Origin of the sequence: Nitrococcus mobilis Nb-231 (genome assembly GCF_000153205.1) — a bacterium.
Taxonomy (GTDB): Bacteria; Pseudomonadota; Gammaproteobacteria; order Nitrococcales; family Nitrococcaceae; genus Nitrococcus; species Nitrococcus mobilis.
Genome location: NZ_CH672427.1, coordinates 3,362,300 through 3,590,135 on the forward strand (window position 1 = coordinate 3,362,300; position 227,836 = coordinate 3,590,135).

The 227,836-nt window shown below is 59.9% G+C and carries 222 protein-coding genes, 5 tRNA genes and 4 pseudogenes (2 of these 231 cut by a window edge); 154 read left to right on the top strand and 77 right to left on the bottom strand.

Annotated features, from left to right (window positions below; genetic code table 11):
* A protein-coding gene (locus NB231_RS15275; RefSeq protein ID WP_040664312.1) for a TRZ/ATZ family hydrolase crosses the window boundary here: on the bottom strand, positions 1-906 show its 5' portion. Its footprint begins 408 nt before the window's first position; the window shows 906 of its 1,314 coding nt (coding positions 1-906); it begins with the start codon at positions 904-906; the stop codon falls past the left edge of the window.
* A 95-nt stretch (positions 907-1,001) separates the two neighbouring features.
* Between NB231_RS15275 and mtnA the strand changes: the two genes are divergently transcribed.
* From mtnA to NB231_RS17135, 17 genes are all read left to right on the top strand, one after another.
* On the top strand, positions 1,002-2,012 hold the full coding sequence (gene mtnA / locus NB231_RS15280) for an S-methyl-5-thioribose-1-phosphate isomerase (RefSeq protein WP_005004604.1): 1,011 nt from the start codon (positions 1,002-1,004) through the stop codon (positions 2,010-2,012).
* A 92-nt stretch (positions 2,013-2,104) separates the two neighbouring features.
* The gene (locus tag NB231_RS15285) at positions 2,105-2,662 is read left to right on the top strand and encodes a peptidylprolyl isomerase (RefSeq protein WP_005004605.1); all 558 of its coding nucleotides are present in this window, start codon (positions 2,105-2,107) and stop codon (positions 2,660-2,662) included.
* A 303-nt stretch (positions 2,663-2,965) separates the two neighbouring features.
* Positions 2,966-5,524 carry a DNA gyrase subunit A gene (gyrA, locus tag NB231_RS15290; RefSeq protein ID WP_005004608.1) on the top strand — a complete coding sequence of 853 codons (2,559 nt, stop codon included), beginning with the start codon at positions 2,966-2,968 and terminating at the stop codon, positions 5,522-5,524.
* A gap of 69 nt (positions 5,525-5,593) precedes the next feature.
* The gene (gene serC, locus NB231_RS15295; RefSeq protein WP_005004610.1) at positions 5,594-6,676 is read left to right on the top strand and encodes a 3-phosphoserine/phosphohydroxythreonine transaminase; all 1,083 of its coding nucleotides are present in this window, start codon (positions 5,594-5,596) and stop codon (positions 6,674-6,676) included.
* Between the two features lie 63 nt (positions 6,677-6,739).
* Complete coding sequence (locus NB231_RS15300) at positions 6,740-7,909, top strand: phosphoglycerate dehydrogenase (RefSeq protein ID WP_005004612.1); 1,170 nt, start codon at positions 6,740-6,742, stop codon at positions 7,907-7,909.
* Positions 7,910-7,944: 35 nt separating this feature from the next.
* Complete coding sequence (gene pheA, locus NB231_RS15305) at positions 7,945-9,030, top strand: prephenate dehydratase (protein WP_005004614.1); 1,086 nt, start codon at positions 7,945-7,947, stop codon at positions 9,028-9,030.
* Between the two features lie 39 nt (positions 9,031-9,069).
* A complete protein-coding gene (gene hisC / locus NB231_RS15310) occupies positions 9,070-10,236 on the top strand; it encodes a histidinol-phosphate transaminase (RefSeq protein WP_005004616.1) in 1,167 nt (388 codons plus the stop codon).
* Positions 10,233-11,108, top strand: coding sequence for a prephenate dehydrogenase (locus NB231_RS15315; RefSeq protein ID WP_005004619.1), 876 nt, complete (start codon positions 10,233-10,235; stop codon positions 11,106-11,108). The genes hisC and NB231_RS15315 overlap by 4 nt, the downstream gene beginning before the upstream one ends.
* Positions 11,109-11,204: 96 nt before the next feature.
* Positions 11,205-12,548: a 3-phosphoshikimate 1-carboxyvinyltransferase gene (gene aroA, locus NB231_RS15320; RefSeq protein ID WP_040662554.1), complete on the top strand. Its 1,344-nt coding sequence runs from the start codon at positions 11,205-11,207 to the stop codon at positions 12,546-12,548.
* Positions 12,535-13,227, top strand: a complete 693-nt coding sequence (gene cmk, locus NB231_RS15325; RefSeq protein WP_005004627.1) for a (d)CMP kinase — start codon at positions 12,535-12,537, stop codon at positions 13,225-13,227. Before aroA ends, cmk begins: the two co-directional genes overlap by 14 nt.
* Before the next feature lie 318 nt (positions 13,228-13,545).
* Complete coding sequence (rpsA, locus tag NB231_RS15330) at positions 13,546-15,237, top strand: 30S ribosomal protein S1 (RefSeq protein ID WP_005004629.1); 1,692 nt, start codon at positions 13,546-13,548, stop codon at positions 15,235-15,237.
* A gap of 104 nt (positions 15,238-15,341) precedes the next feature.
* Entirely contained in the window at positions 15,342-15,704 is a 363-nt protein-coding gene (locus NB231_RS15335; RefSeq protein ID WP_198007313.1) for an integration host factor subunit beta, read from the top strand.
* Between the two features lie 301 nt (positions 15,705-16,005).
* A complete protein-coding gene (locus NB231_RS15340) occupies positions 16,006-16,302 on the top strand; it encodes a LapA family protein (RefSeq protein ID WP_005004634.1) in 297 nt (98 codons plus the stop codon).
* A 173-nt stretch (positions 16,303-16,475) separates the two neighbouring features.
* Positions 16,476-17,225: an orotidine-5'-phosphate decarboxylase gene (pyrF, locus tag NB231_RS15345; RefSeq protein ID WP_005004638.1), complete on the top strand. Its 750-nt coding sequence runs from the start codon at positions 16,476-16,478 to the stop codon at positions 17,223-17,225.
* A 106-nt stretch (positions 17,226-17,331) separates the two neighbouring features.
* Complete coding sequence (locus NB231_RS15350) at positions 17,332-17,592, top strand: ComEA family DNA-binding protein (RefSeq protein WP_040664321.1); 261 nt, start codon at positions 17,332-17,334, stop codon at positions 17,590-17,592.
* A 445-nt stretch (positions 17,593-18,037) separates the two neighbouring features.
* Positions 18,038-18,916: a UTP--glucose-1-phosphate uridylyltransferase GalU gene (gene galU / locus NB231_RS15355; protein ID WP_040664324.1), complete on the top strand. Its 879-nt coding sequence runs from the start codon at positions 18,038-18,040 to the stop codon at positions 18,914-18,916.
* A gap of 226 nt (positions 18,917-19,142) precedes the next feature.
* Positions 19,143-19,466: an EF-hand domain-containing protein gene (locus tag NB231_RS17135; RefSeq protein WP_005004646.1), complete on the top strand. Its 324-nt coding sequence runs from the start codon at positions 19,143-19,145 to the stop codon at positions 19,464-19,466.
* A gap of 59 nt (positions 19,467-19,525) precedes the next feature.
* Here the strand turns inward: NB231_RS17135 and NB231_RS15365 are convergent, their stop codons facing one another.
* A complete protein-coding gene (locus NB231_RS15365) occupies positions 19,526-19,975 on the bottom strand; it encodes a retropepsin-like aspartic protease family protein (RefSeq protein WP_005004649.1) in 450 nt (149 codons plus the stop codon).
* A gap of 834 nt (positions 19,976-20,809) precedes the next feature.
* Here NB231_RS15365 and NB231_RS15370 point away from each other — a divergent pair.
* Complete coding sequence (locus tag NB231_RS15370) at positions 20,810-21,040, top strand: hypothetical protein (protein ID WP_005004651.1); 231 nt, start codon at positions 20,810-20,812, stop codon at positions 21,038-21,040.
* Between the two features lie 223 nt (positions 21,041-21,263).
* On the opposite strand, the gene sodC is transcribed toward NB231_RS15370, so the two are convergent.
* The 3 genes from sodC to NB231_RS15385 all read right to left on the bottom strand — a co-directional run bounded on the left by sodC (position 21,264) and on the right by NB231_RS15385 (position 23,480).
* A complete protein-coding gene (gene sodC / locus NB231_RS15375) occupies positions 21,264-21,788 on the bottom strand; it encodes a superoxide dismutase family protein (RefSeq protein ID WP_005004654.1) in 525 nt (174 codons plus the stop codon).
* Between the two features lie 336 nt (positions 21,789-22,124).
* A tRNA-Asn gene (locus NB231_RS15380) sits at positions 22,125-22,200 on the bottom strand.
* Between the two features lie 89 nt (positions 22,201-22,289).
* Entirely contained in the window at positions 22,290-23,480 is a 1,191-nt protein-coding gene (locus NB231_RS15385; RefSeq protein WP_005004657.1) for a pyridoxal phosphate-dependent aminotransferase, read from the bottom strand.
* Positions 23,481-23,546: 66 nt separating this feature from the next.
* On the opposite strand from NB231_RS15385, the gene uvrB reads away from it, so the two are divergent.
* The 13 genes from uvrB (at position 23,547) to NB231_RS15455 (ending at position 36,788) form a co-directional block, all read left to right on the top strand.
* Positions 23,547-25,577 (top strand): excinuclease ABC subunit UvrB, encoded by a 2,031-nt coding sequence (gene uvrB / locus NB231_RS15390; RefSeq protein ID WP_005004659.1) that lies wholly within the window; start codon positions 23,547-23,549, stop codon positions 25,575-25,577.
* A gap of 70 nt (positions 25,578-25,647) precedes the next feature.
* A tRNA-Val gene (locus NB231_RS15395) sits at positions 25,648-25,724 on the top strand.
* Between the two features lie 113 nt (positions 25,725-25,837).
* Positions 25,838-27,763, top strand: coding sequence for a threonine--tRNA ligase (gene thrS / locus NB231_RS15400; protein WP_005004660.1), 1,926 nt, complete (start codon positions 25,838-25,840; stop codon positions 27,761-27,763).
* Positions 27,764-27,790: 27 nt separating this feature from the next.
* Positions 27,791-28,324 carry a translation initiation factor IF-3 gene (gene infC, locus NB231_RS15405; protein ID WP_005004661.1) on the top strand — a complete coding sequence of 178 codons (534 nt, stop codon included), beginning with the start codon at positions 27,791-27,793 and terminating at the stop codon, positions 28,322-28,324.
* A 99-nt stretch (positions 28,325-28,423) separates the two neighbouring features.
* Positions 28,424-28,621, top strand: coding sequence for a 50S ribosomal protein L35 (gene rpmI / locus NB231_RS15410; RefSeq protein WP_040662557.1), 198 nt, complete (start codon positions 28,424-28,426; stop codon positions 28,619-28,621).
* A gap of 20 nt (positions 28,622-28,641) precedes the next feature.
* On the top strand, positions 28,642-28,998 hold the full coding sequence (gene rplT / locus NB231_RS15415) for a 50S ribosomal protein L20 (protein ID WP_005004665.1): 357 nt from the start codon (positions 28,642-28,644) through the stop codon (positions 28,996-28,998).
* A gap of 100 nt (positions 28,999-29,098) precedes the next feature.
* Positions 29,099-30,127: a phenylalanine--tRNA ligase subunit alpha gene (gene pheS, locus NB231_RS15420; RefSeq protein ID WP_005004669.1), complete on the top strand. Its 1,029-nt coding sequence runs from the start codon at positions 29,099-29,101 to the stop codon at positions 30,125-30,127.
* Between the two features lie 41 nt (positions 30,128-30,168).
* Complete coding sequence (gene pheT, locus NB231_RS15425; protein ID WP_005004671.1) at positions 30,169-32,550, top strand: phenylalanine--tRNA ligase subunit beta; 2,382 nt, start codon at positions 30,169-30,171, stop codon at positions 32,548-32,550.
* Positions 32,551-32,558: 8 nt separating this feature from the next.
* Positions 32,559-32,861, top strand: a complete 303-nt coding sequence (ihfA, locus tag NB231_RS15430) for an integration host factor subunit alpha (RefSeq protein WP_005004673.1) — start codon at positions 32,559-32,561, stop codon at positions 32,859-32,861.
* Positions 32,839-33,195, top strand: coding sequence for a MerR family transcriptional regulator (locus NB231_RS15435; RefSeq protein ID WP_005004681.1), 357 nt, complete (start codon positions 32,839-32,841; stop codon positions 33,193-33,195). The genes ihfA and NB231_RS15435 overlap by 23 nt, the downstream gene beginning before the upstream one ends.
* A gap of 52 nt (positions 33,196-33,247) precedes the next feature.
* Positions 33,248-33,324: transfer RNA gene (locus tag NB231_RS15440), tRNA-Pro, on the top strand.
* A gap of 870 nt (positions 33,325-34,194) precedes the next feature.
* Complete coding sequence (locus NB231_RS15450) at positions 34,195-36,033, top strand: IS1634 family transposase (RefSeq protein WP_005004684.1); 1,839 nt, start codon at positions 34,195-34,197, stop codon at positions 36,031-36,033.
* A 236-nt stretch (positions 36,034-36,269) separates the two neighbouring features.
* Positions 36,270-36,788 carry an inorganic diphosphatase gene (locus NB231_RS15455; RefSeq protein WP_005004688.1) on the top strand — a complete coding sequence of 173 codons (519 nt, stop codon included), beginning with the start codon at positions 36,270-36,272 and terminating at the stop codon, positions 36,786-36,788.
* A gap of 121 nt (positions 36,789-36,909) precedes the next feature.
* On the opposite strand, the gene NB231_RS15460 is transcribed toward NB231_RS15455, so the two are convergent.
* The 5 genes from NB231_RS15460 to NB231_RS15480 form a co-directional block, all read right to left on the bottom strand.
* Entirely contained in the window at positions 36,910-37,284 is a 375-nt protein-coding gene (locus NB231_RS15460; protein WP_005004690.1) for a type II toxin-antitoxin system VapC family toxin, read from the bottom strand.
* Entirely contained in the window at positions 37,272-37,490 is a 219-nt protein-coding gene (locus NB231_RS15465) for a ribbon-helix-helix domain-containing protein (protein WP_005004691.1), read from the bottom strand. Before NB231_RS15465 ends, NB231_RS15460 begins: the two co-directional genes overlap by 13 nt.
* Before the next feature lie 138 nt (positions 37,491-37,628).
* The gene (locus tag NB231_RS15470) at positions 37,629-38,207 is read right to left on the bottom strand and encodes a hypothetical protein (protein ID WP_005004693.1); all 579 of its coding nucleotides are present in this window, start codon (positions 38,205-38,207) and stop codon (positions 37,629-37,631) included.
* 438 nt (positions 38,208-38,645) lie between these two features.
* Complete coding sequence (locus NB231_RS15475; protein WP_005004694.1) at positions 38,646-40,175, bottom strand: DUF3482 domain-containing protein; 1,530 nt, start codon at positions 40,173-40,175, stop codon at positions 38,646-38,648.
* Positions 40,175-41,725 carry a DUF2868 domain-containing protein gene (locus NB231_RS15480; protein WP_005004695.1) on the bottom strand — a complete coding sequence of 517 codons (1,551 nt, stop codon included), beginning with the start codon at positions 41,723-41,725 and terminating at the stop codon, positions 40,175-40,177. Before NB231_RS15480 ends, NB231_RS15475 begins: the two co-directional genes overlap by 1 nt.
* 218 nt (positions 41,726-41,943) lie before the next feature.
* On the opposite strand from NB231_RS15480, the gene NB231_RS15485 reads away from it, so the two are divergent.
* Positions 41,944-42,927: an aldo/keto reductase gene (locus tag NB231_RS15485; RefSeq protein ID WP_005004696.1), complete on the top strand. Its 984-nt coding sequence runs from the start codon at positions 41,944-41,946 to the stop codon at positions 42,925-42,927.
* Between the two features lie 179 nt (positions 42,928-43,106).
* Here the strand turns inward: NB231_RS15485 and NB231_RS17140 are convergent, their stop codons facing one another.
* Positions 43,107-43,451 carry a hypothetical protein gene (locus NB231_RS17140; protein ID WP_005004699.1) on the bottom strand — a complete coding sequence of 115 codons (345 nt, stop codon included), beginning with the start codon at positions 43,449-43,451 and terminating at the stop codon, positions 43,107-43,109.
* On the opposite strand from NB231_RS17140, the gene NB231_RS15495 reads away from it, so the two are divergent.
* Positions 43,450-43,707 (top strand): RES family NAD+ phosphorylase, encoded by a 258-nt coding sequence (locus NB231_RS15495; protein ID WP_332247725.1) that lies wholly within the window; start codon positions 43,450-43,452, stop codon positions 43,705-43,707. The two genes, NB231_RS17140 and NB231_RS15495, sit on opposite strands and share 2 nt — an antisense overlap.
* A 265-nt stretch (positions 43,708-43,972) precedes the next feature.
* Here the strand turns inward: NB231_RS15495 and NB231_RS15500 are convergent, their stop codons facing one another.
* Both NB231_RS15500 and NB231_RS15505 read right to left on the bottom strand, forming a co-directional pair.
* Positions 43,973-44,380: a PIN domain-containing protein gene (locus tag NB231_RS15500; RefSeq protein WP_005004701.1), complete on the bottom strand. Its 408-nt coding sequence runs from the start codon at positions 44,378-44,380 to the stop codon at positions 43,973-43,975.
* A complete protein-coding gene (locus tag NB231_RS15505) occupies positions 44,361-44,609 on the bottom strand; it encodes a hypothetical protein (protein WP_005004703.1) in 249 nt (82 codons plus the stop codon). The genes NB231_RS15500 and NB231_RS15505 overlap by 20 nt, the downstream gene beginning before the upstream one ends.
* Positions 44,610-44,738: 129 nt before the next feature.
* Between NB231_RS15505 and NB231_RS15510 the strand changes: the two genes are divergently transcribed.
* The 3 genes from NB231_RS15510 to NB231_RS15520 all read left to right on the top strand — a co-directional run bounded on the left by NB231_RS15510 (position 44,739) and on the right by NB231_RS15520 (position 46,564).
* Positions 44,739-45,707, top strand: a complete 969-nt coding sequence (locus tag NB231_RS15510) for a helix-turn-helix domain-containing protein (protein ID WP_005004705.1) — start codon at positions 44,739-44,741, stop codon at positions 45,705-45,707.
* Positions 45,708-45,866: 159 nt separating this feature from the next.
* Complete coding sequence (locus NB231_RS15515) at positions 45,867-46,133, top strand: ribbon-helix-helix domain-containing protein (RefSeq protein WP_198007315.1); 267 nt, start codon at positions 45,867-45,869, stop codon at positions 46,131-46,133.
* Complete coding sequence (locus tag NB231_RS15520) at positions 46,130-46,564, top strand: type II toxin-antitoxin system VapC family toxin (RefSeq protein ID WP_005004708.1); 435 nt, start codon at positions 46,130-46,132, stop codon at positions 46,562-46,564. Before NB231_RS15515 ends, NB231_RS15520 begins: the two co-directional genes overlap by 4 nt.
* A gap of 70 nt (positions 46,565-46,634) precedes the next feature.
* On the opposite strand, the gene NB231_RS20105 is transcribed toward NB231_RS15520, so the two are convergent.
* The 7 genes from NB231_RS20105 to glgB all read right to left on the bottom strand — a co-directional run bounded on the left by NB231_RS20105 (position 46,635) and on the right by glgB (position 63,458).
* The gene (locus NB231_RS20105) at positions 46,635-46,766 is read right to left on the bottom strand and encodes a hypothetical protein (protein ID WP_269593426.1); all 132 of its coding nucleotides are present in this window, start codon (positions 46,764-46,766) and stop codon (positions 46,635-46,637) included.
* A gap of 84 nt (positions 46,767-46,850) precedes the next feature.
* On the bottom strand, positions 46,851-51,986 hold the full coding sequence (locus NB231_RS15525; protein ID WP_005004710.1) for a malto-oligosyltrehalose synthase: 5,136 nt from the start codon (positions 51,984-51,986) through the stop codon (positions 46,851-46,853).
* Between the two features lie 9 nt (positions 51,987-51,995).
* On the bottom strand, positions 51,996-53,828 hold the full coding sequence (gene treZ / locus NB231_RS15530; protein ID WP_005004711.1) for a malto-oligosyltrehalose trehalohydrolase: 1,833 nt from the start codon (positions 53,826-53,828) through the stop codon (positions 51,996-51,998).
* Positions 53,825-55,942 carry a glycogen debranching protein GlgX gene (gene glgX, locus NB231_RS15535; protein ID WP_040664340.1) on the bottom strand — a complete coding sequence of 706 codons (2,118 nt, stop codon included), beginning with the start codon at positions 55,940-55,942 and terminating at the stop codon, positions 53,825-53,827. The genes treZ and glgX overlap by 4 nt, the downstream gene beginning before the upstream one ends.
* A gap of 131 nt (positions 55,943-56,073) precedes the next feature.
* A complete protein-coding gene (gene treS, locus NB231_RS15540) occupies positions 56,074-59,418 on the bottom strand; it encodes a maltose alpha-D-glucosyltransferase (protein ID WP_040662564.1) in 3,345 nt (1,114 codons plus the stop codon).
* A gap of 41 nt (positions 59,419-59,459) precedes the next feature.
* A complete protein-coding gene (locus NB231_RS15545) occupies positions 59,460-61,460 on the bottom strand; it encodes an alpha-1,4-glucan--maltose-1-phosphate maltosyltransferase (RefSeq protein ID WP_005004716.1) in 2,001 nt (666 codons plus the stop codon).
* A gap of 54 nt (positions 61,461-61,514) precedes the next feature.
* A complete protein-coding gene (gene glgB, locus NB231_RS15550) occupies positions 61,515-63,458 on the bottom strand; it encodes a 1,4-alpha-glucan branching protein GlgB (RefSeq protein ID WP_005004718.1) in 1,944 nt (647 codons plus the stop codon).
* A gap of 281 nt (positions 63,459-63,739) precedes the next feature.
* Between glgB and NB231_RS15560 the strand changes: the two genes are divergently transcribed.
* The 4 genes from NB231_RS15560 (at position 63,740) to NB231_RS15575 (ending at position 68,465) form a co-directional block, all read left to right on the top strand.
* Positions 63,740-64,372, top strand: coding sequence for a class I SAM-dependent methyltransferase (locus NB231_RS15560; RefSeq protein ID WP_005004722.1), 633 nt, complete (start codon positions 63,740-63,742; stop codon positions 64,370-64,372).
* 288 nt (positions 64,373-64,660) lie between these two features.
* Complete coding sequence (gene bioD, locus NB231_RS15565; protein ID WP_005004724.1) at positions 64,661-65,311, top strand: dethiobiotin synthase; 651 nt, start codon at positions 64,661-64,663, stop codon at positions 65,309-65,311.
* A 20-nt stretch (positions 65,312-65,331) separates the two neighbouring features.
* Positions 65,332-66,630, top strand: coding sequence for an adenosylmethionine--8-amino-7-oxononanoate transaminase (gene bioA / locus NB231_RS15570; protein ID WP_005004725.1), 1,299 nt, complete (start codon positions 65,332-65,334; stop codon positions 66,628-66,630).
* Positions 66,631-67,382: 752 nt separating this feature from the next.
* Positions 67,383-68,465, top strand: a complete 1,083-nt coding sequence (locus NB231_RS15575; protein WP_005004726.1) for a DUF748 domain-containing protein — start codon at positions 67,383-67,385, stop codon at positions 68,463-68,465.
* Positions 68,466-68,596: 131 nt separating this feature from the next.
* Here NB231_RS15575 and NB231_RS15580 read toward each other — a convergent pair whose 3' ends face one another.
* From NB231_RS15580 to NB231_RS19920, 8 genes are all read right to left on the bottom strand, one after another.
* Entirely contained in the window at positions 68,597-69,889 is a 1,293-nt protein-coding gene (locus tag NB231_RS15580; protein ID WP_005004728.1) for a nucleoside recognition domain-containing protein, read from the bottom strand.
* A gap of 160 nt (positions 69,890-70,049) precedes the next feature.
* Positions 70,050-70,415, bottom strand: coding sequence for an endoribonuclease MazF (mazF, locus tag NB231_RS15585; protein ID WP_005004730.1), 366 nt, complete (start codon positions 70,413-70,415; stop codon positions 70,050-70,052).
* Positions 70,416-70,676, bottom strand: a complete 261-nt coding sequence (locus NB231_RS15590; protein ID WP_005004731.1) for an AbrB/MazE/SpoVT family DNA-binding domain-containing protein — start codon at positions 70,674-70,676, stop codon at positions 70,416-70,418. It lies immediately after the preceding gene.
* Positions 70,677-70,845: 169 nt separating this feature from the next.
* Entirely contained in the window at positions 70,846-70,995 is a 150-nt protein-coding gene (locus tag NB231_RS18835) for a hypothetical protein (protein ID WP_005004735.1), read from the bottom strand.
* A 92-nt stretch (positions 70,996-71,087) separates the two neighbouring features.
* A complete protein-coding gene (gene cls / locus NB231_RS15595; RefSeq protein ID WP_005004737.1) occupies positions 71,088-72,473 on the bottom strand; it encodes a cardiolipin synthase in 1,386 nt (461 codons plus the stop codon).
* The gene (locus NB231_RS15600) at positions 72,437-73,189 is read right to left on the bottom strand and encodes a Uma2 family endonuclease (RefSeq protein ID WP_005004739.1); all 753 of its coding nucleotides are present in this window, start codon (positions 73,187-73,189) and stop codon (positions 72,437-72,439) included. Before NB231_RS15600 ends, cls begins: the two co-directional genes overlap by 37 nt.
* Positions 73,190-73,345: 156 nt before the next feature.
* Positions 73,346-74,866, bottom strand: coding sequence for an aldehyde dehydrogenase family protein (locus tag NB231_RS15605; RefSeq protein WP_005004742.1), 1,521 nt, complete (start codon positions 74,864-74,866; stop codon positions 73,346-73,348).
* A 296-nt stretch (positions 74,867-75,162) separates the two neighbouring features.
* A complete protein-coding gene (locus tag NB231_RS19920; RefSeq protein WP_005004743.1) occupies positions 75,163-75,423 on the bottom strand; it encodes a hypothetical protein in 261 nt (86 codons plus the stop codon).
* 221 nt (positions 75,424-75,644) lie between these two features.
* Between NB231_RS19920 and NB231_RS15615 the strand changes: the two genes are divergently transcribed.
* Genes NB231_RS15615 through NB231_RS15625 form a run of 3 tightly spaced genes read left to right on the top strand, consistent with a single transcriptional unit; the run spans position 75,645 to position 81,713 of the window.
* Positions 75,645-76,988, top strand: coding sequence for a TolC family protein (locus NB231_RS15615; RefSeq protein WP_005004745.1), 1,344 nt, complete (start codon positions 75,645-75,647; stop codon positions 76,986-76,988).
* Positions 76,981-78,483: an efflux RND transporter periplasmic adaptor subunit gene (locus NB231_RS17145; protein ID WP_005004746.1), complete on the top strand. Its 1,503-nt coding sequence runs from the start codon at positions 76,981-76,983 to the stop codon at positions 78,481-78,483. The genes NB231_RS15615 and NB231_RS17145 overlap by 8 nt, the downstream gene beginning before the upstream one ends.
* Complete coding sequence (locus tag NB231_RS15625; protein WP_005004748.1) at positions 78,477-81,713, top strand: efflux RND transporter permease subunit; 3,237 nt, start codon at positions 78,477-78,479, stop codon at positions 81,711-81,713. Before NB231_RS17145 ends, NB231_RS15625 begins: the two co-directional genes overlap by 7 nt.
* A gap of 195 nt (positions 81,714-81,908) precedes the next feature.
* On the opposite strand, the gene NB231_RS15630 is transcribed toward NB231_RS15625, so the two are convergent.
* Complete coding sequence (locus tag NB231_RS15630; RefSeq protein WP_005004750.1) at positions 81,909-82,319, bottom strand: type II toxin-antitoxin system VapC family toxin; 411 nt, start codon at positions 82,317-82,319, stop codon at positions 81,909-81,911.
* Positions 82,320-82,471: 152 nt separating this feature from the next.
* On the opposite strand from NB231_RS15630, the gene mntA (NB231_RS15635) reads away from it, so the two are divergent.
* From mntA (NB231_RS15635) to NB231_RS15645, 3 genes are all read left to right on the top strand, one after another.
* Entirely contained in the window at positions 82,472-82,870 is a 399-nt protein-coding gene (mntA, locus tag NB231_RS15635) for a type VII toxin-antitoxin system MntA family adenylyltransferase antitoxin (RefSeq protein WP_005004755.1), read from the top strand.
* Complete coding sequence (hepT, locus tag NB231_RS15640) at positions 82,860-83,180, top strand: type VII toxin-antitoxin system HepT family RNase toxin (protein WP_005004757.1); 321 nt, start codon at positions 82,860-82,862, stop codon at positions 83,178-83,180. The genes mntA (NB231_RS15635) and hepT (NB231_RS15640) overlap by 11 nt, the downstream gene beginning before the upstream one ends.
* A 252-nt stretch (positions 83,181-83,432) precedes the next feature.
* Positions 83,433-84,764, top strand: a complete 1,332-nt coding sequence (locus NB231_RS15645; RefSeq protein WP_084766374.1) for an O-antigen ligase family protein — start codon at positions 83,433-83,435, stop codon at positions 84,762-84,764.
* Here the strand turns inward: NB231_RS15645 and NB231_RS15650 are convergent.
* A complete protein-coding gene (locus tag NB231_RS15650) occupies positions 84,694-85,899 on the bottom strand; it encodes a glycosyltransferase (RefSeq protein ID WP_050756125.1) in 1,206 nt (401 codons plus the stop codon). The genes NB231_RS15645 and NB231_RS15650 overlap by 71 nt on opposite strands.
* Before the next feature lie 351 nt (positions 85,900-86,250).
* Between NB231_RS15650 and NB231_RS15655 the strand changes: the two genes are divergently transcribed.
* Complete coding sequence (locus NB231_RS15655; RefSeq protein WP_005004762.1) at positions 86,251-86,652, top strand: DUF4351 domain-containing protein; 402 nt, start codon at positions 86,251-86,253, stop codon at positions 86,650-86,652.
* A 159-nt stretch (positions 86,653-86,811) separates the two neighbouring features.
* Here the strand turns inward: NB231_RS15655 and NB231_RS18850 are convergent, their stop codons facing one another.
* Positions 86,812-86,955, bottom strand: coding sequence for a hypothetical protein (locus tag NB231_RS18850; RefSeq protein ID WP_156777051.1), 144 nt, complete (start codon positions 86,953-86,955; stop codon positions 86,812-86,814).
* A gap of 431 nt (positions 86,956-87,386) precedes the next feature.
* Between NB231_RS18850 and NB231_RS15660 the strand changes: the two genes are divergently transcribed.
* The 5 genes and pseudogenes from NB231_RS15660 (at position 87,387) to NB231_RS17155 (ending at position 91,287) form a co-directional block, all read left to right on the top strand.
* Positions 87,387-88,511 carry an inorganic phosphate transporter gene (locus NB231_RS15660; RefSeq protein WP_005004800.1) on the top strand — a complete coding sequence of 375 codons (1,125 nt, stop codon included), beginning with the start codon at positions 87,387-87,389 and terminating at the stop codon, positions 88,509-88,511.
* Positions 88,512-89,095: 584 nt separating this feature from the next.
* Positions 89,096-89,422 (top strand): annotated as a pseudogene (locus NB231_RS15665) (type I restriction-modification system subunit M N-terminal domain-containing protein); the annotation flags it as partial.
* Between the two features lie 125 nt (positions 89,423-89,547).
* Positions 89,548-90,051 carry a hypothetical protein gene (locus tag NB231_RS15670; RefSeq protein WP_232210496.1) on the top strand — a complete coding sequence of 168 codons (504 nt, stop codon included), beginning with the start codon at positions 89,548-89,550 and terminating at the stop codon, positions 90,049-90,051.
* Positions 90,052-90,211: 160 nt separating this feature from the next.
* Positions 90,212-90,403: a hypothetical protein gene (locus tag NB231_RS19925; RefSeq protein WP_005004808.1), complete on the top strand. Its 192-nt coding sequence runs from the start codon at positions 90,212-90,214 to the stop codon at positions 90,401-90,403.
* A gap of 2 nt (positions 90,404-90,405) precedes the next feature.
* The gene (locus NB231_RS17155; RefSeq protein WP_005004810.1) at positions 90,406-91,287 is read left to right on the top strand and encodes a hypothetical protein; all 882 of its coding nucleotides are present in this window, start codon (positions 90,406-90,408) and stop codon (positions 91,285-91,287) included.
* 173 nt (positions 91,288-91,460) lie between these two features.
* Here NB231_RS17155 and NB231_RS15680 read toward each other — a convergent pair.
* Positions 91,461-93,299, bottom strand: a pseudogene (locus NB231_RS15680) (IS1634 family transposase).
* A gap of 183 nt (positions 93,300-93,482) precedes the next feature.
* On the opposite strand from NB231_RS15680, the gene NB231_RS15685 reads away from it, so the two are divergent.
* From NB231_RS15685 to NB231_RS15690, 3 genes are all read left to right on the top strand, one after another.
* Positions 93,483-93,767 (top strand): SprT family zinc-dependent metalloprotease, encoded by a 285-nt coding sequence (locus NB231_RS15685; RefSeq protein WP_005004820.1) that lies wholly within the window; start codon positions 93,483-93,485, stop codon positions 93,765-93,767.
* 33 nt (positions 93,768-93,800) lie between these two features.
* On the top strand, positions 93,801-93,929 hold the full coding sequence (locus NB231_RS19930) for a YgjP-like metallopeptidase domain-containing protein (RefSeq protein ID WP_269593441.1): 129 nt from the start codon (positions 93,801-93,803) through the stop codon (positions 93,927-93,929).
* 114 nt (positions 93,930-94,043) lie between these two features.
* The gene (locus tag NB231_RS15690) at positions 94,044-94,388 is read left to right on the top strand and encodes a YnfA family protein (protein ID WP_005004822.1); all 345 of its coding nucleotides are present in this window, start codon (positions 94,044-94,046) and stop codon (positions 94,386-94,388) included.
* 8 nt (positions 94,389-94,396) lie between these two features.
* Here NB231_RS15690 and NB231_RS15695 read toward each other — a convergent pair whose 3' ends face one another.
* The 3 genes from NB231_RS15695 to NB231_RS15705 form a co-directional block, all read right to left on the bottom strand.
* Positions 94,397-95,041 (bottom strand): cation diffusion facilitator family transporter, encoded by a 645-nt coding sequence (locus tag NB231_RS15695; RefSeq protein WP_005004824.1) that lies wholly within the window; start codon positions 95,039-95,041, stop codon positions 94,397-94,399.
* 85 nt (positions 95,042-95,126) lie between these two features.
* The gene (locus tag NB231_RS15700) at positions 95,127-95,711 is read right to left on the bottom strand and encodes a hypothetical protein (RefSeq protein ID WP_156777052.1); all 585 of its coding nucleotides are present in this window, start codon (positions 95,709-95,711) and stop codon (positions 95,127-95,129) included.
* Positions 95,674-96,726: a DUF3179 domain-containing protein gene (locus tag NB231_RS15705; RefSeq protein ID WP_005004828.1), complete on the bottom strand. Its 1,053-nt coding sequence runs from the start codon at positions 96,724-96,726 to the stop codon at positions 95,674-95,676. The genes NB231_RS15700 and NB231_RS15705 overlap by 38 nt, the downstream gene beginning before the upstream one ends.
* A gap of 424 nt (positions 96,727-97,150) precedes the next feature.
* Here NB231_RS15705 and NB231_RS15710 point away from each other — a divergent pair, with 424 nt between their 5' ends.
* Positions 97,151-97,693 (top strand): cytochrome P460 family protein, encoded by a 543-nt coding sequence (locus NB231_RS15710; RefSeq protein WP_005004831.1) that lies wholly within the window; start codon positions 97,151-97,153, stop codon positions 97,691-97,693.
* Positions 97,694-97,786: 93 nt separating this feature from the next.
* Here NB231_RS15710 and NB231_RS15715 read toward each other — a convergent pair whose 3' ends face one another.
* The 3 genes from NB231_RS15715 to NB231_RS17160 all read right to left on the bottom strand — a co-directional run bounded on the left by NB231_RS15715 (position 97,787) and on the right by NB231_RS17160 (position 101,665).
* Positions 97,787-98,842: a methyltransferase domain-containing protein gene (locus NB231_RS15715; protein WP_005004832.1), complete on the bottom strand. Its 1,056-nt coding sequence runs from the start codon at positions 98,840-98,842 to the stop codon at positions 97,787-97,789.
* 138 nt (positions 98,843-98,980) lie between these two features.
* On the bottom strand, positions 98,981-99,634 hold the full coding sequence (locus NB231_RS15720; protein ID WP_005004833.1) for a response regulator transcription factor: 654 nt from the start codon (positions 99,632-99,634) through the stop codon (positions 98,981-98,983).
* Positions 99,635-99,640: 6 nt separating this feature from the next.
* The gene (locus tag NB231_RS17160; protein WP_005004836.1) at positions 99,641-101,665 is read right to left on the bottom strand and encodes an MASE1 domain-containing protein; all 2,025 of its coding nucleotides are present in this window, start codon (positions 101,663-101,665) and stop codon (positions 99,641-99,643) included.
* Between the two features lie 193 nt (positions 101,666-101,858).
* On the opposite strand from NB231_RS17160, the gene NB231_RS15730 reads away from it, so the two are divergent.
* The 4 genes from NB231_RS15730 (at position 101,859) to NB231_RS15745 (ending at position 108,596) form a co-directional block, all read left to right on the top strand.
* Entirely contained in the window at positions 101,859-104,036 is a 2,178-nt protein-coding gene (locus tag NB231_RS15730) for an ABC transporter substrate-binding protein (RefSeq protein WP_005004837.1), read from the top strand.
* Positions 104,033-105,010, top strand: a complete 978-nt coding sequence (locus tag NB231_RS15735; protein WP_005004838.1) for an ABC transporter permease — start codon at positions 104,033-104,035, stop codon at positions 105,008-105,010. The genes NB231_RS15730 and NB231_RS15735 overlap by 4 nt, the downstream gene beginning before the upstream one ends.
* 110 nt (positions 105,011-105,120) lie before the next feature.
* Complete coding sequence (locus tag NB231_RS15740) at positions 105,121-106,509, top strand: ABC transporter permease (protein ID WP_005004839.1); 1,389 nt, start codon at positions 105,121-105,123, stop codon at positions 106,507-106,509.
* Entirely contained in the window at positions 106,506-108,596 is a 2,091-nt protein-coding gene (locus NB231_RS15745) for an ABC transporter ATP-binding protein (RefSeq protein ID WP_005004843.1), read from the top strand. The genes NB231_RS15740 and NB231_RS15745 overlap by 4 nt, the downstream gene beginning before the upstream one ends.
* A 225-nt stretch (positions 108,597-108,821) precedes the next feature.
* Here the strand turns inward: NB231_RS15745 and NB231_RS15750 are convergent, their stop codons facing one another.
* On the bottom strand, positions 108,822-109,472 hold the full coding sequence (locus NB231_RS15750) for a PEP-CTERM sorting domain-containing protein (RefSeq protein WP_005004844.1): 651 nt from the start codon (positions 109,470-109,472) through the stop codon (positions 108,822-108,824).
* Between the two features lie 951 nt (positions 109,473-110,423).
* On the opposite strand from NB231_RS15750, the gene NB231_RS15755 reads away from it, so the two are divergent.
* From NB231_RS15755 to NB231_RS15950, 41 genes are all read left to right on the top strand, one after another.
* Positions 110,424-110,711 carry a type II toxin-antitoxin system Phd/YefM family antitoxin gene (locus tag NB231_RS15755; RefSeq protein ID WP_005004846.1) on the top strand — a complete coding sequence of 96 codons (288 nt, stop codon included), beginning with the start codon at positions 110,424-110,426 and terminating at the stop codon, positions 110,709-110,711.
* A gap of 39 nt (positions 110,712-110,750) precedes the next feature.
* Positions 110,751-111,167, top strand: coding sequence for a type II toxin-antitoxin system VapC family toxin (locus tag NB231_RS15760; RefSeq protein ID WP_005004848.1), 417 nt, complete (start codon positions 110,751-110,753; stop codon positions 111,165-111,167).
* 1,071 nt (positions 111,168-112,238) lie between these two features.
* Positions 112,239-112,646: a type VII toxin-antitoxin system MntA family adenylyltransferase antitoxin gene (gene mntA, locus NB231_RS15765; protein ID WP_040664376.1), complete on the top strand. Its 408-nt coding sequence runs from the start codon at positions 112,239-112,241 to the stop codon at positions 112,644-112,646.
* Positions 112,634-113,068 (top strand): type VII toxin-antitoxin system HepT family RNase toxin, encoded by a 435-nt coding sequence (gene hepT, locus NB231_RS15770; RefSeq protein WP_005004852.1) that lies wholly within the window; start codon positions 112,634-112,636, stop codon positions 113,066-113,068. The genes mntA (NB231_RS15765) and hepT (NB231_RS15770) overlap by 13 nt, the downstream gene beginning before the upstream one ends.
* A 181-nt stretch (positions 113,069-113,249) precedes the next feature.
* Positions 113,250-113,417, top strand: a complete 168-nt coding sequence (locus NB231_RS15775; protein ID WP_005004853.1) for a winged helix-turn-helix transcriptional regulator — start codon at positions 113,250-113,252, stop codon at positions 113,415-113,417.
* Positions 113,418-113,461: 44 nt separating this feature from the next.
* A complete protein-coding gene (locus NB231_RS15780; RefSeq protein WP_005004854.1) occupies positions 113,462-114,364 on the top strand; it encodes a DUF4351 domain-containing protein in 903 nt (300 codons plus the stop codon).
* Between the two features lie 262 nt (positions 114,365-114,626).
* Positions 114,627-114,887 carry a MarR family EPS-associated transcriptional regulator gene (locus tag NB231_RS18075; RefSeq protein ID WP_005004859.1) on the top strand — a complete coding sequence of 87 codons (261 nt, stop codon included), beginning with the start codon at positions 114,627-114,629 and terminating at the stop codon, positions 114,885-114,887.
* A 5-nt stretch (positions 114,888-114,892) separates the two neighbouring features.
* A complete protein-coding gene (locus tag NB231_RS15790) occupies positions 114,893-115,192 on the top strand; it encodes a nucleotidyltransferase domain-containing protein (protein WP_005004861.1) in 300 nt (99 codons plus the stop codon).
* Positions 115,189-115,716 carry a hypothetical protein gene (locus NB231_RS15795; RefSeq protein ID WP_005004862.1) on the top strand — a complete coding sequence of 176 codons (528 nt, stop codon included), beginning with the start codon at positions 115,189-115,191 and terminating at the stop codon, positions 115,714-115,716. The genes NB231_RS15790 and NB231_RS15795 overlap by 4 nt, the downstream gene beginning before the upstream one ends.
* Positions 115,716-116,063 (top strand): MarR family EPS-associated transcriptional regulator, encoded by a 348-nt coding sequence (locus tag NB231_RS15800; protein WP_005004864.1) that lies wholly within the window; start codon positions 115,716-115,718, stop codon positions 116,061-116,063. The genes NB231_RS15795 and NB231_RS15800 overlap by 1 nt, the downstream gene beginning before the upstream one ends.
* 505 nt (positions 116,064-116,568) lie before the next feature.
* The gene (locus NB231_RS15805) at positions 116,569-117,633 is read left to right on the top strand and encodes a Gfo/Idh/MocA family protein (RefSeq protein WP_005004867.1); all 1,065 of its coding nucleotides are present in this window, start codon (positions 116,569-116,571) and stop codon (positions 117,631-117,633) included.
* A gap of 193 nt (positions 117,634-117,826) precedes the next feature.
* A complete protein-coding gene (locus tag NB231_RS15810; protein ID WP_005004871.1) occupies positions 117,827-118,078 on the top strand; it encodes a GxxExxY protein in 252 nt (83 codons plus the stop codon).
* A 62-nt stretch (positions 118,079-118,140) separates the two neighbouring features.
* Positions 118,141-118,728 carry an acyltransferase gene (locus tag NB231_RS15815; protein ID WP_005004874.1) on the top strand — a complete coding sequence of 196 codons (588 nt, stop codon included), beginning with the start codon at positions 118,141-118,143 and terminating at the stop codon, positions 118,726-118,728.
* 2 nt (positions 118,729-118,730) lie between these two features.
* The gene (locus tag NB231_RS15820; RefSeq protein ID WP_005004878.1) at positions 118,731-119,024 is read left to right on the top strand and encodes a hypothetical protein; all 294 of its coding nucleotides are present in this window, start codon (positions 118,731-118,733) and stop codon (positions 119,022-119,024) included.
* Positions 119,017-120,573, top strand: coding sequence for a DegT/DnrJ/EryC1/StrS aminotransferase family protein (locus NB231_RS15825; protein WP_005004879.1), 1,557 nt, complete (start codon positions 119,017-119,019; stop codon positions 120,571-120,573). Before NB231_RS15820 ends, NB231_RS15825 begins: the two co-directional genes overlap by 8 nt.
* An 8-nt stretch (positions 120,574-120,581) precedes the next feature.
* Complete coding sequence (locus NB231_RS15830) at positions 120,582-121,877, top strand: lipopolysaccharide biosynthesis protein (protein ID WP_050756126.1); 1,296 nt, start codon at positions 120,582-120,584, stop codon at positions 121,875-121,877.
* Between the two features lie 114 nt (positions 121,878-121,991).
* Positions 121,992-122,978, top strand: coding sequence for an NAD-dependent 4,6-dehydratase LegB (locus NB231_RS15835; protein WP_040662571.1), 987 nt, complete (start codon positions 121,992-121,994; stop codon positions 122,976-122,978).
* Positions 122,979-122,987: 9 nt separating this feature from the next.
* Complete coding sequence (locus tag NB231_RS15840) at positions 122,988-124,139, top strand: LegC family aminotransferase (RefSeq protein WP_005004887.1); 1,152 nt, start codon at positions 122,988-122,990, stop codon at positions 124,137-124,139.
* Positions 124,139-125,290, top strand: coding sequence for a UDP-N-acetylglucosamine 2-epimerase (neuC, locus tag NB231_RS15845; protein WP_005004890.1), 1,152 nt, complete (start codon positions 124,139-124,141; stop codon positions 125,288-125,290). The genes NB231_RS15840 and neuC overlap by 1 nt, the downstream gene beginning before the upstream one ends.
* On the top strand, positions 125,277-126,380 hold the full coding sequence (gene neuB / locus NB231_RS15850; RefSeq protein WP_005004893.1) for an N-acetylneuraminate synthase: 1,104 nt from the start codon (positions 125,277-125,279) through the stop codon (positions 126,378-126,380). Before neuC ends, neuB begins: the two co-directional genes overlap by 14 nt.
* Positions 126,370-127,077 carry an acetyltransferase gene (locus NB231_RS15855; RefSeq protein WP_156777053.1) on the top strand — a complete coding sequence of 236 codons (708 nt, stop codon included), beginning with the start codon at positions 126,370-126,372 and terminating at the stop codon, positions 127,075-127,077. Before neuB ends, NB231_RS15855 begins: the two co-directional genes overlap by 11 nt.
* Positions 127,064-128,110, top strand: a complete 1,047-nt coding sequence (locus NB231_RS15860; RefSeq protein WP_040662573.1) for a nucleotidyltransferase family protein — start codon at positions 127,064-127,066, stop codon at positions 128,108-128,110. The genes NB231_RS15855 and NB231_RS15860 overlap by 14 nt, the downstream gene beginning before the upstream one ends.
* Complete coding sequence (locus NB231_RS15865) at positions 128,107-128,796, top strand: acylneuraminate cytidylyltransferase family protein (protein WP_005004898.1); 690 nt, start codon at positions 128,107-128,109, stop codon at positions 128,794-128,796. The genes NB231_RS15860 and NB231_RS15865 overlap by 4 nt, the downstream gene beginning before the upstream one ends.
* A 745-nt stretch (positions 128,797-129,541) precedes the next feature.
* On the top strand, positions 129,542-129,841 hold the full coding sequence (locus tag NB231_RS15870) for a type 1 glutamine amidotransferase family protein (protein WP_005004900.1): 300 nt from the start codon (positions 129,542-129,544) through the stop codon (positions 129,839-129,841).
* Positions 129,838-131,322 carry a glycosyltransferase family protein gene (locus NB231_RS15875; RefSeq protein WP_040662575.1) on the top strand — a complete coding sequence of 495 codons (1,485 nt, stop codon included), beginning with the start codon at positions 129,838-129,840 and terminating at the stop codon, positions 131,320-131,322. The genes NB231_RS15870 and NB231_RS15875 overlap by 4 nt, the downstream gene beginning before the upstream one ends.
* A gap of 86 nt (positions 131,323-131,408) precedes the next feature.
* Positions 131,409-132,017 carry an imidazole glycerol phosphate synthase subunit HisH gene (hisH, locus tag NB231_RS15880; RefSeq protein WP_005004907.1) on the top strand — a complete coding sequence of 203 codons (609 nt, stop codon included), beginning with the start codon at positions 131,409-131,411 and terminating at the stop codon, positions 132,015-132,017.
* Complete coding sequence (locus NB231_RS15885) at positions 132,018-132,779, top strand: AglZ/HisF2 family acetamidino modification protein (RefSeq protein WP_005004908.1); 762 nt, start codon at positions 132,018-132,020, stop codon at positions 132,777-132,779.
* A gap of 94 nt (positions 132,780-132,873) precedes the next feature.
* Positions 132,874-133,992: an N-acetyl sugar amidotransferase gene (locus tag NB231_RS15890; protein ID WP_084766378.1), complete on the top strand. Its 1,119-nt coding sequence runs from the start codon at positions 132,874-132,876 to the stop codon at positions 133,990-133,992.
* A gap of 7 nt (positions 133,993-133,999) precedes the next feature.
* Positions 134,000-135,079 (top strand): hypothetical protein, encoded by a 1,080-nt coding sequence (locus NB231_RS15895; protein WP_005004914.1) that lies wholly within the window; start codon positions 134,000-134,002, stop codon positions 135,077-135,079.
* Complete coding sequence (locus NB231_RS15900; RefSeq protein WP_040662579.1) at positions 135,070-136,263, top strand: glycosyltransferase family 4 protein; 1,194 nt, start codon at positions 135,070-135,072, stop codon at positions 136,261-136,263. The genes NB231_RS15895 and NB231_RS15900 overlap by 10 nt, the downstream gene beginning before the upstream one ends.
* Before the next feature lie 15 nt (positions 136,264-136,278).
* Positions 136,279-137,523 (top strand): glycosyltransferase family 4 protein, encoded by a 1,245-nt coding sequence (locus NB231_RS15905; protein ID WP_005004917.1) that lies wholly within the window; start codon positions 136,279-136,281, stop codon positions 137,521-137,523.
* On the top strand, positions 137,523-138,380 hold the full coding sequence (locus NB231_RS15910; protein ID WP_005004918.1) for a dTDP-4-dehydrorhamnose reductase family protein: 858 nt from the start codon (positions 137,523-137,525) through the stop codon (positions 138,378-138,380). The genes NB231_RS15905 and NB231_RS15910 overlap by 1 nt, the downstream gene beginning before the upstream one ends.
* A 236-nt stretch (positions 138,381-138,616) precedes the next feature.
* Positions 138,617-139,681: a polysaccharide biosynthesis protein gene (locus NB231_RS15915; protein WP_005004920.1), complete on the top strand. Its 1,065-nt coding sequence runs from the start codon at positions 138,617-138,619 to the stop codon at positions 139,679-139,681.
* Between the two features lie 9 nt (positions 139,682-139,690).
* On the top strand, positions 139,691-140,824 hold the full coding sequence (gene wecB, locus NB231_RS15920; RefSeq protein ID WP_198007317.1) for a non-hydrolyzing UDP-N-acetylglucosamine 2-epimerase: 1,134 nt from the start codon (positions 139,691-139,693) through the stop codon (positions 140,822-140,824).
* A 174-nt stretch (positions 140,825-140,998) separates the two neighbouring features.
* On the top strand, positions 140,999-141,955 hold the full coding sequence (locus NB231_RS15925) for a UDP-glucose 4-epimerase family protein (RefSeq protein WP_232210499.1): 957 nt from the start codon (positions 140,999-141,001) through the stop codon (positions 141,953-141,955).
* 44 nt (positions 141,956-141,999) lie between these two features.
* A complete protein-coding gene (locus tag NB231_RS15930) occupies positions 142,000-143,010 on the top strand; it encodes an MraY family glycosyltransferase (protein WP_005004926.1) in 1,011 nt (336 codons plus the stop codon).
* 446 nt (positions 143,011-143,456) lie between these two features.
* The gene (locus NB231_RS18080; protein ID WP_232210542.1) at positions 143,457-143,642 is read left to right on the top strand and encodes a type II toxin-antitoxin system RelE family toxin; all 186 of its coding nucleotides are present in this window, start codon (positions 143,457-143,459) and stop codon (positions 143,640-143,642) included.
* The gene (locus NB231_RS15935; RefSeq protein ID WP_005004931.1) at positions 143,639-144,025 is read left to right on the top strand and encodes a helix-turn-helix domain-containing protein; all 387 of its coding nucleotides are present in this window, start codon (positions 143,639-143,641) and stop codon (positions 144,023-144,025) included. The genes NB231_RS18080 and NB231_RS15935 overlap by 4 nt, the downstream gene beginning before the upstream one ends.
* 322 nt (positions 144,026-144,347) lie before the next feature.
* Positions 144,348-144,683, top strand: a complete 336-nt coding sequence (locus NB231_RS15940; protein ID WP_005004934.1) for a helix-turn-helix domain-containing transcriptional regulator — start codon at positions 144,348-144,350, stop codon at positions 144,681-144,683.
* 506 nt (positions 144,684-145,189) lie between these two features.
* Positions 145,190-145,441, top strand: coding sequence for a type II toxin-antitoxin system Phd/YefM family antitoxin (locus NB231_RS15945; RefSeq protein WP_005004936.1), 252 nt, complete (start codon positions 145,190-145,192; stop codon positions 145,439-145,441).
* Positions 145,441-145,863: a type II toxin-antitoxin system VapC family toxin gene (locus NB231_RS15950; RefSeq protein WP_005004938.1), complete on the top strand. Its 423-nt coding sequence runs from the start codon at positions 145,441-145,443 to the stop codon at positions 145,861-145,863. The genes NB231_RS15945 and NB231_RS15950 overlap by 1 nt, the downstream gene beginning before the upstream one ends.
* Positions 145,864-146,073: 210 nt before the next feature.
* Here the strand turns inward: NB231_RS15950 and NB231_RS15955 are convergent, their stop codons facing one another.
* Positions 146,074-146,355, bottom strand: a complete 282-nt coding sequence (locus NB231_RS15955; RefSeq protein ID WP_005004940.1) for a transposase — start codon at positions 146,353-146,355, stop codon at positions 146,074-146,076.
* Positions 146,356-146,512: 157 nt separating this feature from the next.
* Here NB231_RS15955 and NB231_RS20110 point away from each other — a divergent pair, with 157 nt between their 5' ends.
* A complete protein-coding gene (locus tag NB231_RS20110) occupies positions 146,513-146,635 on the top strand; it encodes a hypothetical protein (protein WP_269593427.1) in 123 nt (40 codons plus the stop codon).
* Here NB231_RS20110 and NB231_RS15960 read toward each other — a convergent pair.
* The 3 genes from NB231_RS15960 to NB231_RS15970 all read right to left on the bottom strand — a co-directional run bounded on the left by NB231_RS15960 (position 146,617) and on the right by NB231_RS15970 (position 149,326).
* On the bottom strand, positions 146,617-147,201 hold the full coding sequence (locus NB231_RS15960) for a YSC84-related protein (protein WP_005004945.1): 585 nt from the start codon (positions 147,199-147,201) through the stop codon (positions 146,617-146,619). The two genes, NB231_RS20110 and NB231_RS15960, sit on opposite strands and share 19 nt — an antisense overlap.
* A 234-nt stretch (positions 147,202-147,435) precedes the next feature.
* Complete coding sequence (locus NB231_RS15965; RefSeq protein ID WP_005004948.1) at positions 147,436-148,626, bottom strand: FAD-binding domain; 1,191 nt, start codon at positions 148,624-148,626, stop codon at positions 147,436-147,438.
* A 292-nt stretch (positions 148,627-148,918) separates the two neighbouring features.
* Positions 148,919-149,326, bottom strand: coding sequence for a VOC family protein (locus NB231_RS15970; protein WP_005004950.1), 408 nt, complete (start codon positions 149,324-149,326; stop codon positions 148,919-148,921).
* Between the two features lie 800 nt (positions 149,327-150,126).
* Between NB231_RS15970 and NB231_RS15980 the strand changes: the two genes are divergently transcribed.
* Positions 150,127-150,741, top strand: coding sequence for a DUF998 domain-containing protein (locus NB231_RS15980; RefSeq protein ID WP_005004958.1), 615 nt, complete (start codon positions 150,127-150,129; stop codon positions 150,739-150,741).
* A gap of 199 nt (positions 150,742-150,940) precedes the next feature.
* Here NB231_RS15980 and NB231_RS15985 read toward each other — a convergent pair whose 3' ends face one another.
* Positions 150,941-151,531 carry an NYN domain-containing protein gene (locus NB231_RS15985; RefSeq protein ID WP_005004963.1) on the bottom strand — a complete coding sequence of 197 codons (591 nt, stop codon included), beginning with the start codon at positions 151,529-151,531 and terminating at the stop codon, positions 150,941-150,943.
* A 249-nt stretch (positions 151,532-151,780) separates the two neighbouring features.
* Here NB231_RS15985 and NB231_RS15990 point away from each other — a divergent pair, with 249 nt between their 5' ends.
* On the top strand, positions 151,781-153,244 hold the full coding sequence (locus NB231_RS15990; protein ID WP_005004964.1) for a helicase HerA-like domain-containing protein: 1,464 nt from the start codon (positions 151,781-151,783) through the stop codon (positions 153,242-153,244).
* 71 nt (positions 153,245-153,315) lie between these two features.
* Here the strand turns inward: NB231_RS15990 and NB231_RS15995 are convergent, their stop codons facing one another.
* The 4 genes from NB231_RS15995 to NB231_RS19935 all read right to left on the bottom strand — a co-directional run bounded on the left by NB231_RS15995 (position 153,316) and on the right by NB231_RS19935 (position 157,695).
* A complete protein-coding gene (locus NB231_RS15995) occupies positions 153,316-155,502 on the bottom strand; it encodes an FAD-dependent oxidoreductase (protein ID WP_005004965.1) in 2,187 nt (728 codons plus the stop codon).
* Positions 155,499-156,221 (bottom strand): DUF3047 domain-containing protein, encoded by a 723-nt coding sequence (locus NB231_RS16000; RefSeq protein WP_005004966.1) that lies wholly within the window; start codon positions 156,219-156,221, stop codon positions 155,499-155,501. The genes NB231_RS15995 and NB231_RS16000 overlap by 4 nt, the downstream gene beginning before the upstream one ends.
* Positions 156,222-156,238: 17 nt before the next feature.
* Positions 156,239-157,198, bottom strand: coding sequence for a radical SAM protein (locus tag NB231_RS16005; protein WP_005004967.1), 960 nt, complete (start codon positions 157,196-157,198; stop codon positions 156,239-156,241).
* A 266-nt stretch (positions 157,199-157,464) separates the two neighbouring features.
* Entirely contained in the window at positions 157,465-157,695 is a 231-nt protein-coding gene (locus tag NB231_RS19935; RefSeq protein ID WP_005004969.1) for a DUF1259 domain-containing protein, read from the bottom strand.
* A 155-nt stretch (positions 157,696-157,850) separates the two neighbouring features.
* On the opposite strand from NB231_RS19935, the gene NB231_RS16010 reads away from it, so the two are divergent.
* The gene (locus NB231_RS16010) at positions 157,851-158,852 is read left to right on the top strand and encodes an arginase family protein (protein WP_005004971.1); all 1,002 of its coding nucleotides are present in this window, start codon (positions 157,851-157,853) and stop codon (positions 158,850-158,852) included.
* On the opposite strand, the gene NB231_RS16015 is transcribed toward NB231_RS16010, so the two are convergent.
* The gene (locus NB231_RS16015; protein WP_040662585.1) at positions 158,809-159,147 is read right to left on the bottom strand and encodes a hypothetical protein; all 339 of its coding nucleotides are present in this window, start codon (positions 159,145-159,147) and stop codon (positions 158,809-158,811) included. The genes NB231_RS16010 and NB231_RS16015 overlap by 44 nt on opposite strands.
* 209 nt (positions 159,148-159,356) lie before the next feature.
* On the opposite strand from NB231_RS16015, the gene NB231_RS16020 reads away from it, so the two are divergent.
* Together NB231_RS16020 and lolD are read left to right on the top strand one after the other, a co-directional pair.
* Positions 159,357-160,604 carry a lipoprotein-releasing ABC transporter permease subunit gene (locus NB231_RS16020; protein ID WP_005004975.1) on the top strand — a complete coding sequence of 416 codons (1,248 nt, stop codon included), beginning with the start codon at positions 159,357-159,359 and terminating at the stop codon, positions 160,602-160,604.
* Positions 160,597-161,334, top strand: coding sequence for a lipoprotein-releasing ABC transporter ATP-binding protein LolD (gene lolD, locus NB231_RS16025; RefSeq protein WP_040662587.1), 738 nt, complete (start codon positions 160,597-160,599; stop codon positions 161,332-161,334). The genes NB231_RS16020 and lolD overlap by 8 nt, the downstream gene beginning before the upstream one ends.
* 46 nt (positions 161,335-161,380) lie before the next feature.
* Here lolD and NB231_RS16030 read toward each other — a convergent pair whose 3' ends face one another.
* Entirely contained in the window at positions 161,381-161,935 is a 555-nt protein-coding gene (locus NB231_RS16030) for a DUF2062 domain-containing protein (protein ID WP_005004987.1), read from the bottom strand.
* A 90-nt stretch (positions 161,936-162,025) separates the two neighbouring features.
* On the opposite strand from NB231_RS16030, the gene NB231_RS16035 reads away from it, so the two are divergent.
* From NB231_RS16035 to NB231_RS16065, 7 genes are all read left to right on the top strand, one after another.
* Positions 162,026-164,296 carry a DNA internalization-related competence protein ComEC/Rec2 gene (locus NB231_RS16035; RefSeq protein ID WP_005004989.1) on the top strand — a complete coding sequence of 757 codons (2,271 nt, stop codon included), beginning with the start codon at positions 162,026-162,028 and terminating at the stop codon, positions 164,294-164,296.
* A 78-nt stretch (positions 164,297-164,374) separates the two neighbouring features.
* Entirely contained in the window at positions 164,375-165,010 is a 636-nt protein-coding gene (locus tag NB231_RS16040) for a MotA/TolQ/ExbB proton channel family protein (protein ID WP_198007319.1), read from the top strand.
* Complete coding sequence (locus tag NB231_RS16045) at positions 165,007-165,429, top strand: ExbD/TolR family protein (protein ID WP_005004991.1); 423 nt, start codon at positions 165,007-165,009, stop codon at positions 165,427-165,429. Before NB231_RS16040 ends, NB231_RS16045 begins: the two co-directional genes overlap by 4 nt.
* Entirely contained in the window at positions 165,426-167,219 is a 1,794-nt protein-coding gene (gene msbA / locus NB231_RS16050; protein WP_005004992.1) for a lipid A export permease/ATP-binding protein MsbA, read from the top strand. The genes NB231_RS16045 and msbA overlap by 4 nt, the downstream gene beginning before the upstream one ends.
* An 18-nt stretch (positions 167,220-167,237) precedes the next feature.
* The gene (lpxK, locus tag NB231_RS16055; RefSeq protein WP_005004997.1) at positions 167,238-168,233 is read left to right on the top strand and encodes a tetraacyldisaccharide 4'-kinase; all 996 of its coding nucleotides are present in this window, start codon (positions 167,238-167,240) and stop codon (positions 168,231-168,233) included.
* Complete coding sequence (gene kdsB / locus NB231_RS16060; protein WP_005004999.1) at positions 168,230-169,006, top strand: 3-deoxy-manno-octulosonate cytidylyltransferase; 777 nt, start codon at positions 168,230-168,232, stop codon at positions 169,004-169,006. Before lpxK ends, kdsB begins: the two co-directional genes overlap by 4 nt.
* Positions 169,007-169,086: 80 nt before the next feature.
* Positions 169,087-169,563: a low molecular weight protein-tyrosine-phosphatase gene (locus tag NB231_RS16065; RefSeq protein ID WP_040662591.1), complete on the top strand. Its 477-nt coding sequence runs from the start codon at positions 169,087-169,089 to the stop codon at positions 169,561-169,563.
* Between the two features lie 204 nt (positions 169,564-169,767).
* Here the strand turns inward: NB231_RS16065 and NB231_RS16070 are convergent, their stop codons facing one another.
* Positions 169,768-172,509: an Rne/Rng family ribonuclease gene (locus NB231_RS16070; RefSeq protein WP_156777055.1), complete on the bottom strand. Its 2,742-nt coding sequence runs from the start codon at positions 172,507-172,509 to the stop codon at positions 169,768-169,770.
* On the opposite strand from NB231_RS16070, the gene NB231_RS19940 reads away from it, so the two are divergent.
* Positions 172,490-172,720 (top strand): hypothetical protein, encoded by a 231-nt coding sequence (locus NB231_RS19940; RefSeq protein WP_050756127.1) that lies wholly within the window; start codon positions 172,490-172,492, stop codon positions 172,718-172,720. The genes NB231_RS16070 and NB231_RS19940 overlap by 20 nt on opposite strands.
* Positions 172,721-172,926: 206 nt before the next feature.
* Entirely contained in the window at positions 172,927-173,886 is a 960-nt protein-coding gene (locus NB231_RS16075) for an RluA family pseudouridine synthase (RefSeq protein WP_040662593.1), read from the top strand.
* 81 nt (positions 173,887-173,967) lie between these two features.
* Here NB231_RS16075 and NB231_RS16080 read toward each other — a convergent pair whose 3' ends face one another.
* Positions 173,968-174,543, bottom strand: a complete 576-nt coding sequence (locus tag NB231_RS16080; protein WP_005005007.1) for a Maf family protein — start codon at positions 174,541-174,543, stop codon at positions 173,968-173,970.
* Between the two features lie 248 nt (positions 174,544-174,791).
* Here NB231_RS16080 and NB231_RS17175 point away from each other — a divergent pair, with 248 nt between their 5' ends.
* The 12 genes from NB231_RS17175 to NB231_RS16140 all read left to right on the top strand — a co-directional run bounded on the left by NB231_RS17175 (position 174,792) and on the right by NB231_RS16140 (position 184,642).
* On the top strand, positions 174,792-175,322 hold the full coding sequence (locus tag NB231_RS17175; protein WP_005005013.1) for a YceD family protein: 531 nt from the start codon (positions 174,792-174,794) through the stop codon (positions 175,320-175,322).
* A 41-nt stretch (positions 175,323-175,363) separates the two neighbouring features.
* Entirely contained in the window at positions 175,364-175,543 is a 180-nt protein-coding gene (gene rpmF, locus NB231_RS18100; RefSeq protein ID WP_005005016.1) for a 50S ribosomal protein L32, read from the top strand.
* A 266-nt stretch (positions 175,544-175,809) separates the two neighbouring features.
* Positions 175,810-176,841 carry a phosphate acyltransferase PlsX gene (gene plsX, locus NB231_RS16095; protein WP_005005017.1) on the top strand — a complete coding sequence of 344 codons (1,032 nt, stop codon included), beginning with the start codon at positions 175,810-175,812 and terminating at the stop codon, positions 176,839-176,841.
* Entirely contained in the window at positions 176,838-177,809 is a 972-nt protein-coding gene (locus NB231_RS16100; RefSeq protein WP_040662598.1) for a beta-ketoacyl-ACP synthase III, read from the top strand. Before plsX ends, NB231_RS16100 begins: the two co-directional genes overlap by 4 nt.
* Before the next feature lie 29 nt (positions 177,810-177,838).
* Positions 177,839-178,795 carry an ACP S-malonyltransferase gene (gene fabD, locus NB231_RS16105; protein WP_005005022.1) on the top strand — a complete coding sequence of 319 codons (957 nt, stop codon included), beginning with the start codon at positions 177,839-177,841 and terminating at the stop codon, positions 178,793-178,795.
* Positions 178,796-178,797: 2 nt separating this feature from the next.
* Positions 178,798-179,547, top strand: a complete 750-nt coding sequence (gene fabG / locus NB231_RS16110) for a 3-oxoacyl-ACP reductase FabG (protein WP_005005023.1) — start codon at positions 178,798-178,800, stop codon at positions 179,545-179,547.
* Positions 179,548-179,674: 127 nt separating this feature from the next.
* Complete coding sequence (gene acpP, locus NB231_RS16115; RefSeq protein ID WP_005005024.1) at positions 179,675-179,914, top strand: acyl carrier protein; 240 nt, start codon at positions 179,675-179,677, stop codon at positions 179,912-179,914.
* Positions 179,915-180,164: 250 nt separating this feature from the next.
* Positions 180,165-181,409 carry a beta-ketoacyl-ACP synthase II gene (gene fabF / locus NB231_RS16120; protein WP_005005025.1) on the top strand — a complete coding sequence of 415 codons (1,245 nt, stop codon included), beginning with the start codon at positions 180,165-180,167 and terminating at the stop codon, positions 181,407-181,409.
* Between the two features lie 164 nt (positions 181,410-181,573).
* A complete protein-coding gene (gene mltG / locus NB231_RS16125) occupies positions 181,574-182,593 on the top strand; it encodes an endolytic transglycosylase MltG (RefSeq protein ID WP_005005030.1) in 1,020 nt (339 codons plus the stop codon).
* Positions 182,594-182,605: 12 nt separating this feature from the next.
* Positions 182,606-183,274, top strand: a complete 669-nt coding sequence (gene tmk, locus NB231_RS16130; RefSeq protein WP_005005034.1) for a dTMP kinase — start codon at positions 182,606-182,608, stop codon at positions 183,272-183,274.
* Positions 183,271-184,344 carry a DNA polymerase III subunit delta' gene (holB, locus tag NB231_RS16135; RefSeq protein WP_005005035.1) on the top strand — a complete coding sequence of 358 codons (1,074 nt, stop codon included), beginning with the start codon at positions 183,271-183,273 and terminating at the stop codon, positions 184,342-184,344. Before tmk ends, holB begins: the two co-directional genes overlap by 4 nt.
* Positions 184,283-184,642 carry a PilZ domain-containing protein gene (locus NB231_RS16140; protein ID WP_050756128.1) on the top strand — a complete coding sequence of 120 codons (360 nt, stop codon included), beginning with the start codon at positions 184,283-184,285 and terminating at the stop codon, positions 184,640-184,642. Before holB ends, NB231_RS16140 begins: the two co-directional genes overlap by 62 nt.
* A gap of 149 nt (positions 184,643-184,791) precedes the next feature.
* On the opposite strand, the gene NB231_RS16145 is transcribed toward NB231_RS16140, so the two are convergent.
* Entirely contained in the window at positions 184,792-185,937 is a 1,146-nt protein-coding gene (locus tag NB231_RS16145; RefSeq protein ID WP_005005040.1) for an aminotransferase class V-fold PLP-dependent enzyme, read from the bottom strand.
* Positions 185,938-185,994: 57 nt separating this feature from the next.
* On the bottom strand, positions 185,995-187,194 hold the full coding sequence (locus NB231_RS16150; RefSeq protein ID WP_005005042.1) for a TraB/GumN family protein: 1,200 nt from the start codon (positions 187,192-187,194) through the stop codon (positions 185,995-185,997).
* Between the two features lie 590 nt (positions 187,195-187,784).
* Between NB231_RS16150 and NB231_RS16155 the strand changes: the two genes are divergently transcribed.
* Together NB231_RS16155 and NB231_RS16160 are read left to right on the top strand one after the other, a co-directional pair.
* Positions 187,785-188,381, top strand: a complete 597-nt coding sequence (locus NB231_RS16155) for a cytochrome c oxidase subunit 3 family protein (protein WP_005005044.1) — start codon at positions 187,785-187,787, stop codon at positions 188,379-188,381.
* A 2-nt stretch (positions 188,382-188,383) separates the two neighbouring features.
* On the top strand, positions 188,384-188,641 hold the full coding sequence (locus tag NB231_RS16160) for a cytochrome C oxidase subunit IV family protein (RefSeq protein WP_040662600.1): 258 nt from the start codon (positions 188,384-188,386) through the stop codon (positions 188,639-188,641).
* 18 nt (positions 188,642-188,659) lie between these two features.
* On the opposite strand, the gene NB231_RS16165 is transcribed toward NB231_RS16160, so the two are convergent.
* From NB231_RS16165 to NB231_RS16185, 5 genes are all read right to left on the bottom strand, one after another.
* A complete protein-coding gene (locus NB231_RS16165; protein WP_005005047.1) occupies positions 188,660-189,985 on the bottom strand; it encodes an ABC transporter permease in 1,326 nt (441 codons plus the stop codon).
* 6 nt (positions 189,986-189,991) lie between these two features.
* Entirely contained in the window at positions 189,992-191,149 is a 1,158-nt protein-coding gene (locus tag NB231_RS16170; protein ID WP_005005049.1) for an ABC transporter permease, read from the bottom strand.
* Positions 191,150-191,168: 19 nt separating this feature from the next.
* Positions 191,169-191,777 carry an ABC transporter ATP-binding protein gene (locus NB231_RS16175; RefSeq protein ID WP_005005051.1) on the bottom strand — a complete coding sequence of 203 codons (609 nt, stop codon included), beginning with the start codon at positions 191,775-191,777 and terminating at the stop codon, positions 191,169-191,171.
* Positions 191,778-191,871: 94 nt separating this feature from the next.
* Positions 191,872-193,107: an efflux RND transporter periplasmic adaptor subunit gene (locus tag NB231_RS16180; RefSeq protein ID WP_005005052.1), complete on the bottom strand. Its 1,236-nt coding sequence runs from the start codon at positions 193,105-193,107 to the stop codon at positions 191,872-191,874.
* Between the two features lie 165 nt (positions 193,108-193,272).
* Positions 193,273-194,016, bottom strand: coding sequence for a glutamine amidotransferase-related protein (locus NB231_RS16185; RefSeq protein ID WP_232210502.1), 744 nt, complete (start codon positions 194,014-194,016; stop codon positions 193,273-193,275).
* A gap of 171 nt (positions 194,017-194,187) precedes the next feature.
* Between NB231_RS16185 and NB231_RS18860 the strand changes: the two genes are divergently transcribed.
* Positions 194,188-194,346, top strand: a complete 159-nt coding sequence (locus NB231_RS18860; protein ID WP_005005057.1) for a hypothetical protein — start codon at positions 194,188-194,190, stop codon at positions 194,344-194,346.
* Between the two features lie 31 nt (positions 194,347-194,377).
* On the opposite strand, the pseudogene NB231_RS18105 reads toward NB231_RS18860, so the two are convergent.
* From NB231_RS18105 to NB231_RS16200, 4 genes and pseudogenes are all read right to left on the bottom strand, one after another.
* A pseudogene (locus NB231_RS18105) lies at positions 194,378-194,449 on the bottom strand (transposase); the annotation flags it as partial.
* Positions 194,450-194,916: 467 nt separating this feature from the next.
* Entirely contained in the window at positions 194,917-195,129 is a 213-nt protein-coding gene (locus tag NB231_RS16190) for an addiction module protein (RefSeq protein WP_005005061.1), read from the bottom strand.
* 301 nt (positions 195,130-195,430) lie between these two features.
* A complete protein-coding gene (locus NB231_RS19945) occupies positions 195,431-195,676 on the bottom strand; it encodes a type II toxin-antitoxin system RelE/ParE family toxin (RefSeq protein ID WP_332247726.1) in 246 nt (81 codons plus the stop codon).
* Positions 195,677-195,728: 52 nt separating this feature from the next.
* Positions 195,729-195,917 (bottom strand): hypothetical protein, encoded by a 189-nt coding sequence (locus NB231_RS16200; protein ID WP_005005067.1) that lies wholly within the window; start codon positions 195,915-195,917, stop codon positions 195,729-195,731.
* A gap of 387 nt (positions 195,918-196,304) precedes the next feature.
* Here NB231_RS16200 and NB231_RS18120 point away from each other — a divergent pair, with 387 nt between their 5' ends.
* Positions 196,305-196,472, top strand: a complete 168-nt coding sequence (locus NB231_RS18120) for a maturase (RefSeq protein WP_232210503.1) — start codon at positions 196,305-196,307, stop codon at positions 196,470-196,472.
* 107 nt (positions 196,473-196,579) lie between these two features.
* Here NB231_RS18120 and NB231_RS16205 read toward each other — a convergent pair whose 3' ends face one another.
* The 4 genes and pseudogenes from NB231_RS16205 to NB231_RS18125 all read right to left on the bottom strand — a co-directional run.
* Positions 196,580-197,194, bottom strand: a complete 615-nt coding sequence (locus NB231_RS16205; RefSeq protein ID WP_005005074.1) for a restriction endonuclease — start codon at positions 197,192-197,194, stop codon at positions 196,580-196,582.
* 35 nt (positions 197,195-197,229) lie between these two features.
* A complete protein-coding gene (locus tag NB231_RS16210; RefSeq protein WP_040661712.1) occupies positions 197,230-198,615 on the bottom strand; it encodes an IS4-like element ISNmo2 family transposase in 1,386 nt (461 codons plus the stop codon).
* A gap of 98 nt (positions 198,616-198,713) precedes the next feature.
* The gene (locus NB231_RS16215) at positions 198,714-199,037 is read right to left on the bottom strand and encodes a winged helix-turn-helix domain-containing protein (RefSeq protein WP_198007321.1); all 324 of its coding nucleotides are present in this window, start codon (positions 199,035-199,037) and stop codon (positions 198,714-198,716) included.
* Positions 199,038-199,558: 521 nt separating this feature from the next.
* A pseudogene (locus NB231_RS18125) lies at positions 199,559-199,732 on the bottom strand (transposase); the annotation flags it as partial.
* A 339-nt stretch (positions 199,733-200,071) separates the two neighbouring features.
* Here NB231_RS18125 and NB231_RS16225 point away from each other — a divergent pair.
* The gene (locus NB231_RS16225) at positions 200,072-204,478 is read left to right on the top strand and encodes a DEAD/DEAH box helicase (RefSeq protein ID WP_005005080.1); all 4,407 of its coding nucleotides are present in this window, start codon (positions 200,072-200,074) and stop codon (positions 204,476-204,478) included.
* Between the two features lie 224 nt (positions 204,479-204,702).
* On the opposite strand, the gene prmC is transcribed toward NB231_RS16225, so the two are convergent.
* Both prmC and NB231_RS16235 read right to left on the bottom strand, forming a co-directional pair.
* Positions 204,703-205,554, bottom strand: a complete 852-nt coding sequence (gene prmC / locus NB231_RS16230) for a peptide chain release factor N(5)-glutamine methyltransferase (RefSeq protein WP_005005081.1) — start codon at positions 205,552-205,554, stop codon at positions 204,703-204,705.
* Entirely contained in the window at positions 205,551-205,817 is a 267-nt protein-coding gene (locus NB231_RS16235) for a Trm112 family protein (protein ID WP_005005083.1), read from the bottom strand. Before NB231_RS16235 ends, prmC begins: the two co-directional genes overlap by 4 nt.
* A gap of 163 nt (positions 205,818-205,980) precedes the next feature.
* Between NB231_RS16235 and clpX the strand changes: the two genes are divergently transcribed.
* The 3 genes from clpX (at position 205,981) to dksA (ending at position 209,290) form a co-directional block, all read left to right on the top strand.
* Positions 205,981-207,240, top strand: a complete 1,260-nt coding sequence (gene clpX / locus NB231_RS16240) for an ATP-dependent Clp protease ATP-binding subunit ClpX (protein ID WP_005005084.1) — start codon at positions 205,981-205,983, stop codon at positions 207,238-207,240.
* A gap of 306 nt (positions 207,241-207,546) precedes the next feature.
* Positions 207,547-208,620, top strand: coding sequence for a 3-deoxy-7-phosphoheptulonate synthase (locus NB231_RS16245; protein WP_005005087.1), 1,074 nt, complete (start codon positions 207,547-207,549; stop codon positions 208,618-208,620).
* Between the two features lie 238 nt (positions 208,621-208,858).
* A complete protein-coding gene (gene dksA / locus NB231_RS16250; protein WP_005005088.1) occupies positions 208,859-209,290 on the top strand; it encodes an RNA polymerase-binding protein DksA in 432 nt (143 codons plus the stop codon).
* A 249-nt stretch (positions 209,291-209,539) separates the two neighbouring features.
* On the opposite strand, the gene prfA is transcribed toward dksA, so the two are convergent.
* On the bottom strand, positions 209,540-210,628 hold the full coding sequence (gene prfA, locus NB231_RS16255) for a peptide chain release factor 1 (protein WP_005005090.1): 1,089 nt from the start codon (positions 210,626-210,628) through the stop codon (positions 209,540-209,542).
* The gene (gene hemA, locus NB231_RS16260) at positions 210,625-211,893 is read right to left on the bottom strand and encodes a glutamyl-tRNA reductase (RefSeq protein WP_005005092.1); all 1,269 of its coding nucleotides are present in this window, start codon (positions 211,891-211,893) and stop codon (positions 210,625-210,627) included. The genes prfA and hemA overlap by 4 nt, the downstream gene beginning before the upstream one ends.
* A 207-nt stretch (positions 211,894-212,100) precedes the next feature.
* On the opposite strand from hemA, the gene NB231_RS16265 reads away from it, so the two are divergent.
* The 9 genes from NB231_RS16265 (at position 212,101) to NB231_RS16305 (ending at position 219,302) form a co-directional block, all read left to right on the top strand.
* On the top strand, positions 212,101-213,795 hold the full coding sequence (locus tag NB231_RS16265) for a tetratricopeptide repeat protein (RefSeq protein ID WP_005005094.1): 1,695 nt from the start codon (positions 212,101-212,103) through the stop codon (positions 213,793-213,795).
* Positions 213,795-214,400 carry a lipoprotein insertase outer membrane protein LolB gene (lolB, locus tag NB231_RS16270; RefSeq protein ID WP_005005095.1) on the top strand — a complete coding sequence of 202 codons (606 nt, stop codon included), beginning with the start codon at positions 213,795-213,797 and terminating at the stop codon, positions 214,398-214,400. The genes NB231_RS16265 and lolB overlap by 1 nt, the downstream gene beginning before the upstream one ends.
* Complete coding sequence (ispE, locus tag NB231_RS16275) at positions 214,397-215,266, top strand: 4-(cytidine 5'-diphospho)-2-C-methyl-D-erythritol kinase (protein WP_005005097.1); 870 nt, start codon at positions 214,397-214,399, stop codon at positions 215,264-215,266. The genes lolB and ispE overlap by 4 nt, the downstream gene beginning before the upstream one ends.
* Before the next feature lie 140 nt (positions 215,267-215,406).
* A tRNA-Gln gene (locus tag NB231_RS16280) sits at positions 215,407-215,481 on the top strand.
* A gap of 68 nt (positions 215,482-215,549) precedes the next feature.
* The gene (locus tag NB231_RS16285; RefSeq protein WP_005005099.1) at positions 215,550-216,488 is read left to right on the top strand and encodes a ribose-phosphate diphosphokinase; all 939 of its coding nucleotides are present in this window, start codon (positions 215,550-215,552) and stop codon (positions 216,486-216,488) included.
* A gap of 154 nt (positions 216,489-216,642) precedes the next feature.
* The gene (locus NB231_RS16290) at positions 216,643-217,344 is read left to right on the top strand and encodes a 50S ribosomal protein L25/general stress protein Ctc (RefSeq protein ID WP_005005101.1); all 702 of its coding nucleotides are present in this window, start codon (positions 216,643-216,645) and stop codon (positions 217,342-217,344) included.
* Between the two features lie 33 nt (positions 217,345-217,377).
* On the top strand, positions 217,378-217,986 hold the full coding sequence (gene pth / locus NB231_RS16295) for an aminoacyl-tRNA hydrolase (RefSeq protein ID WP_005005103.1): 609 nt from the start codon (positions 217,378-217,380) through the stop codon (positions 217,984-217,986).
* 18 nt (positions 217,987-218,004) lie between these two features.
* Positions 218,005-219,096, top strand: a complete 1,092-nt coding sequence (gene ychF, locus NB231_RS16300) for a redox-regulated ATPase YchF (RefSeq protein WP_005005104.1) — start codon at positions 218,005-218,007, stop codon at positions 219,094-219,096.
* 129 nt (positions 219,097-219,225) lie between these two features.
* Positions 219,226-219,302, top strand: a tRNA-Met gene (locus NB231_RS16305).
* A 288-nt stretch (positions 219,303-219,590) separates the two neighbouring features.
* Here NB231_RS16305 and NB231_RS16310 read toward each other — a convergent pair.
* Positions 219,591-219,854 carry a hypothetical protein gene (locus tag NB231_RS16310; RefSeq protein ID WP_005005111.1) on the bottom strand — a complete coding sequence of 88 codons (264 nt, stop codon included), beginning with the start codon at positions 219,852-219,854 and terminating at the stop codon, positions 219,591-219,593.
* An 18-nt stretch (positions 219,855-219,872) separates the two neighbouring features.
* Here NB231_RS16310 and NB231_RS16315 point away from each other — a divergent pair, with 18 nt between their 5' ends.
* Positions 219,873-220,472 carry a transposase gene (locus NB231_RS16315; protein WP_005005112.1) on the top strand — a complete coding sequence of 200 codons (600 nt, stop codon included), beginning with the start codon at positions 219,873-219,875 and terminating at the stop codon, positions 220,470-220,472.
* Positions 220,473-220,566: 94 nt separating this feature from the next.
* On the opposite strand, the gene NB231_RS16320 is transcribed toward NB231_RS16315, so the two are convergent.
* Positions 220,567-221,190, bottom strand: a complete 624-nt coding sequence (locus tag NB231_RS16320; protein WP_005005113.1) for a tyrosine-type recombinase/integrase — start codon at positions 221,188-221,190, stop codon at positions 220,567-220,569.
* A 546-nt stretch (positions 221,191-221,736) separates the two neighbouring features.
* Between NB231_RS16320 and NB231_RS17180 the strand changes: the two genes are divergently transcribed.
* Positions 221,737-222,162 (top strand): GNAT family N-acetyltransferase, encoded by a 426-nt coding sequence (locus NB231_RS17180; protein WP_198007322.1) that lies wholly within the window; start codon positions 221,737-221,739, stop codon positions 222,160-222,162.
* Positions 222,163-222,245: 83 nt separating this feature from the next.
* On the opposite strand, the gene NB231_RS18870 is transcribed toward NB231_RS17180, so the two are convergent.
* Complete coding sequence (locus NB231_RS18870; RefSeq protein ID WP_005005115.1) at positions 222,246-222,407, bottom strand: hypothetical protein; 162 nt, start codon at positions 222,405-222,407, stop codon at positions 222,246-222,248.
* Between the two features lie 114 nt (positions 222,408-222,521).
* Between NB231_RS18870 and NB231_RS16330 the strand changes: the two genes are divergently transcribed.
* Positions 222,522-222,845, top strand: a complete 324-nt coding sequence (locus tag NB231_RS16330; protein ID WP_156777056.1) for a hypothetical protein — start codon at positions 222,522-222,524, stop codon at positions 222,843-222,845.
* Positions 222,846-222,872: 27 nt separating this feature from the next.
* On the opposite strand, the gene apaG is transcribed toward NB231_RS16330, so the two are convergent.
* Both apaG and NB231_RS19950 read right to left on the bottom strand, forming a co-directional pair.
* Positions 222,873-223,262, bottom strand: coding sequence for a Co2+/Mg2+ efflux protein ApaG (gene apaG, locus NB231_RS16335; protein ID WP_005005120.1), 390 nt, complete (start codon positions 223,260-223,262; stop codon positions 222,873-222,875).
* 22 nt (positions 223,263-223,284) lie between these two features.
* Positions 223,285-223,599, bottom strand: coding sequence for a hypothetical protein (locus NB231_RS19950; RefSeq protein WP_232210504.1), 315 nt, complete (start codon positions 223,597-223,599; stop codon positions 223,285-223,287).
* Positions 223,600-223,707: 108 nt separating this feature from the next.
* Here NB231_RS19950 and NB231_RS19955 point away from each other — a divergent pair, with 108 nt between their 5' ends.
* A complete protein-coding gene (locus tag NB231_RS19955) occupies positions 223,708-224,043 on the top strand; it encodes a hypothetical protein (RefSeq protein ID WP_232210505.1) in 336 nt (111 codons plus the stop codon).
* 98 nt (positions 224,044-224,141) lie between these two features.
* On the opposite strand, the gene NB231_RS16345 is transcribed toward NB231_RS19955, so the two are convergent.
* The gene (locus NB231_RS16345) at positions 224,142-224,771 is read right to left on the bottom strand and encodes a DUF938 domain-containing protein (protein WP_005005128.1); all 630 of its coding nucleotides are present in this window, start codon (positions 224,769-224,771) and stop codon (positions 224,142-224,144) included.
* A 225-nt stretch (positions 224,772-224,996) separates the two neighbouring features.
* Here NB231_RS16345 and NB231_RS16350 point away from each other — a divergent pair, with 225 nt between their 5' ends.
* From NB231_RS16350 to NB231_RS16370, 5 genes are all read left to right on the top strand, one after another.
* A complete protein-coding gene (locus NB231_RS16350; RefSeq protein WP_005005131.1) occupies positions 224,997-225,365 on the top strand; it encodes a DUF2280 domain-containing protein in 369 nt (122 codons plus the stop codon).
* 25 nt (positions 225,366-225,390) lie between these two features.
* A complete protein-coding gene (locus NB231_RS16355; RefSeq protein ID WP_040662609.1) occupies positions 225,391-225,657 on the top strand; it encodes an AbrB/MazE/SpoVT family DNA-binding domain-containing protein in 267 nt (88 codons plus the stop codon).
* Positions 225,654-226,034 carry a type II toxin-antitoxin system VapC family toxin gene (locus NB231_RS16360; RefSeq protein WP_005005133.1) on the top strand — a complete coding sequence of 127 codons (381 nt, stop codon included), beginning with the start codon at positions 225,654-225,656 and terminating at the stop codon, positions 226,032-226,034. The genes NB231_RS16355 and NB231_RS16360 overlap by 4 nt, the downstream gene beginning before the upstream one ends.
* A 226-nt stretch (positions 226,035-226,260) precedes the next feature.
* A complete protein-coding gene (locus tag NB231_RS16365) occupies positions 226,261-227,499 on the top strand; it encodes an S-methyl thiohydantoin desulfurase domain-containing protein (protein ID WP_005005135.1) in 1,239 nt (412 codons plus the stop codon).
* A protein-coding gene (locus tag NB231_RS16370; protein WP_005005139.1) for a sensor domain-containing protein crosses the window boundary here: on the top strand, positions 227,472-227,836 show its start. The gene runs 2,281 nt beyond the window's last position; only the first 365 of its 2,646 coding nucleotides appear in the window; it begins with the start codon at positions 227,472-227,474; the stop codon falls past the right edge of the window. Before NB231_RS16365 ends, NB231_RS16370 begins: the two co-directional genes overlap by 28 nt.

Below are 227,836 nucleotides of genomic sequence, written 5' to 3' on the forward strand. Positions count from 1 at the left end.
AGCAACGTTGATGCCACGCTCGAGCAGCGCCGGTACCGGCGCGAAGCCGCTTGCGAGTTTGAGGTTGGACTCAGGGCAATGCACGATGTGGGTGCCGGTTTCGGCCAGCCGATCCATTTCGATCGCTTCGAGCTGGGTCATGTGAACAGCAATTAGGCTTGGTGAGAGCAGACCGATTGCATCCAGCCGCGCCAGCGGTCGAACACCATGCCGTTCAATGCTCTGCGCAATCTCATGTGCGGTTTCATGGAGGTGAATGTGTACGGGGACGTCGAGTTCATCGGCTAGGATGCGAATGCGCTCCAGGTTACGTTCGGAAACGGTGTAGGGCGCATGGGGGGCAAGAGCGGTGGTCACCAGCGGATGGTTACGTAGGGTGTCGTGCAGTGCAAGCCCTCGGCTCAGATATTCGTCGGCTGAGGCTGCGTAAACGCTTGGTAGGTCGATCACGATCATGCCCACTACTGCCCGCATGCCCGCTTGCGCCGCGATTCGGGCTGTTGCCTCGGGGAAGAAATACATGTCGTTAAAGCAGGTGATGCCGCCGAGCAGCATCTCGGCCACCGCCAGTTCGCTACCTTGTTGCACGAATTCGGCGCTGACATGGATCTGCTCGGCCGGCCAAATATGCTCCTTGAGCCAGCTCAACAGCGGTAGGTCGTCGGCCAACCCCCGCAGCAAGGCCATGGCGGCATGCGTGTGCGCGTTCACTAGTCCCGGAATGAGCACATGATTTCCTAGCTCGCGTATGCAAGGTGCCTGATAGCGTTGCTTCGCCTCGGTTTGAGGCAGGATCTGCGCAATTCGACCGGCACGGATGATCAAGGCGTGATGGTCCAGGACCGCACCGCTCGGTTCCACCGGAACCAACCAGCGGGTGTTTATGATCGTATCCGCTTGCTCCATGATGTAATCTCTGCGTTCGGCCAACTGGCCCATAAGCGGAAGATAGTGTGCGACAATCTTCCGCCCAGGTTAAGCACGATCGAATAGTCCATACTATGGAGCATGACACGGTTCGCGCGCTGCACTGGACCGGAGAGACGTTGGTGCTCTTGGACCAGCGCCGTTTGCCTCATGAGATCCAATATAAGGAGTGCGCCAGCGCCGCGGATGTGGCGGATGCCATCCAAACGATGATCGTCCGCGGTGCACCGGCGATCGGTATTGCCGCAGCCTATGGGGCCGCGCTGGCCGTTCGTCAGCATGCTGATCCTGCCAAGCGGGAAGCCGAACTGCAGTATTTGGCGCAGGCTCGACCCACAGCGGCCAATCTGCATTGGGCGCTGCAGCGCATGCGCGCTAAGCTGGCGAACGGGGCGGATGCCGAGACTATGGCGGCTGAGGCGTGCCGTGTCCATGCTGAAGACGTGCGCGCAAACCATTATATGGGCCAACTGGGTATGGGCTATTTCACCGTCAAGGGCGCGGTATTGACCCATTGCAATACCGGCTCGTTGGCAACCGGCGGTTACGGTACTGCGCTGGGCGTCATCCGGGCCGCCTATGCGGCCGGGCGTGTATCGTGCGTGTACGTTGATGAGACGCGGCCCTGGTTGCAAGGTGCCCGGCTGACCGCCTGGGAGCTGCAGCAAGAGGGTATCCCGGTACGACTGCTCGTCGATGCCGCCGCCGCGGCGCTGTTGCGCCTGGAGTCTGTGCGTTGGGTGGTGGTCGGCGCCGACCGGGTCGCCGCTAACGGTGATGTGGCCAACAAAATCGGCACCTACGGACTGGCGTTGGCCGCCAAAGCGCAGGGTATCGGGTTTATGGTGGTCGCACCCGGCTCCACATTGGACTTCGCTACAGTCGATGGCGATGCAATACGGGTCGAGCAACGAGACCCCGACGAGGTGCTGGCGTTTGGCGGCCAACTGCTGGCCCCGGCCGGCGTGACTGCATGGAACCCGGTGTTTGATATCACACCAGCCGAGTTGGTGGATGTGCTGGTTACAGAACGGGGTGCAGTGGAGCGGCCGAACCGGGAGCGCATGGCCGCATTACGGGCTTGAGCCTGCAGGGTATTGCCGCAATCCGGGTAAAAGCCGTTACATTAATTAATACAAGGGCAGGCAACCGCGCGAGCGGGGGGAGTTAGGAACAGATGCGGAATGTGCTGAGTTTTTTGACGTTGGCGTCCATGGCGGCGCCGGAGGCGACCTCCGGAGAAGACAGGCCGCGTGTCCAGGTGGTGACATCGGTTGGTGAGTTCACCATCGAGTTGTACCCGGATCGGGCGCCGATCAGTGTCGAGAACTTTTTACGCTACGTTGACGAGGAATTTTATCACAATACCACTTTCCACCGCATCATTCGGGACTTCGTCGTGCAAGGCGGCGGCTACAATACGGATAAGACGCGTAAGGAGACCCACGAGCCGATCCGCAACGAGGCCGATAACGGCTTGAAGAACGAGCGAGGTACTGTGGCCATGGCTCGCCTCAAGGAGGCTGACAGCGCGACCTCTCAGTTCTTCGTCAACGTCGTGGATAATCATTCCCTCGATCATAGCGAGAGCGACTTCGGTTATACCGTGTTCGGGCGCGTGGTCGAGGGTATGGAAATAGTGGATCGGATTTCGGGCGTGCCGACGGTCAAGCATGGTCCGCATCGTGATCAACCCCGTGTGACCATCGTGCTCAAGCGAGCGTTGCGAGTTTAAAGTCCGCCACCGGACGGGGATGCGCCCTCCCCGATCAATATGTTATTATCATTGCCCTTCCTGTGGCGTGCCCCGGCCTCGACCGGGGCGCCGTTTTTTGCGTATGCCATCAGAGGCACTTAAGCCCGGAAATTTCATGAATCACACACGCCTTCGCTTGCCTCTTGAATCCACAGGAGCTTTTGCTCATTCGGGCGTAATCACCGATACGTCGCTTCTTCGCAAAAACTCCTGTAAATCCGCAAGCTGCGTGATCAGCTCATCATCACGCGGATTCATGAAACTTCCGAGCTAGACCACCCAATGTCCAGTGTCGCCAAGGAGATTCTGCCGGTAAATCTCGAAGATGAGATGCGCCGATCGTATCTCGATTACGCCATGAGCGTGATTGTGGGGCGAGCCCTGCCCGATGTCCGCGATGGGCTGAAGCCAGTGCATCGCCGCGTGCTTTATGCGATGCGCGAGCTGAGCAACGACTGGAACAGGCCGTACAAGAAATCGGCGCGGGTCGTGGGTGATGTGATCGGCAAGTACCACCCGCACGGGGATGCGGCGGTCTACGATACCATCGTGCGCATGGCGCAGGTCTTTGCCATGCGCTACCCGCTCATTGACGGTCAAGGCAACTTCGGTTCGGTCGACGGCGATGCCGCTGCGGCTATGCGCTATACCGAGATCCGCATGGCGCGGATCGCCCATGATCTGTTGGCCGATCTCGATAAGGAGACGGTCGATTTCGTCGATAACTACGATGGCTCCGAGCAGGAGCCCACCGTATTGCCGACCCGCATCCCCAATTTTTTGGTTAATGGCGGTTCGGGTATCGCCGTGGGTATGGCGACCAACGTGCCGCCGCACAACCTCGGCGAAGTGATCGATGCGTGCATGGCGCTGATCGACGATGACAGTCTCACCGTCGATGAGCTGATGACCTATTTGCCGGGGCCGGATTTGCCCACGGCGGCCATTATCAATGGCGTTGCCGGAATCCGCGAGGCCTATCGAACCGGGCGGGGGCGGATGGTGATCCGGGCGCGCTGCGAGTTCGAGGAGGAAGCGCGCAGCGGTAAGGTCAGTCTCATCGTCACCGAGTTGCCCTACCAGGTGAACAAGGCTCGGTTGCTCGAAAAGATCGCCGGGCTGGTTAAGGAAAAGCGCATCGAGGGCATTACCGAGCTGCGCGACGAATCGGACAAAGACGGTATTCGGGTGGTCATCGAGTTGCGGCGCGGCGAAGTGCCCGAGGTGGTGCTGAACAATCTTTACCAGCACACGCAACTCGAGTCGGTGGTTGGTATCAACATGGTCGCCCTGGCCAAGGGCCAGCCCAAGCTGCACAGCCTGCGGGATGTGCTGGATGCTTTCCTACGACACCGACGCGAAGTGGTTACGCGGCGGACCGTCTACGAGCTGCGCAAGGCGCGCGAGCGCACGCATGTATTGGAGGGGCTGGCGGTCGCACTCGCCAATATCGACGAGGTGATTGCACTGATCAAGGCCTCGCCGGGGCCCGCGCAGGCCAAGGCGGCCTTGCTCACGCGGTCTTGGCCGCCGGGCAGCGGTATCACCGAAATGCTCCAGCGTGCCGGCGCCGAGGTCTCTAAACCCGAGGGGCTGGATGCCTCGCTGGGCTTGGTCGGTGCGGCCTATCGTCTCAGTGAAACCCAGGCCCAGGCCATCCTCGACTTGCGACTGCAACGTCTGACCGGTCTCGAGCAGAACAAGATCATTGAGGAATACCGCGATCTGTTGGGTTCGATCAACGAGCTGTTGGCGATACTCGGCAGCGGGGATAGGCTGATGGCGGTTATTCGCGAGGAATTGCTCGCGATCAAGGAACACTATGCTGATCCGCGTCGCACCGAGATCACCGCGAATCGGGTCGATCTCACGCTGGAGGATTTGATCCAGCCAGAGGACGTGGTGGTCACCCTCTCCCACGGCGGCTACGCCAAATCGCAACCGCTGGACAGCTATCAGGCCCAGCATCGCGGCGGCAAGGGTAAGGCAGCGACCAAGATGAAGGACGAGGACTTCATCGATCAGCTCTTCCTCGCCAATACCCATGATACGCTGCTGTGTTTCTCCAGCCACGGCAAGTGCTATTGGCTCAAGGTCTACGAGCTCCCGCACGGCAGCCGCGGTTCCCGTGGCAAGCCCATCGTCAACCTGTTGCCGTTGGATCCGGCGGAGCGGATTAGCGCAGTGGTATCGATCAAGGAGTTCGATGACCAGCATTTCGTCTTCATGGCCACCCGTAAGGGTACCGTCAAGAAAACCCCGCTGTCGGATTTCTCGCGCCCGCGCTCGTCCGGGATTATCGCCGTCAACCTCCAAGAAGACGACTGGTTAGTCAACGTCGGCATCACCGACGGTGAGCGCGAAATCATGCTGCTGACGGATGCCGGCAAGGCGATCCGGTTCCCGGAGGATGCGGTCAGGCCAATGGGGCGTACGGCGGGCGGTGTGCGTGGAATTCAGCTCGGCACGGGGCAATCGGTTATTCAGCTGCTTATTCTGGGTGAAGGCGATATTCTTACCGCAACCGAGAACGGCTATGGCAAACGCACGCCGGTGGCGGAATATCCGCGCCGCAGTCGTGGCGGGAGGGGTGTGATTTCCATCCAGACTTCGGAGCGCAATGGCAATGTCGTCGGCGCGGCTCAGGTGACCGAAGAGGATGAGATCATGCTGATCACCAACGCCGGTACGTTGGTGCGTATCCCAGTGGCGGAGATCTCTATCGTCAGTCGCAATACTCAGGGGGTGAAGCTGATTGCGTTGGGCGGTGAGGAGCGGCTTGCCGGAGTGGCTCGGATCGAGCCGCTCAACGACACCGTGGAGGACGAGGATGCTTGCTGAGCCTCTTGCTGCGCCGTGTTTTGGCAAGGAAAGGAATCTTGTTAGGCAAGACTTAAGGAGCGAGTAACGATGTCGCGAACTTATAATTTCAGCGCCGGGCCGGCCGTTTTGCCCGAGGCGGTACTACGCCAAGCTCAGGAGTCCATGCTGGACTGGCAGGGTTGCGGTCTATCGGTAATGGAGATGAGCCATCGCGGCAAGGAGTTCGTTGCGATTGCGGCCCAAGCCGAACAGGATTTGCGGGATCTGCTGGGCGTGCCCGAGAGTCACCGCATCCTTTTTCTGCAGGGTGGGGCTACCGGGCAATTCGCCGCTATACCGATGAATCTGCTGGCGGGGCGGGCGCGGGCCGATTATGTCGATACTGGCAATTGGTCGAAGAAAGCCATTGCCGAGGCCAAATCGTACTGTGCGGTCAATGTCGTGGCCACGGGCGGTTCAGGTGATCCCATGAGTATCCCGCCGCAGGCCAATTGGAGCCTCGATCCGGAGGCGGCCTATCTGCATTACACACCGAATGAGACGATCAGCGGCGTTGAGTTCCACTGGGTACCGCAAGTCGATGAGGTACCGCTGGTGGCGGATATGTCCTCGACACTGTTATCGAGACCAATCGATGTCGATCGCTTCGGTCTGATCTACGCCGGTGCGCAGAAAAACATCGGCCCCGCCGGGTTGACGGTGGTGATCGTGCGCGAAGATCTCATCGGCAAGGCTATGCCGGCTACCCCGGCGGTGTGGGACTATCGCCGGCAGGGCGAGGCCGATTCCATGTTGAACACGCCGCCCACCTATGCCTGGTACATTGCCGGGTTGGTGTTTCAATGGCTCAAGCGCCAGGGTGGGTTGGAGGCGATCGCGCAGGTGAACAAGCGCAAAGCCGATAAGCTCTATGCGGCCATTGACGGCAGCGATTTTTACCGCAATCCGGTGCATCCGACCTGCCGTTCCTGGATGAACGTGCCCTTCGTAATGGCCGAGGAAAAACTAGATGAGCGTTTCCTCACCGATGCCAAAGCTGCCGGGTTGATCGCGCTGAAGGGGCACCGTAGCGTCGGTGGGATGCGCGCCAGCCTCTATAATGCCATGCCCGAGGCGGGTGTGGATGCGTTGATCGCATTCATGCGTGATTTCGAGCAGCGCTACGGTTGATGCATCGATGATACGTGGTTAAACGTCGAAACGCCCCGTCCTTGCTGACAAAAGGCTCTGCCCATGTACAAGATTTTAACCCTGAACAACATCTCGGTTAAGGGCCTGGAGCGCCTGCCCCGCGACCGCTATGAGATTTCCTCGGAAATCCAGAATCCCGATGCCGTTTTGTTGCGCTCGGCGAATATGCACGGAATGGAGATCCCGGGGACGCTCAAGGCGGTCGGCCGAGCGGGTGCCGGAGTAAACAATATCCCGGTGACGCAAATGAGCGAGCGCGGTATCGCGGTATTTAATGCGCCGGGCGCGAATGCCAACGCGGTCAAGGAACTCGTGGTGGCCGCCATGTTCTTGGCGGCCCGCGACATTTGTCAGGCCTGGGAGTTTGCTCGCCACCTGAAGGGCAGCGATCGTGAGATTAACGATTTGACCGAGGCCGGCAAAAAGCGCTTCGTAGGCTTCGAGCTGCCTGGCCGTACCCTGGGCGTCATTGGTCTCGGCGCTGTCGGTGTGCTGGTAGCGAATACCGCCCGCGCCATGGGTATGAAAGTCATCGGCTATGACCCGCAGATCACAGTGCGCAGCGCCTGGCGGCTCGCTTCGGACGTGCAACCGGTCTACAGCGTCGACGAACTGATGGCCGAGGCGGACATGATTACCTTCCATGTGCCCGAGAACGACGCCACGCGCGGCCTGGTCAATGCCAAGCGTCTGGGGTTGATGCGCGAGGGTGTGGTGCTGATGAATTTCGCCCGCTCCGGAATTGTCGATGAAGCCGCAGTGGTGGAGGCCCTGAGCGTCGGCAAAGTGCATGCGTATATTTGTGATTTCCCAACCAATACGCTCAAGGATCACCCGCGTTGCGTCACTTTACCGCACCTCGGCGCCTCCACTCACGAGGCTCAGGATAATTGTGCGGTTATGGTGGCTGATGAGGTGCGTGAATATTTGGAAGCGGGCAACGTCCGCAATTCGGTCAATCTCCCCGAAATCGTCCTGCCGCGCGCCGGTCAGGGCGATCGCCTGACTGTGGTCAATGCCAATGTGCCCAACATGCTCGGCCAGATCTCAACGGCCGTGGCGGAGGCCAGCCTGAATATCGAAGATATGTACAACAAAGCCAAAGGCAATCTGGCCTACACGGTGGCCGATGTCGAGGGTAAGATCACAGCCGAGGTAGTCGAGCGGATTCGTGCCACCGAAGGGGTTCTTGCCGTGCGGGTCATCGAGTAATGGGGGTGTGAGCTCATTCGAGCTGGCGCGGAGCCATGAGTGAAACCGTTAAGCTGGAAAGCGTGCGGGCCCGGATCGACGCGATCGACGACGAGATCCTGCGCCTGATCAACGAACGGGCGCAGGCGGCCCAAGAGGTGGCGCGGATCAAACGTGCGGCCGGGGAAGACGGCGATCTCTATCGCCCGGCCCGGGAAGTGGAGGTGCTCAATCGGATCGGCGCGGCCAACGGCGGGCCATTGACCGATGAGGACGTAATTCGCCTGTTTCGCGAGCTCATGTCGGCGTGTTTGGCGTTGCAGCAGCCATTGCAAGTAGCTTTCCTGGGGCCGCAGGGGACCTTTACGCAGGAGGCCGCACTCAAGCATTTTGGGCACGGCATTCGGGCGCTTGCCTTGGAGAGCGTCGATGCCGTATTCCGTGAAGTAGAATCCGGTAATGCGGACTACGGGGTCGTACCGGTCGAAAATTCCACCGAAGGAGTGGTGACCCACACGCTGGATTGCTTCATGGTTTCACCGCTGCAGATTGTGGGCGAGCTGGAACTGCCGATTCGGCACTGCTTAGCCTCCAAGGAAACCGATTGGAGTGCCATTTGCCAAGTGTTCTCACACCCGCAGGGCCTGGCGCAATGTCGAGCATGGCTCGATCAGCATTTGCCCGGGGTGCAGCGGTTGCCGGTGAGCAGCACGGCGGAGGCGGCGCGCCGGGCGGCCGAGACACCGCAGTCGGCGGCCGTTGCCGGTCAGGCGGCGATGCAGCATTATGGTCTGACGGTGCTGTATTCGAACATACAGGATGGCGCCGCCAACACGACGCGGTTTCTGGTCCTCGGTGATCATTCGCCGCCGCCGACCGGCGCGGATAAGACCTCCATAGTGGTTTCTCGCGCCGATAAACCCGGTGGTCTCGCGACACTGCTGGCGCCGTTGGTACGCTACGGCCTCAATATGAGCCGTATCGAGTCGCGGCCGTCGCGGCAGGGTATGTGGCAGTACGTATTCTTCATCGACATCCTCGGCCATGCCGAAGATTCGAATCTGCGGCGCGCATTGGACGAGATGCAGCAGCTGGCGAGTCTGCTGAAGATTCTTGGTTCTTACCCCCGGGCGGCGCGCTGAACGTTCTGGCGCGCTGCGGCCCTACACGGAGTAGCGTTGATGGCAGGCTCCGACGGTACGTTCGATTTTTGCGACCTAGTGGTTCCGGGGGTGCGGGAATTGCAGCCATACCAGCCCGGCAAACCCATCGGCGAATTGGCTCGGGAGTATGGGCTCAGCGAATCCCGAATTGTTAAATTGGCCTCCAACGAGAATCCGTTGGGGCCGAGCCCGAAGGCCATCGAAGCCGTTCGGCAGGCGGTGCAGGATGCCCACCGTTATCCCGATGGCAATGGCCACGCCTTGCGTAGCGCCCTGGCCGAGCGGCATGGGATTACCCCAGAGCGGATCCTGCTTGGGAACGGTTCCAACGATCTATTGGATCTGGTTGCCCGCACTTTTTTAGGGTCCACCCGCCAAGCGGTCTACGCGCAGCACGCTTTTGCCGTATATCCGATCGCCACTCGCAGTGCGGGTGCCGAGGGCATCGTGGCGCCCGCCAATGGGGTGGAACATCGGCAGCCGTACGGGCATGACCTTGCTGCAATGACCGCGTGTATCACCCCGCGAACGCGGGTCGTATTTTTGGCAAACCCCAACAATCCGACCGGTACTTGGCTGGCGGCGGAGGAATTGGAGGTTTTTCTGGAGACGGTGCCGGGCGATGTGATCGTCGTCGTCGACGAGGCCTATGTGGAGTATGCGCAAGGGCTCGCTGGTTATCGGGAAGTCAGCGGCTGGCTGGACCGGTTTCCGAATCTGCTCATTACTCGAACCTTTTCCAAGGCGCATGGGTTGGCGGGCCTACGGGTCGGCTATGCGCTTTGCCGCGCCGATATCGTCGAGTTCCTCAATCGAGTGCGCCATCCGTTCAACGTCAACAGCCTTGCTCAGGTGGGTGCAACGGCGGCTTTGGCCGACCCGATGCATGTCGCCCGCACGGTCGAGCTCAACCACCGCGAGCGCAAGCGTCTGACCGAGGACCTGCGCCGGCTTAATCTGCGCGTGCTGCCGGCAGCGGGCAATTTTCTGTGTGTGGAAATCGGCAGCCAGGCGGCGGCCGTCAACGAGGCGTTGTTGCGTGACGGCATCATCGTGCGCCCGCTCGCGGGCTACGCGTTGCCGCGTTTTCTGCGCGTGAGTCTTGGTACGGGTGAGGAAAACGATCGTTTTATGGCATCGCTACAGCAGATCCACGCGCGCGGGTTGCTCGAGGTGACCGCATGATCCACATTCCTCGCCTGTGTGTGATTGGTGTAGGGCTCATCGGCGGCTCATTGGCACTGGCGTTGCGCCGTGCCGGGATTGTGGGCGAGATTGTGGGCTGCGGACGTAATCAGAGTAATCTGCGGCGGGCCGTGGAGTTGGGCGTCGTAGATTGCTACCAAACCAACCCGGCCAGCGCCGTGACGGGGGCGGATATGATCGTCCTCGGTGTGCCTTTGGGCAATGTCCGGCCCGTACTGACGACCATCCGTGATGCTTTGGATTCGGCGACCATTATTACCGACGTGGGTAGTGCAAAGCGTTGCGTAATCGAAGACATCGAAGCTGTATTCGGCGATATACCGGCGAGGTTCGTACCCGGTCACCCCGTGGCTGGAACGGAGAAAAGCGGGGTCGAGGCGGCCTTTGCTGATCTGTTCCAAAAGCGGCGCACGATCCTGACGCCGCTCGCGCAAACCGATCCCCAAGCAGTGAGTGCCGTGGCGGCATTGTGGGAGGCTGTTGGTGCGGAGGTCATCTCCATGAGCGCTGATCATCACGACCGCATGCTGGCTGCGACTTCGCATCTGCCGCATTTGCTCGCTTTTGGCCTGGTAGATACCCTGGCTCGCTGGGGCGGCGACGAGGATATATTTCAATATGCCGCCGGCGGCTTTCGTGATTTCACTCGTATCGCCTCCAGCGACCCCGTTATGTGGCGGGATATCTGCATTGCTAACCGTGCGGCCTTACTGGAGGCACTGGAGCATTACCGGGAAGATCTCGGCGTATTGACCGAGTTGGTGCGGTGCTTAGATGGACAGGCGCTGGAACGGGTGTTCCGCAATGCCAAGGCGGTGCGGGATCGATATCTGCCGTTGCTCGAGCGTTGATGGGTGGCCGGGTTGGGGGGCTGTCTGCGCGCGCCCCGATCCTATGATCGGCGATGAGTAGCGCCGCATTGCAGTTCAAACCGCAAGAGGACTGTCTTGACTGAGCTTAACGAAGATCTCCGCTGCTTTCGAATCGGCCCCGGTGGGTGTCTGACGGGCCAGGTGCGCGTACCGGGTGATAAATCGATTTCGCATCGCGCTGTGATGTTGGCGGCGTTGGCTGAGGGCACGACCGAGATCCATGGCTTGTTGGAAGGCGAGGATGTTTTAGCGACGCTTGCTGCTTTCCGGGCACTGGGCATCGTTACGAACGGGCCAGAGCGTGGCCGACTCGTGATTGAGGGGCGCGGCCTACAGGGTTTGCAGGCGTCACCGGAGCCATTCTATCTCGGTAATTCGGGCACCGCTATGCGGTTGCTCTGCGGGCTGCTTGCCGGCCAGCGCTTTGATTCGATCCTCACGGGGGATGTTTCGTTGAGCCAGCGGCCTATGCGGCGTGTGACCGAGCCGTTGCTGCGGATGGGCGCCCGGGTCGCGGCCGGTGCTACCGGTACCGCACCATTGCATATCAAAGGCGGTCAAGCGTTGCACGGCATCCACTATGAGATGCCAATGGCAAGCGCTCAGGTGAAGTCCTGCTTATTGCTGGCTGGGCTTTACGCGAAGGGCGAGACTTGTGTTATCGAGTCGGTGCCGAGTCGCGATCACACCGAGCGGATGCTGACTGCCTTTGGGTATGAGGTCGACTGCCGTGCTGGCCGTGTTTGCCTGCACGGAGGGGGACGATTGCATGCCATGCCACTATTGGCTATTCCGGCGGATATTTCCTCCGCCGCGTTCTTCCTAGTTGGGGCGAGCATCGCCCCCGGCTCCGATCTTTGCCTGATGGAAGTCGGTCTCAATCCGACACGAACTGGAGTGATCGCAATCCTAAAGCGTATGGGAGCCGATATCGAAGTGCTCGATAAGCGCTGGATGGGGGGGGAGCCGGTGGCGGATCTGCGGGTGCGTCATGCTGCATTGCACGGCATTCACATCACGCCCGAGATGGTTCCCGCGGCCATAGACGAGTTTCCAGCCCTTTTCGTGGCGGCCGCCTGCGCCGAGGGTGAGACCCTGCTGCAAGGGGCCGAGGAGCTGCGGGTCAAGGAAAGTGATCGGATTGCGGCAATGGCCGCAGGGCTGCAGGCATTGGGCATCACTGCCGAGCCGCAGGTGGATGGTATTCGCATCATCGGCGGGGTACCTCAAGGGGGGCGTCTCCATGCTCGCGGCGATCACCGCATTGCCATGGCTTTTACGATGATGGCACTGCGCGCCGATGCCGAAATCATTATCGACGACTGTCGTAACGTCGCCACTTCGTTTCCGGGTTTCGTGGAGCTGGCCGCGAGTGTCGGGCTCGGAATCCGAGCTGATGTTGTCGATGCACGACGCTGAGGTGCCAGTGCTGACGCTAGATGGCCCTAGCGGGGCCGGTAAGGGCACAGTGGCCCGGCTGGTCAGCGAACGCTTGCATTGGCATCTTCTGGATAGCGGCGCGATCTACCGAGTGCTTGCTCTGAGCGCCGAGCGCGGGGGGATAGCCATAGACGATGTCGCGGCTCTGCGCGGAATTGCCTGTACCATGGTGGTGGATTTTCGACTGGACGAGCGCGGTAAACCACAGGTACTGCTCGATGGTGATGACGTCACCAATGCCATCCGCAGTGAAGCCTGCGGTAAGCGAGCTTCCCATGTGGCGGTATTGTCGGCGGTGCGAGGCGCGTTGTTGCAATGCCAGCGTGCATTTCGCCGGCCGCCCGGATTAGTGGCGGACGGTCGCGATATGGGTACGGTGGTGTTCCCTGATGCCCTGGTGAAAATCTACCTCACGGCCAGCGTGGAAGAGCGCGCCCGTAGGCGCTATAACCAGTTGATAGGACAGGGCATTGGTGATAACCTTCCGGCTATTTTAAAGGATATTGAAGCGCGTGACGTGCGAGATTGCACGCGCGCGGTTTCGCCGCTGATCCCGGCCCCCGATGCGGTTGTTGTGGATACCACGAGGAAGTCGGTAGAGGCGGTGGTGGATATGGTATTGAGCCAGATTCGGCGGCGCAGCGGTTGTGCACCTTGACCGCGCCGCATTGCCGAAGGCTCTTGCGGAGACTCTGGCAAGCTTGCTTTCTTGTATTCCAGTGCAAGCTGGACAAATCTGCAGGAGCGGGTTTGAACTGCCGAAGACAGGCCCGAAAGGCGCAAACCAGAAAGGGTTTGTGCAATCCAGGAAAGCAAAAGCTTGGACATCCGGATTTCACCGGCGTGGCGGAATAGCTTCAGAGTTTCCTAGCGAGGCGGAATACCGGCTCAACGCAAGCTAATGAGCGGGTGAGCGGGCGTATTCATTAATTCAAGCAACATTTCTGACTGATTACGGTCTAGGATCAATGCACCCATGAGCGAAAGCTTTGCAGAACTTTTCGAGGCGAGCCTGACACAGGCGAATTTACGACCCGGCGCGATTGTAATGGGTAAAGTGGTGGCGATTGAGGGCGAAGATGTCATCGTCAATGCGGGCTTGAAGTCCGAGGCGATCATTCCCCTCGAGGAGTTCGTCGACGATGATGGCCAGGTCGAGGTGAACGTTGGCGACGATATCGAGGTCGCGCTGGATGCGGTGGAGGACGGTTTCGGTGAGACCCGTCTCTCGCGCGAAAAGGCCAAACGGGCGCGTGCTTGGACGCATCTCGAAAAGGCTTACGAGGCCAGCGAGAGCGTGACCGGTCAGATCAGTGGCAAAGTCAAGGGTGGTTTCACGGTCGATCTGGGGCATATTCGTGCGTTCTTGCCGGGATCGCTGGTGGATATACGGCCCGTGCGTGACACCACTTACCTCGAGGGAAAGGATCTCGAGTTCAAGGTTATCAAGCTCGATCCGCGGCGCAACAACGTCGTGGTATCGCGCCGTGCCGTGGTGGAGGAAGAATACAGCGCCGAGCGCGAGGCGTTGCTGGAGAAACTCCAGGAAGGGCAAGTTCTCAAGGGGATAGTCAAGAATCTCACCGACTACGGGGCGTTCGTCGATCTGGGTGGTATCGATGGCTTGTTGCATATCACGGACATGGCCTGGAGGCGGGTAAAGCATCCCTCTGAAGTCGTCAATGTCGGCGATGAAGTCGATGTCAAAGTGCTTAAATTCGATCGCGAGCGCAACCGTGTCTCTCTGGGGCTGAAGCAGTTGGGGGAAGATCCGTGGGAGAATATCGCCCGGCGGTATCCCGAGAGCAGCCGGGTCTTTGGTCGGGTGACCAATATTACCGACTACGGCTCCTTTGTCGAGATCGAAGAGGGCGTCGAGGGGCTGGTACACGTTTCCGAGATGGATTGGACCAACAAAAATGTCAATCCCGCCAAGGTGGTGACCATTGGTGAGGAAGTGGAAGTAATGGTCCTTGATATCGACGAGGAGCGACGTCGCGTCTCGCTGGGCATGAAGCAATGCCAAGCCAATCCGTGGGATGAGTTTGCAGCCAAAAACAACAAAGGCGACCATGTCTGCGGCCAGATTAAGTCGATCACGGATTTTGGGATTTTTGTGGGCCTTGCTGGCGGGATCGACGGGTTGGTTCATCTCTCGGATCTCTCCTGGAACATCACGGGCGAAGAGGCCGTGCGGCGCTATAAAAAAGGTGAGGAGGTGGAGACCGTCGTGCTCTCGGTGGATCCGGAGCGTGAGCGAATCTCTTTGGGTATCAAACAGCTCGAACAGGATCCGTTGTCCTCCTGGGTGGCCGAACATCCCAAGGGCAGTCTCGTCAAGGGGAGTGTCAAAGAGGTGGACGCCAAAGGAGCGGTTATTGAGCTCGGCGGCGAAGTTCTGGGTTATTTGCGCGCTGCGGATATCGGCCGGCAACGGGTCGACGATGCGCGTACGGCGCTTGGGGAAGGTGATGCTGTAGAAGCTAAATTCATGGCGGTCGACCGGCGTAATCGCATGATCAATTTATCTATTAAGGCGAAGGATCAGCAAACGGAACGTGAGTCCGTAGAAGACTACGCGCGCCCCTCCAGCGCGGGCACCACCACGCTGGGTGACCTGCTCAAGGAGCAGATGGGTAGCCGTGCCCAAGATGCCGAAGACGAGTGAATATTCATTCCGTGACCGTGGCTGTCGAACCGAGTGCATTATGGTTGCTCGGAGCGGATTCCTAATATGTTCCAAAGGCGTCAAATGGCCGCCCCGATTGACGAATGGTTAGTGGCGCGTATGCATCGAGTTTGTTGGTAGACATGATGACCAAGTCTGAGTTGATCGAGCTCATTGCTGCCAATCAGCAGCATCTCGCTTACAAGGATGTGGAGCTTGCCGTAAAGACACTGATCGAGCACATGAGCGAGGTCCTTTCCTCCGGCGAGCGGATTGAAATTCGGGGGTTTGGCAGTTTCTCCCTGCATCATCGTCCGCCCCGAATCGGGCGAAACCCGAAAACCGGCGACCCAGTGGTTTTGCCGGGAAAATATGTACCGCATTTCAAACCAGGAAAACAGATGCGGGAACGGGTCAATTCCAGTCGTGACAAGCCGTATCGTTTGGGAGGTTCTGTTAGACCGTAGATAATTAAGATTATTGGGCCGTATGCTGGATCGATTCAATGCCGGGCGAGCCATGGACATCCGCGTTGGGCTTGGCTGGCAGGTTCCAGCAGGTTGAGTGCATGCGATCTACTCCCGATCGCGAGAGTGTACGGGTCCGTTGCGGATACGATTTAAAGTAAAAAGCGGCTACACTGCACTAATCGGATGTACACCATCTTGGTAAATGCCGCCTCGGCGGTACGTAGCCGCCCGAGGTAGGGCAGGGTATTAGGGAATTGAGCGGCCGGGCTATATCTGGCTCTTGGGATGGTTGAAGAATATGCGACGACTCGTCGATTTGGTTGCAATCCTCATCATCGTAGTGTTGGGGCTCAGCTTTGCCATGCTCAACACCGAGGTGACGCATCTGAATTATTATTTTGGTTCCATCCGCACCCCATTGTCACTGTTGCTGATTGCGGCGTTGTTTGTAGGTGCTGTTTTGGGTGCGTTATCCACCGTCGGCCTATTGCTGCGCCAACGGGCAGAGATTGCGCGGCTGCGTCGGCGCAGTAAGGTGGAGCACAAAGTGCTCAGTGAGCACGGCAAATTGCCGCTCGGCGGGACGTCTTCGTAGCTAGACGACAAGAGCGCGGCTTGAACAGCGCACGTAAACACCGTGATGGCCTGCCAGGTGAGTGGCAAGCGGATGTCGGGAATGGGCCCATTTCCATCGGTTTGTCCGGTTTTCGCCGGAATGACAAGAGAGCACTGACTACGTTTCCTTGAAGAGGCGAAAGGAAACCACACTTGCCCAGCGCCGACCGTACCCATCAATGTGATTCCGTTGAACCGCGGATCGTCGTGGCGCTCGACTTTGCCTCCGCCGGACGGGCTTTGGAGCTGGTCGATCGGCTCGACCCGGGCCGGTGCCGCCTCAAGGTGGGTAAAGAGCTTTTCGTACGTACTGGCCCCGAGTTGGTCAAGCGCTTGGTCGATCGTGGCTATAGTGTTTTTCTCGACCTAAAATTTCACGATATCCCAAACACTGTGGCAGGTGCTTGCCGGGCCGCTGCCGATCTCGGGGTGTGGATGGTCAACGTGCACGCATTGGGTGGCAAGGAGATGCTAACGGCGGCGCGGCGGGCGATCGACTCCGATAGCCAGCGGCCGCTGCTGATTGGGGTTACGCTGCTTACTAGCCATGATATTCAAAGCCTGGGTGAGATCGGTCTTCAAGGGGACCCGTTAACCGGTGTAACCCGGCTGGCAGAGCTGGCACAGCATACGGGTTTGGACGGTGTCGTGTGCTCAGCACAAGAGGCATCCGGACTGCGGGCTCGTTTTGCCAAGGACTTTCGGCTGGTTGTACCCGGTATCCGAGCGTTCGGTGCGCGGACCGACGATCAGCGTCGGGTGGTGACCCCGGCCGCAGCCATCGCAGCCGGTGCGGATTATCTGGTAGTGGGGCGGCCGATTACGCGAGCGGCGGATCCACTTTGGGCGTTGAGTGCGTTGGAGCAGGAGATGCGTTCGGCTCGCCGCCGTCTTGACCGATAAATAAAAAATGGTACTATTTCACACTTGCCTCCAGGGTGACGGGGGTGAAATGGAGCTGAGGTCCTTCCGATCTCTTGCCAGGGAATTGCATGGAGAGAGGCTGTTTATGAAAGTATTTCGCGTAATTACGCTTATCGGGGCGCTAGTTCTGATGCCTGCCTTGGCCTTCGGGGCTAAGATCAACATTAACAAGGCGGGTGTGCAAACCTTGCAAGAGCTGGATGGAGTTGGTCCGTCCAAAGCTCAGGCTATCGTTACTTATCGTGAACGCAACGGCCGCTTTCAGGCACTGACCGACTTAACGAAGGTGCGTGGTATAGGCGAGCAGACTCTAGACGCTAATCGGGATCAAATTGCCGTGCAGTGAGCTGACGCTCGCTATCGTTCGACGAAAAGGCCGCGTTCTTACGCGGCCTTTTTCGTATTTTTATCGGCCGTGGTTCGTCTGCTCTTCCGTATTATCTGCATGCCCAGCCCTTGTTTGCATAAGATTGCAGAATTCCGAGCATACCCTCACGTTGCCGCTAATCAGACGCCGTGGCGTGAGCGGCGCGGACTCTGTATACGACGACAGCTTTGTTCGCCCAAATCAACGATTCTTGTCCGGTGTGCTGTGCACACTCCGGAGTTCAGATGGGTCACCCGCCAGACCTGCAGCGCGTAGCGAATGGATTCAACCATTCGGTTGCTAATCGAGCTGCCACCTTAGATGCTATGTCAATTTGAATCCATGGTGCATGCTCATGGATGATAGTTGTTTTGCGGTAGGCGATTTGCCTGCCCGCAGGGAAAAAACTTGGGAGAAGGCGAGCATGAGCAAAGCGATCCGTAAAGCAGTCTTTCCGGTGGCTGGCTTGGGTACCCGGTTTTTGCCTGCAACCAAGGCTAACCCGAAAGAGATGTTGCCCGTGGTGGATAAACCCTTGGTGCAGTATGCCGTCGAGGAGGCGGTGCGGGCGGGCATTGAGGTTCTGGTTTTCATCACTGGCCGCAACAAGCGCAGCATTCCGGACCACTTTGACAAAGCCTACGAGTTGGAATCCGAACTTGAGGCGAAAGGGAAATCCAAGCAGCTAAACACAGTGCGCAATATCATTCCTGCCCATGTCACTCCGATCTACATTCGCCAGACTGAAGCGCTCGGACTAGGGCATGCGGTGCTCTGCGCTGAACCGGTGATCGGTGATGAGCCATTTGCCGTGATTTTGGCCGATGACCTTATCGATGACGCCGAGGGCAATGGCTGCCTTGACCAGATGGTTGAGCAATACGCTGCCTCGGGTGCAAGCATTCTTGGCGTGCAACGGGTGCCTGCGGAGCATACTGATCGATACGGCATCGTCGATGCCACGGTGTGCTCTGCCCGCGTGAGTCGCGTGCAAGGCCTTATAGAGAAACCGCGGCCGCAAGAGGCACCATCCAATTTGGGTGTGGTGGGTCGTTATATACTCAATCCGGGGATATTCCGCAAACTCCGGCAAACAATCCCCGGCGCGGGCGGTGAAATACAGCTAACAGACGCCATTGCCGCCTTGATGGAGGATGAAACGGTGCTTGCCTACGAATTCCGTGGCATTCGCTACGATTGCGGCGACAAACTGGGCTATCTCCAGGCGCAGGTGGAATTCGGTCTCAAGCACGCAGAACTGGGCGATGAGTTTCGCGAATACTTGCTGGGCCGCACACAATGATGTGCAGCTTGAACGAATTCTACCGACTCCTGTAGCTCGATAACGACGGGTCCGCCGCTTGTAGAAAAATAATATTTGATTAAAGGATATAACCGCCAGGCTGTATTGTCTATGTACGTAGATGTCGTTCAACTACAGCGCTTTAGAAGTACGTTGAATAATCCATTTCAATGAAAGTTATTTGTAACTTCTTATTAAACCAAGCCACAACCTAAGGAGGTTGGTTATGAAGGCGAAGTGGATGACAGCTGCGATGATCGCTGCGTTCTCAGGGGCGCTTGCCGTAGGTACGGCGGCGAGTGCGGGAGGAATGGGCAGCAGCCACAGCGGCGAGCAGGGAACCAGCTTTAACAAGTTGGATGCTGACCAGGATGGACGCATCAGCCAGCAGGAGGCGGCTGCGAACCCGGCGCTGGCTGAGCGTTTCAAGCGTCTCGACCAGAATGGTAACGAACAACTCGACCAAGGCGAGTTCGCGCAGTTCGAGACGATGCAGCGTGAAAAGCGCAAAACGAAGGTCGATGAACACAAGGGCATGGAGCATTGGTAATCACCCCTGCCTTCATCAGGGGACGTCACAAGGGCGTCCCCTGTGATTTGTTTGGGTTTTCAGTCCAAGTTTGCCGTATGCGTGTCAGGCTGGCAGCCATCGAGCACCAGTGTCGGCGGATCCACAGCGAATTGGAACGGCGCGGCCTGACGCAGAGCGCTTAGGCCGAGAATATTACGTGTCTGGCCAGGAAAGACTGCGGCCTCGACATTAGTGAGCACACAATCCTGGCCAATCATTACCGAGGCGATTCGGTAGACGGGAACGGTGATTTGACCGCCATCGGCCAGAGTGCCGATCAGATGCTTGATGTAGTCGGCTTGGTCATTGGCTTTGAGCGAGTTCAAGGCCGCCTGATTAATGGCCATGTGGCTTGCCCCCGTGTCCACGAGAAAGTCGCCCGTACCCCAGCCTGCAATGCTTACCGGAACATAATAGGTCGCGGTCCCCTTATCATGCATTGGCACCGTTATCTGGTCATCGGCCAGCATCGGTATCGGCAGCATCATTACATAATAAAAGCCAATTATTCTAATGAGATACCATGTTGACCCCACGTCACATTCCTCCCCCTCCAGAGTCTCGCTTCGTGTATGCAATATAACCCGTTCGGGTGCGGTTGAGTCATCGCAGCAGTAGCATAGATCCTTGCCAATGATTGAGGGAGGGGTCACGTATGCGTTCGATACTTGTCGGCCATCGAGTTTTTGAAGCAATAGCTTGGCCCCGTCGAGCCATTTTCAGCGCCTATGAACGGTACTGTATCCTGCGCCGTGCCTGACCCGCGTGGTTTGCCGATCCCGGGGTCGGAAGGGTGGCGTTGCGCGCAGAGCAGGCGAGGGCATAGCGCATTTCGCTTGTATTGTGCTTCCAAAGGCGCATGCCGATTGATCTCGTACTGATGCGCCACCACGTTAGGGTAAGGCAAGAACCTTGCTTGGATTGTGGGCAGGCAACGACTATAAGGATTATCTAAGCTGAATTATCGAATCAATAAAATCGAATCTATATAGAGTACCATGCGACCGTGCAAGGGTACTCGGTAGTGGGGCTCAGTGTCGTTGACAGCAGCGCTGAGTAAGTCCTGTAGGTGGTTCCCGATGCAAAGCCCTAGAGCGAAAAATATGGGGCCGTACTGAACGCCTTGGGTGTGGCGTAGCCAACACCGATCGAAGCCGCCCCATAGGCAAAGTCGACCAACTCGGCTCGTCCGTAGCGGTTATACGTGGCCGAGCCGAGAGGCCATAAATTGTTTGAGCAACGGCGATTTTGGCGATAAGGCCTGGATCAAAGGGTAAGCGCTTATTTGCAATTTCAGAATTAAGGGGAGGAGAGGATCGATTATGAGTAGTGAAGAAGCGCACGCTAACGATCTTGCGGCCGCTCGCAAGGCAGTAGAGGAGGGGCGGCAGCAGGTAAAAGAGCTTACCGAGAATATCGGGGAGGCTATGGCGGTTAATGATAACAAGCAAGCCGGCAAGATTCTGCGTGAGCGTCAGAAAGCGCAGCGCGAACTCGATCGTCTGGAAGAGGCGCTGCGAGCATTGGAAGAGGGGCAGAGTCACGAAGCGTAGCCTATTTGGGGCGCTTTAGGGGTTGCCCAACGAGCAGCGTGGGGTGGAGAACAATTACTCGTAAAGCCGTGCGGTAAAGGGTGGAAGCGGGAGTTTCGAGCGCTGGGAATGGGTCCGCGCCAGCCGATCGGCGCTGGCGCGGAGCCTGGATTGGCCATCCCAGGCAAGGACAAGCCTGCGCGAAGGCTGCCGGCCAAATCCCGGTGTATCTTGGCCTCCGAAGCTATTCCACCACGCCGCAAGCGAGGCGAGAGCCCCCGCCACCAAGCTTATGCGGCTCGTCCGCGTAGTTGTCCCCACCACTGTGAATCATAAGTGACCGCCCGTGCAGATCGCTCACCTTGAGCCGGGGTGCCAATACGGGCTGATTGGATTTGCCTTGCGTGTCGACATACAAGGTCGGGAGATCTCCGAGGTGACCGCTTCCATACGGGCCAGCGTGGTTTGCGGCGCCGTTCGGCGCGTAATGCCCTCCTGCGGCCAATCCGGGCACCGTCTGGCCGTTCTTTTGTGCCGCGCCGCAAGTGGCGTTCTGGTGCACATGGAATCCGTGTAGTCCAGGGGGTAGGTCGCTCAGATCCGGTGTAAAGAGCGTGCCATACTGAGTATCCTCGGCCTTGATGGTCCCGATTTTCTCGCCGCCCCCCGTTTTTTGTAAAAGCCGCATGGTCACGGTCGTTTTCTCGGTATTCGCGCAACCGGCACCGACGGCGGCGGTGGCGAGGGCAATGATCGCTGTTCTTAGCATGGGTTCGACTCCTAGGTGCTCTGCACGGTGACACTGACGGCAAGCAGTTTTGAGCATTGCTGCACGGTTTCTCTGCACTCGCAAGCGGTCAGGCTAATCCCAATCCCGAGCATTAGACTGGTTTGAGGAAGCCCGCCGGGCGAGTGTTGCCGCTTGGCAAGTCTCCGCGAATCGTCTGCCTTAGATCTGCTGTTGCACCCGCAACACGGTTCGACATTGCCGCTGTGCTATTGCTCATCGACCAGTCTGGCCTTGTGCGGTTGCTTTCGATCTTATGCACACGCCCTAAACAGGCAAGAAAAAAGGGCCCAGCCTTTTGAGCTAAGCCCTTGTTTATGGCTCCCCGGGACGGGCTCGAACCGCCGACCCGGTGATTAACAGTCACCTGCTCTACCGACTGAGCTACCGGGGAGTGGTCACCCTCACAAAAATCGTATTCTACCGGGCCGAATGCCGGCGTCAACAAACATACTCAAGTTCGAGATATGTTTTCATCGGGGTTTATTGGCATCCAAACACTTTCTCCAGCCGACCCATGGCATTCTCCAGGTTCTCCATACTCGTGGCATACGAGATTCGGGTATGCCCGGAGAGCCCAAAAGCCGAGCCGGGGACCAGTGCCACGCCGGCGGTACCGATAAGATATTCGGCGAGTTCGATATCGTTGTTGACCCCGTCCAGATTGCGGATAGCGCCGCGCATGCTAGGGAAGCAATAGAAGGTACCGTCACCGGCCGCACAATGAACTCCGATCATGGAATTAAGCCGCTCGACAACGTAGTCGTGGCGCTCTTTGAATGCTCGCAGCATAGGGGCGATGCAGCTTTGATCTCCGCTCAGCGCCGCTACCGCAGCCGCTTGGGAGATGGAGCTGGGATTGGATGTGCTCTGTGACTGAAGCTTTTTCATGGCGGCGATCACGGGCGCCGGGCCGGCCGCGTAGCCAAGCCGCCAACCCGTCATGGCGTAGGTCTTGGACACGCCGTTTATGATCACTGTCCGCTCGTTGAGCTCGGGACACAGCATGACGATGTTGGCGAACGGCTCCGTGGTCCAAAGGATGTGCTCGTAGATATCGTCTGTGGCGATCAATACTTCCGGGTAGCGCTTGAGCACCGCGCCGAGTGCCGCGAGCTCAGCGTGGGTATAGGCCGTCCCACTAGGGTTGGACGGGCTGTTAAGGAGCACCAAGCGGGTCCGGTCGGTGATGGCCTCCTCGAGCTGCTCGGGCAGCAGCTTGAAACGCTGGTCCTGGCCAGCCTCGACCACCTCCGGCACGCCTTCGGCGAGCAGCACCATATCTGGGTAGGAAACCCAGTATGGAGCTGGTACGACCACCTCGTCGCCGGGATCGAGAATGGCGGCCATAAGATTGTAAAGGCACTGCTTGGCGCCGCTGGAGGCTATGATTTGATTGAGTTCGTAGTGCAGTCCGTTTTCGCGCTCGAACTTGGAGCGGATGGCTTCTTTGAGCTCGGGGGTGCCGTCCACTGGTGTATAGCGGGTTTCGCCCCGTTCGATCGCCGCCACTGCCGCTGCTCTGATATGCTCAGGTGTGTCGAAATCGGGCTCGCCGGCGCCGAGCCCAATGATGTCGTGTCCCGCCGCGCGCAGCTCGGCTGCGCGCGCCGTTACCGCCAGCGTCGGCGAGGGTTTGACTCGCTGCACGCGTTTTGCCAGTCGTATGCCCAAGGCCCACCTCCTGAATCGTCGATTTTGCCATTTATACAGGATTAAGCGTTAACGCGGCAGGGTGCTATGTCCAGACGCTTCGAGCTCCGCTCCAGATATCAGCCCGCCGGTGATCAGCCAGGCGCCATCGAAGCGCTTTGCCAAAGTCTCGTCCTTGGCAATCAACACCAAACCCTACTGGGCGTTACCGGCTCCGGCAAGACCTTCACCATGGCGAATGTCATCGCGCGTCTGCAGCGACCCGCTTTGGTGCTGGCGCCGAATAAGACATTGGCGGCGCAGCTCTATGGCGAGTTCAGAGAGTTTTTTCCCACCAACGCCGTGGAGTACTTCGTCTCCTACTACGACTATTATCAGCCCGAAGCCTATGTACCGGCCTCCGATACTTATATCGCGAAAGATGCCTCGGTCAACGAGCACATCGAACAAATGCGACTCTCCGCCACCAAAGCCATCATCGAGCGCCGCGACACGATCATCGTCGCGTCGGTCTCCGCCATCTACGGTCTCGGGGATCCGCAGGCCTATTTGAGCATGGTGCTGCACTTGGTCCGCGCTGATCGCATGGATCAGCGCTTTATTCTGCGCCGCTTGGCCGACTTGCAATACAAGCGCAACGACGCGGAACTGCAGCGTGGCACCTATCGGGTGCGAGGCGATGTCATCGACATCTTCCCGGCGGAATCAGAGGAGCAGGCCGTGCGGATCGAGCTCTTCGATGACGAGATCGAATCGCTCTCCTACTTCGATCCGCTCACAGGTGAGGTGATGCGGCGCGTGCCGCGGCTGACGATCTATCCTAAAACCCACTATGTGACCCCACGGGAGACGCTGCTCGACGCCATCGACAAGATCAAGCAGGAGCTCAAGGCGCGCCTAGAGGAGCTGCGCCAAGCGGGCAAGCCATTGGAAGCCGAGCGCCTCGAGCAACGCACCCGGTTTGATCTCGAGATGATGGCGGAACTCGGTTATTGCAGCGGCATCGAGAACTATTCGCGTTATCTCTCGGGGCGGGCAGCCGGCGAACCGCCGCCGTGCCTGCTCGATTATCTGCCGGTCGACTCCCTGCTGTTCGTGGATGAATCGCACGTGACCGTGCCCCAGCTCGGCGGGATGTTCCGTGGCGACCGCTCGCGTAAGGAAACTCTGGTCGAGTATGGCTTTCGGTTGCCCTCGGCGCTCGACAACCGGCCGTTGCGGTTCGACGAGTTCGAACGTTTGGCACCCCAGTGCATCCATGTCTCGGCCACCCCCGGCTCCTACGAGGCGCGTTGCTCTAGGGTGGTGGTGGAGCAGGTGGTGCGGCCGACGGGATTGGTGGATCCGGCAGTCGTGGTTCGCCCCGCTGCCAGCCAGGTGGACGAGCTGCTCTCGGAGATTCGCGAACGGGCGGAGATCGGTGAGCGGGTGTTGGTGACCACGTTGACCAAGCGGATGGCCGAGGATCTGACCGACTATCTGGCCGAGCACGGTGTGCGTGTGCGCTACCTGCACTCGGATATTGATACCGTCGAGCGCGTGGAGATCATCCGCGATCTGCGCCTTGGCAAATTCGATGCCCTCGTGGGTATCAATCTCCTGCGCGAGGGCTTGGATATCCCGGAGGTCTCGCTGGTGGCGATTCTGGATGCCGACAAAGAGGGTTTTTTGCGCGCTGAGCGCTCGCTCATTCAGACCATCGGTCGGGCGGCTCGTAACATTCATGGCACGGCTATTCTCTATGCGGATGCGATGACCGATTCCATGCGTCGGGCGATCGATGAGACCGAGCGCCGCCGCGCCAAGCAACTCGCTTTCAATGTTCGGCACGGGATCACCCCGCGTGGTATTGAAAAGGCAGTGGCGGATATCATGGAGCGGGAGAGCGGGGGCGCGCCGGACTCGCCGGAGCACTTTGCGCGGGTGGCCGAAGTGGCAAGCCCCTACGTAAAGCTCTCCCCCACCCAAGCGGTCAAGCGAATTCAGGCGCTCGAGCAGCGTATGCACAAGCATGCTCGTAATTTGGAATTCGAGGAGGCCGCGCAGCTGCGCGATGAGATCAAGCGGATCCAACACTACGCATTGGGCGAGCCGGATAAGGCGGGATCACAAAGCTGATGGGCTCACGCGCGGTTCCCCATGCGCCTTGTCACATTGCGGGGCCTTCGGTATATTATCCGATCAGCTCAGGCGCGTAGCTCAGCTGGTTAGAGCACCACCTTGACATGGTGGGGGTCGGTGGTTCGAGTCCACTCGCGCCTACCAGCCGCATTCTTCCTAGGCATCGCTGTGGGCGATGCGATCTTGCGTTCCGACCGGCAACCAACGGCGGAGCGAGACAAGTGGCCCCTCGTATAGGCCACCACTGCGGAGTATAGATGCCTACCGTAACGCTTCCCGACGGCAGTGAGCGTCGCTACGACCGCCCGGTCACCCTGCGGCAGGTGGCCGAGGACATCGGCCCCGGGCTGGCCAAAGCCGCCGTGGCGGGTCGCCTGGACGGCCGCGTGCTGGATCTCGATCACCTCATCCAAGAGGATGGCGCGGTGTCGATCGTGACCAGCCGGGACGCCGAAGGCCTGGAGATTCTTCGTCATTCCACCGCCCATTTGCTTGCGCAGGCGGTCAAACAGCTGTACCCGGACGCTCAGGTTACCATCGGCCCGGTGATCGAAAACGGCTTTTACTATGATTTTGCCTACCAGCGAGCCTTTTCCGAGCAGGATTTACGGGCGATCGAGGTGCGGATGGAGGAACTCGCCCGCGCGGATATCGAGGTGCAGCGGGAAGTTTGGGACCGCTCGGAGGCGATGGCATTTTTCCGCGGCATCGGCGAGGAGTACAAGGCTCGGATCATCGAGGAGATCCCGCCGGCCGAGGTGGTCTCGCTCTATCGCCAGGGTGATTTCATCGATCTGTGCCGCGGACCGCACGTGCCACGCACCGGTATGCTCAAGGCGTTCAAGCTGACCAAGGTTGCCGGCGCTTACTGGCGTGGGGACGCCCGCAACGAGATGCTCCAACGCATCTACGGTACCGCCTGGCCGGACCGCAAGGCGCTGCAGCACTATCTGCACGCTCTCGAGGAAGCTCAGCGGCGCGACCACCGTCGGCTCGCCAAAATCCAGGATCTTTTTCATTTGCAGGAAGAAGCCCCTGGAATGGTGTTTTGGCACCCGAACGGCTGGCGAGTCTATCTGTTGCTGCAGGACTATCTGCGCGCCAAGCTCGACGCGCATGGCTACCGTGAGGTTCGTACCCCGGAGCTGGTTGATCGCAGTCTTTGGGAGCGTTCGGGGCACTGGCAGAAATTCCGTGCCGATATGTTCACCACGGAGTCCGAGAAGCGAGACTACGCGGTCAAGCCCATGAACTGCCCGTGCCATGTGCAGATCTTCAATCAGGGGCTGAAGAGCTATCGGGATCTGCCTTTGCGCTTGGCCGAGTTCGGCAACTGTCACCGCAATGAGGCGTCGGGGACGCTGCATGGCCTGATGCGGGTGCGTAACTTCGTGCAGGATGATGCGCACATCTTCTGTACCGAGGAGCAGATCCAGAGCGAAGTGGCGGGGTTCTTGGATCTGGCCGAGGCGGTTTATCGCGATTTCGGCTTTGATGAGGTTATCGTGGCTCTGTCGACCCGCCCGGAGCAGCGAGTCGGCGCCGATGCGCTCTGGGACAAGGCCGAGCAGGCTCTCGATCAAGCGCTCCGGGCGAGGCGTTTGGATTGGGAGGTCAAGCCCGGAGAGGGGGCTTTCTACGGGCCCAAGATCGAGCTGTCGATGAAGGACAGCCTGGGTCGGGTTTGGCAATGCGGCACAATGCAGGTGGATTTCTCGATGCCGCAGCGGTTAGGTGCGCAATACGTCGCCGAGGACGGTGCGCGGTTGGTTCCGGTCATGCTGCATCGGGCCATATTCGGCTCGTTCGAGCGTTTTATCGGGGTTTTGATCGAGCACTATGGCGGCGCGTGGCCGGTGTGGCTAGCTCCGATTCAGGCCGTGGTGCTCAATATCACGGATCGCCAAGGCGCCTACGCCAGCGGCATTGAAAAACGCCTTGCAGAACACGGCTTTCGCGCCTATGGGGACTTGAGAAACGAGAAGATCGGCTTTAAAATCCGCGAGCATACCCTGCAAAAGGTTCCCTATCTATTAATCGTAGGGGAAAGAGAACGTGAATCCATGACCGTGGCCGTGCGGACTCGCGAAGGTGAAGACCTCGGGTCCATGCCGCTGAAAGCCTTCATTGAACGGCTGAGTGGTGAGGTGGCACAGCTCGGTCGTATCGTTGCGGAGGATTAAAGGATCGCTGCGAGAAGGAAACCGGCGGTGCGCCGTGGTGGCACCACAGACAACAGGCGGGTAAACCGCGAAATTCGGGTTCCGAATGTTCGCCTGATCAACGAGGAGGGCGAGCAGGTCGGGATCATCGACATTGAGGATGCGCTCAATTCCGCCGAGGAGGCTGGCTTGGATCTGGTGGAGCTCGACGGGAATGCCGATCCGCCGGTGTGCCGGGTCATGAACTACGGCAAGTGGAAGTTCGAGCAATCCAAAAAACAGCAGGCGGCGCGCAAGAAGCAGAAGCAGGTTCAGATCAAGGAAGTCAAATTTCGTCCTGGAACGGATGAAGGTGACTACCAAGTCAAACTGCGCAACCTCAAGCGGTTTTTGGAAGACGGCGACAAGGTCAAGGTCACGCTTCGCTTCCGCGGTCGAGAGATGGCGCATCAGGAGCTCGGTCTGGAGTTGCTCGAGCGAGTGGAGTCGGACCTCATGGAGCTCGGTGCGATCGAGCAGCGCCCAAGGATGGAGGGCCGCTTGATGGTCATGATGCTGTCCCCGAAGCGGAGCGCACGTTAGCTCACCCCGGTTTTAGCACAAGCTAGGCCGCGACTCGGCCTGGGGGGTGGGATTTTGTTCAGTGCGATTTTTATTATCGCGCAGGCGGAGAGTTTTGGGATGCCGAAGATCAAGACCAATCGGGGTGCGGCGAAGCGATTCCGCAAGACAGCCAGCGGACGCTACAAACGGGCGCATGCGTACCACAATCATCTTCTGACCAAGAAAGATCCCAAGCGTAAGCGGGGTCTGCGCGCCACGGCGCTGGTCGCACCAGCAGATAGCGCTATGGTACGGCGTTTACTGCCGTATCTGTAACCGGATGCCGGGAGAACAACATGGCGAGAGTCAAACGCGGGGTTATCGCGCATAGCCGACACAAGAAGATCTTAGGCAAGGCCAAAGGGTATTATGGGGCTCGCCGTAAGACCTTCCGTGCGGCGAAGCAGGCGGTCATCCGGGCTGGTCAGTATGCTTACCGCGATCGTCGGCAACGCAAGCGTGAGTTTCGCTCGTTGTGGATTCAGCGCATCAATGCCGCCGCCCGTCTGCACGGCCTTTCTTACAGCCGGCTGATCGACGGGCTGCACAAGGCTGGTATCGAGATCGACCGCAAGGTGCTTGCTGACCTTGCCGTGCATGATATGGCCGGGTTTGCCGGACTGGCGGATCGGGCCAAAGCCGGTCTCGGCTGATACGGCTGCCGGCGCCGCGTTTGCGGCGCACTGGGAGGGCCGGAAGGGAAAGAGCAGCGCGGGCGCCTTTCCCTTTTTTTATCGTCACCGCGAGATGGCTATGACCACCCAAGTTGAGGAACTCGACAATCTGCTTCAAGAGGCGATCGGGACCGTGGCGACGGCCGGTTCATTGCCTGAACTCGACCGCGTACGGGTGGCGTATCTCGGCAAGAAGGGTGTGGTGACCGCTCGGCTGAAGGCCTTGGGCGCGCTGCCACCGCAGCAGCGTCGGGCGGCGGGTCAGGCGATCAATCGGGTCAAGCAGTCCTTGGAGCGGGCGTTGGCAGAACGCTGTGAGGTATTGCAAGAGGTCGAGCTGGCACAGAGTTTGGAAGCCGATCGAGTGGACGTCACGCAACCCGGCCGGGGCGAGACGATCGGCGGCCTACATCCCATTACCCGGACTCTGGAGCGCATCGAGGATTTGTTCACCAGCATCGGTTTCACCGTGGCGGAAGGGCCGGAGATCGAAGACGATTACCATAACTTCGGCGCGCTCAACATTCCCGAGCACCATCCGGCGCGTGCCATGCACGATACGTTTTATTTCGACACGCACCGCTTGCTGCGTACCCACACTTCGCCGGTGCAAGTGCGGATTATGGAGACGCAGGGTGCGCCGGTTCGTGTGATCGCCCCCGGACGCGTCTATCGCTGCGATTCGGATCTGACCCATACGCCGATGTTCCACCAGGTAGAGGGGCTGCTGGTGGACCATGGTGTAACATTTGGCGAGCTAAAAGCGGTGTTGGACGAGTTCGTCAAATGCTTCTTCGAACAAGATCTCGCCGTGCGCTTCCGTCCCTCGTATTTCCCGTTCACCGAGCCTTCTGCCGAGATGGACGTGCAGTGTATGTTCTGTCGCGGGAGTGGTTGCCGAGTGTGCAGCTCGAGTGGCTGGCTGGAGATGTTGGGCTGCGGGATGGTCCATCCGGCCGTGTTCGAGTGCGTGGGCATCGACGCCGAGCATTACACTGGTTACGCCTTCGGTATAGGCGTAGAGCGGCTTGCGATGCTGCGCTATGGAGTCAACGACCTACGGATTTTTTTCGAGAATGATTTGCGCTTTCTGCGGCAGTTCCGTTAGGTGGTGGACGGGCGTTCGCCCATTCAGCTCGGGGGAATTCCATGCGGATCAGTGAACAATGGTTACGTGAGTGGGTGGCGTTCGAGGTGCCCGCCGCGGAGCTAAGCCGTCGTTTGACCATGGCGGGCTTGGAGGTCAGCAGCGTACAGGCGGCCGCTCCGGCTTTCTCCGGGGTCATTGTCGGTGAGATCGTGCAGTGTGTTCCCCATCCGAACGCGGACCGGCTCAAGCTCTGCGAGGTGCGCGCCGGCGATTCGGAATTGGTTTCGATCGTATGCGGCGCACCCAATGCCCGCACGGGTTTGAAGGCACCCCTGGCACAGGTGGGTGCGCAATTGCCGGATGGGCTGCGCATTCGCCAGACACGGCTGCGCGGTGAGCAATCCGAGGGTATGCTCTGCTCGGCCAAGGAACTCGGCCTCGCGGACGAAGCCGCCGGACTGCTGGAGCTCCCCCAGGATGCTCCGAGCGGCATGGATTTGCGCCAATATTTGAGCCTCGATGAGCATCTCATCGAAGTGGATCTCACGCCCAACCGCGGGGATTGCCTGAGTATGGCCGGCGTGGCGCGCGAGGTCGGCGTGCTGCTGCGCAAGCCCGTGACGGAACCGTCGTTCGAATCCGTAGCGGCGGTAATCGACGATGAGCGACTGGTTCATCTGGATGCTCCGGCGGATTGTCCACGCTACCTCGGGCGAATTGTACGTGGGGTAGACGCCCGCGCGCCGATACCGCTGTGGCTCCGTGAGCGCTTGCGTCGGGCCGGCATCCGACCGTTGTCGGCCGCGGTAGATGTCACCAACTACGTGATGCTCGAGCTCGGCCAGCCGCTCCACGCCTTCGATTTGTCTACGCTGGAGGGTGATATTCGGGTGCGTCGTGCCGCTGCGGGTGAGGAGTTGGCGCTTCTCAACGGCGCGAGCGTGGAACTCGACGAGCAGACGTTGGTGATCGCCGATACGCACCGGCCGGTGGCGCTGGCGGGTATCATGGGCGGTGCGCCGACGGCGGTTACTGAGCAAACGCGCGATCTTTTTCTCGAGGCGGCGTTTTTTGCGCCACAGACCATCGCCGGGCGGGCCCGTCGTTATGGCCTGCACACCGACTCCGCGCATCGCTTCGAGCGCGGTGTCGATCCCAACCTGCCGCGCATCGCCATGGAGCGGGCCACACGGTTGTTGATCGAGATTGCGGGGGGGCGGCCCGGGCCGGTCCGTGAAGCCTCTGATGCGGCCTGTCTTCCCCCCGTCATGGAGCTTACGCTGCGCCCCGCACGGGTCGCGCAGCTGCTCGGCAGCGAAATCCCTCACGCTGAGATGCACGAGATCCTCGAACGGTTGGGGATGAGCGTTACGGAATCGAGTGCGGATGCTTGGTCGATTCGCGTGCCGGGTTACCGCTTCGATATCGCTCGAGAGGTGGACCTGATCGAGGAAATCGCCCGTGTCTGGGGCTACGATGAGTTGCCGGCACGGCGAGCGCCGGCTCAGCTCGCGATGATCGCGCGTCCGGAGCGAGTGCTCCCCATACGGCGTTTGCGGCAGTTATTGATCGATCGGGGTTATCAGGAGGCGATCACCTACAGTTTCGTGGCACGCGAGCTTGAGCAGGCGTTGGATCCTGCAGCGGCACCGATAGCACTGGCCAATCCGATCTCGGCCGACCTCGCGGTCATGCGCACGAGCCTCTGGCCCGGCTTGATCCGCGCTCTGCTGCACAATCAAAAACGCCAACATGAGCGGGTTCGTTTGTTCGAGACTGGATTGTGTTTCAGCGGCGGCCTCGAGGCGCTCAGGCAGGAGCCGGCCCTCGCGGGTATCGCTTGCGGCTCCGCTTGGCCGGAGCAGTGGGGCATGCCGCGCCGCAGCCTGGATTTTTTCGATATCAAAGGGGATGTGGAGGCGTTGTTGGCTTTGACGGGCGAGTCCAAGGCCTTTCGCTTCGCTCCTGAACCGCATTCGGCGTTGCATCCGGGTCAAAGTGCGCGTATCTACCGCGGAGACCGCGGCGTTGGCTGGGTCGGGGCGCTGCATCCGCGCGTTCAGCGCACGCTCGAGCTCAGTGCGCCAGGGTTTGTCTTCGAGTTGGCGCTGGCGGAGATCGAGGCTGCCGTATTGCCTGCCTTTCAGGATCTATCGCGTTATCCTTCGATTCGTCGGGATCTGGCGATCGTCGTCGATGAGGCTGTTGCGGTGCAACAGGTGCAGGATTGTATCCGTGCCGCTGCAGGGGAGAATCTACGCGAGATCGTGGTTTTTGACCTGTACCGCGGCCAAGGGGTGTCGGTAGGCCGAAAGAGTTTGGCCATAGGCTTGATTTTACAGGATTCTTCGCGCACCCTAACGGATAGAGAGGTGGAGGAATTCATCAGTTGTGTGGTCGGCCAGCTGAGGCACCAGCTCAAAGCAGAACTGAGGGAGTAGCAGGCCATATGGCATTGACCAAAGCCGAGATGGCTGAGCGTCTGTTCGACGAGCTCGGCCTTAATAAGCGCGAAGCGAAGGAGTTGGTTGAGAGCTTTTTCGAGGAAATACGCTGCGCCCTTGAGCAAGGAACTCCCGTCAAGCTGTCGGGTTTTGGTAACTTTGATCTCAGGGACAAAAACGAACGTCCAGGGCGTAACCCAAAGACCGGTGAGGAAATTCCCATCTGCGCTCGGCGCGTGGTGACATTCCGTCCGGGTCAAAAGCTGAAAGCGCGGGTAGAAACGTATGCTGGAAACGTCAAACAATGACGAGCTGCCGGCCATTCCGGCCAAGCGCTATTTCGCCATCGGCGAGGTCAGCGATCTGTGCTATGTCAAGCCGCATGTGCTGCGCTACTGGGAGCAGGAGTTTCCGCAGCTCAAGCCGGTCAAGCGCCGCGGCAATCGGCGTTACTATCAGCGCCAGGATGTTATTCTGATCCGCCAGATCCGCTCCTTGCTCTACCAGCAAGGGTATACGATCGGTGGAGCTCGCCAGAAACTCTCCGGCGAGGGCGCCAAAGAGGACCTGATTCAAAGCCAACAGGTTATCCGCCAAGTTCGCTTCGAATTGGAAGACATTCTCGTAATGCTTAAGCGATGAAGTGGATTCTTTGTCGGTATGGCGCGAACTGGTGTATGCTCAGCTAATGTGCCGGGGTGTAGCGCAGTCTGGTAGCGCACCTGCATGGGGTGCAGGTGGTCGGAGGTTCGAATCCTCTCACCCCGACCAAAACTGGAGGCCGGTCAGTGATTTGCGTAAGTGGCTGAGCGGCTTTATTTCGTGATGGGAAGGTGGCGGTAAAACTGGAGTAAAATTCAGCCGGATTTCACCACCAGACCGGTCTCCGCATCCACGTACCTCACTTCCGCGCCATCTTGGGTGGGCTGTGTCCCATGAGGCGTTGGATCGCCTCTCCTCAGGCCATCCGGCCTCGCGATAGAGGCCGCCACCAAGCGTCCGAATCTCGTGAAAGGTTGGCCTCTGATCGGCGGCGAGGTCCGCCCCAATCTTGGCCTTATCTCGCAGTTCCTTGAATGTCCTTGTCAGTATTTCCGGCGCAACCTGGAAGGGGTGCGCCTTGCGCTCCGTGTAGTCTCACCGGCGCCTCTCCAGCTTGCGGTGGGATAAGGAACGGGCAGGCTACGTCATCGCGACAGCGGCCGATGACTTCACGGGGCTCAGCGCCAATGCGGATATATCCGGTACCGTACCCCTCGACTTTCTGTTGGTCGACGAAGAGCCAGCCTGGCTCGCGCTCGTTATTGAAGTGCATCCACACAAAATCCTACCGTCGCTGCAACCTCTGTATGGTGTGAAGGGCATCGGAAAGCCGTGTACGAGAGAACCGTATGCATGGTTTGGTGAGGGGGGGCAGGCCAACATGGCCACGCATCGGTTATTGAGGCACCGCCAGACGGAAGGGGCGGCAATAGCTAGCCCATCTTTAACGCTCTCTGCCTGATTTCGGGCTGATTTGGGCGTGTATGCGAAGAGAAGTTATTGATTCGTATAGTGGCGAGGGTGGCGCGCTGGATGTAGTGCCATAATATTTGTTGTTATCCCTTGTGCGGAGCGCCCGCCCACGCTAGCCTCGCGGGCATGTTCATCCGCCGCACCCAGACCCGCAGCACGGCCACCGGCGAGTCGTATGTCACGTATCGTCTGGTGCGCTCCGAGCGGCGCGCCGGTAAGGTCCGCCAGCGCACCCTGTTGAACCTGGGGCGGCACTTCCCAGTGGCGCAGGCACACTGGTCGGCGTTGTGTGCGCGCATCGAGCAACGGCTCAGCGGCCAGGCGGCGCTGTTCGACGAGGAGGGGAAGGGCCTCCCGCTCGCCGTCGAGCGCCAGGCCGAGCGTATTGCGGCGCGGCTGCTCGCCGAGCAGGGCGGTACGCCGGCACCGGCCGATGCTGGCGGTGTACCCGGCGGTGGGGGTGACGTGCAGTCGGTGGACGTGGACTCGCTCTCACTGGTGCGCCCGCGCTCGGTGGGCGTCGAGCAGCTCGCCCTGTGGGCGCTGCGCCAGGCGGGCTTGGAGGAGCAGCTCCAAGCGCTGGGGCTGACCGGCCCGCAACGTGCGGCGGCGCTGGGGCTGATCGTTGCCCGCATGGCCGCCCCGGGCTCGGAGCGGGCGACGTATCAGTGGCTCGCCCGGCGCAGCGGCCTCGGCGAGCTGCTGGAGGTGGACTTCGAGGCGATGAGCCCGATGCAGCTCTACCGTACCTCCGATATCCTGCTGCGCCACCGCGCGGCCCTCGAAGGGCATTTGTTCGCCCGGGTGAGCGATCTGTTCGCGCTCGCCCCGACAATCACGCTCTACGATCTGACCAACACTTACTTCGAGGGCGAGGCACCGGTCAATCCGGCCGCGCGCCACGGCCACTCCAAGGAGCGGCGCAGCGACTGCCCGCTGCTCACCCTGGCGCTGGTGCTCGATGCCTGCGGCTTTGTGCGCCGCTCGCGGGTCTTCGCTGGCAATGCGGCCGAGGCGCAGACCCTCCAGGGGATGCTCACCGGCCTCGCGGCGCCCGCCGGCGCGCTTGTGGTCATGGACCGCGGGGTGGCCACCGAGGCCAACCTCGCCTGGCTGGCCGAGCAGGGCTACCGCTATCTGGTGGTCAGCCGCGAGCGCCGCCGCGCGGTCGATTTTAAAGAGGCCATCACCCTCGACAACGCCGGCGGGCAGGCCGTGGAGCTACTCAAAGTGCCCTTGGCCGATGGCCAGGGGGTGCGCCTGTATTGTCGCTCCGAGGGCCGCGTGCGCAAGGAGCAAGCGATCGCCGGACGCCTGATGGACCGCTTCGAGGCTGGGCTCGACAAGCTTGCGACCGGACTCAGCCGGCGGGGCACCACCAAGCGCATCGACAAGCTCTGGGAGCGCATCGGGCGGCTCAAGGAGAAAAGCCGCGGCCTCGGCCAGCACTACCACATTGAAGTGATCGCCGGTGACAGCGGCGAGCGCGCCCGTGCGATCCACTGGCAGCGCCTGCCCGTGAAAGGCTCTCTGGTCACCGAGCCGGGCGTCTATTGCCTGCGCAGCAACGAGACCGGCTGGGACGAGAAGACAATGTGGCGCACCTACATCATGCTCACCGACCTTGAGGCGGTCTTCCGAAGCCTGAAATCGGAGCTCGGCCTGCGCCCGATCTTCCATCACAAGGAAGAGCGCGCCGAGGGGCACCTGTTCATCACCGTGCTCGCCTATCAGTTCGTCCAGCTCATCCGCCACCGCCTCGCCGCCCACGGCATCTGCGAGCGTTGGAGCACGCTACGCGATACCCTCGCCGGCCAGTGCCGGGTCACCGCCACGTTCAACCGCGGCGATGGCCGCACCCTGCACGTGCGCAAGGCCACCCGCGCCGAGCCCGATCAGGCGCGAATCTATCAGGCCCTCGGGGCCGATCCCGCCCCGGGCGGCGTGCAGAAAACAATCGTGTGAGCCCGCTGATTTATAAAATGAACGTAATGTAGTGCCACTCGCCGCCGCGGCCGATCTTAACTCTCTGAGTATCGGGAAGTTATTTTTGGGGACGTTAAACTTGGGCTAGGTTGACGCTACGGAAATGGTAACCTGTTCTCTACTCTACCTATGACTCTTGCTATTCGTTATGTTTTTTCGACTTATGTGTAGGGTGATGGCCTAAATGATCTCTCGACTCTGATTATGGTGCTGCCGTGAATACCGAGATCGTCGACGATGCCGCCGAACCACAGGCGACGACCGAGAGTTGCCATCTCGTCGTCGAGGTGGTTATCGAGATTCCCCGATGGAGCTTTCTCAAGCGCGGATCGACAGGCAGTATCGACTTCATCTCTCCCCTGCCTTGCCCGTTCAACTACGGCTCCGTACCCGACCGCCTAGGCCTCGAGGGCGATCTGCTCGACGCCGTGGTCCTCGGGCCGCGGCTGGCCATTGGAACCCGCATCAAAGCCCCCGCGCGTGGTGCAGTCGGCCTCGCCGAGCGCGGCCTGTACGATGACAAGCTGATCTGCAGCGAACGACCAGTCACAGGAAACACCCGCCGGCAGGTCCTGGCGTTTTTTCACACCTATATCTTTGCCAAACGCCTACTCAACATGATGCGCGGCTTGCCCACCGATGGCTACTGCACGGGCTGGGGCGACGCCGTTACGGCGCTCGCCCGATCCGGGCCACGCGATGCGACCTGGAAAGGCCCCGCTGTCCCTTTCTGACCCGACTCGCACACTGGATGCGACAACCATCCATACGGTGCTCACGGGCCGCATCTTTAAACAAGAAGAAGCGACCGCATGACGGCACGCTACCTGAGGCCGTGCAGAGGCAGCTTTTATTTCAAAGCTGGTAGGGCAGCCTGATTCCTGGAAGATCCGTGGAAAAGTCTTTCGTGTTGCGAGTGACAAGCAGGGCGCTGTGCTGTTGGGCGGTTGCCCAGATAATTGCATCCGGCAATCGTATACGGGCGTGACGGCGGAGTGTTACTGCTCGCTCCGCGATGTCAGCGTCTATCGGTAGTAGGTCGAACGATGCAAGGAATCGGCGCACCGGCAGCTCTTCATCGGCAGACCGGCAGCCTATCAGGACTTCCATCCACGTTATCAGACTGATCAGTCGGCAATTGTAGAGCTTAAGCTCATCACGCGCCTGGACGATTCCGTTGAGATAATCGACGAGAATATTCGTATCGAACAGCGCCTTCAAGGTGGCCACTCCTGGCGAAGCGCCTCCTGGTAGGACAGACCATCGCAGCGGTTGGCCCACACGCCGAAAGCTTCTTCGGTCGGCTGCGGCGGATGGGTATCGAGATAGTGACGTACAGCGCGCCGGACGGCTTCTGCTTGCGAGATCCGTTCCCGCTTCGCGAGTGCCTTGATTGCTTGGAGCTCTTTTTCGGGAAGATCGACTATAGTGCGCATGACGTAGAACTCATTCTATATCAGATGACGATATCATATATAATTTTTTGCTGTTGACGCAATTCGCAGCAGTCGGGTCATACCGATAAACGAGTGCACTCGATGTGTTTAAACAAGACGTGACCCTGAAAGCTCGCACTAATTTAAATTCGGTGCACGCCCGAAGATGTCCTTAAATCGGCTGATCTTTGCATTTAATGATTTCTCGATCATTAGGGCTATCATACCCCGCATTTTTCTCCGCTGTTCTTTACTCAATTTGGCGGCCTGTTTATCGCCATACATCTCGCTAAGGGCTTTATAGCTAAGACTTGAATCCTTTATCAACCCCTCGGTTCCGTCAAATCCAGCCAGTTCCTTGCCGATGGCTTGCGTGCGTTCGCTCATCGTAAATTCAAATTTTGTACCGTGATCGATAATATAATTGAAAGCCTGTTCCATATCTTCCATCATAGATATTAAATACTTGATGAAAATAGTGGCAGCATCTTCAATGCGCTTTTTCTTTTCTTCAGGATAATCTTTGATATGAAGCGTGAAACCCTCTAATGCCTCTTGGTACTGAATGATATTTTTCTCATCAATTCTAGGCTCTGCCCCGATCAGGTATATAGCTGCCCGTGTGTCGTTTTTGATACGCACATTCCAGTTAATTTTGCTAATATCGTCATGCCACAGCAGCCCTTCTGCTGTGAGGTACCAAGCATACGGCGGCACAAATACGGCAACAAATCCGGTGGCAGTATCATGCTTCTTGAAACCGTGATAAATTCCGAAGAAAGCGGAAAAAATAGTAATAAGTAAAACAATGGGCCAAGCGTTTGTACGAGTGCGTCTATCAGTTTATTCATTTAAATTCCCTATAACATCGGTGCCTGACGCCATAAATCAATCTGATGTGCTATGCATCATATCCGTTAATACGGCGGGACTTTCAAGTAATAATGTTACAGGTGCGGGCTTCTCTATGAAGGCAGAAAACGATGGCAATAAGAACACATGGATGGGGTCACATCTTATTTTGCCATAATTCACATCAAGCGATCCGGTGGCAGTAGCGTGGCGTAAACAAGGTGTTCCCTGCTGCCCTCCAAGGTATATGCCTAGTTTGGGCAACCGCTGAGCGGTGATTTGAGACACGCTCGTTCACACGCCTCAATCCACCGACTGCCGCGACCCCGCCGCACGGCGCGGTGAGCGCTGATCGTCCGCTGTCGCGGATTTGTTGCTCGGCGAGTCCGCAGTGGCCGATCTACGCGGTTGTCCCGCGGTCGATACGGTCGGCATGGTCTGGGTGAATTTAATCGTTATCTCGTCGATGATCTCGGCTAGGCGCTCCACCAGAACCGGTTCGTAGTTGCCGTTGTCGGAGTTTCTAAGCCGGGTGAACACGCGTTCGAGTCGCTTGCGCTGAGAGTCGGCGATGGAGCGGGCGCTGGCGTCTTCCGCGGTGGTATCGAGGCAGAGTACGTCGCGCTGGGCGTGGGTTCGGTGCATGACCGCGGCGTGGTGATAAAGCGCCCGTCCGAGGACGACGTAGGGGAAATTGAGGTTGCGCGCCGGGCCTACGCGCAGTTCCTGGCCGCCGAGTGGGAGGCCCAGAATCTTCACCTCGCCGATGCGCTTGTAGGAGAACCAGGCCGAAGTGCCGCCGACGACCGAGCCGATCGCCGCGCCGAGCAGCAGCGAGGCGCCGCCCACCGCGAGATCGAAGCCGGAGCCGAGGGCCGCGCCGCTGAGCGCGCCGGTGGCGATTAACTGGTTTTTCTTGAGCCCCCACATGTTCCAACTCTCGAGCGAGAAAAGGTCCTGCTCGATGACTTCGATCTCCGCTTCCTCGCGCTGCAGATCCTCATAGTCATAGATTTTCTCGATCTGGCGCCGGCCTTTTTGCTCCCGTTTACGCAGCTTGGTCCGGTATTCCTGGGCGAGGCTCGTTTCTTTATTAGAGGGATCCTCATCGGAGGCGATGCGCTTTGTGACGGTCAAGGTGATCATCTCGGCAAGCATCTCGGCAATGGCCAGCGCGCCACGCCTTTGGCGGGCGCGGCGATCTTCTTCGAGTGTCGCCACGGCACGGGCCAGTGGCGCTTGCCATTCCTCCCGCAGTTGGCCGAAGGCTTTGAGTAGTTCCAGACGCTTTTGAAACTCGGCGGTCACGGCGTTGAACACGCGTACGATTTTGAAGTACTGCTCGAGTGCGGCGGTCCACTCATCGATGTAGCTGTCCTTGCGGATCATGTTGATCAACGCAATGCTCGGCTGGCCGGTCCAGCGCAGAATCTCCATTTCCGCTTCGTATTCTTCCCCGTAGGGACGGGAGCCATCGATCACATAGAGGATGCCGGCGCCGTCGAGCAAGGGTTTGAGCAGCTCGCATTCATCCGGGAAGCGGCCGGATTTCTCGTGTTCCTCGACGAACTGCCGCACGACGTTCACCCGCTCGGCTGCGGTCGAGGCGCGCGCTTTCATCCAGGCCAAAACCTGTCTCGCCCGTTGAAAACCGGGGGTATCCACCAGGATGTATTGCACCTCCCCGTCGACTTTCATGGGAAAGTGCCGGCATTTGACCGTGGTGCCCGGAATGGGCGAGATCTGTACCGAATTATCCTGGGCCAGCGTAGCGACAATGCTGGATTTGCCTTTGTTCGGGTGGCCCACGACAGCAAAAACAGGGGCGGACATCAGGCGGCCTCCGCAGATAATGGCTGGAAGTCGATGCGTGAATCACCGCGGCTTTGCAGGCGTTTTTTCCAAACGTCCAAGTCGTCGGGATCCGCCGGAATGAATTCACGCTTCTGATCGAGCATGATCGGGGTAACGGTTATCAATCGCTCGGATCCCACGGCCGTGCGTAAGGCATCCAAGAAATCCATAAAATCCAGCAGCGGCGGTTCCCATGATTTCACCGCCACGAGAATCGGCGGATTGTGCGCGGCGCTCGACACTTCATCGATCGTCCGCTCATCCTCGTCGATCGAGTCCATCCGGCCCGCATAGAGCATCCGCTCAACTGCAACCCCCATCGTCCGCCTAAAGAGGTTATCGAATTGCTCTTCCTCCGCATTGATTCCGGCCCAGTTGATAAGGTAGGCATTCGTTCTGTTTCTATCCAAGCCGTGGGCGGGGAACGGCACTTCTTGTATTGCACCGGATTTCATGCGCACTTCGGGCTCCGTAGCCGCGGTTTCGACAAGCGCGCGATTCATCCGATCGAGAATTTGCAGGGCGCCCGGTGCATGGACCAGCGCCGTTTTCAACGCCGCATCCAGCCGCCACTGGGACAGCACGAAAAGGCCCAGTCTGGGCAGGAGGCCGTAGCAGGCAATCGCCATGAGCAAAAACGGCCACCATTGACCAAGGGCGGCGACATCGGTGGAACCGTCCGGGGCGTTGGGTAGGATGCCGTGGTCGAAGCGGAAATAGCGGGTGGCATCGATGACCTCTATGGAGGGAACCGCACCGGGCAGCCAGCTCCGCCAAGGCCAGGCCAGCTGAGTGATCAGCGAATGAAAGCTTTGGGAATCCACGGTCAAGGTGGTGCTCCAACCGAAAGCCAGGTCGGAGACGGTGACCAAATAGAGACAGCCGGCCAAGGCGCCGATATTGAATGCGATGGCGAGGATTTGTGAAAACCGCAGGATCAGCCATTTCTGAACCTGGCCATAGGCCATATGACTCGCTTTGTGGCGTCCCAGCGCGGCCTCCAGCGCAAGGCGATGCTCCGCAGGTAAATAACGCGCTGCAACGGGCACGAGCCGTCCGGGACTGAGCCACCCGAGGAGATCTTGGACCGGCCGGGCGCCCGGCAGCCGCTGCAGTAGGTTTCTCGGTAAGGCCACGATGGCGGTCAAAAGCAAAAGAAGCAGCTGAACCCCGACGAATGCGGCGAGGACATTCACGACATTGACCGGCCGGGTGCCATCGTATGCAAAGATGGCCAGTGCGGCGCCCCAGCCGATGATAAGCCCTACTGCGGAGAGAATCAGGGCCATTCGGTGCAGCGTTTTGACGGCGGTCGCACCGGCTTGGCTCGGTCTGTTCTGGCTGATCTCGCGCAACCACTGCCGAAGCTGGCCTTGTGGCTTGCCGGTGAGATGCGCGAGCTTCTGGCCGATCGGGCGATCACGGCGGCGCAGCTCCGAAGGAGTCAACCCCGCGTCCCGGTCCACTTGCACGCTGAGATCCACGAGGTCAGCGAGGATCGGGCGATCGGCATCGTTGCTTGAATTCATGGTGATGCTCTTTAGCTCAGGCGGCGTTGCGCCCGGAGTTCGTTCGATTCGTTGTATCAGCGTTGCAGTGCGAAGCTGGAGCTTGCCTTGGCCAATGGGCCAGCGCAGTGGCCGATAGCGTCATTGCCGTGCAAAGCATTGTACCCGTCTTGGTTCGCGGTGGGTGGCGGCGTAAGGTGAAAGCCGCGCTGCGTACCCGTTTTTCTCGGAGGCTTGTCATGGAATATTGCCGTCTCGGCCGTACCGGTCTCAAGGTGTCGCGCCTTTGCTTAGGGACTATGACCTATGGCTCGCCGACGTGGGGCGAGTGGATCCTCGATGAGGAGCACAGCCGCCCCTTCATCTGCCGGGCTCTGGAGCTGGGCATCAATTTTTTCGACACCGCCGATATGTACTCCGATGGCCGCTCCGAAGAGATATTGGGACATGCTCTGCACGACTTCGCAAGTCGCGAAGAGGTCGTCATCGCCACCAAAGTCTTCATGCCGATGGGCGCGGGCCCCAACCAGCGCGGGCTCTCGCGCAAGCACATTATGCATGCCATCGATGCCTCGCTCGCCCGCCTGCGCACGGACTATGTGGATCTCTATCAGATTCACCGTTGGGACTACGACACCCCCATCGAGGAGACCATGGAGGCCTTGCACGACATCGTGAAGACCGGCAAGGCCCGGTATATCGGCGCCTCCAGCATGTTCGCCTGGCAATTCGCCAAGGCGCAGCATATCGCCGATCGCCACGGCTGGACCCGCTTCGCGAGCATGCAACCGATGTATAACCTGATCTATCGCGAGGAAGAACGGGAGATGTTGCCGCTGTGCGTGGACCAGGGTATCGGCGTGATTCCTTGGAGCCCGCTTGCCCGCGGGGTGCTCGCCGGCACCCGTCCACCCGCCAGCGAGGGTCGGACGCTGCGCGCACGCGCGGACACCAAGATCAAGCTGTGGAGTCTGGGGCAACAGATGGATTACCCGGTTATAAGTGCGACCCATGCGGTCGCCGCCGAGCGTGGCCTCAGTTCGGCGCAAATTGCGCTCGCTTGGCTGCTCTCGAAGCCGGTCGTGACGGCACCGATCATCGGTGCGAGCAAGCTCAAGCATTTGGAGGAAGCGGTAGCGGCGCTCGAGATCACGCTCGATGAGGCCGAGATCGAGCGCCTGGAAGACTTTTACGTGCCCCACAATGTGGTCGGTTGCCGTTGATTAGATCGCGCTGAGCGGAAATGGCGGAGAGAAATGTCATCAGCCTGCCCTCTGTTAGCAACAAATAGATTTGTCCGGTTTTGTAGCAAATGGATTGTCCGCCTTTGCTGTCCGTGGTCCCGGCCCTGGAGGGCGTGGCCCGAAGGGGCCGGGACCACGGCGCCGCGCTGCGGGCGGGCCTACGCCGCGGCCTGGATTTTGGGTTGATCACGCCCTGGCTCAGCCTCGTATTCGGCCAACTTCCGGGGGCCATGGAAGACCGCTAGCGAGCCGTCGCCGTAGCGGTGCACCCGGACCTTAACCTTTACGTAGTGCATGCGGTGGCCGCTGGCCGGGATCTGGAGCTTGCGGCTCTCGAAGGCCACACAGTTGTCGGCGCCGACGGTGCGCTCGAACTGCTCGCAGAGCACCTCATCGAGCGCCACGCCCATCAAAGGGACGAAGGCCGAACCGGATTCCTGCGCCTCGACCCTGAACTCCTCGTTGAAGGCACTCCGGTAGGTCTCGGACACTCTGCGGCTCATCGAGGCGGAGCCTCCCGACTTCGGCGTGTCAACGAATGATTACCACAGTGTAAATTACCGACGCACTCAGGAGATTGGAGCGGCTGTTGCGTTTTTGGGATGCGACGGCCTACTCGTGCCCTCGGCTCGCTGGAACGCCGAAAATCTGGTCTTGTTCTCGGAAAACCATGGCGTGGAGGAACATCTGATTGTAACTGAGACGCAGGAGTTCGATTGGAAGGTTTGGGCTCGTCGCCATGGGTTTTTGAGCGATTAGGTGTTGTCGTATTGCCGCGCGCCATCAGGTGGTACAGCGCACCGCAGAATTCGATTTGCAGTGGTCGAGACAGGGTGGGATGGTTACCGTACGCGCGGCGCTGCCGCCGCGGTCATCGGCACCGGTGGCCCATCGTCAATCGTGAAAATCAGTCGATCAAATTAGCGGACCGCTCTCACTACGGCGGCTACCGAGTAATAAGAGACAGAGTGGGTTGTGGTGAGTTTTCCACCGTAATCAACGCGCGAGCATCACGCTTAAATGCCTAAAAAGGGTTCCATACAAGGAGCCCTTCATACCGGCTGTCATGTTGCATATCTTCGCTAAGCAACCGGTCGCAATCGCCCGTGACGGCTGTCTGAATGATCAGTGCATCCCAAAAAGACAGTGAGTATGCTCGGTGCAGGGCAATGCCAGCGAGTATTATCTCCACCGAGACTTCTATGACCTCGTTGCGGGCGAATTCGCGCACGCAGCGTTCCGCCACGTTGCTCGCAAGGCCTATTTTGCGCAGGGCTATATTGTAGAACTCCTTGAGCACCTGCGTGCTGGTAACTATTTCACCGGTGCGTGCCAACTCTAGGAGTATTCTCCGCGAGGCGTCACGCTTGCTGGGCTCGCTGGGGTCTACCGAATAGACCAGCACGTTGGTATCAACGAAAACGCGCGTCATCGTATGCGTCCTCGCGCCGCCAGTTGCGCCCACCTAAGCGCTCCCGGTCGGCCAGACTGGCATCGACATCCTGGAATAAATCGTGCAGCGCGCCGCTGCGCTGTTGGCCGACGTCGGCGTAACGGGTCAAAAACTGGCGAAGCACTTCGTTTACCGATGTGCCCTGCTCCAACGCACGCATACGGGCTGCCTTGACGATATCGTCACTGACACTGATGGTTAAATTCATTGCAGTTATCTCGTGCTACACTGAATCAGTGTAGTCAGTTTCTCGCGCAGCAGCAATCCGCAAGTAAGCTTGCGGCTCAAAACGGGTCAGGCGTTGTATTTATAAAACTATGCTGCTAGCTTTTTCTGTATGCCTCGCCCGCTACGCATAGAGTTGGAAGATGGCTTCTACCATGTCATGAATCGCGGCCGCGGGCGGGCGCCAATCTTTCATAGGCCCGCCTACTACCAAACCTTCCTGGATACGCTGGAAGAAGCCCATCGACGCTTCGGCCTGGAGGTCCACGCCTACTGCCTGATGGGGAATCATTACCACCTGTTGGTGCGCACCCCGCGAGGCAATCTCAGCCGGTGCATGCGTCATGTCAACGGGGTCTATACGCAGCGCCACAATCGGCTGCGCAGGACCGACGGGCCGTTGTTCCGGGGCCGATTCAAGGCGATTTTGGTGGAGGCGGACGCCTACCTTCTGCAATTGACACGCTACGTACATCGAAACCCGATTGAGGCGCGGCGAGCGCTGGTGAATGAGCTGGCGGCGTACCCTTGGTCGAGCTACCCGGCTTACTTGGGCCAGGCTACGGCGCCGGAGTGGCTGTATCAGGAGTTTACCTACCGGTTGTTGAACAGCCGCGAGCGATATAGCGGTTACCGGCGATACGTAGAGGCGGGCGTTGATGAGGAGACGCAAGCGTTCTATCGGCGAGGCCGCTTATCTCCGGTGTATGGGAGCGACGCCTTCAAGGCGCGGATGCTTGCCTCGGGGGGTTGGGAGAACGCCAGCCCAGAGCGGCTACGGCGGCAGGTGTACAGACCGCCGGAGTTGAAGAACATTTTAAGCGTAGTTGCCGCACACCACGGCCTGCGGCAGGCGGAGCTGACTGAGGGCGGCCGCGGGAAGCGGAATCAGCCGCGAGTCGTGGCGATGTACTTATGCCAGGAAGTGGGTGGCCTATCCCTGCAAGTCATTGCAAAGGCATTTGGGGTGCGTAGCGAGAGCGGGGTGAGCCACCAAATTGGGAAGCTGCGGCGGGAGTTGGCAGACAATCCAGATCTTAGAAATGATCTAGAAATGCAAATACAATACCTGACCCGTTAGTTCGTTATTCAACTGTAGCAGCTCTGTCGCTCTCATCGCGCTCCCTCCAGCAAGAGGGACAATGAGAACCGGACAGATTGTGTGCTACAACTCCGGACAGTTTATCTGCTCCTAACACGCATCTTGACAGCAACAGGATCGAGCATCATGATGCGTAGTATGCGAACCACAGTCACACTTGAGCCAGACGTCGCGGCCAAGCTCAAAGAGCTGGCGCATCGGCGGCGTGCGTCGTTCAAGGAGACGCTTAACGACGTCCTCCGCAAGGGGTTGACGTCACAAGCAAAGGCCGGGCGGTCGGAACCCTTCGTGGTCAAACCTCACTCCGGCGGGTTTCGCCCTGGCATCGATCCGGATAAGCTCAACCAACTCCTCGACCAGCTCGAAGTCGAAGATTTTTCCGGTGAGGCTCGCTCGGCGGAATGATCGTTCCGGACGTCAATCTTCTAATTTACGCCTACAACACTGACGCGCCGCACCACTCCGACGCTAAAGCGTGGTGGGAGGGTCTACTGAGCTCGGAGGAGCCAGTGGGACTACCTTGGGCGAGCGCTCTCGGATTCATTCGCCTAATGACGCATCGCGCGGTGCTCGTGATGCCGGTGGAGCCGAGTCGTGCAGTCGAATACGTTCGCTCCTGGCATAGCCGGTCCAATGTGAGCGCCTTGGAGCCGGGACCGCGGCACCTGGAACTACTCGATGGCTTGTTCGCTGCGCTCGGCACGGCAGGTAAGCTCACGACTGATACGCACCTAGCCGCTCTCGCGATCGAGCACCAGTGCGTGCTCTGCTCCAACGACGGCGACTTCGCTCGCTTTCCGGGCTTGCGCTGGCGCAATCCGCTCAAAGCCGAATAGCGATGAGGATAGGTCAGGTAGGTTAGGGGCACCCATTAGGCCAGCCTCCTGGCCATCGTAGCGCGCCCGACTACACCTCAGGCGCTTTGGTCGCGCGCCGTCTTTTCTCCACGGTCTTCTGGGCAATACGGGTTCTGAACAGCAGTCGGTAGGCTGCTTGGCGCTTTTCATCCGTTTTGCCCAGTTCTGTGGTATTTGTCATGCGTGCTCAGCATCTAGCCGGCTTGCCCCAAGGCCGTGTGTGCCGGTAACTATACCTGTTTAATGCCGGGGGCGTGCGGCCGTCTCAACCCTCCTGTCGTAATAGCAAGGCCACCGGTAGGCACCGGAAAAGCTCGGTCGCGGCGAAGCAAGCACCGCTCTCTGCTTCATCGGCAGCGATGTACTCGCCGGTCAGCGCATTGAGATAGCGCCCGCCAGTCGGGGCTTCGACCCAGGTATCTGCCCAAGGCGATTCGCCGCTTGCAAGTCCCTCGCTTGCGGCCGCAAGGCGGGCGAACCAGCGGCCGGTGGCGACCACGGCCACTTCCTCAGCATGCCCTCGTGCGAAGGCACAAATATGCGCGGCCCGCTGTCCTTGCGTGTCGAGCGCCTGATAATCGCCGTGCTGAAACAGCGCCCGATGGCGCTGCCGCAATAGCAAAGTTTGCCGGGTGAGGTAGAGCTTCAAGCGGCCGTCTTCGAGATTTTCCAACAGGCTCGCTAGCCGCTCGAGGGTATCGGCTGCGCCGATTGTTATGGTGCGCACCTCGCCGAGCAGCCGCTCGCGGTATGCGTAGTCCACGCTTCGGCGATTATCGGGGTCCACCAGGCTGAAATCCCAGAGCTCGTTGCCCTGGTAGATATCCGGCACACCCGGCGAGGTCAGTTTGAGCAATGTCTGGGCGAGGCTATTGAGTAGCCCGTAGCGGGTAATCGGCTTGATGAAGGTACGCAAGTCGCTGAGAAACGGATTGTCCTGCAGCGAGGACAGAACTGCGCGCACGAAGTGCACGGCCGCCTCCTCATAGGCCGGGTTCGGATTCAGCCATGAACTGTGCATCTTGGCTTCCCGGATAGCTTTCAGCAGGAAGGCTTCGATGCGCTCGCGAAACACCTCGAGCTCGGCATCGGTGCGCAGATCGAGTGGCCAGGCCCCGGCCAGCGTCTGGTAAAACAGGTATTGGTCATTGCGCGACGGTGCCGGCGCCGTATCAATCGTACGCCGCTTGGTTCGGTTCATGCGCCGCCAGCGCGCAAGCCGTCCGCGCCAAGCCGCCGGCAGCTCGGTGAGTACGTTGATGCGGGCGCGCACGTCCTCGCTGCGCTTGTTATCGTGTGTGGAGGTGGCGAGCAGGGCGTGAGGCCAGCGCCGGCCGTGCTCTTGATTGAAATGGTGAAAGGCGGCGACCGACACGCCGAAGCGGCGTGGATCGCCGCCTACCTCATTGAGCGAGATCAGGCGGTTGTAGATGTAGAACGCGGTATCCTCGAGCCCTTTGGCCATGACCGGCGCCGTGTACTGCTGGAGTTTAAGCGTGAACTGCAAGGCTTGTTGCCGTAGCGCCGTGGGCCACGACGACTCGCCTTCGAGCAGCATGAGCGCGCGAATGAAATCGAAGACTTCGGCACCGGTCGCAGGACTGCGTTTTTTTGCCTGGGCGATCGCCCAGTCGACATAGCGCCGATCCTCGTTGCTTACACCCGTTTCGCTGACATACGTTCGATAAACCGGGAAGCAGGCGACGATCTCGGTAAGCGCATCGCGCAGGCCGTTCAGAGTGTAGTCGCGGGTGCGCCAGTTGGCCTGAGCGATACGATCGAGCCGATTGGCCAACACGGTGAGTTCGCTTGAAAGATGAACTCGGATGATGAGTTTTTTGCAGTCATAGAGCAGCTCGTCGAACTCGAGCCGCTTGCCGATGAAGCGTTGATAAATGCGCTCGAAGGCCTGTTCGGCCGGTGCATACACGAACAAGGCGTTGACGGTCTGGGCGAAATCGTAGCCGGTGGTGCCGGCGACCGGCCAGTGCTCGGGCAGATGCTCGTAACCGGCCAGGATTTTCTCCACTACCAAGTAGGGCTGCAGCGTCCGTTGGTCAGTTTCGCCAAGTAGTGGTATTGCCTTTGTCTGCAGCCGTTGCGCGAGCGCCTGGCAGTAGCACAGCGGATCATAGAGGCCGTCCGGGTGGTCGATGCGCAGGCCGTTGACCTGGCCATTTTCGATCCACTCGAAGATGCGCTGGTGCGTGGCTTCGAATACTTCCGAGTTTTCCATGCGCAGAGCCGCCAAATCATTCACGTCGAAAAAGCGCCGGTAATTGATCTCATCGGCCGCCACCTGCCAATGGGCCAGTCGATAGGCCTGGCGCTCGAGCAAGCCATGCAGCGGCGCAAAGCTTTCCGGCTCGCCGCTGCGGCCGCAGAAAAACGCCACATTGCCAGCCAAGAATTCGCCCACTGCGGGCGCATGCTGGCAAAGCCATGCGAGACGGCGTTTGCAGACCTCCTTTTCGCGTAGCCGTTCCTCCCGTGCTGCAGCATCCGTTGTCTCTCGCGAGGGCAGATGGCCGAAAGCGGTGATGATGCTCTGTAGCTCTGTGAGGCTCGCCTGGTCATCGCCGAGGCGCTGTGCCAAGCGCTCGAGGTGTAATCCGAGGACATCAGGGTAGGCCGTGGGATCGATGGGGAAACGGTGTTCGTGGTAGGAGATGCTGAGCTCGCCCTGTTCGACTAGAAGTTGCAGACGCAGATCACCCGCTTCGAGCGCGTCTCCGTAAGGCGCGCCGAGCACGGGCAGCAGCACCTTGCCGCGCAACTCCTCCTTGACTGGCCGCCAGTCGATGTCGAAGTACTCGGCGTAGGGCGAAGCCCGGCCATTCTCCAGCACGTCCAGCCACCAGCGATTGTCGCTGCCCATCACGCCCATGTGATTCGGGACGATGTCGAGGATCTGACCCATCCCGTGCCCGTGCAACGCCCCGACGAAGCGCTCGAAGTCTTGATCGTCGCCGAGCTCGGGATTGAGCGCCGTGTGGTCGATGATGTCGTAGCCGTGGGCGCTGCCCGAACGGGCCTTGAGGTAGGGTGAGGCGTAGCAATGGCTGATTCCGAGGTCGTGTAGGTAGGCCACCAATTGGGTGGCTTGGGCGAAGGTGAAATCACGATTGAACTGTAGACGGTAAGTGGCGGTCGGTACGGCCGAAGCCGCGTCCTTGCCGAGTGCCGCAGCCGATTGCGGCGCGGATGGGCGTTCGCCGCGCAGCGCTGCGCACAGCGCCACGAAGCGGGTATCTTGCGACCAGGCCTCGAGCGGAACCGGGAGCCGGCGGCGCCAGTTCGGATGCGCGTCGACGGTACCGGGCAGATTGACCTGTTCCACGCAATCGAATACATCCTCGGGTTGCACCGCCATGAGACGGGCGGGCGTTCGCGCCATGAAGCGATGGATTGCGCGTATGAGCGGGTCGGTCATCTCCGGGAGTAGCACCGGGTCCACGTCGAGCCCCTCGGGGAGCAGATTTTCCCGCTGCAGCGCGAGCAGCAGCCGGGCCCGGTCTTGGGCGCGGCCGACGATCTGTTCCTCGCGGTGCTGCTCGGTTGGGAATAGGTTGAAGTGCTGGCGCAAGGCGAGGTCATGGCCGAGCCAGAAGCCGGCGAGTGTGGGAAGGTCGTGCGTGGTGATCGCCGCCAGAGCCTGCTCGGGGTAGTGCTCCGGGCGTTTGAACTCGCCATTGTCGTCGCGCTCGAAATATAAGATCCGGTAGGAGAGCACACCGAGCGGGCCGAGCGTGTCACGCAGGGTCTCCGGCAGAGTGCCCAAATCCTCGCCGATGACCAGGCAGCGGTTGCGTTGACTCTCGAGCGCCAGGATCCCGAGCAGATCGTCGACCGGATAATGCACGTAGGCACCCTCGGCCGAAGTGGCTCCCGGCGGCACCCAAAACAAGCGCATGAGCGCCATTACATGATCGATGCGCAGTGCGCCGGCGTGGCGCATGTTCTGCCGGAGTAGCGCGATGAAGGACGCATAGGCCTGTTCGCGCAGGCGCTCGGGCACCAGGGGGGGGAGCCCCCAGTCCTGGCCCTTTAGATTGAAATCGTCCGGTGGCGCGCCGATACTGACGTCAGTCGCATACAAGGCCTGCTCGGACCAGACGTCGGCGCCCGCCCGATCGACGCTGACCGCGAGGTCCTGATACAGCCCTACGCCCAGTCCCAACTCATCGGCACGCCGGCTGACCGCCGCCAATTGGCGATCGGCTTGCCACTGCAAATATTGGAAAAACTCCACCCGCTCGCGTTGATCGAGGGCGAATTCGGCGACCGCGGGGGCGTTCGGGTCTCGATACGCTGCGGGCCAGGCGGGCCAGCCCCAGATGGCCGTATCCTGTTGTTGGAAGTGCGCCTGCAACGCCTGGTAGCGAGCGAAGTGTTCCAGAGTTTCGCCGCCGGCGGCTTGAAAGCTCCGAAAGGCTTGCCCACGTGTGCTCTCATGCAGCAAATGCCGGCGGCGGAAATCGGCATAGAGCCGCTCCAGAACCGCCACTTTGAGTGCCCAGATCGCCGGATAGTCGACGAGCGGGGCATTTTGTAACGCCGCGAGCTGAGCCTGGTATTCGGGCGCGGCGATGAGTTCGCGGGCGGCGGCGCATTCGTCGAGTTCGGGAATGACTTCGATATCGAGATAGAGTACATTGTGGAACAGCCGGCTCGACGGGCTGTAGGGGCTGGCGTGAGCCGGATTGTGCGGAAAGAGACTGTGCAGCGGATTAACTCCGACGAAATCTGCTCCCACCGTGTGGCACAGCTCGATCATATGCCGTAGGTCAGTGAAATCGCCGATCCCAGCGTTACGGTGTGAGTGCACGGCATAGAGCTGTACGGCCAGTCCCCACCAGCGGTTTTCGGCGTCGAGCGCAGGCGGTCGGTAGCAAGTGGCCGGCGCGCTGATCAGCGCCATTTCGGCCCGGTCCAACTCGTCTGCACGGGTGAGGTGCAAGCGATGGTAGCCGGGCTGTGGGGTCAGATCCGGGGCGAAGGCGTAGCGACGGCAGTGCTTGCCATCGACCTCGCGCTCGGCGAGCACCGCCAACGTTTCGGTACGAAGCTCGCCGCGGTGTTCTGAACCACCCTCAGTCTGCAGCCGCCAGTGCAAAGCAATTCCTTGCGGTTCGGCCGCGAGTGTAATGGGAATTTGCAGCGGTTGCGGGCCTAGGCGGTGAACCCAGACCGGCGGCAGCAGCCGGCGCCAGGGGCCGAGTTCGCAATCGGCAAGCGCCGCATGCAGCTGTGCCGGGTCCGCAATTGCAAGCCCCATGGCTGTGAGCAAGGCGCGTTTGGTTGCAGCCGAGATCGAGTGTGTTTGCCCCCACACATCAGTGTAGTCAGACGCGATGCCGCAGAGCTCCGCCAGCCGATCGAGTGCCTCTTGTTCGTGCATACGGCGCTCCTATGCGCCAGTCGGCGCGAACAGCCAAACGACTGACCAACCGGGAAGCTCGCTGCGTTGCAGCAACTCCTCGAGCCCGGCCTCACTGGCGTACAGCAGCTCACCGCCCGGAGTGTCGGCGAGCGCAACGCCTGCCTGCCCTAGATTGGCGAGCAATCCGAGTAAGGCGCCATCCGTTAATTGCCATTCGATACGCAGCGCGTGCTCGGCCAGCCGTTCGCTGCGGCGGGTGCGGGCGGGCAGCCGCGGCGCGATGATCTGTCGGCGTAGCGCGAGCAGTTCACGGTGTAACGCCAACGCGCCCGCATGGATGGGGTGAGTGAGCTCCGACCAATCGAGCTGTGCCAGCGCGAAAGTCGCGGCATCGTTCGGGTCGGGAATGCGCTCACGCGCGCCGGGGGCGCTGAACTCGGGGAAATGCGCGAATTCCCGGCGCCGCCCGTCGCGAACGGCTCCTGCCAGCTCCGCGCCGAAGTCGCAGAAAAACGGGAAAGGCGTTTGGCTATCCCATTCCTCTCCCATGAACAGCAACGGCGGCGCGGGAGCGAGCAGGAGCAGGATATGCGCCGCGCGCACGGCGCGGGGGCTTGCAAGCTGCGTGATGCGTTCGCCGAGCGCCCGGTTGCCGATTTGGTCGTGATTTTGCAGAAAATTGACGAATGCGGTGGAAGGCAACCCGGCGCTCGGTTCGCCGCGCGCCGCGCCGCCCCGATAGGGCGAGGGCTCGCCCTGAAAGGCGAAGCCTTCGCTGAGGCAACGGACCAGCAACCGGATCGGGTACTGCGCATAATCGGCGTAATAGCCTTGCGATTCGCCGGTGAGTAGCGTATGCAGCGCATGGTGGCAATCATCGTTCCACTGCGCCGTATACCAGTGTGGGTGTTGCGCTTCACGCGCCAGATAGCGTGTCGCGTTGTCATCGTTCTCGAGCACGAGATGCCGCGGGCGCTCGCGTGCCGGTCCGGCGCGGACGGCCTCGGCAAGCTCGATTAGGATATCCGGTTGGCCATCATCGTAGATAGCGTGCACGGCGTCGAGCCGCAGCCCATCCAGATTGAACTCCTCGAGCCAATAGAGCGCATTGTCGATGAAAAAGCGTCGAACCGCTTGGCTGTGCTCGCCGTCGAAATTGATTGCAGCACCCCACGGTGTGGTATGGCGGTGCGTAAAAAACGTCGGTGCGTAAGTATGCAGATAATTACCCTCGGGGCCGAAGTGGTTGTAGACGACATCGAGCAGCACCATAAGCCCGTGCTGGTGCGCCGCCTGCACGAGCCGCTTGAGCGCTTCGGGCCGTCCGTACCGGCTGTCGGGAGCAAAGGGCAACACCCCGTCGTAGCCCCAGTTGCGCGCGCCCGGGAAATCCGCTACCGGCATGAGCTCGAGTGCGGTGACGCCGAGCGCCGCCAGGTGATCGAGCCGCTCCCGCACGCCATCGAAGGTGCCGCTGGGGCTGAACGCGCCCACATGCAGCTCGTAAATCACCGCCTCCTGCCAGGGGCGTCCATGCCAATCGGCATCCTCCCAACAAAACGCGGTAGGATCGATCACTTCGCTTGGGCCGTGCACATCCTCGGGATTGAACCGCGCAGCGGGGTCGGGAACACGCTGGCCATCCGGCGCCACGAAACGATAGCGACTGCCCGCACGAGCCGCTGCGCTGGTGAGCTCGAACCAGCCACCCGCCCGGGGCTCCATTTCCAAAAGCTGTTCCTCGCCCGGGCCCTCGAGCGCCAAGCTGAGTCGCGTGAGCGCCGGCGCCCAAAGGCGGAAACGCACCCGGCCGTCAGTTTGGAGCTCGGCTCCAAACGGCATTGAATAGTGGCGATTCATGCGTGTTTCCCCGGGTTGCGGGCGGTCAAAAGCACCAGTGCGCGAGCCTTGAGCGGATACGTCGAGGCGGCTTCATAATGGGGTATTGCAGCGCCGGATGTCGGGTCGGCAGTATCGATCAGCCGCTCCCAGGGGGCATCCCAAGCCGCAGCGGGAAGAGTAAATGGGATAGGCCCGTGATGGGCATTGATGAGCAGGGCGAAGTCATCGTCGGTCAGACGCCGTCCCTGGGCGTCCTGCTCATCGAGTGCGCCGCCGGCGAGATAAACACCCAGGCAGCGGGCAAACGTATGGTGCCATTCATGCTCGCTCATCTCGCAGCCGTTTGGGTTGAGCCAGGCGATGTCCCGTTTCCCAACGAAGAAGCTGCGCCGCCGGAACAGGGGATGGGCTCTGCGGATGCGGATAAGGTGCGCTGCGAAAGCGAGCAACTCCTCGTCCTCGCGGCGCAGCACCCAGTTCATCCAGGAGATCTCGTTGTCCTGGCAGTAGGCATTGTTGTTGCCGCGTTGAGTGCGTCCCATCTCGTCGCCGGCCAGCAGCATGGGCACACCCTGGGACAGCAGCAGCGTGGCCAGTAAGTTGCGCTTCTGACGGGCACGCAATGCTTTGATTACCGGGTCATCGCTCGGGCCTTCGGCGCCGCAGTTCCAGGACAGGTTGTGGTTTTCGCCGTCACGGTTGCCCTCGCCATTCGCCTCGTTGTGTTTTTCATTGTAGGAGACGAGATCTTCGAGCGTGAAGCCATCGTGTGCCGTGACGAAGTTGATGCTGGCATACGGCCGGCGTCCGCTGCGCTGGTAGAGATCGCTCGAGCCGGTGAGCCGATAGGCGAGTTCGCCGATCAGCCCGCCTTCGCCTTTCCAATAGGAGCGCACGGCATCGCGGTATTTGCCGTTCCACTCGGTCCAGCCGATCGGGAAGTTACCGACCTGGTAACCGCCTTCGCCGAGATCCCAAGGCTCGGCGATGAGCTTCACCTGAGAGAGCACGGGGTCTTGATGAATGATGTCGAAGAAGGCGCCGAGGAGGTCCACCTCGTGGAGCTCGCGGGCCAGGGCCGAGGCCAGATCGAAGCGGAAGCCATCGACGTGCATCTCCAGTACCCAGTAACGCAGACTGTCCATGATGAGCTGCAGCACCCGCGGGTGCATCATGTTCAGCGTATTGCCGCAACCGGTGTAATCGATGTAATAGCGCGGATCCTCCGCCAGCCGATAATAGGCGACGTTGTCGATACCGCGAAAGCACAGCGTCGGCCCCAAATGGTTGCCCTCGGCGGTATGGTTGTAGACGACATCGAGAATGACCTCGATGCCCGCCGAGTGCAGGGTTTTGACCATGGTCTTAAATTCGCTCACCCCGCCGTTGGCCACGTAGCGCATGTCGGGGGCGAAGTAGCCGATCGAGTTGTAGCCCCAGTAGTTGTGCAGGCCTTGTTGGGCGAGATGGCGATCGTTGACGGCCGTGTGCACCGGCATGAGCTCTATCGCCGTTACTCCGAGACGTTGCAGATGCTCAATTACCGGCGCGGTGGCGAGCCCGGCGTAGGTGCCCCGCAGCCAGGGCGGCAGTTTCGGGTGGCGCGCCGTAAACCCCTTGACATGCAGCTCGTAGATAACCGTGTCATGCCAGGGGATCATTGGACGGTGGTCATCCTCCCAGGTGAAAGCCTGGTCGATCACCTGCGATTTAGGCATTCCATAGGCATTGTCTCGGCGGTCGTAGGAGAGATCCTCGCGGCTGCTCGTGATCCGGTAGCCGAAGTGGGCGTCGCTCCAACGCAAGGGGCCTACGATCGATTTGGCGTAGGGATCGAGCAGCAGCTTGTGGGGGTTGAATCGAGCGCCGCGCTGGGGATCGTAGGGTCCATGCACCCGATAACCGTAGAGCAGCCCGGGGCGCGCCTCCGGCAAGTAGCCGTGCCAGACCAAATCGGTCTGCTCCTTGAGGTCGACGCGCGCTACTTCGCGCCGTCCCTTTGCGTCGAACAGACACAGTTCGACCTTCTCGGCATGCTCGGAGAACAGGGCGAAGTTTACCCCTTCTCCATCCCAGGTTGCACCGAGTGGGTAGGATTTACCTGGCCAGACGCTGTTTATCAGTTTGTTCATCGAGGCGCTGCTATCCATGAATTCTCCGCTTGCCGCGGCGTAAGTAAGACCGACATCAGTGTACGCCAACGGTTCCACATTGGACGTGCGGCGAGGGCGTGCAGGAAATAAGCAGGATGCCGCGTTCTTGTTCATCCACCGAAGTCGGCTTCAGGCTGATCCAGCAGCGCGCGGAGCCCGGCAACAGGAATCCCGACCCAGGCGGGTCGGTTGTCCAACTCATAGCGCAGTTCATAGAGCGCTTTTTCTATTGTAAACAAAGCAATGAGCGGCCAGGCGGCCGCGATCGACTCGGGGTGGATGCCGGCCTCCTGGCTGCCCTCGGCATATCCCGCGAGAAACGCCGTCGTGGCGCGACGTTCCCAATCCCGCGCGAAAGGCACCAACCGTTCACGGTCCGCCGGGCGTTCAGCCGTGACATGCTGTAGCGCCGAGTGCAGCGCATAGCTGAAAGAGCGCAACATGCCGGCCACGTCTTTCAGCGGTGAGTGTTTCTGGCGGCGTTCGGCAAGCGGACGAGCCGGTTCACCCTCGAAGTCGATGATGATGAAATCGTTTTCGACGACAAGCACCTGGCCGAGATGGTAATCACCGTGCAAGCGTGTCTTCAGGCCAGTGAACGCCGCCGGCGTGCTGCGCTCGATGCACTCGAGCAAGCGCTGCCGTGCGGCAATGAGTTGCTCGGCGGCGGTGCGCACCCCCTCAGGGAGGCGTTCGACTTCGTGCTCGAGTCGCTGCAACGTAGCCCGCGCTTGCGCGCGCACTGTTGTGCGCCAGTCGCCGAGGTCGCTGGGATGCACGGGTTCGGGATCGAAGGCGGGATCACCGGTGTGTCGGGCGAGGGCGCGATGCAACTCACCGGTGCGCCGCCCGAGTGTGTGCAGCAGGGTCAGGTTGGCGGCGTGTAAGGCTTCAAGCTCAAGCTCTACTTCGGCGCTTGGTCGCAGCAGGGCGTCTTCGAGGAAGCGCTGCAGGTAGTCAACCCAATACGACCAGGCATCTCCTTGAGCAGGGACGTATTTCTGCAACAGGGCGAGCGTCGTCACAGTGCCGTCGTGGTTTTCGTGCTCGAGCGCGCCCAGCAAGGGCACGACGTTCGCGAACGGTGAGCGTTCGGTGAGGAAGCGACCCATCTCGAGCTCCGGATTGACGCCCGATTCGAGCCGTCGATAAGCCTTGAGGAAGAGTTCCGTTCCCAAAATGATGGCCGTATTACTCCCCTCGCTGGTCGGGCGCTCGATGGCGGCGTCGGGTGCAAGCTTGGCCAGTAGTTCCGGATACACGGCCGTCGAGGTGAACCGCAGCGTCATCCCGTTAGCTCGATGGCTCTGGTTGCGGCCCATTGCGCGGACCACGGTTTGGCAGAAATGTCCATCGCGCAGCGCATCGTGGAGGATGCCCACACGGGATTGATGCCTGACACGCGCTAATGCGTAGGGTGATAGCTCACGCAGGTGTTCGTCGAGGGGGCCACCCCAAGCTGTTGCGAGCGGCAGGAAATACGTCTGCGCGGCTTGACCCGCCAAGTCGACCTGGATCCAGCTCAGCAGATAGTCCCGGCCACCTTCAGACCACGGCAGGTGCGCGACGAGTCCGACGCGTTCGAGGCGCTGGCCTTTCGCCGCAAACCAGCGCCGTACCGGAAGAAACGCCGGCAAAGCTTCGGTCAAAAAACGCTCGCGCATGCGCTCGGCTATGCTCTGGTGCGATGCGGCGACCTCGGCCGGGAAGAAGCTCTTCCAGCCTTCGAACATCACCAGCACCGGCAACTCGTTTGGTGGCGGGCTGGCTTGATGCCAGGATGGGGCCTCGCCTGCAGCGGCGAGATGAAACCAGTAGAAGCCGTGGCCTGTGAGCGTGAGCAGATACGGCAGTTCGCCAATCGGTGGAAACGCTGTGCGACCCATCAATTCCACGGGAACACGACCCTTGAAGCGGGCGAGATCAAGCTCCACCGGCTGGGCCGAGCGCGCCAGATTGGCTACGCAGAGGATGACTGAATCCTGATACGTACGTAGGTAGGCGATAATCTTGCGATTGCCGGGCTTGATGAACTCCAGTCGCCCACGCCCGAACGCCTGGTACGCCTTGCGTACGGCAATGAGGCGCTTGGTCCAGTTGAGTAGCGAGCTGGGAGCGCGGCTCTGCGCCTCGACATTGACCGCCTCGTAGCCGTACATGGGGTCCATGACGGGCGGCAAATAAAGCCGCTGCGGGTCGGCTTTGGAAAAACCGGCATTGCGATCGGGCGACCACTGCATGGGTGTGCGCACGGCGTTGCGGTCACCGAGAAAAATGTTATCCCCCATGCCGATCTCATCGCCGTAGTAGATGATCGGCGAGCCCGGCATCGACATGAGTAGGCTGTTCATCAGCTTGATCTTGTCGTTGTCGTTGTCCATAAGCGGTGCCAGGCGGCGCCGGATCCCCACATTCACGCGCATGCGCGGATCGCTTGCATACGCTTGGTACATGTAGTCGCGCTCCTCGTCGGTCACCATCTCGAGGGTGAGCTCATCGTGGTTACGCAGGAATATGGCCCATTGGCAGGTCTCAGGAATGCTTGGGGTTTGATCCATGATCTCGACGATGGGATGGCGATCCTCCTGGGCGATGGCCATGTACATCCGGGGCATCAGCGGGAAGTGGTAGGCCATGTGGCACTCGTCGCCGGCGCCGAAATAATCGCGCACGTCCTCGGGCCATTGATTGGCCTCGGCCAAAAATAGGCGGTTGCGGTAATGGGCATCGACGACTGCGCGCATTTGCTTGACCACCGCGTGCGTCTCGGCCAAGTTCTCGTTATGGGAACCCTCGCGCACGCAGAGGTAGGGGATTGCGTCGAGGCGCACGCCGTCCACGCCCATATCGAGCCAGAAGCGCATCACTCGGGTAACCGCTCGGACTACCTGGGGGTTGTTGTGGTTCAAATCCGGCTGATGCGAGAAGAAGCGGTGCCAATAATAAGCCTGTGCCAGCGGATCCCAAGCCCAGTTCGAGCTCTCCGTGTCGGTGAAAATGATGCGCGTTTCGGGAAAGCGTTGATCGGTTTCGCTCCACAGATAGAAATCTCGCTTGGGCGAGTTAGGCGGCGCGCGCCGGGCGGCCTGGAACCAGGGGTGCTGATCGGAGGTGTGATTGATCACGAGCTCGGTGATGATGCGGATGCCGCGCCGGTGCGCCTCGCGCACGAAGTTTCGGAAATCGCGTCGACTCCCGTAGGCTGAATGAATATTGTGGTAGTCGGCGATATCGTAGCCATCGTCGCGCATGGGCGAGGGGTAGAAGGGCAGCAGCCAGATCGTGTTGGCGCCGAGATCTTGGATGTAGTCGAGCTTTGTGGTCAGACCTTGGAAATCGCCGACGCCGTCGTTGTTGCTGTCGAAGAAGGTTTTGACATGCAGATGGTAGATGATGGCGTCCTTGTACCAGACCGGATCATCTTCCAGCGAGGCGTTGCCCTTGCGTGCACTCATGCCGGTGCCACCTCCGTTCTGCTCGTCCTGCTGACTTGGGTTCACATGAAGTAGTCGAAATCATGTTCGGTGCGCACATGTCGGCGTACTCGAAAGATATGGGCCGGCGCGCTGTGCGGGTCGAGCTCGACGTAGTTACGCGCGCCTTGCCAGAGGTAGCGGGCGTCGCTCAGCAGATCGTGCACTTGATAAGGATGCTCGGGGAGGAGTTGCAGTGCTTCGAGCGGGAGCTCCACCCAGCCGGCTTGGGTATGATGCGGATCGACATTGACCACCACTAAGATCACGTTATCCAGCGCATCGCAGTGCTTGCTGTAACAGACCAATGCCTCATTGTCGACGGGATGAAAGCGCAGACTCCAATCTTGTTGTAGCGCAGGGTTTTCACGCCGAATTTGGTTCACCCGCGTGATGAAGTGGGCAAGGCTGTCGGGACGCTCGAGCTCCCAGGCCCGGATTTCGTATTTCTCCGAGTCCAAATACTCTTCGCTACCGGGTTCGCGCGGTCGCGCTTCGCAGAGCTCGAAGGCCGGACCATAGATTCCGTAATTCGCTCCCAGCGTGGCGGCGAGTACGAGTCGGGTCATAAAAGCAGGTCGCCCGCCGACCTGCAGGTATTCGTTTAGAATGTCAGGCGTATTCGGCCACAGATTGGGCCGGAAGTATTCGCGCGAGGGTGTTTGCGTGAGCTCGGTGAAGTACTCCATGAGCTCCCATTTGTTGTTGCGCCAGGTGAAATACGTGTAGGACTGGGTGAAGCCGAGTTTTGCGAGCCGGTGCATCACTTTGGGGCGGGTAAACGCCTCCGCGAGAAAAATCACCTCGGGGTGTTGTGCTTTGACGTGCGTGATCAGCCACTCCCAGAACGGAAAAGGTTTAGTGTGGGGATTGTCGACCCGGAAAATCCGCACGCCTTGCTCGATCCAGAATAGGAACACGTCTTCGAGTTCATCCCAAAGTCCTTGCCAGTCTTCGCTTTCGAAGTTGAACGGGTAGATGTCCTGATATTTCTTGGGTGGGTTCTCCGCATATTGCACGGTGCCATCCGGACGCCACCGAAACCATTGTGGGGCCTGCTTGACATAGGGGTGATCCGGCGAGCATTGAAAGGCGATATCAAGCGCCACCTCGAGCCCCTGCTCCCGGGCGCGGCGTACCAAGTGACGGAAATCCTCCAGCGTGCCAAGCTGCGGATGCACGGCCTTGTGTCCGCCGGCCTCGGAGCCGATGGCCCAGGGGCTGCCGGGATCCTCGGCGCTGGCGTTCAGGGTGTTGTTACGACCTTTGCGTGCGGTGGTACCGATCGGATGGATGGGTGGCAGGTAGAGCACGTCAAAGCCCATGGCCGCGATGTAGGGCAGGCGCTCGGCACAGCTGCGCAAGCTGCCGTGGGTGCCCGGCTCCTGCACACACGAGCGTGGAAAAAGTTCATACCAAGTGCTGAAGCGGGCATGGGCGACGTCGACTACGACCATAAGCTCGCGCTCATAGGTCGTTGCAAACATGCGATCGGGGGATTGCGCCATCAGTTGGGCGAGAGCGGGGTCAAGTGCCTGCGAGCGGCGCGTGAGCGGATCGCCTGCGGTGCGCAGTGCCTTTGCATAACGGTGCAGTTCTGCGGCATCCGGCGGCTCGTTTGCGCGGGCCGCCGCGGCCTCGATGAGTTCGGCGCCAATCATTAGGGCGCTGGCAATATCCTCCGCTTTGGTGCGCTTTTTCAGCTCGGCGCACCAGGTACGAAAATGATCCACCCAGGCGGTGACGGTGTAACCGTACCGCCCGAGCTCGTCCACCGCAAACTCCCCGCTCCAGCGATCGTTGCCGAGCGGGCGCATCGCCACTTCCGTCCATGTTTCGGTGGCCGCTTTGCGGTAGCAGAGCACGCAGGCGAGCTGATCGTGGCCGTCGACGAAGGCGTCCGCCTCCACCACAACTTTCTCGCCGAGCGTGCGTTTGATCGGGAAACGACCCGCGTCTACCGCCGGTGCAACGCCTTCGATCACAACGCGTTTGCGGCCGTCGCTCTGCGACGATGCAGCCATAGACAGATCCCCCTCTGTGCGATAGCTGTGGCGTCTGCGCCTTTGGCTAACCGGTTAGCGATCGACTGGCTTCAGGTAAAGCACACCGAGCGGCGGCAGAGTCAACGCCAACGAGTGATAGCGGCCATGCTGCGGTATGGGAGCGGCCTCGAGGCGACCGAAGTTACCTTGCCCACTGCCGGCATAGAGTTCGGCGTCGCTGTTGAGCAGCTCCTGCCAGGCGCCACCGCACGGCACGCCTATGCGATAGTTGGTCCGCTCCACGGGAGTGAAGTTGCAAACCACCAGCAGGACTTGCTCAGGGTCGCGGCCGCGGCGCAAGAAACTGATGATGCTCTTCTCCCAATCGTGGGCATCGACCCATTCGAACCCATCGGCGGCGAAGTCGATTTCATGCAACGCGCGCTCTGCCCGATAGCAGCGGTTCAAATCCTGTAACCAGCGTTGCAGCCCCTGTGGAAATGCGTGTTCGAGTCGATGCCAGTCGAGGCTTGCATCGTGGTTCCACTCGCCCCATTGACCGAGCTCGCCCCCCATGAACAAGAGCTTTTTGCCAGGATGGGCCCACATATAACCATAGAGCAAGCGCAGATTAGCGAACTTTTGCCACTCGTCACCCGGCATCCTGTCGAGCAGTGAGCCCTTGCCGTGTACGACCTCGTCATGGGAGAAAGGAAGCACGAAGTTCTCGTTGAACGCGTACCACAGGCTGAAGGTGAGCTCGTTATGATGGTGTTTGCGGTAAACGGGGTCTTGCGTGAAATAACGCAAGGTGTCGTGCATCCAGCCCATGTTCCACTTCATGCCGAAGCCGAGCCCGCCCAGGTAGATAGGCCGTGAGACCATGGGCCAGGCCGTGGATTCCTCGGCGATGATCTGCACATCGGGGTGATCCCGATAGGCGGCTTCATTGAGGCTGCGCAGCATGGCGATGGCGTCCAGGTTCTCGTTGCCGCCGTGCTCGTTTGGAATCCACTCGCCGGGCTTGCGTCCATAGTCGAGGTAGAGCATGGAGGCAACCGCATCCACTCGCAGCCCGTCGAGATGGTAGCGCTCGAGCCAGTGCAGCGCGCTGCTGACGAGGAATGAGCGCACCTCATGCCGACCGTAGTTGAAAATGTAGCTCTTCCACTCTGGGTGAAAGCCTTTTTTTGGATCGGCATGCTCGAATAGATAGGTGCCGTCGAAGTAAGCCAGGCCGTGGCCGTCACCGGGAAAATGAGAGGGTACCCAGTCGAGGATAACGCCGATGCCGTTGCGATGGAGGTAATCGACGAAGTACATGAAGTCTTCGGGCGTGCCGTAACGCGCCGTCGGTGCGAAATAGCCGACGACTTGATAGCCCCAGGAGCCGTAGAAAGGGTGCTCCATGATCGGCAGGATCTCGACGTGAGTAAAGCCCGTCTCCAGGACGTGAGCGGCGAGCGCTGGTGCGATTTCGCGGTAGTTGAGCGGGCGGTTGTCTTCTTCCGGCACCCGGCGCCAGGAGCCGAGATGTACTTCATAGATGGAGATCGGCGCATCAAGGGCGTTGGCACGCTGGCGCCGCTTCATCCACTCCGCGTCTTGCCAAGCATAACGTGGCTGCCAGATTCGCGAGGAAGTCCCAGGCGGCATTTCCCAGTAGCACGCGAAGGGGTCACCTTTGTCGGCTCGATAACGATGCCAACCGGATTCGATGTGATATTTATACAACGCGCCTTGGCCGACGCCGGCGATGAAGCCTTCCCAGATCCCGGATTGATCGTCCCGCGGGGCGAGTTCATGGACATCGGGCTGCCAGCCGTTGAACTCGCCGATGACGGAGACCTGTTCGGCATTGGGCGCCCAGACAGCGAAGTAGGTTCCTTCGGTGCCCTCCGAGGTCATGGGATGGGCACCCAGCTTCTCGTGCAGCCTGAAGTGTGTGCCTTGCTTGAAGAGATAGACGTCGTGGTCGGTCAGCCGGCTGACGTCATGGCGAATCGGCGCGCTGTCACTGCAAATGAATGAAGTCATAATGAAAACGTGTAACGCCTCTTTTGTTACTGTCAAGCCAAAGCGCGACGCCGTGTGGACCGGCTCTAGTTTTTTCCGTCAATTCATGGCCGCGCCTGCGCTGGAAACTACGATTAGCCGCTTTCTTGTCCTTCCGGCGCAGGCCGGAATCCAGTTGAACAAGATGGACCTTAGTATGCGCCGGGATGGATGAATAGATCAGACTTCCGGAGTAGGGCCAGCCAGGCTGGATAACAGGACTCGACTCAAGCGCGCCCGACGATTGAACAGCAGATCTTAGCATGCGGCAGATTGCACCTGACCCAATCCGAGCCGAATACGCCCGGCTATCACATCAGTATGACCATCGTTGGTCGTTCTATGTTTCACAAAGTGTCGAGGAAACGTTGCGGCGCGTACCGGTCCAGCCGAGTGACCGGGTGCTCGACATTGGCTGTGGCACCGGCACCTTGCTGCAGGCGCTGCGCCAGCGCTACCCGTATATTGCTCTGACCGGTATCGATGCCTCCGCCGAGATGCTGGCGGTCGCCGCCGCGAAGCTGGGGCCGAGCGCCCGGCTTTGTCTGGCCAGCGCGCAGCGTTTACCCCTTCGTGGCGAGGCTTTCGATTTGGTGGTTTCCACCAGCGCGCTGCACTACTTCCGCGATCCCGCGCGCGCCGTGGCCGAGATGAGGCGGGTGGTTCGCCCGCAGGGGCGCATTGCCGTCACCGACTGGTGCCGTGATTTTTGGACCTGCCGGTTGTTGGATCAGGCACTGCGCCGGTTCAACGCCGCCCATTATCGGACCTACACGCTGGCCCAATGCGCGGGGATGCTGCAGCAGGCTGGGTTGCGGCTAGAGCGTGTGGAGCGCTACAAGATCGATTGGCTATGGGGGCTGATGACCGTGGTCGCGGTCAAGACGTCCGCCTGAGCGGCAAGCTGTTGAGCCGAGCAAAATCGTCATCGATGCCAGGGTTGCCGTTACAATAGGCGGTTGAAGAAAATGGCACGCCCGATGCTCTGGCTCTTCTGAGCGCTGCCAGCCTCGCCGCGTCTGCTCCCTGACGGCGGAGTGCACCAACTCAGTCAGGTCTGAACCGGCCATTTGGCACAGACAGAAGCTCTATCGTGCTCGATGTGTTGAAACAAGACGTGACTCTGAACCACGAAGCCATGAAGTGGTGAGATATTACAGCCTTATCGAAGGAGGCGAGGAGTAATGCTTGGCGATCGGAGCGGCGCGAACATCCATTTACCGAAAGGTCTTTTTGTCACCGGCACGGACACCGGGGTCGGGAAAACCGTGGTAGCAGCCATGCTGGCGCTGGGTTTGCGAGCGCGCTATTGGAAACCCATCCAATCCGGGCTCGACGAGGAGACGGATACGCAGTTCGTAAAACGCGTAACGGGCCTGAGCGACGCCTACTTCGCCGAGGAACGCTTTCGTTTGACCGCGCCCTTATCACCCCATGCCTCGGCGGCACTGGATGGCCTCGATATTCGTGTGCGTGATTTTGCGCTGCCTGCGGCCCTCCCCGAGGGAAAAATCGTAGTCGAAGGCGCCGGCGGTTTGCTGGTGCCGCTCAATTCCACGCAGTTGCTAATCGATCTGATCGATCATCTCGGGCTTCCCGTTATTTTGGTCACACGCACGAGCCTTGGTACAATCAATCACACGTTATTATCCATCGAACAGCTTCGACAGCGTTCCATACCAATCGTCGGCGTTATCATGAACGGCCTGGAGAATAAAATAAATCATGAGGCAATCGAGCATTACGGAAAAGTTTCGGTACTCGGAGTGGTTGATCGGGTCGACCCGATCGATTCGGATGCGTTGCAAGCTATGTTCGATAAAATTTTTAGTTAAATTTTAGAGCCGTTTTGGCTATGCAGGAAAAATATTCAGGTTCTCATCCCAATATTTGGTACCCATTCACGCCAATCAAAGGGGCACCGACGCCGCTTAAGGTTACATCCGGTAACGGGGCTTGGATCGAGCTGGCGGGAGGAAAACAGCTGCTGGATCTGATATCGAGCTGGTGGGTCAATGTGCTCGGTCACGCAAGACCCGAAATCGCCGATGCGATTCATGGGCAAGCGAAATGTCTAGAGCATGTCATTTTTGCCGGTTTCACCCATGAGCCAGCAGAGAAATTAGCAGAAACGCTCGCTGGGAAATTGCCCGGTCGATTGAATCGTGTTTTCTATTCGGATAATGGCTCCAGCGCCGTGGAAATCGCCATCAAACAGGCTTGGCAATATTGGGCCAATCTCGGCGAAAAACGTGAATCTTTCATCTGCTTCGATCATGGCTATCATGGCGATACTTTCGGCGCCATGTCGGTCAGTGCCCGTTCGCTCTTTACCGATGTATACAAAGAGTTATTGTTCCCGGTCGAATCTGTGCCGTATCCGGTGACCTGGCGTGGAGACGACGAAATTCAGGAAAAAGAAGCCGCGGCGCTTGGCCGGCTTACCCAACTTCTCGAGCAAAACCCCAAGCGCTATGCGGCGATCATCATCGAGCCTCTGGTGCAAGGCGCGGGCGGGATGCGCATGTGCCGGCCGGAATTTCTGCAGGCGCTGCGCCGTCTGTCGCACGAGCACGATACGCTGCTCATCTTCGATGAAGTGATGACTGGCTTCGGTCGGACGGGGGCTTGGTTTGCTTGCGAGCGCGCCGGGATCGAGCCGGACGTGATCGCCCTTGCCAAAGGGCTGACCGGCGGATTTTTGCCGCTGGCGGCGACGGTCTGCTCCGATTCCGTCTATGAGGCATTCGCAAGCGCGGATCCGGCCAAGACCCTGTTCCATGGCCACAGCTATACCGCGAATCCGCTCGGCTGTGCCGCCGCCAATGCGACGCTGAAGTTGCTCGAGCAAAACGAATACGCCTTCAAAAACCTGGAGCAGGAACATATCGAGCATCTGGCGAAGCTGGAGGATCATCCCAAGCTCGATAAAATCCGCGTGACCGGAACCATCGCCGCCATGGATATCAAAACGGCCGACCGGCCGGGCTATCTGAATCAAGTTTCCGCCATTATCAAACGCAAGGCTTTCGAGCAGGGCTTGCTGCTGCGCCCGCTCGGCAACGTGCTGTATTTGATGCCGCCGTACTGCATCACTAGAGACGAGCTTGCGCAGGCCTATCGGGGCATCGCCGCTATTCTCGACGAGCTGTGATCGCTTGAGCTTGCCGGCGTGTCGTCAGAGGTAGCCGGGATGCGGCGACCGCGAAGCTGACGATGTTCCTGGAGCAATGCGCTATGTGTGAATTCGCCTGCTGGGATCGCCGAGCTGCACTCGGCAAACTTCTCCACTGTGGCAGCGCGACTATTGGGACCGGTTCATCCGCAACGAGCGGCATCTTTTGACGACTATCCGATACATCGAAAACAATCCAGTCGCAGCCGGCCTGGTCCTCACCCCGGATGACTGGCAGTGGGGCAGCGCTGGATGCAGCAACCATGCCGAGTATAACTCGGCGATCCCAGGACGGTTCTCGGGGAAGCAAGCGTATTTGAATATCTCCACTTCGAAAAGCCGTTCGTTGACCAGTTCGCAGCGCTGAACTGACAGGCCAACGCGGTAGCCGGTGTATCGAATTCCTGAAAGTCGCGGTCGTCGTCTCTCGGACCCCCTTAACAAGCCTGCGGCCATTACAGGGACGGGCAAGGAAGCCAAGCGCTGAAACGCCACCAAGAACTTCTCCCGGCCTCCATGTCCGCATCGAGCGGGTCGCGACATGCGGCAAGTTGATGAAGACCGAGGCTGGCGCTTGGCCTTCGGCACTCGGTGAACCCCAGTTCTTGGACAGGAAGGGAACTCGCGGAAGAACGTGGGGTTCTTATTGTTATGGTCCGCCAATAAGGCCATGCTTATAGAGCAGGCCGAGCGGCGAAGGCACAAAATCCCATAGCGGAGCAGGTAAGCCGATGTCATTTTTCAGATGGCTGATCAATACTTGGAAAGGCCGTGCCGTACTAACGCTTATCGTGCTGCTTGTCGCAGTGCGGATAGCGCTGCCCTCGCTGGTTTTGAACTACGTCAATGATACGCTCGATAATATTCCTGGCTACCAGGGCCGTATTGCAGATATCGATATCCACCTATGGCGGGGCGCTTATAAAATACAGAATATAGAACTCGTCAAGACCGACAGTCCCGTTCCCAAACCGTTATTCGCTGCCGATACCATCGACCTTTCTGTGTTGTGGAGCGCGCTTTTTCGTGGCGCCGTCGTTGCCGAAGTCTATATGACTAAGCCGCAGGTCAATTTTGTCGCCGGCAAAAAAGGGCAGGAAGCACAAACGGGCGAGGATAAGGAGTGGACCGAGGTTGCGCAAGAACTGGTCCCGATCAACATCGACCGTTTCCAAGCCGTCAATGGTAGCATTCATTATTATGATTTCAATAGCGACCCGCAGGTCGATGTTTATATAAATAACGTCGATGCCGTCCTTCGCAACCTGAACAACAGCCGCGGCAAAGGCAAAGAACGTCTAGCCAAGCTTAAGGTCCATGCGCTCGCTATGAACCATGCCGATGTCAATCTGAATTTGAACATCGACCCATTCGCCGCAAAGCCGGACTTCAATTTCGATTTTCGTCTGCTTCATCTGCAGATGACTCGAATCAGGGAATACCTTAAAGCTTACGCACCGTTCGACGCCAACAGCGGCACGCTCGACCTGGTCGTCGAGATGGCCGCAAAGGACGGCGCTGTCGATGGCTATATCAAACCGATTTTAAAGAATCTCGATATCTTGAGTTGGAACAAAGACGTGGAACAGGATGAGGATAATCCTTTCCGCGTGATCCTTGAAGCTACGTCAGGCTTTTTTACCGATTTGTTGCAGAATCAACCGAAAGATCAATTCGCTACGCGGGTGCCGATCTCTGGGCGGCTAGACGATCCAAGTGTCGGCGTCTTACCAGCTATTGGTAATATCCTAAAGAATGGGTTTGTCAAGGCGTTTCGCCCCACCTTAGAGCATTCGGTGACGCCACCCAAGTAAATAAAAAAGTGGTCGAGCCCCACTCCGATAATACGGTGCTCAAATGGACGATTTTGCCTTACGGATTGGATCGGGCGGTTTGTCACGGATTCTGACCCGAATGAGCAAGAATCTATATCTCCGCAGGGGTGTCATCGGTATAAATAAGAACAAATCGCCACGGCCGCGCAGATGCCGGTGAGATCGGCGGTGAGGGCGGCCGCCAGCGCGTGGCGGATGCGCCGAATCTGAACGGCGCCAAAGTAGACGGCCAGAACGTAGAAAGTGGTCTCGGTCGAGCCCTGCAGGGTCGATACCAGATAGCCGGTGTAGCTGTCCGGGCCGATCGCCGGATCCTGGATGATGGAGGCCAAGATGCCGTAGGCGCCCGACCCGGACAGCGGCCGCAGCAAGGCCATGGGCAGCGCCTGCGCCGGCAGTCCGACCGTCTCCGTTAAAGGCCCGAGCAGGTGGACCAGGGCAGCGAGCGCACCACTGGCGCGGAGCATACCGAGCGCCGCCAGGATGGCCACTAAGTAAGGGATGATCCGCACCGCTACCCAGAACCCGTCTTTCGCCCCCTCGACGAATGCCTCGTAGACGGCGACTCGTCGGAGCCAGCCGAAAGTCAGAAAGCCGACAAACAGCAGTGGGATGATCCACGGCGAAAGTGCCTGGCCGAAAAAGATCGTCAGCGGGATCAAGCCGGCCAGTGTCCCGAGCGCGAGCATCGATACCCACAACGGGTAGGGTTCGCCCGTATTCGGCACCGGCGCATTGATTCGATCCGCTGACTTGGAGTCCGGGGTAGGGGTGTTGTGGGTGGTTTCGGGCAAAGCCGGCGTCGCCGCAAACGGTGTGAACGATCGATATAACTTGGCCGCTAGGATGGCCGCCGCAGTCGCAGCCATGGTCGCGACCAAGGTGGTTGGGAGAATCCCCGCGGGATCCTGGGAGCCGGCGGAGGCGCGCAGTGCGATGACGCCGGTCGGCAGCAGGGTCACGCTGGAGGTGTTGATGGCGAGGAACAAGACCATGGGATCCGTGGCAACCCCCGGCTTGGTGTTCAGGCGATCCAATTCCTGCATGGCCCGAATTCCGAATGGGGTGGCGGCGTTGCCAAGCCCCAAGGCATTGGCGGAGAGGTTGAGGATCATCGCCCCCATCGCCGGATGGTCCGGGGGAACCTCCGGAAACAGCCGGCTCATCAAGGGACTGATGAGCCGCGCGATGATGGTGAGCAGGCCCCCGGCTTCGGCCACCTTCATCAAGCCCAGGAACAAGGCCATAACTCCGATGAGGCCGACCGCCAGCTCGACCGCACCGGCGGCTGAGTCGATCATGGCCTGGCTCAGCGCCTGCATGCCGGCACCGTTGCCGGTGAGTTGCCCCCAAGTGGCGAACCCGAAGGAGACGATGACAAGCGCGAAGAAAACCGCATTCAATACAGCGTTCCCCAAAAGCCGGCGGTGTTGGTGCTTCCCGCCGAATCGGTGTCCCGAGCGGGTTGTTAGCCAGGACCCGTTGCTGGCGCTTTGGCTACAACCACCATTGCCAGAACCGGGTTACGGTTTTCTTGAATAGACCTTTGGCTTCGAGAGCCCGTTACCGTTCCACCTCGTCACGCCGGTATGCCAATAGGGGCGCGATCTTCGCGAGCACCTCGCAGACTACCTCAGCGTCGGCTTTCGCTTTGTAAGTGGCTCGCCGCGCACGCCAATCCAGCGTGTGTATCTGGTCGGCGAGCACGACACCGCTCACACCCGGTAAGCCGGAGATGGCGACCTCAAAGGGGTAGCCTTTGACTTGGTTGGTGATCGGACAGACGAGCGCCATACCCGCGCGGCCGTTGTAGGCGCCGGGACTGAGAACCAACGCCGGACGGTGGCCCGCTTGCTCGTGGCCGGCTTGGGGCGTGAGGTTCAGCCACACCACATCCCCTTGTTTCGGCACGTACGCTCGCCGAGGCATCTACTCCGTTTCCTCGCCTTCCGGTTGCCCCCATGAAACCTCCGCATGGCGGTTGTCCTCCGTGATTCTCTCAACCAGCTTGGCAAGGTCGTAAGCTGGAGCGGGTCGTACACGACGGATCAACAGCCCATCGCCGCTCTGCTCGATCTCGACTTCATCGTTGATGGCGAGCCCACCGCGCTCGAGCAAGTCGCGCGGTAGACGAACGGCCGCGCTATTGCCCCATTTGCTGACTGTCGTACGCATCTTCGTGTTACTCATGAGCGGTTGCTCACCGATGTAGTTATTCTATAAACGTTGACATAATGGAGGTGACGTGTCTACAGCGTAGATACTTGGTAACAGCCGAGCTAAGCAAACGTTCGCCCGCCGACCCAACACATTGGCAAAATAGCAAGGATATCTTTGATCTTATTGGAGATGTGCCGCTTCAGAGGCCGATCGCCAGCTCGACCGCACCGGCGGCCGAGTCGATCATGCCTTGGCTCGGCGCCTGCATGCCGGCACTGTTTCCGTTGATCTGCCCCCAAACGGCGAATCCGAAAGAGGCGACGACAAGCGCGAAGAAAACCGTATTCAAGGCAGCGATCCCCCAGAAAGCCAGCGGTGATTCCCGCCGAGCCGGTGCCCCCCGATAGGGTTGTTAGCCAGGATCCGTTGCTGGTGCTTTGGTTACAACCACCATTGCCAAAATCGAGCTACGGATTCCTTGAAGCGTGTCCACAATGAGCGATGGCGCCACTGCGCCAAGGTGATTCGGTTCGAATGAGCCAGATCATGAGTGAAGAGCGTCTCCATTTGCTCGGCGAAGTCACGCCCCAGGATAACGGCGTTGATCTCGTCATTGTGCCGAAAGCTGCGCCAATCGAGGTTGCTGGATCCGATGGTCGACCAAACACCATCGATCACGATGGTTTTGGCATGTAGCACGCGATCCCGCCGCTCATAGATTGTAATTCCCGCTTCGAGCAGGCTCGTATAATGCGAGTGCCCGGCGGCAAGTGCTAGCCACGAATCGCTGTGCTTCGGAAGGATCAGGATTACCGAGACTCCGCGCCGAGCGGCTTCCTTCAGTGCATCCAAAAAATGCTGATTAGGAACGAAATAGGCGTTTGTAATATGAATGGTTCGGCTGGCGCTGCGTATAGCCGAGATCAAGGTGGCGTAGATCAGCGGAACGGGCGCGTCCGCACTGCTCGCGATCGCTCGGACGATGTGTTTCCCTGCGGGGCGGATGTCGGGGAAATAGCTGCTTGGTGTCAGCGGAGGCCCTGCCTGGCTTTTCCAGTGTTGGATAAAGGCCTTTTGAAACTCGGCGGCCGCAGGTCCTTCGATTCGCACATCGGTATCCCGCCATGAATACCCCACTTTTCCTCCCTGCTGGGTGTCGGAGCCTGAGCCGCTGAGCTCCGCTCCCAGGTTGATTCCGCCTATGAATACAACCTCACCGTCGACGATGAGTAGCTTGCGGTGATCGCGGTTATTGATCGTGGTGAGCGTGTCGATCGCCAAAGGATCGATTGGATTAAATTCCAGCAGCCGGATGCCCGCTTTTCGCAGGCGCTCGAAAAATACCGGTGATGTGTCTAGGGAGCCGTAAGAGTCGTAAATCAGATTAATCTCCAATCCCTTTCGGTGTTTCTGTGCCAGTAGATCGACGAGTGTTCGAGTGAGTGGATTGTCTTCGAGAATGAAGGTCTCGATGTTGACGTTGTGTTTAGCCTTGCTGATCGCCTCGTACATAGCCGCATAAGTGGCCGGCCCGTTCACCAGCAAGGTGACTTTGTTGCCGAGTATCAGCGAGTTTCCGCTGATCGCCCGCTCAATCGCGAGGTGTTGTTGCAGAATGCCATCGTCTCCCGGTGTGGCGTGCTCAAGTCGGTCAAGGATGGCCTCGCTTTGCTTGATGCTGAGAGGACCATGAGCGCCGTAAAAATCCGGGCTAGGATCGATATGATATGAATGTGGGTAACGCCCGACATCCGGCAGCGTCGAGCAGGAGGCGAGTAGCGCGGTGCTCGTCAAAAACAGCAATCGATACAGGAGCTCTTGCAACACAATTCGAAGTCGATTCGCGCCAGAGGATGGCAGGGTAAACGGCTTGTATCACGTGATGGTACGAGGGTTTTGGTGATTTGAACATAAAGGCGCAAGACCGCTGGCCTTTGCGCACGGGGTCGGTATGGCCGTACGCGCTCGTCATACCCCTTGGCGCTAGCGCCAAGGGGTATCCAGAGAAATGGCCTCGAACGGTGGCGCACACAAATGGGTTCTCCATCCCCGAAGCTTGCGACGGCGCTCCACTGCCCGTTCTCAAGCGCAAAAACCTCCAACCGACGCGCCATGGGATCAATAAGCCACGCCTGCCGGACGCCGTATCGAGCGTACATCGGTAGCTTTACCTCGCGATCCTTGCTGGCCGTGGAAGGGGACAAAACCTCGCAGATCCAGTCCGGAACAACAGTAAACCGTTGATTATGGGGTAGGCGCGGCATGCGCTCGCGCCGCCATCCGGCAATGTCGGGAACGGTCACCTCGGCATCGCGCACCAGATGCACTTCGGGTTCGTCAATAATCCACCAGCCTCCCGGCCCGCCACGCCCGCGACTGAACGGGTTTACCAGGTCGGCGCCCAGATTTGAGGCAGTCAACGCATGGAGACCCGATGGACGGGGCTGCGTATGCAACTGCCCGTTGATCAGTTCACCGACGACCCCAGCGGGGAGCGCCTCGATGGCCTCGTAGAGCGAGCGCAAGTGGGCGACGTTCGGCATTGGTTCGACTCCATGGCTGGTTAGCAGAGCATCCGGCCGCCAGCCACCATTACACTAGCAATACTATCAGCGTCTGTTAGCTCCCGTATTGGAAGCCTCGAATTCAAAAAAGCTGCCGATCAAGCTCGGCAGCCAAAGATCTCTGTAAAAAGACGCTCAGACGTCGCTGGGATAGGCCAGGCACACCGATTTGTGTTCCGTGTAGTTATTCAACACCTCATGGCCCATCTCCCGGCCCCAACCGGATTGCTTGTAGCCGCCGAAGGGCAGGGCGGCGTCGAAGATGTTGTAGCAGTTGATCCATACGGTGCCGGCGCGCAGCTTGTTGGCAAGCGCGTGGGCCTTGCCCACATCCTTGGTCCAGATGCCTGCGGCCAGGCCGTACACCGTGTCGTTGGCGCGTCGGATCAGCTCGTCGTCCATTTCCTTGAAGGGGATGGCAGTGACCACCGGGCCGAAGATCTCCTCCTTGTAGACCTTGGTGTCTTCGCCGGCGTCGAGTAGCACCGTCGGTTCGAGAAAATAGCCCTTATCCCCCCGGCGCGCGCCACCGGTGGCGGTCGTAACGCCCTGCTCGCGGCCAGATTCCAGGTAGCCGGTGACGCGCCGCAGCTGATTTTGGGAGACCAACGGCCCCATCTGGGTGTCGGGGCTGAGGCCCGGTCCGAGTTTGATCTGCTTGGCCTGCGCGGAGACGCCCTCCACCACCTGATCGAAATACTTCTCCTGGACGAACAGCCGCGAGCCGGCGGCGCAGCACTGGCCGTGATTGAAGAAAATGGCGTTGGCGGCGCCGGGCACGGCCGTCTCCAGATCGGCGTCGGAGAGCACGATATTGGGCGATTTACCGCCGAGTTCGAGGGTGAGCTTCTTCAGATCGTGCGCCGCCGCCTGCACGATCAACCGTCCGACTTCCGTGGAGCCGGTAAACGCGATCTTGTTTACCGCGGGGTGGGCCGCGAGCGGCGCACCGGCGCCTTCGCCGAAGCCGGTGACCACGTTCACCACGCCCTTGGGCAGGCCGGCTTCCAGGCACAGTTCGCCCAAGCGCAAGGCCGACAGCGGCGTCTCCTCTGCGGGTTTGAGTACGATGCAGTTGCCCGCGGCCAGCGCCGGACCCAGCTTCCAGGCCGCCATCAGCAGTGGGAAGTTCCACGGAATGATCTGGCCCACCACGCCCACTGGCTCGCGCAGCGTGTAAGCGTGATAGGCGGTACCCGGTGTGTAGGGTACCGAGAGCGCGATGGTGTTGCCCTCGATCTTAGTGGCCCAGCCGGCCATGTAATGGAAAAGATCGGCCGCGAGCGGCACGTCCGCGGCACGCGCCACCGTAATGGGTTTACCGTTGTCCAGCGATTCCAGCTGCGCGAGCTCCTCCCGATTGTCCAGCAGCAAATCGCCGATCTTCCAGATGATGCGACCGCGCTCGGAAGGCGACATGCGCGGCCAGGGACCGTTGTCGAACGCCCGTCGCGCGGCTTTGACGGCGCGGTCGATGTCCTCCTTGGCGCCTTCGGCCACCTGGGCGATCACCTCTTCGGTGGCCGGATTGTAGACGGGAAAGGTTTTGCCGGAGGCGGCTTCGGTCCACTGACCATCGATCAGCAGCTTACGCCTATCGGCGATGAACTGATTGACCTTGCGGTCAAGCTGAATGGTCTCCGCAGGTGCGATCATGGTCGAATCTCCTTGTTGGATGAAAAAGGTGCGCTTGCGGCGCCTTCCAACCGCCCGTGATAGCGGCGAATGAGAGACGAAGCCTGGTCGTAATAATGGGCGATGTATATGTGGGAATACCGCTTCGTGAGATAAACGGCAATGGTCTACATTCCCAGATCGAATGGGTTGTGCCAAGGGGGTTTGGCAAGGCAGCGACCGGGAATTCACTTGCGATGCGCCTGTGGTATGTTACAGCCATCGTCTGGCGATGCCCCGTGGGATAATCCTTGCGACGTCTACGCTCCATTTGGATTCTAATCTTCCTTGCCGGCCTGCTTGGCGTGCGTGCGCTGCAGGCCTGCGAGTGGATGGGCGCCGGGCACCAGCTCCAGGTAAATTGCTGCTGTGAAGGCATGGTTGATGAGGCGGCGAGTGAGCCGTCGCTTACCTGCCCACATGAGCGAAGCAGCCATCTGAACCCCTGTTGCACACTGGCATTCGGGAATTCGGCGGCGCTCGGCACGACGACACTCGACGCCGAACGACAACCCGCGATCAAGCTCACGCCGCAACATCCGGCGCTAGCGGTTGCCACCGGGGCGCTATCGAGTCCGGGCACGCGGCGGGTACACCGGTTAGCGACCGGCCTATACGGTCCACCGCGCAGTTCTTCACTTTATCTCACCACACGACGTCTCCGCATTTGATCGGCACCTCCCCGCTTTGACCATCGGCGGCGCCTGTTCGGCGCCCGCCACGGGGCTGTTTGCCATGCCGATCAAACGGAGGCTGTTCCATGACCGCTCGATTGGTCCAGGTGTTTACCGTGGGCGCGATTTTGCTCGCAGCGCTCTCAGGCGCCACGCGTGCATCGCCAACGGATTTCAGACGTTTCGCCGAGCCGGCCGATCAGGTTCTGACGGCGGATGACTTGGTCGAACGCGTGCTGGTTGAAAATGCCGGCCTGGCGAGCCTGCGCGCCGCGGTGGACGCCGCCCAGGCGCGGGTTGTGCCGGCGGGCGCGCTGCCCGATCCGCAGGTCGCGGTCGACGTGGCACCGCGGACCGTGGGCGGCTTCGATGCGCCGCCCGGTGTCGACAACAATGCGCGGATCAGCTGGTCGGTCAGTCAGGCTTTCCCCTGGCCGGGCACGCTCGGCCTGCGTGCCGCCGCGGCCCGCAAGGAGGTAGCCGCCGCCACCGAGGGCGTTGCCGACTTGCGTTTGCGCCTAGTCGCGGCCACCCAGTCCGCTTACGCCGAATGGCGCTATGTCCACCGGGCCTTGGCCATCAACGCCACCAGCCAAGACTTAGTGGACGAGTTGCGGCGGGTGGCCGAGCAGCATTACGCCGCCGGGGTGGCGCAGCAACAGGATGTGTTGCAGGCCGAGGTCGAACTGCAACGCCTCAAGCGCCAGGCGCTCGCACTCGAGCGCTTCAAGCGTGTGCTGCGGGCGAAGATCAATGCCTTGCTCAACCGTGATGCGAACGATGTCTTGCCGCCGCCGCAAGCGTTGCCGGCGCCGCAAGCGCTACCGGCCTACTCGACGTTACGGGGCTTATCGCTTGCTTCGCATCCCGAGCTCGCGCAAGTACAGCGTCGCATCGCCGCCAACAAGGACCGCGAGGCGCTGGCACGCAAGGGCTTCTATCCGGACTTCAAGGTCTACGGCGGTTCCAGAGGGGTCATGGACCCGGCCGAAAAACGCTTGTACGTCGGTGTCGGCCTCAGCCTACCGCTGAACCGGAGTAAGTACCGTGCTCGCCTGGACGAGGCCAAGGCCGACACTCTGCGGCTCGAATCCGAGCTTGCCGAGCGGCGCGCGCAACTGCTCAGCCAATTGGAGCAGGCCTATGCCGCGGTCGAGGAGGCGCGCCACAGCATCGCTCTGTATGAGAACGAGCTCCTGCCACTGGCGCGCGAGAATCTGAGCGCGGCGCGTGCCGAATACGGCGCCGGCGGCGGCTCGTTTCTGGACGTGATCGATGCGGAGCAAAGCGAGCTCGACGCCAAGCTGAATCTGGCGCGTGTGCGCGCCGATTATTTCACCGCTCGCGCCGAGTTGACGCGTTGGATCGGCGGTTCTCTGCCCGAGCCTGCCACGGCTGCCCCAAGCAACGAGGGTTCGAGCGATGAATAAAATCCACCGGATCGTCATCGGTGCGGCCGTCCTACTGGCTGCGACCGGCGGTCTCAGCGGCTGGTACCTGCTGCGGGACACGGGTGCCGGTGCCGGACCGCTGTCTCAGATGTCGGCCCCGATCTACGCTTCCGGACCGTTTCGCTTGTCCGTGGCGATCTCGCCCGACCCGCCCGTGCTGGGTAAGAATCGACTAACTATCCGCCTGCAGGACGCCGACGCCAAACCCGTCTCCGACGCGCAGATCGACGCGGCGGCCACTATGCCGGCGATGGGTAATATGGCCGCCATGCGCGCGCCGGCCGATCTCAGGGAAACCGCACCGGGTCACTACGCAGGCGAGCTGGAGCTGCCCATGAGCGGCAGTTGGCCGCTGACCGTCAAGATCGACAAACCCGGACTGGGTCGAACCGAGCTCGGCTTCGATCTGGCCACCGGCCGGCCGGGCCTGCGGTTGGCCACCGGTGGGCACCGCCTCGGTGGCAGCGAGCCAACGCCGGCCGGCGGCACACAGCCAAATACACCTGTCATCAGCCTGGACAACCGCCGGCGTCAGCTCATCGGTCTGGAGACCGACCATGTCGAGCGCCGCCCGCTCACACGCACCATCCGGGCGGTGGGCGAGGTGGTCGTCGACGAGACCCAGGTCACCGACGTCACACTGAAATATGACGGCTGGGTCGGCGACCTCAAGGCCGATTACGTCGGCGCGCCGGTCAAGCGCGGCCAGACATTGTTCGGTATCTACAGCCCGGCGCTGTTCTCGGCTCAGCAGGAATACCTGGAGGCCCGGCAGCGCTTAGCCCGCCGCGGCTCCAACGACAGCCTGATCCAGGCCGCGCGCCAGCGTCTGATGCTCTGGGACATCGCCGCCGCCCAGGTGCGTGCCCTTGAGCGGCGCGGTAGCCCCATCAAATATCTGCCGATCCATGCGCCGGCGACCGGCACGGTGGTGGAGAAAAACGTGGTCGAAGGCTCGGCGGTAAAAAGCGGCCAGTTCCTGATGCGCATCGCCGACCTGTCTGCAGTCTGGATCGATGCCGAGGTCTACGACAGCGAGCTGCCGCTGGTCCATGCGGGCATGACCGCCGAGGTCACCCTGGCGTATCTACCGCGGGCCCGCTATGAGGCCAAGGTGGATTATGTCTATCCCTATCTCCAGGGCCAGACCCGCACCGGCCGCATCCGCCTGTCGCTGCCTAACCCAGACGGCCACCTCAAGCCGGACATGTACGCCGAGGTCAAACTCAAGGCCGATCTCGGCGAGCGCCTCGTGGTACCCGAATCGGCGGTGCTGTTCTCCGGCGAGACGCGCGTGGTGTTTGTGGATCTGGGCGACGGGCGCCTGCAGGCACGCTATATCCAGACGGGGCAGCGCAACAAGGACTATATCGAAGTCACCTCGGGCTTAACGGCCGGCGAGCGCGTGGTGACATCGGGTAACTTCCTGCTCGATGCCGAGACGCGCCTGAAGACGGGGATCAAGCAATGGTAAGTGAGAAGACGGATGGCATCGCCCACCGTCCGGACTGGATTCAGCGGCTGATCGGCTATTGCGCGCGCAACTGGCTATTGACTCTGATTCTGGTGGCGGCGGCCACGGCCTGGGGTTGGCGCTCGTTGGCTGGCGTGCCGCTGGATGCAATCCCGGATCTCTCCGACGTGCAGGTGATCGTGTTCACCGAATGGCCGGGGCGCAGCCCGGACCTGGTGGAAGACCAGATCACCTACCCATTGGTCACCACCTTGCTGGCCGCGCCCAATGTGGATTTCGTGCGCGGCCAGAGCTTCATGGGATTGTCTTTCGTGTACGCCATCTTCGAGGACGGCACCGACCTCTATTGGGCGCGCTCGCGGGTGCTGGAGTATCTCAACTCGGCGGCCAAGGACCTGCCCGAAGGCGTCAACCCAACGCTCGGCCCGGACGCGACCGGCGTCGGCTGGGTCTACCAGTATGCGCTGGTGGACAAATCCGGCCGCCATAGCCTGGCGGACCTGCGCAGCCTGCAGGATTTCAACCTGCGCTACGCCCTGGAGGCGGTGGTCGGCGTTGCCGAGGTGGCCACGGTGGGCGGCTATGAGAAGGAATATCAGGTCAACGTGGATCCCAACAAGCTGGCATCCTACGGTTTCTCGCTGAGCCGGGTGATCCAGGCCGTGCGCGAGTCCAACAACGATGTCGGCGGTCGGGTGTTGGAAGTCGCCGGCCACGAGCACTTCATCCGCGGCCGCGGCTACGTGCAATCAACGGCTGACCTGGAACAGGTGGCGCTCGGCGTTGGCCCCGGCGGTACGCCGGTGACACTCGCTCAGGTCGCCGATGTCCAGCTCGGCCCCGCCATGCGCCGCGGCCAGGCCGATTTGGATGGCGAGGGGTTGACCGTAGGCGGCATCGTGGTGATGCGCTACGGCGAGCACGCCCTGGATGTGATCGCCCGGGTCGAGCAGCGCCTGGACGAGGTTCGGGCCTCGTTACCTGAGGGTGTGGAGATCGTGCCGGTCTATGACCGCTCGTCGCTGATCGAGCGCGCCATCGCCACCCTAAAACGCATTCTCACCGAGGAGATGGTCATCGTCTCCCTGGTGATCCTCGTCTTCCTGCTGCACCTGCGCTCGGCGCTGGTGGCCGTGATCACTCTGCCGATCGCGGTGTTGCTGGCCTTCATCCCGATGTACTACCAGGGCCTGACCGCCAATATCATGTCGCTGGGCGGCCTTGCGGTGGCGATCGGCGCCATGGTGGACGCGGCGATCGTGCTCATCGACAACATCCACAAGCGCCTGACCGCCTGGCAAGCCGGCGAGTCTTCCGCAGAGGAGCAGGCTAAATCACGCACCGCCGTGATCATCGAGGCGATGCAGGAGGTGGGCCCGTCGATCTTCTTCTCGCTGCTGATCATCGCGGTGTCGTTTCTGCCGGTATTCGCGCTGCAGGGCAGCGAGGGTCGGCTGTTCAAGCCGCTGGCCTTCACCAAGACCTATTCCATGGCCTTCGCCGCGGTGCTCGCAGTGACTCTGGTGCCGGCGCTGGCGGTGCTGCTGATCCGCGGCAAGATCCGCGGCGACAAGGGTCGGCTGAACCGCGCCCTGCAATGGGCCTACCGGCCGGTGGTGCGGACAGCCGTGCGCGGCCGTTGGCTGGTCATCAGTCTGGCCGTGGCGGTGCTGGTGGCTACCGTGCCGATCTACTGGCAGCTCGGCAGCGAGTTCATGCCGCCGCTCAACGAGGGCAGCATCCTGTACATGCCCACGGCGTTGCCCGGCCTACCGATCGAGCAAGCGACGCGGACGTTACAGACGATGGATCGCGAGCTGAAAAAATTTCCTGAGGTCAAACGAGTGTTCGGCAAACTCGGCCGTTCCACCTCGGCCACCGATCCGGCGCCGCTGTCCATGTTCGAGATCAACATCATGCTCGAGCCGCGGGAGGCCTGGCGCGCGGACATGACCTGGGACAAGCTGATCGCCGAGATGGACCACGCGATGGACTTCGCCGGTATGCCCAATATGTGGTGGATGCCAATCCAGACTCGCACCGAGATGCTGGCCACCGGCATCCGCTCGTCGCTGGGCATCAAAGTGCTCGGTCCCGACCTGAAACAGATCGAAGTCACGGGGATTGCCATCGAGCAGGCGCTGCAGGAAGATCCGCGCACTGCACCGTACACCCGCAGCGCCTTCGCCGAGCGCACCACCGGTGGCTACTTTCTGGATTTCACGGTGGATCGGGCGGCCGCCGCCCGCTTCGGGCTGACCGTCGGCGCTATCCAGGACGTGATCGTCGCCGCCATGGGCGGACGGGTGGTCTCGCAGACGGTGGAAGGTCGCGAGCGCTACGATATCCTGGTGCGTTATGCCCGTGCCTTCCGTGACGACATCCAGTCGCTGGAGCGCACCCTGGTCACCACCGCCGACGGCGCCCAGATCCCGATCACCCAGGTGGCCGACATCACCTTCACCACCGGGCCACCCAGTATCCGCGACGAGGACGGCCAGCTCGCCGGCTTCGTGTTCGTGGACACCCAACCCGGCATCGGCATCGTCGACTACGTGAATCAGGCCAAGGCGGTGGTCGCCGACAAGGTCGATATCCCGACCGGCTACCGTCTCGCTTGGGCCGGCCAATTCAAGTATTACCAGCGCGCCAAGGCGCGTTTGCAGGTGCTGGTGCCGCTGACCATCGGCCTGATCTTCTTCATGCTGTTCCTACACCGGGGTTCGCTGATCGAGACCGTTATCGTTATGCTCAGCCTACCGTTCTCGCTGGTCGGCAGCATCTGGCTGCTGTGGCTGCTCGGCTACAAGCTCTCCGTTGCCGTGGCCGTGGGTATCATCGCCATGGCCGGCTTGGCGGTGGAGTTGGGGCTGCTGATGATGGTCTATCTGGATCTCGCTTGGCGACGCCATCGCGACGCCGGGGTGATCCGCGGGCGTGACGAGTTGACCGCCGCCATCACGGACGGTGCGGTCCAGCGTATACGTCCCATGCTGATGACCGGCTTGTCTCTTCTGCTGGGTCTGATTCCGATCATGCTCAGCCACGGCTCCGGCGCCGACATGATGAAGCGCATTGCCGCGCCCATGGTGGGTGGCGTGGTTTCGGCGCTGGCCATGGTACTGATCGTGTTTCCGGTCATCTATTCGTTCTGGCGCGGGCGCGGGTTGCCGCCAATGACCGACGCGGAGTCGGAGACGGCCAGACCAGGAGGTCATCGCGACGCTTGACCGCCACCGACGGCCATCTGGCCAAAGCCGGGCACAAGCCGGTCGCGCGGCGAAAAGCGAGGCTGTGACCATCCTTGCCTGCAGATCTGGAGCAGCCGTGACCGCCAACGATGGTCAAAATCTCTTTGCGTAGCCGCAGTAGGGCACAATAGCGAAGCGCATTGCGCCGGGCTCGTGAGCTTGCGTCGTTACCAATCAGCTCGGCTCATACAGCGCAATTCCCGCCTCGAGGCAAGCCTGGCGCATTCCACCGTCCAGCGTCGCCAGCGGTAGCCGGTCGCGCAGCGCCAGATCCAGATACAAGGCGTCATAGGCCGTCCTCTGGTGCGCACGGCAGAGTGCGAGCAGGTGCGGCGGGCTGGGTACGGCGGCGTTCACGTCCACTGGCAGCGCCGCCAGCAACCTCAGCGCAACATCTACTTTGGCTGCGCTGATTCGTCCCCGTCGTTCGGCAACCGCCAGGGCATTGGTCGTCTCAACCGGCCAGGGCCATGGAGCAACCGGCCGTTGCCTCTTCAGTGCGGCACGGACGCCACGGGCGTAGTCGTTGAATTCGTCCTCGAAGAACCAAGCCAGCGCAACCGAAGCGTCGAGGACGAAGCTCAACGCCGACCCTCCTCGATTAGCTCGCGAAGGCTCAGGCCGTCGAGCCGATTTCCGCTGCGCAGCCGGTCGATCTCCTCGAACACCGCATCGAGGTCCGGCCTGCCAGCCGGTGTCACGGGTACAAGCCGACCGCCGCGTTATGCGAGGCACCGATGGATCATAAAACCCTCCTCGATACACTCAAGCAGGCTATCTCGGGGCTGCGCGCCGTTTATCTCTTCGGCTCACAGGCGCGCGCTGATGCCACCCGGAAGAGCGATATCGATATTGCGATACTGGCGGATCGCCCATTGGCAACAGTGGAGCGCTACGATCTTGCCCAGACTCTGGCGGCGGCGCTTAACCGTGATGTCGATCTCTTGGATCTGCGCACAGCAAGCACCGTGATGCGTATGCAGGTGATCGGCTCGGGGCAGTGTCTCTATCGGTGTGGGGAGAAGGAGGTGGGAATTTTCGAGGATTTTGTGTTTGCTGACTATACACGGCTCAATGAGGAGCGTGCCGGTATTTTGGCGGATATCCGCGAACGAGGGACGATCCATGGCCGATGACATTATCCTCAACAAGGCCGCCAACATCGAGCGATGTCTAGCCAGGGTGAGCGAGGAATATGTGGGCCATGCGGCCGAGTTGGAGACTAACTTTACCCGACAAGACGCCATCGTACTGAATTTGTTGCGGGCTTGTGAGACGAGGATGGATTTGGCGATGCATGTGGTTCGTATAAAGCGCCTCGGTATTCCGCAGACCAGCCGAGATGCCTTCGATCTACTGTATCGGGCAACTGTAATCGACCAGCCTCTGGCCGAGCGCATGAAAAGAATGGATGGATTTCACAATCGCTGTCCTGATCCGCGCTGAGCGACTGCCGCCGCTGAACCTAAAGTTTTGGTCACTCAACTCCGCACGCCTTTATGGCGCAGCATGCTCGATAAGCAGAGTCGCAAGCGCCGATGGTGCTCTGCTCGGATCGCCAGAACTTTGGGCCGCAACAGGCAAGCGGGCAGCAAGCATGTCGAAGGGGTCTTGCCCGCACGTCTATGATAATGCGCAATTACTCGAACGAACGGAGAATTCCGAGGGTATGACTCTATTTGCAAAGGGGTCTTGATTATGTCGTCCATCCTCCGCGACGCGCAGGGTGGTGCCTGGAGCAGAGCCGTTGTTGCAGGGAGGTCTACCCGCGATTTCTTGGCGGGCGCCGCGCTGCTGGTGCTCGGGCTCGGCGCTCTGCACGGCGTTGCGCTTGGGCATGTGGCGCTCGGCACGCTGCTTCTGCTTCTAGTCGCCGATTCAAGGCGCGCCGGGCCGTTGCTAGGGCGCGCTTGGTTTTTTTGGGTGACGTTGGCCTACCTGACCTTTCTCTTGCTGGAATACCTGTTGGCATGGTTCAACCCCGGTCCGTGGCACTTCGAGCCAGGCGAGGCATTTCTGAGCTACGTCGAGATCGGGTTCCTGGCTGCGCTGGTAACCGGGTACTGGCTGTTTCGGTTTCCCCGACTGGCCCTCGCCGTTTTTCTTCTGATCCCAGCGGGTTTGATAACGCGGGTCATTTTCGAGTGGGACATGGTTTCGTTCCATCGCGTAGTGGACGGTTGGGGACGGTTCACCTTCGGGGATTCCGCGGTCAAGTTTGGGCTGTGGGCGTTGCTTTCGACGGTAGTGGGAATTGCCCTGCTGCGCAGCGTTGTCACGCTAACCCGCACGCATTGGCGATGGGCGTTGCTGGGTTATCTGTTGGTGGTGATCGTGCTCGGCGGCTTCGGGGTTTTGTTCTCAAAGACCCGATCGGTCTGGGCGATCTCCGTCATCGCCATCCCAGCGGTTGCCATGCTTACGGCCTGGCCATATACCCCGCGGCGGCGGTTATCGGTGGTGATGGTCGCGGCCGCTTGTATAGCGGGCATTTTTGTATTGGGGATTGGTTGGGCGTTTGAAGGTGTGGTGTCGAAGCGTTGGGTCGCCACCGAGGCGACGTTTTGGATGCTGATTCAGGGCGACTGGAGCCAGCTACCGTTCAACTCGGTCAGTGCTCGACTGCAAATGGCGCGAGAGGGCCTGCAAGTATGGTTGGAGCGGCCGTTCCTCGGTCATGGTTTCGGCAGCGCCCCCTACTTTCTCGAGCACTCCACGTTCAAGGAAGTAGCGGTGCGCCATTTTGAGCATTTCCACAATACCCCCGTGAATCTCCTGGCGGAGTTCGGTTTGGTCGGGCTCGCCTTCTTCGTGGTGCTGTTTTGGGCTTCCGTGTTCTTTCTGAGGGGGGCGTTGGTCGGAGATCGGAGTGGTGTATCGATTGCCTCGGCCATGGGGCTGTTCGTCATGGGCGTTCAGTCGTTTTTCGATCACGTCATTGTGAGCCACAGGGGTCCTTTCATGATTGCGCTGTTTTGCGGTGTGGCGGTGGCTTCTCATCTGGAGCGCCTGCGCCCGAGAGCCCCATGAGTTCCAGGTAACGATCGACGATCAACGAAGTCTTGAACCGTTCGGCGCCGTTTCGCTGATGGGCGGCAGAGGGCGGCGAGTCGAGTACCGCCGCCATAGCGCCCGCCACTGCGTTCGCATCGCCCACCGGCACCAATGGGCCGTAGCGGCCGCCGGCCAGGATTTCGGCGGGACCCGACGGACAGTCGGTGCTGACTGCGGGTATTCCGAGTGCCAAGGCTTCCGCGAGGACGTTGCCAAAGCCTTCCCAGAGTGAGGTTAGGGCGAACAAGTTCGCTCGGGCGAGATAGGCATAAGGATTGGGCACGAATCCAGGCATCGCGCAGTCGCTGGCAATGTTGAGGTCGGCGGCGAGCTGGGTCAGCGCGGCGCGTTCCTCGCCTTCACCAAGGATCAGCAAGCGCGCCTGGCGGCTGTTGCGCAGTAGGGCAAAGGCACGCAGCAGCGTCGGATAGTCTTTCTCCCGTGCCAGACGCCCGATGGATAGGATCAACGGAACCATCGGCTCCGTGGGCCATGGGAGCTCGACCGATGCGGTGGCCTGAGTGTGCAGCGTATCGTCGACAATCGGATTATAGACAGCGAATATATTGTCCAGCTCTATGCCCAGCGTTGTCGCATAATCGTGTGCAAGCCCCTGCGAAACCGCGATCACGCCGGCGGTCCGGGCATGAACCCTCCGCAGTTGCTGCACACGGCGGGCCGTTCTTGCCGGGGACCAACCATTCATCTGAGCGGCGATGGCGTTTTTTGGCGAAATCCACAGCCTTGTGCGGACACCCGGCACTGCCATCGTTCTCGCTGCGAGCAGCGCCGCGCGCTGGTCGAATGCGAGCAGCACGCTCGGTCCATTTCGAACTAGACGCCAAACCAGCGTCAGCCACAGGTCGGCGCGCCGGAGTCGTCGCAGCGGCGTCACCACGATGCGCGGATCAATGCCTTCGAGCCAGTCCGGCCTGCACGCGGATTCGGCAACCATCATCTCCACCCGTACTCCGCGTTGTGCCATTCCGTTGGCGAGCCGGCGCATGCTGATGGAAACGCCGCCGCGGTTTTGGCCTGCATGGCGGCCGAGCAGACCGAGCAGAATAATGTCGAACGGTTGTCCCGGTTGAGTCGTGTCTCGAATCGGCATCTTTACGGCGCAACAACAGTGTCGACGGGGCGGATGGCCTGGGGGCTACGCCTTACAGTCCTGCGGACACTTACTATTTTGGGTTGCATGCTACTGGCGGCCATTTTCGTCCGTCCCGTGGAAAGTGGAGATTGTAATGCAGTGTAATATTGTGTCTCGGCTTGATTGCAGTTCGGATTGCGCGTCGGCGTATACATAAAGTGCTGCCGCTGACCCACTGGAGCACCCATTCGCAAGCGAGCGTAGGGCACAATGGCGAAGCGTGTTCTGCCGGACAAACCGCCTTCGGCCTGCCGATTCCATCGCACTTTCGCTACAGACCTCTTGTTTTTTCGCTCGGGAGGGCCGCCTGTGAGCTATGACCAGAATTTCAAAAATCTCATCCTGGACTATCCGCACCAGGCGCGGCGGGGTCTGCTGAGCCTGGAGTCGGACCCGGAGCGTCAGGCCAAGTACCTGGATTTCAGCGACGTTTACACTGCCCTGGATGATAATGAACGCGGTGTGTTGCAGGCGTGCTACCCCGACGAGGTAGAAGCTATGAGCTCATTTGCCGAGCGTTTCACGGAGCGCGGTTTGAAGCAGGGTCTTCAGCAGGGCGAGGCTGCTGTCCTGATCCGTCAGATGGAGCGCAAATTCGGCGCGCTTACTGAAGCTCAGCGCCGGCGCATCGAGACGGCGGATGTCGAGACGCTGCTTACCTGGTCCGAGCGCATCCTCGTGGTTCAAAGCCCGGAAGAGGTGCTGCGCTGATTCTTTGGCGTCAATTATTAACGAGGCAGCTGGCGCATCGCTATCCACAACTTGGCTCTTGCATGGCACGTGTAGCTTCGAGCGCGAGCACAAAATCGCGACCGCGTTGCAGCCCGAGTTCAGGATGCGAAAATAAATCTCCACTTACCTGCGACAAAGCTAACATTGCAGCAGTTCGCTGGCCTGCTCGGCCGTGTCCACCGGTAAACGGCTCAGTAACAGCCACTCGATGGGCTCAGCTCCGGCGGGCGGATCCCCAGCAGCCGGCTCATCGATGAACGACCACCAACCCATCGTTATCATCGGTGCGCCCCGCTTGGGCACCAACAGGCTGCGTTTTGTGCGCCGGGTGCGCAAGCGTCTCGGTTTGAGTCAGGCGGGCTTGGCTGAGCGGAGCGTATTGGCGTCTCGATCAACACGATTCGTAACTGGGAACAGGGCAAACATTGCCCCACAGGGGCGGCAAAGGCGGTTCTCACCGTCCTGGATAAGGCGTCGAGGCGGCGCTGGCCGTGCTCGATCGAACACTATCGATAGCCACAATGGCCAATTACTCTTTCTCTCGGCAGAGCCGCGCCTCTTTGCCTTCCGCTCGAATAGATCAGATGTTTCGTAGTAGCCGCGATTCGTGCCGATTGTGGCTACTACGTATTGGCTTACAGTGGCGTGGGCTTGAGACTGGAGCGTAACGCATCCGCTCCGGAGATGCGCAACCCGCCGCCACAAGGGCTGTTATGGAGCATTTGAGCATCATCTGCGTTGCGCTGCTGCTGGCCTACGCCAATGGCGCGAACGATAATGCGAAGGGCGTGGCTTCACTGCTGGGCAGTGGCATTACCACCTACGGGCGCGCCATAAGCTGGGCCACCGGGGCCACTCTGCTGGGTTCCTTAGCGGCCTTCCTGCTAGCCAGTGGCTTGCTGGCGACCTTCAGCGGCAAGGGCCTGGTGCCCGATGCGGTGGTGGCCATGCCGGCCTTTACCGGTGCCGTTGCGCTGGGTGCGGGCTTGACGGTGCTGCTGGCGACCCGCCTCGGTTTGCCCATCTCCACCACCCATGCCTTGGTGGGCGGCCTGGCGGGGGCCGGCTACTTTGCCTCGCCTGCGGGTTTGAATCTCGGCCGGCTGGGCGGGGTGGTTTTGCTGCCGCTGATCGCGGGGCCAATGCTCGCGATGTTGAGCACATGGCTCCTGTATCCGCTGGCGCATCGGCTGCGGCAACGGCTGGGAGTCGAGCGGCAGACCTGCGTTTGTATCGGTGCTGAGGTGGTTGCGCGGCTGCCGGAGGGCGCCACGGCTGCGGTGGCCTTCGATCGCACACTACCCGTCATCAACGTGGGCGAGGAGCCCCGCTGCCGGACCGGCTACGCCGGCCGGGTGTTGGGTTTCGACATGGCCCGTGCCTTGGACAGTGTCCACTACCTCAGCGGCGGGGCGGTGAGCTTCGCCCGGGGACTGAACGACACGCCGAAGATCGCGGCGCTGCTGCTGGTGGGCGAGAGCCTGCGGCCGAGCCTGGGCATCATTGCGGTGGCCATCGTGATGGCGATCGGCGGGCTGCTCGGTGCCCACCGGGTCGCCGAGACCATGGCCCATCGGGTGACCGCGATGAATCCCGGTCAAGGCCTGGTTGCGAACCTGGTCACCGCCGCGCTGGTGGTCAATGCCTCCCGCTGGGGGCTGCCGGTGTCCACCACTCACGTCTCGGTGGGCTCGCTGTTCGGCATCGGCACCAGTACCGGGAGCGCCCGCTGGCGCATGATTTCGACCATCGCGTTGGCTTGGCTGATCACCTTACCCGTAGCGGCGCTGTTCGGCGCAGCCGGCTTCTTCCTCCTGCAGGCCCTCGGCAATGCTTGAGCACGGCACTCGAGGCGCGCGGCGGACGAAATACAGACGCCGTAAATGCCGCTCCGAGTGCATCCGGTAGTAGCGAATCGTCAAATCTGGGGGCGCAGCGGCGCGTCACATCGCCATTATCGGCAGCGGGGGCGGTGCCTTTGCGGCGGTCATCCGTGCCGCTGAGGCCGGTGCCCGCGTCACGACGATCGAAATCGGCAGGCAGGCTGCGACCAATATGACCGGTGGCGCCGACGGAGTGGTGCCATGAGGCGTCCCGCTGTCTGGGTTTGCTGCAGACAAAAAGTCTCTGCCGGCGGAGTAGAGTTCTAAAGCATTTCTAGAGTATTGGATTTGGAAGGCATGACAAAGCGAAAGTGTTGCCTTGATCAAAACGAATCAGGTTGGCCGGTCTGTCGGCTAGAACTTGGCGGATCCGGAAAGGCGAGCCGCCGGTCAACGGGCGCGGGACTCGCGCAGGGTGCCCAGAATATCCTGGGTTGTCACCTGGGTCTTGATGTCGGGTACGTCGAAAGGCGATTTTGAGCTTTCTTTTCCCGCTCATAAGATAAAAACGAAGCCGTCTTTTCGCTTAAGGCAGCATCATGGCACTGAAAAAATCCCAACTCTACTCCTCCCTCTGGCAGTCCTGCGACGAGCTGCGCGGCGGCATGGCCACCTCGCAGTACAAGGACTATGTCCTGACGCTGCTGTTCATGAAGTACATCTCCGACAAGCGGGATTCGCTGATCGAGGTGCCGAGGGGCAGCCGTTTCGCCGACATGGTCGCGCTGCGGGGCGACAAGGAGATCGGTGACGACCTGCTGGGCGATGCCTACGAATACCTGATGCGTCACTTCGCCACGGAGTCGGACAAGAGCAAGGGGCAGTTCTATACGCCGGCGGAGGCCTCGCGCCATGATGCAGCGGTTGCTGACCGGCCGGGCGCGGTTGATATAAGCGGGATGCCCCGGGAACGCCGAGCCCCAGCTCGGCTGGTGAGATCTGCCAAGCTGGGGCTTGGCCTTCGCTGTGGCGGCGTTGCGGGGGCGATTACATGAAACGGCAGGTGGGCAACGCCGGGCGTCAACTCGGCGACACGGCCACAGACGGAGCTTCCAAGGGCTGGCACAGCCGCGGCTATCTGCCGCACCTGGATGCACCCGGCACACTCCAGGCCATAACGTTCAGGTTGGCCGATTCGCTGCCGCAGGAGAAGCTGCGTGAGTTGGTGCAGGAGGTCGAGAGTCTGCCCGAAAAGCGGCGGAATGCCGCGCGCCGGCGCGCCATCGACGCCTGGCTGGGCGGGTATCGGCTGCTGCGCGCTACAGCACCCGGAGGTGGCCGCACTGGTAGAGCAGACCCTGCTGAGGTTCGACGGGAGCCGCTACCGGTTACTGGCCTGGTGCGTGATGCCGAATCATGTGCATGTGCTCATCGATCCGTTGATTCGGCTCTCGCGTATTGTGCAGTCGTAGAAGTCGTATACGGGGCGTGCGGCATTGGCCCGCAATGCCGAGCTGGGGCTCGGCGTTCCCGGCAAGCGGTTTTGGATGCGTGACTACTGGAATCGTTTTGTTCGTGACCAAGAGCACCTCGATGCCGTCATTGCCTATATCCACGCTAACCCGGTAGCCGCCGGCCTCTGTCCCCGGCCCGATGACTGGCCCTGGTCGAGCGCGCGCTTTTCGGGCCGGTCAGGGAAGGCCGAATGATTGCTGATGGCCATCGACGACCCCTTGCTACGCAGTCTCGATCAGCTCTGCCGCAAGGGGTGGTTGCTGGAGATTCTGCGCGACTCCATCGTTTGCGACGCCGGTATCAAGAAAACCTGCCGTCACAATCAGTATTTCGGCGTGCGCCGCCGCCAGTGTGGGGTCATCTGGCACACCCAGGGCAGCGGACGTCGCTGACCATGGTGTGGCTGGCGAACTGGATTCGAGAAAACGTGCCCGATTCCCGGGTACTGGTGATCACCGGCCGCACCGGGCTGGATGCGCAGATCGAGAAGGTATTCAAGGGGGTGGACGAGCACATCCACCGCACCCAGTCCGGCAAGCTGCACAAGGCGATGAAGACCCTGTTGCCCGAGGCCGTACTGATCGGCTTTACCGGCACGCCGCTGCTGAAAAAAAGACAAGCGCAAGAGCATCGGGTGCTCGGCCCTTACATTCATACCTATAAGTACGACCAGGCGGTCAATGATGGCGTGGTGCTGGACCTGCGCTACCAGGCCCGCGATATCGACCAGCAGGTGACCAACCAGCAAAAGATCGATCAGTGGTTCGAGCTGAAGACCCAGGGCCTGAACGACTATGCCCGGGCCCAGCTCAAACGGCGCTGGGGTACCCCGCAAAAGGTGCTCAGCTCGCGCGACCGGCTGGAGAAGATCGTCGCCGATATGCTCTGGGACATGGCCACCGGCGCGGGCGAGACGGAGCAATTGCACCAGTACGACATCTACCGACGCATGTTGGTGGGGCACTTCGACGAGCCGGGGCGGATGACGCTGATGGAGTTGATCGTCGAGCTGACCCGTCAGGCGGCGCGCCAGAACCGGGGATCGGCCTATCCGGCCGACATCGACAACTTAGCGCTCCAGGCCCTGTACGACAATCTGGGCGAGGACGCCAATCTGGCCATCCGGTTGGATGAGCGCATCCGCGCCGTGAAGCGGGTGGATTGGCGCGGCAACAGGTTCAAGGAACGGGAACTGCACAGGGCCATTGAGTCCGTGCTGGAGACCCAGATTGGTGAGACCCGCAGCGTGGATGTGACGCGGTGTTCAAGTTGGTGAAGAACCAGAATGGCTACTGAGCAATTCCAGATCACGGTGAGCGACATCCCGGTGCTTGTGCACCCTAACCCAAGTTTAACGTCCCCAAAAATAACTTCCCGATACTCAGAGAGTTAAGATCGGCCGCGGCGGCGAGTGGCACTACATTACGTTCATTTTATAAATCAGCGGGCTCACACGATTGTTTTCTGCACGCCGCCCGGGGCGGGATCGGCCCCGAGGGCCTGATAGATTCGCGCCTGATCGGGCTCGGCGCGGGTGGCCTTGCGCACGTGCAGGGTGCGGCCATCGCCGCGGTTGAACGTGGCGGTGACCCGGCACTGGCCGGCGAGGGTATCGCGTAGCGTGCTCCAACGCTCGCAGATGCCGTGGGCGGCGAGGCGGTGGCGGATGAGCTGGACGAACTGATAGGCGAGCACGGTGATGAACAGGTGCCCCTCGGCGCGCTCTTCCTTGTGATGGAAGATCGGGCGCAGGCCGAGCTCCGATTTCAGGCTTCGGAAGACCGCCTCAAGGTCGGTGAGCATGATGTAGGTGCGCCACATTGTCTTCTCGTCCCAGCCGGTCTCGTTGCTGCGCAGGCAATAGACGCCCGGCTCGGTGACCAGAGAGCCTTTCACGGGCAGGCGCTGCCAGTGGATCGCACGGGCGCGCTCGCCGCTGTCACCGGCGATCACTTCAATGTGGTAGTGCTGGCCGAGGCCGCGGCTTTTCTCCTTGAGCCGCCCGATGCGCTCCCAGAGCTTGTCGATGCGCTTGGTGGTGCCCCGCCGGCTGAGTCCGGTCGCAAGCTTGTCGAGCCCAGCCTCGAAGCGGTCCATCAGGCGTCCGGCGATCGCTTGCTCCTTGCGCACGCGGCCCTCGGAGCGACAATACAGGCGCACCTCCTGGCCATCGGCCGAGGGCACTTTGAGTAGCTCCACGGCCTGCCCGCCGGCGTTGTCGAGGGTGATGGCCTCTTTAAAATCGACCGCGCGGCGGCGCTCGCGGCTGACCACCAGATAGCGGTAGCCCTGCTCGGCCAGCCAGGCGAGGTTGGCCTCGGTGGCCACCCCGCGGTCCATGACCACAAGCGCGCCGGCGGGCGCCGCGAGGCCGGTGAGCATCCCCTGGAGGGTCTGCCCCTCGGCCGCATTGCCAGCGAAGAACCCGCGAGCGGCGCACAAGCCGCGGCTCGAGCGACACAGCGCCAGGGTGAGCAGCGGGCAGTCGCTGCGCCGCTCCTTGGAGTGGCCGTGGCGCGCGGCCGGATTGACCGGTGCCTCGCCCTCGAAGTAAGTGTTGGTCAGATCGTAGAGCGTGATTGTCGGGGCGAGCGCGAACAGATCGCTCACCCGGGCGAACAGATGCCCTTCGAGGGCCGCGCGGTGGCGCAGCAGGATATCGGAGGTACGGTAGAGCTGCATCGGGCTCATCGCCTCGAAGTCCACCTCCAGCAGCTCGCCGAGGCCGCTGCGCCGGGCGAGCCACTAATACGTCGCCCGCTCCGAGCCCGGGGCGGCCATGCGGGCAACGATCAGCCCCAGCGCCGCCGCACGTTGCGGGCCGGTCAGCCCCAGCGCTTGGAGCTGCTCCTCCAAGCCCGCCTGGCGCAGCGCCCACAGGGCGAGCTGCTCGACGCCCACCGAGCGCGGGCGCACCAGTGAGAGCGAGTCCACGTCCACCGACTGCACGTCACCCCCACCGCCGGGTACACCGCCAGCATCGGCCGGTGCCGGCGTACCGCCCTGCTCGGCGAGCAGCCGCGCCGCAATACGCTCGGCCTGGCGCTCGACGGCGAGCGGGAGGCCCTTCCCCTCCTCGTCGAACAGCGCCGCCTGGCCGCTGAGCCGTTGCTCGATGCGCGCACACAACGCCGACCAGTGTGCCTGCGCCACTGGGAAGTGCCGCCCCAGGTTCAACAGGGTGCGCTGGCGGACCTTACCGGCGCGCTGCTCGGAGCGCACCAGACGATACGTGACATACGACTCGCCGGTGGCCGTGCTGCGGGTCTGGGTGCGGCGGATGAACATGCCCGCGAGGCTAGCGTGGGCGGGCGCTCCGCACAAGGGATAACAACAAATATTATGGCACTACATCCAGCGCGCCACCCTCACCACTATACGAATCAATAACTTCTCTTCGCATACACGCCCAAATCAGCCCGAAATCAGGCAGAGAGCGTTAAAGATGGGCTAAGGCGATCAAGAACCTGCATGTCGGCGTCTATCCGGCTAACGGCCGAGTTGCGGGTAGCCGCTCCGCTGCACCTGGAAGATGAAGCCGTCTGGTTGGCCGTCGTCGCTCGGCTGCCGTGGATCCGCCGCCAACAGCAGGCTTTTTCCGGACAGGTTGGTCAGGGCCGGCGCGATCGGCTCGACGTAATCGAGCACGATGGCCCGCCGGTGGTGTGCTTGCCGAACAATACGGCGATGCAAGTACGTGTCCGTCCGGGGACGGATTCGGACAAGAGCGAGGCCGTGCTACAGCAGTGGTATTGAGACCGACCCGGCTGCAACTCCCGGTGCATCTGGCTGAATTCGGAGCTGGCCAAGAAATCGCTCTCGTGCCTCGAATACATTCGGGTGCACGAGATGGTTCAGCTTTTTGAACGTCACCACAATGAGCGGTTTCGACGGCTGCTGGCAATACTGAGCGGTTGACTTCACGAACGCTCCGAATGGAAGGTGTATCGCCGCGGCGCCTGGCGGCGGGTTTCCTTGCGGGCGAAATCGCCCGCGGCGACAATTTAGCGCTGAATCGGGGGTTAGTCTGTTGTGGTGCACGCCTTCGCCCCAAGCCTGCTTGCCTACGTCGGTGCCGCTTTCGCCGAGATCAGCGGCTGCTTTGCATTCTGGGCGTGGCTACGGCTCGGCAAGAGTCCCTGGTGGCTGCTGCCCGGGATGCTGAGCCTTGCTGTGTTCGCGTTTCTGCTCACCCTGGTGGACGTCGATTTCGCTGGGCGTGCCTATGCCGCCTACGGCGGCATTTACATCGCGGCGTCACTGACCTGGCTGTGGCTCGTAGAAGGACAGGTGCCGGAACGTGGGGATGTCATCGGCGTAGCGGTGTGTCTGGTTGGCGTTTGCATCATCTTGTTCGGCGCCCGGGGTGCAGCCTGAAGGATCCGTTAGCCATGCCTCGCGCTACTCCATGCGTTCGGCGCTGCGCGATAGGTCCGGCGCGCATCGTCGAGTACACCGAGCGACGAGCGCAGGAAAAGTACGGCGATTGCTACGCCTACGAGGATATCCGGCCAGGCGCTGCCCGTCAGGGCGACGGCCGCGGCCGCCAACAGCACGCCCGCGTTCGCGACAAGGTCGTTGCGCGAGCAGATCCAGGCGGAGCGCATGTTGACGTCATCGCCGCGGTGCCGTGTCAGCAGCGCCAGGCACACCGAATTTGCCGCCAGCGCCACGCCCCCGACCAAGGCCATGAGTAGGGCCTGCGGTTCGCTGCCCCAGAGGATCTTGCCGGTTGCTTCAAGCAGGACGATGATGCCGAAGACAGCCATGATGCTGCCCTTAAAGCCCGCGGAGATCGCCTTCCAGCGGGTGCTGCGGGCCACTACGAGCAGGCTGAAGCCGTAGACCAGCGCATCGCCGAGCATATCCAGCGAGTCGCCCAGCAGCGCCGTTGAGGAGGCGAGCCAGCCGGCACCGAACTCCACCACGAACATGACGGCGTTGATCGCGAGCACCGCCCACAGCATGCGCGCCTGCCGGTCGCGCAGCTCGATGATGCCGCGGTCGTTTTCGTGACAGCAACCCGCCATGCAATCTCCCAACCACAGGCTCGACCGACGAGCATAAACATTAAGCTATTATAAGTGCCAAGCTCTGCGTCATGGTATGTCCTCCTTATGCGAGGGCCGACTGCGCGTCCACGCGCCGCAGGTTGAACAGTAGCGCCAGCACCAGGAGCACCACCGCCGCCGGTACGAGCATCCCGAACAAGCCGATCACCGATGCGCTGATCGGCAGCCCCAGCACGATGAACAGAACGGGCCCGCAGCAGGCGGAGCCGGCGAGCAGTCCCGGCAGGGCTGCCAGTATGCCCGCCGCCGGTCGGGCGCGGCAGGCTCGAGGCCGGGAGACGGCCAGCCAGGCAAGGGAAATATTGAGGCCGACCAACGCCGCCAATACCGCTCCGGTCGCCGCGTTCAGTGGGGCAAACGTCCAGGTCAGGAACGGCAGCTGCAGCAGCGCGATCGGCTCGAAGTGAAAGGGGCCGCGGGGTTGGAACATCAGCTCCCAAGCTCGGTCGGCGAGCGTAAGAGCGACCGGTCCGACCCGCGCATGCACCGTGAGATCCTGAATTGCGAATAGAAAGGCCAGCCAATAGGCGAGGGCGGAGAGCACCGCGATCCAGCGGAACCGCCGCAGCCGCCACAGCGTGCCCAGCGATTTAATCGACGACGGTACCATTCGGATAGAAAGCGGCATAGGCGAACCACATGGCATCGAAGCTGGCGACAGGTTCCAGCGCCCGGCTGGGCTCCTTCCATTTGATGCCACTGCGGCCGAAGGTGAGTTCATTGGCTGCCACGGGTACACCCTTGGGGTTGTGGAAAACCCGCCCCGCAGCTAGCTCCGGATCATAGACAGCCGTAAAACGGCCACCCCCGGTTTCGCCGTGCAGGACGCGCCGCTCGCGAAGGGAATCCTTGCGAAAGGCGATTGCCCCTGTTTCCGTTCGGGCAACGAGGAATACGGATTTCGGCGCGTAGCGCTCGCTCTCGCTCATGACCGGAAACAGGCGGCGCGCCGTCCTACGGTAGTAGCCGCCGATAGGATTGTAGCTACCGTAAGGGTCACGCTTATAGTTGCGGATGTAACCCGTATGTGTAGAGAGTACGCGGGTTTCGGGATGGCGTGCCCGCCACCGCTTCCAGGTGGTCCATACCACCGGGATTTGGCGCAAGGACTTACCGGCCAGGGGGCCGTCGATCGCCGTCGCCAGCACCTGCGGCCACCAGCTGTCCGTCGCCCGGTCGTACATAATGAGGTTACTGTTGACCAGCCGCCCGCTGACGCCGAGCGTCGTAGCGCCGCGCAGGAAGCCGAGCGCCGTGCCCGTTAAGGGGCAATAGGTAATGCTGACCGGCGTCTGGCCAATGACATCGTTGACGATTTCGTGCCAGACCAGGATGCGCTGCGGATACGCCTTGGCCTCACCTTTATGATAAACGCCGAAGACCACGTCGCCGTCGCCGAGGTGGCGGTCCGCCTGCCGCACGTTCCAGAAGCGCGGCGCGTCGATGGCAGGGATACCGTCCTTCGGCGGCCCGCCGGACAGGCTGCTGTCCACATAGCGCTCCAGCGGAGCATGCTGGGTTAGCGGGACGGCGCGGATAGGCGGGCCGTCGGTGGCGAGGGCGCCGCCACCGGGCGAGCTCATCAGAACGGCGCAGAGCAGGCCACGGTCGGACCATCGGAGAACTCGCTGCAGCCATGTCATCACACTGACTCCCCCTATAAAAGGAGCATCGAGTTAACAAAGCATGGCGATTAATCTGACGAACAGCGCCTTCCGCCACAATACGTAGCTCTACGTAAGACGCTCTTAGGCGGCAAGCCGGGCTGCGCCCGCGTCTTCGTCCACGTTGCGGTCTTCTTTGCGAGGATTTCTTACGCATTCGGATCATACCGCCGCTGAGAGCTGGCGGATACGTAGTTAAATGTACTCCGGTAGTGCCGTTCGACTGCTAAGGTTTTTTGGTAGCCGTAAGAAATCCTGATGCGAATTCGGCGGTGTGCCGGGTTGGACGGAACGTGGACAAGGAATGACGCTGACATTTGGCCTGCCGTTCTCTCTGGCCTTAAATAAGTAGAAAGAACATGAAGCTACATTATACGCCGTTGCTATCTCCTTGGTCGGGACTATGGCCATCGCCGGGTGCACGCTGCAGTCGGACAGTGGAGCGGGCAGCAGCGCGGCCACGGGCCAGCCGCTGCCCTTCAGCGGCAAGGACAGCATGGCGTATGCCGCTAAGCTGTGGCGCGGGATGCAGCAGGCCAATCTGGTCGGAAGCAACCGGATCATGTCGACACCTTATACCGGCCAGCATCCGCACGGTGCCATTCTCGACACCATCGATCGGCCGTTCACCCTCGATGGCCACACAGGCTATTTGATCATCAAGCGTAATTACGGTGGCGAAGGTGTCAGCAAGCAGGCCGTGGCCAATGATCCAGATAAATGGCTCGCTGCGATTACGGTCATGTACCGCCGGGAGGCCGGCTACGACCCCGAGAACCGGAACTGGTTCTGGGCGAAGTACCTCCCCGACGGCCACCTGGCCAAAAACCCGCAGGGGATGGCGCTTGCCGGTCGGGTTGCCAAGGGAGCCAATCAGGGCTGCATCGCCTGTCATCAATCGGCCCCCGGCGGTGATTATGTATTCAATCACGACCGCTATCGGTAGTTTGGAGGAATGTATTGGCGCACTATCCCGCTGCCACCCGCGGGTCGTTGATGAATGCCCCCCTGGGTTGACCACCGATCGATCAGGGCAGTGTCAGCAACAACCCCCGGGTTGCGGCGCGCTGCCCGTGTCCGCCGGATCAAACGGAATCCCGACGCCGCAGCCCTTAAAAATGCCATAGTGGGTCTGCCCCTCGCCGATGAACTCGAAATGGGGTGCGAGGCGGCTCTCGCGTAGCATTCGGTAGGTGTTGCCGCAGACCGGGAACACCCGTCCGGCCTCCATGACATGATGCTTGTCCAGCCTGAAGCGCCGCGGCTGCTCGGCTACCGTGCCCTTATAGATCACAGCTTGGCCGTAGTCTTCGCAGGCCGGTTCCAGGTCGTCGATGCGAAAGAGCCGGTAAGTGGCTGCATAGAAAGCAATATGGCCGATCTTCGCTTGGATACCCGGGTTGTTCAACTGCAACGGTCGATCTTCCACCAGCCGCGGGTCGGAGAAGCCGGCCTTCTTGGCCAGGGAAAGAAAATCGTTCCAGTAGAGGGCGCCACTCAGGCATTCCCCGTAGAGTACCGGATCATGGCTGAGCGCTTGCGGTACGCGACGGTCCGCGTAGACATCGGAGAAATACATCTCGCCACCCGGCTTGAGCAGCCGGTAAGCCTCCCTCAGAACCGCGGCCTTATCGGGCGATAGATTCAAAACGCAGTTGGAGACGATCAAATCGAAGCGGCTGTCGGCGAGTTCGAGCTCATCCAGCCGTTCGATATACCCATGCAGAAACTCCACGTTCGGCTTCGCGTAGCCGTAGCGTTGCGTGTGGAAGTCCAGATGCCGATGCGCGACGGCGAGCTGCTCTTCGGTCATGTCCACGCCCACCACCCGGCCGTGTTCGCCCACCAGCCGCGAGAGGGCGTAACAGTCACGCCCGGATCCGCAACCCAGATCCAGGACACTGACACCTTCCAGCGCTTCGGGGATTACCAGCCCGCAGCCATAGTAGCGGCCGAGAATTTCCGGATGAATATCGGCGAGCACGCCTTTCAAGAACGCAGGCAAAGCGTCAGGCGTACAACACGCATCGGTCTGCAAATCCGCTGATCCGGTCAACACTTGACCGTAGTAGTGCTTGACGTCTTCCTGGCTCATCCACATTCTCCACTGCTCGCTAAGTGCTCGTACCTTGGTACGAAATCAAGTGACTTCGAATCCGTAATGCTACGTATTGGCCCGGTTGTACCCCAGCTCGCGCTATGGTTCAGCTGCGAGAAGGTCGCCTTTGGACCCTCAGTCAGCGGTGAATCGCTCGCGATAGCGCTCGGTGGAGAACACCAGACGCACCAGTTGGGATACATTACCCACCCCCATTTTGTGCAGGACGCGCGCGCGATGGATTTCCACCGTGCGCGTGCTCACATCCAGCTCACGGGCGATGATTTTGTTTACCTTGCCCTCGATTAGCCGTTCCATGACTTCGCACTCCCGGGGGGTCAGCGTTTGCAGGCGGCACGCTATGTCCGCTTCGGCGGCGGCATGCATCCGGTTCTCTGCATCGATCTCAAGGGCCTTGTGCACGCGATCGAGCAGGGCTTGATCATTGAACGGCTTCTCCAGGAAATCCAGCGCTCCGGCCTGCACGGCCCGCACGGCCATGGCGATGTCGCCGTGTCCCGATATGAAGATGACCGGCAGAGTGATGCCCCGTTTGAGGAGCTGTTGCTGGGCGGCCAGCCCGTTCAGGCCAGGCATTCGCACATCCAGCACTACGCAGCCGGGGCGTTCTCGGTCGCAGGCGTGTAGAAATTCATCGGCGGTGGCGAAGGTCTCCACAGCGAGCCCGGTGGAGCGGACCAGTAGACCGACGGAATCCCGCACGTCGGCCTCGTCGTCCACGATGAAGACCGTGGGGGAATCCGCGGCTGAATGCTTTACGCGGTTCATGCGCCGCTACCCTGCCTTGGCCTGATCCTGTGAGAAGACGGGAAGGGAGAAGTGGAACTCCGCTCCGCCTCCCGGGCGATTTCCTGCGAGCAAGCGTCCGCCGTGATTTTCGACAATCGAGCGGCTGATCGACAACCCGAGACCTAGGCCTTCGGTCTTGCCGGTCACGAACGGCTCGAAGATGTTATCCAGCAAATCCACCGGTAAACCGGGACCCGTGTCCGCGACGATCACCGCCACGCTGTCGTTCCGCTCGGCGGTCGTTCTAATGAGCAGGCGGCGCGCGCCCTCGGCGCCGGTGTCCATCGCCTCGAGAGCGTTGCGGATAAGGTTGACGAGGACCTGATGAACCTGGACCCGGGCCGCCGCCACCGCCGGGAGATCACGACCGAGCCTCATCTCGACTTTGATCCGGCTACGGTGCAGTTCGGCGGAGGTCAGCTCTAGAACGTCTTTTATCAGTGCATTGATATCGGCCGGGCCGACGCTCGGATCGTCCTTGCGCACGAAGCTGCGCATATGGCGGATGATCTCGCCGGCCCGTTGGGCATTGGCTGCAACGCGTTCCATGGCGCCCACGAGTTCTGGTTCGGCATTGGCGCCCAGCAACCGGCGACAGGCTTGGGAGTAGGTCGTGATGGCGCATAGGGGCTGGTTCAGCTCATGGGCCAGTCCGGCCGCCATTTCCCCCATGGCACTGACCCGCCCGACATGAGCCAGCTCCTCTAGGTACTGACGGGACTCGTCCTCGGCACGCCGTCGCTCCGTGACATCACGGCCCACGGCGACCACCGCGCCGGGTTCCCCGTTCTCCTCCCTGACCGCCTTGGCCGCCCAGGCGAGCCACCGCTGGCCGTTGGGTGTCTGCACGGGTTGCTCCAAATAGCAGCACCACGGTGGTGCGAAGAGCTGGCTCCAGGGGCTGTCGGGATGGTCTTTATCCGCCGCTCGGACCAGCAGACGAAACGGTTTCCCGAGCAGGCGCTCCGGCGTTGCGCCGAAGGTCTCGCCCACGGTCGGACTGGCGAAGAGCACGTAGCCGTCCCGATCCGTCTTCACCACCAGGTCGGTCTGATTCTCTACCATCAGCCGGTATTTGGCTTCGCTTTCCCGCACCGCTTGCTCTGCCGCTCGGCGCTCGGCCATCGCGCTCGCGAGCAGGAGTGTGGTGAGGCTCAGCATGCCGAGGTGGGCGTGCAGCGAAAGAAAATCCTCCTGCAGCACCGCTCCGGCAAACGGGCCATGCCCGGTATTCGTGTAGGCGACGGCAATCGCTGCGTAGACGAGGATCAATAGCGCAGTCTCCTTCGGCCGACAGCGCACGGCCGCCCAGATCATCAACGGAAAGATACAATAGGAAAGGGGCTTGGACATGGCTAGGCTCGAAGGCAGAACATCGCTGTAGACGACCCAGCCGGCCAGGATCACACTGGCGAGCAACGTCCCTTGCTCCAGGCGCAGCCGGCCGCTAGCCGCAAGCCCAGGATCCGCTGCCCAGGCCGTCAGAACCGGCCCCACCAGAAGAATTCCCATCATGTCGGCCACCCAGCACATCCACCACAGCGAAGTAAAACCCTGCCACGGCGCCATGCCGGCGGAATACATGACGGCGGAGCCGATCAGCGAGCTCACCGCGCTGCTCGCTAGAGCACCGAAGAGCACGAAGCGCAGCACATCGCCCACTTGCTCGAAGCGTGGCTGAAACCCGCTGCGACGTAATAACCACGCCCCGAGGGCTGCGGCCACTCCGACCCCCAAGCCAACGGCTACGGCCACCAGCGCGATGTGCTCCAGCATGAGGTGAACGGTGGCGGCGGCCAGCGCCACCGTCACCACGAAGCGCCTGCCCAGCAGGTAAACGACAGCCAGCGCGAGACCTGTTACCGGCCACACCAAGCTGAGCTCGGTCTGCGGCAGAGCAAAATACCGACCGATTTGCACGGCCAGAAAATACGCGCCGAACACCCCGAGGTGCGCAATGATCTCTGCAGCGTTGGTGCGCAATGTCACTGTAGGTATGGCGGCTTGCATTTTCCCTCTGAGATATCAGGCTCCTGGTAAATAATATAGAACTTTTAGCGCTACGGCCCGCCCCGGCCGGCCGCGTCTTTGCGGGCGCATTTATTCGTGACCGTGGGCAATGGGTGGCCTGATCGGTATGATGCGAAGCGGCCGGCTCGGCCCCGGGTCGGGGCGTTTGTGTCGATGCGGCGGAGGTAAGTGGATGCTGAATGCGGCGATGCGGGGACTTTACGCCGCAATGCTGGTGTTTGTGTTGGTCGGTTGCGGTGACTCCACGCCCTGGAACGATCCCTATCCGGCGAGTCAGACGGGCGCGAACATCCTCTATTCGGCCTTCCAGGAACAGCCCAAGCACCTGGACCCGGCCCGCTCGTACAATGTCAACGAGGCGCTGTTCATCGCTCAGATTTACGAGCCGCCCTTACAGTATCACTACCTCAAGCGACCCTATCGGCTCGTTCCGCTTGCTGCTACGGAAGTCCCTGAGCCGCGCTACCTGGATGCCGAGTTCCGAGAGTTGCCCGCAAGTGCCCCGGCTAGGGGTATCGCTTACAGTGTCTACGACATTCATATTCGGTCGGATATTCGCTATCAGCCGCATCCGGCTTTCGCACGTAATGCCGAAGGCGCCTATCGCTATCATGCGTTGAGCCGCGCGGATCTCGAGGGCATCCATGAGCTGAGCGATTTCCGCCACACCGGGTCTCGGTTGCTTACGACCGCCGATTTTGTCTACCAAATCAAACGCCTCGCTCATCCGGGTCTGAACTCACCCATTTTCGGGCTTATGAGTGAGTATATCCTCGGCCTCGATCAGTACGCGAAGCGGCTGCGCCCGATCTACGACGAGCTCAAACGGGAGCAGGGCACGAGCGCTTTCCTCGACCTCCGCGAATACCCGCTCGAGGGGGCCCAGGTGGTGGATCGCACCACCTACCGGATTACGATCAAAGGCAAATATCCGCAGTTTCGCTATTGGCTGGCGATGGCGTTCTTCGCTGCGGTGCCGTGGGAGGCCGACCGATTCTATTCGCAGCCCGGGATGGCGGAACGCAACCTCACCCTGGATTGGTATCCTGTGGGGAGCGGTCCTTTCATGCTCACGCAGAACAATCCCAATCTGCGGATGGTGTTAACGCGCAACCCGAATTTCCATGGCGAGCGTTATCCGCACGCGGGAGTTCCGGCTGATGCGCGCGCGGGGCTGCTGGCGGATGCCGGCCGACCGCTACCGTTCGTCGACAAAGTGATATTCAGTCTCGAGAAGGAATCCATCCCCTATTGGAGCAAATTCCTCCAAGGTTATTACGATGCCTCAGGGGTGAGTTCGGATAGCTTCGATCAAGCCATCCAGTTCTCTGGCCAGGGCAGTCCGGAAGTGACTCCGGTGATGCGCCGCAAGGGCATCGAACTCGAGACCGCCGTCACGACATCCATCTATTACATGGGCTTCAATATGCTCGACGAGGTGGTGGGCGGCCGCAGCGAGCGCGCGCGCAAGCTGCGCCGCGCGATCTCCATCGCCGTCGATTATGAAGAGTACATTTCCATCTTCGCTAATGGCCGCGGCATGCCAGCACAGGGCCCGATTCCGCCTGGAATCTTCGGCCATCGTAAGGGGCAGGCGGGTATCAATCGCTACGTCTATGACTGGGTGGACGGGCAACCGCGGCGCAAGCCCATCGCGGAGGCGCGCCGGCTGATGGCTCAGGCGGGTTACCCGGGTGGCCGTGACGCGAACACGGGAGAACCGCTGGTACTGTATTTCGACACCGCGGCCGCCGGCCCCGACAGCAAGTCCCGACTGGATTGGTTTCGCAAGCAATTCGCAAAACTCGGTATCCAACTCGTGGTGCGGGCGACGGACTATAACCGCTTCCAAGACAAGATGCTCAAGGGAACGGAGCAACTTTTCGAATGGGGGTGGGTCGCCGATTATCCAGATCCGGAGAACTTCCTGTTCCTGCTCTATGGACCCAATAAGAAGGTGAACGGGAACGGCGAGAACGCCGCGAATTATTCCAATCCGGAGTTCGACCGGCTGTTCCGGCGCACGAAGAACATGGACAATAACGCTGAGCGTCGGCGGCTCACCGCCCGCATGGTGGATATTGTCCAGCGCGACGCGCCCTGGATCTGGGGATTCCACCCCGAGCTGTTCGTGCTTCACCATGTTTGGTATCACAACCTGAAGCCGAACACCATGGCGAACAATACCGTCAAGTACATTCGCATCGACCCGGCGCTGCGGGCTGAGCAACGCCGCGCGTGGAACCAGCCGGTCATATGGCCTCTGATCGTCGTGGCTGCGCTCGTGCTGGCGAGTTTGGTGCCGGGTGTCGTGGCCTATCGGCGCCGAGAGCGTGCGGCGGCCTTATGATTGCCTACATCATCCGCCGGACGCTCTATGCCGTGCCGATCCTCATCGGAGTGAATCTGCTCACGTTTTTTCTGTTCTTCGTCGTTAACAGTCCGGATGATATGGCACGCATGCACCTTGGCATGAAACGCGTCACACCGGCGGCGGTGGAGCAATGGAAGCACGCACACGGCTACGACCAGCCTTTGCTTTGGAACGCAGCGGCGGGAGGGGCCGCAAAGCTGACCGATACCATCTTCTATGCGAAGTCCGTACGGCTGTTCATGTTCGATTTTGGCCGCTCCGATGAGGGCCGTGACATCGGCTACGACATTCGCCAGCGCATGTGGCCGAGCTTGGCGATTGCGATTCCGACGCTGCTCATCGGCTTGCTGGTGAACATCACCTTCGCGATGTTGATCGCCTTTTTTCGGGGGACTGCTTTTGACCTTGCGGCGGTGGTGTTGTGCGTGATGATGATGTCGGTCTCCACGCTTTTCTATATCATCGGCGGCCAGTTTCTGATCGGTAAGATATTCGATCTGGTACCGATCTCGGGCTATCTGCCGGGGATCGAAGCGTGGAAATTCCTGATTCTTCCAGTGGCGGTGGGGATAGTGAGCGGCATCGGCATGGGCACGCGTTGGTACCGCACCATTTTCCTCGAGGAGCTCGGCAAGGACTACATTCGCACGGCGCGGGCGAAGGGCCTATCGGAGCGGTTGGTGCTTTTTCGCCATGCTTTGCGCAATGCCCTGGTACCCATCCTCACCGGGATTGTCGCCGTGCTGCCACTGCTGTTCATGGGGAGCCTGTTGCTCGAATCGTTCTTCGGCATCCCCGGGCTCGGCAGCTACACCATCGACGCCATCAACAGCCAAGATTTCGCCATCGTGCGTGCCATGGTGTTCCTTGGTTCGGCGCTCTACATCATCGGCTTGCTGCTGACCGATATCTCCTACACCGTAGTCGATCCCCGAGTGCGGCTGCGGTGATGAACGCTCCTGCATCCCAGCGCTTGGCCGGTTGCCTAGGTTGGCCGATCAGCCGTGCCTATGACGAGCAAGCCACGAATGTGACAGCGCGCAAGGCGAGGAACTGAACGATGCCGGTGGTGTTGTGGACCGATGCCCTGCTTTACCTGCTCGTACTGATGGTCTTGGTCTATGCGTTGCGCGTGCGCCGCCGTGAGCATCTGCGCGCCCCGTGGCGGCGAGTCATGCAAAGTCCGCTCGCCGTGGGCGCGGCGGTAGTGTTGGGGGTGTACGTCCTGATTGCGCTCGCCGACTCGTTGCACTTTCGCCCCATGGCAAAGGGGGGCGGGCACGGTGAGGTGATCAGCGTGTTCGACTATCTGGTCACGCCATTGCGCACCCGCACGGAGAAGACCTATTCCGCGCCGTTCGCCACACACCTGTACGCTAAGGAGATAATCGAGCTCGGCGATGGCCGCGAGGTGCGGGGCTACCCGCGCCTTGTATACGGCGGTGCGCACCTGAATGAGCCGCAGGCACAACGTGCCTGGGATATCCTACGTACTTCGCTGCGTGCGCTAGTTGAGGCGGCGCTGGTGAGCCTTATGCTGAGCCTACTCGTGCTCACGATACTTGCGCGCCGTTCCGGCACGACTTTGCGGGAGAGCCTGCGGCGCGTGCTAGGCGGGCGCACCCGCGGGCCTTGGCGAACCTTCCTGGGAACCACGGCGCTGCTCATCGCGCTGCTGTTTCTATTGGTGGAACTCAGTGCCGACTACCATGTGCTCGGCACCGATAAAGTCGGTCAGGACGTGCTTTACGAAGCGATCAAGAGTATTCGCACGGGTCTGATCATCGGCACGCTCTCCACGCTGGTTATGCTGCCGTTCGCGATCATCCTAGGGGTGGCGGCCGGTTATTTCCGCGGCTGGGTGGACGATATCGTCCAGTACCTCTATACGACCCTCAATTCGATTCCGAGTGTGCTGCTCATCGCGGCGGTGATCCTGATGATTCAGGTGTACATGGCCAATCACCCCGAGAGCTTCAGCAGTGTCACGCAGCGTGCGGATCTGCGCCTGCTTTTTCTCTGCATCGTCCTTGGCATCACGAGTTGGACCAATCTTTGCCGTCTGTTGCGCGGCGAGGTGCTCAAGTTGCGCGAGGTAGATTATGTGCAGGCTGCCGCGGCCTTCGGCGTGCGGCACGGCAATATCATGCTGCGCCACCTGGTGCCCAACGTGATGCATATCGTGCTGATCATGGTGGTACTCGATTTCAGTGGCCTGGTGCTGGCCGAGGCGGTGCTCTCCTATATCAATATCGGTGTGGATCCCTCCACCAGCAGTTGGGGCAACATGATCAATAGCGCGCGGCTGGAGCTCGCCCGGGAGCCGGTGGTGTGGTGGTCGCTGGCGGCCGCGTTCGTCTTCATGTTCGCGCTGGTGCTCGCGGCCAACCTGTTCGCCGATGCGGTGCGTGATGCCTTCGATCCGCGACTGCGAAGAGAGACGGCATGAGCGAGCCCTTATTGGAGGTGCGCGGCCTCAAGACCTGGTTCGATACAGCCGGGGGACCAATACGCGCGGTGGAAGGAGTCGATCTCAGCATCGCGCGTGGCGAGACCTTCGCGTTGCTCGGCGAATCCGGCTGCGGTAAATCCATGACCGCGTTGTCCATCATGCGGTTGCTGCCGGCCGCTGGGCGTGTCGTGGCCGGAGAGGTCCGTCTCGGCGCGCGTAATTTGTTAGCGCTGCCGGAGATGGCAATGCGCGGGGTGCGCGGCCGGCAGTTGGCGATGATCTTCCAGGAACCCCAGAGCTCGCTCAATCCGGTGTTGAGCGTGGGCACGCAGATCGCCGAAACCCTGCGCCGGCGCGGTAAGGGCTCGCATGAGCGGCGCGTGTTGGATCTGCTCGATGCGGTCGGAATTCCGGACCCGCCGCGCCGTGCGCGGGAATACCCGCATCAGCTCTCCGGGGGTATGAAACAGCGGGTCATGATCGCCATCGCTTTGGCTGGCGAGCCAGAGCTGCTGATCGCCGATGAGCCGACCACGGCACTCGATGTGACCATCCAGGCACAGGTCCTTGCACTGTTGCGTGACTTGCAGCGGCGTACCGGGATGGCGTTGCTGCTCATCACCCACGATTTAGGCGTGGTCGCCGAGATGGCGGATCGGGTGGCGGTAATGTACGCGGGGCATGTGGTGGAGCAGGCTCCGGCCACCGCATTCTTCGCCCAGCCCGCCCATCCCTATTCACGCAAGCTTTTCGCCTCGTTGCCCAACCTCGGCAAGCGTGCAACGCGCCTTGCGGTGATTCGCGGTTCGGTACCTTCACTGGCCCATGAGTTCAAGGCTTGCCGGTTTGAGGCGCGCTGCGATTACGCTTGGTCCGCTTGCCGTGAGACGCTACCGCGCTGGCTCGAGCACGAGCCGGGGCGCCGCGTCCGCTGCCACCTCTACGATCCGGCCCAGGCCGGCGAATCGCTCACCGACCGTGATTTTGTCGGCGACACTGGTAAGCCGATGGCCGGTACTGAGCCCATACCGGTGCGGGGATCGCTGCTGCAGGTCGACAATCTCAAGGTCCACTTTCCGATTCACGCCGGGTTGTTCAAGCGCGTGGTGGGCCACGTGCGCGCGGTCGATGGGGTCTCGCTCGCGATCCCGCCCGGCCGAACCCTGGCTTTGGTCGGTGAATCGGGCTGCGGCAAGACGACGGTCGGCAAGGGCATTCTGCAGCTGCTGCGTCCTAGCGCCGGATCCGTGCAGTACGCTGGTGAGGAACTGACGCGGCTCGGTGGCCGTGCGCTGCGCCGTCGCCGCAAGGAGCTGCAGATCATCTTTCAAGACCCCTACTCATCGATGAATCCGCGCATGATGATCGGGGACATCCTCGAGGAGGGGATGATCGCGCAGCGCATCGGTCGGACGCGGGCGGCGCGCCTGGAGCGCGTGGCTGCGCTGCTCGCTCAGGTGGGGTTAGACGCGGATGTGATGCGGCGTTACCCGCATGAATTCTCCGGCGGACAACGGCAACGGATCTGCATCGCCCGAGCGCTCGCCGTAGATCCCAAGCTCATTATCTGTGACGAGCCGACGAGCGCGCTGGACGTTTCGGTGCAGGCGCAAATCCTGAACTTACTCCAGGAGCTGCAGCAGCGCCTGGGGCTGTCCTATCTTTTCATCACCCACAACCTCGCGGTGGTCGAATACCTCGCCCACGAGGTGGCCGTGATGTACCTCGGGCGCGTCGTCGAGCAGGGGACGGTGGAGGAAGTTTTGCATGCTCCGCGGCATCCGTATACGCGCGCGCTGCTCTCCGCCGTACCGACGGTGGATCCACAATCGAAGCGCGAGATCATTCGGCTCGCCGGTGACCTGCCTTCACCGGCGAACCCGCCCGCCGGCTGCCATTTTCATCCCCGCTGCCCGCAGGCCATGCCCCAATGTCGGGAGGGGTATCCCGGCGCCACCCACTTCAGCACGACCCATAGCGCCCGCTGCTATCTCTACGGTGATGGGGCGTATGCCCAGGACGCCGAGAACGGTGCCTATGCCGCTACGGAGAAAACCGAGCGTCATGTCATCCGATCTCGCTAAGGTGGAACAGGATCCTCCTCCGGGGGCACCTCGCCAGTAGCCTACTTCGCTTGATGAGGGAGGATAGGTCAATGAAACTATGCATCGGTTAGTGAGACACCGCCAGACGAAAGGGCGGCAGCAGATAGGCCGATGCTACGGGGATGGAAACCTGTCCTCAACTCTACCTAATTAAGGTTCCTCAACTCCTCTGAACCCGCTAAAGAGATCTCCAGTCGGCCTTCCTTATCGCCGGTTAGCCCTATTCAATCCGAATAATCCGGCGAGACCGAGACTCAAGAGGGCGAGGGTTGTCGGCTCTGGGACCATCATGAGTACATCCCTCGGGACATCGAACATTGCGATGGGAACGTCACCGCCAGCATTCGGGGCGAGCAACGAATCAATCAGACCAACACCTTCGGCGACTGTGTCCAGATCGCCGATAGGGACAACGTCTAGCATTGTGGGTGCGAACGTACCAATGCCATCGAACTCGATCTCGATTGCCAGCAGCGAAACAAAACCATCTGAATCGAACCCTGTGAAGTCGAGGGTGGAGGAATCGAGATCAGAATCCGCAACCATGGCAAAGGTAAATTTGGGCAGCTCGTTCTTGTCCTCGGGCCACGTCACGTGAGCCAGATGCCTGACGCCGACTACCTTGTCCCCCTGCTTCACGACAGTCTTTCTAATCACACAGGGGTTGAGCGTCCCATTGTCATTACTGAACTTGCCTGTCAAGTTACTGCAGGGCTGGGTAACGTCGTTCGCGTTTTTGTCGTTTTCGTCCTTTACTGCTGACCACTGAACGGTAAACGGGTAGGAGCTAGTTGGAATAGCAATCAAGATTACGAGAAACACCGCATTAAACAACGACAACCTTTTCATGCCCATGTGATGGAAACCCGTCTTCTACTCATAAGAATAATTTGCGGCATGCCTATGAACTATTTACAGACTACCTATGCGTCTACTCAACGCTTGTATGGACCATGCGCCCGTTCCGCCTGGCGGCTGAGAAAGGTTAACAGGCATGACTTGTGAAGGCTTAGTCAAAACAGGTGCTAGCGCAAAAAAGCTAACTGGCGGATAAGAGGCAAGATAAATGCCACATTAAATTTTTATTTATTTTTAAATAGATTATAAAACTACATTTAGTATTTTTTACAAGGCCCGACTTGCAAGTGTTAAATCATTTAACATTTACGATGGAATTTAGAGCGCGCCAGGGGACAGGCCAGGGCCGTTCAATACTAGATTTGGATCGAACGCTGCTTTGGTAGGTGGCGGACGCTAGAAGGGGGCGTTTACCAGGCGTCGGCCGACGCGGCATCCGTTAGGAAGACTGAGCAATCACGTTCTCCTCATTCCGGCGAAAGCCGGACAAATCCGTAGGAACGGATTTGAACTGCCGAAGGCAGCAGCGGTAGGGCGCAACAGCGAAGCGTATTGCGCCGGACTTATTGACCTCAGCGTCGATCGCCGATGAGGCAAGCGTAATCGCTGGCTTACCCGAAATATCGGCTCACCATCCACAGACAGGCACTTGCCGAAGGTGTTTATTCTGCCAATTGGGTTGAGCGTGTCACGGTGGACCTCCTTGCATACGTGGCATACGTGGATTGGCATTCGGCGCAATACGCTTTGCTATTGCGCCCTACGTGCTATGAAGCCAGCTCCGAAGAGCGCAGTGCGGGAAAACCGCTCGCTACGTTCTGTGAGAGCCGGGGGCGGGAGGTGCCCGCTAGCGCCGTCGTCTACCCGACTCGCTTAAGTCGAACTTCTTGCCGGCCGTGACCGGTGCTATAAGCAGTACTGCTTTCCAGTACCAAATACGGTAATTTGATGGACAACGTCATCTCGGCTCAGGAACTCAAGCGCCGCGGTATTGGCGCCATCGACGCGGCACTGCGCGATGGGCCGGTGCACGTGATACGGCGAAACCGGCCGTGCTACGTCATACTCAGCGAGGAAGACTACCAGCGTCTCGTGGATCGACGGCGTGCCTCGGAACGGCTGTGGGAGCGCCTGTTGACTCCTGCGTCGACGGATGGGCGCAGTGCACGCGAGATCAACGCGGAGCTGGAGGCCGAGCGAGGGGCCTGGGATGATCCCCACGCGGACGGCTTTTGAGGACGATTGGTGCGGTCTGTCAGGGATTGATTCGGCCCCGTGATATTTCTCGACGCGAGCGCCATCATCTACCTGTTCGAGGGCGATGTGGAGGCGCAAGCTGCGGTTCGCCGCGCGCTGACGGAGCTATACACGCCGGGGCCTTCATCGCCGTTGGCGGTCTCCGCGCTCAGCCGGCTGGAGTGTCGCATCCGGCCGCTGCGTGAAGGCAACACGGCCTTGCTCAAGCGCTATGATGCCTTTTTCATGGATCCGGGGTTGGAAGTGATTACCCTGGACACGTCCGTGATCGACCGTGCCGCGGAGCTGCGTGCCCATCAGCGGCTGCGAACGCCGCACGCTTTGCAGGCGGTATCATTGCTGGTGGCGAACGATCGGGGCCACTTCGTGACCGGAGGCAAGGATTTTGCGGCGGTGCCCGGTTTGCGCGTGCGTTGTCTGTGGGATCAAAAATAATGCCGCAGTGGGTTGCTGTCGGCGCGGCGGGTGCTAGCCGCGCTGCTGCGACGGGCGCCGGGGGTGTGCGCTCGACCGGGCGCCGCGCGCCCAGCTCCGGCGCCTGCAGGTCTCCAATCTGCTCAATCGTCTGCCGAAACTGGCCGAGGTGCTGACGCATCGCGATGGTCTGGCGGGTGCCGGGGGAAGGCAAATACCGAAACGGCCAGGGCAAGTGGTTTCGGCGTGCCCATCGAAGAGCACTGGCTGCGCGGCCCGCTGCGGGAGTGAACGGAAGAATTGCTCGACGAGCGGCGTATGCGCGAAGAGGGCTTTTTCAATCCGGTGCCGATCCGGCGAATGTGGGGAGAACATGTCTTCGGAAAGCGTCGCTGGCACTGTCATCTGTGGGACGTCCGGCCGAGCCGTCCCTACACAGCGACAATCTGGTCGCGCGCTTGAACCATGCCGAACATGGCCTATCCCGCGGCGCGCAAACCGGAGATTTTCGCGCAGGCGCTGCGGGGTCTGCTAGCCTGGAGCCGGACCCGGTGTAGGGCGCAATAGCGCAGCGTATTGCGCCGGACGAACCGTTTTCGACCTGTCGATCCCAGCGCCCTTTGAGCACAACCGTCCTGTCTTTGGCGCAAGGTTATTGTGTAAATCACCTCTGTTCATACGCGAGCTGGGCGCGTGTGGATACACATACCGGGTTTGGTCAGGGTCGCGGCATTCAGCCATACTGCATATGGCAATCGCGGGTTTTTCCAGATAAGAGCTTGCCGGCCGAGGTGCCGGAGACGGTTATTCGGGAGCGGCACGGGCGAACGGATGCGCACAGCGGCTGCGTCGCGCTGCAGGCACCCAGCCCGTTTCGCTGTAACCAGCGGGTGCGCATCATCGAAGGGCCGTTTGCCGGCTGCGAGGCGCTCTTCTCCTCTCCTTGCGGCGAGGAGCGCGCGGATATCCCAGGCGGTAGCGGGCCCGAGTGGATCGCATGTAACCTGCATCCGCAGCCTGGAGTTTTTGTCAGCTTAGGCGTCCATCATGGTTACGATGAACGCGATAGTGGCGTTATGCGACAATGGTTTTATGAGCACGGAATCGAATGCCCCGCTTCTGGCTCGCCTAGCGGCATTGCTCGCCGAGCAACCGGATATCCAACTCGCAATCGTCTTCGGCTCCCTCGCGTCGGGCCGGTTGCGGTCGGATAGCGACGTTGATGTGGCAGTACTGGCTGATGAGCCTATCAGCCAGGAGCGCAAGGCGCGTCTGATCGAATTGCTTGCGCAAACAAGCGCTCGCCCCGTGGATCTGGTGGACCTGCGCACGGCCGGTGTGCCGATCAGGCGCTCAGTATTGCTTGGTGGAAGGCGGCTGCTATGTCGAGACAAGGCCGCCTACGCTTCCCTCCTGTCACGAATGCTCGCGGACAGCGCCGATTTCCTTCCTTACCGGGAAAGGCTGCTACGGCAACGCAGGGACGCATGGATACGTTGATTTTGCAGGAGAAGCTTGAGGCCCTTCGCCGCTGTGTCCGCCGCATAGAGGAGAGGCGAGCCGACTCAGCCGGTGAGCTGGGTAAGGATCTTGATCGCCAGGACATCGTGACGCTCAATTTAACGCGTGCAGTCCAATTGTGCGTGGATATGGCCGTGCATGTCATCGCCGAGTCCGAGCAGATGGCACCACAGACGATGGGAGAAGCATTCGAGGGTCTTGCCAAGCTGGGATTAATCAGCGAGGCTTTGTCCTTGCGGATGAAGGCAGCGGTGGGTTTCCGCAATATCGCTATTCACCAATATCAATCCATCGATTGGGACATCGTCCATGCCATTACCTGGAAGGGCTTGGAAGATTTCCGCAATTTCGCGCGTGCTATGGCAACCTTGACCGACAACGGCCCAAATACCTCGGTCTAGCAATGTGCCGGACTACCGCCTTCCACCCGCCAACCCACTGCACCTTCGGGGCGAAGTCCCTGCGTTCGGAGCAGGGCTGGATATAAATTTTCTATGTTCATTTTCTGAACGTAGATAGCACTCGCCCGTCTGCCGACGCGAGCCGCCGATATCGGCAACAGCCGATGCGGAAGACCGAACCATGCATCCCGAGGATCTGCGCTTCCAGGTGCTGCGTCACCTGGAGCAAAAGCCGGATATGACACAGCGCGAGCTTGCCGCCGCGCTCGGCATCAGCCTCGGGCGGGTCAACTATTGCGTGCAGGCGCTGATCGAGCGGGGCCTGGTCAAGGCGGCGAATGAAGCCTGAAGCCCAGCGCCGCTCGTTTTGGCCAAGGAAGAGAAGGCAATCGTGTGAGTCACGACCAGAACTTCAAAAACCTCATCCTGGACTACCCGCACCAGGCGCTTCGCTTCTTCGCCGCCGAAGAAGCAGGCGGCATTGACCAGGCCACCAGCATCCTCCCGGTGCGCCAGGAACAACTCCAGGAACGCTTGGGGGAGCGGTTTCGCGAGCTCGACGTGCCCTTGCTGGTGGAGTGGCCGGACGGCCGGCGCGAGGCGATGCTGTTCGTAGTGGAGGAGGAAAGCGACCCACGGCGTTTTTCCATCCACCGCCTGGCCCATTACTGTCTGGACCTCGCGGAGCTGCTCGACCTCACCCGAGTGGTGCCGGTGGTCATCTTCCTGCGCGGCACCGGCGCGCCGCGCGCGCTGGCCCTGGGCGGCGATCGCCATGAGTACCTGCGCTTCCGCTATCTGGCGTGCGAGCTTGCCTCGCTACCGGCCGAGCCGTACCTACACAGCGACAATTTGGTCGCGCGCTTGAACCTGCCGAACATGGCCTATCCCGCGGCGCGCAAACCGGAGATTTTCGCGCAGGCGTGGCGGGGCCTGCTGAGTCTGGAGCCGGAGCCGGAGCGCCAGGCCAAGTACCTGGATTTCATCGACATCTATGCCGCGCTGGATGATAATGAGCGGCGTGTGTTTCAGGCACACTATCCCGACGAGGTACACGCCATGAGCACATTCGCCGAGCGCTTCACGGAGCGCGGTCTAAAGCAGGGCCTGCAGCAAGGCCTCGAGCAGGGCCTACAGCAGGGCGAGGCGGCTGTCTTGATCCGCCAGATGGAGCGCAAATTCGGCGCGCTTAGCGAGGCGCAGCGCCGGCGCATCGAGACGGCGGACGCCGAGACGCTGCTTACCTGGTCCGAGCGCATTCTCGTGGCTCAAAGCCCGGAAGAGGTGCTGCGCTGATCCTTCGAGGCCAGCTACTAACGAGCAACGGTAGGGCGCAATAGCGCAGCGTATTGCGCCGGACGAACCGTTTTCGACCTGCCGATCCCAGCGTACTTTGAGCACAACCCCTTGCCTTTGGTCCGCAGTTGTGGTCTAAATGACCTCTGTTCATCCATTGAACGCATAGAGCGTTCCACGCGCCGCCTCATAGAGCCGCCGATATTGGCAACAGCCGCTGTAGAAGACCAAGCCATGCGCCCCGAGGATTCTGCGCTTCCAGGTGCTGCGCCACCTGGAGCAAAAGCCGGACATGACCCAACGCGAGCTTGCTGCCGCACTTGGCGGCAGCGTCGGGCAGGTCAACTACTGCATGCAGGCGCTGATCGAGCGGGGCTTGGTAAAGGCGGCGAACTTTCGCAACAGCGGCAACAAGCGTGCCTATCTCTATAAGCGGATCCTGCAGGGTTTGGCCAAGAATGTGGCGCCGCGCTTTTTTTCAGTAAAGCGTGTCCGGTGCGACTGGCAAGTCATTGAAGGGTAAGCGCAATGCGCCTGACGCTCGAGCAGGTTCGAGTCATTCGTGAGAAAGTGCAAGCCGCCTTCGGAGCGGGCGCGCGCGTTTACCTGTTCGGCTCGCGACGGGATGACACCGCCCGTGGGGGCGATGTGGATCTCTATGTCGAGGTGCCTCATTTTGTGGAGAACCGTGCCGCAGCGGCAAGTCGGTTGACGGCCGAACTGCAGCTCGCGTTCGGCGATCAGCATATCGACATTCTTATGGCCGATCCAAATACAAGGCGACAGCCGATCCACGAGATGGCCAAGGCGAAGGGCATCCCCCTATGAATAACCCGGTGGATAGTGCCCGTTTATTGTTCCTCATGGATACCGTAGAGCGGCAAGGGCGTCACCTACTCACGACCACGGGCCGGTTGTTCAGTCAGCCCATCGACGCCAACTGGGTTGAGGCTCTAGAGGAGAACCCCGGCCTTGCCGAGAGGCTCGACGCCTTCGTCGCCCGATTCGCACAGATGCAGGACACCATTGGCGATCGGCTGATCCCGGAGCTGAGGCGGCAGTTGCTCGAGACCCCCGGAGCGGCCTTGGACAACCTGAATCGGATGGAGAAGCTGGGATTGTTATCGTCCGTCATTGATTGGGTCGAGGCGAGGAATCTGCGCAATCGCCTGGTTCATGAATACATGCGTGATCCTGAGGAGTTCGCCGCCGCCTTGAAGCGTGCCCATGCGTTGGTGCCCTTATTGATCGAAACGTACAACGCCCTCAACGGCTATGCGAAGGCCCGTTTCGGTAACCACGCGAGTCAATGGCCGGACACCCTGGATAATAGGCACATAAAGGTCCCTTAATGCGTCCCGAGGATCTGCGCTTCCAGGTGCTGCGTCATCTGGAGCAAAAGCCCGACATGACCCAGCGCGAGCTTGCCGCCACGCTCGGCATCAGCCTCGGGCGGGTGAATTACTGCGTGCAGGCATTGATCGAGCGGGGTTTTGTAAAGGCGGCCAACTTTCGCAATAGCCGTAATAAGCGCGCCTATCTCTACAAGCTGACCCCAAATGGGCTCACGGAGAAGGCGGCGCTTGCGCTGCGCTTTTTAAGGCGCAAAGAGCAGGAGCGTCAGGCACTGCTCCAAGAGATCGAGGCGCTGCGCGCCGAGCTCGGTGAGGCCTCATCGCATGAGCAGGGAGAGCAATGATTATGCGGTGCCGGCACGCCGTTCATTGCAAGCCGCGCGAGGAGGGGGCGCCTGAGTTGCTAAGTTATGGGGTCTTCACCTGATGGTCCGGCTGCGTCGGTGCCGCGGTGGTCGAAGGATGCCACTCATCGATTTGATTTTCCAGGCATCTGTTCGTGCCTCTGGATGAGCTTACCGGAAACGCGGCTCCGTCCGCTCCATGCTCGTGGTGACGGGCTTATGGCCTTTGGTAAAGGCCCGTCCTAGCTGGAGGCGGTTATTCGCGGCCTAACCGCGGCTTTTGAAGGCGCAGCGCCCAGAAAATCAATATTCTTGTCGCTTGGAGGTCGATACCCCAGGCGGTAGCGTGCGTGGATGAGGATGAAGCGCATGTCTTTATGTCCACAAATTACGCTGCCATTGCAAGGTGGCGTAATCGGTTATTACTTATGCAGCATTCCACCGAGAATGCCGGCGAACGATGCTCGTGTATGCATAAAGGCAAATGACAGGGAGCCAAAAGCATATGCAAAAAGCCACGCCCGACGCCATTCGTGATCGGCAGATTCGTTTTGGTTTAGTCGGTTGCGGACGTATTGCCCAGAAGCACATTGAGGCCATTCAGCAGCATGCAGACCGCGCCGTGCTGGCAGCCGTCTGCGACACCGACCCGCAAGCGCTGCAAATAGCGCAGGGGAAAACGGATGCCCCGGGTTATCCGGATATGGAAGACCTCTTGGAACGCGGCGAGGTGGACGCCGTATGCCTATGTACTCCGAGCGGCTTACATTCGGATCAGGCGGTTGCTGCCGCGGAGGCCGGACTTCATGTCATCACCGAAAAGCCCATGGCTACTCGTTGGGCGGATGCCAAGCGCATGGTTCGTGCCTGTGACGAGGCTGGCCGTTATTTGTTCGTAGTCAAGCAGAACCGCCGCAATGCCACCCTGCAGTTGCTCAAACGCGCCATTGAGCAAAAGCGCTTTGGCCGCATCTATATGGTCAATCTCAACGTTTTCTGGACGCGTCCCCAGGCGTACTACGACAGCGCGCGCTGGCGCGGCACCTGGGAGTTCGATGGCGGCGCACTGATGAACCAAGCTAGCCACTATGTGGATCTGATCGATTGGCTTATCGGCCCGGTTGAAAGCATCCAGGCCTATACGGCCACGCTGGATCGAAACATCGAGGTCGAAGATACGGCGGTCATGAACATTCGCTGGCGCAGCGGTGCTCTAGGTTCCATGAACGTCACTATGCTTACTCATCCCAAGAACTTCGAGGGCTCGATAACCATTCTCGGCGAGAAAGGCACCGTGCGGGTAGGAGGGGTTGCCGTAAACGATATCCAGCACTGGGAGTTTGCCGAGCCGCATCCGGACGACGAGTGGGTTGCAGAGGCGAATTACGATACTACTTCCGTTTATGGTTATGGGCATCCTTCGTATTACGATAACGTAATTATGGCCCTAAACGGTGAAGCCGAGCCGGAGACTGACGGGCGGGAGGGCCTTAAATCCATGGAAGTTCTCATTGCCAGCTACCTCTCCGCCCGGGACGGGCGGCAAGTCGCCCTCCCGCTGGAATATTAGCCACGGACGCACACGGAAATAGATTTATATAGTTACCTTCCGTGTACTTCCGTGGCAAAAGGCTTTGGAGTTCGACTATGGATGGTCTGCTGGAAGAGGATCTGACCTATCGAATCCGCGGCTGCGTATATGAAGTAGCGCGCCATCTTGGGGGGGCCTCGAGAAGGTCTACGAAAATGCCCTGCTCAATGAGATGCACAGGCAGCGTATTGCCGCCGAGTCTCAGGTTCCTGTATCGGTTTACTACAAGGGCATGGTTGTCGGTCAATACAGCGCGGATCTACTGGTAGAAGATAGAGTTCTCCTGGAGCTTAAGGCGGTGAAGCAGATTTTGCCGGAGCACGAAGCCCAAATACTCAACTATCTGAAAGCAACCGGCGTTAGGGTGGGTTTGCTAGTGAATTTCTCGCACCCTAAAGCTGTCATCAAAAGATTCGTCTTATGAAAAGAGCCTTTCCGTCTATTCCGTGTCCTTCCGGGGCAAAAAATGTATTTGAGTGATTTGGTATGACGGATATTCAGGTACATCCCAACGCCATAATCGATGAAGGCGCCAGCATAGGCACCGGCACACGCATCTGGCACTGGGTTCATGTCTGCGGTGGCGCAACCATCGGCAGCCGCTGCTCGTTGGGCCAGAATGTCTTTGTCGGCAATAAGGCCGTCATCGGCGATAATGTCAAGATTCAGAACAACGTGTCTGTCTACGACAACGTCACCCTAGAGGACGACGTTTTCTGTGGTCCGAGCATGGTTTTCACTAACGTCTACAATCCGCGCTCGGCGGTTTCCCGCAAGGATGAATACAGAGATACGCTGGTCAAGCAAGGGGTGACCTTGGGCGCCAACTGCACCATTATCTGCGGTGTCACCATTGGTGAGCACGCCTTCATCGGTGCGGGTGCCGTCGTTACCAAAGACGTGCCGGCCTACGCGCTGATGGTGGGCGTTCCGGCTAAGCAAATTGGCTGGATGAGTCGCCACGGCGAACGCTTGCCTCTCCCTCTCAACGGTGAAGGCGACGCCGCCTGCCCAGCCACCGGCGAGCGTTATCGTCTCCGCCAGGGCCGAGTCGAAATACTGGAGAGCCAGTAACCATGCAAGTGGAAATGATCTGGGAAAATGGCGTGCTGCGTCCCGTGCGCCCGCTCCGCTTCAAGCGGCGAATGGTAACGGTTGAGGTGGCCGACGCGGACGTGGAGGCAGTTGCCCGACCCCAGCCAGCTCCCTCCACCAGCGATGCGATAATCGATACCGGGACGACCGGTGTTGGTGCAGAACTAAACGCCCTCATGAAAGGCTACCGAGGTCGGATTCCGGCCGCCAAGCCGCGAGAGGATAAGGCCGCCTGGCACCAGCACCTGGAAGAAAAGTACTTGAACCGTGACTAACAAGAACCTTGTCCTTGATATCAACGTTATCCTGGATCTTTGGCTAGGTCGGCCCGGTGCCAAAACGATAGAGGCCTTGGTGGATCAGGCCTGTGCCCTCAATGCTCGGCTGTGGGTGAGCGCCAGCAGCCTCCCGACGCTGGATTACCTGGCCCGGCGTGCCCTAAAGCAAGCGGGTATGCCGCCGGAAGACACCGATGAGGCTGCGAAAGGGGCCATGGCGAGCCTGTTTCGTCGAGCTGGGGTGCTTACGAACCACGGGCACAATCAGGTCGATCTATACCGCCAGGCTCGCGATTACGAGGATGCACAGATCGCGGCCAGCAGTGCGGTTCTGGTGGGCGGCGAGACACGCATTGTTACCCGTGACGCCCATTTCGATGCGCTGGATGTGGTATCTACGGCCACGCCGCAAGAGGCCCTGGACTGGTTGATCAGCCAGGACATTGAGGCCGGGCAGACAACTCACATCGACTTCATCGATCTCAAGACCCAGCAGGACCGGCTGCTCCCAGCTCTGGAGCGCAATATCCAGCGTGTACTCCATCATGGTAAATACATCCTAGGGGCCGAGGTCGGTGAGCTAGAAGAACGGCTCATCGAATTCACCGGTAGCCGCTATTGCATCACCTGCGGCAACGGCACCGACGCTTTGCAAATCGCCCTAATGGCGTTGGGCGTTGGCCCCGGCGACGAAGTCATCACCCCGGCCTTCAGCTTCATCGCCACGGCGGAGGTCATCGCCGTGCTGGGTGCCAGGCCCCTATACGTGGACATCGACCCGCGCACCTACAACCTGGATCCGAACAAGTTGGAAGCTGCCATCACGCCCAAGACCCGCGCCATTATGGCCGTCTCTCTCTACGGCCAGTGCGCCGACTTCGACGCCATCAACGCCGTTGCCGAAAAGCACGGACTGCCGGTGATCGAGGACGCCGCCCAGAGCTTCGGCGCCACTTACAAGGGCCGCCGCTCTTGTAATCTAACCACCATTGGCTGCACTAGCTTTTTCCCCAGCAAGCCTTTGGGCGCTTACGGTGATGGCGGGGCCATCTTCACCAATGAAGAAGAACTCGCCGCTGTCATTCGTCAGATTGCGCGGCATGGCCAGGACCGTCGCTACCACCATGTGCGCGTCGGTGTGAACAGCCGGATCGACACTCTGCAGGCTGCCATCCTGCTGCCTAAGCTTGAGATTCTCTCCGAGGAAGTCGAAATGCGCCAACAGGTGGCCCACCGTTATGACCACTTGTTGAAGAAAGCAGAGGTAAACACTACGCCTTATATAGAATCATACAATCTCAGTGTCTATGCCCAATACACCATTAGGGTAAAAGATCGCGAGGCGGTCCAGGCGCGATTAAAGGAGGCGGGCGTACCGACGGCAGTACATTATCCGGTTTCATTAAATCAGCAGCCAGCGGTTAAGGCTCCCACGGCCAATCTACCTGTTGGCGACGAGATGGCGCGCGAGGTCATCTGCCTCCCGATGGGGCCTTATTTGAGCGTGACCGACCAGGACCGAGTGGTATCCGCTCTAGCCAAATGAAGACGAGGATGCTGAGAGCAGGACGCGGGCTGCTTGGTGCTACGGGCATTTACGTTATTGGTAATATACTCAACGCTGCTATTCCGTTCTTCCTTCTTCCGGTGCTTACGCGTGTCTTGTCGCCGGAGGAATATGGCACCGTAGCGATGTTTACCCTGGTTATCGGCATTATGGGCGCATTTACCGGTTTGAGCGTTCACGGTGCCATCAGTGTTCGCTACTTCCAACTCAATGAGCGCGCCATCGCGCGCTACGTTGGAACGTGCCTTGCCATTCTCGCCGTCAGCACGGTCTTTATTTTGGCAACTGCGGCGCTAACTCGCCCGTGGCTAGAGGCTTTCACCCATGTCCCCGGTGATTGGTTGATGATTGCTGTTCTGGTCTCGGCTGCCCAATTCGTTGTCAATATCCGCTTGAGCCTTTGGCAGGTGAAGCGGCAGCCGATCGCGTACGGTCTCTTTCAAGTCTCGCAGAGTGTTTTGAATGCTTCACTTTCGCTTCTGTTGGTGCTTGGGACCACGATGGCTTGGCAGGGGCGGGCACTGGGCCAAGCACTCGCCGCCGGTGGCTTCATGCTGATTGGTCTGCTGCTCCTCTGGCGGAACGGGGAAGTCTCCTCGCCAACCAGCAAAGACGATGCACGCGACGCGCTTCGGTTCGGGGTACCATTGATACCACACGCACTGGGCGGTTTAATGATCGTCACTGTCGATCGTTTTATGATCAGCAACATGCTGGATGTAGACCGGACGGGAATCTACATGGTCGCGCTGCAATTCGGCATGGTGCTTGGCTTGATAGCCGACTCTTTCAACCGGGCTTACGCGCCCTGGCTGATGGGTGCGCTGGTCAATGAAGATCCCGTTCGCGATCACAAGATCGTCCGTGGGACTTATCTTTATTTTGCCATTGCCAGCGTGGCGGCGCTGGCAATGGCAGGTATGGCTCCATTTGTGTTGACGATACTGGCGGGCGAGCAATTTCAGCAGGCCGCAGACGTAGTGCCCTACATTGCGTTTGGCTATGCCTTCTGCGGCATGTATTACATGGTGACGAATTACATTTTTTTCAGTGGCAAGACGGCCTATCTGGCGATGAATACCTTTATCACGGGATTGTTCAACGTCCTCGCCACTTATTTTCTGATCAAGATGAATGGGCTTGTTGGCGCAGCACAGGCGTTCATGCTCTCTCAAGCCTTCCTATTTCTGGGAACCTGGTGGATCGCATGTCGCGTAAGGCCGATGCCATGGCGTGCCGCGATCTTCCCCGTGCCGCACAGACGAGCTGGCCGGATAGTATGACCATGGTTGTCTTGTTTGGTTGAAGGTCTTGACAGTTAACCTGTTGCAGGAGCCGGAGACGCCTCCACATGACTCGTCAACTCGTCAGTGTCCACTCAAAAGTTAAGAGATACGATGACATCTAAAAGAACTCTAATCACAGGTGCGGACGGCTTCATAGGCTCGCACTTGGTGGAACTTTTGGTCCGCGAAGGATATGAGGTCAAGGCTCTATCCCAGTACAATTCATTCAGCTATTGGGGTTGGCTGGAGGATGTGAATTGTCTGGATCGAGTCGAAGTGCTGACCGGAGATGTGCGCGACCCCCATTACTGCAAGAAAATTACTAAGGACGTGGACCTCGTTTTTCATTTGGCCGCGCTGATTGCTATTCCGTATTCTTACGTAGCGCCGGATAGCTACGTCGACACCAACATCAAGGGCACCCTGAACATCTGCCAGGCTGCGATGGAGAATGGCGTTAAGCGAGTGATCCATACCTCGACCAGCGAAGTCTACGGTACCGCGCAGTATGTGCCCATTGATGAGAAGCATCCCCTGCAGCCGCAGTCACCCTACAGCGCCTCCAAGATCGGCGCGGATGCTATGGCGATGAGCTTTTACAATGCCTTCGGTCTACCGATCACGATTGCCCGGCCGTTCAATACCTATGGCCCACGTCAGTCCGCGCGCGCGGTGATCCCCACCATCATCACGCAGATTGCCAGTGGCAACACGCAGATCAAGCTAGGTGACGTCTCGCCGACACGGGATTTCAATTATGTCGAAGATACCTGCCGGGGCTTTCTGGCCTTAGCGAGTTGTGAGTCAGCCGATGGCAAAGCCGTCAATATCTCTTCCAATCATGAAATCTCGGTTGAAGACACGCTGGCCATCATTCGTGAATTGATGTCCAGTGACGTAGAGTTCATTACCGAGGATCAGCGTTTGCGCCCGCAAAGATCGGAAGTGTTTCGTCTTTGGGGCGACAATACTCTGATCCGCGAACTGACGGGCTTCCAACCCGAGCACGATATCTGCACCGGGCTGCAGAAAACTATTGACTGGTTTACACAGCCACAAAATCTCGCCAAGTACAAGATCGATCTCTACAATCTTTGAGCGGCCGCCATGTTTGAGTCGCTGATCCGTTTCGTCCGCGAACAATATCGGACCAACGAATTCATTCCCCTGCACGCGCCAGTATTTAACGGGCGTGAGCGGGACTGCGTCATCGATACGATTGATACCACTTTCGTCTCTAGCGTAGGCGCTTACGTCGATCGGTTCGAGCGCGATGTGGCGACATACACTGGGAGCGCCCGTGCGATCGCTACGGTAAACGGCACTGCGGCTCTCCATGTAGCCCTACGGCTGGCGGGCGTGCAGGCAGGAGATCTGGTTCTCACGCAACCCCTGACTTTCGTGGCCACTTGCAATGCAATCGCCTACGGCGGCGCCGAGCCCGTTTTTATCGACGTCGATCGGGGGACTCTGGGGTTGTCTCCTATAGCACTCGAGGCTTGGCTGAGTGAACGGGCGTTTATCGACGATGCTGGATGCTGCCGCCTGAAAGCGGGTCTCAGGCCGATCCGTGTTTGCTTGCCGGTGCATACCTTTGGGCATCCCGCAGATCTCGATGGACTGCTTGGCGTTTGTCAGCGCTGGAACCTTTTTCTGATCGAAGATGCCGCCGCGGCCGTAGGCAGTTTTTACAAGGGGCGCCACACTGGCACTTTCGGTCGGTTGGGTGTTTTGAGCTTTAATGGCAACAAGATAATCACTACCGGCGGCGGGGGTATGCTGCTTGCGGACGACGCACTTGGCACCCGTGCCAAGCATCTGACGACCACCGCAAAACAACCCCACCCATATGAATACATCCATGACGAATTGGGTTACAACTACCGTTTGCCGAATCTGAATGCCGCCCTAGGCTGTGCACAGCTAGAGCAATTGGAGCGGTTTATTAGCCAGAAGCGAAAGCTAGCCGCGCGTTATGCAACTGAGCTCAACGGAAGCGCGCTGCAATTCGTCACGGAACCCATGGGTTGCCGCAGTAACTATTGGCTCAACGCTGTACTGTGCGAGGATCGGATGCAGCGGGAGGCGCTGTTGACTGCGACCAACGCGGCCGGAGTAATGACGCGGCCGGCGTGGCAGTTGATGAATCGGCTGCCGATGTATCACGACTGCTTACGTGGAGCGTTGGATAACGCCGAGTGGCTAGAAGCGCGCGTGGTGAATCTTCCCAGCAGCGTGCTACCGGACGGTTTGGTCTGATGAGAAGAGTCACCGTGTTCACTGGCACCCGCGCCGAATACGGGCTGCTCTACTGGCTAATGAAGGAGATCGATTCCAGACTGGGGCTCGAGCTCCAAATAATCGTCAGTGGAATGCACCTATCGCCCGAGTTCGGCGAAACTTGGCGTCAGATTGAAGCTGATGGTTTTAGGATCGATGCTAAGGTCGAGATGTTACTCTCCTCCGACACGCCGCTCGGCGTCGTCAAATCCATGGGTCTTGGCACCATCGGCTTTGCCGACGCGCTGGATCGATTGCGCCCGGACGTACTAGTCGTGCTGGGGGATCGTTTCGAGGCGCTTGCAGTGGTGCAGGCCGCCCTCATACTGCGGATCCCGGTCGCGCACCTCCATGGTGGAGAGATCACCGAAGGCGCATACGATGATGCGATCCGTCATGCAATTACAAAGATGGCCAGTCTCCACTTCGTGGCGGCGGAGCCGTACCGGCAGCGTGTCATCCAGATGGGCGAGTCGCCGGCGCGAGTTTTCAACGTCGGCGCGGTCGGGCTGGATCACGTTACCCGCAGTTCGCTGCTGAGTGCCGACGAACTGGCCCGGAGTCTGAAGTTTCCGCTACGCGCTCCCTACCTGCTAGTGACATACCATCCCGTTACGCTGGGGGAAGAAGACCCGATAATCGCTTTTCAGGCGCTGCTGCAGGCGCTTGATGCCTTTCCTCACTGCCAGGTAATCCTGACCTATCCAAACGCGGATAACGGCAGTCGTACGATCATTCCCTTGCTAGAAGATTACGCGCGGGCGCGACCCGAGCGCGTTGTGGCATTACCGTCATTGGGTTTTTATCGCTACCTCAGCGCGCTGGCAACGGCAAGCGCCGTCGTAGGCAACTCATCCAGTGGCATAATCGAAGCGCCGGCGTTCAAGGTCCCCACGGTGAACATCGGCACACGGCAGCGGGGGCGCCTTGCCGCGGATTCCGTAGTTCACTGCGAGCCGGATTTTCCCGCTATCCAACAGGCGCTGGCCGAGGTACTTTCAACCGAATTTCGCGTGAAGTGCCAGGATGTCCGCAACCCCTACGGTCAAGGCAGCGCGGCTGTAGCCATCACTGATGCCCTAACGCGTTTCGACAGCGCAGTTCAGAAGCACTTCCATGATTTGGGCTGATTCAACGACCGTTTCACAACGTGTTCGCGTCATTGCCGAGGCCGGTGTAAACCATAACGGCTCCCTGGATCTTGCTCTGCGGCTGGTGGATGCAGCAGCGGAGGCGGGTGCCGACGCGGTCAAGTTTCAAACCTTCAAAGCCAGTGCGATCGTCAGTCGCTTCGCTTCCAAGGCCAGTTATCAAAAGGAAACGACCGGCACCAACGAGAGTCAGTTGGAGATGGTGCGCAAACTGGAACTCCCGCTACAAGATCATCACGCCCTTCTGACGCACTGCAAACAGCGCAGCATCGAGTTTCTCTCGACGCCGTTCGACCGGCAGAGCGCTCGCTTTCTGATTTGTGAACTCGGTTTGGAGCGCATAAAGCTGGCGTCAGGCGAAATTACCAACGCTCCCCTGTTGCTCGCCGTCGCGCAACTGGGCAAGCCGGTTATTCTCTCCACCGGCATGAGCACCCTAGCCGAGGTTGAAAATGCGCTCGGTGTTCTCGCCTTCGGCTATCTCGGATCATTGGCGCCGCCCGATGGCGCGGTTTTTCGCGACGCTTTTGTTTCCTCTGCAGGTCAGTCCATGCTTGCCGAACGGGTCAGCCTCCTGCATTGCACCACCGAGTATCCAGCACCCTTTGAGCAGGTCAACCTGCGCACAATGGATACTTTGGCGGTTGCCTTTTCCCTACCGGTGGGATTGTCGGATCACACACTTGGTATTGCCGTGCCCATCGCGGCGGTAGCCCGTGGTGCTTGCATTATCGAAAAGCACTTTACTCTGGATAAAACGATGCCGGGACCAGATCACCGCGCCTCGCTGGAACCTGCCGAGCTTGCCGCTATGGTATCCGGTATCCGGCAAGTAGAGGCGGCGCTGGGAAGCCCAGTGAAGCGGCCAAGCCAGGCGGAGCTGAGCAACCGCAGCGTTGCACGTAAGAGCCTAGTCGCACTACGGCCAGTGCAACGAGGGGAAGTATTCTCCGACGGTAACCTTGGATGTAAGCGGCCGGGTCAGGGTCTCTCTCCCTTTATGTTTTGGGATACTTTGGGCCGAGCCGCGGTTCGAGACTTTGACGAGGACGAGCCCATTGAGTATTGACCAGGCGAGACAGTTGCAGCGTCTTCTTTTGGGCGCCGGCGGCCATGCTCGTGTGTTAATCGATGCGCTACAGGCGGCGGACGAAACCGTAGCCGGGGTGCTCGATCCGCGGCATGCGCCTGGCAGCCGCTTCGATGGCTTGCCCGTGTTGGGTGGTGACGAATGGTTAGAACAACAACCAAGCTCCTCTATTAGTCTGGTAAACGGCGTGGGTGCCAATCCTACGACTGCCTCGCGACGTGCCCTTTTCGAGCGCTGGTGCGCGCGGGGGTACCGCTTTGACACGGTTATCCACCCCAGCGCCGTCATCGCCATTAGCGCCCGCCTGAGTGAGGGTGTTCAAGTACTTGCACGCGCTGTGATACAGACCGGCGCAGTGTTGGCGGGAAACGTGGTTGTCAACACTGGCGCAATTATCGAACACGATGTGGCGGTGGCAGCTCACGCCTTTATCGGTCCCGGTGTGGTCATCTGCGGTGACGTGCGCATAGGTGCCGCTGCGTTTGTGGGTGCGGGAGCGGTGGTCCTGCCCGGCGTGACGGTTGGCCCTGATTCCATTGTTGCAGCCGGTGCGACCGTGATCCGAGACGTTCCGGCTGGGCAATGCGTGATTGGGTCGTCGGCACGGGAGAGACTGCCATCTTCGGCTGCACCCGGAGTCGACGGGCAGGGGGAGGACTCGGTTGGATTGGCGTAGTGTTGTCGTACAGCCTGAGCTCGCGTTAGTGGAGACTATAAGACGCATCGATGAGGCGGGCCTGCAAGTCGCGCTGGTTGCCGACGACGCCCATCGTTTGCTCGGCGTGGTGACCGATGGTGATATCCGGCGCGCGATTCTGCGGGGAGTGGAGTTGCAGGCACCCACTTCAACAATCATGAACCCAAAGCCGCACACGCTGCCGCAGCATAAACCGCGCAGGGAGATCCTCGCCTATATGCGTCGGTACTCGCTGCGCCAGGTTCCTGTCGTCAATGTAGATGGCAAGCTGGTGGGTCTGGAGTTGCTCGATGCTCTGATCGGGGCGGCCGAGTTGCCTAACGCTGTGGTGCTTATGGCCGGTGGGCTTGGTACACGGTTGAGGCCTCTTACAGAAACCTGCCCAAAGCCTTTGCTGTCGGTAGGTGGCAAGCCGATTCTGGAGCGCATTCTCGGTGCCTTTATCGAAGAAGGGTTCCGTCATTTTTACTTCGCCGTTAATTACAAAGCCGAGATGATCATCGAACATTTCGGGGACGGAGGGCGCTGGGGGGTGCAGATCGAGTATCTCCGCGAAACTCGGCGACTCGGGACAGCGGGTGCGCTTTCGCTGCTGCCGATATGGCCGGAGCACCCATTCTTCGTCATGAATGGTGATCTGCTAACGCAAGCCAACTTTTCACGCATGCTCGAGTTTCATGAGCAATACGGTGGTTTGGCTACGATGGCGGTGCGCGAGTATGACATTCGAATTCCGTACGGAGTGGTGCGTCTGGACGGCGATAAAATTCTGTCCATCAAGGAGAAGCCGCTTCACAGTTTTTTCGTGAATGCCGGTATCTATGTGCTCGAGCCGGAGGCGGTGGCGCATATTCCGGCCAATGACTATTGTGACATGCCGAGTTTGTTCAAGCGGTTAAACGGTGCTGGTTCGACGGCAGCCTATCCGTTGAGGGAGTACTGGTTGGATATCGGTAGGCAAGAAGAACTCGAGCGCGCTCATTCCGAGTGGACAAATCTGGAAGAGACATGAACGACGTTCCGCGTATTCTAGGCATTATTCCGGCACGCGGCGGTAGCAAGGGTGTACCAAGGAAAAATGTCCGCTGCGTCGCAGGCAAACCCCTTATCGGCTATACAATCGAGGCGGCGCAGGGGGCCTCACGCTTGTCACGGGTAGTGGTCTCTACCGAGGATGCGGAGATCTCAGCAGTAGCACGTGCCTGTGGCGTCGAGGTTTTGCCGCGCCCCGTGGATCTCGCCGCTGACGATACGCCCGGTATCGCGCCAGTGCTCCATGCGATGGAGCAAATGTCGGAATATGATTATGTGGTGCTGCTTCAGCCGACATCTCCACTTCGGACCGCGCTGGATATCGACGCAGCGATAGAAACCTGCATGAGCGCGCAGGCTCCAGCGTGCGTGAGCGTGAGCGAGGCTGCGCAGAGTCCGTACTGGATGTTCCGGATCGAAGCCGGCGGGAAGATGCAGCCGCTCCTTAGCGCATCGGCTGACGAGTATTCCCGCAGGCAGAATGTTCCACCCGCCTATGCCCTCAATGGCGCGGTATACGTGGCGGTAACCGATTGGCTACGCGAACGACAAACCTTTCTCACATCCGAGACGGTTGCTTACACGATGCCGCAGGAGCGGTCGCTGGACATCGATTCCGAGTGGGATTTCCTCATCTTTGGCTTAGTGTTGGAAAAGAAGCCATGATTTATATAGTGGAATCTGCTTATCAACTTAACGCAGCCGGTGGTTACCGAAGTCTCGCCTTCGTGGGAATAGCACACCGGAGTGGTGAAGCCGCCCTATAGATGACGCTGCGATGAAGCCGAGAGGCGGGTTCATCCCGACATGACGTGATCAGCTGCGTTAAGTTGACAGGCAAATAATGGAAAGTTGTCGATTTAAGCCGAGGAGCAACCTTGATGAGGGAGCGCGCACACAAGGGATGCGTTCTGGGGCCGATCAGGGCGATCAACGGAGTTGTCAGTCTTTCCATCATTGCCTTGTGGCGGTGGGGTTGCGGCGCATCAATCAGTGGGAGAAGTTGTTCGTCAGAGCGGAGCTGATACTGTAACGATTGCACTATTTGCCTATGGCCCGTCAAACTCTTAGAGAGAAGCCCTTGCTAGTCGGTCTCTCGGTTCGCAGTTCGATGGATGGCGATACATAAGCTTCAAGCAAGTCGCCGTAGTGAATTACGTGTAATGAATCTATACTGCGGTGCGCTCATGAGAAGGTTGGCGCTGAGCTGAGTTTGGTTTCGAGTACAGGCTTCGCGAATTGGTGCCGATCACGCTGTTGCTCAACTACTCTGCAATCGGCAAGCTCCCTAGTCGGTATCTGCGTGGAGATGCGATGGCTGTTCGATAGGAGTCAGGGTTACGGTGACCACCGAGGGTTGCACCTGATTCCTGGCGGGGTCCGGTCCTTTCCTCGGACGCGAGCAGACGGCATGAATGCCAACGTGTGGCACATTGGCTGTAACAGCCGACCTGTGCGAGGCGAGTCCAACAAAGGTTGGTGGCAAACCGCTTTCGCTGATTTGTTTGCTGGCACAGCGGTGTACTTTGCTTATTCTTTCGCGGCTTATCCAAATAGCACCATAGATACTCCTGCGGAGTGCGACTATTGTGGCTACCGTTTCGCTGTTCCCATCATGGGGCACAACATGATCGGCTGCCAGTTTCCGTCCGAAGAGAGTGGAGGTATCCGGTTGCATGCCCTGTGCGGCTGGGTGGCGACCGCGAAATGAACGGGATGGAGACAGGAAGCGAGATCGCTTCTCTTGCGGCCCTGCTCGAATTCGAGAACCACCCCTCACTTCTAGAGTTCGTTTGTCCTTCAACCGGAGTATTGCTTTGGCCGGCAATTCGCAACCAGGTCATCCGGTTAATGATGTCAGATTGGGTTTACACGACCCAGCCGTTGGTTCAGGTCCATGGAAGATTAGGCCTGGCTCGATCGGCCGGGGTTGCAGTGCGCGCCGTTGTCCATAATCTTACACGGCCGGCACGGCCGGCTCGTGTTCTGATGTATGCTACAGGAGCGGGCCTGATCGAGCGGGAAGGTAGTTATTTCAATCGCTATACGGGTTACTTCTCGGAAGCACTCCGTGGAGACACATGGTCTGTCGAGGGTATTCCCTTTGATACGTGGCCTATGCCCCGCATAGACAATCGTGTCTCCTTTTCAACACCTGCGAAAACATGGGCTTTCCTCAGAGCCAAGCTCGCACTCGGATCCAGCGAGATTCGGCAGGCGACCGAGCTGGTAACACTGGCGGAACGCCGTGCTCAGCAGGTGCTTGGCTGGCGCCTCGGCAACGCGCGTCGAAGCTGGCTGATACGCTTTTGCGCCAGGCAGCTGGCGTCATATCCTCTTCGCCGCAGAAATTTAGAGGTATGGTTGCGTCGCGTTCGGCCCCGTCTTCTACTCACTGAAGAGGGCTGTTACGGCCACATGGCGGTACTTAATGCGACTGCCCGTGAGTACGGCATCCCAGTGGCGGAATTTCAGCACGGCATAACGACGAGCGGGCACATCGCGTACAATGTTGCACCTGTTCTTGCCACGAATGCTAAGTACCGCGACACTCAGCCCAATTACTTCCTGGCTTACGGCTCGTGGTGGAATGCCCAATTTAACGCGCCAGTGAGCAAGGTTGTTGTCGGCAATCCCCACCGATCAGCGCTGCTTGAGCGCCGAGAGCGCCCCAGGGTGGAGGCGGCTCCTCTTGTATTGGTGCTCGGCGACGGCATTGAGACCGACCTATATATTGCCTTGTGCCGCGAATTGGGCGAATTGTTGCCAGCGCCATTCAAGGTTGTGTTTCGGCCGCATCCGCTAGAGCGAGATCGCGTTTTGGCGGGCAGGTGTACGAAGTTTGGCCGCGTGGCAATAGATCAAGGACGTGATATCTATCCGTCGCTCTTTAAAAGCCATGTCGTCGTCTCGGAGGTCTCCACGGGACTGTTCGAAGCGGCCGGGCTCGTCGAGCGGATCTTTGTTTGGAACACGCCCAAGAGCCGTTTCAGCCTGCCTGGGCACCCCTTCGCCCACTTTGGCACCGCGACTGAACTTGCGAACGCAATCCAGACGACCTCCGCGGGCTTTATTCGGGATTCAATGCAAAAAAGCCTCTGGGCACCGAACTGGCGAGCGCGGTTCACCCGGTTCACGGATTCCGTGATTAATGGCAACCAGGACACCGAGACACGCCTATATTGCGAATGAAGCTTAGAGGATATTCCTGTGTGCAAAGTTGGCCATAGACGTTCGGCCCGACGCGTGGCGTGGTTATCGATGCGACGGGGCTGCCAATGACCATCGTGGACTTCGGCATGGGGAATCTCGGCTCAATTGCTAATATGATCAAAAAGGTGGGCGGGAAGCCGATGGTGACCTCTGATCCGGAACGAATCGCTGCGGCCGAAAAGCTGATTCTGCCGGGTGTGGGAGCGTTTGATCACGGCATGAGGAGTCTTGAGGCGCTAGGCTTGGTTAGCGCCCTGGAGCAGGCTGTTAGGCAGCACAAGGCTCCGATATTGGGTGTCTGCCTTGGAATGCAGCTCATGCTCGATGCAAGTGAAGAGGGCGCTATCGCCGGCCTGGGTTGGGTGTCTGGGAAGGCGCGGCGCTTTCCCGGAGATAAGCCAGTGCTGAAGGTACCCCACATGGGCTGGAACGGCGTACGCGCCGTGAAGCTCAATCCCCTGCTTGAGCTGAACGCCGCCGAACGGCCCCGCTTCTATTTTGTGCATTCTTATAAAGTAGAATGCGCTAGTAAGGAGGACGTGCTAGCGGTATCGAGTTACGGCGTAGAGTTCTGCTCAGCGTTTCAGCGCGAGAATATCTTCGGTGTTCAATTTCACCCCGAAAAAAGCCATATCTTTGGAATGCGGCTGTTTCAGAATTTCTTGGAGCTATAGATGTTCTTGCCTAGGGTCGTTCCATGCTTACTTCTCCACAGCAATGGCTTGGTGAAGACGAGAAGGTTCGGTTCGCCGACCTATGTCGGAGATCCTATCAATGCGATTAAAATATTTAATGACAAGCGTGTCGACGAGCTTGTCTTTTTCGATATCGATGCGAGCCGGAATGCTGCCGAGCCCAACTATAGACTCATTGAACAGATCGCTAGCGAATGCTTCATGCCCGTCTGCTACGGTGGCGGCGTGAGAACCGTGAAACAGGCGCGGCGGATCACGAACATCGGCATAGAGAAGGTTTCGGTCAATTACGCAACGCTTACTGAGCCGGGGTTGATTCGAGAGCTGGCGAATCTGCTTGGCTCCCAATCCGTTGTTGCTTCAGTCGATATAAAAAGGAATTGGCTCGGAAAGTACCGCGTCTACGACTCAGTTCGGGGGAAGGTGACCAGGCACGAACCCTTGGCGCACATCGATAATCTGATCGCGCAGGGCGCTGGGGAAATTTTCATTAACAATGTCGATGCCGATGGAATGCAGCAGGGCTACGATATCGGCCTCATCAGCGAGATCACACGGCGCGTCAATGTTCCGCTAATTGCCTGCGGAGGCGCCGGCTCACTGGAGCATATCCGCGCAGTAACTAAGGAGGCGGGAGCTTCTGCGGCCGCGGCTGGTAGTTTTTTTGTTTTCAAAGGTCCGCACCGGGCTGTGTTAATAAACTATCCCTCTTATAAGGAACTCGTGGAATTGCTTGCATAGAACCCAGCAACTGTTCCGCGAACTGCTGTAGCACCGTACGGCCCTGCATGTTCCATGCTCAGAGCATCAATTTTTTTTATCTAGGCCATGAGATATGAGTACGAGTTACCAGACCTGTTCCCGCTGCATAATGGATAGTACGGATCCGGATATCGTCTTCGACGAGCACGGTGTCTGCAACCATTGCTATCGCTATGATGATCAGGTGCGCCGCCGCACCTTTCCGGCGGCAGAACGCCAGGGCCGGCTGGACGCATTGGTAGCTAGAATAAAAGAGCAAGGAAAGCGCAAGCCGTACGATTGTGTCATTGGTGTGAGCGGTGGCGTTGACAGTACCTATGTCGCCTACCTCACCAAGCAACTTGGCTTGCGGCCCCTCGCAGTTCACTTCGATAATGGCTGGGATTCGGAGTTTGCCGTTGCGAATATCGAGAAGACCCTAGATCGTTTGAGTATCGACCTCTACACTTACGTTGTCGACTGGGAAGAATTCAAGGATCTGCAGCTCTCATTTCTGAAAGCCTCGACGCCGGATGGCGAGGTGCCTACTGATCATGCCATCGTCGCGTTGCTATACCGGATGGCAGCGAAGTATGGCGTGAAGCATATTCTGTTAGGTACTAATGTGGCGAGCGAGGCCATCATGCCCATCAAATGGGGCTATGGCTACTCGGATTACCGCTATATAAAAGGGGTCCAACGCCAATTCGGTTCTCGTAAGCTGAAAAGCTACCCGCATTACACCTTGCCGAAGCTGTTTGAGTATATGGTATTACGCCGGATAAAAATAGTACCAATCCTTGATTACGTCGATTATAGAAAGGAAGTTGCGATAAAAATAATTCAGGATGAGTTCGACTGGAAAGACTACGGCGGCAAGCATCACGAATCTGTATACACGCGTTTTTACCAGTCTTATATACTTCCGCGTAAATTCAATATCGATAAGCGGCGGGCGCATAACGCGAATCTCCTGCTTTCCGGGCAGATTACTCGTTCCGAAGCCCTTCAGGGACTAGAAGCTCCTGCGTATCACGAAATGGCTATGCAAGAGGAGCTTGAATACGTAATTAAGAAGTTAGGTATTACAGAAGAAGAGTTTGAGCGCCTGATGGAGTTGCCGGTACAGACATTCTTCGATTATTCCTCTAACTACAAGACACTTAGTCAAGTGAAGTATTTCATGGGGCGACGTAAGGCCGAAAAAGCCTAGATCGTCAATGCGAACCAAGATCCCACCTACTATTAGAGTAAGTACGCTGATGGCGTGCAGTTATATTTTAGTGGGTGTGCTTTTTTTTGTATTAATCGGAAATGCGGCCTTAAATGGGAAGGTTGATCTTCAGTTCTTTGCAGACTCGCTGACTTACGCAAGCGCTGCGGAGGAGTGGCGGTTTGGCGATTTTTATAGTTTGGTGGGTGTAAATAAGAACTACCTTGGGCCCGTGCTTATCTTTAGGGCGCTTTTCATGGAGCATTGGGCAGTGTTGGTGTTCAATGCGGGTTTGTTTTTGATTAGTCTTGCCTTGCTCGGGAAAAACAACTTAGTTGATCGACGTGTTTTAGTTTTTACCCTTGCTTTAAGCCCGATAACGTTTTCGAGTTTACTTTCCATCAATAAAGAGATTTTGTCTTTATTCGTTGTGGCATTGCTGATCTGTAACATCAGTCGGAAAAGCTTCGCTATTACCTTGTTTGCGATAGTAGTTTCATTTTTCGTTAGATGGCAGATGACAGTTTTTGTATTTGCCTTAGTTCTGCTTGACTCCCGTATTAATCCGGTTTTCAAGTCTCGTTGGTTAACATTAATAGGTGCTTTGGCTGGGCTTTCTATAGTGTATCCGTTAACGCTTTCACTCTTTAGTCATACAGATGCCGTTGCTGCTCTGGGCGCTGCGGAGAGTGAAGGGAGCGGATTGTATTCGATGATGATAAAAATACAGAACATGGGTGGATATTTCATCGTATTTATCCCAAAAGTGTTGCAGAGCATGTTTGGGCTTGCAGCAAAAGTTGGAAATATCGATAGTTTAGGGTTTTATAATAGTATAGTAGTGGGTTTACATTCAGTTGTTGCTTTTCTGTTGTTTTTATTTTTATTGGTTTTGAGGCGGTTCTCGTTACAGAATGATGCCATATTTATGGCAATGTTGTATTGTGCAATATTCGGGCTTTCTCCAATTTATGCTCCACGGTACTATTATCCTGCATTCGTGATGATGTGTTTCGCGTTGTCGATGCGTAGAAGAAGCGGCCATATAAAGTTTCGAGATAGTGATTCGAATGTAAAATGCCGTTGAAAGTCCTTTTTTTTCACCCAGCAGCTTCTTTTGGGGGTGCTTCCAAGAGCTTGGTAGAACTTGTGAAGGCATTCCCTACCGGCACGGTTGAGGCTACCGTGATTTGTCCGAAAGGCTCAGTCGTCCGCGCGTTTCAGGAAGCGGGCATGAAAGTTATCGCCGCTTGGGGCCTTTCACAATGGGACAATACGCTATTCAGTTACTATCGCGGCTGGCGGTGGGGTGTGCTGTTGCGAGAGCTGGTATTCCTTCCGCATTCACTGCACGCGCTGTGGCGAGCGTGGCGCATCGGGCCTTACGATCTGATACACCTCAACGAGGTGACGCTATTGCCGGTCGGACTTCTTGCCCAGAAATTATTGCGGCTTCCGCTCGTGGTGCATGTGCGGTCCCTGCAGCGGGGTGAAGCCCGTGATGCCCGCACGCGCTGGTTCACCCGCCACCTGCTGAATCGTGCGGATGCCGTCATAGCCATCGATGAGACAGTGCGGCGGACTCTGCCGAATCGGTTGCCGGTGCGTATCGTACACAACGGTATACGGGTTTGTCCGGAGGAGCGAGGCCAGACCGCAAAAAAGAGGTTCCGGGTGGGTATGATAGGGGGCCTGCTGAAGGTCAAGGGCGTTTATGAATTTTTTGAGGCGGCCCGTATTCTCCTGAAGGAGCGGGAAATCGACGCAGAGTTCGTGGTGGCTGGCGAGAATGCGCGGGAGCTTTCAGGGCCTATGGGCTGGCTGTTGCGGAAACTCGATCTTGGGCATGACGTGCGAGCGGACCTCGAGAGCTTTGCGAAGGCGCATAATTTGGAGGAAAGAGTTCGCTTAGTCGGTTTCGTAAACGACGTACAGTCAATCTACAAGGAACTCGATCTGCTTTGTTTTCCTTCATACCTGGATGCGGCAGGGCGGCCTGTTTTCGAGGCAGCGTTCTTTTCGGTTCCGAGCGTGGTAGCAGTGCGGAATCCTCCTTCCGACACGATCGTACAGGGGGAGACAGGGTTGTGTATCGACTATCCCGATGCTCGCAAGTTGGCGGAGGTCATTGAGTATTTTTATCGTAACCGTGACGAATGTATACGGATGGGGGAAAATGCAAAGCGGCTTGCCCACAAAAACTTCGTCATCGAAAATAACGCAATACAGATTTATTCTATTTATGAATCGATCCTCGCGCAGCGCTCTTGACATGTTGGCGCGGCAGTGAATCTTTTAGTCGTTTCCCATTACTTTTGGCCAGAAGCTTTCATAATTACCGACCTGGTCAAGCGGCTTGTTAAGCACGGACATAATGTAACCGTGTTGACGGGGCGGCCGAACTACCCGGATGGCGAGCTGTTTCCGGGTTACGCGGAGCCGAAACTGCGACACGAACAGCTCCCGGAAGGGATCGACGTCTTTCGTGTGCCGCTGCGGCCGCGAGGTGTGGGTGGGGCGTCGAACCTCATATTAAATTATCTCTCTTTCGTCTGGCTGGGACTTAGATATTTCCCGCGGTTGGTTAAGAATCGCGACTTCGATTCCATCCTGGTTTTCGCGCCCTCTCCGATAACACAGGCCATCCCTGCCATTTTTCTCAAGTACTGCAAGCGAGCGCATCTTGCGATTTGGGTGCAGGACCTATGGCCGGAGAGCCTGGCCGCCACAGGCTTCGTGCGCAATCGCCTCATCTTGCGAGCAGTAGGTTGGATGGTGCATGGAATCTATGCTTGTACGGATACCCTGCTGGTGCAGTCCCGTGCCTTTATCGCTCCTACGGCGCGTTTCGCACGCGCTGACAAGATTATTTATTATCCCAACTCGATTGACCCGCCCGGGCTCGATGCCGCGGGAGACAATCCATTGCCTCTCGATCTGCTAGAGCTGCTGGAAACACACTTCTGCGTTGTTTTCGCGGGCAACATCGGCAAGGCTCAGGCCGTCGAGACGTTGGTGGGAGCGGCGGCGCGACTCAAGGAGGTGAGCGGGTGCAAGTTCGTCCTGGTCGGTAGTGGTAGCATGGTAAGTTGGGTTCGCGAGCGGAAAGACACCTTGGGGTTGGACAACCTGGTGCTTGCCGGCCGCTTCCCGATGGACACGATGCCCCAGATCTTCCGGCGTGCGGCGGCGTTAGTCGTGACGCTGAAGGATGAAGAGATCTTCTCATTTACCGTGCCGAGTAAACTTCAGGCTTATTTGGCGGCGGGAAAGCCCATCATTGCAGCGTTAAACGGTGAGGGTGCACGGGTGGTTAGAGAAGCCGGTGCAGGGGTGAGCTGTGCGGCTGAGGACGCTGGCGCGCTGGCGCAGTGTGTGCGTGACCTTTACGTCTTACCGCGAAGCGAGCGGGAACGCATGGGTGCGGCGGGTTATGCGTATTTCCTCGAGCATTTTGAAATGAATCGGCAGGCGCGGCGGTTGGTGGAAATTCTGGAATGCCGGATGGCACACACGCGAGGGGAGGGCTGATGCGGGTTTTGATCCTGGGTGTGACTGGAATGCTGGGAAGCGCTGTGTTCCGGGTGTTCGAAGCCGATGAGCGAAACGAGGTGTGGGGAACGATGCGCGACGCTACAGCGCGTCGCTTTTTCCCTGAGCGGGTCCATGATCGCTTACTCGGTGGTATCGATGTACTCGATCAGGACGCGCTCGCCGAGGCTCAGTCGCACGCTAACCCGGATCTCGTCATCAATTGCGTAGGCTTGATAAAACAGCGCAAGGAGGCGAAGAATCCGCTCCGCGTGCTGCCGATCAACGCCATGTTGCCGCATCGTCTCGCCAGGCTTTGCGCGCTGACGGATGCCCGCCTGATCCACGTGAGCACCGACTGCGTCTTTTCCGGAGGTTCAGGAAGGTATGCCGAAGCCGACCGTTCCGATGCGGAAGATCTGTATGGAAAGTCGAAGTTTATCGGCGAGCTGCACGATTCTCCCCATGCGATTACTTTGCGGACATCGATTATCGGCCACGAGCTCAGCTCGAATCACGCGCTGGTCGACTGGTTTCTATCGCAAGAGAACGCAGTTAAGGGATATACCAACGCCGTATTCTCCGGCCTGCCGACAGTGGAGTTGGCGCGTGTGATGAGGGACTTCGTCGCGCCGCGCCCGCGATTGCATGGCTTGTATCACGTCGCCGCGCGGCCCATCGACAAGTTCTCTTTGCTGACGTTGATAGCCGAGGTGTACGGCAAGAAAATCGAAATTACGCCGGATGACAAGCTACGTATTGACCGCTCCCTTATTTCAGAGCGCTTTACGGCGGCGACCGGCTACGTTGCGCCAGAGTGGCCGGATCTTGTCCGGCTCATGTACCAAAATCGTTGACTCGCTTACATTGCTCCTTCGAAATCATGGTGGGTAAGGAGCCAAGCCACCGCAATACTTGATGGCCATGATCTTGTTGTTGAGCCCATCCGAGGCTGGTTGAGTGATATCTGGCTCGGTCGGAGCGGTGTGTGGCTTTACACTGCGGCGCCATTCAAAGGGCACATTGGCTGCATGGCATGGTTGGGACGCGATGCTGAGCAAGTTACGCGGCAGATTAGGCAAAGAGAGCAGCCATGATTTTCGAGAATAAGTCGATTCTGGTCACTGGCGGGACGGGATCGCTGGGAAAGGTGCTCGTCCGGCGGATACTCGCGGGTGAATTTGGCACACCTAGGAAGGTGATCGTTTTGTCCCGGGACGAAGGCAAGCAGCACGACATGCGGTTGGCCTACCTGCACCAGCAGGTGACCACGGACGAGATCATTTATCGGAATTTTATGCAGGCGCTGGAGTTCCGCATCGGCGATGTGCGTGACTATGCGGATGTCTGCGGCGCCGTGCAGAGCGCAGACATTGTCGTTAACGCGGCGGCACTGAAGCAGGTGCCGACCTGTGAGTACTTTCCCGAGCAGGCGGTGCTTACGAATTGCATGGGAGCCGCGAACATCGTTCGGGCTGTTCGGGAGCACGGTTATCCGGTCGAGACTGTTGTTGGCATCAGCACTGACAAGGCGTGCAAGCCGGTTAACGTCATGGGTATGACGAAGGCGCTACAGGAGCGCATCTTTATCGGCGCGAATGTGCTAGTGAGCGATACGCGTTTTATGTGCGTGCGTTATGGCAATGTTTTGGCCTCGCGCGGATCCGTTATCCCGCTGTTCCATCACCAAATCCGCAATGGCGGCCCGGTCACTGTTACCTCGCCGAATATGACTCGTTTTCTACTGAGCCTCGATCAGGCGGTGGATACTGTATTCGCGGCATTGCGGGGCGCCAAACCGGGTGAGACTTATGTGCCCAATGCGCCGGCGGCGACCGTCGAAAATATTGCTAATGTGTTGATCGGCGACCGGGATATCGAGATCCGGGTCACCGGTGTCCGCCCCGGCGAGAAGATGCATGAAATTATGGTTTCCGAGGAGGAGTGCCTGCACACTGTTAGGCGCGGCGATTACCTGACGATCCTTCCCATGCTGCCGGAGCTTCGAGGTGAAAAAGGCGAAGGACCAGCCTTGAACAAGGAGTTTAGCTCCGCAGATAGGGTGCTGGATTTGGACGGCACGCGGGCACTGCTCGATCGCCACCGATTATTGAGGGGCCTAGAGGAACTCGCCGAGGGTGGAGAGTTGCTTCGCTGAGGGCTTTTTGTGAAACGACTCAAAGTAATGACCTTGGTCGGCACGAGGCCAGAAGTTATAAAACTGAGCCGGGTAATCGCCGAGCTCGACCGCTACACGGATCACTTGCTTGTCCATTCGGGACAAAACTACGACTACGAACTGAACGAGATCTTTTTCAACGACCTGGGCATCCGCTCGCCTGATCGTTTCCTGAATGTGGCCTGCGAAACCGCCGCAGGCACAATTAGCCAGGTGATAGCCCGAGCCGACGAGCTCATGGGAATCGAGCAGCCGGACGCGTTCCTAATCTATGGAGATACCAATACTTGTCTGGCTGTTATCGCAGCCAAGCGACGTCAGATCCCCATTTTTCATATGGAGGCGGGTAACCGGTGTTTTGATCAGCGCGTGCCGGAGGAACTGAATCGGAAGATCGTCGATCACCTAAGCGATATCAATCTGCCGCTCACGGAGCACGCCAGGCGATACCTGCTTGCGGAGGGGATTCGCCCGGAGATGATAATTAAAACCGGTTCTCCCATGAAGGAGATCCTGGCTCATTACCGGGATCGAATTGAAAGTTCGGATGTGCTTGAGCGGCTCGGCGTCGAGACCGGAGGCTATTTCCTGGTAAGTGCGCATCGCGAAGAGAATGTGGATACGCCGCGCCGCCTGAGTGAACTTTTGGATTCGCTCAAGGCAATAGCCGCCGAATACCGCAAGCCGATTATCATGTCCACCCATCCGCGTACCCGACACCGAATGGAAGGTTGGGATCTGAGCGGGCTTGCCAAGCATGTGCGTTTTCTCAAGCCGCTGGGTTTCCTCGACTACGTGCAGCTCCAAAAATCGGCGCTGTGTGTACTTTCGGACAGCGGTACGATTACCGAGGAGGCGGCACTGCTCAACCTGCGCGGGGTGATGATCAGGGACGCTCATGAGCGGCCGGAAGGGATGGATCGAGGTACCATAATTATGGCGGGCCTTGAGTCGAATCGCATACTCCAGGCCGTTGCCACCATTCTCCACCAGCACCCGCATCGCCCCGCGGCGGCTGCCATGGTGCCGGACTACGATGTCGACCGGGTTTCGGAGCAGGTCGTGCGGGTCATCATGAGCTACGTGGACTATGTCAATCGGACGGTTTGGCATAAGAGCTGAGTATCCGAAACATTTCCAATCGTCTTCAGTTATGAAAAGGCATGTTCTCGGTATCGGTGCGCGGGGGCTCGTCGGGTCGCACCTCTGTGGGCGGCTTGATCCGAATGGAAAGCGGGTGATGGCAGTGGCAACGTGAGACAAGTGGCCACGCAATTGGATAGTAGAGGAGCGCACGTGGACAGACCCCTGCGCATTGGCGTCACGGGGGCTTCCGGTTTTGTGGGGCGTGTGCTTCTGGAGCGCCTTGCCCGGGAGGGCTATCAAATTGTTGCCCTCACGAGGCAGCCAATCGACCTGCAAATTGCGACGGTGCGGGCAGTCGGGGATCTGGGCACTGCCGAAGGGCTGGGCGAGGCGCTGGAAGGCGTGGACGTGCTCATCCATTTGGCGGCGCGGGCACATGTAATGCGTGAGCATCGTTCTGATGCCGTGGCGCTTTATCGTGCGGTTAATGTCGATGGTACCGTGCGTCTGGCCGAAGCGGCGGTAGGAGCGGGTATCAAGCGGATTGTATTTGTCAGCAGCATCAAGGTGAATGGTGAGCAAACCACGGCACGTCCATTCACTGCGGACGACGAACCCGCGCCCGAGGATGCTTATGGCCTCTCGAAGCGGGAGGCTGAGGCGGCGCTTTGGAGGATCGCCGATAAAACGGGCCTGGAGGTTACCGTTATCAGACCGCCCCTTGTGTACGGCCCTTTGGTAAAAGGGAATTTGCGTCGTCTTGTATCCTTTGTCCAGCGTGGACTGCCGTTGCCGTTGGGGGCTGTGCGGAATCGGCGCAGCCTCGTCAGCGTCTACAATTTATGCGATTTGCTCGTTCGATGCGTCGAGCACCCTGCAGCGGCGGGACAGACCTTTCTCGCTTCAGACGGAGAGGATCTTTCCACTCCCGGGTTGATTCGAGAGATTGCCGCCGCGCTTTCACGACCGGCGCGGCTGTGGCCCGTTCCGGTACCGGTTCTCAGGTTGGCGGGTCGGATAACCGGAAGGCTCGATGAAGTCGACAGGCTCTGCGGCTCGCTGCAGGTGGATATCGCAAAGACATGTAATGTGCTTGACTGGCATCCGCCGTTGTCGGTCCGAGAGGGTTTTCGCCGTGCCATGGGCCGGGGCATAGCAAATTCGTGAAGCCAGGCCATTATGCCCTTGCCTCTCAGTAAAGATAATTTCCGATGCTGCTATTGGTATTGCTGGCTGCAGCCTTCGTGCTCAGCGCTGCCCTGACCTACGTCCTTCGGCTGTATGCGCTAAGAGTGGACCTGCTCGATGTGCCGAATGCGCGGAGCTCGCATGATCGGCCGACACCGCGGGGTGGTGGAATGGCCGTGGTGGCGGTGGTTCTCGTCGCCGGCTCGTGGCTCTGTCTCACAATCGGGCTGAAAGGGGGTATAGCCGCGGCGCTTCTGGGCGGTGGCGCACTGGTGGCGGCCGTAGGATACCTCGATGACCATGCGGATGTGCCTGCGCGCTGGCGTTTGGCGGTGCACGTCATGGCGGCTGTCTGGGCGGTGGCATGGACCTTACCTTGGCCGCCATTGCCCTTGCCCGGCGTTGAGCTGCCGCTTGGCCGGGTCGGAGCCGTGCTTGCGGTGCCGGCAATTGTCTGGGTGCTGAACCTCTATAATTTTATGGACGGCATCGATGGGATCGCCGGTATGGAGGCGGTGACGGTTGCCGCCACGGGGGGGGCATTGCTGTGGTGGGGCGGCTCGTCTGGGTTGGCTATGGTGTGCGCGACGGTGGCCGCCGCGTCGCTGGGCTTTCTGATCTGGAACTGGCCGCCGGCCAAGATTTTCATGGGCGATGCCGGTAGTGGTTTTCTCGGATTCCTGTTCGGGGCGCTCGCGGTTGTCGGGTTCGCCGAGGGCGCGCTGGCACCCTGGGTGTGGCTGATCCTATTGGGGGCGTTCATCGTGGATGCTACCTGGACGTTGGCCCGGCGGGTCTTGCGCGGGGAGCGCTTCTACCAGGCCCACCGCAGCCATGCCTACCAGCGCGCGGCGCGCCGCTATGGCAGTCACTTGCCGGTGACGGTGGCGGTTGGGGCCATCAACCTCGTCTGGCTCGCTCCGCTGGCTTGGGCGGCGGCCGCCTGGCCGCAGTGGGGTATAGTGCTGCTGGCTGTTGCCTGGATGCCGTTAATGCTGCTATGTCTGTATTTCCGAGCCGGAATGCCGGAGTAACTTGACCATGAGCGATTCAACCCGCAGTGGCGACGATAGCAAGGGGCAGAGCCGCCCGCGGTATGTGCCGGCCCCCGGGGCCTCGGACCCTTCCAAGGGGATGGTGCCGGATGAGTCGCATCCCCCGGCCGAGCCGACCAATTATAAGAGCAGGCGTTCCGATCCCGACGTGGAGTACCGAGAGTACTCCACACGCCAGCCGGCGAGGGCTTCTGGGCTCTCGCACCCGGGGCGGGTGATATCTCCGAAGGCATGGTCTGGGTCGCGATCCGACCTCGCGGTGAATAGGTGCTCTACCGGTGGCCGGGGCGGATCGGCTGCGCGTCGGCTGATGGCGGATCAAAGGTGCACGCGCTTTTGTGGCGGAGCCGGTTTCTTTAAGGTCGGCTGGCTATAACCCCATTACAGAATAATACGCTTCGCTATCGCGCCCTTATATCTCTATTCTGCTTTATAAGGTCAAGGCGTTAGCCGCTGATCCTTACGCGCCGAACAACAACGCGGAGTCCTTGAAGGGCTCACAGTATTATCGGCTGCGGGTTGGGGACTGGCGTGTGATCTATGACATTCGTGACGACGAGCTGATCATAGTCGTTTTGACGGTCCAGCCACGTGGAAGGGTCTACCGATGACTGCACAGATTATCAAGCGTAACGGCAAGCCCGAGTACGCGGTGCTGCCCTATGATGAGTATCAGGACATGGTGGCGCGGCTGGAGGACTTGGAGGATATTGCGGCGGCCGATGAGGTGATGGCGGCGTTGAAGCGCGGCGAGGAAGAGCTGATTCCCGCCGAGCTCGGAGACGCCTTGATGCAAGGAGAGAGCCCGATCCGGGTCTGGCGCCAGTACCGGGGCGTGACCCAGGCCGCACTGGCGAACGCGGCTGGCATCACCGCGGCGTATGTTTCGCAACTGGAGGCAGGCAAGCGCCAGCCTTCGGTCGAGGTATTGCGGGCCATGGCACGCAAGCTGAGTGTGGACATAGACGATCTGCTGTCCGCAGCGGCAGATTGAGGGTATCGTTTTGGCAGTTGCGCGCGCACTAAGGCCGTTCGGGCTTCGCGATCTGCGGCGCTGGCGGGGCGATGCTTATGCAATATGAGGGGGACTGAACGACAACCAGGCCTGATGAGGGCGACCATGCTCCGTAAGCTCGCGGCTCTGCCGAGACCGCTCAAAAAGCTGATCAGCGTGGTCAGCCCGTCGGTCGAGAGACGTCACCCCTGAACGGCCCCGGTTATGCTCGCTGTTGGCGCCATCAAATTGCTCTGGTTGTTTCCCTTCGCCTACGTGGCGGTGGCAGGGTTACTGGCGTCGTAAGGGCGAGGATTGAACCATGGCATTGACACGGAATTTTTGTGAAACGGTTCGAGAGCGGGCGCAGGCGGATGCGGCGTTCCGATCCGCGCTGCTCACCGACGCCGCGGATGCGCTTTTAGCCGGAGAGGCCGATGCGGCCCGCCGCATCCTGCGCGACTACATTAATGCAACCGTAGGTTTCGAGGCTCTGGCGGCTGAGACTGGGATTGCCGTTAAGAGTCTGCATCGGATGTTCGGGCCGAGGGGGAATTCGACCTTATCCAGCCTGGCGCGGGTGTTTCGTGCGTTGGAGGCCCGAGAGGGGGTAACACTGCAAGCGACCGCGCGACCCTTAGAGACGCTTACGTCTTGATACGCGAAGAGCGCGTATCCGATTCCTTCCATGTGGAGGGGCCTGTCGATGAGTGTATCGACTATCACGGATGACGCAATGGCCGGATGACTGGCTCAAACCACGTCACAAGAGCCGATTTCTGCGCGGGGCTCAAGGACGTACTGGAGAAGGCTTCGCTCTGAGGGTAGGCGCAATACACTTTCTGCGGGGCCGTTCTGAGGCGCGGATATTGGGAGCGTGCCTTCCTGGATCGGTTGCGGGTGGCTGATAGTGCTGATTTGAGACGGTAGGCTGTCCCGCTTTATGCTCAGAATCAGCCTTGGACAGTCAGGATGCTTTCCATCGTAAAGAGCGAATGCCGGCAGGCACTCGACTGAGCGCTATCGAACACGCCATCTTATTGGCGCCTCTCCGTAAAATGTCGATGGTGATTGGTGGAGACTGAACATTGCCAAAGACATTGAGTAGGAATAATCTGGTCGTTTAGGCTAGTCTGTTGTTGCGTTCGGGTGCAGTGAATAAGTATGGCCAAGGAACTCGAGATTGGTGCCTACGAAGCTAAGACCAACCTGGCTGCGTTTCTTCGTAAGGTGCAGTCCGGTGATCGCTTTACGATCACTCAGCGGGGCCGAGCCGTTGCTGAATTGGTGCCCTATGGCACCACGCAGCAACGGGCAAAGACGGCAGCAGCTACACAGATGCAGGCTTTTATGCACAAGCACCAACCGGTTACGGGGAGCGATATAAAGACCCTGATCGAGGAAGGTCGTGATTAATGCGCTTTGTGCTGGATAATTCTGTTGCCATGCGCTGGCTTCTCGGCGACGGGAACGAGGACGATCTTGCCTATGCAAGCCATGTGCTCGACGTGCTCGGCAACCCGGATGCACAAGCTACGGCGCCGGCGATTTGGCCTCTGGAAGTTGCCAATGTTATCGCTACAGCAGAAAGCAAGGGGCTGCTAACTGAAGCCCGTAGCTCGGAGTTCGTTGGTTTGCTCGAAGGCCTGGCTGTCGATGTTGATGCCGACACCGCCAGGCATGCGCTGAAGGACACGCTGCAGCTTGCCCGGCGCTTTAGTCTGTCAGCTTATGATGCGGCCTATCTGGAGCTCGCATTACGCAAGGGTTTTCCATTGGCGACGCTTGATGTCAATTTGCAAAAAGCCGCTGAAAAAACGGGTATAGCACGGCTATAGTGCGCGGCTAATCTTGGCTCTTCTGCACTGATGTGAGCCACAAAGCCTCTGTCCGAGGCCCTCCCTAGAGGATAGTTGCCGTTTTCGCAAGCCGTCGTTTTGTCGATAGGAGTGCTGGCCTGCCTATGCCACCTCAGGAGTGGATCAGACGCACAGTGGGGAAGTACGTGCGGTAGCGTCCCGCATCTCGGGTGACCAGTGTGAAGCCTTCTACGGCGGCGTGGGCATCGATGAAGAAATCCGGTAAGGGGGATCGTTCATGGCCGCCGTCTCCAGCACCGCCGCAAACTTGTCTCTCGCCGTCCAGCCCTCGGGCCCATCGGCCTGAACATCGGGCAGGCGCTGGCCGCGATCACGAGCCCGTTTGCGCCAGTTATAGATCGTCGCCTTGGACACGCCTTCTTCGGCGGCAACCTCTGAGACCGTGCGGTTATTCGGTGGCATCGGCTTGGCCAGTGCCGCCGCCCTGCGCTCGTTAGGATACTTGGACATCGTTTCCCCTATCGCCCCCCATCTTTATTAGAAGGATAACTCGGTGAGACGACATCTACCCTGACAGGGAGGGCGCTCAAGGAACTGCTCAAACAGTTTCCGATGTCGGCCCGTGATGCGCCTGGCGATTTTCGCAGCGCTCCGCTCGTTGAACCTGGTGTTCATCGGAGCGCCCGGTACCGGCAAGTCGGGACTGGCCATCAGCCTGCTGCGCCAGACCCTGGTCAACGCCTTCTTCGTGAGTCTGTCCGACTCGGCTTGTTACTGTTTGGGCTTGTAGTTGAATTTCATGCCGGCGAGGGCGGCTTCATACATCAGGCCGCCGCGGGCTATGGTGAAGACCGCCATGCCCTTGGTGTAGCTACCGATGGTTGCGGCATCGCCTCGGCCGCCGCTGATGCCCCCGGCGGTGCCCTGGGTCGAGGCGTGGGCCGATGCCCCGGCGGTGATCGCCACGGCGCTCGCCTGGGCGGAGAACTCGAACTCACCCGTGGTGAACTCGTTGAAGGCGCGTTCGTCCTTGAAAAAGATGATCATGCTGTAGGCCTGACCGCCAAGCTGGAAGCCGATGCTCAGTTGGACCATCGAGGAATTGCCGACCCATTCGCCTTGTTTGTAGACGCGGCCCTTGCCGAGCGCGCCACCGATGCCTACGCCGCCCTTGCCGACGGTCGGGAACACGGCATAGCCGTAGGCAGAATCGAAAAATTTGCCGCTTCCCCCGGCTTCCTTGAAGGCCTTGATCGTCTTCTCGTAGCTCTTGCTGTTCTCGTCTGCCCAAGCAGGGTTCGCCAGAAGCAACGCAAACAGCAAGGCCAGAAAATACCGCAAGTATTTTGTTTCCATAAAAGTTTTCTCTCGTCATTGCTGTTGGCAGCTGGTGCCGGTTCAAGAATCACATCGGCGGGACGCGGGTTTTAATGCGTTCCTGCATAGGACGCCGAGACCGTCGGTGGTGGTATTGTCCCTTTCTCCCCAATCACTCGCAACGATTTCAGCTTTGTTCGAGTCTCGGGCCGGTTTTCGGTATGGGCGCGGCGCTATTGGACCCGCAGCTCAGGTCTACAACGTTGCGGCGAGTCATCGCGCTGGCGCTTCGGGATACTCGGGTAGCGTGAAACGGTCGACCAAACTGCGCGTAAGGAAGTGGCGCGCGACGGCCGGGATCACGAACGCATGCATGGCCTGATTGCGCACGAACAGGCCCAGCGCGGTGCGCGGCGCGAACGCGCCGGCGAACTTCACCGCCTCGCGCTGCTTACCGGCTAGGAATGCGCGCAAATGCTCCTCGTAGCGTGCGAAGGCGAGGGCGTAGTCGCCGGCGGCGGCATGGAGCTCGCCGGCTAGCACGTAAGCTGCGGTCATCGCGCGCGCCGCGCCTTCACCGGCAAGTAGGGATGGACAGGCCGCCGCGTCGCCGACCAGTGCGACACGCCCGTTCGACCACGTGTCCATGCGGATCTGGCTGACGCGGTCGAAGTAGAGTTCCGTATTGCGGTCCATTGCGGCGAGGATGGCGCGGCACTCCCAGCCCGCGGCGTCAAATTGCGTGTGCAGAAAGCGTCGGGCCGCCGCGTCGTCTGCAACGTTCTCGGTTCCGTCGCTCGCGCAGACGAATAGGAACATCGTGCGGTCAGCGCGCATCGCAAAGCGGGCGACCTGCTTGCCGGGCCGCGTGTAACCCACGTAGACGAGCTCGTCACGCGGCCGATAAGCCTCCGTCTCGAACGCGGCGACGTGGTAGCCGAGGAATTTCTCGAAGCGCTCTTCGGCGCCGAAGACCAGTGCGCGTACGCTTGAGTGCAGGCCGTCCGCACCGATCACGAAGTCGTAGCGGCGTGCCGGTATGTGCTCGAAGGCTACCTGGACACCGGCCGCATCCTGTTCGATCGCGCTGATGCGCTCGCCGAACAGGGTTTCCACGCGGGCGCCGAGCGATTGGTAGACCGCGGCGGCCAGATCGCCGCGGGCGATGCTGGTGTAGCGTCCCTGCATCGCATCGCGAAGCACCTCGGCTGTGAAGCCGCTGCGGCGATCCCCGTGGGTGTCGACCGTGCGCACTTCTTGGATGTCGTAGCCGAGGTGCCGAAGTTGCGGTGTAAGGCCCATGCGTTCAGCGACTTCGAACCCAGTGCCCCAGAAATCGATCACGTAGCCGCCGGTGCGCAGCCGCGGCGCATGCTCGACCAGGGTGGCACGGAAGCCGTAGCGCGCTAGCCAGTACGCGAGGGTCGGACCGGCAATGCCGGCGCCGCTGATCAGGACGTTCATCACATTCTGGCCCTTTTATCGCTTCTGGGGCGGTCTTGGCGGTGGCCGGAATCTCTTCCGGACTGACGTCGCGAATGTGGGTGGCCACCGACCATTCATGGCCGATGGGGTCGACGAGCTTGCCGTAGCGGAGTGAGGCTGTGCATTCCCGCGGGGATCGGCTTGACCTTGGTGCTCATAGGGCTCTCCTGTAAGTCGAAGCTACTATGCGGGCATCGCCCAACTGCTGTGGGTTTGTTTCAACGACGAACGGCGCGACGCAAAACCAAGATCTGCCGCCTACCATCCGCCATCAGTCCGGTTTCCGATAGGCCACCGGTTCATCGGCGCTATTCGGCTGGGTGAGTGCTTCCAAAAGGTGACCGTTCGGATCCTGAAAATACAAGCCGCGCCCACCGTTATGTAGATAAATCTCAGCGGGCCTCTGTCGGCCGGGGTCGGCCCAGTACGGGATGTGGTGATCGCCGAGGTGGGCGAAAATCCGGTCGAAGTCTTCCTCCGTCACCAGGAAGGCATAGTGCTGCATGGCGATATCACCATCGCGTTCATAGAAGTCGAGCGAGACGCCGTTGTCCAGCCTCACCACCAGCATCGGGCCAAAAGTTTCGGGCGATGGCAGCTGCAGGATTTCCGTGAGAAAGGCCGCGGAGCGGTGTTTGTCGCGGCACCAGACGATTGTGTGGTTGAGCTGTGCGGTCATTACGGGTGATCCTCGGTCAGCCGATGTGGCAGGGCGCGCATTCGCGCACCTCGATGGTGGAGAAACGCACCGCCGGGTGCGCCGTTGCCGGTTCGCGCAAATTTCCGGTGCTACATCGGGGAAACTATTTCGCGAAGGCAGCGGCGAGATGCAAGGCGAAGCCAGGCACGATCAGGCCGATGCTGCGCAGGATGGGTTGGTTGTCGGCAGCATTGATTTGGGTGCCCGAGGCGGCGGTGCGTCCGCGCCCCGGCAGTCAGATTTCGACCAGGATCAGCAGGGGCGCCACTAAAACAGCCCTGGGCTGGTGATCGACAGGTAGCCCGAGGCCATCGTCATCTCGCCGATGAAGCTGAGCATGGCACCGGCGAGGTCCAGATACCAGGCAAGATCACGCGCAGCCTGAACGGGGTCAGCAATAGCTCACTCGGGGAGGCCGGGCAGATAGCGGACTTGAGTCACAGTCGCCACCTCGCCCAGCACCGGGGCGGTGAATCAGATGGTAAAGCCGCAAGCCTTGAGGCAGTAACCGCCGACCGGCAGCGTGTCTCGGAATTGGAGCGGACGCGCCAGTTGCGGGCCGAATAGCTCGCCGCGCAGCGCCGGGCGATGCCTCGATGATCGAAGAGTTGAAGCGGCAGACGGCTGGCTGAGCGAGACTATTAACCGTAAGCCTGAGCTCGGAAGGTGGGTTCGGGTGGCGGGCAGAAAATGCGGGCAGCAGCTAATGGTACTTAAGTTAAGGTTCTACTCTTGTTTTCGGCGTCAGTGCACTTTGGAACAGGAGTGTCGAGTGTGCTATGAGCCTGCGAAAAGTTGGCATATTGTGCGGCCTATTCGGCCCGTTGTTGTGGCTGTTTCTCATCGGCATTGCAGGTGTGATACAGCCGGAGTTCAATCACGTCACGCACTACATCAGCGAGCTCGGAGAGCACGGCAGCGTCGCAGAGTGGCTGGTGCGAATTGCCGCCTTCGGTTTCACTGGCGTGTTGTACCTTGGCTTTGCGGCGGCCTTGCTAGCGACCTTTCGGGGCGGATGGCCTTTTACAGTGGCGGCGGTACTGATCGGTCTTGACGGGGTGGGGCGGATCGGTGCTGGGGTGTTCGCCTGCGATCCGGGCTGCGCGGGGCTTTCAATGAACCAGGAGCTGCATCGACTGTTTGCGACGATTGGCTTCCTGTCGGGCCTTTTGGCCGCTATTTTCTGGGGCATCGTGTTGTTGCGGCGTGGCTGGCTGAAGGGGTTTGGATGGTTCTCCGTATCCAGCGGTCTGCTGGCGTCGATATTCCTGCTGCTGATGTCCTGGACTCAAAACCCACTCAATGTTCCCGGACTCTATGAGCACCTAGCGAGCCTGGTGCTGTCAGTGTGGGTGCTGGTGTTCGCGGTGCGCTTACTGCGCTATCCGGCGTAGTCCCTGCTGGGTACATTAACCCGACCAGCGCAAGTCCCCGCCTATGGCGGTGTGACTAACAAAGGCTCTGCCGTTCCGGCGTGTGTTGAGGTAGATGACCTCTTTCCAAGCGAGAGAAGCGGAAGGAGGTCATCATGCGCGACTGGACAGTAAACCTGACAGTTTGGCGTGACATGGCGAAGTCGGAAGACAGCCGGGTTCAACCCGGCGCCGCCAGCTCGTCCATGTGGTCATCGATCCAAAGCACGCGATCGGCCCGGGCCTGCAGATCCGTTGAAACACCCGTGGAGAACACGGCGAGCTCGATACGCTTGCCGTTCTCGCAGAGGTGCTCCACCGCGTCCAATAGATCCCCGTCACCGGAGGAAAGAACGAGACAGTCATAGCGCTCCTTGTGGGCGAGCGCCAGCGTGGCGAGTCCGACGTCTACTCCCATTTGGCGCTGGTTGACCAGATGGTGGTCCGGTCCGCCATGCGGGCAGCAGACTTCGATTTTTGTGCCACAATCGACGCAGAAGGCGTTTTCGACCCGCTCGTTTTTGAGGCCGTAGAGTTTCACGATGAGATGCGGACCGTTGGGAGCCGCGCTCTGCAACCAGCTGTGAAAACGCTCGCGGGCACTGTGCGCATCGCTTTGCACGCTGTTGAGATAGTAGCCGCGCCACAGTACGCCGAGGTGTTCTTCGATCAAGCGCCGCAGCCTCAAGTAGTCAACCCGGGTATGGGGGCCGAAGCGTTGAATGTTATTGGCGTGAATGTAGCTTCCATCAATAAGCCAAAGGCGTTTCATGAGGTGGTCCGCCGACGTGGTGGTGTCAGGGTGTTTATGAACGGTCTGAAATCTTTATTGGCCGTCGGTCAGTGCTGTTGCGCGAAAAGTGCTTCTATGTGGTCCGGTGTTTACCGCTGCCGGTAGGTGCCGGATCGCGGACGCGCATACCTCTTATCGATACCAACCATGGCCCATCATGGCAAGTTTAAGAGTTAAATCAGAGTGAGAATATTTTTTTAGCCGGACAGGTAGGCGCAACCATGGGAGATGAACATGTCTGACAATAACGGCCTCCTCATCGGCCTGGGGCAGTCGCGGGTTTGCCTGAACCCGCGTTACGCGAATCGACACGGATTGATCGCGGGAGCGACTGGAACGGGCAAGACCATAACCTTGCAGGTGCTTGCCGAGGGGTTTGCAAATCTCGGTGTGCCGGTGTTCCTTGCCGATGTAAAGGGCGATCTGTCAGGTATTTCACAGCCCGGTACACCGAACCCGAAGCTCGCTGAGCGCATCGAACGCATCGGTGTTGATGACTTTGCGTTCGGTGGTGCGCCAACGGTGTTTTGGGATGTATTCGGCGAGCAGGGCCATCCGGTGCGCACGACAATTTCGGAGCTCGGGCCGTTGCTCATTGCGCGCCTGTTGGAACTCAATGATACACAGGAGGGGGTGCTGAACGTCGCCTTCGAGTTTGCCGATGAGGAAGGCCTGCTGCTGCTCGATCTGAAGGATTTGCGCGCGACGCTGCAATACGTCGCCGAGCATGCCAAGGAGTTCAGCATGCGCTACGGCAACGTCAGCCCGGCCTCGGTCGGCGCGATTCTCAGGCGATTGCTCAACATCGAGCGTGAAGGCGGTGAGCGGTTCTTCGGCGAGCCTTCCCTCGACATCGACGATTTTCTGCAGGTGGCGCCCGATGGCCGTGGCCGGGTCCATGTATTGGCGGCGTCGCGGCTCATGCACAACCCGAACCTCTATGCCACTTTCCTGCTCTGGTTACTCTCGGAGCTGTTCGAGCGCTTGCCCGAGGTGGGGGATCTGGATAAGCCGCGGCTCGTGTTTTTCTTCGACGAGGCGCATTTGCTTTTCGACGACGCTCCCAAGGTCGTGCGTGACAAAGTCGAGCAGGTCGTGCGGCTCATCCGCTCCAAGGGCGTCGGCGTCTATTTCATCACCCAGAGCCCGCTCGATATCCCCGAGGACGTGTTGGGGCAGCTCGGCAACCGCGTCCAACACGCGCTGCGCGCTTTTACCCCGAAGGATCAGAAGGCCGTGCGGGCGGCGGCCGATACCTTCCGCGCCAACCCCGCGCTCGAGACCGCGCGTGTGATCACCGAGCTGGGTGTCGGCGAGGCGCTGGTATCCGTGCTCGAGGAGCAAGGCATACCCAGCATCGTGCAGCGCACCTTGATCCGCCCACCCGCCTCCCGCATCGGCCCTGTGAATGCCGCCGAGCGCGCGGCAATCTTGCGTGCGAGCCCGTTTCTCGGGCGTTATGATCAACCGCTTGACCGTGAATCGGCCTACGAACTCTTGAGCCAACGTGCCGCCGCAGAGCAGGCCGCGGCGGCATCGAGCGAACCGGCTGTAGGGCGTTCGAGCCAGGTCCGCAGCCGCCGTCAGAGCGTCGGTGAGGCCTTCGTTAAAAGCGTTACGCGGACGATTGGCACCCAGCTTGGTCGTCAGATCGTCCGTGGTGTGCTGGGTTCGCTTCTGAGGCGCTTTTGAGCTCACGAGGTCCAGTTGGGGGCGAATGACGTGCCTCGGCATTGCCCGTGGGATTGGCTACCTACAGCGGCTCATGCAGTTCTACGCTGGGAGCGAGCAGACGGTGGTTCGGCCCGAACACTCCCGCGGCGCCAAGTATGGAAGCGCTCCAGCCAGGCCAGCGTTCGGGGCGAGGTGTTGGCTCGGCGCCAGGCGCCGGCGGCGTATTTGTTGGCTTCCGCGAGGGTAGGGTAGATGTGGATGGTGCTTAGGATTTTGTTGAGCCCCAACTTCCAGCGCATGGCCAGCACGAACTCGGCGATCAGGTCGCCGGCATGCTCGCCGACGATGGTCGCTCCCAGAATTTTGTCTTTGCCCGGCACCGTGAGTATTTTCACTAAGCCGTGGGCTTCGGAATCGGCAATGGCTCGATCCAGATCGTCGATGCCGTAGGTCGTGACTTGGTAGGGGATACCTCGTTGCTTGGCCGCGCGCTCATTGAGCCCTACCGTAGCCACTTCCGGCTCGGTGAAGGTCGCCCAGGGGATCACGGAATAATCCACCTTGAAGCGTTTGAACGGGCTGCCGAACAGGGCATTGGCTGCGGCATACCATGCCTGATGGGCGGCCGTGTGGGTGAACTGATAGGGGCCCGCCACATCACCGCAGGCGAAGATGGTGGGATAGTTGGTTTGCAGGAAGGGATTCACGGCCACCGTGTGCCGCTCGCTCAGCTCCACCCCCAGCTCCTCCAGGCCGTAGCCTTTGACGTTGGCGGCTCGGCCCACGGCCACCAGGATCTCGTCACAGGCAAACTCAACGTCTTGGCCCGCGTGCTCACACACCAATATTTTGTGGTCCACCTGCCGGCGGGCCGCCTTGGCCTTGTGGGCGAGGTGCACATCGATGCCCTCGGCCCGGAAGCGCTCCAGCACGAGGGCGGCGATTTCGGGATCCTCGCGCGGCAGCAGGCGATCTTCCATTTCCACCTGAGTCACCGTACAGCCCAGCCGGGCAAAGGCCTGGGCTAACTCGCTACCGATGGAGCCGCCGCCGAGTACCACCAAACGCTTGGGTCGCGCGCGCAGATCCCAGAGCGTATCCGAGGTGAGATAGCCGACCTCCTGCAGACCTGGAATGGGGGGCACCAGGGGCGCGGCGCCGGCGGCGATGATGATGCGCCGTGTGGTGAGGGTGCGACCGTTCACCTCGACGCTGTAGGGGGAGGTGATCTTGGCCGCGCCCTCGAGCACTTCTACGCCCAGCTCCGTGTAACGCGCCACCGAGTCGTGCGGCTCGATGCGTTGCACCACCTGCTGCACGCGCTCCATGACTTGGGCGAAGTCGAAGTCTACAGCCGCCGAGCGCATGCCGAACTCTTGCGCCCGGCGCACATGAGAGACGAACTTGGCCGAACGCAGCAGCGCCTTGGAAGGTACGCAGCCGGTATTGAGGCAGTCGCCGCCCATTTTGTGCTTTTCGATCAATGTCACTTTGGCCTTTACGGCGGCGGCGATGTAGGCGCTGACTAGGCCGGCGGAGCCGGCGCCGATCACGATGAGGTTGCGATCAAAGCGCCGCGGCTTGGTAAAGGCGCGCAGGGCTTTGCGTGATTGCATGAGGGTTACTCCCTTTTTGGCAAGCAGTGGAAACACGCCCAACAGGGCGAACGCGAACAGCAGAGCGGGGGAGAGGATGCCGGCGGCGGAGTCCAGACGGGCGAGTTGGGTGCCGGCGTTTACGTAGACGAGCGTGCCCGGCAGCATACCCACTTGGCTCACCCACCAGAAGGTGGCTGTTCTAAGCGCCGTCAGCCCCATCAGTAGGTTGATCACGAAAAAGGGGAACACCGGCACCAGCCGTAGGGTGAAGAGATAGAACGCCCCGTCTTTGGCTATGCCGCGATCGATGGCGGCCAGCCGCGCGCCGAAGCGGCGGCTGATCGCCTCGCGCAGCACAAAGCGGGAGATCAAAAAGGCCAGCGTGGCGCCTAGGGTGGAGGCGAAGGAGACGAGCAATGTGCCCCCCAGAAGTCCAAAGACCGCACCGCCTGCCAAGGTCATCACGGCGGCGCCGGGCAGGGAGAAAGCGGTCACGGCAACATAGAGCAGGAAATAAACCCCGGCGGCCGTTAACCAGTGCGCGGCTACCATTACCTGCAGGGCCGCTTGTTGCTCCTTGAGGTAGGTGAAGCTCAGGAAGCGGCCTAGATCGAACGCAAAGAAGGCCCCGATGACTAGGACGAGCAGTCCGAGCAGTAGCCACCTGCGCAATTTCATCGCTTCCCCTTGGGCGCTTGGCTGAGAAATTCGATATCCCCGTACCAGGCTTCCGCGCGGCCGCCGGTGTTGTCGCAATCGGTCATGAGGGCGACACCGTCGATGCGCTCTACGTCCTTGCCGTAGAAGCGCTTGAAGTCCTGCCGGACGTTACGGGCCTCCACTTCCCAGTGTTTGTTGTCAGCGCTGCCAGAGCGCAGTGCGACCATATGAGCGTTCCCAGTGTAGGCGTTGGGCCAGTCGGAGCCCTTGGGCTCGCGGCTTGCCCAAACGTAGTTCACAGCGCGGGTGCGCCAGGGCAGTAGCCCGCCGTCCGCCACCACGTATACTCGCGCCGGGTAGTCATCACCCTGCTTGCTGCGCTCGTCGACATTCGTGAAGGTGCGGGCCACCCGCCAGCGCCAACGCAACCAAGGTGTCTGCCGCAGGTCGATGTGGCGCTTGAGGTAGAGCACGGAGGCAGCGGCGTCGCAGCGGGCGTGCAGTACGGTCTCACCATCCAGCTTGACCAATGTGTAGTCTGTGTGACCCTGAAACGATTTCTCCTCCCAACCATCCAGGTTGCCGTTGGAAAAACCCCTCAAGACTTCCGCGTGGAGCGGCGTGCCTACGATCGAGAGAATAAAGGCAGCGGCGGCGAGCGATCGGTACACATTGCGAATTACTGCGCGGTAGTAACGGCCGGCCAGGGTGGTCCAAACGGAGCTCAACACCTTCATTGCAATCACCGGTGCGTCTACGGTGTGCCGCAACTCGCGCCGCCGAGCACACAGAACTTGGCGCAGTGCGGGTGATTCAGCTTCACTTCGACAGCGGATTCCACGAGGGTATGGCCGAGTTCGAACCGCAGGTCGTGGGGCAGCAGAGTACAGGCGACGACCGTTGGCTGCGATGCGCCCTTGCGTTTGATCACCATGCGCGAGCTCGCGCACATCATTGCCTCCGGCGCGGTACCGAGCTGCGCCCAGCACGCCTCGGTTATCTCCGGGACATCGAGCCGTGCGTCCATCTCCGGAAACAACACCAGTGCGGCCGGGTCGTGGGCGTCGAGCTGGATGCCCTCGCGCTCAAATAGCCGTGCGAACCCTTCTCGCACGGCTGCTTCCGGCTCTCCGGAGAACAGCCGCCCAGCGAGTTTTACGATAAAGCCATTGTCGATGAGCCAGCGTAGACCTGTCAGTGTCGGAGCCCAGGATTTGGGACCCCGCTCCAGTTCGTGCAGGCCTTGCGTGTAATGGTCGATGGACACGCGCATCGTCAGGCGGGCGCCGTGACGCGAGTGGATATCCAGAAGCCGCGTGCTCACTTTTATCATGGGCTTCATGGCATTGGTCAGCACCAGCGCCTCGAAGCCGCGCGCGAGCACTTCTTCGAGTATCGCCGGCAGGTCCGGATTCATGAACGGCTCGCCGCCGGTAAAGCCGATCAGTTTTGTGCCGTAACCCTCGCGCTCGATTTCCTCCAGGTAAGAGCGCACTTCGGCGTGGCTGAGATAGACGAGCGCGTCGTTGCGGGGTGAGGACTCGATGTAGCAGTTACGGCAGGCGAGGTTGCACAGCGTGCCGGTATTGAACCATAGGGTATCGAGCCGCTTGAGTCTTACCCGCGCGCGGCGCTCGCCGCTGGCGGTGAATTCTGGGTCATGGAACTTGCGCGGATCCAGCAGGGGCGTCTTCGTGATTGCGGCATCGTGCATGATGGCTCTTTACTCCTTCGAACAAAGGCACTGTGCTGGATCGGCGACACAGGGATAGCACAAGCGCGTGGTGCAAGGGTTGCAGCGTCCCGGCTGGTCGAACTGTAACGCCCATTAAAACCTCGCGAAGTCGTGAAACCAGTGACTTCCTCTTCATCAGTTCGTAGTTTGCGTTCCGGGCGACGAGCTGAACATCCGGGATAGTACGTAGCTCGGCGGGTACTCGTTGATCCTATTGCTAGTCTGCGTGGTTATCGAAATTATCGTCAGTTGTCCGCTCCGGCCTGCGCCTCAAGCGCTGCCTTGAAACCCCGTGCCAGTTCTGCAGCCGGACCTTTGCCCCAGAAGTGAGTGAAATAGTACGCAGGTTGCTCGCCAATCATGTGTTGGCAGCCCGGATCTCCTTGATCGAATCCCACACCGCCTTGACGGCAGCCGCAAGCCCCGTCGTCGGCCCCTGTCCGCCGATGTGCATAAAATAAGCCTTGGGTTGTCATAGAAGAAGCGGTTGTGCAGGGCGGTGACCTCGAATCCGTGGGTAAATGTCGCGTCCATAGCGGTCCCCTGTAACCTTGAAATGCGACGCTAGGCTATACCATGAACCCGGCAGTCAATAGAATCTCGATGATTTCAGCCATGCCGAGTGTGCGCCATGCGAACGGGCTCCATTCCACTGTATGTGCCGGCCCTGCATGCCCTGCATCGACCGACGCAGGACCTCTCCGATGGCTACCCCGGGGTGAACCACCCGGAGGTGCCGAGCCGGGTCGATCGTGTGCTCGAGGGCTTTGCGACCGTCTGGGAGGTCACTGTCCGGACGGTTGAGCATCTGGCATGGGACGCCGTGAACGGGCTCCACGATCCGGAGTACGTACGTTTCCTGGGAGAATTGCGCGAGCTTCTGCAGGAAGGAGAGGAATACATCCCCTCCATTTTCCAGCCGGATCTTTCTGCGGCGCCGCTGCGGTTGCGCGGCGGCATGTATTGCCGCGAAATCGGTACGCCGCTGAGCGCCGCTACGCTGGGTGCGGCGCTTTCGTCCGCCGCTGCCGCCGAGTGGGCAGCCCGGGCAATACTCGAAACCGGCCGTGACGCCGTAGCGCTTTGCCGCCCCCCCGGCCATCATGCGGGCCGGCGCCGCTACGGCGGTTACTGCTTTTTCAACAACGCCTACGTCGCGGCGACGGTGCTCGCGGCCGCCGGGCGTTGTGCGGTGCTGGATCTGGATTACCATCTGGGGGAGGGCAGTGCAGAGTTGGCGAGCGAACAGGCGCCGTATTTTTCGCTGCACGCCGATCCGTGGCGCAATTATCCGTACCTGGATGCGGGTATGCAGCTAGAGACGGCCTTCGTGAACCTCGAATCTCTACCGGGGGGTGTGGACGGACGAGGCTACCTGGAGCGGCTGCGAGGCATGCTGGCACGCCTCGATGTCCTCGACCTGGATTTTCTGGTTCTCTCGCTGGGCTTTGATACTGCGGCGACGGATCCCATTCAGGACGATCCCGTGAGATTACGCCCCGAGGACTATTTTGCGATAGGCCAAGCACTGGCCGATCTGCGCCCGCGCCTGGCAATCGTGCTCGAGGGCGGCTACGACCTGAACGGGCTTAAGGATTGCGCGCGGTATTTTGCAGCGGGGTTTTCCCGCTAAGGTCAGTGTCCGCTTCCACCGAATGGATCACCCAGTCTCGTTCGAAGTAGACGACGAATTCGGGATAGACCCAGCGCGTGATGGGCGGCTTGCCGACTGCGGGGAAAACTCGATCGGGCCTTCCAAAGCGTTGTTTTACTTCGGCCATGCTAGCGCCGCGGAGGGGGGGCGGGGCGATGAGTGGATCGGAGCGAAGGGGCTCGGCTGTGCTGACCAGCAATTGTTCGGCGTGGGTGGTGGTGATCTGGCCAAGAACCCCCAGCAATGCGCCCAAGACAAAAGCAGCTCGGTTCATGGTGGTCTGCTCCCTAATCAATCTTATCCTGACCCTGAAGCATTCCGCTCAAGCAGAACATCGAATGGCTCACATTTTCTGTCCAAAGCCGCCCGTGTCAGGGGCGCTGTACCAGCGCTATGCGATATCGCGACCATTTCCTGCTAACCTGTGAGCCGTCATTGCGAGTTTATTAGCCCTGTGCGTGCCGCCAGAGAGAGTGATGGGACGTGTTTAGACCGCTGCAGCTATATATCGGCCTGCGTTACACCAAGGCGAAGCGGCGCAATCACTTCGTATCCTTTATTTCTTTGACCTCGATGCTTGGTATTGCCGTCGGTGTGACGGCGCTGATTACAGTATTGTCCGTAATGAACGGCTTTGAACATGAGCTGCGGGAGCGCATTTTGGGGATGGTTGCGCATGCCACCGTAGCCTCTTTTGCCGGGCCGCTCGATCACTGGCAAGCGCTTACGCGCGATTTACGCGAGCAACCTTATGTGGAAGGTGCAGCACCGTATGTCTCTGGCGAGGTCATGTTGACTCGCGGCTCGGCGGTCACCGGAGCGTTGGTGCGGGGTATTCTACCGGCTGAGGAGCCCAGCGTATCCCAGGTGCTCGACAAGGTGGTGGCCGGCCGTGTCTCCGACCTCAAGCCGGGCACGTTCGGCATCATACTCGGCGGCGGGCTGGCGAGGGCGCTTGGGGTGGAGGTCGGTGATGACATCACCGTAGTCACTCCCGAGGCCCGGATTTCCGTGGCCGGTATTTTGCCTCGGATCCGACGCTTCCACGTCGTCGCTCTGTTCGAGGTGGATATGAGCCAGTACGATCGCTCGCTTGCGCTGATGCACCTTGATGACGCGCGTTTGTTATTTCGCACCGGTAAGGGCGTCACCGGGATTCGGCTGCGCTTCGATGACCTGTTGGCGGCGCCGCGTTTGGCGCGCAAAGCGGCCGCGCACCTACCCGGGTTCTATCGGGTGAGTGATTGGACGGAGCAAAACCGCAATTTTTTCCGGGCAGTAAGCACGGAAAAAACCGTGATGTTTATCATTTTGCTGCTCATCGTAGGGGTGGCGGCCTTCAACATCATCTCCACGCTGGTTATGGTGGTCACCGACAAGCAGGCCGATATCGCTATTTTGCGTACGTTGGGGGCGGCTCCGCAGACGATCATGGGCGTGTTTATCGTGCAGGGCGCGTTGATCGGGGTGACCGGAACGGTGCTCGGTGTCCTTGGGGGGGTGGGGCTTGCCCTCAATGTGGAGACGATCGTGCCGGCGATCGAGCATTTGTTCCATGTTCAGTTCCTGCCGGCAGATGTTTATTTGATTAGCGACTTGCCTTCGAAGCTGCAGCCGACAGACGTCGTACACATCACCATTACCGCCTTGCTATTGTCGTTGCTTGCAACACTCTACCCAGCTTGGCGCGCGGCACGCACGGTACCTGCGGAAGCGTTGCGTTATGAGTGATTCGCCGCCGCCTGCACGGACTACACCGATTCTTCACTGCCGCCAGCTCTCCAAAGTGTTTCGGGAAGGGACGCTCAATGTCGATGTTCTACGCGGGGTCGACTTGAGTGTGTATGAGGGTGAGCAGATTGCAATTGTCGGCCGTTCCGGTGCCGGCAAGAGCACTTTGCTGCATATCTTGGGTGGCTTGGACGAGCCGTCGGAAGGTGCGGTGGAAGTAGTGGGAGAGCCGATGACCGCCTTGGGTGCGACCGCGCGCGGGCGGTTGCGCAACCGGGCGTTAGGGTTTGTCTATCAGTTCCACCATCTGTTGGCCGAGTTCACCGCGGTGGAGAATGTGGCCATGCCGTTGCTCATTCGTGGCACCCAACCGCGCCGTGCGGCCAAAGAGGCCGAGGCGCTCCTCGTTCGAGTTGGGCTGCGGGAGCGATTTGCCCACAAACCGGGAGAGCTCTCGGGTGGCGAGCGCCAACGGGTGGCGATCGCGCGGGCGTTGGTCACCCAGCCCGCCTGTTTGCTCGCCGACGAACCGACCGGCAATTTGGATCGGCAGGCGGAAGAACGGGTTTTCGACTTGTTGCTGGAGCTCAATCGAGAGTTCAAGACCAGCATTGTCATGGTTACTCACGATCACTCGCTTGCGGCACGTATGGATCGTGTTTTGGTTTTGGACGATGGCATGCTGGCAGAGATGATTATCGATGAAACGCCTCGCCAGGCCCGTAATTGAAGGGGGCGGCACGAAGGTTTTTGCCCCAAGCTTTGGGGCGTCGTAGTTAGTTCTGGCGGTTTTCTATGGCAGAATGTGGACGGGTGGCTCGGCGGTTACGCCGAACTCTGAGCTGGCGGATGATGTGCAGGCGCCACAGTAAGTGGACGGCGCCATAACCGGCTAGGGCGAACACGAAACCAATGCTGAGAGAGCCCACCATTAATGGTTTCCAGATGCGCTCGAATTGTTCCCAGAACCAATGCAGACTGGGCTCGAAACCGGCGTGGGCGGCCACTGGTGAGCCGATGATCCATGTTCCGACCACGTAGGTGAAATAAAAGATGGCCGGCATGGTCAGTGGGTTGGTGATCCACACTAAGGCGACCGCGAGAAGGAGATTGGCGCGCAGCAAGACGGCAAGCACGGCGGCGAGCGGCATTTGCACGGGTAGCGGGATGAACGCCACGAAAAGCCCGCAGGCGACGCCGCCGGCGACGGATCGGCGATTGAAGTGCAAAAGATAAGGATTCTCAAGCAGACGACCCAGCCAGCGAATCTCCCAGCGAGTTCGAAGAGTATGGAAATCTGGGAAATAGCGCTTGAGGAACCGCTTGGGCATTTAGCATTCTCATCCGTGGCCGCAGTTGGGCATTGCTAATCTAGCATAGCTCGCATAGCGCGCAGAGGGGTGACCGGGGGCAGCGCAGGGATGGCGGCGTTTGCGATCGGAGTGATTGGCTTTCAGTTATTGCCTTGGCCGCTGGCCGGCTGGTTGGCATTGGCTACTCTGCCGTTGTTGGCGCTGTTGCTTGCCCGTACTCGAGCGCGCCAGCTTGGACTGTTCACCCTGGGTGTTGCTTGGGCCGCGGCGGCAGCTGCCTGGGCTTTAGAGTGTCGGCTGCCCAACGCGCTCGATGGCCGGAACCTAATCCTGGAAGGCGTAGTGATTGAACTGCCGGAGCGCACGGCGGTGCGGCAGCGTTTTCTGGTTCGGCCCATCCGAATCGTCGATTACCCTGCTAATCGTCCATTACCTCGGCGAATCCGTCTCGCTTGGTACGGCCGAACTCCGACGGTCCATCCTGGCGAGCGCTGGCGCTGGCGGGTAAAGCTCAGACAGCCGCACGGTTTGATGAACCCGACCGGCTTCGACTATGAGCGCTGGCTGTTTCAAAATCGTATTGATGCTACCGGCTATGTGCGGAATACATTGCAGGCGCGGCGACTCGATACGGCGTGGAGCGTAGATGCGCTGCGCGAGCGCATTTCCCGAGGCATCGCTACGGCATTGGAAGGGCAGGGCGCTGCGGCGGGCGTGCTCACGGCGCTGGTTACCGGGGACCGGCGCGGTATCGATCCCGCCACCTGGCGCGATCTCAACGCTGCTGGCATCACTCATCTAATCGCTATATCGGGATTGCATATCGGGCTGGTGGCGGGCTTGGTCTACTGGTTGACCGGAGGTTTATGGCGGCGCTTGCCGCAAGTGCCGCTTTGGCTGCCGACGCCGATTGCCCAGACCGTCACTGGTACACTGGCGGCAATGGGTTATGCCACCCTGGCAGGCTTTTCGGTGCCCACTCAGCGTGCGCTGATTATGCTCATGGTGCTGGCAAGTGCACGGCTGGCGCGGCGCCGAATCGGGCCTCTGCGGGCTTGGTGGGGTGCTATGGCGGCCGTGTTGGCCCTCGATCCGTTCGCTCCGCTCGGCCCCGGTTTCTGGCTTTCCTTTACCGCCGTCGCTGTGATCCTGCTGGTCGTGCGCCGCCGGCCCGGTGTGAGCCGTCGCCAGGAGCTAATCGGTTTGCAGTTCGCCCTCGCCGTGGGGTTGTTGCCGATCATGTCAGCCTGGTTCCAGCGCTGCTCTCTGATCGCTCCCTTCATCAATCTGGCGGCGATACCGCTAGCCGGCATGTTACTGGTTCCAGGGGCCTTGCTGGCTACCGCGGCGCTTTGGCTACTTCCGGGGCTCGGTTCGCTGTTGCTGCAGGGACTGGCGTGGCTGACCCAGAGCCTGCTGGCCGGTCTCGGACACTTGGTGCATGCGGTGCAACCGCTCGTTTTGTTGCCTACCCCCGAGTTTTGGACGCTTGCCTTGGCCGCGGTAGGTGCCACCTTGCTGTTGTTGCCGGCGGGTTTCCCCGGCCGGGTTTTAGCGGTGCCGCTCTGTGTTCCGCTGCTGGTGGGTGTGCGAGCGAGTCCGAGCCCGGGGACAGCCTGGATAACGGTGTTGGACGTTGGCCAAGGCAGCAGCGTGGTCGTGCGCACGGCAAGGCATATCCTAGTCTATGATACCGGTCCGGCCTGGGGAGGGGGCAACGCCGCGGCGGCGAGCGTGTCATTGCTGCCTTTTCTGCGTTCTCGGGGAATTACAGTCGTGGATCGCGTGGTGGTGAGCCACGCGGACGACGACCATTCCGGTGGCTTGGCTGCGCTGCTTGCAGCACTGCCGGCCGCCAACGTGGTGATCGGCGAGCCGTTCGCGACCGCCCCATCCGGCGCGCGGCTGTGCCAACGTGGCCAAGCTTGGCAGTGGGACGAGGTGCGTTTCCGAGTGCTTGCTCCTCGCGGACGCGGCCTGCGCGGCAATGATGCCTCCTGCGTCATTCGAGTTGCGAGCGCGGGTGCGGCGCTATTGCTGCCGGGTGATTTGGAGCGCGCCGGCGAGCTGGAACTGTTGGAGCAACCTGGGAGCCTTTCGGCGGATGTGCTGTTGGTGCCGCACCATGGCAGCCGCACTTCTTCCAGCGCCGAATTCATCCGGCGAGTCCAACCGAGCCTTGCGCTGGTAAGCGTCGGTCGCAACAATTCGTATGGGCTGCCCGCCGCGGAGGTTATCAATCGTTATCGAAGGCACGGCGTGCGGGTGCTGCGAACCGACCGTGACGGTGCTATCCAGCTGGCTTTGGGAGTCGACGGTTACCGCGTACGTGCCCGGTTACGGCGAGATCGACAAGCCTATTATCACATGCAACCGTGAACAAGATCATTTCGGCTTCGGTCGGAAATCCAGTATCATCGGCGCATTTCAGGGCCGATAGCGAGTGGGCGGCGCACCGTGTGGAAATTAATCGAGGCGGGAGGCTGGGTCATGCTGCCTATATTGGCCTGTTCCGTCGTGGCATTGGCTTTCACGATCGAACGCTGTTGGGCGTTGCGGCGTTCTCGGGTCGTACCGAAGCATCTGGTGGCTCAAGTATGGCATTTGGTGAAGAGCAACACCCTTGAACCAACGCAATTGCGCGAGCTCCGTGCAGGATCGCCGTTGGGTCGCATGCTTGCCGCCGGTCTCGTGAACATCCAGTACGGCCGCGAGATCGTGCTGGAGAGCATCGAGGACCGAGGCCGCCATGAGGCCCATGGCCTGGAGCGCTACCTCAACACGCTAGGTACGATCGCGGCGGTAAGCCCTTTGCTCGGATTATTGGGCACGGTCATCGGTATGATCAAGGTGTTCAGCAGCATCAGTTCAGCCGGTCTGGGTAATGTGACTGCGCTTGCCGGCGGAATTTCGCAGGCCCTGTTCACCACCGCAGCGGGTCTCGTGGTCGCGATTCCGACTCTGATGGCTTATCGCTATTTCCGCGGTAAAGTAGAAACTTTGGTGGTGGATCTGGAGCAGGAATCGCTCAAACTCGTAGAGGTGATCCACGCTCGGCGGGGTCAGGCCGGCAATGCGGAGAGCCAACCATGAATCTGCGCCCACGCCGGCGCGATGAGCCGGAGATCAATCTGACTCCCTTGATCGATGTCGTTTTTCTGATGCTGATCTTTTTCATGGTGAGTACCACGTTCATCAAGGAAGCCAATCTCCAAGTCTCTCTCCCGCAGGCGAGTGTCCAGCCGGTCGTGCGCCCACACGAGCCGATCGAGGTTACGGTCAATCAGCAAGGCCGCTACTTCCTTGATGATCAGCCCTTGCCGGATAATCGGGAGGAGACTCTACGCCGGGTGCTCGCGCAGCGGCTCAGCGGGAGCGATCCGCGGATGACCCAATTGGTGATCCGGGCGGATGGGCGCACCGAGCATCTACATATCGTCACGGCATTGGATGCCGCCAGCCGTGCCGGAATCCAACGTGTCGCAATCGCTACGATACCGCCGGGACGATGAGTAACTTGACTACCTGGAACGACACACCGAATGCGGGCCGATTCAATATCTACCGGCGTTTGTTCAGCTATGTCCGGGACTACTGGCTGATAGGGATTCTCTCTTTGATCGCCATGGTATTGAGCGGTGCGAGCCAAGCGGTATTCGCATGGTTGATCAAGCCCATGTTGGATGCCGGTTTTGTTGCTCGGGATCCCGTAATAATGCGGCTGATCCCGCTGGGATTGCTCGGATTGTTCGTGTTGCGGGGGCTGGCTAATTTTGGTGCCAGCTACGGTACGGCCTGGATTAGTCGTAGGGTCATCAAGCGGCTGCGCTCCGAGGTGTTCGAACGGTTGCTGACCTTACCCAAGCGCTTCTATGACGATGCCTCTTCAGGACGGCTGCTCTCGAAGTTGACGTTCAACGTCGAGCAGGTTGCGAGTGCCGGTGCGGATGCTTTGATTACGGTGGTGCGCGATACGGCCACGGCCGTATTTCTTATGGGCTACATGTTTTTTATCAGCTGGCAGATGGCATTGAGCTTGCTAGTCCTGGGTCCGGTGATGGCACTGGTGATCTGGTATATCAGCAAGCGTTTCCGGCGCATCAGCCATAGGATACAAAAAAGCGTCGGTGGCGTGGCCTACGTCGCCGAGGAGGCCATCGAGGGCCACGAGGTGATCAAAATTTTCGGCGCTCAGCCTCACGAGCGGCATCGCTTCGAACAAGTTAACGAACGCAATCGTCGGCAGTTCATGAAGTTTGTCGCGATCAAGGCGCTGAGCACACCGGTGGTGCAATTCGTGGCCGCGGTCTCGTTGACCATCGTAATTTACCTGGCTACCTTGGATGAGAACTTCACGACGATTACCGTCGGTGCTTTCGTCTCATTCATTACCGCAATGTTGCTGCTGCAGCCCCCGCTCAAGCGCTTGACCCAAGTACAAGCCTTGATCCAAAAGGGGCTTGCCGCTGGGGAGAGCCTATTCGAGATCATCGACGAGCTTCCTGAATCGGATTACGGCAGCTTGGATCTTGCCCGGGCGTGCGGTCGCATCGAATATCAGGGCGTGCGGTTCACCTATCGCAACAGCGGCCATGAGGTGCTCTGTGGAATTGATATCCACATCGCGCCTGGAGAGACGGTAGCCATCGTTGGACCCTCCGGCAGCGGTAAGACCTCACTCGCTAATTTGCTACCGCGCTTCTATGAGCCGTCGGCGGGACGGATTCTCCTGGATGGTGTGCCAATCGGTGATTATCGGCTGGCGGCCTTGCGTTCTCAAATCGCCCTCGTGGGTCAGCAGGTCATGCTGTTCAATGGCACGATCGCGAGTAATATCGCTTATGGGCGCCTAGGAGAGGTGGGCATGGACGAGGTGCGGCGGGTCGCCGAGCTTGCCAATGCGCGCGCATTCATCGAACGGTTGCCACAGGGATTCGAAACGTTGGTCGGCGAAAACGGGGTGCGGCTCTCCGGCGGGCAGCGCCAACGGATCGCCATTGCGCGGGCGCTTCTCAAGGATGCGCCCATCCTCATCCTTGATGAAGCCACCTCCGCGTTGGATACCCAGTCCGAGCGTTTGATCCAACACGCGTTAGACACGCTCATGCGTGGCCGCACCACACTGGTCATTAGTCATCGCCTGTCTACTGTGGAGAATGCCGATCGGATCATCGTTCTCGACGAGGGGCGTCTGATCGAGGTGGGTACCCACAGCGAATTGTTGGCTCGCGGCGGTCTCTATGCCGAGCTGCACCGCCGATACAGGCCGCAAGCACCGCGGCTCGGCATCCGAACCGGTTGAGTAGGCCCTAAATCGACCATGCTGGCCCTGCCCCAGTTCTGGCTTGAGCAGGGATGGCCGGCTCGCATTTTGCGGCCGCTGGCGGCCTGTTTCAGCGGTGCGGTTCAAGTGCGTGCGTTCGCCTATCGCCGCGGCTGGCTGCGAAGTTACCGGGTCGGGGTGTCGGTGGTCGTGGTTGGGAATCTGTTCGTCGGTGGCAGCGGCAAGACACCGCTGGTCATCTGGCTCGTGGAGCGGTTGCGCGCCGGTGGTTGGCGACCAGGCGTAGTGTCTCGAGGCTATGGGGGCTATTCGAGCGGCAAACCCCGACTAGTGAAGGCAGATGACGATCCGGTGCATCAAGGAGATGAACCGGTGCTGATTGCCGCACGCACGGGAGCACCGGTCGCCGTGGGGGCAGACCGGGTGGCGGCGGCGGAGTGTCTCGTCAGGGATGGGCGCTGTGATCTTGTCATCAGCGATGACGGGCTGCAGCATTATCGCCTAGAACGTGATGCCGAAATCGTGGTATTCGATGCTGACCGGGGAGCGGGAAACGCGCGCTGTTTCCCTGCTGGGCCGTTGCGTGAGCCGCTGTCGCGTCTGCGGCGAGTCGATCTTGTGGTGGGTAACGGCGGTGTCGTGGATAGTGCAGGGTATGCCTTTCGCTTGGTGCCGGGCCGGCTTATTGCACTCGGGTGTGACTCACCCTCGGTGGCCCCCCCCATGATCGGCTCGCGTATTCGGGCGGTAGCCGGTATCGGTTACCCCGAGCGCTTTTTTCGCCTCCTGCGGACGCTGGGTTATCGTGTTGTACCACAGCCATTTCCGGACCATCATGTGTTTCGGCTGAAAGACCTACAATATGCCGAACCGCTGCCGATCATAATGACCGAGAAGGATGCGGTTAAGTGTCGGCGAATGGCCGTGGATGGTTTGTGGTACCTGCCGGTGGCGGCGGAACCGGATGTCCGGACGCAGAATGCTTTAGATTCCCTGCTCTCGCGCCTTCTTCCACGTACAGTCGATAATTGACCGTGACCGAGTTCATTGTGATCATACCCGCTCGCTACGGTTCCACACGGCTGCCTGGCAAGCCGTTGCGCTCGCTCGCCGGTCGCCCGATGATTGAGCATGTGTATCGACGTGCTGTTGCAAGCGGTGCGGTACGCGTTCTAGTGGCGACCGACGATCGGCGTATTGTCGCGGCCTGCCAGGCTTTCGGAGCCGAGGCGTTGATGACCGACCCGGCGCACGCGACCGGTACCGATCGTTTAGCCGAGGTGGTGCGTCGTGAGCGGTTTCCCGATGAGGCCATTGTAGTCAATCTCCAAGGCGACGAGCCGCTGATGCCGCCGAGACTGTTGCATCAGGTGGCCGAGGTTCTCGATCGGTGCCCCGGTGTGGCGATCGCGACATTGGCTACGCCCCTTCATGACCCGGCAGAGCTTGCCAGCCCCCATGTGGTCAAGGTGGTCGTGGCTGCCGACCGGCGCGCGCTGTATTTTTCTCGTGCGCCGATCCCCTGGGATCGCGAGGCCGGTAGTCACACGCCCGCCGTGCTGACAAAAGCCGGGATGTATCGGCGCCATCTGGGGATTTACGCTTACCGCGCGGCTTTTCTACGCCGCTATCAGATGCTGTCTCCGTGTGAGCTGGCACAACACGAACAACTTGAGCAGCTCAAGATGCTCTGGCATGGGGAGTCGATCCAAGTGGAGGATGCACAGGAACCGTCCGGGCCGGGCGTAGATACAGAGGCGGATTTGTTGCTTGTCGAGCGCCGGCTGAGCCGCCTGTCTCATTGACAGTGTAATTGTCAACAGACCCTGGTGCGTGGGGTGACAGTGATTCGTAATCCATCCATCGATCCCGGAGCTCGGGAAACATGATTCGCGTATTATTTGTTTGTATGGGCAACATCTGCCGCTCGCCCACGGCAGAAGGGATCTTTCGTAACCTTGTCAAGACCGAGGGGCTGGCGCAGTTGATCGAAACGGACTCGGCGGGAACGCACGACTATCATGTGGGGCGTCCGCCTGATTCGCGGGCCATGGAGGCTGCGGCGCGGCGCGGCATTGACATCAGTGACTTGCGCGCAAGGGCGGTCGATGAATTCGACTTCAATACGTTCGACTGGATTCTCGCTATGGATCGCAGCAACCTAGCCTGGTTGCAGGCGAAGGCGCCTGTCGACCGCCACGAGCGTATCCACACGTTATTGGAATTCGCACCGGCACTGGTGGAATCCGAAGTTCCGGATCCTTACTTCGGGCGCCGTGATGGTTTCGAGCATGTCCTCGATCTGGTGGACGAGGCGGCTCGGGGATTGCTTCAGGCAATCCGCGATCGGCATCATATTTAGCGTTTGTCGGTCTTTGCCGCGGCGATCGTGGAAAGGGGTTACAAAAGCCTTTTTCGGGCAAGTGCTTATCGACCAGCAGATCGCGACCGCGCGAGGCTCAGCAGTTACATTGGCTCCGCTGCCATAAGTTTGGAGTAGGTGCGGGCACGGCGTGAATAGGTAAGCAGCTATCCATTAGCCGTGGTCGCACCTACTCGGTCGAGTTCAACGGGCCAGAGAATCGTCGCCACCGGCTACGGCACGTTCCCCATCTGATTTGGAGTCCGCCTCTCCCTCGTTTTCCGGGTTGGGTCGTTTGCGACGTTGTGTTTGCGGCTCCTTACTTCGCTGGGCGCGACTGGGCGCCTTCTTGCTGCTATTAGCCGAGGCTTTGCGCGTCTTTGGTTTTGCCGGTGCCGCAGTGCTCGCTTTGTCCGCTGACTCCAGTTTGCCGTCGTTTGCCTCTAACACTACCGGTGGCTTGGCCGAGTCATCCTCTCGAGCGAGCGGGCCGTCCGTTCGCTGCTCCCGAATTTGGGTCGGCTCGACGGGGGCTGATGATGCCGGCGCAGCCAGGCGTGGTACCTCCGGTTTCACCGCGGCCTGCTTTGTGGCAGCGGTGCCGCGCGTCGTTTCCTCGTTGGGTGCCGCTGGGCTGGTGGATTCTAATTCTGGCCGCAGCGCCATTTGTGGCGCGGCGATATTCCGCTCTGCGGACCCTTCATTATGGGGAATCCGTGGTCGACCGGGCCAGCGGCGCGGATCGCCACCTATGCTACCCTTAGCCGTATCCGCCGCGTCGGTTTTGGACGAGGACGTGGTGTGCGCTGGTGTAGCCCGGGGTGGCTCCACAGGGCTGCCCGATGTCGAATCGGGTTCAGGTTGCACCGGCTCGTATTCGGATCCCGGCGCGCGTGGCGTTTGGGTTGCTTCTCCGGACACAGCTTCCGGTTGTGCGCCCAGCTGCTGGCTTTTGTCGCTGCTACGGCGACGCCGGCGCCCGCCGCGACGGCCGCGGCGACTGCTCCGTCGGCTGCTACCGTGAGCTTGGCCATCCCCATTTGCCTCGGTTTTTTCATCAACCGAAGCCGCTTCTTGGCCAGCCGTCGTCATGGATTGAGAGTTATCGGCTAACGTGCGCCCTTGTGTTGTGTCATCGCTGCGCGCATTAGCGCCGCGCACGTTCTGAGTGCGAGTAGGCTCGTTACCACGGTTCGCAGTCGTTCCCAGATCCGCGCCGTGCTCGCTGCCGGGTACTAACTTTCGCAGCCAGCCGAAAAAGCTGCTGAGCCCTTTGCTCATGGGGAGGGGGTCGTGCAGCGTCGAATTTTTCATCTGCAACGGCAGCGGTGCGGGGGTCAACGGCTTCAAATGCTTTACTACCGGCTCCTCTATACGCGGTTTTTGGGTGGCCGCAGCCACCAGTTGCTCGGCGAGTTTGCCCTGTGGCGTCTTTGCTACCAGCTGGTAGCTGGAGCCTTCGGCTGTGCGGTCGTCGGTGCGAATCCGTTGGATTTCATAGTGTGGGGTTTCCAACGTTTTATTGGGGATTAGCGTGATTTCGACGCCGTTGCGTTGCTCTGTGGCCGATAATACGGAGCGCTTTTCGTTGAGGAGAAAAGTAGCTACTTCGATGGGCAATTGTGCCAATACCTTGTGGGTTTTCTCCTTCATCGCTTCTTCTTCGATGATGCGTAGAACCGCAAGCGCCAATGATTCAACCCCACGCACGGTGCCGCGTCCACCACAGCGGGAGCATACCTCCTGGCTGGATTCACCAAGCGAGGTATGCAGCCGTTGGCGTGACATCTCGAGCAATCCGAAGCGGGAGATGCGGCCGACTTGGACCCGCGCCCGGTCCATCTTGACGGCTTCGCGTAGCCGATTTTCAACTTCACGTTGGTTGCGATTGGCACCCATATCGATGAAATCGACTACGATGAGGCCGCCCAAGTCCCGCAGGCGGAGTTGCCGGGCAACTTCGTCGGCCGCCTCGTTGTTGGTTTGCAGCGCGGTTTCCTCGATATCCGCGCCTTTGGTGGCGCGTGAGGAGTTGATGTCGATCGAGATTAACGCCTCGGTACGATCGATGACGATGGCGCCGCCGCTTGGAAGGCGGATTTCGCGTTGGAAGGCCGATTCGATCTGGCTCTCGAGCTGATAACGCGTAAACAGCGGGACGTTGTCCTGGTAGGGCTTGAGCTTGGCCAGGTTGTGGGGCATTACCTGTTGGATGAAGCCCTTCGCCTGTTCGTACACGTCGGGATCGTCGACCAAAATTTCGGCGATATCGTTGCGCAGGTAGTCACGCAACGCCCGAATGATGACGTTGCTTTCCTGATAGATGAGCAGTGGTGCGTTTCGCTCGGCGGCGGCTTTCTGGATACTCATCCAGAGGTTCAACAAATAGTCCAGGTCCCATTGCAGTTCCTCGACGCTGCGTCCAACACCCGCAGTGCGCACGATCAGCCCCATGCCCTCAGGCACATCTAGCGAGCGCAGCGCATCGCGGATCTCATTGCGATCCTGCCCCTCGATGCGCCGGGAAACGCCGCCGGCCCGTGGATTGTTCGGCATGAGCACAAGATAGCGTCCGGCCAAGCTGATAAATGTGGTAAGCGCTGCGCCTTTGTTGCCGCGCTCCTCCTTGTCTACCTGGACGACGAGTTCTTGCCCCTCGCGAATGGCCTCCTTGATGCTAATTTTGGTCAGATCAGCATCTTCTTCGGTCTGGAAATAACCGCGCGCGATTTCTTTGAAGGGAAGAAAACCGTGACGTTCGGCGCCGTACTGGACGAAGGCGGCCTCCAAACTCGGCTCAACACGCGTTATTTTGCCTTTGTAGATGTTGGCCTTTTTTCGCTCCCGTGCGGGTGTCTCAATGTCTAGGTCGTAGAGTGACTGGCCATCCACTAGCGCAACGCGCAGCTCTTCGGGCTGGGTTGCATTGATCAACATCCTCTTCATTGGGTCCTTTTCTCCAGCGCTCGACCTGAATGCTCGTCATACCACGCGGGGTGCCGGCGCTCCGACCCTGGTAGGTGAGCGGCAACGGCGTGACCTGCTCGATCAACAATCCGTGGATCACGGGGATCAGTTGCGAGACAAGCATGCTCGTCATGTGGTGATCAAAGACGAGAGCCCGGGTGGGCGCAGCCGATTGGGCGCATATGGATAGGCGTGGTGCCTGAATGATAAACCTTGGGAAAAACTTAGTGCTCGTTAAACGCTTCGCTACGCTTGGCAGCGAGCGTTCCCAGCTGAGTTTTCGTTTCACGGAGTACATATTTTGAAACTCCCAACGTACTCTAGCAGCGTTGCAAGAATGCTTCAAATGCCCCGTGACGGCTATTATGCCGTATTCTATTAAGATTGGGTTGAGAGATGCCTGTGTCGGGAGTGCGCCACATCCAGGTCGCAAGCGAATACGAAGGGCAGCGGCTGGATAATTTTCTACTTCGGGAACTCAAGGGCTTACCGAGAACTCGGGTCTATCGCTTGCTGCGCCAGGGGCAAGTCCGAGTAAATGGTGGCCGGGTTCGACCCGAATATCGCTTGCGCCGTGGTGATCGCTTGCGGTTGCCGCCGATGCGCTTGCAGGAACGCGAACTCGGCGGCGCGCCGTCGGCGCGTATTCTCCAGCGCATCGAACAGGCGATTCTCTATGAGAACGAGCAATTACTAATTCTGGACAAACCAAGCGGGCTTGCCGTGCATGGTGGCAGTGGCCTTGCCTATGGGGTTATCGAAGCCATACGCGCGCGGCGTCCTGGTACCCTTCCCTTGGATTTGGCCCACCGTCTCGATCGCGATACCAGTGGTTGTCTGATCATTGCCAAACGGCGCGAGACATTGCGCCAAATCCACGCGCTCATGCGCTCTAATCGGGTTGAGAAGCGCTATCTGGCTTTGTTAAGAGGTAAGCTGGCAAGCGCGATGCGTGTGGAGGCGCCACTTGAACGCCGTCCAGGCCAAGGGCTTTTGCAACCCGTGCAGGTGTCGATCGGGGGGCGTCAGGCTCTGACTGTGTTTCATCCCATCGAGCGGCACCGTGGTTGGACACTGGTTGATGTGATGCTGCATACCGGGCGGATGCATCAGATTCGGGTGCATGCGGCGTACAGCGGCTATCCTGTGGCGGGCGATGCGCGTTATGGGGACCCGCAGGCCAATCGTACATTGCGTCGATTTGGCTTGCGTCGTTTGTTTCTGCATGCAAGCCGTGTGGCCTTCGCGTTGCCTGGGCAGGATAAGCTGGTTGTACAGGCCGCACTCAGCGAGGAGTTGGCCGCAGTGTTGCAGTATTTACGCGAAAATGCCTCAGCGGAAGGAGGCGCGAGATGAGCAATGCCGGCCGGACGCGCTCGGAAGGAATCAAAGCGAGCCGCCGCCGTGCGACAATACGTTATCTCGCCGCGCGTTCAGCTAGGGTAAATGTATGCCTTCCGCTGCCAGCATCGCAGTGAGGCGGATCAGCGGCAAGCCGATCAGGGCTGTGGGGTCATCGCCTTCAAGCCGCTGCAACAATACAATTCCAAGGCCTTCGACTTTGATGCTGCCGGCACAATCAAGCGGACGCTCATGTTCGACATAGCGCGTGATGCTTGCCTCGGAGAGATGGCGAAAATAGGCCCGAGCGGGGATCATGTCCGATTGTACAGCGCCGGTGGTGCTGTTGATGAGGGCCAATCCAGTGAGAAACTCGACGCGACGCCCCGAGGCGCGGCGTAGCTGCGCGATTGCGCGCTCGAGTGTTTGGGCTTTGCCGAGAATCTCGCCATCGAGTACCGCGGCTTGATCGGAGCCTATTATCAGCGCGGGTTCGTCGAGCGGTGCCGCTGCCTTTGCCTTGGCAATGGCCAGGCGCACGACATAGGCGGCCGGGTCTTCATCGGGGCGGGGCGTCTCGTCGATCCGCCCCGGTGTCTGCTCGAATGGCAATCCCAGGCGCCGCAGCAGTCCGGCGCGGTAGGGCGAGGCGGAACCGAGTATCAATCGCATGAATTCTCCAGGTGGTGCTTGGGTGGTGCTAAAGCATACTGAGGCGGAGCATATCGCCGTTGCACTTGGCTTGCTCGAAATAGACCAGTGGGACGGGAGGAGGGAGTGCGATTGGTCTGAAATACAGGTTCAGGCGGAGTCGCCGGTCGTCGCGGTCAGGGCGATCAGGGGGGCGATTCGCTACCACAGCATACATAACTTCAAGTCCTTTTGACACGTTGGATAGTAACAATTAATATCGCTCGTTTATGTCGGACGGAACCCTTCCGAAATCGATCGATATTGGACGCCTTGATGCGGGTGGCGCGCGGTTCGTGGGCGCCGTACCGCTCACCACGATGCACCGGCTTCGAGAACTGGTGATCACCTCAGCGGGCGAAGTCAACGCGGCCGTCGAAGTGGACTTCAAGGAGGCCATGCAGGTCATCGTTACCGGTGTCGCTACGACCCGAGTGCATCGGGAGTGTCAGCGGTGCCTGGAACCGAAAGCGATTCTGCTGCGGGCGCCGTTTCGGCTCTTTGTTGTCGGTTCATTCGCCGAGGCGGAAGCACTCGGGCAGGACGCTGACCCGCTCATCGCGCCGGGGGGTGTGATTGACCTGCTGACCGCCCTCGAGGACGAATTACTGCTGGCTTTGCCGTCCGTGACGAGGCACGGGCAGGATGAAGTATGCGAGCAGCATCGCATGCACACTAGGGCATCCGGAGCGGTAGAGGGGGCGCTTCATCAGCAAAGCCCTTTTGGGGTGCTCGAACAGCTCAAAAAGAGGGGCGATTAAGTGTCAATCGTCCGATTGTACTGTGGAGGAGATATTGGACCATGGCCGTTCAAAAGAGTCGGAAAAGCCCGTCCAAACGGGGTATGCGGCGTGCGCACGATGCATTGAAGCGGCCAACGCTTTCGGTGGATCCGACGACCGGGGAGACAAATCGTCGCCATCATATTTCCTCCGATGGATATTACAGGGGTCGGAAAATAATCGCCCATGACGAGAGCTGACACCGTTTTACTGCGCTCGTAATGACTTCGTGGCGATCGCGTGCCCTAGCCCGGAAGTTTCATAAATCCGCGCGATGATTAATGCTTGTGCAGCTTGTGGATTCACAGGAGCTTTTGTGAAGGAGCGGCGTATCGGTGACTCCGCCCGACTGAGCAGAATCTTCTGTGGATTCAAGGGGCAAGCGAAGGCGTGCGCGATTCATGAAATTTCCGGGCTAGGCAGCAGCCAGTAATCTCTGCCCTTCACATGGTCAATTTCAGCACCTATGTCGCAATGCTTTACGATTGCCTTGGACGCCATGGGCGGGGATCACGGTCCGGCGGCCGTGGTACCGGCTGCGCTCAGGGCGCTCAACCGCCATTCTGGGCTGGTTCATCTGATTCTGGTCGGCCGACCGGAAATGGTTCGTGAAGAGCTTCATCGCCACGGTGGGCAAGAATGTGAGGCATTACGCATCCATTCTGCTTCCCAGGTCGTTGACATGGCCGAGCTCCCTTCGCAGGCTTTACGCGGCAAGAAGGATTCCTCCATGCGCGTGGCCGTGAATCTTGTCAAGGAGGGGGTGGCCGATGCCTGCGTCAGTGCCGGCAACACCGGTGCGCTTGTGGCCATGGCCCGCTATGTGCTGAAGACCCTACCAGGGATTGATCGTCCGGCGATTTGCACGACGATCCCGTGTCTCGGTGGCTGTTTCCACATGCTTGATTTGGGAGGTAATGTAGACTGCGCCGCAGAGCAGCTCTTTCGGTTCGCCGTAATGGGTTCGGTGCTGGCGCGGGCGAGTGGCACCGACTCCCCACGAATCGGGCTAATGAACCTGGGGGAAGAGGAGATCAAAGGCAATGGGCAGGTCAAGCGGGCGGCACAGCTCTTGCAAGCCAGTACGCTGAACTACATTGGTTATGTAGAAGGCGATTCCGCTTACAAAGGCGTGGCCGATGTCGTGGTCTGTGATGGTTTTGTGGGCAACGTCGCCTTGAAGAGCAGTGAAGGTGTCGCCTTCGTGATTTCCCGATATCTACAGGAAGCCTTTCATAAGAATCTTTTGAGCAAGCTTGCCGGTTTGATTGCGCTTCCGGTGCTGCACTCGTTGCGCAGACGGCTCGACCCGCGCCAGTACAATGGCGCCAGTCTGCTCGGATTGCGTGGGGTTGTCGTTAAGAGTCATGGCGGTGCCGATGCCGTCGCATTCGAGCGGGCCATCGATGTTGGGATCTTGGAAGCGGAAAAAGCCGTACCTCGGCTCATTGACGAACGGCTTAGAGAGATTTTCTCTCAGGAGCAACTGCAGACGTGAGCGTTTCACGCATTCGCGGAACGGGAGGGTATTTACCCGAACGGGTTATAACGAACCATGATCTGGAGCGTATGGTCGAGACCTCCGATGCATGGATACGTGAGCGTACCGGAATCATTGAACGCCATATCGCGGCGGATGGAGAAACCTGTAGCGATCTTGCCGTTGTCGCGGCTCAGCGCGCCCTGGAAGCGGCGGGTATAGCCGGCCGCGAGGTGGACTTGGTCGTGTTAGCGACGTCCACTCCGGATCAGGTTTTCCCGAGCACCGCTTGCCTAATACAGGAACGACTCGATATCCCAGGCAAGACCATTGCCTTCGACATCGCGGCGGCCTGCTGCGGCTTTATCTATGCGCTGGATGTCGCCGATCGCTTCATCCGTACCGGCGGTGCACGGCGGGCGTTGGTGATTGGGGCGGAGACGTTCTCGCGGATTCTGAATTGGGAAGACCGTACGACTTGTGTGCTCTTTGGAGACGGTGCCGGTGCAGTGCTTCTGGAGGCCGCCGATGAGCCTGGTGTGTTGTCCACGCAGCTGTATGCGGACGGTCGTCAGCAGGCGTTGCTAAATGTCCCCTGGGGCATCTCTCAAGGTTACGAGCGACTGACTCCCACCTCCGGCAAAATCACTATGCGCGGTAATGATGTATTCAAGGCCGCTGTGCGCAGCATGGGCGCGTTGGTAGATGAAACGCTACAGGCCAATGACCTTGCGCGTGAGGATGTGGACTGGCTCGTGCCGCATCAGGCCAACATCCGAATTATGGCGGCGCTGGCTCGCAAGCTCGGGTTTTCCATGGAGCAGGTAATCGTGACGGCGGATCGGCACGGTAATACCTCAGCGGCTTCGGTTCCGTTAGCGCTCGATGTCGCCGTGCGCGACGGGCGTATTCAACGGGGCCAGCTGCTGCTGCTCGAGGCTTTCGGTGCTGGGTTCACGTGGGGTTCGGCGTTGGTGCGATATTGAGCGTAGGCGGTCGTGGTAGCTGTTGACAAATGACCATCAGTGAAAAAAATAAGTCTGGATTCATCTTCGCCGGCCAGGGATCCCAATCAGTGGGTATGTTGGCTGATTTGGGGGAGGCCTTCCCCATCGTGCGCGACACTTTCCAAGAAGCTTCGGAGGCCGTTCAGGTCGATCTGTGGGCAGTGGTCCAAAACGGTCCGGAGAGCGAACTCAACCGCACTGAGCGAACTCAACCGATTATGCTGGCGGCCGGGGTCGCCGTGTGGCGCTGCTGGCATCAGCGCGGCGGTGCGACTCCGGCCGTACTGGCAGGGCACAGCCTTGGTGAATACACTGCGCTGGTGTGTGCTGGAGCGATTGATTTCGGTGTGGCAACCCGGCTCGTCGCTGATCGCGCCCGCTTCATGCAAGAGGCGGTGACCACAGGCGAGGGGCGGATGGCAGCGATCCTCGGCCTTGATGATGATCAGGTAGGTCTGATATGCCAGGAGGCGGCTCAGGAGCAGGTGGTGGAGGCCGTCAACTTTAATGCGCCGGGCCAGGTAGTCATTGCTGGTTGTACGGCGGCGGTTGACCGCGCAGTTACACTGGCAAAAGCGGCTGGAGCGAAACGCGCGGTGGAATTACCGGTTAGCGTACCCTCCCACTGTGCTTTGATGCGTCCGGCGGCGGTGCGGCTTGCCGAGCGTCTCGCAGCAGTGGAGATCAAGGTGCCGGTCCTGCCGGTGTTGCATAACGTCGACATCTCTCGGGCGGCACACCCAGATACGATCCGAGCGCGTCTGGTCGAGCAGTTGCACTGTCCCGTGCGCTGGGTCGAGACCATACGGCGCATGGCTGCAGATGGTGTGGCTTGGGTGGTCGAGTGTGGCCCCGGCAAAGTACTGACAGGGCTCAACCGCCGCATCGACCGTCGGATGGATGCTGTGGCCGTGTTTGATTTGGCATCGCTCGACAAAGCGCTACTGAAAGGGGGCGGAAATTGACCATGGCGTTCTCTTTGGAGAATCAAATTGCGCTCATTACAGGAGCAAGCCGCGGCCTGGGACAGTCGATTGCGCTCACGCTGGGCAGAGCCGGTGCGACGATTATCGGCACGGCTACTACCGAGGCAGGAGCGGAGCGGATTGAAGGGGATTTAACGCAAGCGGGCATCACTGGTGCGGGTATGGTGCTCGATGTGACCGATGGCGAGCAAGTGAATGCCGTGGTGGCGACCCTGGGGCGACGTTTCGGTAACCCGAGCGTATTGGTAAACAATGCTGGTATCACGCGTGATGCGTTGTTTCTGCGGATGCGGCAAGAAGAATGGGACGCCGTTGTTGACACGAACCTCGGCTCGGTCTATCGGATGAGCAAGGCGTGTCTGCGGGGGATGATCAAGGCCCGTTACGGCAGGATTATAAACATTGCCTCGGTGGTGGGACTCATGGGCAACGCTGGGCAGGCCAACTATGCAGCCGCCAAAGCCGGTATCATAGGTCTGAGCAAATCGTTGGCGCGGGAGGTTGGTTCCCGTGGCGTTACGGTGAACACCGTGGCGCCGGGGTACATCGCCACCGATATGACCGAGTCGCTGGCGGCGGCACAGCGGGAGGCCTTATTGGCGCAGATGCCCCTTGGACGGTTAGGCCAACCGCAGGACATCGCCACTGCGGTGCTTTTCCTGGCTGCCCAGGAATCGGGTTTTATTACCGGCGAGACGCTGAACGTCAATGGCGGCTTGCATATGTATTGAGGTGGGATGCCAATCAGTAGCATGACTGAGTGTCTTCACCCTACAATACGCCCTCCATCGGTTCGGTAGCATGTGTTGAGGAACGTGCACGGGTGGAACCATTCCATATTTCGGAGGAAGAGCCAAGATGAGCAGTGTCGAAGAACGTGTAGGCAAGATCATCGTCGAACAGCTTGGAGTTAAAGAGGAGGAGGTGACTCCGGAGGCTTCCTTCGTTGACGATCTTGGTGCCGATTCATTGGATACCGTCGAGCTCGTAATGGCTCTCGAGGAAGAGTTCGAATGCGAGATTCCGGATGAGGAGGCGGAAAGGATCACAACGGTGCAGCAAGCCATCGATTACATCAACCAGCACTTGGAACAATAGGCTACGCGCGAGCGCAATTGACTTCCAAAATTGGTTTCCGGCGTTTGGCCGGCAAGACTGGCTTTACTGTACATTGGGCGTAGGCAAGGATGTCGAAAACTCAACCGAGCTTTCGACATCCTGAGCCCACGCCTAATAGTAGTTTCTCATTTTTATAGAGTATGCGGATCAAGCGACGTAGACCCCATAAGTTGCCAAGGGCGAGGTCAAGTCTTTATCCGGCAGGCCCTAGTTTTCGGAGGTTGTGTCCGTGGCTGCACGGCGTGTAGTGGTAACAGGGCTGGGTATCATTTCCCCGGTCGGTAATACCGTGGCGGAAGCTTGGCAAAACATCTGTGCGGGTCGCACCGGCATTCGCACCATCGAGCGTTTTGATCCGGCCGGCTATCCGGTTCGCTTCGGCGGAGAGGTCCGAGGTTTCGATGTCGGGTGCTACCTTGCCGCGAAGGAAGCGCGGAAAGCGGACCCATTCATTCATTACGGCATCGCTGCGGCTGTGGATGCCTTGCGAGATGCAGAGCTCGAGATTACCGATGACAATGCAGGGCGCATTGGGGCCTGCTTGGGCTCGGGCATCGGTGGTTTATTTAGCATAGAGAATGCGCAGCAAGCGTTTTTCAAGGGGGGGCCGCGCAAAATCAGCCCCTTCTATGTCCCGAGCGCGATCATCAATATGCTCTCCGGGAATCTCGCTATCTTGCTCGGTATCAAGGGCCCTAATTTCGCGATTGTCAGTGCCTGTGCAACCGGGACCCACACCATTGGTCAGGCCGGCCGAGTAATCGCCTACGGTGATGCCGACGTCATGTTCGCCGGCGGGGCCGAATTCGCCACGACGCCTACAGGGCTCGGCGGATTCGCTGCGGCGCGGGCGCTGTCGATGCGCAATGAGGATCCTGCGCACGCCAGCCGGCCCTGGGACCGAGATCGAGATGGCTTCGTGCTCGGCGACGGCGCCGGAGTGCTGATGTTAGAGGAATTGGAGCACGCCAAGCGCCGCGGCGCGCGAATCCATGCCGAGCTCGTTGGTTTTGGCATGAGTGCGGATGCCTACCATATGACTTTGCCGTCGCAGGACGGAGAGGGAGCGCAGCGCGCGATGGTTAATGCACTGCGAGATGCGCGGCTCAATTGCAATGAGATCGACTATATCAATGCGCATGGCACATCGACCCCGGCTGGAGATCGGGTCGAATGCGATGCAATTAAAAGCGTTTTCGGGGATCATGCCGCCGAAAAACTCGCCGTGAGCTCCACCAAATCCATGACTGGTCATCTCCTCGGCGCGGCAGGTGGTGTTGAAGCCATCTTCAGCATCCTGGCGCTGCGGGATCAGCTGGCCCCACCTACAATCAATCTCGATCATCCGGATGACGATCTGGATCTGAACTTCGTGCCCCATAAGGCGCGCGAATTGTCTATCGACGTCGTTTTGTCAAACTCTTTCGGCTTTGGCGGAACCAATGCAAGTGTGATCTTTCGCCGTCTGGTTTGAGTGTATCTCTGCACTACGGTGGATACCGGTCGCTTTTGAGTCGTTTTGGTTTAAGGCGGTGGGGGTGGGTGCGGTGTCATCGATCCGAACGCCTGGGACGCTGATGGCTCAGTTCGGTAGGTCAGCCGTGTGGTTACCGGGAATCAGCGGGGAGTGAGTCGAGCATGTGGCGGCCACGTCGGATCGCGTTGATCCTGCTGGTGGGGAGCCTGTTGGTTGGCAGCGGGGTTGCCCTCGGGGTTGTAGTGGCGCTGAAAAGCTTGGAGACGAAGCCTCTTTTTACCACCGGTGAACGGCAGATCGTGGAAGTGTCCGTGGGCACTTCATTCGCCGAGTTGGCGAACCAGTTCAAGCAACGCGGCTGGATTGAATACCCACGGCTGCTGAGCCTTTATGCTCGGCTCAGTGGTAGGGCTTCTGTGGTCAAGGCGGGTGAATATGCCGTGGAGCCCGGGATATCGATGTCGCAACTGCTCGATAGGATCGTTGCCGGCGCTGTGATCCAGCACAAGCTCACCCTTATCGAGGGCTGGACATTTCGTGAGCTTTTGCGCGCGGTCGAGGCCAATACCGCCTTATGCCATACCTTACCCCGTGCCGCCGCGGCTGATCTTGTTATGGCGCGGTTGGGGTATGCGGGAGAAGATCCGGAAGGTCGTTTCCTTCCAGAGACCTATCTTTTCCCCAGAGGTACCACCGACATCGCCTTTCTGAAACGTGCCTATGCGGCCATGCAGCAGGAGCTGGGAGTGCAATGGAGGCAGCGCGCCACAGGCTTGCCCTTGAAAAGCCCTTATCAAGCGCTGATTCTGGCGTCCCTGGTCGAGAAGGAGACCGCTTTGCCGAAGGAACGTCGGCGAATTGCCGGAGTTTTCATCCGTCGGCTTGAGCGTGGCATGCGACTGCAGGCGGATCCCTCCATCATCTATGGGTTGGGGGCGCATTTCGACGGCGATATTCGCGGCCGCGACCTGCGTGAAGACTCACCTTACAATACTTATACCCGCAAGGGCCTGCCCCCGACTCCGATTGCGTTACCCGGGCGTGATGCAATTGCTGCAGTGCTGCATCCCGCTGCCGGCGATGCATTGTATTTCGTTGCCCGCGGCGATGGCAGTCATACGTTTTCCGCCACGCTGACCGCGCATAATCAAGCGGTGCGCAAGTATGTGTTGCATGAATAATGAGCTACGACAATGGGCCCCACGACAATAACGAACGCTACTCGGCCAGCGCGATTTATTACGGTCGAGGGCATTGAAGGTGCTGGTAAAACCAGCTGTCTCGACTATTTGGCTAAGTTGCTGCGAAATCAGGCCATCGAGGCCGTGCTTACTCGGGAGCCTGGGGGGACCTCGCTGGGGGAAGCGGTGCGCGCCCTATTGCTGGATCACCGTTTCCGCGGCATGGCAGGGGATGCTGAAACTTTATTAGTCTTTGCGGCGCGTGCGCAGCACTTGGCCGAGGTTATAAGACCGGCCTTGGCGGCTGGCCAGTGGGTAGTCTGCGACCGCTTTACAGACGCGACGTATGCCTACCAAGGTGGTGGTCGGGCGCTTGGCGCTACTCGTGTAGGCTTGTTAGAGCATTGGGCGCAGAGTGAGCTACGGCCCGATCGAACCTTGTACCTAGACGTGCCGGTGACCGTAGGTTTGGGGCGTATCGCCAGCCGTGGCAATCTGGATCGATTCGAGAGCGAGCGCCAGGCCTTTTTCGAGCGCGTACGGTGCGTCTATCTGGAGCGCTGCCGTGCGGAGCCGCAGCGCATGCGACGGATCGAGGCCGATGGCTCACGCGAGGCGGTACATACCCAGATCGCAGCTGCTCTTGCCGATCTGCTCAACGACGGTGTCGAAACGAGATGAGTGCAGCGCAGACCGATCACCTGCCTTGGCATCAGCCGGTCTGGGACCGATTGGCTGCCTGCCATAGGCGAGGACGGGTGCCCCATGCCATTGCCGTTGTCGGCAGCGCTGGGTTGGGGAAGTCCAGGCTCGCCATTCGGTTTGCCCAGGCGCTGCTGTGCGCCTCGCCCCGCTCCGATGGTGACGGCTGCGGTCGTTGTCGATGCTGCCATCTGCAGGCGGCTGGAAGTCATCCCGATCATTATGCGGTGCATCCCGAAAGCGAGCCAGGTGGACCTATCAAGATCGATCAGATCCGCAGGCTCATCGAGTTCCTGATGCGGTCGAGCCAATACGGCGGGTATCGCGTTACGCTGGTAGATCCGGCGGACCGTATGACGCTGGCGGCAGCAAACAGCTTACTCAAAACTCTGGAGGAGCCGCCTGCGGCCGCAGTGCTCATATTGGTCGCCCGCCAATTCTCACAGTTGCCGGCGACACTGCGTAGCCGGTGTCGGTTGGTGCAGTTGCAGCCACCGCCTGCAGTGCTTGCCCGCGAGTGGCTGGCTGAGCACTGTCCCGAGGCGATTGGCCTATTGGCGCTGGCCGGCGGTGCACCGCTGCGGGCTATGGCCTATGCTCAGGCCGGGACCGAGGGGCGGTATGCGGCGCTGATCGCAGACCTGCTCGCGATTGTCGAGGGCCACCGATCGCCGGTATTGGCGGCGCAAAATTGGACTGGGATAGGGCTGCGTGACTGGATCGAACTGCTGCAGCTGGCACTTGCCGAGCTCGCGCGCGCTGCATTTACGGAGTGCGAGCTAGATCGCATCCCTGGCCGAGCCGATCTGCAAACATTAACTGAGAGGATAGATCATTCGTGCCTGCACGATTACATGGAAGAGGTGGTTGCTACCCGACGGATCCTTGATCAGCCGCTCAACGAGCAGCTTGTGATCGAGGATTTGTTCATCAGGTGGCGAACGGCCACCCGCGGTGCACGCCTCGCAAAAGACAGGGTGAGCGGATATGCTGCAAAAGTCGCAGTCGGGCGCACGTCAGGGGATTCTATCGGTCTCTATCAAGGATAAGCATACCCTGTATGCTGCCTACATGAGCTATGTCAAAAATGGCGGACTCTTCATTCCCACCACGAAGCCGTACGAGCTGGGCGATGAGGTGTTCATTTTATTGAGCCTCATGGAGGAGTCCGAAAGAATTCCCGTCGTCGGACGTGTCGTCTGGGTTACGCCGCGTGGGGCGCAGGACAATCGGACTGCTGGGATTGGCCTGCAGTTTACGGATAAAGACGGCGGCCCCGCACGAACCAAAATTGAGACCCATCTGGCGGGCGCTCTGGAATCCGAGCGGCCCACGCACACCATGTAGGGATGGCACTCAATACCGTAACCGCGAGCCCCCGCGCGCGACCTTGGTCAGTCACGCCGTTTCGCTACAGTGCGGTTTCGGCAGGCAGCCGGTTGTGAATCACTCCGGGGCAGGCGCCGCTGCGCGGCGCTTGGGACGTGATAAGCTTTTCAGCTTCCCGCCTTCAGATCACGCTGGATCGCCAACACGAGATCGATGGCTCGGTCGAGGTCCGTGACGGTATTGTAATAGTGCGCGGAGAAACGGATACCATCGAGGCGGCAGGCGCATACGACGCCGCTGCGGCGCAGGCGCTGGTATAAAGGGAGTGCTTCCACCCCGTTGGCGCGGAAGGTCACAATGCCTGCGTGACGGTGTGCTTCGGCTGGGCTGATGAGGGTCAATCTCGGCTCCGTCTGAATGCGCCTAATCAGGTGGCGCGCATTATTCAGCACGGCCTGCTCCACCTGCGTTGCACCGATCTCCTCCAGGACGGCCAGACTGGCTTCGAGGCCATGAATACCTAGCATATTCGGGCTGCCGGCCTCGAAGCGCCGAGCGCTGCTTGTCGTACTCCAATCGGGGTTGCTGTAATCGCCCATATGTGCGGCCATGTGCCAACCGTATTGGAGTAGGTTCAGGCGATCCCGCGCCTGCGGCGTGCTATAGAACAAGCCGAGCCCCTCCGGTCCGAGCATCCACTTGTGGCCGTCCGCGGTTACAAAGTCGGCGTTGATTTTAGGTGCATCCAGGCGTAATGCCCCCAGCGATTGGATGGCGTCGATGCAAAATAATGTGCCGTTATCTCGGCATGCTTGGCCTAGGCGTTCGAGGTCCATGCGTAAGCCCGAGCCATATTGGACCGTACTGACAGGCAGCACCCGCGTGCGCGCATCCATTGCCGCTAGGATCGCGTCTTCCGGTGTGGCGGCGCCATCGAGTGCCACATCGCGCACTTCGACACCAAAACGCTTGCCAAGGGATTCCCAGACCATACGGTTGGAGGGGAATTCGTGGGTGTTGATCACGACATTGTCTCCCGCCTGCCAGTCTAAACCGTAGGCCACCAGAGAAAGTCCCTCGGAGGTGTTTTTCACCAGAGCGATATCGTCGGTCGTGGGTGCGACTATCAGACGAGCGAGACGCTCGCGCAGTTGTTGTTCGACTTCGTTCCAGCGGGCGTAGTCTGCGGCGCCACGGCTGATGTTCTCCTGGGCGAAAGCGGCCACGGCATCATAGGCACGCCGCGGCCATGGGGCGACCCCGGCGTGGTTCAAGTAAATAAGCCCGTTTTCGTGGGGAAACTCATCCCGCATCCAGGTCCTCCACGCATGTTTCGGCCGGTTCTTCGGATAAGCGAACAGCGGCAATTGTCAGTAAAACAGGCGTTCCACGATGCGGAAGCCGGCTACATAGGTCCCGATTGCAGAGCCCAAGGTTGAGAAGAGGAACACGAGTAAGGTGCGCGAAATCCGATTCTGCCACCAGCCGCGCAGTCGGGTGACATCGGAGCGCAACGTTCGGAAATGGCGCACGAGCGGTTTGCGTAGCGCCATTTCGGCGGCCGCCGTGACGAAGCCGGCGCCGATTGTCGGATTCAAAGAAGTCAGCGGTGCTGCCAAGAAAGCCGTGACTATGGTCAGTGGATGAGCGGCGGCTATGAGCGCGCCGACTGCGGCGAGGCTGCCGTTGATCAATACCCATTCAACGATCAACTCCATCCCGAGTGTCGGGCTACGTGCAAAGCCGAGCCCGAACCCCGCAAAGATGAAGCCAACGATGGCCCAGGGAAGCCATCTCAGCCACCGCGTCTTGGGGAGCGTCCGCTCGAGTGTTCTGCGGGTCGCTTCAGGGTCGGCCATGGGCTCGTGCAAGGCCGCTTCGACACCGGTTAGATGGCCGGCCCCGATTACCACCAATACGTTGGTAGGCTGCGACTGTTGGGCCTTTTGCAACAGCCGGGCGGCAATGTACTGGTCGCGTTCGGTAATCAAAGTCTCATAGAGCAGCGCAGAGCGCTCGGCGAAGTCGGCGAAGGTGGATTCCAGTAGGTCACCCTCTTTGAGCCGTTCGATTTCTGCCTCGGTTATCTTTTCGCGGGAGAGGCTACTGACGATGAGGCCACTGAGCAGAGTAAAGCGTTGCCACCATGGAATACGCTGATAAATGCGTTTGAGCGTGATACTGATGTCCCGGTCTACCAGCCATATCGGGAGGTTTGCCGCGTCGGCTCTTTTGATAGCCGCCTCCATTTCGGCACCTGGGCGGGTCCCGAATTGATCGGCCAAGCGTTGCTGGAACGCCGCTAACGCCAAGCTGGCCGCGACCAAGCCGACCTTGCCGCCGCGTAGCACCTGGAAGAGATCGAGTCGCTCCAACGCATCCGGTTCGTCCAGCGCACGGTAACGCTGAGTACAAAGCTCGACCGCGACGGCGTCGAAGTTACCGCAGGCAATCGCGTCTTCGACTTCTGTGACGCTGGTGCGCGAGACATGCGCTGTGCCGAGCAGAGTGAAAGCGGTATCGCCGACGGTTATCGTCCTCGACAGGTGCGCCCGCGCCGGCTCGCTCATGCTTTCACTCCGTACTGCGTGTTAAGAGCCGATTATCGCTGATGTGTTGCCATGCGCAAAGGCAATGCTAACAAGCGGCCAATGCTCAAGCGCTGAAATGCCCCTTTTACGCCGATTTTGATCGACTGGAACGCTCCGGCGCGGAGGCTCTGCCGCTTCGCGCGCCGCCGGCCAATACGATTGATCAACCCAGGGTATCTGGTTTCTGATTGCGATTCGCACCCATCTCGACTGCATTCCGGAGTATCAGCCGCAGCTCGGTTCGCCCTGGCTCGGCGGTTTTTTACTGTCCCTGGCATGGCTCCAAGTATGATCTGGCCGGCCCGAATCGTTGACGGATCTCCGGCGCCGCCCAATCTCTCCGTTCCGCCCTATTAACTCAAAAATGCTACTTTACTGCAGATTGCTGAGTTGGCGGATGGCGTGGATCAGAATTGGACCGCAGCGGTATGGGGGCCGTCGCCTTCTTGTCTGCGTAGGCGGTTTGCTTAGCGATGAGAGTGTGAGCGCTCGCTGCTATCATGCTCAGCAACGGTTGTATCCGCAGCCTTGGTTGGCTGCGGCGATACAGCGATCTGATGAGGTGAGTTATGACGCTATCGGATCAAGCCCTGCTTGCCCATGATCCCGAGTCGCGGGCGCTGCCCGGTGACATCGCTATATGGCTTTTCATTCTGACTGAGCTGGTTGTCTTCGGGCTGCTGTTCGTGGGTCTCGAGGTCGGTTGGCGCAACGCCCCGGAAACCTTTGCGCAAGGCGCTCGGACGCTGCATGTCGCAGCCGGATTTGCCAACACTCTGGTGCTGATTACCGGGAGTTTTTTCGTTGCCAGCGCCGTGCGTTCCATTCGCCAAGGGTGCATTAGAGCTTGTGTGCTGTTATTGCTCGGCGGTATGGCTACTGGGGCACTATTTGCCTTAATCAAGATCGCGGAATACCAAGCGTTAATCGATGCGGGATATCGGCTGGGTACCAGCATTTTTTATTCTTTTTATTTTTTGGCCACAGGCTTTCACTTGTTGCATGTGCTGATCGCTATGCTTGTCCTGTTGATCGTCGCCGTGCGCTGCTTGTTCGGAGCCTATGACGCCGACAGTCCTACCGGGATCGAAACTGCAGCGAGTTTCTGGCACATGGTGGATTTGGTCTGGATCGTTCTCTTTCCATTGCTTTATATTTTGCCTTGATCATGGCCAAGCGAGCATTAATCACAACTTGGTTGACGCTGTTGGTGCTGACGCTTCTCATGTGGTTCCTGCGCGGTTATCGAGGCGCTGATTGGCTGGTATTCGTCGTGCTGGTTCTGGTAGCAATCAAAGGTCAACTTGTTATCGATCGATTCATGGAACTGCGGCATGCCCCTGTCTTATGGCGGGTCGCCTTAAGCGGTTGGCTGTTTATCGTCCTGGGCGTAGTGGGTATCGTGCGCGCGACAAGCGGTTCATGATTTCCGCACCGCACTGATTTAGAGTTCCCGTAGGGCTACGGTGAGGGGCAACGCTGCGGCTCGCAGTGCGGGGAATAGGCCGCCGAGGAAGCCGATCGCCAGTGCCCACTGCAGCCCGTTCAGCAACAATGATGTAGAGACCTGGAACTGAAATACGACTTGGCTGAAGTTGGAACCAAGTGTTGAGACGGTGTAGCCGTTGAACAGCCCATAAGCGATCCCGGCACCGAGGACGCCCCCTAGCAGTGCCAGCAGCATGGTTTCCAGCAGCAGTGCCGTGACGAGCGGAAGGCCGGTGAAGCCCAGCGCGCGCAGAGTAGCGATTTCTCGGGCCCGTGCTGCGACTGCGGCATACATGGTATTCAGCGCTCCGAAGGTCGCGCCGAAGCCCATGATCGTGGCGATCCCCGTACCCAGCACCTGTATGAGGTTTGTCAAGCGCTGCGATTGTTTGCTGTAGTAGGCGCGTGTTGTCTCTACGTCCACTTTCAAGCGTGGATCCGTGGCGAGGGCGACCTTAAAGCGGTCAATGGCGGTCGGGCTCGTCAAGCGTGCCGTCACCGACTGAAAGCCGTTGCGACGGTAGGCTGCAGCCACCGATTCCGCATCGCCCCAGAGCTCGGATTCATGGGTATTGCCCGAGGCGAATACGCCGACGACCTGCCATTCCTGGTTGTTGATCTGCACGCTCGAGCCCAGATCCAGTCCTTTGAACTGCACCCAGGCACCACGCCCGACGACAAGCTCGCGCAACCCGGGCTTGAAGCGGCGTCCACTGATGATTTGGACGTCGGGACGCAAGGCCCAGACCCTGGGGCCGACACCGCGCACCTCGACATTGGCGTCGGTACCCGTGGAGCGCTTGGGGATATTGGTGACGACGACCACCTCCTTGGAGAGGATCGGATGGTTCTGGGCATCGTGTAAAATACCTGGTGCCTGGGCGATCAAAATCGCACTGGCACGATCGATTCTCGAGGAGAGTTCGGCATTGGCGCCGGCGCGAAGCACGATTGCGGTGTCGTCGTTGCCGGCCTGCTGCAAGGTGGTTTGAAAGCCCTTCGCCATGGCCAGCAGGGCAATTAATACCCCCACGACGCCGGCGATGCCGATCACGATAACGAAGGCACCACCGAGGCGCTGAGGTAGCGTCGCCAGCCCAGTCCAGGTGATCGCCAGGGCTTGGTGCCCCCGGCGGCTCGCCACGAGCCAGGTGGCGCCCAGCGCGGCCAATATCAGCACCAGCAACGGCGCCATTATCCAGGTGCCCAGGCCGACTAGGACGAGTAACCCCACCCCGATCGGGTGTAGCATACGACCGATTATGCGAGCCGCTTTCGCCATCGTCGCTTACCCGCGCAGCGCGTCGACGACGTTGAGCCGTAGCGTGCGTAGGGCGGGCGGCAAGCCGACCAATAGGCCGATCAGTATCATCAAGGCCAGTCCCAGCAGCCAAGTAGCCAGAGTGAGTGGCAGATTGAGCTGCCCGCTGGTGGCTGTTGCCATGACGGGCAATAGAGCGTGCGCGAGCATCAGTCCACCGAGGCCACCGCACAGCATGATTACGATGGCTTCGGCGAGCACCAGCAGCAGCACGACGCGGTTGGGAAAGCCGATGGTTTTCAGGACGGCCAGTTCGGGAATGCGCTCGCGAATGGCTTGCATCATCGTATTGCCGGTGAGCAGTATGAGAGTGAAGAATACTGCACCCATGATGGTGCTGACGATCAACCCGATGTTACCGATTTGTTTTACGAAGGAACGCTGAAAATCCTTCTCGCTCTGGGTCTTGGTCTCGTGCGCGGAGTTCGCGAACAGGCGATCGATCGCTAACGCCACCCGATCGGAGTCAGCCGGGTCGCTCACCTGGACGATATACCAGCCGACCGTGCCCTGATCCTGCAGACGCCCCTCGTCCACATAATCGTAGTGGAACAGCATCTGCCGCTCGATGCCTTGTAGCTCTGGACGATCCGCATGGAAGATGCCGACTAGATCGAAGGTCCATATATTGCCACCGTCCTTTTTCGGGAAGATGGTTGCCTTGAGTGGGATCTTGTCACCGATTTTCCAGTCGAAGCGCTCGGCTAGGGTTCTACCGATGATGGCGCCGGTGCGGGTGTGGCGAAAGGCTTGTTGTTGGGCGGCGGGCAAGACGAGTTCGGGATGAATGGTCAGGTATTCTTGCACGCTTACCGCCATATTGGGGAAAAAATTCTTACGGTCTTGATAGATGCCACCGAACCATATGGCATAGGCGACATCCTGAACGCCTGTTATGGCTTGAATCCGGCTAATATAAGCAAACGGTAGCGGTTGAATGATGGAAAACCGCGAAGTGACGATCAGACGGTTGAGCCCGGCAACGCTATTCGGAGCATTGAAGGCGATGCGTACGGCATCGAGCATGCCGAATAGCGTAAAGGCGGCCACTACCGATAGCAGCGTGAGCACGGTGCGTGTTTTACGGCGCAGCAGACCAGCCCAGAGCAGGGGTAGGTATTTCACGAGCGTATTCTCATAGGGCCTACCCGACCAAGGTTCCTTTGTCGAGGTGGCGGGTGCGCAGTGCGTGCTCTGCGGCCTTCGGATCATGGGTAACCATTATCATGGTTTTGCCATATTCGCGGTTGAGGCGCTGCAGCAAACGCAGCACCTCCTCGGCCGAATGTCGGTCGAGATCGCCGGTGGGCTCGTCGCAGACCAAGAGCATCGGGTCGGAGACCAAGGCCCGGGCGATGGCGACGCGCTGCTGTTGACCGCCGGAGAGCTCGCCGGGCCGATGGCTGGCGCGCTCTGTGAGCCCGACGAGTTGCAGGGCGATGTTGGCATGACGGCGCCTTTGAGCAGCACTCAGACGAGTGAGCAGCAGCGGCAGCTCGACATTCTTCTGCGCCGAGAGCATCGGCAGCAGATTATAGAACTGAAATACGAACCCGACATGGGTGGCGCGCCAGCGCGCCAGTTCGCCCGAGGATAGGCGATCGATTCGCTGCCCGGCGATAGTCACGCTGCCATGGGTAGGCGAGTCGAGTCCGGCGATTAGGTTGAGCAGAGTGGTTTTACCCGATCCAGACGGCCCCATTAGCGCGATGAAATCGCCCTCGGGAATGTCGAGATCGATGTGGTGCAGCACCTCGACGCGCTGCTTGCCACGTAAGTAACTCTTGCTGACGCCTCGGAGTCGGATTAGGTCGACTGCCGTGGATATGCCCTGTTCGGGCTGGGTGTCAGGCGCCGCTGGATTTCGTTTTGATCCATGTGCCATCAGTCAATTCCATCGTTGGGTCACGGACGACGTGCTCGCCGATTTTTAGGCCACTCTCGATTTGCCGCAAATCCCCGTAGCTCTGGCCGAGTGTGACGTTGCGCTGCTGCGCGCGTTTTTGGTCAACGACGAAGACCACATTGTGGCCGTCGCGTTGCACGATGGCTGTCGTCGGCACCACGACACCTTGCGGTGCTCGCCGAGCAGGCGCTGGCCGCTCGTTGAGAAAGGACACGCGCACGCCCATATTCGGCAGAATGCGCGGATCCAGCTGCTTGATTGCGATACGCACCCGGACCGTGGCTTTACTGCGGTCAGCGGTTGGGATAATCGCGATCACCTCGGCCGGGATCTTCCAGCGGGGATAGGCGTCCAGCACGGCCTCCACTGGTTGTTTGGGTTTGACGCGATTGATATACGCTTCGTTCACATCCACCTCGATTTCTCGAGAACTCATATCCACGATGGTGCAAATCCCGGTTCGGGTGAAGCCACCGCCGGCTGAGACCGGGGAGACCATCTCGCCCGGTTGGGCCGTCTTGGCAACGATGACTCCGGTGAACGGAGCCCGGATGATGGTGTTGGCGACGAGGTCCACTTGAGCGATCCGCCGCTGCGCTTCGGCGACCTCGATTTGTGCCCGCTGCGCTTTGAGTTGTGCTCTGAGCCGCGTCACTTTGATGCGGGCGCTGTCCAGGGTCTGCTTAGCCGTTGCCCCGCGCTTGCTGAGTGCCCGCTGGCGGTCGAGATCGAGCTGTGCTTCCTCAAGCTGAGCATCAAGATCGGCAATGGCGGCCTTGGCCGCGGCGAGTTGGGCGTGGGCAAGCTGGAGTCGTGCCTTTACGTCCCGATCATCGAGACGAGCGAGCACCTGCCCCTCGCTAACCCGGTCTCCCTCCTCGATTGGGACGGCAACGAGCTTGCCCGTGATTTTCGAGGAAACGGTTGCCTCACGGCGCGCGGTGACATAACCGGTCGCGTCCAGCACGGCCGTATCGGCGGTGGCGGCGCTCAGCGGCGCAGCCGCCACTGCCTCTACCACCACTACTCGCCCCCAGACCCAGTACCAGCCACCACCACCGGCGAGCGCTAGCAACAGGATGGCGGCAATCATCAACCATGGCCAGCGGCTTTTGGCGTCGGCCTCGCGTTGGTTAGGGTCGATTCGCAGTTGCGAGAGCAGATCGGTATCCGTCATTTGGGAGGTTCACATGATGAACGGGTAAGCGTTCGCTGCGGGCGCGGGGAGGCGGCGGTGATGTAATCAATAGATAAATAGTTAGGCATACGTGACATGCCTTTGGTTCGAAGGGCGGTTGTTTGGCTTACTGGTAGGCAACCCGACGGCCGGTTCTCGCCAAAATTATACTCCCTGCAAGAAATTAGCGATCCATTGTGCAGCAATCCGATCGTCGACATCTAAAGCAAGCGAGGCAAGTCCCGCTCGATAAGCTTGTTCGCCAATATCGCTTCGTCGCCGCTTCATCAGCGCCCTCGAATAATCCTTCGAGAATTCCGGATGCCCTTGAAAGGTCAAAATGTGATCCGCAATTTGCATCACCCCGTAGCGGCAAAAAGCATTGCCGGCGAGCCATTGGGCATCCGGTGGGGGAACGATTACCTGGTCCTGATGACTGACCAACAAAGAGAGTTTGTCGTGAGCAGGTATCATCCACTCCGGCTGAATCTGGATGTGTGTCGCGTGCACCCCTACACCCCACCCCTGCGGCGCTTTTTCGACCCGACCGCCAAGCGCGTCGGCAATCAGTTGGTGACCGAAGCAGATGCCGACGGTTGGTCTGCCCAAGGCGTGCAAACGAGCGGCGAGTTCGCCAGCGCGCCGAATCCATGCCGCGTCATCGTAGACACTCCAACGGCTGCCGGTGAACAGCCAGCCCTCGCACGCCGTGAGTGATTCGGGAAAGGATCCAGCGGTGAGATCGTAGCGGCGGAACTCCAAGGTGGGTGAAACCGCAGACAGCAGTTGCTGGAACATCTGCGGATAGTCGCCGAACGTCGGGCTCAGATCGGCTGCGACCGAGCCGCATTGAAGTATGCCTACGCGCATCGCCGCTCGGTTTTTTGCTGATAGGGGCTGAGAGCCCATTTTTTCGAGGTCTGTATGAATGCTTTCATGCGGTTAGACTACCGCAGAATAGAAATTTTTGCTGCTCATGCGATGCGTACCCCGTTGTTAGGCATTTCGCTGCTCAGGCTTTCCACATGGCAAATGGCTCGATATGGCCGAGATCGAGTTGCATGTCTTCACTAAGATGTCTTGCCCGAAGAATTGCCGATATCGAAAACCCTGCGCCGCGAAGCCAAGGCTTGGGCCGAGCGGCGCGATGCTGAGCAAATCGGTGTCGACTGGTATTTCACCACGGACGATGCCTGGATCAAACTTAACCGCCTATATCCGAAAGTTAAGGCGGAATGAGGTATTAGAGTTCGACCCCATTGGTTCCTATGAGGAAGCCGTAGTGGCGGATGCGCATGAACCCCATGGGCAACACATGCAGCAGGAAGCGGCGCACGAACTCCACGCTGGCGACCCACAGCGGGATGACAACAGGGATTGATCAGCTTTCGCGACCTTTGGATGAAGGCGCAAGGCTACCTCTGATCTTCGTGGGCGTCTGTTTCCTGAACGGCCCGGTGCGGACCCGCATGCCGAGTGGTGTGGGGAGGGCTGATTAAACGTCATCCCTTACCCGATTATGTTCGCTGCTTCCAACGCTGCGGGTCACGGCTGTCATGCATGACCGCCACTACAACGATAAAATCTGGTTCGATACAGTAGAATACGCGAAAGGGAAACGGCGAATTAATGCGCGGCGCGTGTCGCGGTGCATGATCGGGTACAGTCTCGGCTGCTCGGCGATTTGCTGAAAGGACCGAAGGGCTTCATCAAGGAATTTCTGTCCCAAATCTGATCTTTACTTTGCGTACCAAGCTGCTGCATCTTCAAGATCGTGCTCTGCTTTGGGGCGGACATGGAGCCGAACGCTCATAGCCGTTTGCGAATGTCTGCCACAACGTCTTCTGCAGGGCGGCCCGGATCACGGTCCAGTTCGTAGGCGTCCAAGCGGCGATCTAGCTCTTGCCGCTGCGCCTCAGAGAGGACAAGCGCACCTTGGCCAGCCGCGATACTGTCCCAGAGCTCTTCAACCAAGTGGAGACGCTGCTCCACTGGAAGGTCGCGTAATGTCGATGTGTTCATAGCCACCTTCTACAGTTCAATTTTATCCGAAATCGCTCCCCAGAACATAACGGAGATGGCGATGAGCGGCCCCTATGCGTCGGGGCATTGGGCCCTGACGCATGGGGGCGTACCGCAAATATACGGCTTACAACGCTGCGTATGGTTGCCGCCTATGCAACCAGGGCATATAGCTATCGACAAATTGCCGATTACTTCGGACTCCATCGGGCGTATTGTGTGTGGGCAGATGCGATAATCCGAGAACTGATCCCATGGCCTCGAAAACCCTGCAAGCCCCGTGACGGGCGTTTCGGAGGATCTAAGGCTCGAAGCGGTCCTCAATGCTCTCCAGCAGTCGCCGGCCGTGGATCACGGCTAAGATATGCAGTGTCTCAGGTAGGATTTCGTAGATCAGACGGTAGCTATAAATGAAACGCTCGCGGACCGCCGGCTGGCCTAGTTCCGGGACCATGCGACCCGCGCGGGGTTGTACCGGCAGGGATTCAACAGCCTCGATCAGCTCCTCGACGACCCGTTGGGCATAGTACGGCGAGTCGCGACTGATGTACCGGCGATCTCGTCGATATCCTCCAGGGCTTTATCGGACCAGATCAGCCTCAGAGCTTGAGCCATCGGCTCAACCGCTGCTTGGCCTGCTCATGGCTCACACCGCGTTCTTCGGCGATGGACCTCTGGCCGCGCTTGATCTTCTCCAGCACATACAGGTGGTAGTGGATATCCTCGTAGCTGCTGTCATCGGGCAGGTTCTTCAGCAGTTGCTCGACCTCTTGCTTGGCGGTCTGCATGGGCGTTTCCTCGTAGCCGTCTTCCTCTATTTCCAGTATATCAGGCGTTCTCTGCGGCTTCGTCTTCCTCCGCCTCTTCCAGGGGTCCGGTAGAGATCCACCTCGGTGGCTCCCGCCTCTCCCTCGTCCGCCCAGTCCCCGGGGCCACCTCTGGGTGAGTATGTGGATGGCCTTGAGCTTTTTGATGCTTACTTGTGTGTAGCGCTCGGTGGTACCAAGCTCGGCGTGGCCGCTGGAGTCGCCGGCGATGTTTCGGGCGCCGTTGAGTCAGGCCGGGTGCTCGTCGGAGCCGCCGAAGACGGGAATCCGGGCCGTGGCGCCGCTGTTGTCGAAGGAGCAGTTTGTCGGGGTACGTCCCCTATTATTTAGGCTCGACACCTGTTGGCGTTGGGCATCCGCACGCGTCAAGCGATCCTCACCGCCATTAGCAGCAAAAGTTACTGGCGGCTGTCCAGGACGCTGGCGACCCACAGCGGGATGAGCAACGACTGGTTGAAGCAACAGGGATTGATCAGCTTTCGCGACCTTTGGATGAAGGCGCAGGGCTACCTCTGATCTTCGTGGGCGTCTGTTTCTTGAGCCGCCCGGTGCGGACCCGCATGTCGGGTGGTGTGGGGAGGGCTGATTAAACGTCAGCCTTTACCCGATTATAGGTTTTGCGGTCAGTCTTCGATGAAGAAGTCAGTATCTACTTTCTTGACTTCGTATAGAGCCGCAGAATTCACACCCACCCCATGGTCGATCATTAGTTGAACAAGGTCAGCGCCATCTATCAGAACGACTTTCGGATCGATCTGGCCGACATAATCTAGCGCCTCTTTCGAGAAACGACTGGTCGTGATAAACACGCCTTTCTTGGCCCGCTGACCATGGAGAGCACCAACAAATTTCTGAATCTCCGGTCGGCCGACTGCCGCTTCCCAGCGTTTTGCTTGAAGATATATTGTCTCCAGCCCGAGACGGTCTTCTTTGATAACGCCATCAATGCCTTCGTCCGCTGTTTTCCGCGTAGCCCTCCCTGCTTCTTTCACAGAACCGCCATACCCCATCGAAACGATGAGGTGGACGACGAGTTTCTCGAAGAATTCTGGCGTATTGCCTTTGATCAGATGGAGAAGCTCATTCGCGACTTCATCCCGAAGTTGCTGATATGCTTGCTCTAGCGTTTCTTCAGGCGTCGTAGAAGATGTGTCGTCGTCGGCCGCGTGGGTAACTTTTTGAGTGCGGTTTTTGTTGCTCGCCTGCCGAAACTCTTGGAACTCTTCGAACCGTTCCAAATACTTAATACTAATCCGGTCAGGGCCTAATACTGCTACCTTAACGAATTCGTTGGCCGACGGATGGCTTGGCACGCCGCATGGCGGGGCCTGGTGAGCAAGGGATAGGGCTTAGGGCGTCGTTTGACTGCACGGGGTTGTGGCAGGCGTTTTTGCCGGCCTATTGGGGACAACGCCATCGCCTGCAGCAATGCGGTGGCAAAAGCTTGCAGTGCCTTTCCAGACAGTAGCAACAGCTGGGAGGCGGCGTTGTTGAGCAATTGTAGCGCCGATTTGAAGCTGAGTTGGCGCGGGATTTTCTCGAAGCACTGCGCGGCTCGGTTCAAGTTGGCGCGCACGAGATTGTAGGCCAACAAATGAGCCGCGATCTCTTTTCTGACCCGCTCTGGGCTCTTGCAGCGCAGCCGCTCCATGGCCATATCGGTTTTGATGCTGCGCAGATCCAACTCGATCGTCCAGCGTGAGCGGTAGTGCTCGGCCAGGGCGCGGCGGGGGTAGCGTTTGGGGTTCGATAGGGTGGTGACGTAGACGATGCCGTTGACTGCCAGCTCGCGAATGGTCAGCGTCGGCGGCAGCTTGAGGTAGTCTTGTGCGCTCATCCACACGGGCTTGCGGGGCGGCTTGGCCCATTTAATGAGATGATCCTTGGCGCCGAGTCGCTCGCCGCGGTGCCAATGCGGCTTTCGCTGGGCATGCTTTTGAAAGAGCCCCTGCACCCCGTGGTGGACCAGCAACGCCATGATCGCGTAGGTGCAGTAGTAGCGGTCGGCGAGTAGCAGGTCGCCCGGCTGCAGGGTGTGCAGGAGGGTGCTGAACAAAGAGCTCTCTCCGCTGCCCTTGCCCTGATAAGGGCCGAGGGCATAATCGAGCACAGCACCCGCGCCGAGCGAAATCAGGGCCACGATGCGCACGATGGGAAACCCGAGGCCGGGTTGTTGGTTGCCCTGTTGGGGGAACTCACGCTGATTATCGAGCGTATCGGGCATCAGTGCGGTAGTGCCATCGGCGAGCACCACGCGATGGCCACGCCAACCCCAGGCTGAAGGCGCGCGTTGGTGCAGCGTCTGTCCGCTCTCCCGGACCGCGTTCTCCAAGGGCGCACGGGGCAGGCGTTGGCGGGCTTTGCAATACGGCCCGGTGTTGATGGAATTGGCGCTTTGGCCGCTTTGCAGCCGCTCGGACAGCACCCGCGCCACCGCGTGTTTGCACGAACCGTCCTGACTGAGCACCTGGAAGAGGAAGGCTTTCAATACCACCAAGGGGGTGAATATCCGATCACGCCCGCCGCACGCGCGTTCGGCGAACTGGCTCAACACACGGGTGGATAAAACATCGAAAAACGGCAGTCCGCGCACTTGTAGGAAGGACCTCTTCAAGCGCTGGATTTGCCATGAGCGGGCGCAGCGAATAGAGTTTTTCATGGCTAGGCTCTCGGGATCGGATGGGAGGGTTTTCTCACAATCAATTCTATCCGAAATGCTCCGAGAGCCTAGCCTTTAATAATCACACAACTTCATGATCAATATACAATTGTGGTCGTTAAGGTAGCAGTATTACGGTCAGGGCCTTCTGTAAGGACTTTCCTGCCACGGTCAGAAATGTGGAACTTGCCCCGCTTGGGTGACTCCAGAACTCCCGCTTGGGTCAGATACACCTTTGCCCATGCCACACGATTTGCGAATGTAGATTGCCGACCACTCGGCAGCCTTTCCTCAAGATCTTCTTGGGTCAGCCCCATTATTTCTGCCAGCCCTTCCCGGGCCTCCTGCATCGTATGCTCTTTGCCGTCGGCGGAAAACTTTAGCAGTGGCAGCATCAGCGATTGAAAATCAGGTACGGCCAAGTGGTACTCCCATCCTTTTTACCTATAACTTCTAAGCATTTATCTGTCGTGCGGAGCATGGCGGATAAATGTCTGTTGGACTAAGCCGCCCGACAGTGTGCCGAGGTCCTTGTTCTAAGGGGATTGTATGGTTTGGTGCTCGGGGTGTCGAAAGCGTCGGGGGGGGGTGTTACGGCGCCCGTCAGGGGTGTCGGCGTCCCGAATCACCCCGGCAGGTGGTCGAGAACGGGAGCTCATGTCGGCGAATGTGGCGGTTTCATGGGGCTCTCCGGGGCGATTTCGGTCTTCTGGGCGCACGCAAGCTCAGGCCCCTGCGGGGCCTGGCAGCGGAGTGTCGGCGGCATCGGCTCAGCCAATCGCTCGGCATCATCCGCTCTCCCGTCGTGGCGGCGTTGACAACAGCGCCCCGACGCGCAGCACACAGGCCTCACAGGCTGGACACGGGTAGACGTTCGGGGCCTCGTGCGTTCCCTCTGCGGCCGCTTGCTCGTCGATAGGTGCCGGGCAGTGAGGCACTCGCCAATGCGCGCGAGCTTCACGCGGCGAGCGCGATTGGCGAGGAAGCCATAGTGGCGGATGCGCATGAACCCCTTGGGCAGGACATGCAGCAGGAAGCGGCGCACGAACTCCACACCGGTAAGGCGCATCACCTTGCAGCGTTGAGCATCGGCGTAGTCGGTGTAGCGAAAGGTTACCGTCTCGTCGTCGATGCCGAGGATCCGGGCATTGCTGATGGCGATGCGGTGTGGTTCGGTTCGGGACGGAAAAGGCGGACGGGATTGGGTGACACTGCTGCCGGAGTCGCTGCGGCCAGCGCTCGAAGAGCAGATCAACCGTGCTCGAAAAATCCATCTGGCTGCCGCATGCACTTGCGTGCAAATACCCCAACGCGCCGCGGGAGTAAGGTGACATCGCGCACCTGGTAGCTGCTGGTATCTTCCGTACCGAATTCGTCGCTGAATGGCTCCTCGCCGTCGCTGGAGCTGAAGAATTTATCCTCGCCGCCGCGTCTCAGGAGACAGTAAACTGAGCGGATGGGCGCAACGTCAGGAATAAATCCCGAATTCCAGCCGGCGGTCCGCGGTTGGTTCGAACAACGCTTTGGCCGGCCGACCGCGGCGCAAGCGCAAGCCTGGCCGGCCATATACGAAGGTCGAGATACCCTGATCGCTGCACCCACCGGTTCCGGTAAGACTCTGGCCGCGTTCCTTGCCGCCATCGATGCGCTGGTGCGCGAAGGGCTGACCACGCGGTTGCCGGATGAAACCCGGGTTCTTTATGTCTCGCCGCTCAAGGCGTTGTCCAACGACGTACAGAAAAACTTGCAGGAACCGCTGGCGGGTATTGCCGAGCAATTGCGCACCGCCGGCCTCCCGCAGCCCGATATCCGCGCCTGGGTACGCACCGGCGACACCCCGCAATCCGAGCGCGCGCGCATGCGCCGCGAACCGCCGCATATTCTGGTGACCACGCCCGAGTCGCTGTACCTGATGCTCACCGCCGAGTCCGGTCGCGAGATGCTGGCCGGCGTGCGCTCGGTCATCGTGGACGAGGTGCATGCCCTGGCCGGCAACAAGCGCGGTGCGCATCTGAGTCTGTCGTTGGCCCGGCTGGATGCGTTGGTCGAGAATAGGCTGGGTAAACCGCCCACCCGCATCGGCCTGTCCGCCACACAGAAACCGATCGCGACCATGGCCGCTTTTCTAACCGGCCGCGATGCCGGGCGCTGCAATATCGTCGACACTGGCTACACCCGCGACCGGGACCTGAGCCTGTGCGTACCCGGTGCGCCGTTGTCGGCGGTCATGTCCAATGACACCTTTGGCGAGATTTATGACCAGCTCGCGGGTTTAATCGAAGCGCACAAGACCACTCTAATTTTCGTCAATACCCGCCGCCTGGCCGAACGCGCCGCCCGGCATCTGGCCGAACGCCTGGGTGAGGATGCCATCACCGCTCACCACGGCAGCCTGGCGCGCGAACATCGCTTGGAAGCCGAGCGACGCCTCAAGAATGGTGAACTGCGCGCCCTGGTGGCAACGGCCGCGCTGGAGCTGGGAATCGACATCGGCGCGGTTGATCTGGTCTGCCAGCTCGGCTCCCCACGCGCCATCGCCACCCTGCTGCAACGGGTGGGGCGATCCGGTCACGCCGTGAGTGCTCTGCCCAAGGGCCGATTGTTCCCGCTCTCACGCGACGATCTGGCCGAATGCACGGCGTTGCTGGATGCCGTGCGCCGCGGCGAACTGGACGTGATCCGGATACCCGTAGCGCCGCTGGATGTGCTCGCGCAACAGATCGTGGCGGAAGTCGCCGCCGTCGGCGAGTGCGAAGAGGCGGCATTATATGATCGCTGCATTACGGCTTGGCCGTATCGGGATTTAACACGGGAAGCCTTTACCGCCACCGTGCGTATGTTGGCCGATGGCGTGACCACCCGCCGTGGCCGGCGCGCCGCTCATATTCACCGCGACGCGGTAAATGCCCGCCTGCGGCCGCGCAAATCCGCCCGGTTGACCGCGCTGACCAACGGCGGGGTGATTCCCGACCAGTTCGACTACGAGGTCATTCTCTCGCCCGCCGGTCTCAAAATCGGCAGCCTGAACGAAGATTTCGCCTTCGAAAGCCTGGTGGGCGATATTTTCCAGTTGGGCAATACCTCCTATCGCATTCTCAAGATCGAATCCGGCCGCGTGTTTGTCGAGGATGCCAAGGGTCAGCCGCCGAACATCCCGTTTTGGTTTGGCGAGGCGCCGGGCCGAACGGACGAATTGTCCGCCGCCGTGTCGCGCCTGCGCGTCGAGTTGGAGCAGCGGCTAACCGAGGGTGTAGCCGCCGCTTGCGGTTGGCTGGAGCAAGAGCTGCGAATCCCCGTGGCGGCGGCAGCGCAACTGGCGGATTACTACGGCGCTGCGCGCGCCGCGCTGGGCGCTTTGCCGACTCAATGGTGCATCGTCTTCGAGCGCTTCTTCGACGAAGTCGGCGATATGCATTTGATCGTGCATTCGCCGTTTGGTTCGCGCCTGAACCGCGCCTGGGGTCTGGCCCTACGTAAACGCTTTTGCCGCAAGTTCAATTTCGAATTGCAGGCGGCAGCGCTGGAAGACAGCATCGTGCTGTCGCTGGGCGCCACCCACAGTTTCGTGCTGGAAGAAGTCGCCGGCTATCTGAGGTCGGCTACGGTGCGCGATGTGCTCACCCAGGCCACATTGGATGCGCCCATGTTCGGCAACCGTTGGCGCTGGAATGCGACGATCGCGCTGGCCGTGCGCCGCAACTTCAAGGGCAAGCGCACGCCTGCCCAGTTCCAGCGCTCGGATGCCGAGGATCTGTTGGCCGTGGTCTTTCCCGACCAACTGGCTTGTGCCGAAAATTTGGCCGGCGCGCGCGTGATTCCGAATCACCCGCTGGTCGATCAGACCCTGGCCGATTGTCTGCAGGACACCATGGACATCGAAGGACTGGAAGCCCTGCTTAAACGTCTGGAGGCCGGCGAGATCGAGGTGATCGGCCGTGATCTGCCCACGCCTTCGCCGCTGGCCGAGGAAATCATCAACGCGCGTAACTACGCCTTTCTCGACGACGGCGCCCAGGAGGAGCGCCGCACGCTGGCCGTGCGCAGTGGCGGCTACTGGAGCGCCGAGGAAGCCGGCCAGGCGCAACTGGATAGCGCCGCCATCGAACGGGTCCGTGAAGAGGCTTGGCCCGATCCGCGTGATGCCGACGAGCTGCACGACGCATTGGTTGTACACGGTTTCCTGACTCGGGCCGAGGGCGAGCAGGGTGGTAGAAATCCAGCTGGCCTGGCCGATGATTTGAGCGGAGGCTGGCCGCGCCTGTTCGAAACGCTGTGTGTGGACCGCCGCGCCGCGTGCGTCACGTTGCCGGGCGGCCAGCAAGTGTGGGTAGCCGCCGAGCGCTTAATCGAATTTCAGGTTCTGTTTGCCGATCTCAAGCTCGCGCCCCAGATCGAGCCGGTGCTCGAAGGCCAGCCGCCGGCCGATCTCACTGAAGCATTACGCGAACTTCTGCGCAGTCGCCTGGAAGGGCTGGGGCCAGTCACGCTCGAACAACTGACCGCGCCACTGGGTTTGCCCGAAGCAGCCGCCGCCATAGCCTTAGCCCAACTGGAGGCCGAGGGTTTTGCCATTCAGGGCTGTTTCGGCGCCGCTGCCACGTCGATTCAATGGTGTGAGCGCCGTCTGTTGGCTCGCATCCACCGGTATACCCTGCAGCGACGGCGGCGCGAGATCGAACCGGTATCGCCGCAGGATTACATGCGCTTTCTGCTGGGCTGGCACGGCCTGCTCGAGGGCACGGCCGGAGGCCGGGCCGAAGGTGTGGGCGGGTTGGTCCGTGTGCTGGCAATGCTGGAAGGATTCAGTCTGCCGGCTGCTGCGTGGGAAAGCGATGTGCTACCCGCACGCGTGGCGGATTACAACCCGCAGATGCTGGATACTCTGTGTACCTCCGGGCGCATTGCGTGGTTACGGCTCAATGCCTCGCACGCCACCAATGGCGATGGCAAACGGCGGGTAGGTCCGGTACGCAATACGCCGATCGCACTCATCGAACGCCCGGCATTGCGTTTTTGGCAAGAGTTGGTGCTGGCGCCGCCGCCGGAAGCGCTTAAAATGAGCGCCAGCGCCCGTAAGTTGCTGGAAGTATTAGATACGCGGGGGGCCTCCTTCTTCCATGAGTTGCAGGAAACGGCGGGCCTGCTGCGTACCCAGGCCGAGGACGGTCTGGCCGAGCTGGCGGCTTGGGGTTTGGCGAGTGCCGATTCCTTTGCCGGGCTGCGCGCGTTGCTCAACCGCAGCGGCCCACGCCCGGCACATGCGCCGCGCACCCGCATCAGACGGCGGCGTTTTGCCGGGCTGGAAGAGGCCGGTCGCTGGTCGCGGTTGCGCACCGTTGACTCGGTGAATGGCGCTGGCCGCCTGAGCGATAGCAAGACACTGGAACACATCGCCTGGACTCTGCTGTCCCGCTATGGGGTCGTATTCAAGCGGATCCTGGAGCGCGAATCCAGTCTGCCGGCCTGGCGTGAACTGTTGTATATCTATCGTCGGTTGGAGGCCCGGGGCGAGATCCGCGGCGGGCGCTTCGTGGCTGGCTTTGCCGGGGAACAGTTTGCCGCGCCGGAAGCGGTGGCGGCGCTACGCAAAACCCGTAAGGCGGAGTTCGATGGTGCCTGGGTCAGCCTGTCCGCGGCCGATCCGCTGAATCTGGTCGGCATCGTTACGCCGGGCCAGCGTTTGCCGGCGGTGCCCGGCAATCGTGTTTTGCTGCGCGATGGTCTGCCGGTCGCGTTTTGCGAAGGTGGCGAGGTACGTTTCGTCGGCGAATACGAGCCCGAAACCCAGTGGAAATTGCGTAACCATTTGCTACGGCACGCGCGGCCGGCCAAATACCGGCACGAAGCGCGGCTGAGCACCTGACATGGCTGGCGTTTGGTCTGCAACTGCATCGAGCACTGCGCACTGGCGGACTTCCTCATCGTCAGCGAATGGTTCGCGGTGCTGGGCAGGGCCAGCGCAGGGCCGGCAAAGCGCCGGTTCCGGCAATTAAGCCTGATCTTGGGGGAACCTCGAATAATTCCCGAATCTCGTCATCCCGGCGTAGGCCGGGATGACGATGCGGAATGCGGTTTTTCGAGATTCCCTTAGGTTGGCTGGGATCCAGCAGTCACCCGTGGATGGCCTTGCAAATCGAGCTCGGTATGGATTTCTTCAAAGCCGGCCGTCTGGAACAGCGTGCGTACCGCGGCGCCCTGCCGGTAGCCGTGTTCTACGGCCAGCACGCCGCCGTGGTGCAGGTTGGTGAGCGCACCGGAGACGATGCGGCGCAGCTCGGCGAGGCCTTGCTCCGGTGCAAGCAACGCGGTAGGAGGTTCGAAGCGCAGGCTTGCGCAACGCAGTTCGGGTTCGGCGGGATCGACATAAGGCGGATTAGCGACGATGAGATGGAAGCGCCGCTCGCCGGCGGGTTCGAGCCAATCGCCAAGCAAGAACTGGACGCGTTGCAAACCTAACCGCCGCGCATTGCAGCGCGCGACGGCGAGTGCTCTGGGACATGTATCTACGGCCACTACCGTGGCGTCCGGGCGCTCGGTGGCGATGGCCAACCCAACAGCACCACTGCCGGTGCCCAAATCAAGCACCATCGGCTGCGTGATGCCTGTGAGCGAGGCCAGCGCTACTTCGACGAGGCCTTCCGTCTCCGGGCGCGGAATCAACGTGGCAGGCGTTACCCGCAGCTCCAGTGACCAGAATTCCCGTATCCCAGTGAGGTAAGCCACCGGATAACCGCTTGCTCGGCGCGCCACCTGAGCGCGATAGCGCGCGAGCACCGCCGGCGGCAGGCGCCGTTCGGGCCACGTCAAGAGGTAGCTGCGTTCCACCGCGAGCAATCCGGCAAGCAGGACCTCGGCATCGAGCCGCGCGTTCTCGCCAAGGGGCGCGAACTGCCTGCCGGCCCAGGCCAGCACGCTGGCGATGGGTTCGTCGGAGCTCACTTCAAGCGTAACGACCGCACGGAGATAGCTCGCTCCTCCAGCATGATCGGTATGCCGTCATCCACCCGGTAGACCCGTTCGGCATTATCCGTTATCAGTCCTTCGTCGAGTTCGGCTTCGACCGTACTGTTATCCAGATACCGCAGGTGACCGTTCGCAATTGCCTCGTTGATTCGTTGCAACTCGTCCCGTTTGAGCGGGCGTATTGGTATCTTGCTGATTGGACAGCAGAGTATGTCGAGGAGCTTGCGATCCAGAGCCATATATCACCTAGTTCAGCGGCCGCTCGCTGCACTATACCAGATCCCGTTCGACTGGCGCGGCTGCTTGAGTCTCCCTATAACTAACGTTAGAGGCGGTGATTGCCGATATGAGCTTATAGCGGGTAATGGGCTGTGCATCGGCCGAGGGCTTCGGAGGTGATACATGGGGCGGAAGGCGCGCGATGGTACGCTCAGCCGCAATCTCGAAGGGCGCTTAATGTGCTCTTTTTGTATGCGGCCCGAAGCGGCTACGGGCGCTTTGATTGCCGGTCCGGATGCCTACATTTGCGAAGCTTGCGTGTTCGAGTGCAGCCGTATTCTAGCTCGTGAGACTCCTGCGCAATGGTTGTCCGCAGTGACTGATTTGCCGCGGCCTCGCGAGTTGCACGATTTTCTCGACCAGTACGTAATCGGCCAAGAGCATGCCAAAAAAGTACTCTCGGTGGCTGTTTATAACCATTATAAACGAATTGGTTGTTGCTCGGCGCTGGGTGACCCAGAACTCGGCAAGAGCAATATTCTGCTGATTGGCCCGAGTGGCAGTGGTAAAACATTGCTCGCCGAGACCCTTGCGCGGCGATTGGCAGTGCCTTTTTTGATTGCAGACGCTACCGCTTTGACTGAGACGGGCTATGTGGGTGAGGACGTGGACGGCCTCATTCGGCGCCTTGTGCAAAGCTGCGATAACGATGCCCAGCGTGCTTCGCTTGGGATCGTTTATCTTGATGAAGTGGATAAACTCGCCGTCCGCCACACCGTGAGCCGTAGCCGAGATGTCTCGGGCGAAGGGGTGCAGCAGGCGCTTTTGCGGTTCATGGATAGCTCTGTAGTGAGATTTGCCCCGCGCGAACGGGGAGCCGCACGTCGCCCGGAGTGGCTGGAGGTCGACACTCGGCAGATCCTTTTTATCTGCGGGGGCGCTTTTGAGGGATTGGCTCAGCTAGTCGAACGCCGCCGGCGCGGTCACGGCATCGGCTTTACCGTCGACCTGCCAGGGCCGCGTCGCTGTTCGAATTTTTTGGCATACGCTGAGGCGGACGATCTCATCCACTATGGGCTGATACCCGAATTCGTCGGGCGGCTGCCGGTAGTGAGCGTCCTTGATCCTCTGGATGAAGATGCGTTGGTGCGGGTTTTGACGGAGCCCGCCAATGCCTTGGTGCGCCAGTATACTAAGTTGCTCGCGATGGACGGCTGCGAACTGCATTTTACCCGCGGGGCTTTACATGCTCTGGCTCAGGAGGCGCTTGCGCGCGGCACCGGCGCACGTGGGCTGCGTACGGTGATCGAACGGGTCCTGCTTGAGCCGATGTATCGGCTCCCACGACAACGTGAGGTTCAGTGCCTGACCATCGATGAACGCGCGGTGCGCGATGGGGGGAGCCCCTCTGGCTTCGAATATTCTTGTTCGACTCGAGCTTGAGTGCGGTTACAGCACCCGCGGTGGGGAATGGGCGGCGGTTTTCTAGCTCATCGGGAGCGGATTGATATAATAAAAAACCTTTCCAAAAGGAACTCGTTAATAGGCGCGATGCTCGGGCCAACCTGTGGCAGGCGGCTTTGTGGAACAGTTAAACTCCAGTTGCGAGTTCAGGCGGGAATTCGAGCGAAGGCCAGGTTATCCGATAGCAATGAGCCCTAATTGTAAGTTAACCGGCGTGCAAGCATCGAGCGAATCCTTAAGTTCTCAAAATTTCATATTAAATAGCTAAAGCCAATAGAGTGCCGTATGACGGACATCAGCGTTGACAATATCAATGTGCTTGCCCAGGAGCTTTTGCCAACACCGGTGCAGGTGAAATCGAAGCTGCCGCTCACAGAACAGGCGCGTGCCACCGTAGTGCAGGGGCGCCAGGTCGTAAAGAATATCCTGGATGGCACTGATCATCGACTGCTCGTAATAGTCGGGCCGTGCTCGATCCATGATGCCGTGGCTGCCAATGAGTACGCGGAGAAACTCAAGGAGCTGCACGACCGGGTGGCTGACAGTCTATTCCTCGCCATGCGGGTTTATTTCGAGAAACCGCGCACCACCGTAGGTTGGAAGGGATTGATCAATGATCCCTATCTGGACGATTCTTTCCACATCGAGGAGGGATTGCGTCGGGCCCGTGCTTTGTTGCTGCACTTGGCCGAGATCGGATTGCCGGCGGGAACCGAGGCGTTAGACCCGATCACCCCGCAATATTTGGGTGATTTGATTAGTTGGACCGCCGTCGGTGCACGGACCACCGAATCCCAAACCCATCGGGAGATGGCGAGCGGACTGTCCACCGCGGTCGGCTTCAAAAACGGCACCGATGGCAGTTTAGCCGTGGCTATAAATGCCTTGCGCTCGGCTGCGGCACCACACAGTTTTTTGGGTATCAATCAGATGGGGCAGTGCGCGGTGATCCGAACTCGCGGTAACCGTGACGGCCACGTCGTGCTGCGCGGTGGTAATCAGCCGAACTACGACTCGGTCAGTATCGCTCTGTGCGAGAAGGAGCTTGCGGAGGCCGGGTTGCGCAGTAGGCTGATGGTGGATTGCAGTCACTCGAACTCTAATAAAGATCCTGCGTTGCAGCCACTGGTGCTGGATAATTTGATAACGCAGATTTTGGAGGGCAATAAGTCGATCATCGGAATGATGCTGGAGAGCAACCTCGACTGGGGAAACCAAAAGTTGAGCGCCGACGCTCCGGAAGCGCTGCGCTACGGCGTTTCTGTCACCGATCCTTGCATCGATTGGCCGACCACCGAGCGCATCTTGTGTGAAGCGGCGGAGCGGCTGCGCGATGCCTTGCCTGGGCGGACGATTTAGGGGAACCTTTGTGGTTTAATCGGGTCTTCAACATTATTTGATAGCGAATGCAGCCACATGATGAAGCCATTTGTGCCGTATTACATGTTTGGGGCGATTGGCCGAGTTAAGATGCAGAACTCGTCGGGGTGGTGGCGGTTGTGTCGACCCAGCCCTCAGGGGAAGGCGGCTACGGAGCCGGCGGGGGGCGATCGAGTACGCCGAGCCACCGCCGTGGCGATAATGTGGAGGATAGAACATGGCTGACAAACACGCTTTGCCGGTCAAAGGCTTCGAGCCCTACCGGCCACAAGAAGGCGAAGAGTACATGAACGAGGAGCAGCTGGAGCATTTTCAGCAGCTGCTTCTGGCATGGAAACAACAGCTTCAGGAAGAGGTCGAGCGTACCGTCAGCCATATGCGCGACGATGCGAACAATTATGCGGATCCCTCCGATCGCGCGACTCAGGAAGAGGAGTTTGCCCTGGAGCTGCGCACCCGCGATCGAGAGCGTAAGCTGATTCGCAAGATCGACGAGACACTTGAGCGAATTCGCAAGGACGATTACGGTTTTTGCGATCAATGCGGTGTGGAGATCGGTCTGCGCCGGTTGGAGGCTCGTCCAACAGCCACCTTATGCATCGACTGCAAAACCCTGGAGGAAATCCGAGAAAAGCAGCGGGTGGCTTGAAAAACGGCTATGGGCGCGAGCCAATGGTGGCGGTCGTGGCCAAGGGTCCATCCCCCCGGCGGGCCCTTGGCGGGAGATCAGTGGTGCCTCAGCCGCCAAACCAGCTTGAAGGGACGCGCCGTACACACTGTTCAGTGAGTAAATTTTGGCGTTGCCGATTTGCCACGGACAGATAATTCGGCTCCTCTCTTACGGGGAAGAGGAGAAGAGCACCGGCGGGACTTTGCCAGCGGTTCAGAGTGTTCATCGTCAATTTTCTTCCGCTAATGCCGCTAGTTGATCGGCGCGATGCGAGCTGATCAGCGGATCGATGATCGGGTCGAGATCGCCTTCCAGTATTTCATCGAGTTTATACAGCGTGAGACCGACGCGGTGCTCAGTGACGCGGCTTTGCGGAAAGTTATATGTGCGAATGCGCTCGGATCGATCACCGCTACCCACCAGTGATCGGCGAGTAGCGCTTTGCTCCTGTTGCTGTCGCTCACGCTCACGAGCGGTAAGTTTTGCCTGCAGCAATCCCATAGCTTTTGCCCGATTCTTATGCTGAGAGCGCTCGTCTTGGCATTCGACAACGAGGCCCGTTGGTAGATGGGTGATACGAATAGCCGAGTCGGTTTTGTTGACGTGCTGCCCCCCTGCACCCGAAGCGCGAAACGTATCCACTCTGAGCTCGGCGGTTGCGGTTTCGATTTCCTCGATCTGTTCGGGTTCGGGAAGGACGGCCACCGTGCACGCCGAGGTATGGATGCGCCCTTGGGACTCCGTTGTCGGTACACGTTGCACCCGGTGAGCCCCGGATTCGAATTTCAGTCGTGAGTAGACGCCTGCCCCCTCCACGCGACTGATAATCTCCTTATAGCCGCCGTGCTCTCCGGGGGCTTCGTTGATGATCTCGAGACGCCAGCGCCGGCGTTCGGCGTAGCGGGCATACATGCGGAATAAATCGCCGGCGAACAGCGCGGCCTCATCACCTCCGGTGCCGGCGCGAATCTCAAGAAAAATGCCTTTTTCATCATCGGGGTCCTGCGGCAGCATTAACCATTGTAGCTGTTGGCCCAACTCCTCCAGCTGCAATTGGGCCGCACGGATCTCATCTTTTGCCAACGCGCGAATCTCCGGGTCGGGATCCTCACTGAGGGCGCGTGTGGAAGTGAGCACCTGTTCCATTTCCTGGTACTTAGACAACGCCTGTACCACAGGGTGGAGGCGGGCATACTCTTGGGATAGCGCTGTGAATTGTTTCTGCTCGCCGATCACTGTCGGATCGGCGAGCAACGCTTCAATCTCCTCATAGCGCTCACCGAGTTGTTCCAGTCTTTGGCGTAGCAAGCCCTTCACGATACTTCGTCTTCATCTGTGTGCAAGCCCAGCAGGCGATGGCTGGTGCGAATCATCTCGGGGTCGCCGCTGCGCGCCGCCTCACGCAGGCCTACCGTCGGCTCGTGGATCAACTTCTTAGTCAACGTGTGAGATAAATATTCGAGCACTAAGGCCGGGTCATCACCGCGGCTCAGGCGCCGTCGCGCGCGTTGCAGAACCTCCTCACGCAGGCGTTCGGCGCGGTGGCGGTAACAGCGGATCGGTGATACGGCTTGCAGCGAGCGCATCCAGCTCATGAAGCGCTCGACTTGATCAGCAATGATCAAATCGGCTTGCCGGGCTGCCTCACGGCGCGAACGCAAGCTATCATCGATCACTTCGCGCAGGTCGTCGATCGTATAGAGGTAGACATCCGCGAGCGCGCCGACTTCCGGTTCAATGTCACGTGGTACTGCAATGTCTACCATGAACATGGGCCGGTGCTTGCGCCGCTTAAGCGCGCTTTCCACGCTGCCCTTACCGAGAATCGGCAATGTACTGGCCGTGGAAGATACTATGATGTCCGTTTCCTTGAGCACATGCGGGATATCGGCTAGAGAGATCGCCTCCCCCTGGTATTGCTCGGCGAGCTTGCGGGCGCGTTCCAGGCTGCGGTTGGCTATGATGAGCCGGGCGATGCGATGCTCCCGCAAGTGACGGGCGGTCAGCTCGATTGTATCACCCGCACCGATCAGCAGGGCCGTCTGCCGGTCTAGGTCGCCGAAAATTTGGCTTGCCAGGCTGACGGCGGCGAATGCCACGGAAACCGGGTGGGCGCCGATCTCGGTTTCACTGCGCACTTGTTTGGCTACGGAGAACGCGTACTGAAACAGACGATCCAGCGTATAGCGTACGGTACCGCAGCGCAGCGCCGCTTGATAGGCGCACTTGGTTTGGCCAAGGATCTGCGGCTCGCCGAGCACGAGTGAGTCGAGCCCTGAGGCGACGGTGAGCAAATGCCGCACAGCGGCTTCGCCGTTGAGCAAATACAAATACTGCGCCAGCCAGCCTGGACTCAGGCGATGAGTGTGCTCCAGCCAGCGTTGTAAGATATCCGGCGTGGCCTCCGGCGCCAAGACGGCATAGAGTTCCGTACGGTTGCAGGTCGACAAGAGGACAGCCTCGTCGACTCCCGGGCGCTCCACCAAATTGCAGACCGCTTCCTCGAGGCACTCCAGAGGAAAGACGATCCGTTCGCGGATCTCAACAGGGGCGCTCTTGTGGCTCAGTCCAAGGGTTACCATGGGCATGGGATACTGGGCGGAAGGCAAACCGTGAATTGTAGGCGTATGCCGTTCGAATACAAGCGCCGCGGCATCGCCGCGCTGGCAAGTGGCATTTATAGTCGATTTGGGCACGGACCGCCGCTCGTAGTAGGTCTTACGATACAGTTATCATAACAAGCTTTTGCGATTGCGCAGCGCCTTGGAGGCGGCCTCAAGAGGAAACCCATGCATCGTTGTCTCGTTTTCCTATTGTTACTGCTGTTGGGCGGTTGTACGGCGTCGCAGGGACCGCAACTAAAGCGCCAAGAGGCCTCGGGGGCAGGGGCCGATCAGGCTTCAGAGGCCAAAGCCGACTTGCTGTACCATCTTATGGTGGCTGAACTGGCCGGCAGTCGCGGTGATCTGGGTCGGGCGGCGAGCGATTACTTGGCGGCGGCCCGGCTCAGCTCCGACCCAGCCGTGGCGGAGCGCGCCACCCGAATCGCTTTACTGGCCAAACGTGAAGGGCTGGCGCTGGCAGCGGCTGATCGCTGGCACGGGTTGCTGCCCAACTCCCTCGAGGCGCGGCAGACTGTGGGTCTGCTGAGCGTGCGCCGCAGCGAGGTGGATAAAGCCGTGACGGCTCTTGCAGCTACCGTGCAGATGGCACCTGGGGGGGCGGCGCAGGGGCTGGAGAGCCTATCGGCTATCCTCTCTCAGGAAGCCGACAACCCGGCCGCGTTGCAAGTTATGCAGCGGGTCGCCGAGAAGTACCCCAAAAATCGGGCCTCGTACTATGCGGTGGCGCAAGTGGCATTGCAATCGCAACAGCCCGCTGTTGCGCTCACCGCATTGAACGAGGCGCTTGCACTGTCGCCGCAGTGGCGTGCAGCGTATTTGCTCAGAGTGGAGACCTATCTCAGGCTCGAGCGCCCTCAGGAGGCGCTCGATGATCTCAGTAGTTTGCTGCGCAGCAGCCCGCAGGACTACGATTTACGACTGCGCTACGCCCATACTCTGATCAGCTTGTCACGCACCCGTGAGGCGCTTGCTGAGTTCCGCAAACTGCTACAGCGCCACCCGGACGATGCCCGGGCGCTCTATCCCGCCGCGCTGCTCGCCATCGATGCGCAATTCAACGCTCAAGCGAGGACTTGGCTGCAACGGCTACTGGCGTTAGGCGAGCGCACCGATGCGGCGCATTATTTTTTAGGACGTGTCGCCGAGCAGGAGAAGCACTACCAGACCGCCATCGGCTATTACAGGCGAACCCGTGGCGCCTATCGTGACGACGCTCGGTTGCGGATCGCGGCCGTGCTGGCGAGCGGAGGGCAGCTGGATCAGGCGCGTGCGCATCTCGTAGCGTTGCGCGGACAAGACTCACAGTTGGCTGCACGAAGCTATGGCGTTGAAGGTGAGATCATGCGCACGCTGGGGCGGATGCAGGCCAGCCTCAAAGCGTATGATACTGGGCTGGCTGCTTTCCCGAACGACAAAGATCTGCTCTATGGGCGCGCAATGACGCTCATCGAGATGGAACGTGTGGCGGCAGCCGAGCGTGATCTGCGGGCTATTTTGGCTAAAGATCCGAACGACCCCCACGTTCTGAATGCGCTTGGCTATACTCTGGCGGACCACACTGATCGCCTGCAGGAAGCCGCACATCTGGTGGCGCGTGCCTATGCGCAACGCCCACATGATCCGGCCGTCATCGATAGCATGGGCTGGCTCGCTTATCGTCAAGGGCGATTGCATGCGGCGCTGAACTACCTCAGTACCGCCTGGGAGTTGGCTAATGACCCGGAGATCGGCGCGCATTACGGCGAGGTTCTCTGGAAGCTCGGGCGCCATGCCCAGGCGCGCCGCATTTGGCAACAGGCGCTGCAGGCGCATTCGGACAACACGCTGCTCAATAGTACAATAAAGCGTCTGACTCAATAATGCGGCGGCTGGTCGGCATCTGTTTCATCGGGTTCGTTCTGGCCGGTTGCGCGGTACAGCCGCCCGCCCCAGAGGCGGCAGAGGCGGCTCGGCTGGCGGCGTTTACGAATCGCCAACTCCGGATCAGTAACCTCTCCAACTGGACATTTGCAGGGCGAGCGGCCATTCGTACGGCCCGCGACGGGGGGAGCGTCGCAGTGTACTGGCGTGAGCTAGACGGGCACTATCGGATTGATCTCATTGCGCCTTTCGGCGCCGGTTCGGCACGGCTCACGGGTGATGCGCAGCGCGTACGATTGCAGACTTCGCGCGGCGTATCGGCGGTGGCTCGATCGGCGCGGGACCTGCTGAATCGCTATATGGGATATGATCTTCCGGTGGCGGCTTTGCGTTACTGGCTGCGCGGGATCCTTGCACCGGGAGCGGTAGAGATGCGTGCGCTGGATCGGCAAGGACGGCTCGCCTCGTTGAGGCAGCAAGGCTGGCGGATCGAGTTCCGTGATTACGGCCATTTCTCAGGCGTCGATCTGCCGACTGCCCTGCAGCTCTCCCGCGATCAGGTGGAGGTGAATCTGGTGATTCGAGATTGGGAGCTCTCCGCGTGAACTCGGCTGCATGGCCGGCGCCAGCGAAGATCAATCGCTTTTTGCATGTCGTCGGTCGGCGGGATGACGGCTACCATCTATTACAGACCCTATTCCAGTTTCTGGATATGAGCGATTGGCTTTATTTCACCCGAACGACGGATGGACGGGTGTGTCGGGTCGGCGATGTGCCTGGCGTGAGTGAAGCGGCTGATCTCAGCGTTCGTGCCGCCCGATTGCTCCAGGAGGCCACCGACTGTGCCTGCGGCGCCGTGATTCGCCTCGATAAGCGACTCCCTACCGGTGGCGGGCTGGGTGGCGGCAGTTCTGATGCCGCCACCACGCTGGTGGCGTTGAACGAGATCTGGGACACTGGGTTGGACGAGGATGCACTCGCTGGTCTCGGTCTGCGCCTCGGTGCCGATGTCCCTGTCTTCGTACGCGGTCGAGCCGCATGGGGTGAAGGGATAGGCGAGCGGCTTATTCCGGTGAGTCTGGATGAACCATGGTTTTTGGTTGTCGATCCGGGCGTCGCCGTGGCTACCGCGCGGGTGTTTCAGGCCCCCGAATTGACACGTAATTCACCGCGCATCACAATAAGCAGCTTCTACACGGGTGGGGTTCGAAACGATTGCGAACCGATCGTGCGGCGGTTGTATCCGGAAATCGGCCGTGCTTTGGATTGGTTAGAGCAGTTCGGTGTAGCACGCCTTACGGGCACAGGGGCGTGCATCTTTGCTCCCTTCGCGCAGGAGCATCTGGCGCGTGGTGCGCTAGAGTGCTTGCCGCGACGGTGGCGGGGCTGGGTCGTGCGAGGGTGTAATCGCTCACCGCTGTTGCGGCGTCGCCGGCTCTCGCGGTCAGGCAGCGCGTCGCGGGTGCGTTGATTGCCTCGCAAAAGCTCACGGATTCCGAAGATTGTAGGTTCGGAATGGGTCGCACGCGGGGGCTCAGCTGAGGATTTCGGGGCGTGGGCCGAGTCCGACGCGATTTGGTTCAGCAGGGCCTCGGCGTGCCGCAACGCAACTGGGGTGTCGCCAAGCGGTAAGGCACGGGGTTTTGATCCCCGCATTCGCAGGTTCGAATCCTGCCACCCCAGCCATTTCGCCGGTACGTCCACTGTGTCCTGAGCAGCGACGGATATAGATTACCGTGATCGAGAACGGACGCATGATGGTCTTTGCGGGTAATGCCAACCCGCAACTCGCTGAAGCCATCGCTGAGAGTCTCAAGATCCGGCTCGGCGATGCCCAGGTTACGCGTTTTAGCGACGGTGAGGTCCAAGTCGAGATCAACGAACACGTCCGTGGTCGGGATGTATTCGTTGTGCAGCCGATTTGTGCCCCGACCAACGACAATTTGATGGAACTGTTGGTGATTGCGGATGCCTTGCGGCGTTCCTCTGCCGCCCGGATCACCGCGGTTATCCCTTATTATGGCTATGCGCGCCAGGATCGGCGCCCGCGTTCACAGCGTGTGCCGATCTCGGCGAAGCTGGTGGCGGATATGGTTTCGGCCGCCGGGATCGATCGGGTGGTTACCGTCGATCTGCATGCCGACCAGATTCAGGGCTTCTTCAATATTCCGGTGGATAATGTCTACGCCTCGCCGGTGTTGCTCGGCGATATCTGGCGTCAGCTTCATCCGAACAAAATCGTCGTCTCGCCGGATGTCGGCGGGGTGGTGCGGGCTCGGGCTATCGCCAAGCGCCTGGATGATGCCGATCTGGCCATCATCGACAAGCGCCGTCCGCGGCCGAACGAATCCAAGGTCACCAACATCATTGGAGACGTTCACGACAAAACTTGCATTATCGTTGATGACATCGTCGACACAGCCGGCACGCTGTGCGAGGCGGCTAAGGCCTTGAAAGGCAAGGGCGCGGGTAAGGTGGTCGCATACATCACCCACCCCGTACTCTCTGGCCCCGCAATTGGGCGGATTGCAGAATCGACCTTGGATGAGTTGGTGGTCACGGATAGCATCCCGCTCGGCGAATGCGCGCAAAGCTGTAGTAAGATTCGTCAGCTCAGCTTGGCCGAAATGTTGGCCGAGACTATGCGCCGGGTGAACAACGACGAGTCGGTCAGTGAGCTGTTCGTGGAATAAGACGACTATTCACCGTACCGGCTAGGGCACCACGCGGAAAGGGCCGATTTGAGAAATAAAGCATAAAATCTTTGCAGAATTGAGTTGGTAATGACAGAGGCGCCAAACCGGGTCGCGGGGGAGGCGCGAACCGCCGTGAGGAGCAAACACAGAAATGAGCGTGGAGCTAAAGCTGGATGCCGCAGTGCGCACGGATCAGGGTAAAAGTGCGAGCCGCCGCCTGCGCCGGGCGAAGAAATTGCCGGCCATTCTCTATGGGGCCAAAAAGGACGCGATTGCCTTGGCGCTGGATGAAGAGCAGGTCATGGGGCTGATGCGGGACGAGACTTTTTTCTCACAGATCATCGACGTCAATATCGGTGATACTACGGAGCGTGCGATTCTGAAGGATCTGCAACGCCACCCCGTCAAGCCGCTCGTGGTCTTGCACATGGATCTGCAGCGCGTTACGGCAGGGCAAAAGCTACGCCAGCGCGTACCGCTGCACTTCATCAACGAAGAAAAAGCGGTGGGCGTAAAACAGGGCGGTACCTTGCACCATGATCTTCTCGACGTCGAGATCGAATGTCTTCCCAGACATCTGCCGGCGTACATCGAAGTCGATATTGCCACCTTAGGCTTGGATGAGGCGTATCATCTCTCCGATCTCAAGCTGCCGAAGGGTGTGGTGTTGACGGCCCTTGGGGATGATCCGGACCACGACACTAGTGTGGTCAGCATTTACACTCCGCGCAAGCCGACCGAGGAAGAGCCTGGCGAGGGTGAGCAAGCCGCCACTGTGCCGACCATCGGGGCTGAGGCCGAGCCCGACCAAGAGGAAGTCGACGAGCAGTCGAGCGCGAAGACGCAAGGCTAGCCACTGCGAGGTTGACGGAAGAGAACATCGGTTGTGGCAGATGTCGAACCCGGGGTGAGGCTCCTCATCGGGCTGGGGAATCCGGGCCCGCGCTATTCCAGAACCCGTCATAACGCAGGCTTTTGGCTACTGGATGAAATACTCCGGCGGTTTGGTGGGTCATTTAGCACGCAGCGGAAGTTTCAAGGCGATGTCGGCCGGGTTCGCATCGGCAATATCGAGTGCCATCTGCTCAAGCCGATGACTTATATGAATCACAGCGGCCTCGCGATCGGACAGTTCGTGCGTTACTACCGATTGGAGCCGCGGAGCATCTTGGTCGCCTACGATGACATCGATCTGCTACCCGGCGTCACACGCTTGAAGCAAGGTGGTGGGCACGGCGGCCACAATGGACTGCGGGATACGGCCAACGCGCTTGGAACACGGGATTTCAACCGTTTGCGGATCGGGGTCGGGCATCCGGGACACCGTGACGATGTGATCGGCTATGTCCTGTCGGCGCCCAGCCGGGAAGAGCAGGAGGCGATCGAGGCCGGGATCACGGACGCCTGCGGGATACTGCCGCTGGTGGTGGAAGGCGATTGGGGGCGGGCCTTTCAGCGCCTGCATTCAGTGGCGCACACGCCAAAGGTTTCTTAGCTATGCGAGCAGGCCGAGATGGGCTTTAATTGCGGAATTGTCGGTCTGCCCAACGTCGGCAAGTCGACTTTGTTCAACGCGCTTACCCGCAACCAGGTGGCGGCGGAGAATTACCCTTTTTGCACGATCGATCCGCACGTGGGCACCGTGCCGGTGCCGGATCCGCGCCTGGCGCAACTTGCCGAGATCGTGCAGCCGCAGAAAATCGTGCCGACGGTGATGGAGTTCGTCGATATCGCGGGCTTGGTTGCAGGCGCCTCCAAAGGGGAAGGGCTCGGTAATCGATTCCTCGCTCATATCCGTGAGACCGATGCCGTTGCTCACGTTGTGCGCTGCTTCGAGGATGTGGATATACACCATGTCTGCGGGCGGATCGATCCGGCCGCAGACATCGAAACCCTGCAGACGGAGCTGATACTGGCGGATTTGGAAAGCGTAGCCAAGGCGCTCGATCGCTACCAACGCCGGGCTAAAGCCAATGATAAACAGGCCATTGCCTACCGTGACTGGCTCGGGCAAATTGCGGAAGCTTTGAATGAGGGTACGCCCGTACGTGCTCAGAACCTGGGTGAGGCGGTGCAGCCACTGCTCCAAGAGTTGCACCTGCTGACCGCCAAGCCGGTGTTGTACATCGCCAACGTCACAGAGGACGGTTTCGTCGATAACCCTCGTCTCGATGCCGTGCGCCGCATCGCCGCGCAGGAGAACGCCGCCGTCACGCCGGTTTGTGCCGCCATAGAGGCGGAACTCGCCCAACTCGATGATCGGGAGCGAGCGGGATTTTTGGCCGAATATGGTCTTGAGGAGCCAGGGCTCGATCGCGTCATCCGAGCGGGTTACCGTCTCCTGGGGTTGCAAACCTTCTTTACGGCCGGTCCCAAGGAAGTCCGGGCCTGGACCGTCAAAACGGGGGCGAGCGCGCCACAGGCGGCCGGTCGCATCCATACCGATTTCGAGCGCGGCTTTATCCGCGCCGAGGTCATTGGCTTCGACGACTTCATCCGTTGCAGAGGTGAGCAAGGCGCCAAAGAGACGGGTCGGATGCGCCTAGAGGGTAAGGAATATCTGGTCCAGGAAGGCGATGTCATTCACTTCCGATTCAATGTCTGATACACCAGTGTTACCGCTTCGGCGAAGACAGCGCAATCATCGCAGTGCTCGACAATGCGGCTGGGCAAGTCAGTCTTGACAGCACAACGGGTCATCCGGAGAATCCCTCGTTTACCTGCCGAAATACATGGCTACGTAGCTCAGCTGGTTAGAGCACCACACTCATAATGTGGGAGTCGGTGGTTCGAATCCACCCGTAGCCACCAAATCACTGTTTCATGAAGCGCTAACCCGTCCTAAGGCTCTTGTCTGGGCGGGTTTTTTATGTCTACTGTCTCCTATACAGTCCCATACCGTTTTATAAAATACCGCCATTATTGACGGTACATATGGCCCGACTTTGACAGTGCCTACGCACATGATCCCATATTTTATAGGTACAACAATAGCTTATGGGCGCTGCTAAAAACACCCATGTACGCAGGTCGTCGGGCGAGGTCGAGCAGCGGTGCCGGGGCTTTGATCTTTAGTGCTTTCAGTCTCTTAGCGGCGGCTTAGGCAGGCTCTGTGACCTGCCAGACGGTGCCGTTGGGGCTCGACAATTGCGCGAGTTTTATCTGCTTGAGATCATCGCGGATATTGCGCCAGGTATCCGCGCAGGCCAGCTCCGCGGCTCGCTCGAGCCGCAACGCCAGCACTGTCAGCGCCACCTGAGCGTGGATGCGGTGGACCGCCCAGTGGGAGACCGGGCGCATGCGCAGGCCGCTCTTGAGCGCCCGCCAGGCCTCCTCGACGCGTTGGAGCTGCTTGTAGCCCAAGGCATCCAGGCGGTGGCCATGGATATGTGGCAGCCCTTCGCACAAGCCGTGGCCGAGGGCCTACCCGCGGCCGCCATCGTCTTCGATCGCTTCCACGTGGTGCAGCAGTATTCCAAGGCCATCGACTCGGTGCGGCGCTCGGAATTCAAGCGGGCCAATAAAGCCGACAGGGGGCTGTTGGCCGGCAGCCGCTACTTGCTGCTCAAAAACGCCGAGCGCTTGAATGACAAGCAAACCACCCGCCTGGAGGAGCTGCTGGCGGCCAATGCAAACCTCACCGCTGTCTACAGTCTCAAAGAGCAGCTCCAGCAACTCTGGGTGCAATCGGGTAGCGTCACGACGATGAGCCAGCGCTTGGAGGCGTGGTGCGCGTTGGCCGAGACCACCGGACTCACGCCCATGAAGCGCTTTGCGGCGATGCTGCACCGCCACCGCGACGGCATTTGTAACTACGCCGACCATCCGATCACCACCGCCCGGCTCGAGAGCGGTAACGTGGCCATCGGGCTGATCCGAAAACGCGCCCGCGTCCTGCTCGATACGGCGTACTTCAAACTCAAAATCCGCCAGTGTGCCACACCCGAACTCCCCCTCGGCCTGTACGCTCTGACCGGATGACTGGCTCAAACCATGTCACAAGAGCCAAATTCTCAACGGCTGCTTCTGGCCGGTGAGCGACCGTCGCAGGGACGGTGCTCACCGGCTCCGACGGCTAGACTTCCGTCTGCTCAGCTATCTCGAGGGCGTCATCAACCTCGATCCCCAGATGCCGGATTGTGCTCTCCAGCTTCGTGTGGCCAAGCAGGAGTTGCACGGCTCGGAGGTTCCGCGTTCGGCGGTAGATCAGGGTCGCCTTGGTACGGCGTAACGAGTGCGTGCCGTATGCGGCCGGATCCAGCCCTATTTGTGCCATCCAGGACTCCACGAGTCTCGCATACTGCCGTATCGAGATGTGAGGCGAGCGAGTCATTCGACTCGGGAACAGGAACCGATCCGCGCTCAAATGTGCTTCAGCGATCCAGGCGCTGACGGCCTCGCGCGTCTGGTCACTCTGTTCGAACTGCACCGGCCGTTGCGTCTTCGACTGCATCACGATTGCCCGCCGAGCGACCTGCGTGCCGCGCTGCACATCGCGGACGCGGAGTCGTGCCAGATCACAGCCCCGGAGCTTGCTGTCGATGGCCAGGTTGAATAGCGCAAGCTCGCGAGTTCGATGCGCCAGTTGCAGGCGCGCGCGGAGCGCCCAGATCTCCCTCACCTTCAGGGGCGGCTTCTGGCCAATGATTTTGCCCTTGTTCCACGGCACCGCCGGCGTAGCATTGCTATGCGCGTACATGGTCTGATTCCTCATCAACGGGGAGGAAAGCAGATTGTCCAGTGGCTGCGGACACCCCGCGCGTGCTGGTGGCGCTGGTGATTTTGTCGGCGACAGCGGGTCAGTCGATATTCCGCCTGGCAAGGAAATAATCCATTGGATTAGCCACCAAGGCTATGGCGGCCATTACCGAAGACCAGGAGTTCATCTGCCGGGCGGAGAACCTGCTGCGCAGCCAAGAGCGTCGGGACCTCATGGATTATCTCGTCGTGCACCCGAAGCCGCTCTTATGCTTGTTGGAATGTTCTTTTCGGACTATCAGCCGATTAAGCTGCCCAAGGTCTACCTGAGCTGCCGGGTCGGACGCCGCAATGCGCTATGGGAGCAAAGTGCTCGTCGATCAACGGGGTTGGCTATGGGTGTCGTCTACGTGTTTGGCAGGCGGCACGTCCTCGGCGTTGTCAGGTTACACTGACGAAACGAACCCGCCGACAAACCCTTAGGCATATGGCACGGATACTCGACATCCGGTTGGCGGTATCCGCCGACGCGACCGCGATAGCGACCATGTCGCGCGACCTCATCGAGACCGGTCTCGACTGGTCGTGGACGCGTGAGCGGGTGGCCCGCGCCCTCGCTCGTAAAGACACGATCGGGGCAGCCGGATACCTCGGCCTGACGATGACGGGGTTTGCCCTCATGCGTTTCGGTTACGAGGAGGCCAATCTGGATCTTTTGGCTGTCCGCCCGCCTTGGCGCCGTAGGGGCATCGGCCGGGCGCTGGTACAGTGGCTGGAGGAGTCGGCCCTGGTCGCCGGCATCGGGATCGTTCGGATTCAGGTGCGCGCCGATCAGCCGGCCGCGCTGGCATTCTACCGGTCCCTCGGCTACCGGTCCTGGAGGAAGGTGGCTGGCTATTACGGAAAGCGACAAACCGCGCTATATATGGCGCATGATCTCTGGTGCCCGCCGGTCCTGGACAGCCTTCGCTGAGCACCGTCACGCGTATGGATCTATGAAAAGCCCTCGCCTCGGGAGTACAGATCGCGCTGCCGACGCAACGTAGCGAAGTCCCGTCAAATCCCGGAGCCGACCCGACGCCGCCGATCGACGATGCCAAAGCCGTGCGACCAGAGTGCCGCGCGCAGCGCGCGCTCGCACGCGGCCTCGCTGCCGTAGCGCTGCTGGAACTCGAGCAGCGCCAGCCCGCGCTGTAGCTGGATGGGGTTCATCGCCATGACTAACCTCCCTCAAGCGACATTTCAGCTAGGCCAATGTCTCATCGGCCACGGCCTTTCTGAAAAACGACGCCAATCAGGTTGCATGAAGGGCGCGGAGCGCAGGAAGGGATCTTGGCGGAGCTGAAGTCGCACCACATGGACTATGTGCCCGTGACCACGTTGCATGGCAATCAGATCTATTTGCTCGCCCGTATGTTGGCGCACAACCTTGGCCGCGGATTGCAGATGATCGCCCACCCGCGGCAATGTAAGTTCACCGCCAAATGCACGGCATTATGGGCTTTTGAAGGACTCGGCACCCTCCAGAGTAAGCTCATACAGCGCGCCGATCGGTTGCTGCGCCCCGCCGGCAAGCTCATCCTATCAATGAATTCGAACGAAACTGTCGAAAGGGAGCTTTCGCATTACCTCGATGCGCTCAAGGCCACTGCCTAAATCGTTGACGTTTATGCAACGCTGGGGTTAATGGAACGTGTGCGGCACCGACAAGCTAAACACCGGAATCTCGGCATCAAAGTGTACGCCGTCATCAGCGAGCATTTGATAGCTACCACGCATGCTGCCGAACTCGGTGTCCAAGAAGGTGCCGCTGGTGTACTGAAAACATTCGCCAGGGCCTAAATGCGGTTGCTCGCCGACTACGCCTTCGCCATGCACTTCCTGCACCTCGCCGTTGGCGTTGCTGATGATCCAGTGCCGGGTTAGCAATTTCGCGGCGATAGCGCCTTCGTTACGGATTGTCACAGTGTAAGCAAAGGCGTACCTGTTTCGGTCAGGTACCGATTCTTCCTCGACGTAAACCGACTCAACCTCGACACGGATGAAGTATGGATTATCTTCGTAAGTTACCATGGCGGCATTTCACCGTGTTGCCCTATTGTCTGCAAGAGTTTGCCGAATGACAGCCAATCCGGCTAGAAGTAGTAGTGGTTGACCATGGCTGTGGAAGACTCGAGCCAGGGGTAATGCGCTCCGTTTGCGGGTCGTGGCGGCGCTGGGTGCGCACGATCCTTGCCTTTTCCTGGGCTTTGCCGATGAACAGCACGCCCTCGTTTGCCGAGCACGCCTTCAGATAGCGCTGGGCGCGGTCGTCCTTGCGCTCGCCGCGCTCGAAGGTGATGAGATCGATGCCTTCCTCAAGGGCAAAGCGTTCCATGGCCGCGACGAAGCGCCGGGTCATCGGTGCCATGCCGACGAGCACGTTCGCTTCTATGTGTACTGCAATTCGCCTGGCGTAGATCCGAACTCGGACCCACGAACTCGCTTCACGCTTGGGCACGAAGCGGGACACTACTTCATGGGTGAGCACCTGGACAGCGCCGTGCTGATCCTTTGGAAGGACGGTGAGCTTGAATGGTGGCGGCCGTTGCGAACGTGGGGATTTGAACGTGCACGAAGTAGTGTTGCATCCATATCTGAGCTCGTATTTGATTCGGCAACCGAGAAGTTCATAAACGGCACCACTGATCCGAGCGATGGAGTTCACGCGGGGGGCCACGGCGGCATTTTGGATAAAAAAGGGGTGCCCGCCTGGCATCACCGTAACCAAATCCTCATCGAAGAGGTTATGTCACTGGGGAGATACGGTTACCTGACGCTGCTTTATCCCGACTCCAGCAGTCCATGCCTGTAGTGAGCGCTATTAGACGAGCGGGTTTTATGGTTTCCCTTGAACGTGAATGTCCGCTCCTGGCCGAATCCCGCCGCCAAGTGACAAGGAGGAACTGAAGGCTAGGCGCCATCCTTACCCGGCCAGGTGATTGACGCGGCGGTTTTTTGCCAAAGCAGGCATCGGTTGTTGGCCGGCATGGCGATATCGTCGATCAGGCGTAGTCCGGCGGCCCGCGCCAGCCGATCCACGGCGCTGCGGTCGCGGATGCCCATGTCTCCAGGCTGGCTGCGCAGCGTGGCGTCGAAACGGGCGTTGCTGTCGCTCGTCGGCCGGCCGTCGTAGTGGAACGGGCCGTAGATGATCAGCTTGCCATCGACCGGCAATACCGTGGGGAGAGCGGCGAAGAACGCCTCCACTTCGCGCCAGCCCATGATGTGCAGCGTATTGGCGGAAAACACGGCATCGAACTGCGTCTCCGGCCAATCTCCCGTAACGTCGAGGGTCAGCGGCGGCAGCACGTTAGCCAGCGCAGCCTCGTCCAGCCATGCACGGATACCGGCATGGTAGGACTCCAGGTCCGAGGTCTGCCAGGTCAGATGCGGCAGTGCGGCGCCGAAATACACGGCGTGCTGGCCGGTGCCGCTGCCGATTTCCAGAACCCGTGATCGGTCGGCGAAATGGCGTTGCAGGACGGCCAGAATGGGCTCGCGGTTGCGCTCACAGGCGGGAGAATGAGGTTTGTATTTCATATCAAAGGATACTGGCTCATCCGTTCTACAGTGGGTTCCGCGGCCAATATAGCGCTCGGACAGTTCACGGGCCAAGCTGTACCAGGCTGTGTTGACGAACGAGTCGGCCCACGAGGCTTCACGGGCAGTCGGTTTCGCCGCCGCGTAATGCAGCGTTGCGCGGGGTCGACCAGACACGGCTATCGGCTATCATCGGTATAGTTCTTGATCAGGCCTGAGGAAAGTATGTCGGCAAAGCGATTGACGGCGGAGCATAAGGCCTTTTTGGTGCAAGCTCTGGCGCAGTTCGAGACACCCGAAGAAGCGGCGGCAGCGCTCAAGGGCGAATACGGCGCTGCGATTTCCCCCCAGGGCGCGGAGGTTTACGATCCAACCAAGCGCGCCGGCAGGCAGCTGAGTCAGCGCTGGTACGAACTGTTCTATGAGACACGGCGACGTTTCCTGGAGCGCATCGAGGCCATCCCCGAGGCCAACAAGGCGGTGCGCATCCGCCAGTTGGCGCACGCCTCTCGGGCGTTCAAGGCCAAGGGCAACTACCGTGACATGGCGGGTGGCTCGGGTTGGCAAAATTTATTTTTATGTGCCATATGTTGAACACTTGTGGCATTTTTTGGAAACAATGGCAAGTTCTAAGTCGAGTAATGAAGTTCAGATGGGTGCCCAGGGGCGGCTGGTGATTCCGGCGCGGCTGCGCAAGGCATTGAATCTGAAGCCCGGCGACCGGCTGGTGGCACGCCAGGTCGGCGACAGTCTGGTGCTGGAGCGACGTGAGGCGATTGAGAAACGGCTGTGGGCAATGTTTTCCCATATTCCAAAAGAGGTGAGTTTGGTCGATGAGTTGATTGCGGAACGGCGAGCCGAGGCCCGGCGCGAAGACGTGGAATGAGGCGGGTATTGGATGCCTCGGCGGTGCTCGTATACCTCCATCAGGAGTCGGGCTGGGAGGTGGTCCAGTCGAGCATTGAGTTGGCTTTTATCAGTGCGGTTAACTGGAGTGAGGTGGCGCAGAAGACCGTTCAAAAAGGCCTTAATGCCGAGGTTGTGCGCGCGCTGTTGGCGGGGGTCGGTCTGGAAATCGTGCCATTTTTGGCCGCCCAGGCCGAAACCGCCGCCCAACTGTGGGAGGAGACACACCGACACGGTTTGTCGTTGGCGGATCGCGCCTGTCTGGCGCTAGCGATCGATAGACAGGCGGTGGTCCTAACCGCTGACCGAGCGTGGATGGATTTGGCGTTGAGGATCGAGATTCAATCGCTGCGTTGAGGTGGCGGGGGGTGCCGAAGCACGCTTCAGGAGCTGCCATCTTGCCGCGTGGCTTGGCCTTCACACTCAAAGGAGAACAGCTTTCAGGCTGCAACGATGTTAGGCGTCGTCTATTCCTGCGTCTATTTGTCACACTCACAAGCAGTGTTTTATATGTCACTTCTATTAAAATATTCGCGACTTGCGGAGTATTGTAAGAATTGAAGCAAGCAGCAAGGAGGCTGTGATGTTCGCCATTCGGAAAAAGGAGATCAAAACGGCGGTAGCCGGAGCGTGCGTGCTTGCCTCGGGTGGCGGTGGCTCTTACCAAGTCGCATGCGAGATCGTCGAGCAAGGCGTTCCCGATGACGCAAGGGTCACGCTGGTCGGACTCGACGAGCTGTCGAGTCAGCCCGCCGGGTGGCTGGTAGCTTCGGCCAACATGGGGGCGCCCGACGCCTTGTTCAAAACCGCTAACCCCCATGCGCCGGCCCATGCCATCCAGGCGATGGAGGCGACGCTGCAAGGGATGGGCACGGTAAGTTCGCGTTTTGCGCGTTTCCCGGCGCGGGGTTTCTCTTGGGTGCTGCCCATCGAGGTGGGTGCCATCAATACCGCCTCCCCCTTGAGCATTGCCGCCCAGCTCGGGCCGAGCCGCGCGAGCGGTCTGCCGATCATCGACGCGGACGCCGCCGGGCGCTCGATCCCGACCTTGAGTCTCACCGTGTTCGCCGCCAACGGCATTGCGATTTCCCCAGCGGTGGTTGCCAGTGAAGGCCTACATCCGGGGGCATGGCGCTCCGTAACGAGGCGTTACAACAGCGGCGTGATCTGGGTGGACGACGAGATGGCCGCCGAGGATGCAATCATCGGTTTGGTCAACACCACCCCGTTCGGCGGCATTGCCGGGCTGGCGATTTACCCTATGACGGTCCTCGAGCTGCTCGACCGTACGCCGCCGGTAGCCGGAACGCTAAGTCTCGCTTTAGAGATCGGCCAAGTGCTCGAGTCCTGCTGCGGCGTGGAGCGCGCCGAGCGCGTAGCGTCTTGCATTCGGCAGGCCGGGCGTGCGAGCGAGGTGATCTGGCACGGTCGGGTCCGCGAGGTGATCCAGGCGGAGGGTGGTGTAGACGTGGGGCGTATTGTGCTGGAAGACGCTACGGGTTCGGAGGTTCTGTTTACTATCTATAACGAGAACGAGAATGTGTATGCCATGCGCAGTGATCGGGATACGCCCTGTGTCCTCGGCCCGGATTCCATCTGCTATGTCACTGCGGGCGACGACCCCCTTGCCATCGACAACAGCGACCTCAACCGCTGGTACGAGAAAGCGCCGGATACGCGCCTAGAGCTCTTCGTCCTGGCGGTGCAGGCGGCTCCCGAGATGCGTAATTCCGTCATCATCGACAACTTCGCAGCCGTGAATCGCTCCTTGGGCTACGGTGGTGCCTACCGACCTTGGTCACCACCGATTTCTGCGGGCTGATCGATATGCGAATCCACTCAAGGACATGGCTCTTCGGTTTGACTGGAGCGGCCTTGTTGTTTGCCGCTTTTTGGCAGGCCGGGTTCGATGTTCAGGCCGCCGTGGTGATTGCCGCCATGGGCGGAGGTGCGCTGGGCGGCCTGATCGCGGAGTCCCGCTGCTCACTCGGCAGGCCGGAGTCGGGTCAGTATCGATTTATGGTAGAGCGCGCGGAGGAGGGCATCGCGATTCTCCAGGACGGCCGGATCGTGTTCGCCAACCCCAGTCTCGGCGCAATTTTAAGATGCCGACAGCAGCAGCTGCTCGGTCAGCCCTTCGAGCGCTATGTGCCTGCGAG

Coding starts and splice junctions, on each gene's coding strand:
- mtnA (WP_005004604.1), top strand. CDS start 1,002: ATGGAGCATGACACGGTTCGCGCGCTGCACTGGACCGGAGAGACGTTG.
- NB231_RS15285 (WP_005004605.1), top strand. CDS start 2,105: ATGCGGAATGTGCTGAGTTTTTTGACGTTGGCGTCCATGGCGGCGCCG.
- gyrA (WP_005004608.1), top strand. CDS start 2,966: ATGTCCAGTGTCGCCAAGGAGATTCTGCCGGTAAATCTCGAAGATGAG.
- serC (WP_005004610.1), top strand. CDS start 5,594: ATGTCGCGAACTTATAATTTCAGCGCCGGGCCGGCCGTTTTGCCCGAG.
- NB231_RS15300 (WP_005004612.1), top strand. CDS start 6,740: ATGTACAAGATTTTAACCCTGAACAACATCTCGGTTAAGGGCCTGGAG.
- pheA (WP_005004614.1), top strand. CDS start 7,945: ATGAGTGAAACCGTTAAGCTGGAAAGCGTGCGGGCCCGGATCGACGCG.
- hisC (WP_005004616.1), top strand. CDS start 9,070: ATGGCAGGCTCCGACGGTACGTTCGATTTTTGCGACCTAGTGGTTCCG.
- NB231_RS15315 (WP_005004619.1), top strand. CDS start 10,233: ATGATCCACATTCCTCGCCTGTGTGTGATTGGTGTAGGGCTCATCGGC.
- cmk (WP_005004627.1), top strand. CDS start 12,535: ATGCACGACGCTGAGGTGCCAGTGCTGACGCTAGATGGCCCTAGCGGG.
- rpsA (WP_005004629.1), top strand. CDS start 13,546: ATGAGCGAAAGCTTTGCAGAACTTTTCGAGGCGAGCCTGACACAGGCG.
- NB231_RS15335 (WP_198007313.1), top strand. CDS start 15,342: ATGGTTAGTGGCGCGTATGCATCGAGTTTGTTGGTAGACATGATGACC.
- NB231_RS15340 (WP_005004634.1), top strand. CDS start 16,006: ATGCGACGACTCGTCGATTTGGTTGCAATCCTCATCATCGTAGTGTTG.
- NB231_RS15350 (WP_040664321.1), top strand. CDS start 17,332: ATGAAAGTATTTCGCGTAATTACGCTTATCGGGGCGCTAGTTCTGATG.
- galU (WP_040664324.1), top strand. CDS start 18,038: ATGAGCAAAGCGATCCGTAAAGCAGTCTTTCCGGTGGCTGGCTTGGGT.
- NB231_RS17135 (WP_005004646.1), top strand. CDS start 19,143: ATGAAGGCGAAGTGGATGACAGCTGCGATGATCGCTGCGTTCTCAGGG.
- NB231_RS15365 (WP_005004649.1), bottom strand. CDS start 19,975: ATGATGCTGCCGATACCGATGCTGGCCGATGACCAGATAACGGTGCCA.
- NB231_RS15370 (WP_005004651.1), top strand. CDS start 20,810: ATGAGTAGTGAAGAAGCGCACGCTAACGATCTTGCGGCCGCTCGCAAG.
- sodC (WP_005004654.1), bottom strand. CDS start 21,788: ATGCTAAGAACAGCGATCATTGCCCTCGCCACCGCCGCCGTCGGTGCC.
- uvrB (WP_005004659.1), top strand. CDS start 23,547: ATGTCCAGACGCTTCGAGCTCCGCTCCAGATATCAGCCCGCCGGTGAT.
- thrS (WP_005004660.1), top strand. CDS start 25,838: ATGCCTACCGTAACGCTTCCCGACGGCAGTGAGCGTCGCTACGACCGC.
- rpmI (WP_040662557.1), top strand. CDS start 28,424: ATGCCGAAGATCAAGACCAATCGGGGTGCGGCGAAGCGATTCCGCAAG.
- rplT (WP_005004665.1), top strand. CDS start 28,642: ATGGCGAGAGTCAAACGCGGGGTTATCGCGCATAGCCGACACAAGAAG.
- pheS (WP_005004669.1), top strand. CDS start 29,099: ATGACCACCCAAGTTGAGGAACTCGACAATCTGCTTCAAGAGGCGATC.
- pheT (WP_005004671.1), top strand. CDS start 30,169: ATGCGGATCAGTGAACAATGGTTACGTGAGTGGGTGGCGTTCGAGGTG.
- ihfA (WP_005004673.1), top strand. CDS start 32,559: ATGGCATTGACCAAAGCCGAGATGGCTGAGCGTCTGTTCGACGAGCTC.
- NB231_RS15435 (WP_005004681.1), top strand. CDS start 32,839: ATGCTGGAAACGTCAAACAATGACGAGCTGCCGGCCATTCCGGCCAAG.
- NB231_RS15450 (WP_005004684.1), top strand. CDS start 34,195: ATGTTCATCCGCCGCACCCAGACCCGCAGCACGGCCACCGGCGAGTCG.
- NB231_RS15465 (WP_005004691.1), bottom strand. CDS start 37,490: ATGCGCACTATAGTCGATCTTCCCGAAAAAGAGCTCCAAGCAATCAAG.
- NB231_RS15475 (WP_005004694.1), bottom strand. CDS start 40,175: ATGTCCGCCCCTGTTTTTGCTGTCGTGGGCCACCCGAACAAAGGCAAA.
- NB231_RS15480 (WP_005004695.1), bottom strand. CDS start 41,725: ATGAATTCAAGCAACGATGCCGATCGCCCGATCCTCGCTGACCTCGTG.
- NB231_RS15485 (WP_005004696.1), top strand. CDS start 41,944: ATGGAATATTGCCGTCTCGGCCGTACCGGTCTCAAGGTGTCGCGCCTT.
- NB231_RS17140 (WP_005004699.1), bottom strand. CDS start 43,451: ATGAGCCGCAGAGTGTCCGAGACCTACCGGAGTGCCTTCAACGAGGAG.
- NB231_RS15500 (WP_005004701.1), bottom strand. CDS start 44,380: ATGACGCGCGTTTTCGTTGATACCAACGTGCTGGTCTATTCGGTAGAC.
- NB231_RS15505 (WP_005004703.1), bottom strand. CDS start 44,609: ATGAATTTAACCATCAGTGTCAGTGACGATATCGTCAAGGCAGCCCGT.
- NB231_RS15510 (WP_005004705.1), top strand. CDS start 44,739: ATGCCTCGCCCGCTACGCATAGAGTTGGAAGATGGCTTCTACCATGTC.
- NB231_RS15515 (WP_198007315.1), top strand. CDS start 45,867: ATGCGAACCACAGTCACACTTGAGCCAGACGTCGCGGCCAAGCTCAAA.
- NB231_RS15520 (WP_005004708.1), top strand. CDS start 46,130: ATGATCGTTCCGGACGTCAATCTTCTAATTTACGCCTACAACACTGAC.
- NB231_RS20105 (WP_269593426.1), bottom strand. CDS start 46,766: ATGACAAATACCACAGAACTGGGCAAAACGGATGAAAAGCGCCAAGCA.
- NB231_RS15525 (WP_005004710.1), bottom strand. CDS start 51,986: ATGCACGAACAAGAGGCACTCGATCGGCTGGCGGAGCTCTGCGGCATC.
- treZ (WP_005004711.1), bottom strand. CDS start 53,828: ATGAATCGCCACTATTCAATGCCGTTTGGAGCCGAGCTCCAAACTGAC.
- glgX (WP_040664340.1), bottom strand. CDS start 55,942: ATGAACAAACTGATAAACAGCGTCTGGCCAGGTAAATCCTACCCACTC.
- treS (WP_040662564.1), bottom strand. CDS start 59,418: ATGAGTGCACGCAAGGGCAACGCCTCGCTGGAAGATGATCCGGTCTGG.
- NB231_RS15545 (WP_005004716.1), bottom strand. CDS start 61,460: ATGGCTGCATCGTCGCAGAGCGACGGCCGCAAACGCGTTGTGATCGAA.
- glgB (WP_005004718.1), bottom strand. CDS start 63,458: ATGACTTCATTCATTTGCAGTGACAGCGCGCCGATTCGCCATGACGTC.
- NB231_RS15560 (WP_005004722.1), top strand. CDS start 63,740: ATGCGGCAGATTGCACCTGACCCAATCCGAGCCGAATACGCCCGGCTA.
- bioD (WP_005004724.1), top strand. CDS start 64,661: ATGCTTGGCGATCGGAGCGGCGCGAACATCCATTTACCGAAAGGTCTT.
- bioA (WP_005004725.1), top strand. CDS start 65,332: ATGCAGGAAAAATATTCAGGTTCTCATCCCAATATTTGGTACCCATTC.
- NB231_RS15575 (WP_005004726.1), top strand. CDS start 67,383: ATGTCATTTTTCAGATGGCTGATCAATACTTGGAAAGGCCGTGCCGTA.
- mazF (WP_005004730.1), bottom strand. CDS start 70,415: ATGCCTCGGCGAGCGTACGTGCCGAAACAAGGGGATGTGGTGTGGCTG.
- NB231_RS15590 (WP_005004731.1), bottom strand. CDS start 70,676: ATGAGTAACACGAAGATGCGTACGACAGTCAGCAAATGGGGCAATAGC.
- NB231_RS15600 (WP_005004739.1), bottom strand. CDS start 73,189: ATGCCGAACGTCGCCCACTTGCGCTCGCTCTACGAGGCCATCGAGGCG.
- NB231_RS15605 (WP_005004742.1), bottom strand. CDS start 74,866: ATGATCGCACCTGCGGAGACCATTCAGCTTGACCGCAAGGTCAATCAG.
- NB231_RS19920 (WP_005004743.1), bottom strand. CDS start 75,423: ATGTTGCGGCGTGAGCTTGATCGCGGGTTGTCGTTCGGCGTCGAGTGT.
- NB231_RS15615 (WP_005004745.1), top strand. CDS start 75,645: ATGACCGCTCGATTGGTCCAGGTGTTTACCGTGGGCGCGATTTTGCTC.
- NB231_RS17145 (WP_005004746.1), top strand. CDS start 76,981: ATGAATAAAATCCACCGGATCGTCATCGGTGCGGCCGTCCTACTGGCT.
- NB231_RS15625 (WP_005004748.1), top strand. CDS start 78,477: ATGGTAAGTGAGAAGACGGATGGCATCGCCCACCGTCCGGACTGGATT.
- mntA (WP_005004755.1), top strand. CDS start 82,472: ATGGATCATAAAACCCTCCTCGATACACTCAAGCAGGCTATCTCGGGG.
- hepT (WP_005004757.1), top strand. CDS start 82,860: ATGGCCGATGACATTATCCTCAACAAGGCCGCCAACATCGAGCGATGT.
- NB231_RS15645 (WP_084766374.1), top strand. CDS start 83,433: ATGTCGTCCATCCTCCGCGACGCGCAGGGTGGTGCCTGGAGCAGAGCC.
- NB231_RS15650 (WP_050756125.1), bottom strand. CDS start 85,899: ATGCCGATTCGAGACACGACTCAACCGGGACAACCGTTCGACATTATT.
- NB231_RS18850 (WP_156777051.1), bottom strand. CDS start 86,955: ATGATAACGATGGGTTGGTGGTCGTTCATCGATGAGCCGGCTGCTGGG.
- NB231_RS15660 (WP_005004800.1), top strand. CDS start 87,387: ATGGAGCATTTGAGCATCATCTGCGTTGCGCTGCTGCTGGCCTACGCC.
- NB231_RS15670 (WP_232210496.1), top strand. CDS start 89,548: ATGAAACGGCAGGTGGGCAACGCCGGGCGTCAACTCGGCGACACGGCC.
- NB231_RS19925 (WP_005004808.1), top strand. CDS start 90,212: ATGGCCATCGACGACCCCTTGCTACGCAGTCTCGATCAGCTCTGCCGC.
- NB231_RS17155 (WP_005004810.1), top strand. CDS start 90,406: ATGGTGTGGCTGGCGAACTGGATTCGAGAAAACGTGCCCGATTCCCGG.
- NB231_RS15685 (WP_005004820.1), top strand. CDS start 93,483: ATGTCGGCGTCTATCCGGCTAACGGCCGAGTTGCGGGTAGCCGCTCCG.
- NB231_RS15695 (WP_005004824.1), bottom strand. CDS start 95,041: ATGGCGGGTTGCTGTCACGAAAACGACCGCGGCATCATCGAGCTGCGC.
- NB231_RS15700 (WP_156777052.1), bottom strand. CDS start 95,711: ATGCCGCTTTCTATCCGAATGGTACCGTCGTCGATTAAATCGCTGGGC.
- NB231_RS15705 (WP_005004828.1), bottom strand. CDS start 96,726: ATGACATGGCTGCAGCGAGTTCTCCGATGGTCCGACCGTGGCCTGCTC.
- NB231_RS15710 (WP_005004831.1), top strand. CDS start 97,151: ATGGCCATCGCCGGGTGCACGCTGCAGTCGGACAGTGGAGCGGGCAGC.
- NB231_RS15715 (WP_005004832.1), bottom strand. CDS start 98,842: ATGAGCCAGGAAGACGTCAAGCACTACTACGGTCAAGTGTTGACCGGA.
- NB231_RS15720 (WP_005004833.1), bottom strand. CDS start 99,634: ATGAACCGCGTAAAGCATTCAGCCGCGGATTCCCCCACGGTCTTCATC.
- NB231_RS17160 (WP_005004836.1), bottom strand. CDS start 101,665: ATGCAAGCCGCCATACCTACAGTGACATTGCGCACCAACGCTGCAGAG.
- NB231_RS15730 (WP_005004837.1), top strand. CDS start 101,859: ATGCTGAATGCGGCGATGCGGGGACTTTACGCCGCAATGCTGGTGTTT.
- NB231_RS15735 (WP_005004838.1), top strand. CDS start 104,033: ATGATTGCCTACATCATCCGCCGGACGCTCTATGCCGTGCCGATCCTC.
- NB231_RS15740 (WP_005004839.1), top strand. CDS start 105,121: ATGCCGGTGGTGTTGTGGACCGATGCCCTGCTTTACCTGCTCGTACTG.
- NB231_RS15745 (WP_005004843.1), top strand. CDS start 106,506: ATGAGCGAGCCCTTATTGGAGGTGCGCGGCCTCAAGACCTGGTTCGAT.
- NB231_RS15750 (WP_005004844.1), bottom strand. CDS start 109,472: ATGGGCATGAAAAGGTTGTCGTTGTTTAATGCGGTGTTTCTCGTAATC.
- NB231_RS15755 (WP_005004846.1), top strand. CDS start 110,424: ATGGACAACGTCATCTCGGCTCAGGAACTCAAGCGCCGCGGTATTGGC.
- mntA (WP_040664376.1), top strand. CDS start 112,239: ATGAGCACGGAATCGAATGCCCCGCTTCTGGCTCGCCTAGCGGCATTG.
- hepT (WP_005004852.1), top strand. CDS start 112,634: ATGGATACGTTGATTTTGCAGGAGAAGCTTGAGGCCCTTCGCCGCTGT.
- NB231_RS15775 (WP_005004853.1), top strand. CDS start 113,250: ATGCATCCCGAGGATCTGCGCTTCCAGGTGCTGCGTCACCTGGAGCAA.
- NB231_RS15790 (WP_005004861.1), top strand. CDS start 114,893: ATGCGCCTGACGCTCGAGCAGGTTCGAGTCATTCGTGAGAAAGTGCAA.
- NB231_RS15795 (WP_005004862.1), top strand. CDS start 115,189: ATGAATAACCCGGTGGATAGTGCCCGTTTATTGTTCCTCATGGATACC.
- NB231_RS15800 (WP_005004864.1), top strand. CDS start 115,716: ATGCGTCCCGAGGATCTGCGCTTCCAGGTGCTGCGTCATCTGGAGCAA.
- NB231_RS15805 (WP_005004867.1), top strand. CDS start 116,569: ATGCAAAAAGCCACGCCCGACGCCATTCGTGATCGGCAGATTCGTTTT.
- NB231_RS15810 (WP_005004871.1), top strand. CDS start 117,827: ATGCACAGGCAGCGTATTGCCGCCGAGTCTCAGGTTCCTGTATCGGTT.
- NB231_RS15815 (WP_005004874.1), top strand. CDS start 118,141: ATGACGGATATTCAGGTACATCCCAACGCCATAATCGATGAAGGCGCC.
- NB231_RS15820 (WP_005004878.1), top strand. CDS start 118,731: ATGCAAGTGGAAATGATCTGGGAAAATGGCGTGCTGCGTCCCGTGCGC.
- NB231_RS15830 (WP_050756126.1), top strand. CDS start 120,582: ATGCTGAGAGCAGGACGCGGGCTGCTTGGTGCTACGGGCATTTACGTT.
- NB231_RS15835 (WP_040662571.1), top strand. CDS start 121,992: ATGACATCTAAAAGAACTCTAATCACAGGTGCGGACGGCTTCATAGGC.
- NB231_RS15840 (WP_005004887.1), top strand. CDS start 122,988: ATGTTTGAGTCGCTGATCCGTTTCGTCCGCGAACAATATCGGACCAAC.
- neuC (WP_005004890.1), top strand. CDS start 124,139: ATGAGAAGAGTCACCGTGTTCACTGGCACCCGCGCCGAATACGGGCTG.
- neuB (WP_005004893.1), top strand. CDS start 125,277: ATGATTTGGGCTGATTCAACGACCGTTTCACAACGTGTTCGCGTCATT.
- NB231_RS15865 (WP_005004898.1), top strand. CDS start 128,107: ATGAACGACGTTCCGCGTATTCTAGGCATTATTCCGGCACGCGGCGGT.
- NB231_RS15870 (WP_005004900.1), top strand. CDS start 129,542: ATGAATGCCAACGTGTGGCACATTGGCTGTAACAGCCGACCTGTGCGA.
- NB231_RS15875 (WP_040662575.1), top strand. CDS start 129,838: ATGAACGGGATGGAGACAGGAAGCGAGATCGCTTCTCTTGCGGCCCTG.
- hisH (WP_005004907.1), top strand. CDS start 131,409: ATGACCATCGTGGACTTCGGCATGGGGAATCTCGGCTCAATTGCTAAT.
- NB231_RS15885 (WP_005004908.1), top strand. CDS start 132,018: ATGTTCTTGCCTAGGGTCGTTCCATGCTTACTTCTCCACAGCAATGGC.
- NB231_RS15890 (WP_084766378.1), top strand. CDS start 132,874: ATGAGTACGAGTTACCAGACCTGTTCCCGCTGCATAATGGATAGTACG.
- NB231_RS15895 (WP_005004914.1), top strand. CDS start 134,000: ATGCGAACCAAGATCCCACCTACTATTAGAGTAAGTACGCTGATGGCG.
- NB231_RS15900 (WP_040662579.1), top strand. CDS start 135,070: ATGCCGTTGAAAGTCCTTTTTTTTCACCCAGCAGCTTCTTTTGGGGGT.
- NB231_RS15910 (WP_005004918.1), top strand. CDS start 137,523: ATGCGGGTTTTGATCCTGGGTGTGACTGGAATGCTGGGAAGCGCTGTG.
- NB231_RS15915 (WP_005004920.1), top strand. CDS start 138,617: ATGATTTTCGAGAATAAGTCGATTCTGGTCACTGGCGGGACGGGATCG.
- NB231_RS15930 (WP_005004926.1), top strand. CDS start 142,000: ATGCTGCTATTGGTATTGCTGGCTGCAGCCTTCGTGCTCAGCGCTGCC.
- NB231_RS15935 (WP_005004931.1), top strand. CDS start 143,639: ATGACTGCACAGATTATCAAGCGTAACGGCAAGCCCGAGTACGCGGTG.
- NB231_RS15940 (WP_005004934.1), top strand. CDS start 144,348: ATGGCATTGACACGGAATTTTTGTGAAACGGTTCGAGAGCGGGCGCAG.
- NB231_RS15945 (WP_005004936.1), top strand. CDS start 145,190: ATGGCCAAGGAACTCGAGATTGGTGCCTACGAAGCTAAGACCAACCTG.
- NB231_RS15950 (WP_005004938.1), top strand. CDS start 145,441: ATGCGCTTTGTGCTGGATAATTCTGTTGCCATGCGCTGGCTTCTCGGC.
- NB231_RS15955 (WP_005004940.1), bottom strand. CDS start 146,355: ATGTCCAAGTATCCTAACGAGCGCAGGGCGGCGGCACTGGCCAAGCCG.
- NB231_RS15960 (WP_005004945.1), bottom strand. CDS start 147,201: ATGGAAACAAAATACTTGCGGTATTTTCTGGCCTTGCTGTTTGCGTTG.
- NB231_RS15965 (WP_005004948.1), bottom strand. CDS start 148,626: ATGAACGTCCTGATCAGCGGCGCCGGCATTGCCGGTCCGACCCTCGCG.
- NB231_RS15970 (WP_005004950.1), bottom strand. CDS start 149,326: ATGACCGCACAGCTCAACCACACAATCGTCTGGTGCCGCGACAAACAC.
- NB231_RS15980 (WP_005004958.1), top strand. CDS start 150,127: ATGAGCCTGCGAAAAGTTGGCATATTGTGCGGCCTATTCGGCCCGTTG.
- NB231_RS15985 (WP_005004963.1), bottom strand. CDS start 151,531: ATGAAACGCCTTTGGCTTATTGATGGAAGCTACATTCACGCCAATAAC.
- NB231_RS15990 (WP_005004964.1), top strand. CDS start 151,781: ATGAACATGTCTGACAATAACGGCCTCCTCATCGGCCTGGGGCAGTCG.
- NB231_RS15995 (WP_005004965.1), bottom strand. CDS start 155,502: ATGAAATTGCGCAGGTGGCTACTGCTCGGACTGCTCGTCCTAGTCATC.
- NB231_RS16000 (WP_005004966.1), bottom strand. CDS start 156,221: ATGAAGGTGTTGAGCTCCGTTTGGACCACCCTGGCCGGCCGTTACTAC.
- NB231_RS16005 (WP_005004967.1), bottom strand. CDS start 157,198: ATGCACGATGCCGCAATCACGAAGACGCCCCTGCTGGATCCGCGCAAG.
- NB231_RS19935 (WP_005004969.1), bottom strand. CDS start 157,695: ATGACAACCCAAGGCTTATTTTATGCACATCGGCGGACAGGGGCCGAC.
- NB231_RS16010 (WP_005004971.1), top strand. CDS start 157,851: ATGCGAACGGGCTCCATTCCACTGTATGTGCCGGCCCTGCATGCCCTG.
- NB231_RS16015 (WP_040662585.1), bottom strand. CDS start 159,147: ATGAACCGAGCTGCTTTTGTCTTGGGCGCATTGCTGGGGGTTCTTGGC.
- lolD (WP_040662587.1), top strand. CDS start 160,597: ATGAGTGATTCGCCGCCGCCTGCACGGACTACACCGATTCTTCACTGC.
- NB231_RS16030 (WP_005004987.1), bottom strand. CDS start 161,935: ATGCCCAAGCGGTTCCTCAAGCGCTATTTCCCAGATTTCCATACTCTT.
- NB231_RS16035 (WP_005004989.1), top strand. CDS start 162,026: ATGGCGGCGTTTGCGATCGGAGTGATTGGCTTTCAGTTATTGCCTTGG.
- NB231_RS16045 (WP_005004991.1), top strand. CDS start 165,007: ATGAATCTGCGCCCACGCCGGCGCGATGAGCCGGAGATCAATCTGACT.
- msbA (WP_005004992.1), top strand. CDS start 165,426: ATGAGTAACTTGACTACCTGGAACGACACACCGAATGCGGGCCGATTC.
- lpxK (WP_005004997.1), top strand. CDS start 167,238: ATGCTGGCCCTGCCCCAGTTCTGGCTTGAGCAGGGATGGCCGGCTCGC.
- NB231_RS16065 (WP_040662591.1), top strand. CDS start 169,087: ATGATTCGCGTATTATTTGTTTGTATGGGCAACATCTGCCGCTCGCCC.
- NB231_RS16070 (WP_156777055.1), bottom strand. CDS start 172,509: ATGAAGAGGATGTTGATCAATGCAACCCAGCCCGAAGAGCTGCGCGTT.
- NB231_RS16075 (WP_040662593.1), top strand. CDS start 172,927: ATGCCTGTGTCGGGAGTGCGCCACATCCAGGTCGCAAGCGAATACGAA.
- NB231_RS16080 (WP_005005007.1), bottom strand. CDS start 174,543: ATGCGATTGATACTCGGTTCCGCCTCGCCCTACCGCGCCGGACTGCTG.
- NB231_RS17175 (WP_005005013.1), top strand. CDS start 174,792: ATGTCGGACGGAACCCTTCCGAAATCGATCGATATTGGACGCCTTGAT.
- rpmF (WP_005005016.1), top strand. CDS start 175,364: ATGGCCGTTCAAAAGAGTCGGAAAAGCCCGTCCAAACGGGGTATGCGG.
- plsX (WP_005005017.1), top strand. CDS start 175,810: ATGTCGCAATGCTTTACGATTGCCTTGGACGCCATGGGCGGGGATCAC.
- fabD (WP_005005022.1), top strand. CDS start 177,839: ATGACCATCAGTGAAAAAAATAAGTCTGGATTCATCTTCGCCGGCCAG.
- fabG (WP_005005023.1), top strand. CDS start 178,798: ATGGCGTTCTCTTTGGAGAATCAAATTGCGCTCATTACAGGAGCAAGC.
- acpP (WP_005005024.1), top strand. CDS start 179,675: ATGAGCAGTGTCGAAGAACGTGTAGGCAAGATCATCGTCGAACAGCTT.
- mltG (WP_005005030.1), top strand. CDS start 181,574: ATGTGGCGGCCACGTCGGATCGCGTTGATCCTGCTGGTGGGGAGCCTG.
- tmk (WP_005005034.1), top strand. CDS start 182,606: ATGGGCCCCACGACAATAACGAACGCTACTCGGCCAGCGCGATTTATT.
- holB (WP_005005035.1), top strand. CDS start 183,271: ATGAGTGCAGCGCAGACCGATCACCTGCCTTGGCATCAGCCGGTCTGG.
- NB231_RS16140 (WP_050756128.1), top strand. CDS start 184,283: ATGCTGCAAAAGTCGCAGTCGGGCGCACGTCAGGGGATTCTATCGGTC.
- NB231_RS16145 (WP_005005040.1), bottom strand. CDS start 185,937: ATGCGGGATGAGTTTCCCCACGAAAACGGGCTTATTTACTTGAACCAC.
- NB231_RS16150 (WP_005005042.1), bottom strand. CDS start 187,194: ATGAGCGAGCCGGCGCGGGCGCACCTGTCGAGGACGATAACCGTCGGC.
- NB231_RS16155 (WP_005005044.1), top strand. CDS start 187,785: ATGACGCTATCGGATCAAGCCCTGCTTGCCCATGATCCCGAGTCGCGG.
- NB231_RS16160 (WP_040662600.1), top strand. CDS start 188,384: ATGGCCAAGCGAGCATTAATCACAACTTGGTTGACGCTGTTGGTGCTG.
- NB231_RS16165 (WP_005005047.1), bottom strand. CDS start 189,985: ATGGCGAAAGCGGCTCGCATAATCGGTCGTATGCTACACCCGATCGGG.
- NB231_RS16180 (WP_005005052.1), bottom strand. CDS start 193,107: ATGACGGATACCGATCTGCTCTCGCAACTGCGAATCGACCCTAACCAA.
- NB231_RS16185 (WP_232210502.1), bottom strand. CDS start 194,016: ATGGGCTCTCAGCCCCTATCAGCAAAAAACCGAGCGGCGATGCGCGTA.
- NB231_RS16190 (WP_005005061.1), bottom strand. CDS start 195,129: ATGAACACATCGACATTACGCGACCTTCCAGTGGAGCAGCGTCTCCAC.
- NB231_RS16200 (WP_005005067.1), bottom strand. CDS start 195,917: ATGCAGACCGCCAAGCAAGAGGTCGAGCAACTGCTGAAGAACCTGCCC.
- NB231_RS16210 (WP_040661712.1), bottom strand. CDS start 198,615: ATGAAAAACTCTATTCGCTGCGCCCGCTCATGGCAAATCCAGCGCTTG.
- NB231_RS16225 (WP_005005080.1), top strand. CDS start 200,072: ATGGGCGCAACGTCAGGAATAAATCCCGAATTCCAGCCGGCGGTCCGC.
- NB231_RS16235 (WP_005005083.1), bottom strand. CDS start 205,817: ATGGCTCTGGATCGCAAGCTCCTCGACATACTCTGCTGTCCAATCAGC.
- clpX (WP_005005084.1), top strand. CDS start 205,981: ATGGGGCGGAAGGCGCGCGATGGTACGCTCAGCCGCAATCTCGAAGGG.
- NB231_RS16245 (WP_005005087.1), top strand. CDS start 207,547: ATGACGGACATCAGCGTTGACAATATCAATGTGCTTGCCCAGGAGCTT.
- dksA (WP_005005088.1), top strand. CDS start 208,859: ATGGCTGACAAACACGCTTTGCCGGTCAAAGGCTTCGAGCCCTACCGG.
- hemA (WP_005005092.1), bottom strand. CDS start 211,893: ATGGTAACCCTTGGACTGAGCCACAAGAGCGCCCCTGTTGAGATCCGC.
- NB231_RS16265 (WP_005005094.1), top strand. CDS start 212,101: ATGCATCGTTGTCTCGTTTTCCTATTGTTACTGCTGTTGGGCGGTTGT.
- lolB (WP_005005095.1), top strand. CDS start 213,795: ATGCGGCGGCTGGTCGGCATCTGTTTCATCGGGTTCGTTCTGGCCGGT.
- NB231_RS16285 (WP_005005099.1), top strand. CDS start 215,550: ATGATGGTCTTTGCGGGTAATGCCAACCCGCAACTCGCTGAAGCCATC.
- NB231_RS16290 (WP_005005101.1), top strand. CDS start 216,643: ATGAGCGTGGAGCTAAAGCTGGATGCCGCAGTGCGCACGGATCAGGGT.
- ychF (WP_005005104.1), top strand. CDS start 218,005: ATGGGCTTTAATTGCGGAATTGTCGGTCTGCCCAACGTCGGCAAGTCG.
- NB231_RS16315 (WP_005005112.1), top strand. CDS start 219,873: ATGGATATGTGGCAGCCCTTCGCACAAGCCGTGGCCGAGGGCCTACCC.
- NB231_RS16320 (WP_005005113.1), bottom strand. CDS start 221,190: ATGTACGCGCATAGCAATGCTACGCCGGCGGTGCCGTGGAACAAGGGC.
- NB231_RS17180 (WP_198007322.1), top strand. CDS start 221,737: ATGTCGCGCGACCTCATCGAGACCGGTCTCGACTGGTCGTGGACGCGT.
- NB231_RS18870 (WP_005005115.1), bottom strand. CDS start 222,407: ATGGCGATGAACCCCATCCAGCTACAGCGCGGGCTGGCGCTGCTCGAG.
- apaG (WP_005005120.1), bottom strand. CDS start 223,262: ATGGTAACTTACGAAGATAATCCATACTTCATCCGTGTCGAGGTTGAG.
- NB231_RS19950 (WP_232210504.1), bottom strand. CDS start 223,599: ATGGCACCGATGACCCGGCGCTTCGTCGCGGCCATGGAACGCTTTGCC.
- NB231_RS19955 (WP_232210505.1), top strand. CDS start 223,708: ATGGGTGAGCACCTGGACAGCGCCGTGCTGATCCTTTGGAAGGACGGT.
- NB231_RS16345 (WP_005005128.1), bottom strand. CDS start 224,771: ATGAAATACAAACCTCATTCTCCCGCCTGTGAGCGCAACCGCGAGCCC.
- NB231_RS16350 (WP_005005131.1), top strand. CDS start 224,997: ATGTCGGCAAAGCGATTGACGGCGGAGCATAAGGCCTTTTTGGTGCAA.
- NB231_RS16355 (WP_040662609.1), top strand. CDS start 225,391: ATGGCAAGTTCTAAGTCGAGTAATGAAGTTCAGATGGGTGCCCAGGGG.
- NB231_RS16360 (WP_005005133.1), top strand. CDS start 225,654: ATGAGGCGGGTATTGGATGCCTCGGCGGTGCTCGTATACCTCCATCAG.
- NB231_RS16365 (WP_005005135.1), top strand. CDS start 226,261: ATGTTCGCCATTCGGAAAAAGGAGATCAAAACGGCGGTAGCCGGAGCG.